Origin of the sequence: Caballeronia sp. LZ032 (assembly GCF_031451315.1) — a bacterium.
In the GTDB taxonomy this organism is placed as follows: domain Bacteria; phylum Pseudomonadota; class Gammaproteobacteria; order Burkholderiales; family Burkholderiaceae; genus Caballeronia.
On sequence record NZ_JARUXP010000003.1, the window covers coordinates 1040637 to 1271322 of the forward strand.

The 230686-nt window shown below is 65.0% G+C and carries 205 protein-coding genes and 1 pseudogene (1 of these 206 running past the window's edge); 78 read left to right on the top strand and 128 right to left on the bottom strand.

Features of this window, described 5'->3' with window-relative positions:
• Window positions 1-222 precede the first annotated feature (222 nt).
• The 7 genes from QCE69_RS26155 to hutG are packed head-to-tail and all read left to right on the top strand — an operon-like array spanning window position 223 to window position 6017.
• Window positions 223-978, top strand: a complete 756-nt coding sequence (locus QCE69_RS26155; protein WP_309933791.1) for an IclR family transcriptional regulator — start codon at window positions 223-225, stop codon at window positions 976-978.
• Window positions 979-1020: 42 nt separating this feature from the next.
• Complete coding sequence (locus QCE69_RS26160; protein WP_309924496.1) at window positions 1021-1791, top strand: transporter substrate-binding domain-containing protein; 771 nt, start codon at window positions 1021-1023, stop codon at window positions 1789-1791.
• A gap of 17 nt (window positions 1792-1808) precedes the next feature.
• The gene (locus tag QCE69_RS26165) at window positions 1809-2477 is read left to right on the top strand and encodes an amino acid ABC transporter permease (protein WP_309817295.1); all 669 of its coding nucleotides are present in this window, start codon (window positions 1809-1811) and stop codon (window positions 2475-2477) included.
• Entirely contained in the window at window positions 2474-3238 is a 765-nt protein-coding gene (locus QCE69_RS26170) for an amino acid ABC transporter ATP-binding protein (protein ID WP_309933792.1), read from the top strand. The genes QCE69_RS26165 and QCE69_RS26170 overlap by 4 nt, the downstream gene beginning before the upstream one ends.
• On the top strand, window positions 3235-3783 hold the full coding sequence (locus tag QCE69_RS26175) for a HutD family protein (protein ID WP_309924500.1): 549 nt from the start codon (window positions 3235-3237) through the stop codon (window positions 3781-3783). The genes QCE69_RS26170 and QCE69_RS26175 overlap by 4 nt, the downstream gene beginning before the upstream one ends.
• On the top strand, window positions 3780-5180 hold the full coding sequence (locus QCE69_RS26180) for a formimidoylglutamate deiminase (protein WP_309933794.1): 1401 nt from the start codon (window positions 3780-3782) through the stop codon (window positions 5178-5180). The genes QCE69_RS26175 and QCE69_RS26180 overlap by 4 nt, the downstream gene beginning before the upstream one ends.
• 27 nt (window positions 5181-5207) lie before the next feature.
• Window positions 5208-6017, top strand: a complete 810-nt coding sequence (hutG, locus tag QCE69_RS26185) for an N-formylglutamate deformylase (protein WP_309924505.1) — start codon at window positions 5208-5210, stop codon at window positions 6015-6017.
• A gap of 15 nt (window positions 6018-6032) precedes the next feature.
• Here hutG and QCE69_RS26190 read toward each other — a convergent pair whose 3' ends face one another.
• Window positions 6033-6905 (bottom strand): LysR substrate-binding domain-containing protein, encoded by an 873-nt coding sequence (locus QCE69_RS26190; RefSeq protein WP_309933795.1) that lies wholly within the window; start codon window positions 6903-6905, stop codon window positions 6033-6035.
• 97 nt (window positions 6906-7002) lie between these two features.
• On the opposite strand from QCE69_RS26190, the gene QCE69_RS26195 reads away from it, so the two are divergent.
• Window positions 7003-8199, top strand: a complete 1197-nt coding sequence (locus QCE69_RS26195; RefSeq protein WP_409021240.1) for a YbfB/YjiJ family MFS transporter — start codon at window positions 7003-7005, stop codon at window positions 8197-8199.
• A gap of 6 nt (window positions 8200-8205) precedes the next feature.
• On the opposite strand, the gene QCE69_RS26200 is transcribed toward QCE69_RS26195, so the two are convergent.
• Window positions 8206-9399, bottom strand: a complete 1194-nt coding sequence (locus tag QCE69_RS26200) for a GGDEF domain-containing protein (RefSeq protein ID WP_309933799.1) — start codon at window positions 9397-9399, stop codon at window positions 8206-8208.
• A gap of 343 nt (window positions 9400-9742) precedes the next feature.
• On the opposite strand from QCE69_RS26200, the gene QCE69_RS26205 reads away from it, so the two are divergent.
• Window positions 9743-9997: a hypothetical protein gene (locus QCE69_RS26205; protein WP_309933800.1), complete on the top strand. Its 255-nt coding sequence runs from the start codon at window positions 9743-9745 to the stop codon at window positions 9995-9997.
• Between the two features lie 60 nt (window positions 9998-10057).
• On the opposite strand, the gene QCE69_RS26210 is transcribed toward QCE69_RS26205, so the two are convergent.
• The 4 genes from QCE69_RS26210 to QCE69_RS26225 form a co-directional block, all read right to left on the bottom strand.
• A complete protein-coding gene (locus QCE69_RS26210; protein ID WP_309933801.1) occupies window positions 10058-11047 on the bottom strand; it encodes a molybdopterin-dependent oxidoreductase in 990 nt (329 codons plus the stop codon).
• 275 nt (window positions 11048-11322) lie between these two features.
• Window positions 11323-12081 carry an SDR family oxidoreductase gene (locus QCE69_RS26215; protein ID WP_309933804.1) on the bottom strand — a complete coding sequence of 253 codons (759 nt, stop codon included), beginning with the start codon at window positions 12079-12081 and terminating at the stop codon, window positions 11323-11325.
• A 117-nt stretch (window positions 12082-12198) separates the two neighbouring features.
• The gene (locus tag QCE69_RS26220) at window positions 12199-14952 is read right to left on the bottom strand and encodes an ATP-dependent Clp protease ATP-binding subunit (RefSeq protein WP_309933805.1); all 2754 of its coding nucleotides are present in this window, start codon (window positions 14950-14952) and stop codon (window positions 12199-12201) included.
• 169 nt (window positions 14953-15121) lie between these two features.
• Complete coding sequence (locus QCE69_RS26225; protein ID WP_309933806.1) at window positions 15122-15958, bottom strand: helix-turn-helix transcriptional regulator; 837 nt, start codon at window positions 15956-15958, stop codon at window positions 15122-15124.
• A gap of 92 nt (window positions 15959-16050) precedes the next feature.
• On the opposite strand from QCE69_RS26225, the gene QCE69_RS26230 reads away from it, so the two are divergent.
• The 3 genes from QCE69_RS26230 to QCE69_RS26240 all read left to right on the top strand — a co-directional run bounded on the left by QCE69_RS26230 (window position 16051) and on the right by QCE69_RS26240 (window position 18180).
• Window positions 16051-16950: an SDR family oxidoreductase gene (locus tag QCE69_RS26230; protein WP_309933807.1), complete on the top strand. Its 900-nt coding sequence runs from the start codon at window positions 16051-16053 to the stop codon at window positions 16948-16950.
• Between the two features lie 66 nt (window positions 16951-17016).
• The gene (locus tag QCE69_RS26235) at window positions 17017-17715 is read left to right on the top strand and encodes an SDR family NAD(P)-dependent oxidoreductase (RefSeq protein WP_309933809.1); all 699 of its coding nucleotides are present in this window, start codon (window positions 17017-17019) and stop codon (window positions 17713-17715) included.
• 207 nt (window positions 17716-17922) lie between these two features.
• Window positions 17923-18180, top strand: a complete 258-nt coding sequence (locus QCE69_RS26240) for a hypothetical protein (protein ID WP_309924530.1) — start codon at window positions 17923-17925, stop codon at window positions 18178-18180.
• Window positions 18181-18264: 84 nt separating this feature from the next.
• Here the strand turns inward: QCE69_RS26240 and QCE69_RS26245 are convergent, their stop codons facing one another.
• Window positions 18265-19203 (bottom strand): AraC family transcriptional regulator, encoded by a 939-nt coding sequence (locus QCE69_RS26245; RefSeq protein ID WP_309924532.1) that lies wholly within the window; start codon window positions 19201-19203, stop codon window positions 18265-18267.
• Between the two features lie 98 nt (window positions 19204-19301).
• On the opposite strand from QCE69_RS26245, the gene QCE69_RS26250 reads away from it, so the two are divergent.
• Window positions 19302-20045: an SDR family oxidoreductase gene (locus QCE69_RS26250; RefSeq protein ID WP_309924534.1), complete on the top strand. Its 744-nt coding sequence runs from the start codon at window positions 19302-19304 to the stop codon at window positions 20043-20045.
• Window positions 20046-20072: 27 nt separating this feature from the next.
• Here QCE69_RS26250 and QCE69_RS26255 read toward each other — a convergent pair whose 3' ends face one another.
• The 3 genes and pseudogenes from QCE69_RS26255 to QCE69_RS26265 all read right to left on the bottom strand — a co-directional run.
• Complete coding sequence (locus tag QCE69_RS26255; protein ID WP_309933810.1) at window positions 20073-21968, bottom strand: hypothetical protein; 1896 nt, start codon at window positions 21966-21968, stop codon at window positions 20073-20075.
• 98 nt (window positions 21969-22066) lie between these two features.
• Complete coding sequence (locus tag QCE69_RS26260) at window positions 22067-22861, bottom strand: hypothetical protein (RefSeq protein WP_309933811.1); 795 nt, start codon at window positions 22859-22861, stop codon at window positions 22067-22069.
• A gap of 363 nt (window positions 22862-23224) precedes the next feature.
• Window positions 23225-23480 (bottom strand): annotated as a pseudogene (locus QCE69_RS26265) (helix-turn-helix domain-containing protein); the annotation flags it as partial.
• A 198-nt stretch (window positions 23481-23678) separates the two neighbouring features.
• Here QCE69_RS26265 and QCE69_RS26270 point away from each other — a divergent pair.
• Entirely contained in the window at window positions 23679-25049 is a 1371-nt protein-coding gene (locus QCE69_RS26270; RefSeq protein ID WP_309933813.1) for a DUF308 domain-containing protein, read from the top strand.
• A 13-nt stretch (window positions 25050-25062) separates the two neighbouring features.
• Here the strand turns inward: QCE69_RS26270 and QCE69_RS26275 are convergent, their stop codons facing one another.
• From QCE69_RS26275 to QCE69_RS26285, 3 genes are all read right to left on the bottom strand, one after another.
• Window positions 25063-26277, bottom strand: a complete 1215-nt coding sequence (locus tag QCE69_RS26275) for an NYN domain-containing protein (protein WP_309933815.1) — start codon at window positions 26275-26277, stop codon at window positions 25063-25065.
• A gap of 77 nt (window positions 26278-26354) precedes the next feature.
• Window positions 26355-26744: a cupin domain-containing protein gene (locus QCE69_RS26280; protein ID WP_309924550.1), complete on the bottom strand. Its 390-nt coding sequence runs from the start codon at window positions 26742-26744 to the stop codon at window positions 26355-26357.
• A 95-nt stretch (window positions 26745-26839) separates the two neighbouring features.
• Complete coding sequence (locus tag QCE69_RS26285; protein WP_309933816.1) at window positions 26840-27679, bottom strand: AraC family transcriptional regulator; 840 nt, start codon at window positions 27677-27679, stop codon at window positions 26840-26842.
• Between the two features lie 147 nt (window positions 27680-27826).
• Here QCE69_RS26285 and QCE69_RS26290 point away from each other — a divergent pair, with 147 nt between their 5' ends.
• Window positions 27827-29989 (top strand): hypothetical protein, encoded by a 2163-nt coding sequence (locus tag QCE69_RS26290; protein WP_409021234.1) that lies wholly within the window; start codon window positions 27827-27829, stop codon window positions 29987-29989.
• Between the two features lie 9 nt (window positions 29990-29998).
• Here the strand turns inward: QCE69_RS26290 and QCE69_RS26295 are convergent, their stop codons facing one another.
• From QCE69_RS26295 to QCE69_RS26350, 12 genes are all read right to left on the bottom strand, one after another.
• Window positions 29999-30406 carry a polyketide cyclase gene (locus QCE69_RS26295; RefSeq protein WP_309933817.1) on the bottom strand — a complete coding sequence of 136 codons (408 nt, stop codon included), beginning with the start codon at window positions 30404-30406 and terminating at the stop codon, window positions 29999-30001.
• Window positions 30407-30413: 7 nt separating this feature from the next.
• A complete protein-coding gene (locus QCE69_RS26300) occupies window positions 30414-32063 on the bottom strand; it encodes a chromosome partitioning protein ParA (RefSeq protein ID WP_309933818.1) in 1650 nt (549 codons plus the stop codon).
• 233 nt (window positions 32064-32296) lie between these two features.
• Window positions 32297-32617, bottom strand: a complete 321-nt coding sequence (locus tag QCE69_RS26305) for a DUF4148 domain-containing protein (protein ID WP_309924578.1) — start codon at window positions 32615-32617, stop codon at window positions 32297-32299.
• A gap of 193 nt (window positions 32618-32810) precedes the next feature.
• Window positions 32811-33191, bottom strand: a complete 381-nt coding sequence (locus tag QCE69_RS26310; RefSeq protein WP_309924585.1) for a VOC family protein — start codon at window positions 33189-33191, stop codon at window positions 32811-32813.
• A gap of 52 nt (window positions 33192-33243) precedes the next feature.
• Entirely contained in the window at window positions 33244-34095 is an 852-nt protein-coding gene (locus tag QCE69_RS26315) for an amidohydrolase family protein (RefSeq protein ID WP_309933819.1), read from the bottom strand.
• A 23-nt stretch (window positions 34096-34118) separates the two neighbouring features.
• The gene (locus QCE69_RS26320) at window positions 34119-35768 is read right to left on the bottom strand and encodes a class I adenylate-forming enzyme family protein (protein WP_309933820.1); all 1650 of its coding nucleotides are present in this window, start codon (window positions 35766-35768) and stop codon (window positions 34119-34121) included.
• A 68-nt stretch (window positions 35769-35836) separates the two neighbouring features.
• Window positions 35837-36925, bottom strand: a complete 1089-nt coding sequence (locus tag QCE69_RS26325; protein WP_309924623.1) for an ABC transporter ATP-binding protein — start codon at window positions 36923-36925, stop codon at window positions 35837-35839.
• A gap of 34 nt (window positions 36926-36959) precedes the next feature.
• Window positions 36960-38549 carry an NAD(P)/FAD-dependent oxidoreductase gene (locus QCE69_RS26330; RefSeq protein ID WP_309933822.1) on the bottom strand — a complete coding sequence of 530 codons (1590 nt, stop codon included), beginning with the start codon at window positions 38547-38549 and terminating at the stop codon, window positions 36960-36962.
• Between the two features lie 17 nt (window positions 38550-38566).
• Window positions 38567-39418, bottom strand: coding sequence for an ABC transporter permease (locus QCE69_RS26335; RefSeq protein WP_309924644.1), 852 nt, complete (start codon window positions 39416-39418; stop codon window positions 38567-38569).
• Complete coding sequence (locus tag QCE69_RS26340) at window positions 39415-40248, bottom strand: ABC transporter permease (protein WP_309924655.1); 834 nt, start codon at window positions 40246-40248, stop codon at window positions 39415-39417. Before QCE69_RS26340 ends, QCE69_RS26335 begins: the two co-directional genes overlap by 4 nt.
• 16 nt (window positions 40249-40264) lie before the next feature.
• Window positions 40265-41344 carry an ABC transporter substrate-binding protein gene (locus QCE69_RS26345; protein ID WP_309933824.1) on the bottom strand — a complete coding sequence of 360 codons (1080 nt, stop codon included), beginning with the start codon at window positions 41342-41344 and terminating at the stop codon, window positions 40265-40267.
• Window positions 41345-41380: 36 nt separating this feature from the next.
• Complete coding sequence (locus tag QCE69_RS26350) at window positions 41381-42874, bottom strand: aldehyde dehydrogenase (protein ID WP_309924674.1); 1494 nt, start codon at window positions 42872-42874, stop codon at window positions 41381-41383.
• Window positions 42875-43016: 142 nt separating this feature from the next.
• Here QCE69_RS26350 and QCE69_RS26355 point away from each other — a divergent pair, with 142 nt between their 5' ends.
• Window positions 43017-43913, top strand: a complete 897-nt coding sequence (locus QCE69_RS26355) for a LysR substrate-binding domain-containing protein (protein WP_309924683.1) — start codon at window positions 43017-43019, stop codon at window positions 43911-43913.
• 18 nt (window positions 43914-43931) lie between these two features.
• On the opposite strand, the gene QCE69_RS26360 is transcribed toward QCE69_RS26355, so the two are convergent.
• Genes QCE69_RS26360 through QCE69_RS26370 form a run of 3 tightly spaced genes read right to left on the bottom strand, consistent with a single transcriptional unit; the run spans window position 43932 to window position 46809 of the window.
• The gene (locus QCE69_RS26360) at window positions 43932-45197 is read right to left on the bottom strand and encodes a patatin-like phospholipase family protein (RefSeq protein WP_309933826.1); all 1266 of its coding nucleotides are present in this window, start codon (window positions 45195-45197) and stop codon (window positions 43932-43934) included.
• A gap of 27 nt (window positions 45198-45224) precedes the next feature.
• Window positions 45225-46007 (bottom strand): 3-hydroxybutyrate dehydrogenase, encoded by a 783-nt coding sequence (locus tag QCE69_RS26365; RefSeq protein WP_309933828.1) that lies wholly within the window; start codon window positions 46005-46007, stop codon window positions 45225-45227.
• Between the two features lie 25 nt (window positions 46008-46032).
• Complete coding sequence (locus QCE69_RS26370) at window positions 46033-46809, bottom strand: acetoacetate decarboxylase (protein ID WP_309933830.1); 777 nt, start codon at window positions 46807-46809, stop codon at window positions 46033-46035.
• A gap of 335 nt (window positions 46810-47144) precedes the next feature.
• On the opposite strand from QCE69_RS26370, the gene QCE69_RS26375 reads away from it, so the two are divergent.
• Window positions 47145-47327, top strand: coding sequence for a hypothetical protein (locus QCE69_RS26375; protein WP_309817394.1), 183 nt, complete (start codon window positions 47145-47147; stop codon window positions 47325-47327).
• A 70-nt stretch (window positions 47328-47397) separates the two neighbouring features.
• On the opposite strand, the gene QCE69_RS26380 is transcribed toward QCE69_RS26375, so the two are convergent.
• From QCE69_RS26380 to QCE69_RS26390, 3 genes are all read right to left on the bottom strand, one after another.
• Window positions 47398-47955 carry a hypothetical protein gene (locus QCE69_RS26380; protein WP_309933831.1) on the bottom strand — a complete coding sequence of 186 codons (558 nt, stop codon included), beginning with the start codon at window positions 47953-47955 and terminating at the stop codon, window positions 47398-47400.
• 11 nt (window positions 47956-47966) lie between these two features.
• The gene (locus QCE69_RS26385) at window positions 47967-48818 is read right to left on the bottom strand and encodes an oxidoreductase (protein ID WP_309933832.1); all 852 of its coding nucleotides are present in this window, start codon (window positions 48816-48818) and stop codon (window positions 47967-47969) included.
• Between the two features lie 130 nt (window positions 48819-48948).
• Window positions 48949-49563, bottom strand: a complete 615-nt coding sequence (locus tag QCE69_RS26390; RefSeq protein WP_309933833.1) for a hypothetical protein — start codon at window positions 49561-49563, stop codon at window positions 48949-48951.
• Window positions 49564-49993: 430 nt separating this feature from the next.
• Between QCE69_RS26390 and QCE69_RS26395 the strand changes: the two genes are divergently transcribed.
• Window positions 49994-51157, top strand: a complete 1164-nt coding sequence (locus QCE69_RS26395; RefSeq protein WP_309924736.1) for a porin — start codon at window positions 49994-49996, stop codon at window positions 51155-51157.
• Window positions 51158-51210: 53 nt separating this feature from the next.
• Here the strand turns inward: QCE69_RS26395 and QCE69_RS26400 are convergent, their stop codons facing one another.
• Window positions 51211-51846 (bottom strand): TetR/AcrR family transcriptional regulator, encoded by a 636-nt coding sequence (locus QCE69_RS26400; RefSeq protein WP_309817410.1) that lies wholly within the window; start codon window positions 51844-51846, stop codon window positions 51211-51213.
• A gap of 86 nt (window positions 51847-51932) precedes the next feature.
• Between QCE69_RS26400 and QCE69_RS26405 the strand changes: the two genes are divergently transcribed.
• Entirely contained in the window at window positions 51933-53051 is a 1119-nt protein-coding gene (locus tag QCE69_RS26405; protein ID WP_309924743.1) for an MBL fold metallo-hydrolase, read from the top strand.
• 1 nt (window position 53052) lies between these two features.
• Here the strand turns inward: QCE69_RS26405 and QCE69_RS26410 are convergent, their stop codons facing one another.
• Together QCE69_RS26410 and QCE69_RS26415 are read right to left on the bottom strand one after the other, a co-directional pair.
• Complete coding sequence (locus tag QCE69_RS26410; RefSeq protein WP_309933834.1) at window positions 53053-53661, bottom strand: TetR/AcrR family transcriptional regulator; 609 nt, start codon at window positions 53659-53661, stop codon at window positions 53053-53055.
• 14 nt (window positions 53662-53675) lie between these two features.
• Window positions 53676-54380: a glutathione S-transferase family protein gene (locus QCE69_RS26415; RefSeq protein ID WP_309933835.1), complete on the bottom strand. Its 705-nt coding sequence runs from the start codon at window positions 54378-54380 to the stop codon at window positions 53676-53678.
• A 150-nt stretch (window positions 54381-54530) separates the two neighbouring features.
• On the opposite strand from QCE69_RS26415, the gene QCE69_RS26420 reads away from it, so the two are divergent.
• The gene (locus QCE69_RS26420) at window positions 54531-54989 is read left to right on the top strand and encodes an MEKHLA domain-containing protein (protein ID WP_309924751.1); all 459 of its coding nucleotides are present in this window, start codon (window positions 54531-54533) and stop codon (window positions 54987-54989) included.
• A gap of 6 nt (window positions 54990-54995) precedes the next feature.
• On the opposite strand, the gene QCE69_RS26425 is transcribed toward QCE69_RS26420, so the two are convergent.
• Window positions 54996-55856 (bottom strand): NmrA family NAD(P)-binding protein, encoded by an 861-nt coding sequence (locus QCE69_RS26425; protein ID WP_309933837.1) that lies wholly within the window; start codon window positions 55854-55856, stop codon window positions 54996-54998.
• 175 nt (window positions 55857-56031) lie between these two features.
• On the opposite strand from QCE69_RS26425, the gene QCE69_RS26430 reads away from it, so the two are divergent.
• Window positions 56032-58767 carry an MGH1-like glycoside hydrolase domain-containing protein gene (locus tag QCE69_RS26430; RefSeq protein ID WP_309933839.1) on the top strand — a complete coding sequence of 912 codons (2736 nt, stop codon included), beginning with the start codon at window positions 56032-56034 and terminating at the stop codon, window positions 58765-58767.
• Between the two features lie 4 nt (window positions 58768-58771).
• Here the strand turns inward: QCE69_RS26430 and QCE69_RS26435 are convergent, their stop codons facing one another.
• From QCE69_RS26435 to QCE69_RS26460, 6 genes are all read right to left on the bottom strand, one after another.
• Entirely contained in the window at window positions 58772-60229 is a 1458-nt protein-coding gene (locus QCE69_RS26435; RefSeq protein WP_309933840.1) for an NAD-dependent succinate-semialdehyde dehydrogenase, read from the bottom strand.
• Between the two features lie 108 nt (window positions 60230-60337).
• Window positions 60338-61981, bottom strand: coding sequence for a cation acetate symporter (locus tag QCE69_RS26440; RefSeq protein ID WP_309934198.1), 1644 nt, complete (start codon window positions 61979-61981; stop codon window positions 60338-60340).
• 23 nt (window positions 61982-62004) lie between these two features.
• Window positions 62005-62310, bottom strand: coding sequence for a DUF485 domain-containing protein (locus QCE69_RS26445; protein WP_309933841.1), 306 nt, complete (start codon window positions 62308-62310; stop codon window positions 62005-62007).
• A gap of 304 nt (window positions 62311-62614) precedes the next feature.
• Complete coding sequence (locus QCE69_RS26450; RefSeq protein ID WP_309933843.1) at window positions 62615-63562, bottom strand: ornithine cyclodeaminase family protein; 948 nt, start codon at window positions 63560-63562, stop codon at window positions 62615-62617.
• A gap of 44 nt (window positions 63563-63606) precedes the next feature.
• Complete coding sequence (locus QCE69_RS26455; RefSeq protein WP_309933845.1) at window positions 63607-65055, bottom strand: TIGR00366 family protein; 1449 nt, start codon at window positions 65053-65055, stop codon at window positions 63607-63609.
• Window positions 65056-65113: 58 nt separating this feature from the next.
• Entirely contained in the window at window positions 65114-68503 is a 3390-nt protein-coding gene (locus QCE69_RS26460; RefSeq protein ID WP_309933846.1) for a molybdopterin-dependent oxidoreductase, read from the bottom strand.
• A 123-nt stretch (window positions 68504-68626) separates the two neighbouring features.
• Here QCE69_RS26460 and QCE69_RS26465 point away from each other — a divergent pair, with 123 nt between their 5' ends.
• From QCE69_RS26465 to QCE69_RS26495, 7 genes are all read left to right on the top strand, one after another.
• Window positions 68627-69535 (top strand): LysR family transcriptional regulator, encoded by a 909-nt coding sequence (locus QCE69_RS26465; protein WP_309924792.1) that lies wholly within the window; start codon window positions 68627-68629, stop codon window positions 69533-69535.
• 379 nt (window positions 69536-69914) lie between these two features.
• Window positions 69915-71156: an efflux RND transporter periplasmic adaptor subunit gene (locus QCE69_RS26470; RefSeq protein ID WP_309924795.1), complete on the top strand. Its 1242-nt coding sequence runs from the start codon at window positions 69915-69917 to the stop codon at window positions 71154-71156.
• 33 nt (window positions 71157-71189) lie between these two features.
• The gene (locus QCE69_RS26475; protein WP_309933848.1) at window positions 71190-74351 is read left to right on the top strand and encodes a multidrug efflux RND transporter permease subunit; all 3162 of its coding nucleotides are present in this window, start codon (window positions 71190-71192) and stop codon (window positions 74349-74351) included.
• A gap of 1 nt (window position 74352) precedes the next feature.
• Complete coding sequence (locus QCE69_RS26480; protein ID WP_309933849.1) at window positions 74353-75816, top strand: efflux transporter outer membrane subunit; 1464 nt, start codon at window positions 74353-74355, stop codon at window positions 75814-75816.
• Window positions 75813-77093 (top strand): paraquat-inducible protein A, encoded by a 1281-nt coding sequence (locus QCE69_RS26485; protein WP_309933850.1) that lies wholly within the window; start codon window positions 75813-75815, stop codon window positions 77091-77093. The genes QCE69_RS26480 and QCE69_RS26485 overlap by 4 nt, the downstream gene beginning before the upstream one ends.
• A complete protein-coding gene (locus tag QCE69_RS26490; protein WP_309933852.1) occupies window positions 77090-78694 on the top strand; it encodes an MlaD family protein in 1605 nt (534 codons plus the stop codon). The genes QCE69_RS26485 and QCE69_RS26490 overlap by 4 nt, the downstream gene beginning before the upstream one ends.
• Entirely contained in the window at window positions 78691-79278 is a 588-nt protein-coding gene (locus QCE69_RS26495; protein ID WP_309933854.1) for a PqiC family protein, read from the top strand. Before QCE69_RS26490 ends, QCE69_RS26495 begins: the two co-directional genes overlap by 4 nt.
• Here the strand turns inward: QCE69_RS26495 and QCE69_RS26500 are convergent.
• The 3 genes from QCE69_RS26500 to QCE69_RS26510 form a co-directional block, all read right to left on the bottom strand.
• Window positions 79272-79751 carry a hypothetical protein gene (locus tag QCE69_RS26500; RefSeq protein ID WP_309817462.1) on the bottom strand — a complete coding sequence of 160 codons (480 nt, stop codon included), beginning with the start codon at window positions 79749-79751 and terminating at the stop codon, window positions 79272-79274. The two genes, QCE69_RS26495 and QCE69_RS26500, sit on opposite strands and share 7 nt — an antisense overlap.
• A 124-nt stretch (window positions 79752-79875) precedes the next feature.
• Entirely contained in the window at window positions 79876-81108 is a 1233-nt protein-coding gene (locus QCE69_RS26505; protein WP_309934200.1) for a Zn-dependent hydrolase, read from the bottom strand.
• Entirely contained in the window at window positions 81108-82406 is a 1299-nt protein-coding gene (locus tag QCE69_RS26510; protein ID WP_309924801.1) for an L-fuconate dehydratase, read from the bottom strand. The genes QCE69_RS26505 and QCE69_RS26510 overlap by 1 nt, the downstream gene beginning before the upstream one ends.
• 195 nt (window positions 82407-82601) lie before the next feature.
• Between QCE69_RS26510 and QCE69_RS26515 the strand changes: the two genes are divergently transcribed.
• From QCE69_RS26515 to QCE69_RS26530, 4 genes are read left to right on the top strand one after another with little or no spacing between them, the layout of a single operon-like run.
• The gene (locus tag QCE69_RS26515; protein ID WP_309933856.1) at window positions 82602-83363 is read left to right on the top strand and encodes a GntR family transcriptional regulator; all 762 of its coding nucleotides are present in this window, start codon (window positions 82602-82604) and stop codon (window positions 83361-83363) included.
• Between the two features lie 57 nt (window positions 83364-83420).
• Window positions 83421-84935: a sugar ABC transporter ATP-binding protein gene (locus tag QCE69_RS26520; RefSeq protein ID WP_309924805.1), complete on the top strand. Its 1515-nt coding sequence runs from the start codon at window positions 83421-83423 to the stop codon at window positions 84933-84935.
• Between the two features lie 18 nt (window positions 84936-84953).
• Window positions 84954-85982: an ABC transporter permease gene (locus QCE69_RS26525; protein ID WP_309924808.1), complete on the top strand. Its 1029-nt coding sequence runs from the start codon at window positions 84954-84956 to the stop codon at window positions 85980-85982.
• Between the two features lie 59 nt (window positions 85983-86041).
• Window positions 86042-86983: an ABC transporter substrate-binding protein gene (locus QCE69_RS26530; protein ID WP_309933858.1), complete on the top strand. Its 942-nt coding sequence runs from the start codon at window positions 86042-86044 to the stop codon at window positions 86981-86983.
• A gap of 156 nt (window positions 86984-87139) precedes the next feature.
• On the opposite strand, the gene aspT is transcribed toward QCE69_RS26530, so the two are convergent.
• From aspT to QCE69_RS26545, 3 genes are all read right to left on the bottom strand, one after another.
• A complete protein-coding gene (gene aspT, locus QCE69_RS26535; RefSeq protein WP_309924810.1) occupies window positions 87140-88840 on the bottom strand; it encodes an aspartate-alanine antiporter in 1701 nt (566 codons plus the stop codon).
• A 136-nt stretch (window positions 88841-88976) separates the two neighbouring features.
• On the bottom strand, window positions 88977-89741 hold the full coding sequence (locus QCE69_RS26540; RefSeq protein WP_309924811.1) for a hypothetical protein: 765 nt from the start codon (window positions 89739-89741) through the stop codon (window positions 88977-88979).
• 559 nt (window positions 89742-90300) lie between these two features.
• Window positions 90301-91245 carry a PAS domain-containing protein gene (locus QCE69_RS26545; protein WP_309933860.1) on the bottom strand — a complete coding sequence of 315 codons (945 nt, stop codon included), beginning with the start codon at window positions 91243-91245 and terminating at the stop codon, window positions 90301-90303.
• A 285-nt stretch (window positions 91246-91530) separates the two neighbouring features.
• On the opposite strand from QCE69_RS26545, the gene QCE69_RS26550 reads away from it, so the two are divergent.
• Window positions 91531-92616, top strand: coding sequence for an acyltransferase (locus QCE69_RS26550; RefSeq protein WP_309933862.1), 1086 nt, complete (start codon window positions 91531-91533; stop codon window positions 92614-92616).
• A 22-nt stretch (window positions 92617-92638) separates the two neighbouring features.
• Here the strand turns inward: QCE69_RS26550 and garD are convergent, their stop codons facing one another.
• Entirely contained in the window at window positions 92639-94231 is a 1593-nt protein-coding gene (garD, locus tag QCE69_RS26555) for a galactarate dehydratase (protein WP_309933863.1), read from the bottom strand.
• A gap of 190 nt (window positions 94232-94421) precedes the next feature.
• Here garD and kdgD point away from each other — a divergent pair, with 190 nt between their 5' ends.
• Both kdgD and QCE69_RS26565 read left to right on the top strand, forming a co-directional pair.
• A complete protein-coding gene (kdgD, locus tag QCE69_RS26560; protein WP_309924816.1) occupies window positions 94422-95339 on the top strand; it encodes a 5-dehydro-4-deoxyglucarate dehydratase in 918 nt (305 codons plus the stop codon).
• Between the two features lie 142 nt (window positions 95340-95481).
• Window positions 95482-96834 carry an MFS transporter gene (locus tag QCE69_RS26565; protein WP_309933865.1) on the top strand — a complete coding sequence of 451 codons (1353 nt, stop codon included), beginning with the start codon at window positions 95482-95484 and terminating at the stop codon, window positions 96832-96834.
• 54 nt (window positions 96835-96888) lie between these two features.
• Here QCE69_RS26565 and QCE69_RS26570 read toward each other — a convergent pair whose 3' ends face one another.
• On the bottom strand, window positions 96889-97221 hold the full coding sequence (locus QCE69_RS26570) for a DUF2322 family protein (protein ID WP_309925312.1): 333 nt from the start codon (window positions 97219-97221) through the stop codon (window positions 96889-96891).
• Between the two features lie 68 nt (window positions 97222-97289).
• Window positions 97290-97766 carry a hypothetical protein gene (locus QCE69_RS26575; RefSeq protein WP_309924819.1) on the bottom strand — a complete coding sequence of 159 codons (477 nt, stop codon included), beginning with the start codon at window positions 97764-97766 and terminating at the stop codon, window positions 97290-97292.
• Window positions 97767-97897: 131 nt separating this feature from the next.
• Between QCE69_RS26575 and QCE69_RS26580 the strand changes: the two genes are divergently transcribed.
• The gene (locus QCE69_RS26580; RefSeq protein ID WP_404987470.1) at window positions 97898-98422 is read left to right on the top strand and encodes a hemerythrin domain-containing protein; all 525 of its coding nucleotides are present in this window, start codon (window positions 97898-97900) and stop codon (window positions 98420-98422) included.
• Between the two features lie 46 nt (window positions 98423-98468).
• Here the strand turns inward: QCE69_RS26580 and QCE69_RS26585 are convergent, their stop codons facing one another.
• Window positions 98469-98666, bottom strand: a complete 198-nt coding sequence (locus QCE69_RS26585) for a DUF2934 domain-containing protein (protein WP_309924821.1) — start codon at window positions 98664-98666, stop codon at window positions 98469-98471.
• 170 nt (window positions 98667-98836) lie between these two features.
• Here QCE69_RS26585 and QCE69_RS26590 point away from each other — a divergent pair, with 170 nt between their 5' ends.
• The 6 genes from QCE69_RS26590 to QCE69_RS26615 all read left to right on the top strand — a co-directional run bounded on the left by QCE69_RS26590 (window position 98837) and on the right by QCE69_RS26615 (window position 104594).
• Window positions 98837-99256, top strand: coding sequence for a DUF3597 domain-containing protein (locus tag QCE69_RS26590; protein WP_309933867.1), 420 nt, complete (start codon window positions 98837-98839; stop codon window positions 99254-99256).
• 105 nt (window positions 99257-99361) lie between these two features.
• Window positions 99362-101641: an FdhF/YdeP family oxidoreductase gene (locus QCE69_RS26595; RefSeq protein ID WP_309933868.1), complete on the top strand. Its 2280-nt coding sequence runs from the start codon at window positions 99362-99364 to the stop codon at window positions 101639-101641.
• Between the two features lie 14 nt (window positions 101642-101655).
• On the top strand, window positions 101656-102714 hold the full coding sequence (locus tag QCE69_RS26600) for an FUSC family protein (protein ID WP_309933869.1): 1059 nt from the start codon (window positions 101656-101658) through the stop codon (window positions 102712-102714).
• Between the two features lie 54 nt (window positions 102715-102768).
• A complete protein-coding gene (locus tag QCE69_RS26605; protein ID WP_309924827.1) occupies window positions 102769-103437 on the top strand; it encodes an HAD family hydrolase in 669 nt (222 codons plus the stop codon).
• Window positions 103438-103515: 78 nt separating this feature from the next.
• Window positions 103516-103980 carry a GNAT family N-acetyltransferase gene (locus QCE69_RS26610; protein WP_309933871.1) on the top strand — a complete coding sequence of 155 codons (465 nt, stop codon included), beginning with the start codon at window positions 103516-103518 and terminating at the stop codon, window positions 103978-103980.
• Window positions 103977-104594, top strand: coding sequence for an NAD(P)H-dependent oxidoreductase (locus tag QCE69_RS26615; protein WP_309933873.1), 618 nt, complete (start codon window positions 103977-103979; stop codon window positions 104592-104594). Before QCE69_RS26610 ends, QCE69_RS26615 begins: the two co-directional genes overlap by 4 nt.
• Before the next feature lie 10 nt (window positions 104595-104604).
• On the opposite strand, the gene QCE69_RS26620 is transcribed toward QCE69_RS26615, so the two are convergent.
• On the bottom strand, window positions 104605-106071 hold the full coding sequence (locus tag QCE69_RS26620; protein ID WP_309933875.1) for a PLP-dependent aminotransferase family protein: 1467 nt from the start codon (window positions 106069-106071) through the stop codon (window positions 104605-104607).
• Between the two features lie 103 nt (window positions 106072-106174).
• On the opposite strand from QCE69_RS26620, the gene QCE69_RS26625 reads away from it, so the two are divergent.
• A complete protein-coding gene (locus QCE69_RS26625; protein WP_309933877.1) occupies window positions 106175-106942 on the top strand; it encodes an NAD(P)H-binding protein in 768 nt (255 codons plus the stop codon).
• A gap of 5 nt (window positions 106943-106947) precedes the next feature.
• Here the strand turns inward: QCE69_RS26625 and QCE69_RS26630 are convergent, their stop codons facing one another.
• The 3 genes from QCE69_RS26630 to QCE69_RS26640 all read right to left on the bottom strand — a co-directional run bounded on the left by QCE69_RS26630 (window position 106948) and on the right by QCE69_RS26640 (window position 109378).
• Complete coding sequence (locus QCE69_RS26630) at window positions 106948-108054, bottom strand: porin (protein WP_309933879.1); 1107 nt, start codon at window positions 108052-108054, stop codon at window positions 106948-106950.
• Window positions 108055-108452: 398 nt separating this feature from the next.
• Window positions 108453-108752 (bottom strand): hypothetical protein, encoded by a 300-nt coding sequence (locus tag QCE69_RS26635; protein WP_309933881.1) that lies wholly within the window; start codon window positions 108750-108752, stop codon window positions 108453-108455.
• Window positions 108753-109066: 314 nt separating this feature from the next.
• Window positions 109067-109378 carry a hypothetical protein gene (locus tag QCE69_RS26640; RefSeq protein ID WP_309933882.1) on the bottom strand — a complete coding sequence of 104 codons (312 nt, stop codon included), beginning with the start codon at window positions 109376-109378 and terminating at the stop codon, window positions 109067-109069.
• A gap of 79 nt (window positions 109379-109457) precedes the next feature.
• Here QCE69_RS26640 and QCE69_RS26645 point away from each other — a divergent pair, with 79 nt between their 5' ends.
• Window positions 109458-109643 carry a LuxR C-terminal-related transcriptional regulator gene (locus QCE69_RS26645; RefSeq protein ID WP_309924852.1) on the top strand — a complete coding sequence of 62 codons (186 nt, stop codon included), beginning with the start codon at window positions 109458-109460 and terminating at the stop codon, window positions 109641-109643.
• Window positions 109644-109670: 27 nt separating this feature from the next.
• Here the strand turns inward: QCE69_RS26645 and QCE69_RS26650 are convergent, their stop codons facing one another.
• Together QCE69_RS26650 and QCE69_RS26655 are read right to left on the bottom strand one after the other, a co-directional pair.
• Entirely contained in the window at window positions 109671-110417 is a 747-nt protein-coding gene (locus QCE69_RS26650; RefSeq protein ID WP_309933883.1) for an SDR family oxidoreductase, read from the bottom strand.
• Window positions 110418-110434: 17 nt separating this feature from the next.
• A complete protein-coding gene (locus QCE69_RS26655) occupies window positions 110435-111181 on the bottom strand; it encodes a glucose 1-dehydrogenase (RefSeq protein ID WP_309933885.1) in 747 nt (248 codons plus the stop codon).
• A gap of 157 nt (window positions 111182-111338) precedes the next feature.
• Here QCE69_RS26655 and QCE69_RS26660 point away from each other — a divergent pair, with 157 nt between their 5' ends.
• Window positions 111339-112238 carry a LysR family transcriptional regulator gene (locus tag QCE69_RS26660; protein WP_309933886.1) on the top strand — a complete coding sequence of 300 codons (900 nt, stop codon included), beginning with the start codon at window positions 111339-111341 and terminating at the stop codon, window positions 112236-112238.
• A gap of 30 nt (window positions 112239-112268) precedes the next feature.
• On the opposite strand, the gene QCE69_RS26665 is transcribed toward QCE69_RS26660, so the two are convergent.
• Window positions 112269-113183 (bottom strand): LysR substrate-binding domain-containing protein, encoded by a 915-nt coding sequence (locus QCE69_RS26665; RefSeq protein WP_309933888.1) that lies wholly within the window; start codon window positions 113181-113183, stop codon window positions 112269-112271.
• A gap of 119 nt (window positions 113184-113302) precedes the next feature.
• Here QCE69_RS26665 and QCE69_RS26670 point away from each other — a divergent pair, with 119 nt between their 5' ends.
• Genes QCE69_RS26670 through QCE69_RS26680 form a run of 3 tightly spaced genes read left to right on the top strand, consistent with a single transcriptional unit; the run spans window position 113303 to window position 116252 of the window.
• A complete protein-coding gene (locus QCE69_RS26670) occupies window positions 113303-114046 on the top strand; it encodes an SDR family NAD(P)-dependent oxidoreductase (protein ID WP_309933890.1) in 744 nt (247 codons plus the stop codon).
• Window positions 114047-114064: 18 nt separating this feature from the next.
• The gene (locus QCE69_RS26675; RefSeq protein ID WP_309924866.1) at window positions 114065-114874 is read left to right on the top strand and encodes a TIM barrel protein; all 810 of its coding nucleotides are present in this window, start codon (window positions 114065-114067) and stop codon (window positions 114872-114874) included.
• A gap of 28 nt (window positions 114875-114902) precedes the next feature.
• Window positions 114903-116252, top strand: a complete 1350-nt coding sequence (locus QCE69_RS26680) for an MFS transporter (RefSeq protein ID WP_309933892.1) — start codon at window positions 114903-114905, stop codon at window positions 116250-116252.
• 94 nt (window positions 116253-116346) lie between these two features.
• On the opposite strand, the gene QCE69_RS26685 is transcribed toward QCE69_RS26680, so the two are convergent.
• From QCE69_RS26685 to QCE69_RS26705, 5 genes are all read right to left on the bottom strand, one after another.
• Complete coding sequence (locus QCE69_RS26685) at window positions 116347-117633, bottom strand: hypothetical protein (RefSeq protein WP_309933893.1); 1287 nt, start codon at window positions 117631-117633, stop codon at window positions 116347-116349.
• A gap of 109 nt (window positions 117634-117742) precedes the next feature.
• The gene (locus QCE69_RS26690) at window positions 117743-118282 is read right to left on the bottom strand and encodes a hypothetical protein (protein ID WP_309933894.1); all 540 of its coding nucleotides are present in this window, start codon (window positions 118280-118282) and stop codon (window positions 117743-117745) included.
• 22 nt (window positions 118283-118304) lie between these two features.
• On the bottom strand, window positions 118305-119234 hold the full coding sequence (locus QCE69_RS26695) for a CsgG/HfaB family protein (RefSeq protein WP_309924878.1): 930 nt from the start codon (window positions 119232-119234) through the stop codon (window positions 118305-118307).
• Window positions 119235-119250: 16 nt separating this feature from the next.
• Window positions 119251-119688 carry a curli assembly protein CsgF gene (locus tag QCE69_RS26700; protein WP_309924881.1) on the bottom strand — a complete coding sequence of 146 codons (438 nt, stop codon included), beginning with the start codon at window positions 119686-119688 and terminating at the stop codon, window positions 119251-119253.
• 33 nt (window positions 119689-119721) lie between these two features.
• Window positions 119722-120315, bottom strand: a complete 594-nt coding sequence (locus tag QCE69_RS26705; protein WP_309933895.1) for a CsgE family curli-type amyloid fiber assembly protein — start codon at window positions 120313-120315, stop codon at window positions 119722-119724.
• A 357-nt stretch (window positions 120316-120672) separates the two neighbouring features.
• Between QCE69_RS26705 and QCE69_RS26710 the strand changes: the two genes are divergently transcribed.
• On the top strand, window positions 120673-120891 hold the full coding sequence (locus tag QCE69_RS26710; protein WP_309924884.1) for a hypothetical protein: 219 nt from the start codon (window positions 120673-120675) through the stop codon (window positions 120889-120891).
• A 241-nt stretch (window positions 120892-121132) separates the two neighbouring features.
• Window positions 121133-122614: a SulP family inorganic anion transporter gene (locus QCE69_RS26715; protein ID WP_309924886.1), complete on the top strand. Its 1482-nt coding sequence runs from the start codon at window positions 121133-121135 to the stop codon at window positions 122612-122614.
• Between the two features lie 51 nt (window positions 122615-122665).
• Here the strand turns inward: QCE69_RS26715 and QCE69_RS26720 are convergent, their stop codons facing one another.
• Window positions 122666-124633, bottom strand: coding sequence for an alkaline phosphatase PhoX (locus QCE69_RS26720; RefSeq protein WP_309933897.1), 1968 nt, complete (start codon window positions 124631-124633; stop codon window positions 122666-122668).
• Between the two features lie 490 nt (window positions 124634-125123).
• On the opposite strand from QCE69_RS26720, the gene QCE69_RS26725 reads away from it, so the two are divergent.
• Window positions 125124-125387 (top strand): DUF4148 domain-containing protein, encoded by a 264-nt coding sequence (locus QCE69_RS26725; protein WP_309924893.1) that lies wholly within the window; start codon window positions 125124-125126, stop codon window positions 125385-125387.
• Window positions 125388-125393: 6 nt separating this feature from the next.
• Here the strand turns inward: QCE69_RS26725 and QCE69_RS26730 are convergent, their stop codons facing one another.
• The 7 genes from QCE69_RS26730 to QCE69_RS26760 form a co-directional block, all read right to left on the bottom strand.
• Complete coding sequence (locus tag QCE69_RS26730) at window positions 125394-126803, bottom strand: heavy metal sensor histidine kinase (protein WP_309933899.1); 1410 nt, start codon at window positions 126801-126803, stop codon at window positions 125394-125396.
• Window positions 126800-127477: a heavy metal response regulator transcription factor IrlR gene (irlR, locus tag QCE69_RS26735; RefSeq protein ID WP_309924897.1), complete on the bottom strand. Its 678-nt coding sequence runs from the start codon at window positions 127475-127477 to the stop codon at window positions 126800-126802. The genes QCE69_RS26730 and irlR overlap by 4 nt, the downstream gene beginning before the upstream one ends.
• Window positions 127477-130716 (bottom strand): CusA/CzcA family heavy metal efflux RND transporter, encoded by a 3240-nt coding sequence (locus QCE69_RS26740; protein WP_309933901.1) that lies wholly within the window; start codon window positions 130714-130716, stop codon window positions 127477-127479. The genes irlR and QCE69_RS26740 overlap by 1 nt, the downstream gene beginning before the upstream one ends.
• A 6-nt stretch (window positions 130717-130722) precedes the next feature.
• A complete protein-coding gene (locus QCE69_RS26745; RefSeq protein ID WP_309933903.1) occupies window positions 130723-132177 on the bottom strand; it encodes an efflux RND transporter periplasmic adaptor subunit in 1455 nt (484 codons plus the stop codon).
• Window positions 132178-132187: 10 nt separating this feature from the next.
• A complete protein-coding gene (locus QCE69_RS26750) occupies window positions 132188-133447 on the bottom strand; it encodes a TolC family protein (RefSeq protein ID WP_309925315.1) in 1260 nt (419 codons plus the stop codon).
• A 177-nt stretch (window positions 133448-133624) separates the two neighbouring features.
• The gene (locus QCE69_RS26755) at window positions 133625-133885 is read right to left on the bottom strand and encodes a DUF4148 domain-containing protein (protein ID WP_309817561.1); all 261 of its coding nucleotides are present in this window, start codon (window positions 133883-133885) and stop codon (window positions 133625-133627) included.
• Window positions 133886-133910: 25 nt separating this feature from the next.
• Complete coding sequence (locus QCE69_RS26760) at window positions 133911-136103, bottom strand: heavy metal translocating P-type ATPase (RefSeq protein WP_309933904.1); 2193 nt, start codon at window positions 136101-136103, stop codon at window positions 133911-133913.
• Window positions 136104-136175: 72 nt separating this feature from the next.
• On the opposite strand from QCE69_RS26760, the gene cadR reads away from it, so the two are divergent.
• Window positions 136176-136607, top strand: a complete 432-nt coding sequence (gene cadR / locus QCE69_RS26765; protein ID WP_309817566.1) for a Cd(II)/Pb(II)-responsive transcriptional regulator — start codon at window positions 136176-136178, stop codon at window positions 136605-136607.
• An 18-nt stretch (window positions 136608-136625) separates the two neighbouring features.
• Here cadR and QCE69_RS26770 read toward each other — a convergent pair whose 3' ends face one another.
• Genes QCE69_RS26770 through QCE69_RS26780 form a run of 3 tightly spaced genes read right to left on the bottom strand, consistent with a single transcriptional unit; the run spans window position 136626 to window position 140548 of the window.
• A complete protein-coding gene (locus tag QCE69_RS26770; RefSeq protein ID WP_309933906.1) occupies window positions 136626-137657 on the bottom strand; it encodes an alpha/beta hydrolase in 1032 nt (343 codons plus the stop codon).
• 39 nt (window positions 137658-137696) lie between these two features.
• The gene (locus QCE69_RS26775; RefSeq protein ID WP_309933908.1) at window positions 137697-139202 is read right to left on the bottom strand and encodes a M81 family metallopeptidase; all 1506 of its coding nucleotides are present in this window, start codon (window positions 139200-139202) and stop codon (window positions 137697-137699) included.
• A 32-nt stretch (window positions 139203-139234) separates the two neighbouring features.
• Window positions 139235-140548: an MFS transporter gene (locus tag QCE69_RS26780; protein WP_309933910.1), complete on the bottom strand. Its 1314-nt coding sequence runs from the start codon at window positions 140546-140548 to the stop codon at window positions 139235-139237.
• Between the two features lie 136 nt (window positions 140549-140684).
• Between QCE69_RS26780 and QCE69_RS26785 the strand changes: the two genes are divergently transcribed.
• A complete protein-coding gene (locus tag QCE69_RS26785; protein ID WP_309924917.1) occupies window positions 140685-141620 on the top strand; it encodes a LysR family transcriptional regulator in 936 nt (311 codons plus the stop codon).
• Between the two features lie 8 nt (window positions 141621-141628).
• Here the strand turns inward: QCE69_RS26785 and QCE69_RS26790 are convergent, their stop codons facing one another.
• The 7 genes from QCE69_RS26790 to QCE69_RS26820 all read right to left on the bottom strand — a co-directional run bounded on the left by QCE69_RS26790 (window position 141629) and on the right by QCE69_RS26820 (window position 151952).
• On the bottom strand, window positions 141629-142849 hold the full coding sequence (locus QCE69_RS26790; protein ID WP_309933911.1) for an MFS transporter: 1221 nt from the start codon (window positions 142847-142849) through the stop codon (window positions 141629-141631).
• An 86-nt stretch (window positions 142850-142935) separates the two neighbouring features.
• Window positions 142936-143562 carry a hypothetical protein gene (locus QCE69_RS26795; protein ID WP_309924919.1) on the bottom strand — a complete coding sequence of 209 codons (627 nt, stop codon included), beginning with the start codon at window positions 143560-143562 and terminating at the stop codon, window positions 142936-142938.
• A gap of 89 nt (window positions 143563-143651) precedes the next feature.
• Window positions 143652-145931, bottom strand: a complete 2280-nt coding sequence (locus tag QCE69_RS26800) for an EAL domain-containing protein (RefSeq protein ID WP_309933912.1) — start codon at window positions 145929-145931, stop codon at window positions 143652-143654.
• 115 nt (window positions 145932-146046) lie between these two features.
• Complete coding sequence (locus QCE69_RS26805; RefSeq protein WP_309933914.1) at window positions 146047-148161, bottom strand: ATP-binding protein; 2115 nt, start codon at window positions 148159-148161, stop codon at window positions 146047-146049.
• Between the two features lie 141 nt (window positions 148162-148302).
• On the bottom strand, window positions 148303-148941 hold the full coding sequence (locus QCE69_RS26810; RefSeq protein WP_309933916.1) for a PQQ-binding-like beta-propeller repeat protein: 639 nt from the start codon (window positions 148939-148941) through the stop codon (window positions 148303-148305).
• Between the two features lie 53 nt (window positions 148942-148994).
• Window positions 148995-150215 (bottom strand): helix-turn-helix domain-containing protein, encoded by a 1221-nt coding sequence (locus QCE69_RS26815; RefSeq protein ID WP_309933917.1) that lies wholly within the window; start codon window positions 150213-150215, stop codon window positions 148995-148997.
• A gap of 72 nt (window positions 150216-150287) precedes the next feature.
• Window positions 150288-151952, bottom strand: a complete 1665-nt coding sequence (locus QCE69_RS26820) for a PQQ-binding-like beta-propeller repeat protein (RefSeq protein WP_309924924.1) — start codon at window positions 151950-151952, stop codon at window positions 150288-150290.
• 505 nt (window positions 151953-152457) lie between these two features.
• On the opposite strand from QCE69_RS26820, the gene QCE69_RS26825 reads away from it, so the two are divergent.
• The 5 genes from QCE69_RS26825 (at window position 152458) to QCE69_RS26845 (ending at window position 158514) form a co-directional block, all read left to right on the top strand.
• On the top strand, window positions 152458-153021 hold the full coding sequence (locus QCE69_RS26825; protein WP_309933919.1) for an SCO family protein: 564 nt from the start codon (window positions 152458-152460) through the stop codon (window positions 153019-153021).
• A gap of 26 nt (window positions 153022-153047) precedes the next feature.
• A complete protein-coding gene (locus QCE69_RS26830; protein ID WP_309933920.1) occupies window positions 153048-155012 on the top strand; it encodes an RICIN domain-containing protein in 1965 nt (654 codons plus the stop codon).
• Window positions 155013-155033: 21 nt separating this feature from the next.
• On the top strand, window positions 155034-155447 hold the full coding sequence (locus QCE69_RS26835) for a hypothetical protein (protein ID WP_309924927.1): 414 nt from the start codon (window positions 155034-155036) through the stop codon (window positions 155445-155447).
• Between the two features lie 259 nt (window positions 155448-155706).
• A complete protein-coding gene (locus QCE69_RS26840) occupies window positions 155707-156681 on the top strand; it encodes a glycosyltransferase family 2 protein (protein ID WP_309924929.1) in 975 nt (324 codons plus the stop codon).
• Window positions 156682-156957: 276 nt separating this feature from the next.
• Entirely contained in the window at window positions 156958-158514 is a 1557-nt protein-coding gene (locus tag QCE69_RS26845; RefSeq protein ID WP_309933921.1) for a methyl-accepting chemotaxis protein, read from the top strand.
• A gap of 64 nt (window positions 158515-158578) precedes the next feature.
• On the opposite strand, the gene QCE69_RS26850 is transcribed toward QCE69_RS26845, so the two are convergent.
• Window positions 158579-159496 (bottom strand): LysR family transcriptional regulator, encoded by a 918-nt coding sequence (locus QCE69_RS26850; RefSeq protein ID WP_309924933.1) that lies wholly within the window; start codon window positions 159494-159496, stop codon window positions 158579-158581.
• A 105-nt stretch (window positions 159497-159601) separates the two neighbouring features.
• On the opposite strand from QCE69_RS26850, the gene QCE69_RS26855 reads away from it, so the two are divergent.
• On the top strand, window positions 159602-160702 hold the full coding sequence (locus tag QCE69_RS26855; protein ID WP_309933923.1) for an NADH:flavin oxidoreductase/NADH oxidase: 1101 nt from the start codon (window positions 159602-159604) through the stop codon (window positions 160700-160702).
• A 12-nt stretch (window positions 160703-160714) separates the two neighbouring features.
• Here QCE69_RS26855 and QCE69_RS26860 read toward each other — a convergent pair whose 3' ends face one another.
• From QCE69_RS26860 to QCE69_RS26885, 6 genes are read right to left on the bottom strand one after another with little or no spacing between them, the layout of a single operon-like run.
• A complete protein-coding gene (locus QCE69_RS26860; RefSeq protein ID WP_309933925.1) occupies window positions 160715-161104 on the bottom strand; it encodes a hypothetical protein in 390 nt (129 codons plus the stop codon).
• Entirely contained in the window at window positions 161101-161796 is a 696-nt protein-coding gene (locus tag QCE69_RS26865; RefSeq protein ID WP_309933927.1) for a substrate-binding domain-containing protein, read from the bottom strand. Before QCE69_RS26865 ends, QCE69_RS26860 begins: the two co-directional genes overlap by 4 nt.
• An 8-nt stretch (window positions 161797-161804) precedes the next feature.
• Entirely contained in the window at window positions 161805-162488 is a 684-nt protein-coding gene (gene ligK / locus QCE69_RS26870; RefSeq protein ID WP_309817634.1) for a 4-carboxy-4-hydroxy-2-oxoadipate aldolase/oxaloacetate decarboxylase, read from the bottom strand.
• A gap of 2 nt (window positions 162489-162490) precedes the next feature.
• Window positions 162491-163516 (bottom strand): amidohydrolase family protein, encoded by a 1026-nt coding sequence (locus tag QCE69_RS26875; protein WP_309933929.1) that lies wholly within the window; start codon window positions 163514-163516, stop codon window positions 162491-162493.
• Window positions 163517-163534: 18 nt separating this feature from the next.
• On the bottom strand, window positions 163535-164884 hold the full coding sequence (locus QCE69_RS26880) for an aromatic acid/H+ symport family MFS transporter (RefSeq protein WP_309924941.1): 1350 nt from the start codon (window positions 164882-164884) through the stop codon (window positions 163535-163537).
• Between the two features lie 22 nt (window positions 164885-164906).
• Window positions 164907-166199 carry a gallate dioxygenase gene (locus QCE69_RS26885; protein ID WP_309933931.1) on the bottom strand — a complete coding sequence of 431 codons (1293 nt, stop codon included), beginning with the start codon at window positions 166197-166199 and terminating at the stop codon, window positions 164907-164909.
• Between the two features lie 548 nt (window positions 166200-166747).
• On the opposite strand from QCE69_RS26885, the gene QCE69_RS26890 reads away from it, so the two are divergent.
• Window positions 166748-167380: a LysR substrate-binding domain-containing protein gene (locus tag QCE69_RS26890; RefSeq protein WP_309933932.1), complete on the top strand. Its 633-nt coding sequence runs from the start codon at window positions 166748-166750 to the stop codon at window positions 167378-167380.
• Window positions 167381-167872: 492 nt separating this feature from the next.
• Window positions 167873-168379: a DUF4238 domain-containing protein gene (locus QCE69_RS26895; RefSeq protein ID WP_309933934.1), complete on the top strand. Its 507-nt coding sequence runs from the start codon at window positions 167873-167875 to the stop codon at window positions 168377-168379.
• Between the two features lie 236 nt (window positions 168380-168615).
• Here the strand turns inward: QCE69_RS26895 and QCE69_RS26900 are convergent, their stop codons facing one another.
• Genes QCE69_RS26900 through QCE69_RS26910 form a run of 3 tightly spaced genes read right to left on the bottom strand, consistent with a single transcriptional unit; the run spans window position 168616 to window position 170671 of the window.
• On the bottom strand, window positions 168616-169410 hold the full coding sequence (locus QCE69_RS26900; protein ID WP_309933936.1) for a shikimate dehydrogenase: 795 nt from the start codon (window positions 169408-169410) through the stop codon (window positions 168616-168618).
• Window positions 169403-169837, bottom strand: coding sequence for a DUF2255 family protein (locus QCE69_RS26905; protein WP_309933937.1), 435 nt, complete (start codon window positions 169835-169837; stop codon window positions 169403-169405). The genes QCE69_RS26900 and QCE69_RS26905 overlap by 8 nt, the downstream gene beginning before the upstream one ends.
• 51 nt (window positions 169838-169888) lie before the next feature.
• The gene (locus QCE69_RS26910) at window positions 169889-170671 is read right to left on the bottom strand and encodes a carboxymuconolactone decarboxylase family protein (RefSeq protein ID WP_409021235.1); all 783 of its coding nucleotides are present in this window, start codon (window positions 170669-170671) and stop codon (window positions 169889-169891) included.
• Between the two features lie 150 nt (window positions 170672-170821).
• On the opposite strand from QCE69_RS26910, the gene QCE69_RS26915 reads away from it, so the two are divergent.
• The 5 genes from QCE69_RS26915 (at window position 170822) to QCE69_RS26935 (ending at window position 177944) form a co-directional block, all read left to right on the top strand.
• Complete coding sequence (locus QCE69_RS26915; RefSeq protein WP_169497449.1) at window positions 170822-171733, top strand: LysR family transcriptional regulator; 912 nt, start codon at window positions 170822-170824, stop codon at window positions 171731-171733.
• A 175-nt stretch (window positions 171734-171908) separates the two neighbouring features.
• Complete coding sequence (locus QCE69_RS26920) at window positions 171909-172919, top strand: aldo/keto reductase (RefSeq protein ID WP_309933941.1); 1011 nt, start codon at window positions 171909-171911, stop codon at window positions 172917-172919.
• A 124-nt stretch (window positions 172920-173043) separates the two neighbouring features.
• Window positions 173044-173808, top strand: coding sequence for a glucose 1-dehydrogenase (locus QCE69_RS26925; RefSeq protein ID WP_309933943.1), 765 nt, complete (start codon window positions 173044-173046; stop codon window positions 173806-173808).
• Between the two features lie 50 nt (window positions 173809-173858).
• A complete protein-coding gene (locus tag QCE69_RS26930; protein WP_309924953.1) occupies window positions 173859-174848 on the top strand; it encodes an aldo/keto reductase in 990 nt (329 codons plus the stop codon).
• Between the two features lie 666 nt (window positions 174849-175514).
• Window positions 175515-177944, top strand: a complete 2430-nt coding sequence (locus QCE69_RS26935; protein ID WP_309933945.1) for a hypothetical protein — start codon at window positions 175515-175517, stop codon at window positions 177942-177944.
• A gap of 14 nt (window positions 177945-177958) precedes the next feature.
• Here QCE69_RS26935 and QCE69_RS26940 read toward each other — a convergent pair whose 3' ends face one another.
• From QCE69_RS26940 to QCE69_RS26990, 11 genes are all read right to left on the bottom strand, one after another.
• Window positions 177959-178231 (bottom strand): DUF4148 domain-containing protein, encoded by a 273-nt coding sequence (locus QCE69_RS26940; protein WP_309924955.1) that lies wholly within the window; start codon window positions 178229-178231, stop codon window positions 177959-177961.
• A 173-nt stretch (window positions 178232-178404) separates the two neighbouring features.
• Window positions 178405-179544 (bottom strand): porin, encoded by a 1140-nt coding sequence (locus QCE69_RS26945; RefSeq protein ID WP_309924956.1) that lies wholly within the window; start codon window positions 179542-179544, stop codon window positions 178405-178407.
• Window positions 179545-179757: 213 nt separating this feature from the next.
• Window positions 179758-180810, bottom strand: coding sequence for a phage tail sheath C-terminal domain-containing protein (locus QCE69_RS26950; protein ID WP_309924958.1), 1053 nt, complete (start codon window positions 180808-180810; stop codon window positions 179758-179760).
• A gap of 195 nt (window positions 180811-181005) precedes the next feature.
• Window positions 181006-181773 carry a glutaredoxin domain-containing protein gene (locus tag QCE69_RS26955; protein ID WP_309933947.1) on the bottom strand — a complete coding sequence of 256 codons (768 nt, stop codon included), beginning with the start codon at window positions 181771-181773 and terminating at the stop codon, window positions 181006-181008.
• Between the two features lie 63 nt (window positions 181774-181836).
• Window positions 181837-182928 (bottom strand): TauD/TfdA family dioxygenase, encoded by a 1092-nt coding sequence (locus QCE69_RS26960; protein ID WP_309933949.1) that lies wholly within the window; start codon window positions 182926-182928, stop codon window positions 181837-181839.
• A gap of 33 nt (window positions 182929-182961) precedes the next feature.
• Window positions 182962-183957, bottom strand: a complete 996-nt coding sequence (locus QCE69_RS26965; protein ID WP_309933951.1) for a DUF6282 family protein — start codon at window positions 183955-183957, stop codon at window positions 182962-182964.
• A 33-nt stretch (window positions 183958-183990) separates the two neighbouring features.
• The gene (locus QCE69_RS26970) at window positions 183991-184887 is read right to left on the bottom strand and encodes an isocitrate lyase/phosphoenolpyruvate mutase family protein (RefSeq protein WP_309933953.1); all 897 of its coding nucleotides are present in this window, start codon (window positions 184885-184887) and stop codon (window positions 183991-183993) included.
• Window positions 184884-185723 (bottom strand): ABC transporter permease, encoded by an 840-nt coding sequence (locus QCE69_RS26975; protein WP_309924966.1) that lies wholly within the window; start codon window positions 185721-185723, stop codon window positions 184884-184886. The genes QCE69_RS26970 and QCE69_RS26975 overlap by 4 nt, the downstream gene beginning before the upstream one ends.
• Window positions 185720-186520 (bottom strand): ABC transporter ATP-binding protein, encoded by an 801-nt coding sequence (locus tag QCE69_RS26980; protein ID WP_309933955.1) that lies wholly within the window; start codon window positions 186518-186520, stop codon window positions 185720-185722. Before QCE69_RS26980 ends, QCE69_RS26975 begins: the two co-directional genes overlap by 4 nt.
• 48 nt (window positions 186521-186568) lie before the next feature.
• Window positions 186569-187321, bottom strand: coding sequence for an ABC transporter permease (locus QCE69_RS26985; RefSeq protein ID WP_309924967.1), 753 nt, complete (start codon window positions 187319-187321; stop codon window positions 186569-186571).
• Window positions 187318-188277, bottom strand: coding sequence for an ABC transporter substrate-binding protein (locus QCE69_RS26990; RefSeq protein ID WP_309924968.1), 960 nt, complete (start codon window positions 188275-188277; stop codon window positions 187318-187320). The genes QCE69_RS26985 and QCE69_RS26990 overlap by 4 nt, the downstream gene beginning before the upstream one ends.
• 107 nt (window positions 188278-188384) lie before the next feature.
• Here QCE69_RS26990 and QCE69_RS26995 point away from each other — a divergent pair, with 107 nt between their 5' ends.
• The 4 genes from QCE69_RS26995 (at window position 188385) to QCE69_RS27010 (ending at window position 191593) form a co-directional block, all read left to right on the top strand.
• Complete coding sequence (locus QCE69_RS26995) at window positions 188385-189113, top strand: GntR family transcriptional regulator (protein WP_309924969.1); 729 nt, start codon at window positions 188385-188387, stop codon at window positions 189111-189113.
• A 68-nt stretch (window positions 189114-189181) separates the two neighbouring features.
• Window positions 189182-190576, top strand: coding sequence for a 3-isopropylmalate dehydratase large subunit (gene leuC, locus QCE69_RS27000; RefSeq protein ID WP_309933957.1), 1395 nt, complete (start codon window positions 189182-189184; stop codon window positions 190574-190576).
• A complete protein-coding gene (gene leuD, locus QCE69_RS27005) occupies window positions 190573-191184 on the top strand; it encodes a 3-isopropylmalate dehydratase small subunit (protein ID WP_309924971.1) in 612 nt (203 codons plus the stop codon). The genes leuC and leuD overlap by 4 nt, the downstream gene beginning before the upstream one ends.
• Before the next feature lie 22 nt (window positions 191185-191206).
• On the top strand, window positions 191207-191593 hold the full coding sequence (locus tag QCE69_RS27010) for an ester cyclase (protein ID WP_309924972.1): 387 nt from the start codon (window positions 191207-191209) through the stop codon (window positions 191591-191593).
• 3 nt (window positions 191594-191596) lie between these two features.
• Here QCE69_RS27010 and QCE69_RS27015 read toward each other — a convergent pair whose 3' ends face one another.
• The 8 genes from QCE69_RS27015 to QCE69_RS27050 all read right to left on the bottom strand — a co-directional run bounded on the left by QCE69_RS27015 (window position 191597) and on the right by QCE69_RS27050 (window position 199933).
• Window positions 191597-192367, bottom strand: coding sequence for an ABC transporter ATP-binding protein (locus tag QCE69_RS27015; RefSeq protein ID WP_309924973.1), 771 nt, complete (start codon window positions 192365-192367; stop codon window positions 191597-191599).
• An 11-nt stretch (window positions 192368-192378) separates the two neighbouring features.
• Complete coding sequence (locus QCE69_RS27020) at window positions 192379-193167, bottom strand: ABC transporter permease (protein WP_309933959.1); 789 nt, start codon at window positions 193165-193167, stop codon at window positions 192379-192381.
• 10 nt (window positions 193168-193177) lie between these two features.
• Entirely contained in the window at window positions 193178-194002 is an 825-nt protein-coding gene (locus QCE69_RS27025) for an ABC transporter permease (RefSeq protein ID WP_309933961.1), read from the bottom strand.
• Between the two features lie 22 nt (window positions 194003-194024).
• Window positions 194025-195050, bottom strand: a complete 1026-nt coding sequence (locus tag QCE69_RS27030) for an ABC transporter substrate-binding protein (protein WP_409021241.1) — start codon at window positions 195048-195050, stop codon at window positions 194025-194027.
• A gap of 88 nt (window positions 195051-195138) precedes the next feature.
• Entirely contained in the window at window positions 195139-196077 is a 939-nt protein-coding gene (locus QCE69_RS27035) for a TauD/TfdA family dioxygenase (protein ID WP_309933967.1), read from the bottom strand.
• A 116-nt stretch (window positions 196078-196193) separates the two neighbouring features.
• Window positions 196194-197285: a nitronate monooxygenase gene (locus tag QCE69_RS27040; protein ID WP_309933970.1), complete on the bottom strand. Its 1092-nt coding sequence runs from the start codon at window positions 197283-197285 to the stop codon at window positions 196194-196196.
• 25 nt (window positions 197286-197310) lie between these two features.
• Window positions 197311-198225 carry a LysR family transcriptional regulator gene (locus QCE69_RS27045; RefSeq protein ID WP_309925322.1) on the bottom strand — a complete coding sequence of 305 codons (915 nt, stop codon included), beginning with the start codon at window positions 198223-198225 and terminating at the stop codon, window positions 197311-197313.
• Between the two features lie 196 nt (window positions 198226-198421).
• Complete coding sequence (locus tag QCE69_RS27050) at window positions 198422-199933, bottom strand: CoA-acylating methylmalonate-semialdehyde dehydrogenase (protein WP_309817720.1); 1512 nt, start codon at window positions 199931-199933, stop codon at window positions 198422-198424.
• Between the two features lie 111 nt (window positions 199934-200044).
• Between QCE69_RS27050 and QCE69_RS27055 the strand changes: the two genes are divergently transcribed.
• Window positions 200045-200986, top strand: a complete 942-nt coding sequence (locus QCE69_RS27055; protein WP_309924979.1) for a LysR family transcriptional regulator — start codon at window positions 200045-200047, stop codon at window positions 200984-200986.
• A gap of 67 nt (window positions 200987-201053) precedes the next feature.
• Here QCE69_RS27055 and QCE69_RS27060 read toward each other — a convergent pair whose 3' ends face one another.
• A complete protein-coding gene (locus QCE69_RS27060) occupies window positions 201054-201356 on the bottom strand; it encodes a DUF4148 domain-containing protein (RefSeq protein WP_309924980.1) in 303 nt (100 codons plus the stop codon).
• A gap of 258 nt (window positions 201357-201614) precedes the next feature.
• Here QCE69_RS27060 and QCE69_RS27065 point away from each other — a divergent pair, with 258 nt between their 5' ends.
• Window positions 201615-202847 (top strand): FAD-dependent oxidoreductase, encoded by a 1233-nt coding sequence (locus QCE69_RS27065; protein ID WP_309933972.1) that lies wholly within the window; start codon window positions 201615-201617, stop codon window positions 202845-202847.
• 30 nt (window positions 202848-202877) lie between these two features.
• On the opposite strand, the gene QCE69_RS27070 is transcribed toward QCE69_RS27065, so the two are convergent.
• Together QCE69_RS27070 and QCE69_RS27075 are read right to left on the bottom strand one after the other, a co-directional pair.
• A complete protein-coding gene (locus tag QCE69_RS27070) occupies window positions 202878-203780 on the bottom strand; it encodes a fructose bisphosphate aldolase (RefSeq protein WP_404987443.1) in 903 nt (300 codons plus the stop codon).
• Window positions 203781-203983: 203 nt separating this feature from the next.
• The gene (locus tag QCE69_RS27075) at window positions 203984-204397 is read right to left on the bottom strand and encodes a hypothetical protein (protein WP_309933973.1); all 414 of its coding nucleotides are present in this window, start codon (window positions 204395-204397) and stop codon (window positions 203984-203986) included.
• 311 nt (window positions 204398-204708) lie between these two features.
• On the opposite strand from QCE69_RS27075, the gene QCE69_RS27080 reads away from it, so the two are divergent.
• Both QCE69_RS27080 and QCE69_RS27085 read left to right on the top strand, forming a co-directional pair.
• Window positions 204709-205881 (top strand): GAF domain-containing sensor histidine kinase, encoded by a 1173-nt coding sequence (locus QCE69_RS27080; protein WP_309933977.1) that lies wholly within the window; start codon window positions 204709-204711, stop codon window positions 205879-205881.
• Between the two features lie 65 nt (window positions 205882-205946).
• Window positions 205947-206408: a response regulator gene (locus tag QCE69_RS27085; protein ID WP_309933979.1), complete on the top strand. Its 462-nt coding sequence runs from the start codon at window positions 205947-205949 to the stop codon at window positions 206406-206408.
• A gap of 6 nt (window positions 206409-206414) precedes the next feature.
• Here QCE69_RS27085 and QCE69_RS27090 read toward each other — a convergent pair whose 3' ends face one another.
• Both QCE69_RS27090 and QCE69_RS27095 read right to left on the bottom strand, forming a co-directional pair.
• A complete protein-coding gene (locus tag QCE69_RS27090; RefSeq protein WP_309933981.1) occupies window positions 206415-207503 on the bottom strand; it encodes a catalase family protein in 1089 nt (362 codons plus the stop codon).
• A gap of 81 nt (window positions 207504-207584) precedes the next feature.
• Window positions 207585-208478 (bottom strand): alpha/beta hydrolase, encoded by an 894-nt coding sequence (locus tag QCE69_RS27095; RefSeq protein ID WP_309933983.1) that lies wholly within the window; start codon window positions 208476-208478, stop codon window positions 207585-207587.
• Window positions 208479-208580: 102 nt separating this feature from the next.
• On the opposite strand from QCE69_RS27095, the gene QCE69_RS27100 reads away from it, so the two are divergent.
• Complete coding sequence (locus QCE69_RS27100) at window positions 208581-209432, top strand: LysR family transcriptional regulator (RefSeq protein WP_309817753.1); 852 nt, start codon at window positions 208581-208583, stop codon at window positions 209430-209432.
• Here the strand turns inward: QCE69_RS27100 and QCE69_RS27105 are convergent.
• The 3 genes from QCE69_RS27105 to QCE69_RS27115 form a co-directional block, all read right to left on the bottom strand.
• Window positions 209410-210471 (bottom strand): phytoene/squalene synthase family protein, encoded by a 1062-nt coding sequence (locus QCE69_RS27105; protein WP_309933985.1) that lies wholly within the window; start codon window positions 210469-210471, stop codon window positions 209410-209412. The genes QCE69_RS27100 and QCE69_RS27105 overlap by 23 nt on opposite strands.
• Before the next feature lie 72 nt (window positions 210472-210543).
• The gene (gene galU / locus QCE69_RS27110; RefSeq protein ID WP_309924989.1) at window positions 210544-211470 is read right to left on the bottom strand and encodes a UTP--glucose-1-phosphate uridylyltransferase GalU; all 927 of its coding nucleotides are present in this window, start codon (window positions 211468-211470) and stop codon (window positions 210544-210546) included.
• A gap of 77 nt (window positions 211471-211547) precedes the next feature.
• Complete coding sequence (locus QCE69_RS27115; protein WP_309817768.1) at window positions 211548-211700, bottom strand: hypothetical protein; 153 nt, start codon at window positions 211698-211700, stop codon at window positions 211548-211550.
• Window positions 211701-211852: 152 nt separating this feature from the next.
• On the opposite strand from QCE69_RS27115, the gene QCE69_RS27120 reads away from it, so the two are divergent.
• Window positions 211853-212992: an acyltransferase gene (locus QCE69_RS27120; protein ID WP_309933987.1), complete on the top strand. Its 1140-nt coding sequence runs from the start codon at window positions 211853-211855 to the stop codon at window positions 212990-212992.
• Between the two features lies 1 nt (window position 212993).
• On the opposite strand, the gene QCE69_RS27125 is transcribed toward QCE69_RS27120, so the two are convergent.
• The 3 genes from QCE69_RS27125 to QCE69_RS27135 are packed head-to-tail and all read right to left on the bottom strand — an operon-like array spanning window position 212994 to window position 219190.
• The gene (locus tag QCE69_RS27125) at window positions 212994-215453 is read right to left on the bottom strand and encodes a glycosyltransferase family 4 protein (protein ID WP_309933989.1); all 2460 of its coding nucleotides are present in this window, start codon (window positions 215451-215453) and stop codon (window positions 212994-212996) included.
• Entirely contained in the window at window positions 215450-216937 is a 1488-nt protein-coding gene (locus tag QCE69_RS27130) for an oligosaccharide flippase family protein (protein ID WP_409021242.1), read from the bottom strand. The genes QCE69_RS27125 and QCE69_RS27130 overlap by 4 nt, the downstream gene beginning before the upstream one ends.
• 30 nt (window positions 216938-216967) lie before the next feature.
• On the bottom strand, window positions 216968-219190 hold the full coding sequence (locus tag QCE69_RS27135; protein ID WP_409021236.1) for a hypothetical protein: 2223 nt from the start codon (window positions 219188-219190) through the stop codon (window positions 216968-216970).
• A 250-nt stretch (window positions 219191-219440) separates the two neighbouring features.
• Between QCE69_RS27135 and gmd the strand changes: the two genes are divergently transcribed.
• A complete protein-coding gene (gene gmd / locus QCE69_RS27140) occupies window positions 219441-220484 on the top strand; it encodes a GDP-mannose 4,6-dehydratase (RefSeq protein ID WP_309817780.1) in 1044 nt (347 codons plus the stop codon).
• A gap of 6 nt (window positions 220485-220490) precedes the next feature.
• Window positions 220491-221408, top strand: a complete 918-nt coding sequence (locus QCE69_RS27145) for a GDP-mannose 4,6-dehydratase (protein ID WP_309933994.1) — start codon at window positions 220491-220493, stop codon at window positions 221406-221408.
• Between the two features lie 51 nt (window positions 221409-221459).
• Here the strand turns inward: QCE69_RS27145 and QCE69_RS27150 are convergent, their stop codons facing one another.
• The 7 genes in view from QCE69_RS27150 to QCE69_RS27180 are tightly spaced (at most 32 nt apart) and all read right to left on the bottom strand, a layout consistent with a single transcriptional unit that may run on beyond the window.
• Complete coding sequence (locus QCE69_RS27150; protein ID WP_309924994.1) at window positions 221460-222626, bottom strand: glycosyltransferase family 4 protein; 1167 nt, start codon at window positions 222624-222626, stop codon at window positions 221460-221462.
• A 24-nt stretch (window positions 222627-222650) separates the two neighbouring features.
• Window positions 222651-223835 carry a glycosyltransferase family 4 protein gene (locus tag QCE69_RS27155; protein ID WP_309933996.1) on the bottom strand — a complete coding sequence of 395 codons (1185 nt, stop codon included), beginning with the start codon at window positions 223833-223835 and terminating at the stop codon, window positions 222651-222653.
• Window positions 223832-225322 carry a glucose-6-phosphate isomerase gene (locus tag QCE69_RS27160; protein WP_309933998.1) on the bottom strand — a complete coding sequence of 497 codons (1491 nt, stop codon included), beginning with the start codon at window positions 225320-225322 and terminating at the stop codon, window positions 223832-223834. Before QCE69_RS27160 ends, QCE69_RS27155 begins: the two co-directional genes overlap by 4 nt.
• Window positions 225319-226452, bottom strand: coding sequence for a glycosyltransferase (locus QCE69_RS27165; RefSeq protein WP_309934002.1), 1134 nt, complete (start codon window positions 226450-226452; stop codon window positions 225319-225321). Before QCE69_RS27165 ends, QCE69_RS27160 begins: the two co-directional genes overlap by 4 nt.
• Complete coding sequence (locus QCE69_RS27170; RefSeq protein ID WP_309934202.1) at window positions 226449-227420, bottom strand: glycosyltransferase; 972 nt, start codon at window positions 227418-227420, stop codon at window positions 226449-226451. The genes QCE69_RS27165 and QCE69_RS27170 overlap by 4 nt, the downstream gene beginning before the upstream one ends.
• A gap of 25 nt (window positions 227421-227445) precedes the next feature.
• Window positions 227446-229659, bottom strand: coding sequence for a polysaccharide biosynthesis tyrosine autokinase (locus QCE69_RS27175; protein ID WP_309934204.1), 2214 nt, complete (start codon window positions 229657-229659; stop codon window positions 227446-227448).
• Window positions 229660-229691: 32 nt separating this feature from the next.
• On the bottom strand, window positions 229692-230686 hold the 3' portion of the coding sequence (locus QCE69_RS27180; protein ID WP_309924998.1) for a polysaccharide biosynthesis/export family protein. 175 nt of this gene lie beyond the right edge of the window; only the last 995 of its 1170 coding nucleotides appear in the window; the start codon falls outside the window, past its right edge; its stop codon occupies window positions 229692-229694.

A 230686-nucleotide genomic window follows, 5' to 3' on the forward strand; every position in this document is an offset into this window, starting at 1 on the left:
CCGGCGGGGGGGCAAGGCCGGGGGGCCAGCCCCGCCCCCCACCCCGCTGCATGACGTAATGACGGGCGCTCGCCATCGGCGCGCGCCCTTTCTTTTTTGCTGTCCGGATAAGCGTAAACCCTAAATCTAAATTTCCCACCCACCGAGAAACCGATTTTTGTCCAGCGGGAGCCGCATGGCATTCTCTGTCCATCGACATCGCTTCAAGCAACGACCAAAATCGTGAACAAGGAATCCAGCGTCATTGGGGCCGAGCGCCTGCTGCTCGTGCTGAGCGCACTCGCCAGCCACGGCAAAGCCATGTCCGTGAAGGACATGCTCGGCGCCACCGGTCTCGCGCAAAGCACGCTCTACCGGCAAGTCGCGCTGCTCAAGCGCTGGGGCTTCGTCTCCGAAGACGCCGGCTACTACGCGCCCGGCCCCATCAGTCTCCAGCTCGCGCTCGGCTTCGACGTCAACTCGATGCTCGTCGAAGCCAGCCGCGACAGCATGCTGCAACTCTCCCGCGCGACGCAGGAAAGCGTCGGTCTCATCGTCGCCGTGAACGACCAGGTGATCTGCCTCGAAATGATCGAGAGCACGCATTCGCTGCGCTGCTCCTTCGAGAAAGGCCGCGCCGTGCCGCTGCGTGCGGGGGCATCGGCGAAATCGCTGCTCGCCTTCATGGCCGACAAGACCCGCGCCGAAAGCCTCGAACGCCAGTTCGCCGACAACCCCGCCGCGCGCGCCGCCCTCGAAGCCGAACTCGACGCCATCCGGTCCCGCGGCTACGCGGTCAGCGACAGCGAGATCGATATCGGCGTGTGGGGCGTCAGCGCGCCCGTGTTCCGGCGTCCGACGCGCGGCAGCGGCGGCGGCGCGGCCGCGTCGATCACGCTGATGGCGCCCTCCTCGCGCGCCGCCGGCCGCGAACAGCAACTCGCCGACTGGACCGTGCGCACCGCCAACGCCATTTCCACCCAATTGCAGTCCACCTGACCGCTTCAAAACCACGACCGAACCACACCCGGAGCCCACACGATGAAACTCAAGAACCTCTTTACCGCCGCGAGCCTCGGCTTTGCGATCATGGCCGCCGTGCTGCCCGGCAGCGCCGCCGCCGAAGACTCGAAGGTGCTGAACGTCGCCACCGACGCCACCTTCCCGCCGATGGAATTCGTCGACAAGGGCCAGCGCACCGGCTTCGACATCGACATCATGAACGCGCTGGCGAAGGCAATGGGCAAGACGGTCCAGTGGACCGACATCGACTTCAAGGGGCTGATTCCGGGTCTCGTCGCGCGCCGTTTCGATGCCGCCATCTCCGGCATCTACATCACGCCGGAACGCTCGCAGGTCGTCGACTTCACGCAGTCGTACTTCGCGGGCGGCCTCTCGGCGCTGGTGAAGGCCGATTCGCCGATCAAGACCCTCGCCGATCTCAACGGCAAGAAGGTGACGGTTCAGGTGGGCACGAAGTCCGTGAACTTCCTGCGCGACAACTATCCGCAGGTGCAGCGCGTGGAAGTGGAAAAGAACCAGGAAATGTTCGATCTCGTCGGCATCGGCCGCGCGGACGCCGCCGTCACGGGCAAGCCCGCCGCATTCCAGTTCGTGCGCACCCGCCCCGGTTTCCGCGTGCTCGACAAGGAGCTGACCACGGAAGCGTATGGCATCGCCGTGCGCAAGGACGAGCCGCAACTGCGCGACCAGATGAATGCCGCGCTCGCCAAGATCAAGGCCGACGGCACCTACGACGCCATCGTCAAGAAGTGGTTCAGCACCACTGCCACGACCGCCAGCGCCAAGTAAGCCGACGGACCTGACCCATGCAACTCGACTTCACTCCCGCCTTCGCCGGCTGGGCCGACATCGCGCACGGCGCGCTGGTCACGGTGGAAGTGACCGCCGCCGCGCTCGTGCTGTCGTGCCTGCTCGGGCTTCTGATCGGCATCGGCCGGCTGGCGCCGCAGCGCCGGCTGGTCTACGGCTTCTGCACCGGCTATCTGATCTTCTTCCGCGGCACGCCGCTGCTCGTGCAGTTGTTCCTGCTGTTCTTCGGCCTGCCGCAGTTCGATATCCTGCTGCCCGCGTTCGTGTGCGGCATGCTCGGCCTCGGGCTGTATTCGGCGGCGTATGTGTCGGAGATCGTGCGCGGCGCGATTCAGTCGGTGGACCGCGGCCAGACGGAAGCGGCGCGCTCCATCGGCATGTCGTCCGGACAGGCGATGCGCGCGATCATCCTGCCGCAGGCCATCGTGCGCATGATTCCGCCGCTTGGCAACGAGTTCATCGCGCTGATCAAGAACTCGGCGCTGGTGTCGCTGCTGACCATCCACGACCTGATGCACGAAGGACAGAAGATCATCAGCGTCTCTTACCGGTCGCTGGAGGTGTATATCGTGATCGCGCTCGTCTATCTCGTGCTCACCCAGACGACCAACTACATTCTTCATCGCGTCGAGCGTCGGCTGCGCGCAGGAGGCATGGTGCAATGAACAGCGCTCAACCCATCGTCAGCATCCGCGAACTCACCAAGTCCTTCGGCACGCATCGCGTCCTGAACGGCATCGACTTCGATATCCAGCCGAGCCAGGTCGTCGTCGTGATCGGGCCGAGCGGTTCCGGCAAGAGCACCTTCCTGCGCTGCTGCAACGGTCTTGAACAGCCGGAACGCGGCACTATCGACATCTGCGGGCATCGGCTCGTCGATCACGGCACGATGCTCAAGGAGCGCCCGCTCAACACGTTGCGCACCGAAGTCGGCATGGTGTTCCAGTCGTTCAATCTGTTCCCGCATCTTTCGGTGCTGCACAACATCACGGTCGGCCCGCGCATGCTGCGCGGCCTGTCGAAAGCCGATGCCGACACCGCCGCGCTCGCGCTGCTCAAGAAGGTCGGCCTCGAACACAAGGCGCATGCGATGCCCGCAAGTCTCTCGGGCGGACAGAAGCAGCGCGTCGCGATTGCCCGCGCGCTGGCCATGCAGCCGCGCGTCATGCTGTTCGACGAACCCACGTCGGCGCTCGATCCGGAACTCGTCGGCGAAGTGCTGCAAGTGATGAAGCTGCTCGCCGCCGAAGGCATGACGATGCTCGTCGTCACGCACGAAATGGGCTTTGCGAAGGAAGTGGCGGATGTCGTCGTCGTGATGGACGGCGGCGAGATCGTCGAGGCGGGTCCGCCCGCGCAGATCTTCTCGACGCCCACGCAGCCGCGCACGCGTTCGTTCCTGCAAGCCGTGCTGACGCGCGCATGAACCTCGCTCTGATACGCGGCGACGCGCTCGTCGCCTCACCCTGGAAGAACGGCGGCGGCATCACGCGCGAAGTCGCAGCGCAGGCCCAGGCGTGGCGCGCGAGCGTCGCGGATATCGACCGGCCCGGGCCCTTCTCGCGCTTCGACGGCATCGATCGTGTGCTCGTATTGCTCGACGGCGCGGGTCTCGTGCTCGGCGAACAGGTCGTCGGGCAGGCGTTGGAGCTGGCCCGGTTCGCGGGCGAAACGCCCATCGACGCGCAGCTCACCGACGGCCCCGTCCGCGTGTTCAACCTGATGACGCAACGCGATGCCGCGCGCGCATCGGTGGATATCTGGCACGCGCCGGGCACGCGCGTCGTGCGCGGCGACACCGTGCTGCTGCACTGCGCGCGCGGCACGCTCGACGTGCGCGTCGGCGAGACGCATATCAGTCTGACGAAGATGGACACGCTGCGCATCGAAGACGCGCGCGCCATCGAAGTCGGGATGCAGGGCGACGGCGCGTTGCTGTGCGCGTCGCTCGAAACCCAAGTCCGATCATGAACTCATCGAACTCAATGCTTTTTGCGGCGCACGCGCTGCTGCCGGACGGCTGGCGCACCAACGTGCTGCTGGAGTGGAGCGACGCGGGTACGCTCGTCGCCGTGACGCCCGACACGCGCGAGATACCCGCGAACGCGGCGCGCGCGGCAGGACCGGTCGTGCCCGGCATGCCGAACCTGCATTCGCACGCGTTCCAGCGCGCGATGGCGGGTCTCACCGAATATCGCGCGAACCCCGCCGACAGCTTCTGGAGCTGGCGCGACCTGATGTACCGCTTCGCGCTGCGCATCACGCCCGAGACGCTCGGCGCCATTGCGCGCTGGCTCTATGTCGAGATGCTCAAGGCGGGCTACACGTCCGTTTGCGAGTTCCACTACGTGCATCACGCCGAAGACGGCACGCAGTACGCGCAACCGGCGGAACTGGCGCTGCGCGTCGTGGATGCGGCGCGCGAGACCGGCATCGGCATGACGATGCTGCCCGTGCTCTATCAGCAAGGCGGCTTCGATGCGCAGCCGCCGCGCGCCGACCAGCGCCGCTTCATCAATTCCACGGCAGGCTATCTCGACCTGCTGCGCAGCCTGCGCACGGCGCGTCCGGAAGACGGCGCGCTGCGTTACGGCGTCGCGCCGCACTCGTTGCGGGCGGTGTCGGAGGCTTCGTTGCGCGCGTTGCTCGAGGGCCTCGACGCCATGTCGCCCGGCGCGCCCGTGCATATCCATATCGCGGAGCAGACGGCGGAAGTGGACGCATCGCTCGCGGCGCTCGGCGCGCGCCCGGTGCAATGGCTGCTCGATCACTTCGACGTCAACCCACGCTGGTGTCTCGTGCATGCCACTCACGTCGATGCCGGCGAAACGCTCGCGCTCGCCCGCAGCGGCGCGATCACCGGGCTGTGCCTCACGACCGAGGCGAATCTCGGCGACGGCTTCTTCCCCGTCGCGGAATATCTCGACGCACAGGGCGCGTTCGGCGTCGGCTCGGACAGTCATATCGGCGTGGACTGGCGCGCGGAACTGCGTCTGCTCGAATACGGCCAGCGGCTCCAGCGGCGGCAGCGCAACGTGCTCGCGTCGCCGGACACGGCGCAGGTCGCGGACCGGTTGTTCCACGGCGCGCTCGAAGGCGGCGCCCGCGCGACGGGCCGCACCACCGGCAAGCTCGAAGCCGGCGCGCGCGCCGACTGGCTCGTGCTCGACGCCGATCATCCGAATCTCGCGGAACAAACGCCCGCGACGTGGCTCTCTTCCGTGGTCTTCTGCGAACATGGCGAAACGCCGGTGCGCGATGTTTTCGTCGGTGGAGAATGCGTGGTTCGCGAGCGTCGTCATCGGGACGAAGCGCGGCACTACGCGGACTATCGCCGGGCGCTCTCGCAACTGCTTGCCGACGCCTGAACGTCGGCCAACCCAGGACGCAAGCTCATGAACGATCTCTTTTCTCTCGAACGCGGCGATGCGCCGCTGCTCATCTCCATCCCGCACCTCGGCACGCAGATTCCGGACTCACTGCGCAGCCAGTACACCGACGTCGCGCTGACGGTCGCGGATACCGACTGGCATCTCGACCGCCTTTACAGCTTCGCCCGGACGCTCGGCGCGACGATTCTGGGCGCGCGCCTGTCGCGCTATGTGATCGACCTGAACCGGCCGCCGAGCGACGAAAGCCTGTATCCCGGACAGACGACGACTGGCCTGTGCCCCGACCTGACCTTTCGCGGCGAGCCGGTGTATCGCGAAGGCTGCGTGCCCGATGCCGCCGAGAAGCAGCGGCGCGTCGCGGCGTACTGGCAGCCGTATCACGACACCCTGCGCGCCGAATTGAAGCGTCTGCGCGAGCGGCATGCGAACGTGCTGCTGTGGGAAGCGCATTCCATCGCGAGCGTGCTGCCGCGTCTCTTCGACGACAAGCTGCCTGATCTCAACATCGGCACGCAGGACGGACGCACGGCGGCGGCTTCGGTGCAGCAGGAAGTGGAACGCGCGGCTGCGGCGGGTCCGTTCACGTGGATCGCCAACGGCCGCTTCAAGGGCGGCTATATCACGCGGCACTTCGGCGCGCCCCAGGACGGCGTGCACGCGGTCCAGCTGGAGATGTGCCAGTCGACCTACATGAACGAGGCCGCGCCGTTCGAGTATCGGCCCGAGGTGGCGCAACAGGTCGAGCCGGTGGTCGAGAACATGGTGAGCGGCGCGCTGCGGGCGGTGGTCGCGCTGAGCACGGCGGCCGGCTGAAAAAGCGGGCGTGATTCACGCGCCATCGAGGAGCAGGTCGCGGAGCGCGTCGAGCGCCGCTGAGTAATGGCCCTTGCGCCAGACCAGCAGCGTATCCACCTGCCCCAGTTCGCCGAGCGGATGGACATCGACGTCATCGTCGAGACGCGCCAGTTCCAGCACCGAGCGCGGCGCCACCGCGACGCCCGCGCCCGCCGCCACGCACGCGATGATCGCGTGGTACGAGGCCAGTTCCAGCACCCGCGCGGGACGGATGCCCTGCTGCTCGTACCAGCGCATCGCATAGGAGCGATAGGCGCAGCCGCGTTCGAACGCTACCAGCGTGAGGCCGGCCGGCTCCTGCGCCAGGGTTGTCGGATCCTGTCCGCGCGGCGTGACCAGCGTCAGTTCTTCGCGGAACACCGGCACGGTGTCGAACTGCCCGGCGCCGAGCGCGTCCGGTTCGATCGGCCGCGCCATCACCGCCGCATCCACGTCGAAGGTGCGCACGCTTTCGATCAGCGCGCGCGTGACGCCGGTCGCCAGTTCCAGCGTCACCTGCGGCCAGCGCCGGTGGTACGCCGCGAGCACGCGCGGCAGACGGCTCGCCGCCGTGCTTTCCATCGTGCCCAGGCGCAAGCGTCCTTGCGGCCGGTTCTCGCTGATCGCATGACGCGCCTCCTCGGCCAGCGCGAGCAGGCGTTCGGCGTAGGGCAGCAAGGTCTCGCCGGCGGGCGTCAGCACGAGGCGCCGGCCATCGCGGACGAACAACTCCGTGCCGAGCGTTTCCTCCAGCTGGCGAATGCGCGTCGTCACGTTCGATTGCACGCGGTTCAGCTTGAGCGCGGCGCGCGTCACGCCGTTTTCGCGGACGACCGCCCGAAAGATGGTGAGCGCAGCCAGATCCATGATCTTTCCTGAAGATTGATTCCATCTCGATTATTCATTTTTCAAGATGGATAGGTCAAGGTAGGATCAGCGGACCCTCGCTCTGACTTTCATGCTCATGGCATCGCCGCTGCCCGTCTCGTCCGCCTCCGCTCAACCCGCCCGCGATGCCGCGCTTGCCTGCGCCGTGGTGCTGGCCGTTGCGCTGGGCGTCGGGCGCTTCGCGTTCACGCCGTTGCTGCCGCTGATGCTGCACAGCGGCGCGCTCGACATCCGGCACGGCGGCTGGCTCGCGTCGGCCAACTACGCGGGTTATCTGATCGGCGCGCTGTCCTGCGCGGCGATTCGCATCGATCACGCCCGCATGGTGCGGTTCGCGCTCGCCGCGACCATCCTGCTGACCCTCGCGATGGGCGTCGTTCATCTGTTCTGGCTCTGGACGGCGATCCGCTTCGCGGCGGGCGTCGTCAGCGCGTGGGCGTTCGTGTTTGCATCGCAATGGGGCCTGCGGCGGCTCGCGGAACTCGACGCGCACGGCTACGGCGGCGTGATCTATGCCGGGCCGGGTGTCGGGATCGTCGCAACCGGACTGCTCGGTGCAGGTGCCGCTGCGCTCGCCGTGCCCGCGCCGTGGGTGTGGGATGGCTTCGCGGTGTGCTCGGCGCTGGCCGGCCTGGCCGTCTGGAAGACCTTCACGCGGCAGGCATCGGCCGCGCATGGCCACGCGACGCATCACGGCGGCAGCGAGACCGGCGTAGCGCGCGCCGATTCGATCGGATTGATCGGCCTTTATGGACTCGCCGGGTTCGGCTACATCATCTCGGCGACCTTCCTGCCCGTCATCGCCCGGCAAGCCTTGCCCGGTTCAGCGTGGCCCGACTTGTTCTGGCCAGCCTTCGGACTCGCGCTGATCGCCGGCGCGCTGCTCGCCGCGCGCCTGCCGCTGTCTTGGGACAACCGCCTGCTGTCGGCCGGGTTGTATCTGATTCAGGCGCTGGGCATCGCGTCGGGGATCGTCTTCCCTACCGCGCTCGGATTCGGCATCGGCAGTCTGCTGCTGGGGTTTCCGTTTACCGCGATCACTTTGTTCGCGATGCGCGAGGCGCGCCGCCTGCGCGGCGATGCGGCCGCCGGATTGATGGGCTATGCCACTGCTTCGTATGGATTGGGGCAGATCGTCGGGCCGCTGGTCGCGGCGCCTATCGCCGAGCACACGGGTTCGTTCTCGGCCGCGCTGTGGATCGCGGCGGCGGCGCTGGCGGCAGGGGCTATCGGATTGGTCTGGCTGGGGACGCGTGCTTCGGCCCGGCGCTAGAAGAGATCAGCAGGCCACGCTGTCGCGCGGCGCTTGAGAACGCGCCGCGGGTTGCGCGAGTTCCACCCGGTTGCCGCCGAGCGACTTCGCCCGGTACAACGCGCGGTCGGCGATGGTCAGCAGATCAGTCAATGCAGCGCCGGCCGTGCCGCATTGCGCCAGACCGATGCTCACGGTCGCACGGATCTCCACCCCCGCCGCGCCGGGCGTGCCCGCTTGCGCGAAACGCCGGACCACGGCTTCCGCCGTCGCGCGGGCGCGATTGCAGTCGCGTCCCGGCAGCAGCGCGGCAAATTCCTCGCCGCCGATGCGCGCAAAAATCGCCTCGGGCCCCAGCGCGTCCTGTGCGATCGACGCGAAGGTCTTGAGCACGGCGTCGCCCGTTTCATGACCGTGGCGGTCGTTGATGGCCTTGAAGTTATCGAGATCGAGCGCGATCAGGCAGACCGGCTGCCGTGCATCCGCGCGCCGGATGATGCGCATGCCTTCCTCGAAGAACCAGCGGCGGTTGCCGAGCCCCGTCAGGTAATCCGTCCGCGATTCCTTCAGCAATTCACCATGCGCCTCGTCGCGCACGAAGCGCAGCAGGGTCATCGGCAGAATGACGGAATAGAGCACGCCTTCGTACATCGTCGCCTTGGCGATCGCCGACAGCATGCCCGGCCCGAGCGACGCTGCCAGCCACGGCAGGATCAGCGCGCGCGCGGCATAGAAGAGCCCGTGAAAGCCCGCGACGAACGCCGCGATATCGCGCGACTGCAGGCGCCGGGCGCGATCGCCACGCAGCAGTTCGCGGGCCGTCATGCCGCTGGCGAAAGCGATCGGGATGGCGCTGACGTAGTTCCACATCGGCACTTCCCAGCGCACGCCGGCGATGACCCACGCGAGCGCCACGCCGGCCAGCACGCCAATGGACAACGCCCCATGACGCCGGTCGTTCATGATGGCGACGCCGCGCAGCAGCAGCAGATAGCCCGAGACCATGATGAGGTTGCTCAGCGCCGATCCGATGGCGCCGGGCAGCGCGTGGCGCACGGCGACGGCCGCGCAGCCGGCGGCGAGCGTCGCGTAGCCGGCGGCCAGCGTGGCCAGCTCCTGCCTGCGTCCGGCATGACCGCGGCGTTCCCACAGCGTCATCCCGCAACTGGCGAGGAGCGTGCCGATGGCAAGCAGATAGATGGTAATGAGATCGACATGCATGCTGTCGCGTGCCTGATGTGCCCGAAAGACTTTTCCGTGCGACTGTTAACGGCAGGCAAACGTCAAACTTGAAGTGAATCGCTGATCCGTTCTTCACGCGGCCCGTGGGCTCGCACTGTTGGATCGGCGGCAACGCGCCACGCGCGCCCGTTCTGTCGCCGCCAACACCTCGCCACATGACGAGACTCGTGGCAGGTACCGCCGAGTACCGCCTTTCCCTTTCTCATCAACGGCTTGCACGATCTTCACGCCCGCGAAACGTCTCCTGGCACGGCTCTCGCAATGAATGTCGCGAGCGCAACGATACGCGCTCCCCACCCAACCGGAACCCAGGAGATTCACCATGAAGATCGACAACCTCGCTGTCAGCAAAGACCTCGCCCGTGAAGAGATGGAAGCCATCGTCGGCGGCAGCGTTTTCCAGAACAACGGCGTCAACGCCAACCTCGAGGCCGGCGGCGTCTCCTTCGCGAGCCCGCAGACCAACGTCGCGCCCGTGACGCAAGTGGATGCCTCGACGCACACGGACGTCGACCTGAAGAACGTCACGAAGTCGGTCTCTTCGGTGGGCAGCCTGATTCAAGGCATGAAGATCTGAAGTTCGCAATCCGGCGAGCGAAGGATTCGGGGATCCTTCCCTCGCCGGACGCGGCGTCGCTCAGCGCGGCGCCGATACCACTTCCAGCGCGAGCAGATTCGATACGTAGCGGCCCGCCTTGCCATCGCCGGGAATGACGAGCCGCGCGAAACCGGTCGTCGTCAGGGGCGCACCGTTCATCTCATACGCGACGATGTCCGGCTGATTGCCGAAATCGGGCGACAGCTCGGCCAGCGACAGGATCACGCGATAACCATCGCTGCCCGTCGCGATCAGGTAGAAACCCAGCAGATCGTTCTTGACCGTCGAACTGGTCTGGATGCCCGCCGCATTCAGCAGATTCCACAGGCTCACGCCCGTGTAGGTCGTCGTGCCGACCGTGCGCGTCACCGCGGGAAGCGCCTGAAGCGCGGCGAGATCGAAGCTTGCCGGCGTCGCCACCGCGCCGGACAACTGGAACTGCGTCGTGGTCCCGCCGCCCGCGACGTGAACCGCCGACACCGCCGTGCCTACCTTGAGCGTCACGAGGTTCGACACGTAGCGGCCGCCCTTCACGTCGCCCGGCGCGGTGACGCGCAGCGGGCCGTCGGTCGAGGACAACGCGGCGCTCGTGCCGTTGATCGTCTCCGCATACACCACCTGATTGCCGCGATTGCCGAAGTCCGGGCTCAGCTCGCCCATCGCGAACAGCGCGCGGTAGTTGTCGCTGCCGGTCGCGATCACGTACTTCGCGAGCACATCGTTCTTGACCGCCGCGTTCGTCGTGATGCCGATCTGGTTCAGCATGCTCCAGAGGCTCGCTCCGGTGTACACATGCGTCTGCTGACCCGTGCCGCTGCCGAAGGACACGGTTTGAGTCGTCGCGGGCTGAGCCTGGATCTGCGCCAGTGTGAACTGGGTCTGCGTCGTGACGTCGCCGGAAACCGACAGTACGGTCTTCGGCGGCGGCGTATCGTCGTCACCGCCGCCGCAGGAAGCGGCTGCGAACGGAAGCAGGCTGAGCAGGATGAGCGGCGATGCCAGCCGCTTCAGAACAGGGGAAAGCGTCATTGTCGGTACTCCCTCCGGTCAGCGGATCGACGCCCGTCGTGCAGCGCAGTGCGCGCGATATCCCGCTCGTTATGTTTATGCGGATACAGCGGCGATCACATTCGCAGAATCGCGTGCAAAAGGCAAGACGGGGTCGTGCGATGAACGGCGCGTCGCGCGGCCTTCATGTCTGGCGAATGGACGGAAGACTTCAAGCGCCCGGTGGAAGAAGGCGCGCGGGAGATCGCGAAGGTGGCGACTGTCCTTACCGACGGCGGACAGCCGCAGCCATGACGTCAGATCGCCATGCCGCCCGACACCTCGATGCGCTGCGCATTGATCCAGCGATTGTCCTCCGACAGCAGCGACGCGATCATCGGTCCGATGTCGTCGGGCAGGCCCGGGCGGCCGAGCGCCGTCATCTCGGTGACGCGCCGGTTGACCTCGGGGTTGTCGCGCACGATGCCGCCGCTGAAGTCGGTCTGGATCGCGCCCGGCGCCACCACGTTGACCGCGATGCGGCGTGGCGCCAGTTCCTTCGCCATGTACTTGGTCAGCACTTCCACCGCGCCTTTCAGCGAGCCATAGGCCGCGCTCTCCGGAATGATGATGCGCGTGAGGCCCGACGAAATATTGACGATCCGGCCGCCGTCGTTGATGAGCGGAAGCAGCTTCTGCGTGAGAAAGAACACGCCCTTGAAGTGGACGTCATAGAGCGCGTCGAGTTCGGCTTCCGTCGTCTTCCCGATGCTGTTGTGATGCGACGTGCCCGCATTGTTGACGAGATAGTCGAAGCGTTCGGCCTGCCATCCGGCGAGCGTGCGGCGCACATCATTCGTGAAGGCGTCGAACGCCGCGACCTTGCCGGTATCGAGTTGCAGCGCGGCCGCCTTGCTGCCCGTCTCGGCGACGAGCGCCAGCACCTTGTCCGCTTCCGCGCGATTGCTGTGATAGGTAAAGATGCAATCGACGCCGCGTCGCGCGAGATTGAGCACCGTGTTCCGACCGAGCCCGCGGCTTGCGCCGGTCACGATCGCGATCTTGCTGGCAGACATGGATGACCTCTCTGTGAAGTGAATCCACAGGATAGCCATTCGAGTGCGTTCGAATAATCCATGCAACGTTGCACGGGCTGTGCTGGCATGCGAACAATGACGCATGCCAGCATGAGATCAAGGCGTAGGCGGCGTGCCTTCGCCCGGCTGGTTGGCGAGACCGGCGCGCGTCACGTCGAACGCCAGCTTCTTCCTGCTCTCGTCATAGCGGCAGCGCACCTTCGCGCCTTCGCCGACCTCGCCGCCAAGCATTTCCCTCGCGAGCTGGTTCTCGATCGACTGACGAATCTGCCTGCGCAACTCACGCGCGCCGAACTCGGGCCGATAACCGACATCCGCGAGATGATCGACGACGGATTCGTCGAACTCGAGCGCGATGTCCTGGCTATGCGCGAGACGTTGCACCTGATCGAGCATCAAGCGCACGATCTGCCGCACTTCGTCGCGGCCAAGGGACTTGAACAGGATGATGTCATCGATCCGGTTCAGGAACTCCGGCCTGAAGTGCTGTTGCAACACCTTCATCACGCCGCTTTGCAATGAAGCATCCGCATCCGAAGCCGTGCTCGTGAAGCCCAGCACGCCGCGCTTCTGACCGGCGATCACATCGGAACCGAGATTGCTCGTCGCGATGATCAGCGTGTTGCTGAAGTCGACGACGCGGCCCTTGCCGTCGGTGAGGCGTCCGTCGTCGAACACTTGCAGCAGCACGTTGTAGACATCCGGATGCGCCTTCTCGATCTCGTCGAGCAGGATCACGCTGTAAGGCCGGCGCCGCACGCGCTCGGTCAGCTGGCCGCCTTCGTCATAGCCCACATAGCCCGGCGGCGAGCCGATCAGCCGCGACACCGCATGGCGCTCCATGTACTCGCTCATGTCGACGCGCAGCATCGCGTCTTCGTCGCCGAACACGACTTCCGCGAGCGCCTTCGCCAGCTCGGTCTTGCCGACGCCCGTCGGCCCGAGGAACAGGAACACGGCGATCGGCCGATTACGCCCTTGCAGCCCGGTACGCGCGCGGCGCACGGCGTCGGACACGGCCTCGACCGCTTCGTCCTGGCCGATCACGCGCTTGTGTAGACGCTCTTCCATCTGCAACAGGCGCGCGCGCTCTTCCTCGGTCAGTTGCGCGACCGGAATGCCCGTGAGCGTCGCGACGATCTCCGCGATCTGCGCGACCGTCACCGTCGACGTATTCGTGCCGACACGCTTCTTCCACGTGTCGGTGGCTTCGTCGAGTTCCTTTTGCTTCTGTTCGAGTTCGCTGTCGAGCGCATGCGCGCGGTCGAACTGCTTGCGCGATGCCGCGTAGTCCTGCTCGCGCCGCAACTGCGCGTGCTCCGCTTCCAGTTCGAGGATTTCGGCAGGACGTGAAGTGGCCGAGAGATTGACGCGCGCGGCGGCCTGATCGACGAGATCGATCGCCTTGTCGGGCAGGAAGCGTCCGGTGATGTAACGGTCCGACAACTCCGCCGCACCGACGATCGCATCGTCCTGGATGGTCACCTTGTGATGCGCTTCGAGACGGTCGCGCAGGCCGCGCAGGATGTTGATGGTCTGCGCGACGGTCGGCTCCGCCACCAGCACCGGCTGGAAGCGCCGTTCGAGCGCCGCGTCCTTCTCGATGTGCTTCTGGTACTCGGCGAGCGTGGTTGCGCCGATCAGGTTCAGCTCGCCGCGCGCCATGGCCGGCTTGAAGACATTGGCGATGTCGAGCCCGCCTTCGCCGCCGCCCTGCCCCGCGCCGACGATCGTGTGCACCTCGTCGACGAACAGCAGCAGCGTGTCGCGATTCGCGCCGATTTCATCGACGACCTGCTTCACGCGCTCCTCGAACTCGCCGCGAAACTTCGCACCCGCGACCATCGAATTCACGTTCAGTTCGACGAGCCGTTTCTCGCGCAGCGACTCGGGCACGTCGCCGTTCACCATGCGCTGCGCCAGCCCCTCGACCACCGCCGTCTTGCCGACGCCCGGTTCGCCGATCAGCACCGGATTGTTCTTGCGGCGGCGCGCGAGCACTTCGACCATCGTCTCGATCTCGCGTGCGCGCCCGATCACCGGATCCAGATGTCCTTCGCGCGCGAGTGCGGTGAGGTCGCGGCTGAACTTGTCGAGATTCGGCGTACGCGAAGGCGGCGTATCGCCGCCGCGCGGCGGTGCGCCCGCGCCGACCGTCTGCGCGGTCTGCTGCCTGAGCGCCTGCGGATCGACGCCGAGCTTGCCGAGCAGTTGCCCGGCGAAGCTGTCGGGCACGTCGGCGAGACCAATCAGCAAATGCTCCGGCGCGACATAGCTGTGCCGCAGTTGCCGCGACGCGAGCAACGCGCGGTCGAGCGCGCTCTTCAGACGCGGCGACACGCCGATCATGCCGTCCGCCGGCGGCGGCGACGTGCCGTAGCAGCCTGGCGCGTTGGCATCGATATAGGCGCGGATCTGCGCGGGATCGAGCCCGAGGCTCTTCATCAGCGACTCGATCACCGCATTGTTCGCGAGTTCGTAGAGCAGGTGTTCCGTATCGACCTGTGAACATCCGGATTGCACGGCGCGCTCGGCCGCGCGCATCAGCATCTCTTTCGCGCCGTCGCTGAAATAGCGGTCGATGTTCGCGCCTTCGGCTTCGTTGCGCCGGGCGCTGGGGGTTGGCGCTGCATCGGCGGACGGGGGCGGCATGGCTGCGCCGGATGGATCAGGCTGCTCCGGCGCGCCACCGAGAAACAGCGATTCCAACGGCGAGAGCGCACGCTGATGCCGTGTCAACTGGGCATAGTGAAAGTCGCATACGTCGATGACATGCCGCTGCCCGTTGCGCAAGACGGCCAGCCGCACCGTGGCGGGACGCGCGGCGCAAACGTCGCACAGATGAGCCATGTTCGGTTTCCTTACATGAGGGCATGCGCCCGGCCAGGCATCGATGCAACCGCTATTCCTGATCCCTGGCCTTGCAAGTGCCGTGAACAAGATCGGGCAGTCATGGTACTGCGCAAGCCGCCCTGCATGCGGGAACGATGTTTGCAGTAGGCCGTGCCGATTGCGCGATCTACGCGGACCTTGCTTGCTCGCCCGCCGCCAGCGTCTTGATACGCCCGGCCACTTCGGCATCGAGCGGCGTATAGACGATCATGCCGAGGTCAGGCCGGCCATCGACCGCGAAGGCCGAATACTCGAGTTCGACGGGACCGAGCAGCGGATGCTGCAGGCGCTTGATGGCATGCACGTCCGAATGACCGAGCACATCGTTGTCGCGCCACAGGGCTTCGAACTCGGGACTGGCGCCGCACAGTTCATCGACGAGATCAGCGGCTTCCGACACGATCCCCGCGCGCGCCACGTCCGCCCGAAACGCCCCGACGACAAAGCGCGCGACGTTCTCCCAGTCGTGCTGCTTCGCGCGCACGGCGGGATGGCGGAACAGGAACTTCAGGATATTGCGCTGGCCCGGCGGCAATGCGCCGTAGTCGGTCAGCACAACGGCCGCCGCGCGGTTCCACGCCACCACATCCCACGTGGCTGTCTTGATGAGCGCCGGACTGGCTTCGAGCGAGTCGAGCAGGCGCTGCAAGCGCGGATTCACGCCGTCCACGCTTTGATAGCGAACTTCCGGCGGCCTGCCGAGGCCGAGCATGAACAGGTGCTCGCGTTCGGTATCGGTCAGCAACAACGCGCCGGCGATACGTTCCAGCACGTCCGGCGAAGGCGCGCCGCCGCGTCCCTGTTCGAGCCACGTGTACCAGGTGGGGCTGATGTTGGCACGCTGCGCCACCTCTTCGCGGCGCAGTCCGGGCGTACGGCGGCGGCCCGTGAAGCCGAAGCTGGCCGGATCGAGACGCGTGCGCCGGCTTCGCAGGAAATCGCCGAGTGAGCGCGGTGTGTTCAAGGTGTTAGTCGGTTTACCATGATGTCGTCACTACTTTAACGGGATAAGAAAACGCAGGATAGTGCATGGGTTCGATCAAGGAGAACCACACCATGCGAATCTTTCTGACCGGCGCGACCGGTTTCATCGGCTCGGCGCTCGTTCCCGAACTCATCGCGGCGGGTCATCGAGTCATCGGCATGACGCGTTCCGATGCCGGCGCGCAAGCCCTCAAGGATGCCGGCGCCGATGTGCATCACGGCACGCTCGAAGACCCGTCGAGCTTGCGCGACGGCGCAGCCGACGCCGACGCCGTCATCCACACCGCCTTCGACCACGACTTCTCGCGCTTTGTCGAGAACTGCGAGAAGGACAAGCGCGCGATCGCCGCGCTCGGCGAAGCGCTCGCGGGCTCGGACCGGCCGCTCGTCATCACGTCGGGCACGGGGATCGGCATCGGCGAACAGGGTGGACTGGCAAGCGAGGACATCGTCAACCTGAAGCACCCGAATCCGCGCATCGCGTCGGAGATCGCGGGGCAGGCGTTGCTCGATCAGGGCATCAACGTGTCGGTTGTACGGCTGCCGCAGGTCCACGATCCATTCCGCCAAGGGCTCATCACGCCGCTCATCGGCATCGCGCGCGAGAAAGGCGTATGCGCGTATGTGGGCGATGGCGCCAATCGCTGGCCGGCGGGGCATCGTTCGGATGTCGCGCGCTTGTACCGGCTCGCCATCGAGAAGGCCGAACGCGGCGCGCGTTATCACGCGGTCGGCGAGGAAGGCGTCAGCGCGCGCGACATCATGGAGTCGCTCGGGCGCGGCATGCAGCTGCCGGTCGTATCGATCACGCCCGCCGAAGCACAGGATCACTTCGGCTGGATGGCGATGTTCATGGCCCTCGACATGCCCGCCTCCAGCGCGCAGACACAAGCTCGACTCGGCTGGCAACCCACAGGGCCGACGCTGCTGTCCGATCTCGATCAGGCGCGTTACCTGGAACAGTCTGCCTGAGCGTCGGGCGAGGAAAGTGGCTTGCGTTTATGATCGATCGGCGCCCACCCTTTCGAGCAAACATCCATGAGCGGCTTTCCTTATCGCAGTGCGCTGATCGTCGGCGCCGGAGCGGGCATCAGTGCTTCGCTCACGCGGCGCCTGCGCGCCGAGAACATTCCTGTCGTGATCGCGGCGCGCAACGTCGACAAGCTGGCCTCGCTGGTGGATGAAACCGGCGCCGTCGCCCTGCCCGCCGATGCCGCCGATGCCAGCCAGATCGACGCGCTCTTCAGCGAGACTGAAGCGCGCATCGGTGCCCCGGAGATCGTCGTGTACAACGCCAGCGGCCGCGTGCGCGGGCCGCTGGCCGAACTGGATGCGGCGGCGGTGGAACGGGCCGTCGCGGTCTCCGCGCTGGGCGCCTTCCATGTCGTGCAGCAGGCGGCGCGGCGCATGATGCCGGCCGGTCACGGCGCGATCCTGCTGACCGGCGCGACCGCCGGCGTGAAGGGCTTCGCACTGTCCGCGCCGTTCGCGATGGGCAAGTTCGCGCTACGGGGTCTTGCGCAAAGCGCCGCACGCGAACTGATGCCGAAGGGCATTCACGTCGCGCACTTCGTCATCGACGGCGGCGTGCGCGGCGCGCATCCCGAAGCCGCCGACGCGCCCGACAGCATGCTCGATCCCGATGCGATCGCACAGTCCTATATCGATGTGCTGCGTCAGCATCGCAGCGCGTGGACGTGGGAGATGGAACTGCGGCCATGGGTGGAAAAGTTCTGAGTCGGCGCTGCACCGACAGGTTTCTCTGCTTCGTCGGGCGCACGCCGACATATCCGCCGCGCCCGCAAGCTCGCCAAAACCGCGCTTTCCTTTGCTGACAAGGACTTCAACGTTCTCCACACATCGCTGGCACAGCTCTCGCACAGGTAGCTGCGAGCGCAACGAATGATGCTCAACCAACCCAACCAGCCATTCAGGAGAACCATCATGTTGAAGATCGACAACCTCGCCGTCAGCAAAGAACTCGACCGTGCCGAAATGGGCGCCATCGTCGGCGGCAGCGTGTTCCAGAACAACGCCATCAACGCCAACGGCCAGCTCGGCGGCGTGTCGTTCGCCAGCCCGCAAACCAATGTCGCGCCCGTCACGCAAGTGGATGCCTCCACGCATACGGACGTCGACCTGACCAACGTGACGAAGTCGCTCACCGCCGTCGGCAGCCTGGTTCAGGGCATGAAGCTCTGAGCATCGCTGCAACAAGAGCACGGGCACGAGATGGGACGGACTGCTCCGTCTCCTCTCCCGGAACCTTGGCCCGCCTCGCCTCGATCACGCCGAGGTTCCCGGAGAGGACTGCTGGCTTGCCGGCGGCCTCTCGTGCTGCTGTGCGTAGTGCGTCGGCGGCACGCCGACATGACGCGTGAACGCGACGCTGAACGCACTCGCCGATCCATACCCCACGCGCTCCGCCACCTTCGCGACACTGCCTTCCTTCTGGCGCAGCAGCTTCCTCGCCAGCGCCATGCGCCACGACAGCAAATATTCCATCGGCGCCACACCCACCGCACGGCTGAAGCGTTCGAAAAACGCCGAGCGCGACAGCGCCGCCGCCCGCGCCAGCTCCACGACAGTCCAGGCACGCTCGGGACGTTCGTGCATCTGCCGGATGGCCTGCGCCAGACGGGCATCGGCGAGACCGCGCACCAGCCCCGGCGATGCCGCCGTGCCCGTGGAGCGCAAGGCCTCGATCAACAGCACTTCCAGCAGGCGCGCGAGCACCATGTCGCGCGCGGGCCGCTGCGCGCGCGATTCTTCCCGGACGAGCTTGACGAGCGTAGCCAGCCGGCGCTCGCCGCGCACATGCACGAGTTCCGGCAGCAAGGAAACCAGCAGCTCCGCATCCGGCGAACCGAACACGCAATGACCCACGAGAATCTGGATATCGCGCGGAGCGGTTTCCGCGCCGATCCGGAAGCCGCCGTCGGCCAGCGCGACCGGAACGGCATCGGCTTCGTCGGCTTCGGGCGGTTCGAGACTCGACATCGTGAATTCGTCCAGTTCCGGGACCAGCACGAAGTCGTCGGTCTGCAGGGTGACGGGCTCGCGGCCGTTGGCCACGAGACGGCACGCGCCTTCGAGCACCACGCAGTAGAACGGCAAGTGCGCGTCCGAGCGCCGCACGCGCCACCGGCCACTGCCGCTCACTACCTTCGAGAACGCCGCGACCGGCTGCAACAAGGTGACGACGTCCGCGAACGGATCGATCATGGCCGGACTTCCTCGAATGAAAACTGGACGTTCGATTGTAGCAAGTCCGGCCTGGTCGACTTATCGTGAGAACTCATTCACTCACCTGCGGATTTGCCATGCCCACCGTATTGATCACCGGATGCTCATCCGGTTTCGGCCTCGAAATCGCCCGTTATTTCCTGGAGCAGGACTGGAACGTTATCGCGACGATGCGCACGCCGCGCGAAGACATCCTGCCGAAGTCCGACCGCCTGCGCGTCATCGCCCTCGACGTGACGGATCCGCACAGCATCAGCCAGGCCATCGCGAGCGCGGGGCCGATCGACGTGCTCGTCAACAACGCGGGCATCGGCTTTCTCAATGCGGTCGAAGCCACGCCAATGGCCACGGCGCGCGAGATCTTCGAGACCAACACGCTCGGCACCATCGCGATGACGCAAGCCGTGCTGCCACAGTTTCGCGAGCGCCGCTCAGGCGTGATCGTCAATGTGACCTCCACCGTGACGCTGCGGCCGCTGCATCTGCTGTCCGTCTATACGGCCAGCAAGGCGGCGGTCAACGCGTTCTCGGAATCGCTCGCGCTGGAGCTGGAACCGTTCGGCGTGCGCGTGCGGATCGTGCTGCCCGGACGGTCGCCTGAAACGAAGTTCGGCGACAACGCCCGGACGCGCATGCAAAGCGGCTTCCCCGAGCCTTACGCGAAGCTCGCGCAAACGGTGTTCGAGCGCTTCGAGAACGACCCGACCGTCACCTATTCGCGCGATGTCGCCGAGGGCGTGTGGCGCGCGGCCACGGACCCGTCGAGCCCGATGCGCATTCCCGCCGGCGCGGATGCCGTCGAATGGGCGAAGGCGGGTTGAGGCAGGCGACGTCTTGGCACGCCGCCTTTATTGGCCTGCGCCCGTGCGCCGCATGTGCATCAGCAACTCGTCGGTCGATAGGGTCGGCGGCAAATGCTCGCGGCGCTCATAGTCTGAAATGGCGGCGCTCGTGCGCGGACCGGGCCGGCCATCCGCATCGCCGCGCAGGATCTTCCTGCTGATCAGGATGCGCTGCACTTCCTGCAGGGTCTCGCGATGCGTCAGCGGCACCGGGGCGGGCGCATCCGCGCGGGGCGCCGCGAGACGGATCAGATAGCGGTTCGCCATCGAGCCCGGCTCGGTGTGGCCGACGACGAAGCCGGTCGCAGCCTGCGCGGCCTGTGGCACGGTCGGCAGCCAGCCCAGCGCGCCGCCGAGGCCCACCATCACGCCGGTCAGCGACATCGCCATCGTGAAGCCGCAGGCCCGCTTCAACGGCGCCCAGTTGCGCACACGCTGGCGATACTCCCGGGGTACCCGCAGCCGCCATGCGTAGCTCACCAGGCTGCTGAGCAGCCAGCCTGCCGGCGAGACGATCAGCATGGCGCACAGCGCGCCAATGAGCGTCACGAAGAACGGAAGCACCGCCGACCACGGCGCATGCAGCGAGAAATGATTGAACAGGCGGGCCGCATAAAGGAACGACGCGCCCGCCGGAACCAGCGCGACGAGACTCCACGCGAGGTGCGAATGCGTGGGCGAGACCTTGTCGAGCACATTGCAGGCTGCGCGGCCGAAGGCCTCGGCGGCCGTCGGCGAGATGAACCCTTCGGCGACTCCAACGATGGCGGACGCGGGTTCCACCGGCCCTTTCCGGTCGAGCTTCGCGACCGCGCGCAGACCGGCGTCCAGCACCGGAACCGCCCGAAACGCGGCGAACAGCGCTTTGGCCTGCCGTTGCACCTGCGCTTGCCCGCGCTTGCCGGTGGCGACCGCCGCAAGCCGCGCCATTTCCGCCGACAGCAATTGATCGAACACGGGCGGCGTGACGATCGGAACGGGCACCGCGCCCGCCGCCGCCACGCGATACCGCTGCTTCAGCACGGTCAGTTCGAGCGCCACCACTTCGGCCGTGCCGTCGTACTGCACGACCCAGTTGTCGCGCTCGTCGTAGCCGGTCCGGCATAAATCGAGCGCGACGAGTGCCGGCGCGCCGGCGGACCCTCGGGCACGCAGCGACGCGGCGAGCGCATCGCCCGCCAGGCCCGTCGCGGCCGGAACGCTCCACACCGGACGGGCGACGGCCTGGACCCGCGAGACATCGGTGAAGAAGCCGTGGCCGGCGCATGAACCGCATTGCCGATGCCCCGATCCGCCACATCCGGTACAGACCACGCGTCCGCCGCCCAGGCATCGGACGCATCGCTCCCTGATGTGCTGCGAACAGGTTTCGTTGTTTCGTCCGTTCCAGCGCGTATGCGTGACGGTGCGGTTATGGCCGCCCGCGCCTCCGCATCCGCCGCAGGTGCTCTTGCCCGCGCCGCCGCAGCCGCCGCAACGAACCTGCCCGCGTCCGGCACAGGTGCCGCACTGGCGGAACACGGACCAGGCGCCGAAGTCGTGGACAGGTTGGGCCGCGTTCGACCATGCCAGCGCCTCCTTCCTCGCGGCGTCCACACGCTGCATGAACGGACCGCGAATGGCGCGGTCCCGCTGGGCTTGCTGGAAAAGCCGCTGCAAGTGAGCCTGGAAGTCACCGGTCCGGTAATCGAAATGGCCGCCCTTCACGGCGGCATTGCCCGCGCAGGACTGCGTCGTCACGCTGTGATGGAACTGCCAGGATACGAACGCCGATACTCGGTAGACATCGTTTTCTTCCGCGACGGACTGGATATCCGCCGGGTTGCAATGATTGCCGCCGAAGAGTCGCCGCAGATTGCCAAGCAGCCGCTGGCCTCGATTTCCAGATGGTTGGTCGTGCATGGTCCGATGCCGTGAAGATTGTCCGCTCCGTAGAGCGCTCCACGCATATCGGCAATTGTAAGAACCTCTTTAATTCGCGTCGGCTGCGTCGGACGGCCTCACTCGGCGGCCGCGACCGCCGTTTCAACGCCCTTCGGCCGGCGCATCACGGCAAGCCGCTTCGTGCAGGCCTGAACAAGCATCGCCAGCGCCGCCGACTCCGCGAAAGCGAGCGCCGTCGGCTGGCGCGTCAGCGAGAACGACAGCAGCAGGCAGAACGCGGCGAACGAGAAGCGGCCGAGCACCATCCCGCGCAGCAGCGAGATAACGAAGTCCGGTCCATGCGCGCGATGCGACGACACCGACAACACGATCCCCAGCAACGGAAACACCGCGAGCAGCCCGCTCCACGAGGCGCCGGCCCAGCCGGACAAGGCGGTCACCGCCAGCGTCAGCAAGGCGCCGGCGGCCATCCGTCCGATCAGGTCGCCCCGTCCGAGCGGGACGCCCGCCGCAACCGCCGCACTGTGCGGCAGGAACGACTGCCCGAAGCAGACCGCGCCCAGCGCCACCGCCGCAGCCCATACCGGCGACGCGGGCAGCATCGACAAGCCCCACGCCGAGACGAACCACGCACCCAGCCCGGCGCTCAACGCGACCGGCCAGGCGCGCGAACGGCAGGTCCACGCATAAGCGAAGTTGAAGGCTTCCGACGCGAAGATCGCGGAAAGAGAAAGGATCGCGGCGTGCGCGCCGAACGCGGGTCCATGCGCGAGCACGAGCAGCCAGAGAATGGGGCCGGCCACCACCGGCAAGCCGGCGAGCCATCCCGCAACGGACGGGCCCCACCATCTTCCCGACATCGACACGATCAACAGGAACAGCGGAACCAGCGTGAGCTTGAGCGCGAGCATCGCAAGGCCGTGCGAAGGTAAAGCCGGATCATACCTTTGCGCCTGAGCCGTGCGTGGCGCTTATCGCGGCATCGCCTGGTCGAGCACCGACGCCAGGATCATCGCGCCCGCATTGGACGGCACCGGCCGCGAGTTCGGCGCATAGACCGGATCGCCGTAGCTGCCACGCGTGACGTCGTGCCATTCGATCGTGGCGGTGGCCTTCGACTGCCGCTCGATCAGCTTCACGGCCGCGCGCCGTTCGCCCGCCTGCGCCACGTTGCGCCGGAACGGCGGCGCCTCGATACGCAGGCCGTTCAACTGAAAGATCGTACGTGCCCATGGATTGAGGGCGATTGCCGGTGCGGCCATGGACCGTCGTGAATGCGCCTGCGAGCGGAATCCGCAACCCGGCGCGACGTCGAGCATGCTGTGCCGCGACGTGCGCAACAGCGCCTGCGCACACTCGACGCGCTTCTGCAACAGGAACTCATGCGGGCGCATGCCCGTCGCGCGCCGGAACTGCGCGGCAAAATGCATGCGCGTGAGGCCGGTGCTCGACGCGATATCGGCCCAGATGCGCATCGACGAATTCCGCCACGCGCTTGATGCGCCATTGCGGCAACGCCGACGGCACCCGTCCTTCGGCAGCCGAGGCACGCTGAACCCTTCCGATCGAAACCGGAACCGATTGCCGCCGTCATCGAAGACGCGTTTTCCTCTGCGCATTCGCCGCGCTTGCCGCCTGCACCGTCGATGCCTTATATAAGGAGTGGCCGCGCCTGCCCTACGCGCGGCCGCCCCGTACAGGACATGAATGATCAGACGGAGGAACGCGATGGTTCGTCTCGTGATGATTCTGCTTGGCGTCGACTATCTGCGCTCCCGCTGGCGTTCGCTGCTGACGCTCGGCTTCCTCAGCATCCTGCTGGGCGGCGTCATCTTCACCGATGCGCTCGACGGCTCGCTCTACTTCCCGATCATCCCGTTCGCGCTGCTGATGCTGCTGGAAGGACTCGCGACGCTGGCCGTCGCGTGGACCGGCATGGGCGGACAGCGCACGCTGCGCTACGTCAAGGGCGCGACCTTCTGCTTGTCGGCGCTGCTCGTGCTGATTGGCGGCGAACACGGCAACTTCGCGCTCTCGCTCATCTTCGGCACGCTGTTTCTCGTCGATGGCGCGTTGCAGATCATCTCCGCGCGCGTAGTCCGGTATCGCCGCTGGCGGCTGGCAGCCGGTATCGGCGCCGTCGAGATCGCCATTGCAATCTTTTTCTATCAGCCCTATCCGGATCACTATGCGGGCACGGTGGCCTATTGCGTCGCGTTCGGACTGTTCTTCGCGGGCTGGAACATGATCCTGCTCGCATCGCGGGTGCGCGGCATGGCGGCGAACCCGGCCGCCGAAGGCGCCGTGCAGCGCGCGACGCAGAAGCCGACAAGCACGCCCTCGTTCGCGAACGCCGTCTACGACGGCCCGCCCGCGGCCGACGAAGCGGCCTTGACCGTGCATGTGTGGACGCCCGTCGGCACGGCGAAGACGCAGGCGAAACGGCAGTTGATCGTGGACCGCTACATTGCAGCCATCGACAGGAACGGCACCATCTCCACCGGCCACGCCGCGCTGGAAACGCCCGAGGGCGTGTACATCAGCCTGTATCCGGCGGTGGAGATCGATCGCTCGCCGAACGAATTCTCGCGCACGCTGCGGGCCACGCGCGAGAACGATGTCCCTGGACTCTTTCAACCCGACTACGCGACCGAATCGACGGCCTGGTGTCCTTCGACCCAGCAGGTCCGCATCCGCAATTACGATCCGCAACGGCTGGCGCGTTTCTGGGACGAGTATCGGCGCGACGCAACCTACAACCTCACTTATCGCAACTGTTCGAGCACGGTGGCGCGGGCGCTGGAGGCGGCGATCGAAGGGGCATCGGCGCGCGTGTGGGGTACGGGCGCCGGATGGCGGCCGCTGGTGCGCATCATGACGACGCCCGAGCTATGGGTGGCCGCGCAGGTGCGCAAGCGCGCCGCCACGATGGCCTGGACGCCCGGCCTCACGCTGGACTACGCGCGGGCGCTCAGCATGCTGGCGGATCCACGTCCGTCGGGCTGGGTGAAGATGGCGCGCATCGCGCTGGCGACGATGTACCGCTCGCGGCAGCGCTGGCGCGCCGAGGAACATGCGGCGGCGCGCCACGGGTCGTGACTCGGCCCGATGCTTATTGCTCGACGGGCTTCTCTTCGGACTTGCGCGAGCGTCGCGCGCGTGACGGCGCGCGAGACGACGATTTGCGCGAAGACTTCTTGGCGGGCGCGGGTTCCTCGACGGGCGCGTCAGTCGGCGGCGCGCTGGCTTCGGGTGCTTGTGTTGCGATTGGCGCTTGCGGCGCTTGCGGTGCTTGCGGCGTTTCCGCCACCGCCTGCCGCGCGGCGCTCTTGCGCGTGCGACGCGGCGCTGCCGCCTTCCTTTTCTTCGCCTTGCCTGCGCCTTCGGCCGTTTCAGCCTCGCTGACCGGAAGCGCTTCGTCCGCTTCCACCGATACGTGCGTCACCGGCGACGGCACCACCACCGGCTCCGCCTGCGTCACTGCCGGAACCTCTGCCGGACGGACATCGGCGGAAACCGCCACCGCCGAACGGAACACGAACGCGCCGGACTTGTCGTCGCGTCCGACTTCCAGCAGCCCGCGCGATTGCGCTTCATCCAGCAGATTGCCGAAGGCCTTGAAGCCATACTGGGTTTCGCTGAAACCCGGCTTGCGGCGCTTGATCGCGCTCTTCAGCACCGACGCCCAGATCTTGCCGCTCTCGCCGCGCTCGGACGCGAGCGCCTCGAAGGTTTCGACCGTGATGGCGATTGCCTGCGATTTGCGCGCCTCCGTTTCCTGCTTCGGCTCCGATGCGCGCTTCGGCTCGCGCGTTTCGCGCGACTCGCGCCGGGCGGCTGCGCGTTGCTGCTCGCGGACGAGGTCGTCGTAAAAAATGAACTCGTCGCAGTTCGCGACCAGCAGGTCCGACGTGGAATTCTTCACGCCGACGCCAATCACCTTCTTCGCGTTCTCGCGCAGCTTCGAGACGAGCGGCGAGAAGTCGGAGTCGCCGCTGACGATGACGAAGGTATCGACGTGCGACTTCGTATAGCAGAGATCGAGCGCGTCGACGACCAAGCGGATATCCGCCGAATTCTTGCCCGACTGCCGTACGTGCGGAATCTCGATCAGCTCGAAACTGGCTTCGTGCATCGACGCCTTGAAGCTCTTGTAGCGATCCCAGTCGCAATACGCTTTCTTGACGACGATGCTTCCCTTCAGCAACAAGCGTTCGAGCACGGGACGGATGTCGAACTTGTCGTAATTCGCATCGCGTACGCCCAGCGCGACGTTCTCGAAATCGCAGAACACCGCCATGCTGACGCTTTCCTGAGGTCCAGCCATATGGTTCTCCGGCCTGTGCGGCACATTTTGCAATGCGCACATGATAGCTTGCCGGCGCGGTTCCAGAGGCGGGCGCGTCAGATCCAGAGATCGTTGGGCACGGTGCGGTCGCTGGGTGCATCGCCGGTGTTCACCACGCCGCGCGGTTCGATCAGCATGATCTTCACCTCGCTCGCGGCAAACGGCTTGTGCTCCACGCCCTTCGGCACGACGCCGATTTCGCCCGCGCGCAGCGTCATCGCACCGTCCCGGAAGTCGATGCGCAGTTCGCCTTCGAGCACGATGAAGGTCTCGTCGGTATCCGCATGACGATGCCAGACGAACTCGCCTTCGAGCCGCGCGACCTTGAACTGGTAGTCGTTCATTTCGGCGATCACGCGCTGTTGCCAGAAGCCGTCGATGCGGCGCGCCTTGTCGAGCGGATCGATGGCGATGCCTTGTCCGCGTGTGGAGGGAATGGCCTGCATGATGTGACTCCGTGCTGTCGTGAATATGAACGGAGCCTACTGTGCGCGCATCCGGCGGCGAGGTCTTGAACGATCGTGCAGGCGTGCGATGCCCGTCAACGCTGCGGTGCGATGGCCCGCCAGCGCGCGGGCGGCATGCCGTAGGCGCGCGTGAACTGGCGCGTCATGTGGCTCTGGTCCGCGAAACCCGCCTGCGCGGCGACGTCGGCGAGCGGCGCGCCGGCGAGCATCAGGCGGCGCGCGAGGTCGAGCCGGCGCAGCGTCAGGTAGCGATACGGACTCGTGCCGTAGAACTTGCGGAAATCGCGCGATAACGCGAAGCGGTCGCGCCCTGTCACGCGTTCGAGTTCATCGAGTGTAATGATGCGGTCGCAATGCGCGTGCAGGAAGTCATGAGCGCGCACGGCGCTTGCGTAGTCACCGGTGTCGTCGGCGAATCGCGTGCCGGAAGCCTGCGCGAGCGCCAGCGCCAGTTCGGTGAGCGCATCGTGCCGTTCGAGCGGTTCGAGCGGTGGCAACGCGCCTTCCGTACGCTGCAAAAGGGCTTCCGTGGCGCGGGACACGCGCGGGTCGGTGGTCAGGCCGCCGTCGATGAACGGCAGCGCGCGGCCGCCCAGCACGGCCTGGATGAGCGCCGGATCGACGTACAGCATGCGATAGCGAAAACCTTCGCCGGTGCCGGCCTGGCCGTCGTGCGCTTCGTCGGGATGCAGGACCATGGTTTGTCCCGCGATGCTGTTGCGCAGGCCGCGCCGGTAATTGAAGCTCTGCACGCCGGCCAGCGTGCGGCCGATCGCGTAGGTATCGTGCCGGTGCATGCCGTACGCCTTGCCGCCGAACCAGGCTTCGATGCGCTCGATGCCCTCGCCCGGCACGGCCCGCCGCACCCAGTCCGACCGCTTGTCCTTGCCGCGTCCATCCATGTCCATTCCCATCTCAACGCTCGCGCCGATGTCCGGTCCAAATCCGAGTCGAATACTAGCCGATGCGCACCGGATCCGTGCTTCGGCGTCTCTGTCTCAAGCATCGCTTCAGCGCGCCGACAAGCAGACTGGACGCGACATCGAGCAAAGGAACACGCAATGAAACGCTTGACTCTGCTTCTGGCCTGCCTCGTGGCGAACTCTGCGCTTTCCGGCCCGCTCGCTTATACGACCTCATGGCTCGGCAACACCTGGGGCTACGGCGACGGCAAATGGATGCAGCAGGACATCCAGGCGCTGCACGTCGCCGCCGACGGCACCGTCTACACGAACTCGCCGTGGGACGAAAGCGGCGCCGAGATCGCGGCGTATCGCAACGGCGACCGCCTTGCGGTTGCCGGCGCGACGCATGGCTGGGGCGCAGCGGGCGGCGACGCCGTGACGTCCAACGGCGCGTATCTTTACGCGGCGATGTCGATCGGCAATCAGAACGGCGGCCTCACCGGCGCGGACTATCCGCCGAATGGCTATACCTGGTTCGGCATCACGCGCCGGTCGACCGGCAATATCGCGCAGGGCGCGCCGTTCGCGGGCGGCGTGGGCAACAGCGCGAATGCGTCGAAGAACAGCTTTCTGATCGTCGATACGGTACCCGCCGGCACCGATGCCGGCATTCGCGGACTGGCCGCGAACGACACCGAGCTGTTCGTCGCCGATCAGTACGCGAACCGCATCATCGTGTTCGATGCCGTGACGATGCGCCGCAAGCGTTCATTCGACGTGGCATCGCCGGGACGCATGGCGCTCGACAGCGACGGCTCGCTCTGGGTCATCACCGGCGCGCTGACCGGGCAGCCGGCCATCGCGCACTATGCGGCGAGCGGCGCCCTGCTCGGCGGCGCGCCCGTGCTGCCGGCCGGCACGGTGCCGGCGGATATCGCGATCGCGCCATCGGGCGATCTGTATATCGCCGACATCGGCCCCGGCCAGCAGATTCTTCCGTACCGCAAGACCGCATCGGCGTTTCAGGCGCTGACGCCGGTCGGCACGCTGAACGGCGTGAGTCATGCCGTGCCCGGAACCATCGAGCCGGGCCGCTTCAACTTCATCACGGGCATCGGCTTCGACGCCGCGGGCAACCTGTACGCGGGCCAGAACGGCGAAGGCCCGCGCGCGCTGAATTCGGCGTCGGTCGGTTCGGGCGCGGTCCTGCAAGCCTTCAAGGGAACCTCCCGCGCGTTGCTGTGGGAACTGGACGGCCTCGTGTTCGTCGACGGCGCCGACTTCGATCCCGGCGCGCCCGACACCATCTACACCGGTTCGAAGATCTTCACGATGGACTGGATCCAGGCGCCCGGCAAGCAGTGGAAATACGCGGCCTACACGGTGGACCGCTTCGCGTATCCCGACGATCCCGAACTGCATATCGGCCGCGACGTGCGCGGCGAGCCGATGGTGCGGCGTCTCAACGGCAACCGCCCGTATCTCTACACGCTCGATCCTTATTCGCACGAGTTGTACGTGCATCGCTTCGACGCGGCTCACGGCAAGATCGCGATTCCATCGGGCATGTTCGCCGAGAGCTTCATCTCCGGCGGCTATCCGGCGAACCAGCCGGCCTATGGCGAATGGCTGTGGCGCGACCTGAACGGCGATGGCCGGATGGACGATGGCGAATACACCGGCAATCCGTCGACGGGCAGCACGGTGGGCAACAGCTTCATCTGGGTCGATACGGCGGGCGCGGTGTGGTTCGGCACGCCGACGAGCGGCATCCGGCAGATGCCGATACAGAGCTTCGACGCGTTCGGCAATCCGGTCTATGCGTACGCCGCGTCGAAGACTTACGCGATGCCCGCGCCGTTCACGCGCATCGGGCGCGTGCTGTATGTCGCGGCCACCGACACGATGTATGTCTCGGGCTTCACGCAGAACATCCCTTACGATGCTTCGCGCTGGAAGGAAGCCGGCCCGGTGCTCGCGCGCTACGACAACTGGAGCGGCGGCGCGCCGGTCATGACCTGGTCGATCGCGCTGCCATGGAATACCGCGAGCACGCCGCCCGTGACGACGGTCGGTCTCGCGACGGCGGGTGACTATGTGTTCGTCGCGGAGCTGTACACGCAGAAGGTCGATGTCTACGACGCGCGCACCGGAGCGGCGGTCGGCGTGATGACGCCGGGCGCCAATGTCGGCGGGACGAGCGGCTATGTGGACGTGGAACTGGGTATCAGCGCGACGCGCCGGGCCAATGGCGAATATGTCGTGCTGGTGGAAGACGACGCGCGCGCGAAGATTCTTGTGTACCGGTGGACGCCTTGAGGATGAAGGCTATGCCGAACCATGACGCGCGGCGAGCGTGGCGAGGTCGCGGCGGACCCAGTCGGCATCGGCGGCGAATTGCTCGTCGGACATGCCGGGCTGCTGGAACAGCGTCAGCAGCACTTCCGCGCCCGCGCCGTTCGGAATCACGCGCAAGGGCATGGTGATTTCGTGGCCGTCGGGCAGCGTCACCTGATGATCCATTACGCCGAACGCATTGTGCGCGGTGAAGCGGATCAGGACGTCGCCCTCGGGGGCGCGTGCGCGCCAGTGATCGCCCTCGGCTTCGAGCGTCGATTGCGCGAGTCCCGAAGCCCAGGTCGGAAAGACTTCGGGACGCCAGATCGCCTCGTAGAGTTCGCGCCAGTCGCGCGCGATGGACACACTAAGCGTCGTGGCGTGCATCGTCGCGCTCATGGCCGTGTCAGCCTTCGATCTTCGACATGACCGCCGTCGCCGGATCGTAGCGATAACCCTTCTGCGCGAGCTGTTGCGACATCTTGTCTCCAATCAGCTTCTGCTGCGCCTCGCGGAACACGAGTTCATGATCGGGTTTCATGCGCTCCAGTTCCACCGCGAGACGTCGCATGAGCGCGACTTCGCCGGTGCTGCGGGCATCGATGAAGAGGATTTTTTCGTTGGCCACGTCGAGACGCTGACGCAAGTCCTTGGCGTACGTGACCCACTGCTCCGCGTTGCTGCGCAGTTCGTCGTAGGACTTCGAATGCGCCTTGGCCTGTGCGGCGACCTGACGCTGCAGCGACGCCAGTTCCGACTCTTCGCCCTGCTCTCTTTCGACGAGACGCCGCGCGAGTTCGGTGGCGTTCTTCTCGGCGGTTTCGGCGCGCTCGCGCAGGGCCGTGACCTCGTTCGACACGCGCGCGAGTTCGGCGCTTTCCGTCGTCCGCTCTTCGGTGATGCGGTTGAATTGCGTGCGCGCTTCTTCGAGTTCGCCTTGCAGGCGGCTCACCTGCTCGCGCTGCGCCGAGGCTTCCTCGCCACGCGCGGACGCCGCTGCGCGTTCCGCCGTCAACGCGGCGCGCGCTTCGCTCAGTTCGGCTTCGAGGGCGGCGATGCGCTGGAGCGTTTCGCTGGCGCGCGCTTCGGCGGCTTGCAGCTGGGCGCTGGCTTCGTCGGAACGGACTTGCGACGACTGGCTGAGCGTCGCGTGGTCCTGGCGAGCCGTGTCGCGTTCCTGCGCGATACGCGTCAGTTCTTCGTCCTTGCCGGAGATGAGCGCTTGCAGGTTCGCATGCTCCTGACCGATGCGAGCAATTTCCTCGTCCTTGCCCGATACCAGCGCCTGCAGGTTCGCATGCTCCTGAGCGATGCGCGCGATTTCCTCGTCCTTGCCCGACATCAGCGCCTGCAGGTTCGCATGCTCCTGACCGATGCGCGCGATTTCCTCATCCTTGCCCGCAACAAGCGCCTGCAGGTTCGCATGCTCCTGACCAAGGCGCGCGATCTCGTCATCCTTGCCCGCGAGCATCCCGCTGAGTGTCTCGTTCGCGCGGCGCTGTTCTTCGAGCGATTCCTTCACCGCCTGCAATTGCGACTGCTCCATCGCTGCGCGCGCCTCGATCGCCTGCAAGCGCGCGCTCGCCTGCGAAAACTCTTCCTTCAGCCGCGCCGCCGCTTCCTCCGAAGCACGCAGGCGGCTGTTGGCTTCCTCGGCTTCCCGTCGATAGCTCGCGGCTTCGTCTCCGGATTTCTGAATTTCGGCGAGCGCCTCGTCGCGGTCCGAAAGGGCTGTCGCGAGCCGCTGGCTCACCACGCTCAGATGCTGCCCGGACAGGCGTTCGGTTTCGTCGCGCGAGACCGTCCACAGCCGCCGCGCCACGTTGACGAGCGTTTCGGCGAGGTCGTCGGGCAGGCCGCTCGGGGCCTGCTGCGGCGGCACCTCGGGCTGACGCGCCTCACGCCAGCGTTGCAGGCCGGCCGCGATCGCGACGATCGACGCGCCGGGCAGCTCTGCCCGGACGGTCAGCGGGGAAACCTTGCGGCCTTCTTCGGTGAGCCGAGCGGCGATGGACGCGATCTGCTCGTCGGTGATGGTGTCTACGTCGTTGGGCATATGCGCCTCGAAAATCAGTGGCGTCGCACGCAAGAGTCTGCGATGCGTTGTTACATTTGGCGAATTCGCCGCCGGAGGACATGGATGATACCGATTTTCCGTGAAGCGCTTGCGGTGTGGACCCGGTTCGGCGGTGCGCGACGCGGCTTTTTGCTGGTCCCGACATGCATCGAGCCCGGACGGCATAGGCCGTCCGGGCTCGAAGAAGAACGGCTGGATACCGCCAGGAACGCTTACGGCCTGGCGTACACCGAACCGAGGCCGATGACCGTCGTATCGCCCGAAGCGGCATTGGAGCGCGCGCCCGACACCACGCCGGTATCCGCCACCGCGCCGTATGCCGAACTGCCTTTCGCGGCGTTCAGCCGTGCTTCGGCCGCCTGGATGTTCTGCGGATATTGCGTCTGGTCGCTTGCCGGATCGTAGCCGGCCTGTTGCAGTTCGACGAGTTGCGCCCGGACTTCGGCACGCGTCAGCGGCTGGTTCGACTGCGCGAACGACAAAGCGGGAAGCGCGACAGCGGCGGCGACGATCAGCGACGAGATGAGTTTCATGACTTACCTCCAATGGATTTGTTGGGAAGAGCCTGTTGTGATCCGCTGTGTGTTTCGGATCGTTCGGGCCTGGAGGTATTTGAACTGCGGGACGTATCTGCCGTGTTTCGCCGACGGGCGGTTGTGAATCGACGTGTATCGTCGCGACGGGCGGATACAGTGAGATACAAAAGGACGGCGGCGATTCAGCCGTTCACTGCGTCGCCACCCACCAGGTAGTGCCGGCGGCGTCGCGAAAACCGCCGCGCAGATCATCGTCGTCACGCTTGCGGCCGGGCGCCTGCACGCTTTCCGCGCCCTGCCGCAGCGCGCGCTCGTAGACCGCCTGCGCATCGCGCACGTACACATGAACATGCGTTCCCGCCGACACCTGCCCGGCCGCCCCGCCGCCGATCATCACGATACTGTCGTCGATGCGCACTTCCGCGTGCATCAGCGAGCCATCGGGCCGGTCGAAGCGGCGCACGAGCGCCGCTTCGAACACCTGTTCGAGGAAGTCAATGACTTTCTCCGCCTGCTCGCACACCAGATACGGGCTCACCGACGGATACGACGCGGGTTTCCATTCGCTCATGACTGCTCCTTTCGCGCGAAGAAGAGCCGTCAGCGTAACGCAAAAACCGCCGTCACAAACCGAGATAAGCCAGCGCGTTATGGCAGCGCCAGTCCTCGCGAACTTCGTCGGCCATCTCCAGCGCATCGAACTCTTCCAGCGCGCGTTCAACAGGCATCATCGGAAAGGCGGAGCCGAAGATCATGCGCTTCTTCAGCACGGTCCGGCCGTATTGCAGCAAGGCTTCATAGCCCGAATGCGCGGTGGCCAGCAGCTTCGGACGCACCGCCACCGTGCCGATCCACACGCCCGGATGCCGCCACGCCACCGCCAGCAGTTCCTGCACCCATGGCCAGCCCGGCGGCGACGCGCACACGCGCAGGCCGGGATACGCCATCATCACCCGGTCGAGCGCGGCCGGATGACCGTACATCATCGACGTATGGGTGGAAAAGTTCGCGCCGCAATGGATGTTCACCGGCACGTCCAGTTCCACGCACTTCGCATACAGCGGAAACAGCAGCGGGTCGTCGATGGCCAGCCGGTGTTCGAAGCCCTGCACATTGAGGCCGCGCAGGCCGAGCTCGCGCACGGCGGTCTCGAACTCGGCGACGGCCGTCGCGCCCGCATGCGGATCGACACCCGCGAAACCGATATAGCGCTCGCCATGCTTGCGGCAGAACGCGGCCACATCCCCGTTCGATATCTTCACGCCGAACGTGCTGGTCAGGTCGCGCGCCTTGAGCACCACGTGCCGCGCCTGAAGCCGCTCGTAGATCGCGAGGTAGTCGGCGAGCGGATCGTGACACACGGTGCTGGCCGCCTGCGCCTCGGTGCCCTGATACACGCGCCGGTAATTCGACAGATGGTCCGCAGGCCCGTTGAACTGCAACACGGGCGGACGACTCGAAAAGTCCACGAACATGAGAGACTCCTGCACAAATCAGGTCACCGCCAGCGCGCTTCCTGGCGGTCGTAGGTGTTCACGAAGGGATCGGCCGTCTCGGCAATCAACCGCTTCTTGGCGATCTTCCTCGAAGGCGTGCGCGGAAAATCGCCTTCCATGTACTGGAGATAACGCGGCACCTTGAACGCCGCGAGATGCCGCGCGCAATGCTCGAACACGGCAGCGGGCGTCACCTCCGCGCGCGTGAAACCTTCGCGCAGCTTCAGATACGCCTTCACTTCCTCGCGACGCAACGGATCGGGCACGGGCACGACGGCAGCTTCGTCGATGGCGTCCATGCTGCGCAGCACGGTCTCCACTTCCGTCGCCGAGACGTTCTCGCCCGCGCGCTTGATCATCTCCTTGATGCGGCCGACGATGTAATAGAAGCCGTCGGCATCGCGCCGGAACAGGTCGCCGGTGCGGAACCAGTCGCCGTCGAAACTTTCGGCGTTGGCTTCGGGCCGCTTGTAGTAGCCCCACAAAATACCGCGTCCGCGTATCCACAATTCGCCGACTTCATCGACCTGCGCGGGGCTGCCGTCTTCCCGGCGAATCTGCAGCTCGCGGAACGGCGCGGGCAGGCCGCAGGTGCGTTCCAGCGCTTGCTCGCCCGCCCACGCCGGCACCAGCGCGCCCGTCCCGACCTCGGTCATGCCGAAGCCTTCACGCGCGATCACGCCGAAGCGCGCCTGCACTTCCTCGCGCGCCGGCCGGGTCCAGCCATAGATGCTGATGTACTTCAGGCACACGGCGGCATCGCCCGGACCGCGCGGATGCTGGCTCAATGCCGGCTCCGGAAAGATGCAGTAGTGAATGCGATAGTCGATCAGCCAGGACATGAAGCGCGTCAGGCTCATGCGCTCCGCAATGTAGGCGGTGCCGCCGAGCTTCAGCGTCATCAGGAACTGCCACAGCGGGTCCATGTAGAAGAACGGCGCCCAGATCAGCACGTTCTCGATGCCCGCGTCCGCGCCCCGGCGATGCCGCGCCGCGCCGTGGCAGTGGATCATCCAGTAGTCGTGGCTCAGCATGCAGCCCTTCGGGAAACCCGTGGTGCCGGAGGTGTACTGGAGGTTCAGCAGATCGTCGCGGGAGACATGCGCCGGCGCCGCGAAGTCCGCGCGCCCCGAAGCCAGCAGCGTTTGCCATTGCAGCAGGTCGGCGCGCGCGCCGTACGCTCCGCTCACGATCACGCGTTCCCATGCCAGCAGTCCGGGCAGTGCGTCGAAGCCTTCCAGGCGCGGGACGTATTCCTCATCGATCACGAGATACTGGACGTCGGCGTCATCGAGCACGAAGCGCATTTCATCGCGCGTGTAGGCGGTATTCACCGGCACCATCACCGCGCCGATGCGCCCGAGCGCGATCCACGTCACCGGGAACTCGGGCGCGTTCTTCAACATCAGCGCCACGTGACAGCCCTTGCGCACGCCGCGCCTGACGAGCGCATCGGCAAGCTGCGACGCCGCGCGATCGAGTTCGGCGTAGGTCATGCTGACCCCGCGCTCGAACCACACGGCCGCGGTCTTGCCGCCGTAGAGCGCGGCCTGCTCGCGCACGAACTGCCCGAGCGACTCGGGCAACGCGAGCTGTTCCTGCCGTTTTCGACGGACGAGTTCGTCCTCCACGGTCGGCGACTGTGTTGTCATCGTGTTCTCCTGAAACCCATCCTCGTAGCGCGGCGCACTGCACGCCGCGGGTCTGGCCCCGGCTGACGCTAGTCCTGCGCGATCACCTGACAATCCTCCGGCGCCCAGTCGAGCATCACCGGCGCGCCCCGCGCATGAGCCGCGCCGTGCCTGCCGCCCTGCTGCTGCACGACGATCTGCATGTCGCCCGGCAGGCGCACGTGATGGCGCACCACGCTGCCGAGCGTGATCGAATCTTCGAGCGTGCCGGCGTGGCGCGGCTCCCGTTGCGCCTCTTCGCCGGATGCGGCCGGCATCATCCGCACGCTCTCCGGACGCACCAGCAACTTGACCGCCGCGCCGCGCGACACGCCGTTCCCCCCGCGCGCCGCGCGCAGCATGCCGAGCGCGGTCGACACCACGATGTGCTCGCCGCCGCTCTCCTGCACCGTGCCCGCAATCAGGTTCGCCGTGCCAATGAAGCTCGCCGCGAACGCCGTCCGTGGCGCGCGATACAGCTCGTCGGGCGTCGCGATCTGCTCGACGCGTCCTTCGTTCATCAGCACGATGCGGTCGGACATCGAGAGCGCCTCGTCCTGATCGTGCGTCACGTTCAGCATCGTGATGCCGAGCCGCGCATGCAGCCGGCGAATCTCGAACTGCATCTGTTCGCGCAGCTTCTTGTCGAGTGCGCCGAGCGGTTCGTCGAGCAGGATCAGCGCCGGGTTATAGACGATGCAGCGCGCCAGCGACACGCGCTGCTGCTGCCCGCCCGAGAGTTCCTTCGGCTTGCGCGCGGCCAGGTCCGGCAGGCGCACCATGTCGAGCACCTCGTGCACACGGCGGCGGATCTCGTCCTTCGGCACTTTGCGCACGCGCAGCGGAAACGCGATGTTGTCGAACACGGTCATGTGCGGCATCAGCGCATAGTTCTGGAACACCATGCCGAGGCCGCGCGCGCTCGGCGGCGCGTTCGTGATGTCGACGCCGCGCACGAAGATCTGCCCCGACGAAGGCTTCACCATGCCCGCGATCAGATTGAGCAGCGTCGTCTTGCCCGAGCCGCTCGGCCCGAGCAGCGTGACGAATTCGCCCTGCTTCACGCTGAAGTCCAGCGGCGCGAGCGCCTGCACGTCGCCGTAGCGCCGCGAGACCTGCTTCAGTTCGATCATGTTCATCGTCGGAATCCGCTGTTCGTTGCTTCGTTGCCGCTCAATGCCGCTCGCAGCGCATCACGACCTGCGCCGCGTTGTGCCCCGGCACCCCCGTCACGCCGCCGCCGGGATGCACCGACGCGCCGCATTGGTAAAGCCCTTTGACCGGCGTCCGATAGTCCGCCGCGCCGCGCACCGGGCGTCGGAAGAAGATCTGGTCGGCGCTGAGTTCGCCGTGATGCACGTGGCCGCCCGGCAGCGCAAAGATCCGTTCGAGATCGACGGGCGACAGCACCTGTGCCGCGTCGATGCATTCGCGAATGTCAGGCGCGTACTGCGCCAGCGTATCCAGCACGATCTCGACCAGCCGCTCGCGCTGCGTGTCCCACGATCCTTCGCGCAACGCATAGGGCGCGTGCTGGCCGAAGATGCTCATCAGATGCTTGCCCTCGGGCGCGACACCCGGATCCACCACGCTCGGACTCATCACGACGAGCGGCGGATGCGGCGCGATCTCGCCATACTTGGCGGCGTCCCACGCGCGTTCGAGATACTCGACCGACGGCCCGATGCGCACCTGCGCCGGGTAATCGAAGCCGGCCGCGCGTGCGTCGAAGTCCTTGAAGACGGGCAGGCGATTCAGCGCGAGATTGACCTTGAACGCCGTGGAACGGTCGCGGATCTGTGCGACGCGCGTGCGGAATTCCGCCGGCACATGCTCCGCGCCGACCAGTTGCTGGAACAGCACCTTGGTCGCGACATTCGAGATCACGCAGCCCGCCTCGATCAGTTCGCCCGATGCAAGCCGCACGCCGGTCGCGCGCTCGCCCTTCACTTCGACCGAGGCCACCGGCGCATCGCAGCGCACTTCCATGCCGTGCGCCTTGCCCGACGCGGCAATCGCCTCCGAAATCGACCCCATGCCGCCGCGCACGAAACCGGCAGGACCGGCGGGCGTCGTGTGATCGCGGATGAAACCGCGCAGCAGCACATACGCCGATCCCGGCGAGCAGATGCTCGTGGCCGCGCCGCCGCAGGAGGCGTAGAAGCCCATCGCAGTGATCATCTCGTCGGATTCGAACCAGCGCGCGAGGTAGTCGCGCGCGGAAAGCGTCAGCACGTCGTAGAGGTCGTAGAAGCGCTCGCCCATGTCCCGGAAGCGCCACGCAAAGCCGAGCAGACGGCTTCGTGCGGCGAGCGCGCCATCGGCGGGATCGGGCGGGATTTCCCACAGCATGTCCGCCACCAGCTTGCCGAGCTTCGTCATGTGCGCGCGATACTTGCTGTAGGCGTCGGCGTCCTTCGCGCTGAAGCGCGCAATGTCCTCGAACAGACGCGGACCTTCCGCGCGCACGATCAGGCTGCGCCCGTCGTCGTACAGGTGTGTCATCGGCGGCGGCACGATGATCTCGTAGCCATGCTTCGCCAGTTCCAGTTCCTCGATGATGCGCGGTTGCAGCAGCGCCATCGTGTACGACGCCACCGACACGCGATACCCCGGCCACACGGCCTCGCTGACCGCCGCGCCCCCCGCCAGCCCGCGACGCTCCAGCAGGCACACCTTGAAGCCCTTGCGCGCGAGATAAGCGCCGCAGACCAGGCCGTTGTGGCCCGCACCGATGATCACCGCGTCGTACTGGTTCGCCATGATGGTTGTCAGAGAAATTATTCGGCGGGCGCGTCGCGCCGTTGCAGGGCCATGATGCCGAGACACACGGCGAGCGAGACAAGCGTCAGCAGCGTCGATACCGCCGCCAGCACCGGCGACACTTCCCAGCGGATCGCGCTGTACATCTTGACCGGCAAGGTGGTCGTCTGCGGGCCGGAGATGAAGTACGCGACCACGACTTCATCGAAGGACAGCAGGAACGCGAACAGCACGCTCACGGCCACCGACGCACGGATCTGCGGCAACACCACCTGGAAGAAGATGCGCACGCGGCTCGCGCCCATCAGCATGGCGACCGCTTCGAGCGCCGGGTCCGCGTGCTTGAGCCCCGACCCCACCGCGATCACGACGAACGGCACCACCAGCACCGCATGCGCCAGCGCGATGCCCCACACCGTGTTGACCAGCGCCAGCATGGAAAACTGCTTGTAGATGCCGAGGCCCAGGACCACGACGGGAATCAGCATCGGCGTGATCGCGAAGGTTTCCAGCACGCGGCGGCCGGGGAAACGTCCGCGCGCCAGCGCATACGCGCCCGGCACGCCCACTGCCACGGAAATCGCCGAGGCCAGCAGCGCGACCATCACGCTCGTGAGCGCCGAGCCCCACCACGCGGGATCGGTCAGGAAGCGGTGGAACAGTTCCAGCGAGAAGGTCTTCGGCGGAAAGCTCAGTTCGTTGCCGCCGCCGAACGACACCGGCACGACCACGAGACTCGGCAGCAGCAGGAACAGATAGCCGCACCAGCCGCCGAGCGCGCCGAGCACGCGCCACATGCCGCGAAAATCACGGCGGCGCGGTTCCGGCACCGCAAAGTCCTTGCTGACACGGGCGGCGGTGGACGTCATGCGAAAGCCTCCTGGCCGCGCTGCACGCGTCCGAGCAGCGCGATCAGCACGCCGGACAGCACGAGCAGCATCATCGCGATGGACGCGGCGAGCGTCCAGTCGAGCGTCTGCCGCGTGTAGAAGTCGATCAGGTTGGCGAGCATCATGTCGCGCGGTCCGCCGAGCAGTGCGGGCGTGATGTACATGCCCATCGAGAGCGTCAGGCACATCAGCACGCCGGCGATCACGCCGGGCATCGAGAGCGGCAGCGTGATGCGCGCGAAGATCAGCCACTGGCCCGCGCCCATCATCTCCGCCGCGAACTTGAGGTTGCGGTTCTGCGCGGTGAGGCTCGTCAGGATGGGCAGCACCATGAAGGGCAGCAGATAGTTGCTCATGCCGATCACCACGCCCGTACGGTTGAACATCAGATCCGGATGCCAGGCGTCGCCGCTGATCCATCCCGCCAGCTTTGCGATGATTCCCGCGCTGCCCAGCACCACCGTGAACGCATAGCTCTTGACGAGGATGCTGGTCCAGAACGGCAGCATCACCATCACGAGATACGGCGTGCGCTTCGACGCGGGCAGCCGCGCCAGATGCAGCGCGACGATATAGCCGAGCACGAGACTCGCCACCGTCGCGGTCACGCTGATGACGAGCGTATTGCCGAGCACGCGATGAATCAGCGGATTGCTCAGCACCTGCGCATAGCCGCGCAGGGTGAAGCCGTTCTCCCAGATGCTCGACCAGCCCACCAGACCGAGCGGCCAGAGAAAGAACACCGCGAGCAGCCCGTAGAGCGGCAGCAGCATGACGATGACGGACTTCAGGTTCAGCGAGTAGTTCATCGCGCGCGCCGGGGGCTCAGGTCAGCATCCAGGTGGTGAAGCGGTTCTGCAGCGCATCGTAGTGATCGCCCCACCACTGGTCGTTGATGACGATGCTGTTCGCATCGTGCATGTCCGGCATGCGCGCCTTCGCGGCGGCCGAGACCAGCGGCATCGCGGCGGCCGTGTTAGGCGCAAATTCCACCAACTCGCAGAACGCCGCCTGCCGGTCCGGACGCAAACAGAACGCCACGTACTGCATCGCGGCCTGCGTGTTCTTGCCGTACTTCGGCACCGCAAGATATTCGAGGCTGTTGAGGGTTTGCTTCATCGACATCTGGATGGACGTGCCCGCGCGCTGGGCCGGCAGCACGCGGCTCAGATAGGTGTAGGTGAAGTCCAGTTCATTGCTGGCTATGAGCGTCACGGTTTCCGGCGTGGTCTCGATCCACTTGCGCACCGCCGGCTTGATGCGGTCCATCGCCTTGAAGGCGCGTTCGACGTCGAGCGGATAGAGCTTGTCGGGCGCGACGCCATCGGCGAGCAGGGCCATCTCCAGATTCTCGCTGACGCGCGGACGCAAACCGCGCCGCCCCGGATAGCTCTTCACGTCCCAGAACTCGGCGTAGGTGGTCGGCGGCTTGCCGCTGCGCTTCGGATCGAAGCCGATGCCGCCCGCATACGAATACGTGCCGACGAAATCCGCCCCGGTCTTCGTGATGAGGCCATCGGTCTTGACGATCGCCGGATCGAGCTTTTCCCACATGCCCTGGCGCGAGCCGGTGACGATCTGCGGCCCGATGCTGTCGAACACGTCCCATGAGACGTTCTTCGACTCAACCTGCACCTTCATGCGCGCGAGGTCCGCGCTGTTGACGAGCGTCACGGCGATGCCGGTCTCCTTCGTGAACGGCTCGGCGAACGCGCCGCGAATCGCGGCTTCGTAGGCGCCGCCCCAGCAGGTCACGGCGATGCTCTTCGACTGCGCGCGCACGATGGCCGGCGCGCCGAGCAGCGCGGCCCCGGCGAGCGCGCCCGCCTGTTGCAGGAATACGCGGCGCGCGGGCGCCGGGGCGTCGGCTTCGGCTTCGGGTTGCTGCGGGACTTGCGCTTTCATGTCGGTCTCCCAGAGTGGTCGGGTCGGGGCGATGCTTTATCCGGCGATCCAGATGGCCTTCCAGTCCATGTATTTGTCGAAGGCGTGCATCGACTTGTCGCGGCCGAAGCCGGATTGCTTGAAGCCGCCGAACGGCGACGACATCGTGCCGCGGTCGAAGCAGTTGACCCACACCACGCCCGCCTTCAGCTGACGCGACACCTGCTGCGCGCGCGTGATGTTCGAGGTCCAGACGGCGGCGGCTAGGCCGTAGATGGTGTCGTTGGCGATGCGCACGGCTTCCTCCGGCGACTCGACGGTGATCGCCGCCAGCACCGGCCCGAAGATCTCCTCGCGCGCGATCCGCATGGTGTTGCTGACCTGGTCGAAGACGGTCGGCTCGATGAAGAAGCCGCCCGATTCCGCCCGCGCCGCGCGGCCGCCCGCGATGACCTGCGCGCCATCGGCCCGGCCGGCGTCGATATACGACATCACCGACTCGTGCTGCACCTGGCTCACGATCGCGCCCATCTTCGTGGCGGGATCGAGCGGATCGCCGGGCACGAGATCGCGCGCGATGGCCGCGACCTTCTCCAGCAGTTCATCGCGCACGGCGGCGTGGACGATCAGACGCGAGCCCGCATTGCACACCTGTCCGCTGTTGGCGAAGATGCCCGCCGCGACGGCGCGCGCGGCGGCGTCGAGGTCGGGACAGTCGTCGAGCACGATATGCGGGCTCTTGCCGCCGCATTCGAGGCCCACGCGCTTGATGTTCGACTGTCCGGAATACTGCATGAACAGCTTGCCCACAGCCGTGGAGCCGGTGAAGCCGACGGCATCGACGTCCATGTGCAGGCCGAGCGCACGCCCCGCCGTCTCGCCGTAGCCCGGCAGCACGTTGAGCACGCCGGGCGGCAAACCCGCTTCCGCCGCGAGCGCGGCAATGCGGATGGCGCTCAGCGGCGACTGCTCGGCGGGCTTCAGGATCACCGAATTGCCCGCAGCCAGCGCCGGGCCGAGCTTCCAGCTCGCCATGGACAGCGGATAGTTCCACGGCACGACCGCCGCCACCACGCCGAGCGGCTCGCGCACGATCATCGTGGTCATGTCGGGGGCGGCGGGCGCGGTTTCGCCATAGAGCTTGTCGATGGCCTCGCCGTACCACTGGATGCAGGTCGCCGAACTGACGATGTCGCCGTTATAGGCGTTCGCGATGGGCTTGCCGACATCGAGCGATTCGAGCAGCGCCAGTTCCTCGCGATGCTCCATCATCAATTGCGCGAAGCGCAGCATCACGGCCTTGCGCTCGGCAGGCGCGCGGCGCGACCAGACGCCCGTTTCGAACGCGCGCCGCGCGCTGGCGACCGCCACGTCCACGTCCTCGCTGCCGCACTCGGCAATCTCCGCGATAACCCTGCCCGTGGCCGGATTCACGGTGGCGAAGGTCTTGCCGGAGAGCGCGGACACGTATTGCCCGTCGATGAACGCCCGCCCCTCGGGCCGGAGTGACTCGGCGCGTGCGCGCCACACCGTTGCGTCGGGAATGCTCACAGCAAGGCTCCTTGAATGTCAGTTCGATTGGCTCATGCGTTCATGCGACTGAAATCAGTGTACGGTTTCAAAAGTATGAAAACCAATACATTCTGCTAAGCTTGTTCCTGCCGAAAAGTTATACCTTTTCCCGGTGCCCGCCATGCTCAAAGTGCGTCATCTCGAGATCTTCCGTGCGGTCGTGAAGGCCGGCAGCGTGTCGGCGGCCGCGCGGCTGCTGTATGTGTCGCAGCCCGCCGTGACCAAGACGCTGCGCATGCTTGAAGAAGAGATCGGGCTCACGCTCTTTCTGCGCGTGAAAGGCCGGCTGGTCTGCACGCCCGAGGCCGAGGCCATCCTGCCGGAGATCGAACGGCTGTTCGGCAGCGTGCAGTCGATTGCGGAAACGGCGCGCGAGATCCAGCAAGGACAGCGCGGCTCCATTCGCGTATCCACCGTGTCCATGCTCGCCACCACCATCGTCGCGCGGGCGGTCGGCGAGTTTCGCGAGACGCATCCGTCTGTCGAATTCGATATCCGCGCGCTGCCCACGCGGCATGTCGTCGAATACGTGAACAACAATCAGGCGGACTTCGGCATTCTCGATGTGGCCGCGCCGTCAGGCACGCTCGAAGTGGAAGAGTTTTGCAGCGCGGAGCTGCGCTGCGTGATGCGCGCCGGGCATCCGCTGGCGGATCGCAAGACCGTGACGCCGCGTCTGCTGGACGCCGAAATGCTCGCCACCTTCGGCGAGGACACGCTGACCGGCTGGCGGCTGCGCGAGGCGTTTCGCGCGCAAGGCAGGAGTTTTTCGAGCGCGTTCGTCTCGAACAGCACGCCGGTGCTGTGCGCGCTGGTGCGGGAGGCCAATGCCGTCGCGCTGGTCGATCCGTTCGCGCTGATGGGCCGCTCGTTCCCCGATCTCGTCTCGCGACGCTTTTCGCCGGCGGTGCCCGTGGAGCCGCGGTTCCTGTTCGCGCCGGGCAGGCCGAGATCGGTGATCGTCAATCAGTTCGTCGCACAGCTGAAGGAGACCGCCGCGCGCATGGCGGCGGGCTGAGGCGCACTTTCTCGTGGTTCAGGCGTCGGCCGGAACGTCGTCTTCCAGCGGCTTCGACACCGCTTTCGGCAACTCGGCCACGGCTTGCGGCGCGGCCTCGAAGCGATGCACGTCGTGCGTGACGAAACCCAGGTCGTGACTCGGAATCTCGAACCATTCCGGATGGCCGAACGACCGCCGGATATCTTCGAGTCCGCTCGCCCAGTGCTCGTCCATCGTGTCGTTGCTGAACTCGTAGTCCTTGTAGTGGCCTTCGAAGAACTTGTTCTTGTAGATCAGATGCACGATGTTTACGGCGCCGCCGTCCGCGACCTTCTGCGCCTCGCGCAGCAGCGGATGCGAACGCCGCACCTTCTCCGGCACGTGTTCGAGCAATTCCTTGATGAGCCGCGCGTGCTTCTGATTGTGCGAGACGAAATCGGTAATGGCGCGGGTGCGGCTCGAATACTGGATGTCCTTGGTGCGCTCGCTCACGTCGAGGAAATCGCCCGGCAAGGTGCCGCGCGCGCTCCACAGATCCACCTGGAACACCAGCGTGTCCTTGTGCTGGCTCTCGCGGATGATCTCCGTCAACGGCGTGTTCGAGACCAGCCCGCCGTCCCAGTAGAACTCGCCGTCTATCTCCACCGCCGGAAAACCCGGCGGCAACGCGCCCGAGGCCATGAAGTGCTCGGGCGCAAGACGCATTTTGGTGTTGTCGAAGTACACGAGATTGCCCGTGCGCACATTCACCGCGCCCACTGACACGCGCATGTTGCCGTCGTTGATGCGGTCGAAGTCGGCGAACTTCAGCAGCGTCGCGCGCAATGCCGAGGTGTCGTAATAGCTGACATTGCTCGGGAGCTTCGCCTGCGCGTCCGGAAAGAGCGCCGGCACCTGCACGCGCGGCGAGAAGATGCCGCGCTGGCCCTCGGTCAGCGCACGCGCCGCCGCCCACATGCTCGAAAACGTCCGGCCCATGTTCGCGAAGCCGAACGCGGCGGGCACGAACGCGCCCACGTGCCCGATCAGGTCCGCCGGCTGGCAGATGGTGTTCCAGAAGCCGCGCAGCGCCGCCACGCGGTGTTCAGGCGCATTGCCCGCGACGATCGCCGTATTCAGCGCGCCGATGGAAATGCCCGAGGTCCAGCTCGGCTCGACGCCCACCTCGGCCAGCCCTTCGAATACGCCCGCCTGGTAGGAACCCAGCGCGCCGCCGCCTTGCAGCACGAGACAGACCTCGTCGTAGTCCGGCAGCGCGACGTGGTTCGCCTGCGTGAGTGAGTTGCGTTGACTGCGGCGCATGGATTCTCCTTGTCGTTGTGCTCGTTTTTATTGCATGAACCAGCCGTGACTCACGACCACCGACTGCCCCGTCAGCGCGTTCGATTCGAAGCCTGCGAGGAACGCGACCGTGTTCGCGACATCGGCGACGGTGGTGAACTCGCCATCGACGGTTTCCTTCAGCATGACGTTCTTCACGACTTCTTCCTCGGAGATGCCGAGCGCCTTCGCCTGTTCGGGAATCTGCTTCTCGACGAGCGGCGTGCGCACGAATCCGGGGCACACCACGTTGGCGCGCACGCCGCGCGGGCCGCCTTCCTTCGCGACGACGCGCGCCAGACCCAGCAGGCCGTGCTTCGCCGTGACATAGGCGGACTTCAGCTTCGACGCTTCATGCGAGTGCACCGAACCCATGTAAATGATCGAGCCGCCCTTGCCCGACGCGTACATGTGCTTGATGGCGGCCTTGGTCGTGAGGAACGCGCCGTCGAGGTGAATGGCGAGCATCTTCTTCCAGTCCGAGTACGCGTACTCCTCGATGGGCGCGACGATCTGGATACCCGCGTTCGACACCAGCACGTCGATGCCGCCAAGCTTGGCCACCGTGTCTTCGATGCCCGCGTTCACCGCTTCCTCACCGGTGACGTCCATGGAGACCGCGATCGCCTTGCCGCCTTCCGCGACGATGCTGTCCGCCACCTTCTGCGCGTTCGCGAGGTTCAGGTCGGCGATGACGACAGCCGCGCCGTCAGCGGCGAGCTTGCGTGCCGTCTGTTCGCCGATGCCGCTTGCAGCGCCCGTGACGAGCGCGACTTTTCCTTGCAGTGCCATGTGCCTGCTCCTTAATCGATGAGAGTTATTGATTGACCGCGAGCTTCAGTTCGCCGGGGGCGAGATAGTCGTAGGCGACTTCGCCGATGTCCAGCGTCAGGTTCGCGATCACGTGCCGCGCGCCGACCACCTTGCGCACCGGCAGATCCGCGACCGGCGCGAGCGCGTGCGCGTTGAGTTCGAGCGCGGCCGGGCCTTCCCATGCGCCGAGCACGCTGACGTCGCGCAGGAAGAAACGCACCAGTTCGCACACGCGCGCCGTGCCGTCGACGTGCGGCAGCACTTTCAGCAGATAGTTGGGCGTGTCGGCGAGCTTCTTGCGTTCGGTTTCGGGATCGAGCGGACGATACTTGTAGCCCATCGTGCCTGTGGCAATGCGCTGCGTGCCGTAGTCGAGCGTGCCGAGCAGCGTGTCCTTGCCATCCACCGAAAGACGCGGCGACGCCAGCTTCTTCGGAAAGCCCCAGATCTCGCGGCCGCCCGCGATCGGGCCTTCATCGTCGAGATACATTGCATGGGTGTAGCTGGCCTTGGCGCCGTCCGGATCGATCACCGAGATCACCTGGCCGCTCTCGGTGTAGTCGCCGAAACCGGATGAATCCGGCATGCGAATGAATTCGTAATGCACGAGGGCACTGTCGACTTCGAGCGGCTCCGGCACCACGGCGCGCAAGGCATCGAGCTCCGTCTCGTACGAGATGATGAAGTACTCGCGATTGAGGAAGCGGAACGGCGGACGCGGATACGCCGGGTTATGCACCGGCATGGCGAAAGCGTTTCGGCGGATATCGTCTTCTTTCACTGGATCGTCCCTGAGTTGAGAGCAGGCACGATAGTAGATGCAGAACATGACAGTTGTCGCGGACCACCGGCAGCTTGATGACCCTCAGGCCAGCAGTGCGAACCGACAAAAGTTTTGTCGCTTCAAGAGCTTATGGATACCTACTGGATGATTGCATTTTTTTGTGCAATATACTGTTGCCTGAGCGCGCGGCCATCTCCAGGCGCCGCGCGGTCGCATGAGCGCCGGATTTCATGGTTGCGGTAGTGCTTGTGGTCTTGTATTTTTCGGAACGCAACGCGGCGGGACATGCGTTGCATGCAGGTTCAGGCCATCTCCTAAAAAGCGAGTCTCCGATGAAAACGTCTTTGAAGAAGTCCCTCGTGCTCCTGGTGCTGGCGGCTTTTGCGGCGCCTACTCTGACTTACGCTGCTGCGGATTACCCGGACAACAAGCCGCGTCCCGCGTATCACAAGAAGGGACAAAAGCATAAGCACCACAAGAAGTCGTCGACGCCGCCCGCCGCGCCGGCACAGTAAAGCTTCCTTTTTGTCATGGAAGCACGCACGTCCGCATCAGGACGTGCGTGCTTTTTCGTTTCTGCCGGTTTCAATCGTTCGACCTGAGCCGGGCGCGCATGGCATCGAGCCGCGCGGTGTCGATACGGCCGCGCGTCGCCATCACTTCCAGCGCCTGCAACGCCAGCGATGCGCCGTGGATCGAGGCCGCTTTGGCGTCGGCATCGAGTTCGAGGGCCGTGCAGCGTCTCGCGGCATGCGTGCGCCAGATTCTCCGCGACGCAAACAACGCCAGCACCACGCCGATGCCCGGCGCACTCACGCGCCACAGCTCTTCCTCGGGCGAGGCCGCGAACAACACGCACGGCACCGACAGCAATGCCGCCGTGAGCAGCATGGCCCGCGCGAGGTCGAAGAGCATGGTCCTGCGCTGCGTCGCATGACCGACTTCATGCGCGATCACCACATTCAGCAGCGGCTCGGGCAAGGCGAGCGTGGCGGCGTCGATCTCGATGCGGTTGAACAGCGCCTCGTAGCACGGCCCGCCGCCGCGCGTCACGAAGCACACGCGCGGCGGTGCGACGTGCAGCACGGCGGCGTCGGCGGCGATCAGCGCGCGGACATGGGCATGAGCTTCGTGCGGGTTCATCTACGGGTGCTTCAGCTCGGGTTGTCGGTCCAGGCGCTGCGTTCGTGCCACGTGTCGATCTCGGCCGTGAGGCGGGCAAGCTTGCCGCGCACCAGTTCGAGACCCGGACCGCCGAGCACCAGATGTCCCGGCGGCTCGGCCGCGGTCACCGCCTCGATGATTACCTGCGCGGCGCGCGCCGGATCGCCCGGCTGCCTGCCGCTGCGTTCCGCGATCGCCGCGCGCCGCGTGCCCGCGCCTTCGGCGTAGTCGTCGATGGAATGACGCGTCTGCTTCAGCGAGCGACCCGCCCAGTCCGTACGGAACGGACCAGGCTCGACCGCCGTCACCTTGATGCCGAGCGTCTCGGTCTCGCGTGCCAAGGCCTCGCCGAGACCTTCGAGCGCGAACTTGGTCGCCGCGTAATAGCCGCTGCCCGGATTGCCGACCAGCCCGCCCACCGACGTGATATTGACGATGTGTCCCGAGCGCCGCTCGCGCATGCGCGGCAGCACGGCGCGGATCATCGCCGCCGCGCCGAAGAAGTTCGCTTCGAACATGGCGCGCACTTCGTCATCCTCGCCTTCTTCCACCGCCGCGAGATAGCCGAAGCCGGCGTTATTGACGAGCACGTCGATCCTGCCGAAGGCTTCATGCGCCTGCGCGACGGCGGACTGGATTTCATCTGCACGCGTGACGTCCAGGCGCACCGCGATGGCGCGGTCCGCGGCACGCGCGACGAGATCCGCGACGCTGTCGGGGTTGCGCGCCGCGACCACCGCGCGCCAGCCTTTCTCGATGACCGCGGCGGCCAGTTCACGGCCGAAGCCGGTCGAGCAGCCGGTGATGAACCAGACAGGGGTATCGCTTGACGATGCGGACATTGCGCTTCTCCATGGGATGCGCGCGGCGCGGTCAGGGTGCGGTCATGCAAGTGCGCGCACGCGGCTTGAACGTTGAACACCTTCAACGCCATCTTGAAGGAAATGACGCAAACGTGCTGCGCGCCGAAGTTCAGCCCGCATCGCCCGAACTGATCGCGCTCTGCATGCTCTTCAGCAGCTTCGTCAGGTAACGCAGCAGACCCACCGTATCGCCGAACTCCATGAAACCGGGCTTGACGCCATCGCTGAAGAGCAGCGTGCCGTCGAGCGTGGCATCGACGATCAGGCCGGCATAAGCGGCGTGCGGCATGTATGTGTCGGCGATGGCGAAGGTATTGCCGTTCACGGCCGCGTCGCGCACCCGCATCAGGAACTGCACCTCAGGCGCGCGCGACGCCGACAGCCGATGCACATCGAAATACTCGGCGACCGCGAGCAGCGCATTCGTGCACGGCACGATCAGCGCGAATGCAATGCGCTGGTCCGGGGTATCAAATGACGGCCATGCAAGATCTTCGTCAGGCGGCGGCGCTTTCATCGGCGTGCCGGCCTCGCTATGCGTATGAGCCTCGGGATGCGAACGCCGGCGTGCCGTCAACAGAGCCGCCTTGCTGAAGTCGGGCGGCGGCGCACCGCGCTCGATCCAGTCCGACAACAACGCGGCATAAGCATGCAGCATGGTCAATTGCCCTTCAATGAACGCGACGCCGATCCGGCATGCATCCGGGTGACTGTGCTCTGACATTTCATCTCCTCCTGATAGCCGCTGATAAAAAGCATGCGTCTGCTGTTGCAACAAGCGCGCCTGTATAAGGAGGCAAGAAAAATCGACAGTTAGTTGCCTGATAACTTCGGAATAAACGTAGCTTTGTGACAGCCATGTGGAAGAAAGACTACAAACTGCATGGGAGATATTTACCGGACACTGACGATCCGCTATATTCCGTTCGCTACAGCGTCAGTCATCGGCGGCAAGGCGCCGGGGCAACGCCATCCGCCCGCTTCCATCGGGAGCGGGACATCAGCCCCTTCGTTTGACGATCATTTTTTTCTCAAAGCACTCGACCTTCGCAGGCATGTCTTGCGAAGCCGGGAAGGTCGCGTTCGCGCGCTGAAAACGTCGCGCCGTGTACTGCCCACACCGTGTCGAGCGGACAACCTCAAGGAAAACAACAATGAAGAAGCACATCGTAGCGGCGGCCGCGCTCGGCCTGTTCACGCTGTTCGGCACGGCGGCGCATGCACAAAGCAGCGTCACGTTGTACGGCATCATCGATGCCGGCATCACCTACGCCAACAAGGTCGCCACCACGCGCGGCCATGACAGCGTCGTCAAGTACGGCGACGGCGTGGCGCAAGGCAGCCGCTGGGGCCTGCGCGGCGCGGAAGATCTGGGCGGCGGCCTGAAGGCGATCTTCGTGCTCGAAAGCGGCTTCAACAGCGGTGACGGCACGCTCGGCCAGGGCGGCGCGGAATTCGGCCGTCAGGCCTATGTCGGCATCTCGAAGAACGAGATCGGTTCGGTGACGTTCGGCCGTCAGTACTCGTTCTCCACCGACTACCTCGGCGGCAGCTACACGATGGGCAGCCAGACGCCCGCCGGCAACTACGCGTATCACATCAACGACCTCGACCAGCTGACGGCGAGCCGCATCAACAACGCGGTCAAGTTCAGCAGCGCCGACTTCCACGGCATCACGTTCGGCGCCATGTACGGCTTCTCCAACTCGACCAACTTCGCGGGCTCGCCCACGACGGGCACCGGCGCGAACGCGGTGCAGGGTTCATCGAGCGCCTACAGCTTCGGTTTGAACTACAAGCAGGGTCCGCTCGGCGTCGGTGCGGCGTACACCAACATCCGCTTCCCGAACGGTGCGACGCCGGCATTCAGCGTGAGCATCGCGAACATCAACACGACGGGCCTGCGCGACCTGGAAACCTTCGGCGTCGGCGCGCGCTACACCATCGCGGCCGCGCTGATCTGGGCGAACTGGACGCACACGAAGTTCGAGCCGATCACGGCCGGTTCCTCGACGCTGAACAACTATGAAATCGGCGGCAAGTACACGTTCACGCCGGCTTTGAGCGCGGGCCTCGGCTACACGTTCTCGGACCTCGACGGCAACTTCGACGGCCGCTGGCACCAGGTCAACGGCGTCGTGGACTACGCGCTGTCGAAGCGCACCGACGTCTATGTGATCGGCGCCTTCCAGAAGGCATCGGGCAGCAACCGGGGCGTGCCGGTGCAGGCGGAAATCGGCTCGTCGTCGTCGTTCGTCGGCAATGCGGGCGCGAATACGCAGCTCGTGACGCGTGTGGGTCTGCGTCACCGCTTCTGATCGAAGTCTGGTTCAGCGAAGCGCGATGCCCTTGCAAAACGCATCGCGCTTTTTTATTGGTCGGACGCCGCGCGTGCGTAACGCGCGAGGAACATGTCTGCGGCGGCTTCGGCGACCTTCTTCTGCTCGTGCTTCGTCAGCGTGGGCTGGCCCATCGCCACTTGCGGCCAGAAGGCAAAGCCCTTCACGATGCCATGCAGCTGCTGACCGGCGAACACGGGGTCGGTAACGCTAAGGCGGCCATCGGCGGCGGCCTTTCTGATCCACACGGTCAGGTCCTCTTCCCGTTCGCCGATACGCGCGACGATATCGCGCGCCCGTTCCGGCGAGTGAATGCCCGCCGATATCGCCATGCGCGCCACCGACAGGAACGACTCGTCGTTCATCAGCCGCAGCTTGCGCGCGAGCAAGGCCAGCAACTGCGCGCGCAAGGGTTCGCTGCTGCTGTAGGCGGGGGCGTCGCCGGCATCGCTTTCGTCCCAGAGACGCAGCAGGATGGCCGCGAACAAGGCTTCCTTGCTCGGGAAATGGTTGTACACCGTGCGCTTCGAAACGTCCGCGCGCGCGGCGATGCGGTCCATGCTGGTGGCGTCGTAGCCGGCCGCAATGAACTCCTCGACCGCCGCGTTCATGATGGCGGCGCGCTTGCGATCCGTCAGGCGCTGGGGAATGTCGTCGTTCGAACTCATCCGTTTATTTTACACCGCACGGTTTACTTTCCTGACGAGATTAAACTACACTGTGCAGTGTACATTTTGCGTCGGATGCCATTCTCATGAGTTCCTTTACTGATCGCATCAATCGTGCCCTCGGACTGGCCGCCGCACGGCGTGGCCGCGAGATGTCGAGCGCGTCGCCGCAGCATGACGGCGCGCGCTTTCGCAACGTGAAGCCGCGTCCGTCCGAAGGAATCGGCAAGACCCTGCGCATCATGTGGAACATGCTGTTCAACAAGCCACGCAATACGGTGCCTGCGCAGGCGCCTGTCGTCGAGTCGCTCACGCGTGAACAGCTGGACGCCGCGCCGGATCGCAGCCTGTATCGGCTGGGGCATTCCACCTTGCTGTTCAAACTGCGCGGCGCGTACTGGCTCACGGATCCGGTATTCGGCGAGCGGGCGTCGCCGTTCAAGCGCGTCGGTCCGAAGCGGTTTCATGCGCCGCCCATCACGCTGGAAGATCTGCCGCCCCTGCGCGGCGTGATTCTCTCGCACGATCACTACGATCACCTCGACCGCGACACCGTGCTCGCGCTTGCCGCAAGCACCGAAGTATTTCTGACGCCGCTCGGCGTCGGCGATCGTCTGATTGAATGGGGCATCGATGCCGCGAAGGTCCGTCAGCTCGACTGGTGGCAGAGCGCGGAAATCGACGGCCTGACCCTGACCGCCACGCCCGCGCAGCATTTCTCGGGGCGCAGTCTGTTCGATGGCAACAGCACGCTGTGGGCTTCATGGGTCATCGCCGATGACGCACTGCGCGTGTTCTTCAGCGGCGACACCGGCTACTTCGAAGGCTTTCGCGCCATCGGCGAGAAGCTGGGTCCGTTCGATGTCACGTTCGTCGAAACCGGCGCCTATGACGCGCAATGGCCCTACGTGCACATGCAGCCGGAACACACGGTGCAGGCGCATATCGACTTGCGCGGACGCTGGCTCGTGCCGATCCACAACGGCACCTTCGACCTCGCGATGCATCCGTGGCAGGAGCCTTTCGAACGCGTGACCGGGCTCGCATTGGCGCGCGGCGTCGCGGTGGCTACGCCGCGCATGGGCGAGCGGCTCGATCTGGAAGCGCCGCATCGCGGCGAGCGCTGGTGGCGCGAGACGGCGGCTGAAGAACCCAATGCACCTGCATGGCGGATGTGCGCGTCGCGCACGCAGGACGCCAAGTAAGTCAGTGCTTGCGGCGCGCAGTCGCGTCCACGCCGAGCAACGCGAGCACCGGCCGCAGCGCGCCTTCGAGCAGCTTGCGCTGTGGATTGACCCGCGCGAGCACGCGCAGCCCCATCAACGAGGCGAGCAAGGTCTTCGCGAGGTCGCCGGCCTCGAGATCGCGTGGAATGGATCCGTCTTTCTGACCCGCGCGCACGCAACGCAGGAAGAACCCTTCCATGTCCTTCAGCACGCCGTTCAACGCGTGATGAAACGAATCGTCGTGCGGCGCGAGCTCCAGCGCCGAGTTGACGATCATGCAACCCCGCCGATGCGGATCGTTCACCGAGAGCTTGATGATCTCGTCGAAGAACATCGCGATGGCATCGCGCGGCGGCACGCTGTGCTCCAGGCGCTGCACCCGCGCGCGAAAGCCCCGTTCCACATAGCGTTCGAGCACGCGTTCATAGAGCGCGCGCTTGTCGCCGAAAGCGTTATAAAGACTCGCCGATGTCAGGCCCATGGCCGTGGCGAGATCGCGCACCGAACTCGCCTCATAGCCGCGCGACCAGAATTGCGTCATGGCCGCATCGAGGGCGGCATCTTCATCGAACTCACGCGGACGCGGCATACGCTGGCTTCCTCTCAGGCCGTCTTCGGATAGTTCGACGGAAACAGCGAGCGCTTCGTCTCTTCGTCGTTGACGCTCTTGAACGCGTGTGTCTTGTTGACCGCGCGGGCACGGGCCACGGCGGGACGCGCGTCGATTTGCGCGAACCAGCGCTTCAGTTCGGGATAGGGACCGAGCGGATCCTCGCTGTTCTTGAGCACCCGCGACGCGCGATCCAGCCAGCCCCACGCCGACATGTCGGCAATCGTATAAGCATTCCCGACGATGAACTCACGCCCCTTCAAGTGATCTTCGAGCACCTGATAATGCCGGTCCACTTCGCGGCGATAGCGGTTCACCGCGTAATCGAGGCCTTCGGGGGCGGCGTACTGGAAATGGACCGCCTGCCCCGAGAACGGGCCGAGGCCGCTGGCGATGAACATCAGCCATGAAAGCAGTTGCGGCCGGTCTTCCGGCGCGCCGATGAACTGACCGCTCTTCTCCGCGAGATAGAGCAGGATGGCGGTGGAATCGAACACGACAGCGCGCGTGCCGCCGGGGCCTTCCGTATCCACGATGGCCGGCACCTTGCCGTTCGGATTGATGGCGCGGAACGCGGGCAGATGCTGCTCGCCCTTGCTCGTATCGACCGGTTTCAGCGTGTAGGGAAGCCCCGACTCTTCGAGGAAGAGCGCGATTTTTGCGGGATTGGGCGTCGGGTGGAAGTAAAACTCGATCATGCCGGTCGTCTCCTGGAGTGCGCTTGATGGGTCAGCCGGCGTATTTTAGATCGACCGATATAAAACCTGCAATCCTCTGCCTCTGTGCTGCGCGAATTCCTGCGAACGGGTATGGTTGCGACTTCGGCCTCAACCCTGCTTTCAAGCACAATGCAGCCCACCGATTCCAACTTCTTCACGCTTCTCAGCGAAAGCTACGCGCGCCTGCTGAACACGCCGTTGGTTGCCGACACAAGCCTGACGCCCGCCGAAGCCGCGCGCTGGCTCTATGAAGACGCGCCTTTCGGCATCCTTGCACACGACACGCAATCGGACCCGGTCTTCGTGTACGGCAACCTGCGGGCGCAGCGGCTCTTCGGCTATACGTGGAACGAGCTGACCGCGCTGCCCTCGCGTCTTTCCGCCGAAGCGCCCGAGCGCAGCGAGCGCCAGGCATTTCTCGAACAGGTGACGCGCAATGGTTATGTCGATGGCTATCGCGGCGTGCGTGTCAAGAAATCGGGCGAGCGCTTCTACATTGAACGCGCCACGGTCTGGCAGTTGTTCGACCGCGATGGCGACTATCGCGGACAAGCGGCGATGATTCCGCAAGTCAGCGATATCGCCTGAGCTCGCTCAGACCGCGCTCAGCTTGCGAATCACCTCGACGAGCGGCGTCGTCCCCTTGACGATATTCTCGCGACGCCCTTCGAAGTCGATCCAGCCTTCGTTGAAGCCGTCGAGCATCTGCATGCGCGGCAGCGGGTGGCGCATGCCCTGACTCGTGAACAGCGCTTCCCACGTGTCGCGCAGCACGATCTCCACGCGTACCAGCTTGCCAAGCACCTCCGAGAACGCGGCGGCGATATCGACGGGACGCACGCGCGCCGGACCCTCCAGTTCCACCACGCGCACGCCTTGCCATTCCTCCTGCATGAGTTGCGCGGCGAGTCGCCCGATATCGTCGGTGGCGACCATCGGGATGGCGTGCTCGGCCGGTTGCAGGAACGAGCGCACGACGCCTTCGTCACGCGCCGAGGCCACGTCCCACGCGCAGTTCTCCATGAACCACGCCGGACGCAGGAACGTGACCGGAACCGGCTGCTGACGCAGCGCCTCTTCCAGCAATGTGCGCTGGGTCAGCAGATTGGTCTGCGTGGCCTGCGCGCCGACGGTCGAGAGACACACGATCCGTCCCGGCCGGGCACGCGCCACGGCAGCGACGATCGTATCGATCACTTCACGCGCTTCCGGAAAACCCGGTTCCGGATCGAACTCCGAAGGCGGCAGCAGGAATACCGCTTCGGCACCCTCGAAGGCGCGGGCGAGCGCGTCGGCGTCGGTCATCGTGGCGAGCGCGATCTCGCAACCGCGCGCCGCCCACGCTGCGCCCTTCTGTTCGTCGCGCACCACCGCGCGCACCGCCTTGCCCTGCTGCAACAAGGCGTGTCCGAGCGCGCCGCCGACTTGTCCGGTAATGCCTGTGATGACGTACATGGTGTGACTCCCTGGTTCGTTTGAGATCGATGAGTCGAATGTTAAGGAACGGGGACCCATGAATAAATGGCGTGGCAGTTATGAGATTGATGACGCAGCGGCATTAACCGGCACGCCAGCGCGCCGAACATGCCGGACGCGCTTATCATCGAGCTTCACTCGCCCCGGAGGTCCCATGCCGCCGCTACGCGCAATCCATCTGCTGCAAACGACGGAAGGCTCACGGCTGCACGGCACGGACCGCGAGTCATGGCGGCGCTGGGGCCCTTATCTGAGCGAACGTCAATGGGGCACGGTGCGCGAGGACTACAGCGAATACGGCACCGCGTGGGACTTTTTCCCGCACGACCATGCGCGCAGCCGCATGTATCGCTGGGGCGAGGACGGCATCGCGGGCTTCGGCAACGACCCGCTCGACTGGTGCATCTCGCTCGCGCTATGGAACGGTCGCGATCCGATCCTCAAGGAACGGCTCTTCGGTCTGACGAACGAACAGGGCAATCACGGCGAAGACGTGAAGGAGCTGTACTTCTACGTGGACGGCACCCCCACGCATTCGTACATGAAGATGCTCTACAAGTATCCGCATGACGCGTTTCCCTATCAGGATCTGATCGACGAAAACCGGCGGCGCGGCGCCGATCAACCCGAGTACGAAGTGCTCGACACCGGCGTGTTCGACGCCGACCGTTACTTCGACGTCTGGGTCGAATATGCGAAGCACACCGCCGACGACATCGTCATGCGCGTGACCATCGAGAACCGCGCGAACGAGGCCGCCACGCTGCACGTGTTGCCCCAGTTCTGGGCGCGCAATCGCTGGGCGTGGTCGACGAGGCACGGGAAGCCGTCGCTGACCCTGCACGGCAACGCGGGCACGGACGAACATGTAGTCGCGCATCATCCGGCGCACGGCACCCTGCACGTGAGCGCCACCGCCGACGTGCCGCTCGAATGGCTCTTCTGCGAGAACGAGACGAACGTTCGGCGCATCTTCGGCATCGAGGGCGAGGGACCGTTCAAGGACGGCATCAACGACTATCTCGTCGATGGCGATACCACCGCCATCCGCCGCGACCACGGCACGCGCGCGGCCGCGCATGCGCGTCTCGAACTTGGCCCGCATCAGCGGGCGGTGATGACCCTGCGCTGGCGGCCCGCCGCGCAGGACGCGCCGCTCGATACGGATGCGCTGGTCGCGCGCCGTCAGGCGGAAGCCGACGAGTTCTACGCGACGCTGCAACACGACATCGACGACGCCGATGCGCGCCTCGTGCAACGTCAGGCGCTGGCTGGCATGTTGTGGACGAAGCAGTATTACCAGTTCGACGTCACGCGCTGGCACGACGGCGATCCCGGCCAGCCCGAGCCGCCGAAGCAGCGTCGTCACGGCCGCAATGCGGACTGGCGCCACATGTGCAACGGCGATGTCGTGTCGATGCCGGACAAGTGGGAATACCCGTGGTACGCGTCGTGGGACCTCGCGTTTCATGCGGTCGCGTTCGCGATGATCGACCCGGACTTCGCGAAGAAGCAGTTGCTGCTGCTCGTGAAGGAACGCTACATGCATCCGAACGGGCAATTGCCTGCGTATGAATGGGCGTTCGGCGACGCCAATCCGCCGGTGCATGCATGGGCCACGTGGCGCGTGTACGAACTCGACCGCGAGATGACCGGCATCGGCGATCACGCCTTTCTCGAAGTGATGTTCCACAAGCTGCTGCTCAACTTCGCGTGGTGGGTGAACCGCAAGGACGCCGATGACCGCAACATATTCCAGGGCGGGTTTCTCGGGCTGGACAACATCGGCATCTTCGACCGCTCGCAGCCGCTGCCGACCGGCGGACGCATCGATCAGGCCGACGGCACCGCGTGGATGGCCTCGTATGCGCTCGACCTGATGCAGATCGGCCTCGAACTCGCGTTGAAGAACGACGCGTACGTGGAGATCGCCGTCAAGTTCTTCGAGCATTTCCTGTATATCGCGGAGGCGGTCAGTTGCGGCGACGGCTGCATCACCGGTTTGTGGGACGGAGAAGACGAGTTCTTCTACGACGTGCTGCATCTGCCCGACGGCACGCGCGTGCCGATGCGCATCCGTTCCATCGTCGGCTTGATTCCGTTGTTTGCGGTGCACGTGCTGGAGGAAAGCGTGTATGGCGAACTGCCCGGCCTGCGCGAACGGCTTGCCTGGTTTCTCGATCACCGGCCGAATCTCGCCAGGCTGGTCTCGCGCTGGATGGAACCCGGCAAGGCCAACACGACGCTGCTGTCGCTGCTGCGCGGACATCGGATGAAGGCGCTGCTGCGGCGCACGCTCGATCCCGAGGAATTCCTTTCCGATTACGGCGTGCGCGCGCTAAGCCGCGTGCATTGCGCGTCGCCCTATCTCTTCGATCGCGATAACGTGCACCTGTGCGTGCGCTATCTTCCGGCGGAATCGGATTCGCGCGTGTTCGGCGGCAATTCGAACTGGCGCGGTCCGATCTGGATGCCGGTCAACTATCTGCTGATCGAATCGCTATACGAGTTTCACCGCTATTACGGCGACGCGTTCCGCATCGAGGACCCGGCGCAACCCGGGCGCACGTGTTCGCTGAGCGAGATCGCCGATAACCTGTCGCGGCGCGTAACCACGCTGTTCCTGAAGAACGCCGAAGGCAAGCGGCCCGTCATGAGCGCCTATCCGCACCTTCAGGCGGACCCGCGCTCACAGGATCTCGTGCTGTTCCACGAGTACTTCCATGGCGATACGGGCCGTGGCGTCGGCGCATCGCATCAGACGGGCTGGAGCGGGCTGGTGGCGCTGCTGTTGCAGCCGCGTCTGATGAAGCTGGCGCATGCGCGGCCGGAGGCGCCGGTCATGTCGGTGCGTCTGCATGAAGATCCAACGGCTGCGATGGCGCGCTAGTCCTTCAACGTTCCAGATTGCCGAAGCACACATACTTGGCTTCGAGATATTCCTCGATGCCCGATGACGCGCCCTCGCGCCCCATCCCCGATTCCTTGATGCCGCCGAACGGCGCGACCTCGTTGAACACCAGGCTGTCGTTCACGCCGACCACACCGCATTCCAGCGCCTCCATCACGCGGAATGCCCGGCTGATGTCGGCCGTGTAGAAGTAGGCCGCGAGGCCAGTGCGCGTGTTGTTGGCAAGCGTGATGACGTCGTCCTCGTCGCGAAACGGCAGCACGCTTGCCACCGGTCCGAGCACTTCGTCGCCGCACACGCGCATGTCGGGCCTGACGTCCGTGAGCACGGTCGGCCTGAAGAAGCCCGAATCGGGACGCACGCGCACGCCGCCCGCCGCGACCGTCGCGCCCATGCTCACGGCTTCACCGATCAACGCCTCGATGCGCGCAACCGCTTCCTCGCTGATGAGCGGACCGATCTGCACGCCTTCGTCGAGCCCGTCGCCCACCTTCAGCAGCGCGACCTTTGACACGAGCTTCGCCACGAAAGTCTCGTACACGTCCTCATGCACGAATAAACGGTTCGCGCACATCGCGGCCTGGCCGGTATGACGGAAACGCGCGTCGAGCGCGCCCTTCACGGCGAGATCGATATCGGCGTCACTGAACACGATGAACGGGCAATTGGCGCCCAGTTCCAGCGACATCTTCTTGACCGTCAATGCACACTGCGACATCAACTGCTTGCCCGCTTCGATCGGTCCGGTGAACGACACCTTGCGCACGTCGGGATGCGCGAGCAGCGTGCTGCGGATCGGGTCGGCTGCGCCGGTCAGCACGGAAAGCACGCCGCGCGGCAAGCCGGCGTTCTCGCCGAGCGCGCACAGTGCAAGCGCCGAGAACGGCGTGCGGGGATCGGGATGAAGAATGACGGTGCAGCCCGCCGCGAGCGCCGCGCCGACGCGCCGCGCGACCATCGATGCCGGAAAGGTCCACGACGTGATGGCGCCGCAGATACCCACCGGCTGATGCAGCACGCGGATGCGTTGATTGCGCCGCGGTGCGGGAATGTTGTCGCCATAGATGCGGCGCGCTTCCTCGGCGAACCAGTCGAGATAATTGGCAGCCTGCGTGATCTCGGCGCGCGCCTCGTGCAGCGGTTTGCCCTGCTCGCTGCACAGGATGATGGCGAGGTCGTCGCGATGATGTTCGACCAGACGGCCCCACTCGCGCAGCACCGATGCACGCTCGCGGCTGCTCCAGTTGCGCCAGTCCTGCAAGGCCGCCTGCGCGCATTCGACAGCATGCGCCACCTGTTCCTCCGTCACCTGCGGCACCGAGCCGATGACGGTGCGCGTCGAAGGATTGGTGACCGGCACGCGCGGCAGCGCGGTCTCGTCTACCCATGCGCCGGCGATGTAGGCGGATTGCTCGAACAGACTTGGACACTGTAGTTCCATGGTGTGCTCCCATGCGTTGAGCGCTTCGTGCAAGCGTCACGAGCTTAACGCATTTTCCGGGCGCTTCCGCCCGCATCCGGCGATGGCCGGTATACGGGCGCGTGGAACTCAGTGAGACGCGCCCTCTACCGCACCGATGCCGGTTTCCGAGCGCACGGTCTGCGCGTCGAAGCCTGCCTGGTCGATGCGCGCGCGTGCCGACTTGTCCGTCACCGAGAACAGCCAGATGCCGGCAAAGCCGATGGCCATCGAGAACAGCGCCGGCGACGCATATGGAAACGGCGCGCTGGCGTAATGAAAGACATCGACCCAGACGGCCTTGGAAAGCACCGTCAGCACGACCGCCGACAACAGCCCCATGAAGCCGCCCAGCGCCGCGCCGCGCGTCGTGCAGCCGCGCCACAGCACCGAGAGGAACAGCACCGGAAAATTGGCCGACGCTGCCACCGCGAATGCCAGCGACACCATGAACGCAATGTTCTGCTTCTCGAACACGATGCCCAGCACGACCGCGACGATGCCGAGCACGATGGTCGTCATGCGCGATACCTTGAGTTCGCTCTTGCTCGACGCCTGGCCCTTCTTGAAGACGGTTGCGTACAGATCGTGCGACACCGCCGACGCGCCCGCGAGCGTCAGCCCGGCCACCACGGCAAGGATGGTCGCGAACGCCACCGCCGAGATGAAGCCGAGAAACACGTTGCCGCCCACGGCGCTCGCCAGATGCACGGCCGCCATGTTGGTGCCGCCGAGGAGCTTGCCGCCTGCGTCCTTGAAGACCGGATTGGTGCTCACCAGCACGATCGCGCCGAAGCCGATGATGAACGTGAGAATGTAGAAATAGCCGATCCACGTCGTCGCCCAGAACACGGACTTGCGCGCTTCCTTGGCGTTGGGCACCGTGAAGAAGCGCATCAGGATGTGCGGCAGGCCCGCCGTGCCGAACATCAGCGCGATGCCGAAGGAGATCGCCGAGACAGGGTCCTTGATGAAGTTGCCCGGACCCATGATCGACGCCTTCATTGCGTGCACGTCCACGGCTTTCGCGAACAGCGCCTCCGGGCTGAAGTGGAACTGCCACAACACCATGAAGGCCATGAACGAAGCGCCCGCGAGCAGCAGGCAGGCCTTGATGATCTGCACCCAGGTGGTCGCCGTCATGCCGCCGAACAGCACGTAGACCATCATCAACGCCCCGACGATCACCACCGCAATCCAGTATTCGAGCCCGAACAGCAGCTTGATGAGCTGTCCCGCGCCGACCATCTGCGCAATCAGATAGAACGCGACGACGACGAGCGTGCCCGATGCGGCGAACGCGCGGATCGGCGTCTGTTTGAAGCGGTAGGCGGCGACGTCGGCGAAGGTGAAACGGCCCAGGTTGCGCAGCCGCTCGGCCATCAGGAAGGTGATGATCGGCCAGCCGACCAGGAAGCCGATCGAATAGATCAGGCCGTCATAGCCATTCGAATAGACCGCCGCCGAAATGCCCAGGAACGACGCCGCCGACATGAAGTCTCCGGCAATCGCAAGGCCATTCTGGAAGCCCGTGATGCCGCCGCCGGCCGTGTAGAACTCGGCGGCCGAGCGGGTTTTCTTCGCGGCCCATCTGGTGATGAAGAGCGTCGCGATCACGAACGCGATGAACATGCAGATCGCGGTCCAGTTGGTCGGCTGCTTCACGGCCTGGCCGAGATCGCCGCCAACCGCGAACGAAACGGCGGAGGTCGCGAGGAGCAGGCCCGCGAGCATCAACGATGAAAGTCGTGACGGTGTCATGCAGCCTCCCGCTTGATCTGGTCAGTGAGTTCGTCGTAGGTGCGGTTGGCGTGGCGCACATACAGCCCCGTGATGACGACCGTGAAGACGATCACGAACAGGCCGATCGGCATGCCCCAGGTCATCACGCCCGCGCCCATCTTCGCGGACAGCAGCTCCTTGTTGAACGCGATCAGCAGCACGTAGCCGTAGTACACGATCAGCACGAACGCCGTCAGCGTCCAGCCGAGCCTCGAGCGCTTGCGCACCAGTTCGCCGTATGCAGCGCTCGCTTTGATTCTCTCGACGACCTTCAAATCCATCTGTGTCTCCTGTTCGCGCGCACGAACGCCTGCGTCCTGCGCGGCGCGCGGACGGGCGGCGATGCGATCGAGGCTGTTGCAACGGGAAAGCCCTCGTTCAGGGAGGGCAAGGGCCGCGCACGCGCATGCTTTTCAGGCGAGTGCTGCGTGAGTTGCGCTGGAGACTAAGGTAAAAGGATCCGCTTACCCGTTTCTTACGACATGCGGAATATTCGGCCGGGGTTTACGCGAAGCGTTGCGCTTCGTCATGCCATGAAGGAGGGAGCACGACGCGGACCGTAGCCCGCGCCGTGAAGAATGCGTATCAGGCGGCCAGCGGTTCTGCGCACCGCTCATACACCAGCGCAGCAGCCGCCAGATCTTCGAGCGCGGTGCCCACCGCCTTGAACAGCGTGCGCTGCGTGTCGCCGGTGCGGCCCGGCGCTTCGCCGCGGCACAGGCGTTCGAGCGTCGGCCAGTGTTCCGGGCCGCTGACGACACCCCGTTCGAGCGGCCCGAGCAGATCGCCGGACTTCTGGAACGCCTCAGCCGTATCGACGAACACGCGCGCGCCGGCGAAGCACGCGTCATCGGCTTCGCGCATGGCCGGCGTGAAGCTGCCGATCAGATCCAGATGCGAACCCGGCGCAAGCCATTCGCCTTGCACGACCGGCTGCGTCGCAAGCGTCGCGCAAGTCACGACATCGGCGCATGCCACGCTCGCGGGCAGGTCCTGCACCACGCGCGCGCCGAAGCCCAGTTCGGAAAGCCGCGCCACCAGACGCTCCGATGCCGCCGGATTCGCATCCCATACATCGACTTCGCTGATCGGCAGCACGCAGCGGTAAGCCTCCGGCACCAGACTGCCGACACGTCCCGCGCCGAGCAGCGTCATCCGCGTCGCATTCTTGCGCGCCAGGAAGCTCGCGCCCAGCGCCGAAGCGGCAGCCGTACGGCGCGACGTGATCTCGTTGCCGTCCATCTGCGCGAGCGGTGCGCCGGTGCGCGCGTCGTACAGCACATAGGTCGAATGCAGGCCCGGCAATCCAAGCGCCGCATTGCCGGGATACACGTTCACGGTCTTGATGCCGAGATAACGCCCTTCCTGCCACGCGGGCATGATGAGCACCGTACCCGCATCGCTCTCCGTTTCGATTCGGTGGTTATGCCGCAGCGGCACCGTGCAGCCTTCGACAAACATCGCCCGCAAGGCCGCGATCAGCGCGGGGAACTCCAGTGCGCCGCCCGTCGTGGCGGCATCGAACATTTTCATGACATCACTCGCTTGTCGTTTCAACTGGACAGAGACTCAAAGACTCAGGGCATGACCGGCGCGTGATAGGTCAGCGTCGGCGCGAGCACCCACAGCATGAACACCACCAGCGGCGTATGGATCACCAGTTGCGTGAACGTGAAGCCCACCACGTCCTTCGCGCGCAGTCCGAGCACGCCGAGCAGCGGCAGCATCCAGAACGGATTGATCAGATTCGGCAGCGCCTCGGCCGCGTTATAGACCGTGACCGACCAGCCCAGATGCACCTGCAGCGCCTTGGCGGCCTCGATCACATACGGCGCCTCGATGATCCACTTGCCGCCGCCCGACGGCACGAAGAAGCCCAGCACCGCCGAGTACACGCCCATCACGGCGGGGAACGATGCCTGCGACGAAATCGCGACGAAGAAATGCGCGAGATGCTCCGAGAGCGGCAAGCCGCCCGGCGCGGCTGCCTTGGTCAGGATGAACGCGATGCCGCCATACAGAGGAAACTGGATCAGCACGCCGGCCGTCGAGGGCACCGACTTCGCCACCGCGTTCAGGAAGCGGCGCGGCCGCCAGTTGAGCAGCATGCCCAGCAGGATGAACACGAAGTTGTACGTGTTGAGGTTCGAGATCGCCAGCAGCGGGTTCTTGGTCGTGAACTCATGCCCGATCCACACGAGCCCGAGCGCCACCAGCAGCACGGTCACGACAGGGCCGTATTCGAGCCACTCACCGGGACGCGTGGGCTTCTCCATCTTGAGATCGATGTCGTCGAGCGAGACGCCCAGGTCCGCCGCCGTGCGCGCACGCTCGCCGACCGGCGCCGAGAAGCCCGCGATCAGCAGCGAGGCGATCATCAGCACCGCGACCATCAGCATCGATTGCGGCAGGAAGATGGTTTCCGAGAACGGGATCACGCCAGTGATCGCGAGGAGTGTCTTCGGCAGACTGTCCGGATTGGCCTGCAACTGCGCCGCCGCCGAACTCAGGCCGAGCGCCCAGGTCGCGCCCATGCCCAGATACGCCGCCGCGCCCGCCGCGCGGTAGTCCATGCGCATGTCGGTGCGGCGCGCGAGCGCGCGCACCAGCAGGCCGCTGAACACGAGGCTGATGGCCCAGTTGAACAGCGAGGTCGCGATGCTGATGAACGCGACGAACATCACCGCGCCGCGCGCCGTCTTCGGCAGGCGCGCGAGCGCCGCGATCATCTTCGAGGCCGGCGGCGACACCGCGACCACATAGCCGGAAATCGCAACGATGGCCATTTGCATCGTGAACGGAATCAGGCTCCAGAAGCCGTCACCGAACGCAATGCCCACGCGTTGCGCCGGCGCGCCGACGGCGAGCGCGCCGATCGCGACGACGATCACCGCCACCGCGGCGAAGATATAGGCATCCGGGAACCATGCTTCGGCCCAGCGCGTGACGTTGGCCGCCATGCGTTCCATCAGGTTGCCCGGCCCCCCTTCGGGCCGTAGCGCTTTTGTCCGTGTGACCTGTTCCATTTTTCCTCTCCCCTGTGCGCGCGTTGGCGTGTTTAAGCAAAATCAGTTGATGACGCCGTCATGCATCGACGACGAGGTCCGACAGCGGAATCGCCTGGCACGCGAAGCAGATGTCGGGTTCGTCGGGCGCGTGGCCCGACAGGTGATCGGTCGAACCGCGCGCGATCCGCACCGCGCAGCTTTCGCACTGGCCGACGCGGCAGCCGCTCGGCATCGCGACGCCCAGTCCCTCGGCGAAGGACAGCAGGCTGCCGTCCACCGGCGTCCATTGCGCGACCTTGCGCGAGCGCGTGAATTCGACAGTGAAGCGCTGCGCCGCGTCGACGCGCGGCGCGGACGGCGAGCGGAACGCTTCCTTGAAGATGTCGAACGCGGGCACGCCGCGCGCGATCAGGCCGTCGGTCAGCGCGGTCATCATCGGTTCTGGACCGCAGAAGTAGAAGCGCGCGCGGCGGCGGATCAGGTCGTCGCTCACGGCTGACGCGTCGAGATAACCCGCGCGGTCGTAGTCGCGGCCCGCCATGTCCACGCCCTCGCGCGGATGCGCATAGCAGTCGAACACATGCAGGCCGGGCCACGCCGCGCGCAACGCATCGATGCGCTCGCGGAACGCATGCGCCGCGCCGTGGCGGTTCGCATAGAAGAGCCACGCCTCGGGCCGCCGGCTGACGGGTTCGATCGCCGCCAGCGATTCGAGATACGAGACGAACGGCGTAATGCCGATGCCGCCCGCGAACATCACCACCGGCTGACGCGAGCGCAGCGGCAGCACGAAAGTGCCGCCGGGCGCGCGCAGATCGACGCGATGCCCGATCTCCAGCGCCTCGTGAATGTGCCCCGACATCGCGCCTTGCGGCTGCTGCCGCACCGAGATGGTGTAGGTGCGCCGCGCCGGTTCGCTGGCGGCGCCGACGAGCGAATAGGCGCGCGTCGTGCCGCGTGCGCCGAGCGTCGGCACGTGTACCGTCACGTGCTGGCCCGGCTGGTAGTCCGGCAGCGTGCTTTCGTCCTTCGACGTAAACGTGACCGTGCGCACGCCTTCGGCTTCGTCGTGCAGATTCGTCACGACGAATTCGCGCCAGCCTTGCCACGCGCGCCGCGTGCGGTCGAATGACGGATCGGGTTCGATGTCGCAGGCGAGCGCGCGCATCGGCATGGAGCCGCTCAGCGGATCGTGCCGCGCCGACGACACCAGAGTGCTGAAGTTGCTGTTGATCTCGCCGAGCGCCGGAAAGCCCGGCATGCCGAGTTCGTCGCAGGCCTGCCACCAGCCGTATTCGGCGATCAGCACGTCGTCCGCGAGCGCTTCCTCCACACGCGCGACGAAGCGCGCCTTGCCCTGCGCCGTGCGCAGGATGACCCAGTCGTTCGACTCGACGCCCTTCTTCAGCGCCAGCGCGCGGCTCATCTCGACCACCGGGTACGGCGCGCGCTTGCGCAGGCGCGTCACGCCGCGATGCTGGCTGTGACAGTAGTAGCCGTTCTTGGTCGAGGTCAGCACGTACGGATACGCGGCATCGCAAGCCGGAGCGGCCTGCGGCTCATGCACCGGCACGGGCGGATAGCCATGGCGCAGCAGCTTTTCCGAATACAGCTCGACCTTCAGCGTTTCCGTACGGAAGCCGCGCACGCCGTCTGGGGTGGTCTTCGCGTACTGCTGCTCGCGCTGTTCGAGCGGCGGGCGGATGCCTTCGGGATGCGCCCGCAGCGTGTCGACGTCGAGCCCGAGCGGCGCGAGCATGTGATTCCAGCCCGCCTCGATGCTGCCGCCAAAGAACGCGTCCTGCATACCGAGCCGCTTGGCAAGCTCGAACACGATGTCGTAATCGGCGCGGCTTTCGCCACGCGGCGCCACCATGCGCTGACGCAATTGCACGAGTTCCACCGCCCGCTCGTCGATCTCGAAGCCGATGCGCAAGCCCTCGCGTTCCCACGGCGTGTTCACCGGCAGGAAGATGTCGGCGTAGCGCGACGACGGCGTTTCATACAGATCACAATGCACATGGAAATCCAGCGCGCTCAGTGCTGCGTGTGCCCGCGCGGTGTCGGGCTGCGACACCAGCGGATTGGTGCCAAACGCGAACAGCGCGCGCACCTTGTACGGCTCGCCCTCGATCATCGCGCGATACATGTCGCGCGCCGTGACCCAGCCTTGCGCGGGCGGTCCGAGCGGGCGTTCGGCCAGGCCCAGCGCCTTCTCACGCTGCTGCGGCGACAGCAACGCATACGTGCTCACCGCATTGGCCGGCTGCTTGACGAATTCGCGGTTCGCGCCGCGCTTGTCAAAGGCGCCGGTGAGCGCGTAGAGCGTGGCGATCGCGCGTTCGGTCTGCGTCGCGTTGGCCTGCTGGCCGACGCCCGACCACGCGTGATAGGCAATCCGCCGGCCTGGCGCGAGCAGTGCGGCGGCGCGCTTCAGGTCCGCCACCGCGACGCCGGTGAGCGTTTCGACATGTTCCGGCGTGTAGGCATCGAGCGCGCGCACATAGCAGGCAAAGGCCGGTTCGCATTCGACCGATGCCGCCACATACCGTCCCGCCAGAGCGAAATCGTCGGGCGAGGTGGCGGCTTCTTCGCCCAGCGCCTCCGCACGGCCGCGCGTGCCGTTCCAGATCACATAGCGGTTCTGCTGAGCGTGCGGATCGAGATCGCGTTCGCGCAGGAACAGCCCGGTATCGCGCCGCACGAGCAGCGGCGCGTTGGTCCACGCGCGCACGAAACGCTCGTCGATGCCCTGCGTCGCGACCATCTCGCGCGCAATGCCCAGCGCCAGCGCCGCATCGGTGCCGGGACGCACGCGCAGCCAGACATCGGCTTCGCGGGCGAGCGCGGTCGGACGCGGATCGGCAACGATCAGCCGCGCACCGTTGCGGCGCGCCGCCGCGATCGCGTCCGCCTGCGCGAGCCACGTGTTCGCCGGGTTCGTGCCCCACAGCATGATGACTTCCGAGTTGCGGTAATCCGCCGTCGGCATTCCGCAGCCGAACGTGAAGATGTGCGCCACGTCCTTGTGCCAGTTGCAGATCTCCGTGGCGTAGCAGATGTTCGGGCTGCCGTACGACCAGATGAAACGCTCCACCCAGTCGATGCTGTCGCTCATCGGCGTGCCGCTCGGCGTCGTCACGCCGAACGCCACGGTTTCCGCGCCGTGCTCGCGGCGCAGCGCGTCGAGTTTCGTGGCGATCTCGTCGAGCGCCTCGTCCCAGCTGATGCGCACCCAGCCCGGATCGGCGGCGCCCTTCGGCGCGGTGCGGCGCATCGGATGCAGGACGCGGTGCGGGCTGTGGACGAGTTCAGGCGCGGACTTGCCCTTCAGGCACATGGCGTGGCCGGTCGGGTGATCGCGGTCGGGGCGCACTTCCGCGAGCATGCCGCCGCGCACGACGTTGACCGTGCCGCAACGCGAGCGGCACAGCGTGCAATAGCCCTTTTTTTCCTGAACTTCCATCTCGTCTCCGGATTTCATAGTCGCGATGCTATGAAATCAAAATGCAATGAAGAATTCATATTTCCGATTCAGCGATATAGAATTTTTAGATATTGCTCGCCCGCCATCACCCGGATCGCCCCTATGCCTCGTCAAGTCACCCTGCGCCAGATCGAATATTTCGTGTCCGTGGCCGATACTGGGCAGATTTCGCGTTCCGCCAATCTGTGCAGCGTGTCGCAGTCGTCCATGACGATCGCGTTGCAGAACCTGGAGGACACCGTGGGCGTGGCGCTGCTCGCGCGCCACGCCAAGGGCGTGCGGCTGACCGAAGCGGGCGTGCGCTTCCTGCGCCATGTGCAGCAGGCCCGGCAATCGGTGGACCACGCGGTGCTCGCCGCACAGGAGGAACCGGGGCAGATATCGGGGATGGTGCGGATCGGCGTGACCGAGACCATTTCCGCCTACCTGTTGCCGTCGATGATGGCCACGCTCACGCGCCGGTTCCGCAATCTTCAGGTGGAGGTAATCGAGCGCGAGCGGGAAGTCGTGGAGCAGCAGTTGCTCGCCGGCGATCTCGACATGGCGTTGCTGCTCGTCTCCAACACCGCGCTGCACGACGATCTCAAGGGCGAGACCATCGTGCGCTCGCCGCGCCGCCTGTGGACGCCGCCGGATCATCCGTTGCTCGACGCACAGCGCGTCACGCTCGAAGACGTCGCGCGCGAGAACTACCTGCTGCTCGACATGGACGAGCACATCCAGACGGTTGCACGCTACTGGGGCAAGTTCGGCGTGGAGCCGCGCGTGCGCATGCAGAGCAAGTCGATCGAAGCGGTGCGCAGCCTCGTCGCGTTCGGCGAGGGCGTGACGATCCTGTCGGATCTCGTCTACCGGCCGTGGTCGCTGGAAGGCAACCGCATCAGCAAGCGCGACCTGAGCGTGCCCGTGCCGACCATGGATGTCGGCGCGGTCTGGCGTCGCAACGATCCGCCCGGACGGCAGGTGCGCACGCTGCTCGACGTCTTCAGGGCGTGGAAGCGCGCGGACTGAGCGCGCCAAAGCCTGCAAATTCATGCGAACGCTATGGCGTTTTCAGCCGTCTTCGACTATTAGTAATTGGGTCACGCACACCGCGTCCGTTGATTGAATGGCGCGGGCATTCGAGGCATGACGCATCATGCGCCGCTCTCTTACAGGCATTCGACCGACAAGACCGGAGGCAGCCACGACCCATCACTTCCATCAGGCTCGCGCGCGCTGACGTTGCATGCTGGCCTGTCCAGCGCGTTCTCATCGCAAGGCGACACGGTCATGCACGCGCGCATGACCGCGAATGCGCTCGCCTCCGCCTGAAGCGGGCCGCCGTGGCGCATGTGTCGGATTGCGCCGCGCCGCTCAACTGTCGGCCGTCCCAGAAGGGGAGGCGCCTATGGCGTTCGTGTCGGAATGGATACTGGACTGCTGCCGGTTCGCCCCACGGTCGGGCACCGGGCAAGCCGTGCGGATGGCGTCGCTTGCCGCGTTCGTCCTGCTGGCGCTGGCCGCCTGCAAGAAGCCGCCTCCCGAAGCACAGAAGCCTCCGGTCGATGTGACCGTCGTCACGGTCGCCGCCCAGTCCACGCCTGTCGAGTTCGAGTTCACCGCGCAGACGCAGAGTTCGCGCGAGGTCGAGATCCGCGCGCGCGTGGACGGCTTTCTCGAGAAGCGCCTGTACACCGAAGGCGCGCTCGTCGCCGCCAACCAGATCATGTTCGTGATGGACAAGCGGCCGTTCGAGGCCGCGCTGCAAACCGCCAAGGGCGCGCTCGCGCAGCAGCAGGCGCGGCTCTACGTGACGCAGCAGAACCTGGCGCGCGTGAAGCCGCTCGCCGCGATGAACGCACTGAGCAAGAAGGATCTCGACGACGCCCTCGGCAACGAAAAGCAGGCCGAGGCCGCCGTCATCTCGGCGAAAGGCGAAGTGCAGAGCGCCGAGCTCAACCTGAGCTACACGACCATCCGCTCGCCGCTCAAGGGCCTCTCCAGCTTCGCGCGCGTGCAGGAAGGGAGCTACGTGACGCCGACGCAATCCGGCCTGCTCACCTACGTCTATCAGCTGGATCCGATGTGGGTGAACTTCAGCATCTCGGAGAACGAGTTGCTGACGTATCGCGAGCAGATCCAGAAGGGCCTGCTGCGCTTTCCGCCCGAGAACAAGTTCGACGTGACGATCATCCAGGCAGACGGCTCCGTGTATCCGCAGACGGGCCGCATCGACTTCACGAATCCGGCCTTCAGCACCGACACCGGCACCTTCCTGGTTCGCGCGGTGTTCGCCAATCCGAAAGGCATTCTGCGACCCGGCCAGTTCGTCAAGGCGCGCGTGGCGGGCGCCGTGCGGCCGAATGCCATCCTGCTGCCGCAGCGCGCCGTGCTGCAGGGCGCGAAGAGTCATTTCGTCTGGGTGCTCGACGAGCAGTCGAAGCCGCGTCAGCGCGTGGTGGAAGTGGGCGAATGGCATGGCGACGACTGGTTCATCACGAGCGGCCTGCGCGCGGGCGAGCGCGTGATCGTGGATGGCGCGATCCGCGTGTCCGCCGATTCGCAACTGCACGTGACCGGCGCTGCAGCCGCTGCGGGCGCGTCCGCCGCCGGCGCAACGACCACCGCAGCCAGCGAGGCCGGCCAGTGATTTGATTGAAAGCTCGTCGCGCGGAAGAGGCCAATGAACATTTCCCATTACTGCATCGACCGCCCGATCTTCGCCTCGGTCATCTCGATCGTCATCACACTGGGCGGCGCGCTGTCCATGCTGGCGTTGCCGACCGCGCAGTATCCCGACATCACGCCGCCGCAGATCACCATCTCCGCGACCTATCCGGGCGCGAGCGCCGACGTGGTCGCGAACAACGTGGCCGCGCCGATCGAGCAGCAGGTCAACGGCGCGGACAACATGATCTACATGAGCTCGTCGAGCTCATCCACGGGCAACCTGACGATCAACGCGTACTTCCAGATCGGGACGAATCCGGAACTCGCGCAGGTGGACGTGCAGAACCGCGTGAACCTTGCGCTGCCGCAACTGCCGCAGTCGGTAACCTCGCAGGGCGTGCAGGTGCAGAAGAAGTCGCAGGCGTTCATGATGGTGATCGCGATCTATTCGCCCGACGAACGCTACGACGCCACCTACATTGCGAACTACGCGAACGTCTATGTGCTCGACGCGCTCAAGCGCATTCCCGGCGCGAACCAGTCGAGCATCTTCGGCACCCCCGACTACGCGATGCGCATCTGGCTCAAGCCCGACCGCATGGCGCAGCTCGGCATCACGGCCGCCGACGTGCAGCGCGCCGTCTCGAACCAGAACCAGCAGTTCGCGGTCGGCCGGCTGGGACAGTCGCCGACCGGCGCGCCCGTCGAACAGTCGTTCGCCGTGACGACCTCCGGACGCCTCACCGAGCCTTCCGAGTTCGAGAACATCATCATCCGTGCGCAGTCGGGCGGCGCGGCCATCGTGCGGCTGCGCGACGTGGGCCGCGCCGAACTCGGGCAGAAGGACTACTCCATCCGCAGCCGCTTCCAGGGCAAGCCGGCGACGGTGCTCGCCGTGTACCAGCAGCCGGGCGCCAACGCGCTCGACGTGTCGAAGCTGGTGCGCGCGCAGCTCGCCGAGATGAAGAAGACCTTCCCGGAAGGCATCGACTACCAGATCGCGATGGACACCACGGAGTTCACGCGCGCGTCCATCACCGACGTGGTGCATACCTTCTTCGAGGCGGTCGTGCTGGTGGTGATCGTCGTGTTCGTGTTCCTGCAAAGCCTGCGCGCGACGCTCATTCCGGTGCTGGCGGTACCGGTGTCGATTGTCGGCACCTTCATGGGCATGGCGGCGCTGGGCTTCTCGATCAACATGCTCACCTTGTTCGGCATGGTGCTCGCCATCGGCATCGTGGTGGACGACGCGATCGTCGTGATCGAGAACGTCGAGCGCAACATGACGGTGTTCAAGCTCGATCCGAAGACCGCCGCCAAGAAGGCCATGGACGAAGTGGCGGGACCGGTGGTCGCCATCGTGCTCGTGCTGTGCGCGGTGTTCGTGCCGGTGGCTTTCCTCGCCGGCATCACCGGGCAGATGTACAAGCAGTTCGCCATCACCATCGCGATCTCGGTGGTGATCTCGGGGCTCGTGGCGCTGACCTTGTCGCCGGCGCTCGCCGCGCTGCTGCTCAAGCCCGGGCATCACGAGAAGAAAGGCTTCTTCCGCTGGTTCGACCGTCAGTTCGAACGCATGACGCACGGCTATACGCGCGCCGTGCAGCTCGTGATCCGGCGCTTCGTGATCGGGCTGTGCATCTTCGCGGGCGTGATCGCGCTTGCCGTCGTGATGATGCGCGACATTCCCACCGCCTTCCTGCCGCCCGAGGACCAGGGTTATCTGCTGGGCGCGGTCATCATGCCGGACGCGGCCTCGCTCGACCGCACCGGCGCGGTGTCCGAGCGCGTCACCGACTACTTCATGAAGCAGCCGGCGGTGGGCAGCATTACAACGGTCGATGGCTTCAGCATTCTCGACAGCCAGAACAAGAATAATTCGTCGACCTTCTTCGTCGGCCTCAAGAGCTTCGACGATCGCTATACATCGGCCAATATCCGCACCGAGAATGCACGCGCCGTGCTGATCGACGCTTACAAGCATCTCTCGCAGATTCGCGAGGGGATCGTCGTGCCGCTGAATCCGCCGTCGATACCTGGTCTCGGCACGACCGGCGGCACCGAAATGTGGATCCAGAGCAAGGGCGATGCGCCCATCGCGCAGTTCGCGGCGCTGGTGCAGGACTTCGTCGAGCGGGCGAAGCAGCGGCCCGAACTGACGGGCGTGACGTCCACGTTCAACGCATCGTCGCAGCAGTTGCTCGCGGACGTGGACCGCGACAAGGCCGAGACGCTCGGCGTGCCGGTGGAGGACGTCTACAGCGCGATGCAGACCATGTTCGGCTCGCTCTATGTGTCTCAGTTCAACCGTTCCAGCCGGCTGTGGCAGGTGATCCTGCAGGCGGAGCCGTCGTATCGCATCAAGCCCGACGATCTCACGCAGATCTTCGTGAAGAGCAAGAACGGCAACATGGTGCCGCTCAAGGCCGTGGTCAACACGCGCTATGTCACCGGCCCCGATCTCATCACGCGCTTCAACAACTTCCCGGCGGTGAAGATCACGGCGAACGCCGCGCCGGGTTATGCATCGGGTCAGGTGATCCAGGCGCTCGAAGCGGTCGCGGCGACGCTGCCCACGGATTACGGCATCGCATGGAGCGGCGAGGCGTATGAAGCGAAGCAGTCGGGCAGCAGTTCGGCGCTGGTGTTCGTGTTCGGTCTCGTGATGGTCTTCCTGATCCTCGCGGCGCAATACGAGAAGTGGAGTCTGCCGATCGGCGTGCTGATGGCGGTGCCGTTCGCGATCTTCGGCGCGCTGCTCGCGATCCTGCTGCGCGGCCTCAACAACGACGTGTACTTCCAGATCGGCCTGACGATGCTGGTTGCGCTCGCGGCGAAGAACGCCATTCTCATCTTCGAGTTCGCCGTGCTGAACCGCGAGGCGGGCAAGTCCGTGTTCGACGCCACCATGGTCGCCGCCGAAGAACGCCTGCGCCCGATCGTGATGACGTCGCTCGCGTTCATTCTCGGCTGCGTGCCGCTCGCCATCGCGACCGGCGCTTCGGCGAACAGCCGGCATTCCATCGGCACGGGCGTGATTGGCGGCATGCTCGGCGCCACGGTGATCGCCGTGTTCTTCATCCCGATGTTCTTCTTCGTGCTCGAAACGCTGTCGGAACGCTCGGAGAAGAAAAAGAAGAAGGACAGTGTGCCGCCCAAGGAACAGGGAGACTGACATGCGCCGGTTTCCCATCGCCCTGTCGGTTCTCGTCGTGACGCTGCTGCTCGGCGGCTGTCTGCTCGGGCCGGACTATTCGCGTCAGCCGGTGGAAACGCCCGCCAACTGGCGCTTCTCCTCGGGCGAAGCCGCCGACACCGCCAACACCGAATGGTGGAAGCAGTTCGAGGATCCCGTGCTCGATGAACTGATCGACACCGCGCTGGCGAACAACAAGGACGTGAAGATCGCGGCGGCGCGCATCGATCAGTTCATGGGCCAGTTCGTGACCACGCGCGCAGCATTGTTCCCGCGGGTCTCGGCGGGCGCGACGGCGGCGCGCCAGCGCGCTTCGCAGGCCGGTCCGCAGCCTCTGGCCGGCTTCGGGCCGGTCTACAACAGCTACGAGGTGTCGGTGTCCGCCGCCTGGGAACTCGACGTGTTCGGGCGCAACCGGCGGCTGACCGAGTCGGCGCGCGCGAACCTGCTGTCGAGCGTCGAAGGGCGGCGGGCAACGATCCTCTCGCTGGTGGCGTCGGTGGCTTCGTCGTATCTGAACCTGCGCAGCCTCGACAAGCAGCTTGAGATCGCCAAAGCCACGACCGACAGTCGCGCCGAATCCGTGCATGTCTTCACGCTGCGCTTCGAGGGCGGCGAAGTCTCGCAGATGGAACTCGCGCAAAGCCAGTCCGAATACGAAGCCTCGCTCGCGACGATTCCGCAGATCGAAACCTCCATCGCGCAGCAGGAGGACGCGTTGTCCGTTCTGCTCGGCGACAATCCCGGCCCGATCCTGCGCGGCCGCACGCTCGGCGAGATGCAGACGCCGGTGATTCCGGCCGGCCTGCCGTCCGATCTGCTGGAGCGCCGGCCCGATCTGCTTCAGGCCGAACAGGATCTGATCGCGGCCAATGCGCTGATCGGCGCGGCGCGCGCGCTCTACTTTCCGCAGATCTCGCTGACCGGCCTGCTCGGCACGGCGAGCGGGCAGTTCTCGTCGCTGTTCACGGGGCCGTCGCGGGTCTGGTCGTTCGCGGGGCAGATCACGCAGCCCATCTTCACGGCGGGCAACATCTCGGGACAGGTGCAATCGGCCGAAGCGCAGCAACGCGCCGCGCTGCTGACCTATCAGAAGGCGATCCAGGTTGCGTTCCAGGAAGTCGACGACGCGCTCATCGCCTCGACCAAGCTGCACGAGCAGCTTGAGATACAGGGCCGTCAGGTCACGGCGCTGTCCACCTATTCGCGTCTGGCGCGGGCGCGCTATGAAGGCGGCTACACGAGCTATATCGAAGTGCTCGATGCCGAACGCAGCCTCTTCAACGCCCAGCTCTCGCTGACGCAGACGCAGGCGGCCGCGCTCGTCTCATTCGTCACGCTGTACAAGGTGATGGGCGGCGGCTGGGTCGTCGCCGCCGACAAGCTCACGACGCAGCAAGGCGCCGCGCCGTCCGCGTCATCCACTCCGCAGACGGTGCAATGAACACGCCCGCTCCCGGCCGCGCGCTGATCGCCTGCCCCGAGTGCGATCTGCTCCAGCATGAACACGCGGTGCCGCCGGGCGGCACGCTGCGCTGCTGCCGCTGCCGCGCCGTGCTGTACCGCAGGCGCGCGCCGGGCTTCGAGCGCGCTCTCGCCTTCGCACTCGCGGCCTGCGTGCTGTGGCTCATCTCGAACGCATGTCCGATCGTGGGCCTGTCGGTGAACGGCGATCTCGTGGAGACGACGCTCTTCGGCGCCGTGCGCGTGCTCTATCGCGACGGCATGTGGCCGCTCGCCGCGCTGATCTTCTTCACGACGATCCTGATGCCCGCGTTGCAGGCCATCGGCATGGTGTGGCTGGTGTTGCCGCTGTTTCTCGGGCGCGTGCCATGGCACGCGGATACGGTGTTCCGCCTGCTGCGCGTCGCGCGCGAATGGGGCATGACCGAAGTGCTGATGCTCGGCCTGCTGGTCGCGCTGGTGAAGCTCGCCCATATCGCCTCGGTGGTGACGGGGCCCGCGCTGTGGTCGCTGGCGGCGCTGATGGCCTTGCTGGTCGCGGCGGCCTCGGCCTGTGACGAACGCGCCATGTGGATGCGCATCGACGGCGCGCCGCCCGGTCTGCCCGCCGGCACGCCGCTGCGTGGACCCATCGCGGCGGCGAGCGGCATCTGCGTCTGTCACGATTGCGGCCTCTCTACCGCTGGTACGCGCAGGCACGAAAGGCTCGTTTGCCCGCGCTGCGGCGCGCATCTGCATCTGCGCAAGCCCGGCAGCCTGTCGCGCACCTGGGCGTTCCTGAGCGCGGCGGCCCTGCTCTACATCCCCGCGAACCTGCTGCCGGTGATGAACACCAGCTCGCTGTTCGGCGCGGAAAAAGACACGATCATGAGCGGCGTCGCGTATCTGTGGCACTCGGGCTCGTGGCCGCTTGCCATCGTCGTGTTCATCGCGAGCGTCGCGGTGCCGATGCTCAAGATCCTCGCCATCGGCTATCTCGCCGCCAGCGTCAATCTGCGTTCGACGCAGCGCAGCCCGCTGCGGGCGCGCATCTACCGGATCGTCGAGTTCGTCGGGCGCTGGTCAATGCTCGATATCTATGTGATCGCCGTGCTGGTCGCGCTCGTGCAGTTCAGCGCGCTCGCCACCATTGCGGCAGGGCCCGCCGCGATTGCGTTCGGCGCCGTGGTCGTGCTGACGATGTTCGCCGCCATGTCGTTCGATCCGCGCCTGATCTGGGACCCGCCGCCGGACGCGCACCCGGAGGCATCGCGATGAACACGCCGAACGACATGCCCGACGCCGAAGTCGTGCCAAGGAAGCGCTGGCGCATTCCATGGGTGTGGGTGGTGCCGGCGGTCGCGCTGTTGATCGGCGCGTGGCTGGCGGCGCAGGCCGTGCTCGAGAAAGGTCCGACCGTCACCATCACCTTCAAGAGCGGCGAAGGACTCGAAGCAGGCAAGACCAAGATCAAGTTCAAGGACGTGGACATCGGCCAGGTGAAGTCCGTCACGCTCTCGAAGGATTACACGCACGTGGTCGCAACGGCCGATCTCACGCGCGACGCCGCCAACATGCTCGTCGACGACACGCGCTTCTGGGTCGTGCGGCCGCGCGTGGCGGGCGGCTCGGTGTCGGGCATCGGCACCTTGCTGTCGGGCGCGTATATCGGCATGGATATTGGCAGGACCAAGCGCGACCGGCGCGATTATGTCGGACTGGAAACGCCGCCCGTGTTCGCGAGCGACGTACCGGGCCGTCAGTTCGTCCTGAAGGCCAGCGATCTCGGATCCGTGGATGTCGGCACGCCGGTGTTCTTCCGTCGTCTGCAAGTGGGACAGGTGACGTCGTTCGAACTCGACCGCGACGGCAGCGGCGTCACGCTGCATGTGTTCGTCAACGCGCCCTACGACCGCTATGTGAACGCCGATTCGCGCTTCTGGCAGGCGGGCGGCATCGACGTCACGCTCGGCACCGACGGCCTCAAGGTCAACACGCAGTCGCTCGTGTCGATCCTGATTGGCGGCCTCGCGTTCGAAACGCCAGCGGTCTCGCTCAGCTGGGCCGAAGCGCCCGCCGATACCGTCTTCAATCTCTTCGGCACGCGCGCCGATGCGCTGCGCGTGCAGGAACGCATCGTCGAAACGTATGTGTTCAACTTCCAGGGCTCGGTGCGCGGGCTGGCCGTGGGCGCGCCCGTGGAGTTTCGCGGCATTCAGATCGGCGAGGTGTCGGCCATCTATACGCGCTTCGACCCGGCGACGAAGCAGATCAGCATACCGGTCGAAGTGAAGCTGTATCCGGAACGCTTCACGTCGCGCTTCGCGAATGCGCCCCCGAAAAGCGGCCGAATGGTCAGCGACCCGAAGGAGCTCGCGGACTTTCTCGTCGAACGCGGGCTGCGCGGGCAGTTGCGCACGGGCAGTCTGCTGACGGGGCAGTTGTATGTAGCGATGGACTTCTTCCCCGCCGCGAAACAGGCGAGCGTCGACTGGAGCCGCACGCCGCCGGAACTGCCGACGACGCCGAGCGGCCTCGATTCATTGCAGGACTCGATCAACCGCATCATGACGCGCATCGACAAGCTGCCGATCGAGCAACTGACCGCGAGCGCACAGAAGACACTCAACGCGACGAGCCTGCTGATGCAGGGCCTCAATACCGATGTGCTGCCGCAAGCCGCCGCGACGCTCAATGCCGCCCGCAGCGCGCTCGATGCCGCGCACGCGACGCTCAGCCCGGATTCCGGCTTGCAGCAGGACACGGCGGAAGCGGTCCGCGAACTGACACGCACGGCGGCATCGTTCCGCAATCTCGCCGATTATCTTCAGCAGCATCCTGAAGCGCTGCTGCGCGGCAAGCCGGAGGAGAAACCATGACGCCGCGTGTGATCGTGCTGCTGGTCGTCGCGACGATCTGCGCGGGCTGTGCTTCGCCACGCGCAAGCTTCTATCGATTGAGTCCGGATGCGGCTTCGGACACCGCAGGCGCAAGTGCGATCCAGCAGGCGGTGATTGTCGGGCCGGTGACGGTGCCGGAACTCGTCGACCGGCCGCAGATCGTCACGCGCAGCACGAACAACGAAATCTCGATCAACGAATATGCGCGCTGGGGCGAACCGCTGAAGAGCGGCATCGCGGATGCCATTGCCGGCAATCTCGGCCTGATGCTCGGCTCGGACCGTGTCGCGGTGGCGTCGCGCGCCCCGGCCGATGCGCGGGCGTGGCGCGTGCGCGTCGATATCCAGCAGTTCGAGTCCGTGCCTGGCGAGGCAGTCGTGATCGACGCGCGCTGGTCCGTGCGGCGGGACAACGACAGCGGCGCTGTCACCGATGCCAGTGGCCGGTCCTTCGTGCGCGAACCGGTGAACGGCGGCGACACCGACGCGCTGATCGCCGCGCATGACCGTGCGCTCACCCGCGTGAGTCGCGACATTGCGACGGCCATCCGCAGCGGTCACTGAATGGTGTAGCCGCGTCCCTGCATGCACGCCGACCACGCGCGATAGTACGTCGACATCGCGCCCTGGCTTTGCGACTGGGCGTTCGCCTGCTCCGCGCGCTTTGCCTGCCGCGCACGCGCGCCGCCCGCCATCGTGCCCGCGACTGCGCCGGCGGCGGCGCCCTTGCCCGCATCGCCCGCGATGGCGCCAATGGCCGCGCCGCCCGCCGCCCCGCGCGCCGCACCGCCCAGACGCTGGCCGCCATGCCCGGCTTGCGCGCTCTGCGAGCTTTGCGCGCCAGTCGTGGCGGGATTGGCGGGATCCACGCCCGTGTTGCTCTTCGCCCAGCTATAGCAGGCGCCGTCGTCACTCTGCTGTTGCTGCGCGCTCTGCCCTTTGGCGGGATAGGCAATCGGCTTGCTCTGCGCGATGACATCGAGCGCGATCATGGCCAGCACGATCGCGCAGCACGTCCGTACGTTCCTTGCTCTCATGGCGACTCCTTGCGTGAGTGGCGGAGGCCCGATGGTCTGTCACGGTCGTGCGCGCCTGTGTGCTTGAAGTGATGTTGAACTGATAGTGCCGTGCGTCGCCCATGTCAATGGGCGACGCAGAAGGTCAGCGCGCCATGCCGCGCAGGATGTCCGCCGCCGCACGAGCGGCCACTTCGCAGCCCAGCACGAGATCCGCCTCGGACGTGTCTTCGATGAAATCGTGACTGACGCCGCCGATGCTCGGCACGAACATCATGCACGCTGGGAGATGCGGCGCGAGCACCTGCGCATCGTGCGATGCGCCGCTCGGCATGGCTTCCCAGCGCCCGGGCGCGAGCGCTTCGGCAGCCTCGGCGAGTTGCGCTTGCAGTGCTGCGTCCATCGTCACGGGATCTTCGGGCGGTTCGGTATCGAGAAACTCGACTTTTACTTTTTCCTTCGCGTTGAAGTCGCGTACCAGCGAGGCCAGCGCAGCTTTCATCGCGTGCAGACGAGCCAGGCTCGCGTCGCGGAATTGCAGAGACAGGTCAGCGCTGCCCGGCACGATGCTGAACGATCCCGGATCGAGATCGATGCGGCCGACGGTCCACACGGTATCGGCATCGGCGAGCTGACGGAACGCTTCGTCCATGCGCCCGATGAACGCCACCAGCGCAGCGCCCGCATCGCGGCGGATTGACATTGGCGTGGTGCCCGCGTGATTGCGCTGTCCGGTGAAGCGCAGCCTGAGCTCGCGAATGCCGACGATGGTTGTCACCACGCCAATCGACTTGCCATGTGCCTCCAGCCGTCCGCCCTGCTCGATATGCGGCTCGAGATAGGCTCTGTGTCGCGTCTTGTCGAGCTGTACGCGCGGCCGGCCTGCGAGTCCCGCCTGAGCGATGGCATCGCGCAGCAGCAGGCCGTCGCGATTGCGCGCGTGGTCGAGTGCATCGTCCACGGATGCGCCCACGAAACTGCGGCTGCCCAGAAAGCCCGAGAAGCTGCCTTCCTCATCCATCCACGACGCGACATCCAGCGCGAGATGACGCGTGCTTTCGCACTCAGCCAGCGCCCGTGCGATCTCAAGGCCGTAGATCACGCCGAGCGCGCCGTCGAGCCAGCCGCCGGTGGGCTGCGTGTCCGTGTGCGAACCGATCAACAGCGCCGGACCCGGATGGCGCGACTGGCCGAAGACGTTGCCGACGCCGTCGATGGTCGCGGACAGCCCCGCTTCCTCCATGCGCTGCGCCAGCCAGCCCCGCGCGTCCATGTCGACTGGCGAGAACGCCAGCCGCACGACGCCCGTTCCCGTCGCGCCGAAGCTGCGCAAGCGTTCGAGGTCTTGGATGAGCCGCTTGCCGTTAATCTTCGGCATCAGCTTTGCCATGCGGCGCCGTCCGGATAATGATGACGCGCGAGCGACTCCGCCTTCATCTCGATGCTGTAGCCCGCACGCTGCGGCGGCATGTAGCGGCCGTTGCGGATCACGACGGGATCGAGGAAGTGCTCGTGCAGATGATCGACATATTCGAGCACCCGGTTCTCCAGCGATCCCGACACGCAGATGTAGTCGAACAGCGAGATGTGCTGCACGTATTCGCACAGGCCCACGCCGCCCGCATGCGGGCAGACGGGCACGCCGAACTTCGCCGCCATCAGCAGCACGACGAGCACTTCGTTCAGTCCGCCGAGACGGCAGCTGTCCACCTGACAGAAGTCGATGGCCTGCGCCTGCAGCAACTGCTTGAACATCACGCGGTTCTGGCAATGCTCGCCCGTCGCCACGCCGATCGAACCCAGCCGGCGACGTATCGATGCGTGGCCGAGGACGTCGTCGGGACTCGTCGGCTCTTCGATCCACCACGGGTCGAACTCCGCGAGACGGCGCATGTTCGCTACCGCCTCATCGACTTCCCAGACCTGGTTCGCGTCCATCATCAGCTTCGAACCGGGACCGATCTCTTCACGCAGGATGCGCGCACGCCGCACGTCTTCTTCCAGATTGCCGCCGACCTTCTGCTTGAAATGCGTCCAGCCCTGCGCGACGCCTTCGCGCGCGAGGCGGCGAATCTTGTCGTCGTCATAGCCGAGCCAGCCCGCCGATGTGGTGTACGCGGGATAGCCCTGTTCGAGCATTTCCTTCTCGCGCTGGCCGCGCGTCTTTTCATGGCGGCGCAGCAGCGCAATGGCTTCGTAAGGCGTGATGGCGTCCGTCACGTAGCGGAAGTCGAGGCAGCGCACGAGCTGTTCCGGCGTCATGTCCACCAGCAGCTTCCACACCGGCTTGCCTTCCGCCTTCGCCCACAGATCCCATGCGGCGTTCACGACGGCTGCGGTGGCGAGATGGATCGCGCCCTTGTCCGGGCCTATCCAGCGCAACTGACTGTCCGATGTGAACGCGCGCCAGAACGCACCCATGTCCGACGTGATCTCCTCCAGCGTCTTGCCGACGATCAACGGTGCAAGCGCCTGCACCGCCGCCACGCAGATCTCGTTGCCGCGTCCGATGGTGAACGTGAGACCGTGACCGGTCAGTCCTTGCGGTGCATCGGTGGCGAGCGTGACGTAGGTGGCGGAGTAGTCCGGCGCAGCGTTCATGGCGTCGGAGCCATCGAGTGAACGCGATGTGGGGAAGCGGATGTCCTGCACGGACAGGCCGGTGATCGTAGTCATCTGAATGCGCTCCTGAGCGAAGACCTGAACGAAGACGAAGCGGAAGAACCGGATTGCATCTGCGGGAAAACACCATGCGCCGTGCGCTAAAACACATGCTTTCCCAAACTGAGAGATACGCCATGACTTCGAGCATGCCTTAGCGGGTTTATACGCATTCGGCACGCGTTGACAAGGCTGCTCCGGCTTCCTAGCATGCTAGCATCTTCATCGCAAAGCAAGCATGCCGTGAGTACTTCCTCCGATACCGCGAGCGTCATCAGCAATCCCTACGATGCGTTGCACAGGATCAAGAGCGGCGACCGGGGCAGCCTCACCGACGCCGTCGAGGCCGCATTGCGCGAAGCCATCGTGACGCTGGCGCTGGAGCCCGGGCTCATGATCGACAAGCTCGCGGTCTGCGACCGCATGGGCGTGTCGCGCTTTCCGGTATCCGCCGCGCTGGCGCGCCTCGAACATGCGGGGCTCGTCGAAGTCCTGCCGCAGCGCGGCACGCGTGTGAAGCCCATCGCGCTGGAAGATATCCGTCAGCATCTGTTCATTCGCAGCGCGCTCGAAGTCGAGACCGTGCGCGGCGTTGCGAAGCTTCGTGACAGCGCAGTGCTCGATGCCCTCGCGCTCAATCTCGACCAGCAGCGCAGCACGATCGGCAACGGCCAGCGTCTTGAGTTTCATGAACTGGATCTCGCCTTCCACGAGATCCTGCTCGACGCCATCAAGCTGCCGCGCGTGAAGGAGATTGTCGCGGTGTCGCGCAGTGCGCTGGATCGCGCGCGGCAGTTGCTGGCGAGTCCGGAGCGTGTCGCGCATACGTTCGCCGAACACGAACGCATCTTCGAAGCCATTCGCAGCGGCAAGGCCGAAGCCGCGGGACGGGCCATGCATGACCATCTGGATCAGGTGGTGGCCGAACTGCGGCGCTCGGCGGCGGAACGGCCGGACCTGTTCGCGCCGTGAGCCTGCGTAAGCGCCATCATCGACGATGCCAACCGGAACAGGACTCGAAGCCACTCCATGACACCCCCGCTCATATCGGTCAGCAAGCTCTGCAAGCGCTTTCCCGGCGTGCGCGCGCTGCATGAGATCCAGTTCGATCTCAAGCCAGGCGAAGTCCATGCGTTGATGGGCGAGAACGGCGCAGGCAAGTCGACGCTCATGAAGATTCTCGCTGGCGTCTACACGCGCGATTCGGGCGACATGCTGCTCGACGGCCAGCCCGTGGAGTTCACGAGTCCACGCGAGGCGCAGGCGCTGGGCATCGGCATCATTCATCAGGAACTGCAACTGATGAACCACCTGAGCGTCGCGCAGAACATCTTCATCGGGCGTGAGCCGCGCAAGTGTCTGGGCTTGCTGCTCGACGAAGACAAGCTCAACGCCGCCGCGCGCGAGATCCTCGCGCGCATGCATGTGAAGCTCGATCCGCGCACCATCGTGGGCACGCTGACCGTCGCGAGTCAGCAGATGGTGGAGATTGCGAAGGCGTTGTCGTTCGATTCGCGCGTGCTCATCATGGACGAGCCGACCTCCGCGCTCAACGATGCCGAAATCGCCGAACTGTTCCGCATCATTCGTGAACTGAAGGCGCATGGCGTGGGCATCGTCTATATCTCGCACAAGATGGATGAGCTCAAGCAGATCTCCGACCGTGTCACCGTGATGCGCGACGGCGAATATGTTGCGACGGTTCACACGGCTGAGACGAGTGTGGACACGATCATCGGCATGATGGTCGGACGGACGCTCACGGATTTGACCTCGTTCCTCGGCGGCTCGGATCAGGGCGAGATTGCGCTGGAAGTGAAGCATCTGAACGCGGGGCCGCTGGTGCGCGACGTGAGCTTCACGCTGCGGCGCGGCGAGATACTCGGCTTCGCGGGCCTGATGGGCGCGGGCCGCACCGAGGTGGCGCGGGCGGTCTTCGGCGCGGATCCGGTGCAGTCCGGCGAGATTGTCGTGAAGGGCGTGCCGGCGAGCATCAAGAAGCCGAGCGATGCAGTGCGGCGCGGCATCGGCTATCTCTCGGAAGACCGCAAGCGCTTTGGCCTCGCGACGGGCATGGACGTGGAATCGAACATCGTCATGTCCAATCTCGGCAAGTTTTTAAGCGGCCGTGTGTTCCTGCGGCGCTCGAAGATCCGCAAGACCGCCGCACACTTCATTCGCCTGCTCGCGATCCGCACGCCCTCGCCCACGCAACCGGTGCGGCTGCTTTCGGGCGGCAACCAGCAGAAGATCGTCATTGCGAAGTGGCTGGAACGCGATTGCGATGTGCTGTTCTTCGACGAGCCGACACGCGGTATCGACGTCGGTGCGAAGAGCGAAATCTACAAGCTGCTGCGGTCGCTGGCGCAACAGGGCAAGGCGATCGTGATGATCTCGTCGGAACTGCCGGAAATATTGCGCATGAGCGACCGCATCGTCGTGATGTGCGAGGGGCGCATCACCGGCGAGCTGTCTTCGGGCGACGCGACGCAAGAGCGGATCATGGAGCTCGCGACGCGGCGTGAATCTTTGCAAGCGGCTTGAGCCGCAAAGGTCGATCACATGACACAACCCACGGAAACCGCCGCGCTCGCCAGCGAGGGACGCGCAAGCGGCCTGCGTGCACGGCTCTTCACGCCGACGGCGCTGCAAAAGCTGCTGGCGTTCGCCAGCCTGATCCTGCTGCTGGTGTTCTTCAGCTTCGCATCGCCCGCCTTCATGCAGATGGACAACATCCTCGGCATTCTCCAGGCCACGGCGGTGAATGGTGTGCTGGCGATTGCGGCCACGTTTGTCATCATCACGGGCGGCATCGATCTGTCCGTGGGCACGCTGATGACCTTCACCGCGGTGATCTGCGGCGTGTTCCTCACTTACTGGCACATGCCGATGACCATCGGCGTGATTGCCGCCATCATCACGGGCGCGATCTGCGGCACCGTGTCCGGCACGCTGACCGCGAAGATGAAGATTCCGCCGTTCATCGCGACGCTCGGCATGATGATGCTGTTGAAGGGGCTCTCGCTGGTGGTGTCGTCGGACAAGCCGATCTACTTCACCGACACCGAGAACTTCTACATGATCTCGCAGGATTCGCTGATCGGTTACTTTCTGCCGAGCGTACCGATTCCCAATGCGGTGTTGATCCTGTTCTTTCTTGCCATCGTCAGTTCGATCACGTTGAATCGCACCGCGCTCGGACGCTATACGTTCGCGCTCGGCAGTAATGAGGAAGCCGTGCGGCTGTCCGGGGTGAATGTGGATCGCTGGAAGATCGCTATCTATGGGCTGGGCGGTGCGATATGCGGCATCGCCGGGCTGCTGATTGCGTCGCGGCTGAATTCAGCGCAGCCGGCGTTGGGGCAAGGTTATGAACTCGATGCCATTGCGGCGGTTGTGATCGGAGGGACCTCGCTTTCCGGGGGATCGGGGACGATTCTCGGGACCATCATCGGTGCGTTCATCATGAGCGTTCTCACCAATGGATTGCGCATCATGTCCGTCGCGCAGGAATGGCAGATCGTCGTGACGGGACTCATCATCATTCTCGCGGTGTATGCGGATATCTTGCGGCGCAGGAAAAGCAGTTGAACGTTATGTGCCTGTCAGACCAACAAAGGGAAACATCGAAACCAAGGAGGAGACGCATCATGCTGAAAAGAACCATCATCGGAGTGCTGGCGGGCGTGTTTGCCATGGCCGGAACGGTTGGCGTCGCGCAGGCGGACGAGCCGTATATTCCGCTTATTTCCAAAGGCTTCCAGCATCAGTTCTGGCAAGCCGTGAAGGCAGGGGCGGAGCAGTCGGCCAAGGAACAGAAGGTCAGGATCACCTTTGAAGGACCGGAAACCGAGGCTATGGTCGACAAGCAGATCGATATGCTTTCGGCTGCGCTGGCGAAGAAGCCGCAGGCTATCGGGATCGCGGCGCTGGATAGCAAGGCGGCTATTCCCTTGCTGAAGCGGGCGCAGAACAACAAGATTCCAATCATTGCGTTCGACTCGGGCGTGGATAGCGATATTCCTTTGACTACCTGCTCCACCGATAACCTGGCGGCTGCAGCGCTTGCTGCTGACAAGATGGCTGAGGCGATCGGGAATTCAGGGGAAGTCGGGGTGATCGTGCACGATCAGACCAGCCGTACGGGGATTGATCGGCGGGATGGGTTCTTGAATCAGATGAAGGCCAAGCATCCTGGGATCAAGATCGTTTCCGTGCAGTATGGCGGAGGCGATCACTTGAAATCCGCCGAAATCGCTAAAGCGATGCTTCAGGCTAATCCGAACATCAAAGGCTTGTTCGGGGCGAATGAAGGGTCGGCTGAGGGTGCGGCTATTGGCGTGAAGGAGTCGGGAAAGAAGCTCGTGCTGATCGGGTATGACTCGGGCAAAGAGCAGAAAGACGACATCATGTCCGGGTTGATGTATGGGGCGATTACGCAGAATCCAATCGGGATCGGGAAGTGTGTCGTCGATTCGGCTGTGAAGGCGATGAAGGGCGAGAAGCTGCCGAAGAAGATCGATACCGGGTTTTATTGGTACGACAAGGGGAATATGAGTGATCCGAAGATCAAGGCGGTTTTGTATGATTGAAGCTTGACGGTAGCAATCGAGCACGCGAAGCAAGCCCCTTTTACGAGGGGCTTCTTCTTAGGTCGCAGCCTGCGTTTGATACGTCCCGATCTGCCCCGCGGCGTGGGTCCCGCCCAAAGCCTACGTTCTCCGCCCCGACAAAGAGCGTGTTTCCTGTCAGCTCACCAGCGCCACGATGACTGTCCCCCACAGCGCCAACAGTACATTCCCCACCGCATAGGCCACGCCATAGCCCAAGGTCGGTACCGCGCTTTTCGCTGCCTCCTGCACCGCTGCCAAAGCCGGCGTGGCAGTCGAAGCGCCTGCGCACACCCCGAGCATGACACCCGGATGCATCTTCATGATCTTGTGCCCGACGAATACGCCGACCAGCATGGGAATACTCGAGGTCAATACGCCTGCAAGCAGCAGCGAAAGTCCGCTCGATTGCAGTCCTTTGACGAAGTCGGGCCCGGCGTTCAAGCCTACGATGGCGACGAAGCCCGTCAATCCAATCGATTCGAACACCCACAACGTCGGCCCGGGAATACGCCCGAAGAGGCGCGGCTGCACTGAACGCAGCCAGCCACACACCAATCCGCCCAGTAGCACGCCCACGCTGAGCGACAGGCCGATCTCCACCCCGCCGACAACCAGCGCCGGGACGCCTATCAGCGCGCCGGCCACAATACCGAGCGACACCAGAACCATGTCCGTCGCATTGCTCGCGCGGTCGGCCACGCCGAGTTTGCCGACGATCGCTTCCACGCGGGACATGCTGCCCACGAGCGTGAGCACATCACCACGGTTGAGCACGGTCTCTGGCGAGATCAGCATCGGCGTGCCCGCGCGCGTGAGGCGTGATACGAATACGCCGCGTGCGGCCTGCTCCCGCGCCAACTCGCCAAGTCGGCGGCCGTCGATCGTCCTGGATGTGACCACCACATCGAGCGCTTCGGCCTCCACGTCCAGTAACTCGCGGTCGTCGATCTCACGCACGCCCGAAGCCTGCCCTGGCATGTGTTCGACCAACAAGGTGCGCCGTCCGGCGGCACTGATGATGTCGCCTGCGCGGAGCACAGTGTCGGGGGCGGCGTTCATGACTTGGCCGTCACGTCGCATCCGGTCTATGAAGAGACGCTGATCGCCCATGTTGGCTTCCGTGTCCGATATCGACGCACCCGCCAGCGGCGAACCTTCCTCAATGAAATAGGCGCGCAGCTCGAACTCCCGTCTCACGGGAATACCTTGCGCGCTGCCGCCTTGCATCTTGTCTTCGAGCTCGCGGCAGGCCGCAGGCAAGTTCACCCCGATGAGCTTGGGAGCCAGTTGACTCAGGATCCACGCCGTACCGATCACACCTATCAGATAGGTAACAGCAAAGGCGACTGGAATCTGATTGGTCAGCATCTGCCGATCGGCGTCGGACAGGTTCAGCCGTGTAATGGCGTCGGTGGCAGTACCGATGGTGGCGGACTCGGTGAGCGACCCGGCTACCACGCCCGCCGCGGTGCCGGCCTGATAACCCAGGAACTTGCTCACGATGAACGCCACCGCAAGGCCGGTCGTGGCCACGATCGCAGCCAGGAACGCTTGCTGCAGGCCGTCGCGACGCAGGCCGCGAAAGAACTGGGGGCCGGTGCGAAATCCGATGGAAAACAGAAAGAGCAGAAAGAAACATTGCTTCACTTCGCCGGAGATCCTGAACTCCAATTGGCCCACGAGCACCCCCGCCAGTAACGTGCCGGTGACCGCGCCTAACGTGAAGCTGCCAATCTTCAGTTTGCCGAGCGCATAACCGAAGCCCAGGACCAGGAAGAAAGTGACTTCGGGATGGATTCGAAGCACGTGCTGAAACCAATTGAACGCGACGCTCATCGATAGCTCCCTGACATGGCTCCGAGCCGGTTTGCAAAGCACGCAACCAGACAGTCCCGCAATTTCCAGGGGCGGCCCTCTTGCGTAGCGGCCTGTCGCACACGCGACGGGCGTCCATGCGTTTCACGAAGCGTCGTCACGGCGCGATCGACTGCAAGAGCCGTGTGAGATCGCGCGGCTCCACGCGGATGATCCCGCCCTTCGGGCTGTCGATGTCCGCGATGAGCGCAAGAGAAAGCGCGACGGTCGCGGGAAGAATGGTGATGAGCAATCCCTTTCGCAGACTGCCTTTCGCGCCGTAACCCTGAACGACACATCCGAGCAGTGCGATGATGATCATCAGATACCACGCTCCCAGCGGGATATGATTGATTCGCGCGGCCTCCGAGTAATCCTGTGAATTCAGAACATCGTTCATGCCTGCGACGACAAGCGCCCCGATTGGCGTCGGCTGCGCTTTCGCGACCTGGGTCGTGAGCGCCCAAAGTTCCGTCTCGGTATTCGCCATGTCGCGGTTGATCTTCGCCAGTTCCACCGGATCCCGCATACGGTAACTCGCGAGTCTCAGCCTCGTATAGTGAACCAAGGCGGTCTTGATCTTTCCACCGACCGCCGCATCGGCGAGATCCGCACGCGAATACTCGGTGCCGATGGCATTCGCTTCGCTTTCTTCCAGCGTCTTGCGAAGGTCGTAGCGGTTCACCGCCATCGACAGGCTGAAGCCGACCAGGAGCGCAAGCAACGTCAACGTGGATGTCTGAATGATGTTGAAGTCCTCCCGGTCCTCGGCAGGCAGCACGGCCATGCGACGCAACACGTAGGCGCCGAACGCCACCGCGCCGATGAGCATCAGGAGAAGCGCCACGAACAGGAGAGCGGGATGATCGACGAACGCAGTCATTTCAAGCGCCTCTCACGCAGGGTGCGGTCGCGGATTCGAGTGAAGAGAAGGAATCGAGGTTCACCATGGTTCACCTTGCCTGGCCCCGTGACGACGCGCCGGCGCGACCTCCGTCGCAGCCGGCGCCGGTTTCACCTCACGGCCGTGGCGTCACGATCGGGAAGAGCGGATTGAAGGTGTCGGTCAAGGACAGCAACTCCGATATCTGCTGCGGATCACCCGGCTTTTGCCTCATGTCAATGGGCGATCGTGCCGCGCAAGCAATGCGGCCAGCACAAAGCATGCGCCCGCGAAAACATCAGAAATCTTCATCGAGCTTGAAGCATCGACCTCGGTTCACGCTCCGTTGCATGCCAGATTACTTCCAGCAGTCGATCGTTCATCGTCGCGAGTCAGTTGGGAAAATCCAGGTATCGTTCCCCGTGTGAAGCGAACGTGACCTTGATGACCGATATCGCTAACCCGCTCGATTGGCAAGGAGTTTCTATCGGAAAGCAGATAGGCAGCTGACCTTCGGGCTATTCGATAGAACCGCGCCAGTGGCGCCACGGCGCCGTCATCACGGCAGGCTCGCCGGCTGAGCCTGCAGATGCCGCCAGATGATGATGCCGGCGGTTTGTGTGAAGGCGGCAGCGAGTTCCATATCGATCTGGTCGGGTTCACGCGGGTTCTCGAAGTACATCGCAAGCGAATTAACCAGATTGCCTTCCGATGTCTCGACCGGAAACGACCAGCAGCCGCGATAATTGAACTGTCTCGCAAGCCAGGTCCAGGGTTGCCAGCGCGGCTCGTCGATACGTAGGGAAAAGACCTTTCTGAGCAGGCAGCGGCCTTCGCCACTGCTCACCAGCGCTTCCCGCGCCTCGCTTTCGCAAAGCACATCTTGAATGTCGTTGATGAGTTGCGCGTCGCGAAACGCTGGCACGAAGTCCGTGATGCGCCGGCCGGCATCGCCCGCCTTGAGCGAGAACATGGCCTGCATCGAAGGCGTGAACCAGCGAAGCTTCAAGTCCCGGTCCAGAAACAGTGTCATCACCGCGCCGGATTGCAGCACACGGCTTTGCATCGCCATCTGCGTGACGTTCTCCTGCAGATGGAGATTCGCATTGTTGAGATCCGCATTACTTTCATTCAACTGCTCGTTGGACGCTTTCAGTTCCTCGTTCAATGCCAGCAACTCTTCACGCGATGCCTCGAGTTCTTCACGCGAGACACGCGCCTCGTTCTCCCAATCCGTACTGATAGCAAGCTCCGGATGCTGAACTGTTGCCTGCCGGTCGCACGTGACGGACTTGAGATGGGGATCCTCGTTGCGAATGAAGGAGACCAGAATCCGGTCCCACTCGTCGCCGAATGCCCGCTGCAATGGCGTAACCCGCACGCATTGAAGGGACGGAAAAGCACCCCGCGCATTGGCGATCGAGACCCTTGAGCATGTCACCTTCGACGAGCGAGTTACGCGCGAGAATCGGGAACAGCAAGCCAGGCTGGCTGACCCGATCAAGGATACTCGTGCGTCGGACAAGCGTGGGCGGAGTGTGAGCGGATGACATGACGTTCGTTCAGCAATGTCTGTATCGTTCCGCAGTTCAGATAAACCGCTTCCCCGCCTGCGCCAAGCTCGCCCCAAGTGTTGCCCGCCTCACGCTCGCCCCGGCAATTCTTCCGTATAGTTCAATTAAAAAAAGGAAGTTATTACGGTACAAGAGGGGACGCCATGCACACGCACAATCCAGCCGACAACATCGGACAACTTGCCAGACCCACGCATAACAACGATATCCGCCCTTTGACAGGCCTTCGCGGCGTCGCCGCCTTATGGGTGGTCGTGCATCACATGTTATTGCTTGCGCCGCTTCCGGCTTCGCTCGACACCCTCGTGCATCACGGTTATCTGGCGGTCGATATCTTCTTCATGCTCAGCGGCTTCGTCATGTCGTTGACGTATGAGCGCATGTTCAGAACCCGCTTGCTCGGCAGAGGCTATGCAATCTTCCTGCTCAGACGCCTGGCGCGCGTGTACCCGCTATACGTCGTCACGCTATTGGCCGTCGCCGCGCTCAATCTCGCCGGCTTCAGCCATTCCTGGTCAGGCGGATTTGCAAACTTCGTCTTCAACGTGCTGATGATTCACGGATGGGGATTCTATGACTCCATCAATTCGCCGGCATGGTCTATCAGCACGGAATTCGCCGCCTATCTCCTCTTTCCCGCGTTCACGCTTCTCGTATTGCGACAGCGGTGGCTGCGCATCGCCTCCGTGACGCTGTTCATCGCGGGCATCGCATTGATGTCATGCGTATCGCTGCATCAAGGCGCCCAGAACGGCCCGCTCGATATCGCCAACGAAGCGACCATTTTTCCGCTGCTTCGTTGCCTGTGCGAATTCGGTATCGGCATGGCGGTCTATGTCGCGGCGAGAGATCCGCGCATTGCCAAGGCGTGCTCGGGCAAGCTGGTATCGGCCTTCATCGTGATCGCGTTGCTTGCCTGCCTGCTGACGCCAGGAAGCGATCTGGTCGTGGTTCTCGCGACGCCTTTCGTCATCGTCATTGCGGCGACTTCAAGAAAGGCACCCGTCAGCAGATTCTTGGGCTCTGCTCCCGTCTTCTTTCTCGGCGAGATCTCGTACGCGATGTATCTGCTCCACTCGCAGTTCTTGCGGATCTACCGGCTCGGACCGCTGATTCTCGAACGACATCACATGCCGCATACGCTCGCGCTGCTGATCACCGTCGCCGCGTTGTTCGGCAGCCTGATTACCGCGAGCTATCTGGCCTTTCGTTATCTGGAAGTACCGGCGCGCAATGCGATTCGCAGGCTCGAAGGCAGATTGCAACCGCGCGTTGCGAACGCGGTTGCGGTCCAGTCCTGAAGAAAGAAGCACCTGAGGAGGATCAGGTCACCGGCGCCGGATTGAAAAGCACCAAGGCGTTATGCAGCTTGAGCGCCTCGGCCTTGGTCTGCTTCTTCCCGCTGGCGACATCGAGCATCAGCCGGAACAGTTCCCAGCCCACATCCGCAATGGTGGCCTCACCGGTAGCGATGGTGCCCGCATTGACGTCCATCAGATCATGCCAGCGGCGCGCCAGGTCCGAGCGCGTCGCGACCTTCAGCACCGGCACTTCCGCAAGGCTATAAGGCGTCCCGCGCCCCGTCGTGAAGACATGCAGGTTGATGCCTGATGCCAGCTGCAACGTCCCGCAAATAAAATCGCTGGCGGGCGTCGCGGCATAGATGAGCCCCTTCTGCTTCACCTTCTCCCCGGGCGACAACACACCGGAGATCGTCGAACTCCCTGACTTCACGATGGACCCCATCGCCTTCTCGACGATGTTCGACAAGCCGCCCTTCTTGTTCCCCGGCGTCGTGTTCGCGCTCCGGTCCGCCCCACCGCGCTTCAGATAATCGTCGTACCACTGCATCTCGCGGATGATCGCCTGCGCCACTTCGCCGTTCGCCGCACGCGCCGTCAGCTGTGCCACGCCGTCGCGCACTTCGGTCACTTCCGAGAACATCACGGTTGCGCCCGCGCGCACCAGCAGATCCGTCGCGAAGCCCACCGCCGGATTCGCCGTCAGCCCGGAAAACGCATCGCTCCCGCCGCACTGCACGCCAACGACGAGATCCGCCGCCGGACACGTCTCACGACGCCGGTTGTCCAGCCGCTTCAGATGCGTCTCCGCCATGCGCATGATCGAATCGATCATCGACTGGAAGCCCACATGTTCCTCGTCCTGCAACACGACCGTGCCGCCGTTGCCGTCGAGCGTGTTGTCGCCGATATCGGCCACGTCTTCCGTCTGCGCCGAAGCCGCGGCGATGGGAATCGTGCCTGCCGGCATCAGCCGCTCCGGCTGCAGCTTCTCGCAGCCCAGGCTCACCATCATCACTTCGCCGCCGAAGTTCGGATTCAGCGCGATGTTGCGCACCGTGCGGATCGGCACCATGGCGTCCGGCGCGTCGATGGCCACGCCACACCCATAGGTGTGACCGAGGCTCACGACATCGTCGACGTTCGGGTACTTCGGCAGCAGTTCCGCCTTGATGCGCGTCACGGCGTGCTGCACGACGTCCGCCACGCACTGCACGGTGGTGGTAATGGCGAGGATGTTGCGCGTCCCGACCGACCCGTCCGCATTGCGATAACCCTCGAAGGTGAAGCCTTCGAGCGGCGATTCGTCCGGCGCCTTGATGGTGGCGATGGGCAAGTCGTGCAGTTCGGGCGGCGTCGGCATGCGCGTGACGTGCTCGTTCACCCAGCTTCCCTTCGGCAGGAACCGCGTCGCATAGCCGATCACCACGTTGTAGCGGATCACGGCATCGCCTTCCGCGAGGTCTTTCAGGGACAGCTTGTGGCCCTGCGGCACGCGTTCGCGCAGCACGAGGCCATCGGCAAACGTGGCGCCTTCGCCCAGGCCGCCGTCGTTCACGACGATCGCGACGTTGTCGTCCGGATGCACACGTATATACAGCGGGGACTGATTCATTCTGACGTTCCTTCGGCACGCAACGGGCCGCTTAGAGTTATGTCATCCTACAACATAGCCGCGTTATACGGATAAGTATTTACCCTATCCATTGATTCCATTGCAATAAATCCATTGTCGACCGCCATCCTATGTTGTACGATGACTTATAAGCTCGGCAACCGCCGGTCGCTGCTCAACGGACATTCTCATGACGACTCCGCAAGAACTGAAGCACATCGTTTCCGAAGGCCTGCTCTCCTTCCCCGTCACCGACTTTGACAGCCAGGGCAACTTCCGCGCCGACACCTACGCGCAGCGCCTCGAATGGCTGGCTCCGTACGGTGCGTCCGCGCTGTTCGTCGCGGGCGGCACGGGCGAGTTCTTCTCGCTGACGCAACCCGAATACTCGCAGATCGTGAAGACGGCCACCGAAGTGTGCCGCGGCAAGGTGCCCATCCTGGCGGGCGCGGGCGGTCCGACGCGCACGGCCATCGCCTTCGCGCAGGAAGCCGAGAAGCAAGGCGCGCAGGGCATCCTGCTGATGCCGCACTATCTGACGGAAGCCTCGCAGGACGGCATCCGCGCGCACGCGGAGGAAGTGTGCCGCGCCGTGCCGAACATGGGCGTCATCATCTACAACCGCGCCAATTCGAAGCTCAACGCGGACATGCTGGAGCAACTGGCGGAACGCTGCCCGAACCTGATCGGCTTCAAGGACGGCGTCGGCGAAATCGAGAACATGGTCACCATCCGCCGCCGTCTGGGCGAGCGCTTCTCGTACCTCGGCGGCCTGCCGACGGCTGAAGTCTACGCAGCCGCATACAAGGCGCTGGGCGTGCCGGTGTACTCGTCGGCGGTGTTCAACTTCATTCCGAAGACGGCGATGGAGTTCTACCGTGCCATCGCCGCCGACGACCACGCGACCACCGGCCGCCTGATCGACGAATTCTTCCTGCCGTACCTGAAGATCCGCAATCGCAAGGCGGGTTATGCGGTGTCGATCGTCAAGGCCGGCGCGAAGCTGGTCGGCCACGACGCGGGCCCGGTGCGCGCGCCGCTGACGGATCTGACGGGCGAGGAAATGGAGCAACTGGACGCGCTCATCAAGAAGCTCGGCGCGCAGTAACTCCACGCTGCAGCGGAAGTACAAGCCGACAGGCGAAGCGCGGCATGGCCGGACGCTTCGCCGACGAGGGCCGCGCGAGCGGCCCTCCGTGTATCGGCACGCCTGAATCCGTGCAGTGCCCAATCGAAGCAAGGGGACGTTCATGTCGATGAGCCGCGCCGCGAATCCCGCGGACCTCATGAAGCGCAGCAAGACGCGCTATCTCATTCTGTTGCTGATCTTCGTGATCACGACCTTCAACTACGCCGACCGCGCGACCCTCTCGGTCACCGGCTCGGCGATGCGTGCCGAATTCGGCTTCGACGCGATCCGCATGGGCTATATCTTCTCGGCCTTCAGCTGGGCGTATGTGTTGTCGCAGTTGCCGGCCGGCTGGTTGCTCGACCGCTTCGGCGCGCGGCGCGTGTATGCGGCGAGCATTTTTCTGTGGTCGCTCTTCACGCTGCTGCAAAGCTCCATCGGCTTGCTGGGCAGCGCGGCGACCGCCGTCACGGCGCTGTTCACGCTGCGCTTCATGATGGGCGCGGCTGAAGCGCCCGCCTTCCCGGCCAACGCAAAAGTGGTCGCCAGCTGGTTCCCGACGAAGGAGCGCGGCACGGCATCGGCGATTTTCAACTCGGCACAGTATTTCGCGGCCGTCGTGTTCACGCCGTTGATGGCCTGGCTCACGCACGCATTCGGCTGGCATCACGTCTATATCGTGATGGGCATCGCCGGCTTGCTGCTCGCGCTGACGTGGCTCTCCGTGATGAAGAATCCGGCGGATCATCCGCGCGTGAACCGGCAGGAACTGGAATATATCGAGGAAGGCGGCGGGCTGGTGCACGGTCACCGGCGCGGCTCGGCGGGCGGCGCGGCGCGGTCCGGGCAGATCGGCTGGCCGGTCGTCAGGCAACTGCTGACCAACCGGATGCTGCTCGGCGTCTATCTCGCGCAGTACTGCATCAACGTGCTGACGTACTTCTTCCTGACGTGGTTCCCGATCTACCTCGTCCAGGCGCGCCACATGACGATCCTGAAGGCGGGCTTCGTTGCGTCGCTGCCGGCCATCTGCGGCTTCGCGGGCGGCGTGCTCGGCGGCGTCATCTCGGATGCGCTGCTGCGCCGCGGCACGTCGCTGACGGTGGCGCGCAAGCTGCCGATCGTTGGCGGCATGCTGCTGTCGTCGTGCATCATCGGCTGCAACTACGTGGACACAGACTGGCTCGTGGTGGCGCTGATGTCGCTGGCGTTCTTCGGCAAGGGCATCGGCGCGCTGGGCTGGGCCGTGGTGGCGGATACGTCGCCGAAGGAAGCCATCGGGCTGTCGGGATCGATCTTCAACATGTTCGGCAACGTCGCCGGGATCGTGACGCCGATCGTGATCGGCTATCTCGTCGCCGAGACCGGCTCGTTCAACGGCGCGCTGGCGTTCGTCGGCATCAACGCGCTGGTGACCGTGTTCAGCTATCTCGTGATCGTGAAGGACATCAGGCGCGTGGAACTGAAGATTTAAGTCTCTTCAGGCGTCAAGCCCGTTCTGTTTGCGACAGAACGGGCTTTTGTTTTTTCAGGCCGCGTGAATCACGTCGATGCGCAACGCCTCGCCGCCTTCGACGATCGCCAGCAGACGGTCCACATTTGGATGCGCACCGGGACGGCTGCGCGCGTCCGCGGTGTGTTCGGCGAACACGGCGAGCGCGTGTTCGGCGGCACGGGCGTCGAGCGTGCCGAACGCCTGCTGCAAGTAGTGATACACCGCGAGCGAACCTTGCTTGCCCGGCTTGTTCTCGATGCTCGCCACCACGTTGCCCGCGCCGTCCACGAGATCGATGCGCTCGATGCCATCGATGGCGGGCAGCTGGGCGAGGTTGTCCTTGAATACGTTGCTCGGTTGGATCACGGGTTGAATCACGGGTTGAATCACGAAAGGCACTCCACGTTAGAAGTCAAAAGCCGGGGCGCCGTATCTTAGCCGATCGTCGGGCGAGCGCGCGGCATCCTGACCAGCGCGGCAATCGCGAAGCCCGCAGCGAGCGCGACGTAAGTCATCGCCAGCGAGCGTTTCGAGAGATGCACTTCGAAGCCCGGCGTCACGCGCTTCGGCACGACGTGATAGTCGACGACATACGCTATCAGCGCGCTGGCCCCGGCAGCGGCAACAATGCCCACAGGGCCGGCGCGGCGTGGACAGAGCGCCTCGAACAGCACGCCCCAGAACACGGCACTGCCCATGTGAATGCCCGCGCCGAGCGCCGTGTACTTGATGCTAAACGTCTGTTGCCGCTGTGCGTCGCGCCACAAGCAATGCGTGACGGCATTGAGCGCCGCGCTCGCGCCGTGACCCGCGCGCACCGCGCCGGTCGAAGCCGCACTCGCCGACGCAAGTCCGGCAGCCGAGCCCGAGCACAGGGCGCGGACAAGCAGTTGATCGGCGGAAACTTTCATGATTCGCTCCTCAGGTGACGAGAGGACTTGAGCATCGCGTGTTCCAAGCCATACCGCGGACCCGGGTCCGCCCTTTGCTCGATACCGGAACCCCTCAATAACCGGAGATCACCATGTCCCGAGATACCCAGATGAGTTCGAGCACGAGCGCATCGGCCAAGCCGGCGCGCAGCATCGACGCGACCAAGTTGCTCACCGAAGATCACCGCGCCGTGCAGAAATTGTTCGATGCATTCGAGAAGGCAGGCGACAACGATCTGGACGCAAAGGGCACGCTGGTCCGCCGCGCGTGCGAAGAATTGACGGTGCACGCCATGATCGAGGAAGAACTGCTCTATCCGGCCGCGCAAAAGGCGTTGCCGGAAGACGAAAGGCCGGACGTGGAAGAAGCTTATGTGGAGCACTTCCTGGTCAAGGTGCTGATCGAGAAGTTCGCCACGCTGAAGCCCGGCGATACAGGTTTCGACGCGACCTTCAAGGTGCTGAGCGAGATGGTGAATCACCACATCGAAGAAGAAGAGTCGGAGTTGTTTCCGAATCTGCGCAAGTCAGGAGCTGACCTCGAAGAACTCGGCGGCAAGATGATGAAGCGCAAGGAGGAACTCGAAGCAAAGATTCCGAAGGACGCGGGCGACAACACCATGCGCCTGCATTGATTCCGCGCTGCGCGCCGGTCCCCTTGCGAGAGGACCGGCGTTGCCGTTATTTCCCCGCTGGAGAAACAGCGGCGCCTTCCGACGCCACCGCAGGCGTTACCACTGTTCCCTGCGCATCTTCCTCTTCCAGCGACGTTTTGGCCTGCTCCCAGAACTCCTCCGCACGGCCATCGGGACTTCCTTCACGCTCCCAGATTTCATAGGCGCGACGTCGAATCCGGTCCTGCTCTTTCTGATCTTCCATGACAGTCTCCCAGTGACACGATGACGAGTCCGCCTGGCGCTTGCCCGGGCGTTCCAGATGCTCACTCGCATTAGCAACCGCCGTGCCCTCGCCAGCACGATTGCGCAGGCGAATCCGGCATGACGCTTGCGCCATGACAAGCCCTATCGTCTGTTTGAACAGGAGGCGTCATGAGCATTTTCTCTTCGATCATGGGCAAGATTTTTGGGCACCACGACAGCGCAACCGCCGCGCAACCCGGCTCGGCCACGCCGCCGTCCAGCACTACTGCAGGCGCTCCTGCTGCACCTGCCACGGCGGCGCCGGCCCCGGCGCAGTCCACGCCGCCGCAGCAACCGGTCGACGTTGAAGCCGTGCTCACCCAAATGCAGTCGAGCCATGGCGAGCAACTCAACTGGCGCACGTCGATCGTGGATCTGATGAAACTGCTGGGCCTGGACAGCAGCCTTTCCGCGCGCAAGGAACTGGCCGCTGAACTGCACTACAGCGGCAACACGGAAGATTCGGCTGCCATGAACATGTGGCTGCACAAACAGGTAATGCAGAAGCTGGCCGAAAACGGCGGCAAGGTGCCCGACGACCTGAGATAAGTATTGGAGCAAGGGCGGCGCGCGTCGCCGCCCTGCTGTGCGTCCGATGAATGGAACGCTCATTGCTGTTGACTGCATCACCCGTTCCACGCTTCGGATTCCACCATGAAACCCGCCGACAAACCTTCCAGCTATCCTTTCGCCTCCGGTGGATGGGGCTCGCTCAAGGCCGTGACCCAGATCGTCACGCAGGAGAAAGTAGCCCTGAAGGACGGCCCCATTCTGCTCAAGCAGAACAAGCCCGAAGGTTTCGCCTGTGTCAGTTGTTCCTGGGCCAAGCCGGCCCATCCTCACACCTTCGAATTCTGCGAGAGCGGCGCGAAAGCCACGGCCTGGGACACGACCAAAAAGCGCATCACGCCCGACTTCTTCGCGCAGCACACGGTGACCGAACTGCTCGACTGGCACGACCACGATCTCGAGGAAGCCGGCCGGCTCACCGCGCCGATGAAGTACGACCACGCCACCGACAGATACATCGAGATTAGTTGGGAACAGGCGTTCGACGAGATCGGCCGGGAAATGTGCATGCTCGATCCGCACAGCGTCGTGTTCTACACGTCGGGCCGGGCATCGCTTGAAACGGCTTACATGTTCCAGTTGTTCGCGCGCATGTACGGCTGCAACAACCTGCCCGACAGTTCGAACATGTGTCACGAAAGCACCAGCGTGGGATTGACGGAAGCAATTGGCGTGGGCGTCGGCACCATCGTGCTGGACGACTTCGAGAAGACCGACCTGATGTTCTTCTTCGGCCAGAACGTCGGCACCAACAGTCCGCGCATGCTGCATCAGCTACAGGACGCCCGCAAGCGCGGCGTGCCGATCATCACGTTCAATCCGCTGCGCGAGCCGGGGCTCGTGTCCTTCGCGAATCCGCAGTCGCCCTTGCAGATGCTGACGCCTGCCGAGACGCGCATCAGCACCCAATACCATCAACTGAAAACCGGCGGCGACACGGCTGCGATCCTGGGTATTTGCAAGGCCGTCATCGAAGCCGACGATCGCGCCCAGGCCGAAGGCCGGCCGCGCAAGATCGATGTCGAATTCATCGAGCAGCACACGACCGGTTTCGACGATTTCGCCGCCCATGCCCGCAGCACGGAATGGCGCGATATCGAACGTGTAAGCGGCCTGCCGCGCGTCGCGCTGCTTGAGGCCGCCGACGAATACATGCACGCGCAAGCCGTGCTCGCGCACTTCGGCATGGGACTGACGCAACACCGGCTCGGCGTGCAGAACGTGCGCATGGTGTGCAACCTGCTGCTCCTGCGCGGCAATATCGGCAAGCCGGGCGCCGGTCCTTCGCCGATTCGCGGACATTCGAACGTGCAGGGACAGCGCACCGTCGGCGTGACGGAGAAGCCGGAACTCGCGCCGCTGGATCAACTGGCGAAGCAGTTCTCCTTCGAGCCGCCGCGCGACAAAGGCATGAACACGGTCGAGGCGTTCGAAGCCATGCTCGAGGGCAAGGTCAGCGCGGTGCTGAATCTGGGCGGCAATCTCGTGCGCTCCGTGCCCGACCGCGACCGCACCGAACCGGCATGGCGCTCGCTGCAACTCACGGTGAACGTGGCGACCAAGCTCAACCGCAGTCACCTCGTCAATGGTAAGAACGCGTACCTGCTGCCGTGCCTGAGCCGCATCGAAATCGATCGTCAGGCCAGCGGCGAACAAGCCGTGTCGATGGAAGACAGCACCGGCTGCATGCATGGCTCGCGCGGCGTGACCGAACCCGGCAGCGACGACACGCGCTCGGAGCCGTTCATCGTGGCGGGCATCGCGAAGGCGGCGCTCGGCGCGCGTTCGACGGTGGACTGGGATGCATGGCGCGACGATTACGCCATCGTGCGCGACGAAATCGCCACGACCTATCCCGACATCTTCCATGACTTCAATGCGCGCATGTGGCAGCCGGGCGGCTTTCATCGTCCGTTGCCGGCGCGTGAACGCGTCTGGAAGACGAAGTCCGGCAAAGCCGGTTTCCTCGTACCTGAATCGCTGGGCGAGGATCCGGACATGCCCGAGACCACCCCCGATGCGCTGCGCCTGATGACCCTGCGCAGCGACAGCCAGTTCAATACGACCATCTACAGTCTCGACGACCGCTTCAGGGGCGTGAAGGATACGCGCATGGTGATCCTGATGAGTCAGGCCGACATGGCGAAGCGCCAGTTGCAGGAGGGTCAGGAAATCACCTTGCAGACGCTCTCGAATGACGGTTTCGACCGCAGGCTCGGCGGGCTCCACGTCAAGGCGTATGACATTCCCGAGGGCTGCATCGGCGGATATTTTCCAGAGTGCAATGTGCTGCTGCCGCTGTGGCATTACGCCAAGGAAAGCAAGGTGCCGGGCGCGAAGTCGATTCCGGTGCGCGTCATCTGACAGTTCGAGCACGCGTGAAAACGAAGGCCAGGCGGCGGATAGGCCGCTTCGACGCGCTGCGCATGTGCGTGCAGTCCCTCATCGCGAGCGGGCTGGCCTACGGCTGCATGCAGTTCGTCGCATCATCGAACCTGACGTGGGGCGTCTTTGCGAGCCTCTTCACGCTGCAAGTCAATTTCGACCGCAGCCTGAAACATGGCGTTGGCCAGATGATCGGCGCGGCAGTGGGAACGGCGGTCGGCCTCGCGGCGCTGCACTTCTTTCCCGGCGCCGATGCAACCCTGCCGCGCCTCGCGCTCGCCACGCTCGTCACCTGCCTCGGCGCAACGCTCTTTCCGACCACCAATTACAGCATCGTCGTGGCGGCGGCGCTGGCGCTGGAACCGTCGATGAGCATCGACGGCGCCTTCTCGCGCGCCGAAGCCATTGTGCTCGGGTCGGCTATCGGCATTGCGGTGTCGGTGAGCGTGTGGCCGCAACTGGCCCGCTCGCGCGCGTTCGACATCATGGCCGAACTGCTCGACGACTGCCGCGCGCTGCTCGCCACGCTGCCGATCCTGCATCCTGCCGAAGACCGGCAGACCGTGGACGCGCTGCATGAACGCTTTCTGCGCCATCTCGTCGATGCCCGCGCGGTCTGCTCGGAGACGCGTGTGCGCGCCCGTTTCGCCACCGGCCCCACGCTCAACACCGCGCTCAATGCCTTCGAGACGCTGTGGCATGGACTGGTGCTCCTCGATCGCGCAGGACAGGTGCAGGAGGGACTGTCGGCGTCCGAGCGGGAGGCGTCGGCCGGGCACATCCGCACCGTCAGCGATTGCGCCGGCGCCTATCTCGAAGCCCTCGCCGGATGGCTGCGCGACACTGACTCGCAACCGCCGACTGAACGCTTTCTGACGCCGCTCCACGACGCCTCCGCGGCAATCAAGGCGAGCTTCTCGCACATCATTGCGTCATGCCCGCCTGACTCGCCGCGCGTTCAGCGACTCTCCACACTGACGTTCGCGCTGGAGCAGATCGAGTCGAATCTGGCGAACATCGGGCAAGTGCTCGAAACGCGCTTTCACGCTTAGCGTGCGACGGCATGCAACATGCTCGCGTGCCTATCGACACCGAACGGAGGACTCATGTTACGCGCCGCCATCTTCGATATAGACGGAACGCTGGTCGATTCCGTGGACCTGCACGCCCTCGCATGGCATGAAGCATTCAAGCACTTCGGACACGATGTCAGCGTCGACGCGGCGCGCAGCCAGATCGGCAAGGGCGGCGACAAGCTGTTGCCCGTGTTTCTTTCCGAGGATCAGATCCGCGATCATGGCGAGGCGCTCGAAGCGTGGCGCGGCAAGCACTTCAAGGCTCATTACCTGTCGCTCGTACGACCGTTCTCGGCGGTGCCCGCGCTGTTGCAGCGACTGAGCGACCAGGGCACGAAGCTGGCAGTGGGTTCGTCGGCGAAGAAGGACGAGCTTCAGGTGTATCTCGACATCGCCGGCGTGGCGGACCGGTTCGAAGTCACCGTGTCGTCGGAGGACGTGGAAAGTTCGAAGCCCGATCCCGATGTGTTCCAGACCGCGCTGCACAAACTCGGCGTGCAGGCCGGCGAAGCCATTGCCATCGGCGACTCGCCCTACGATGCCCAGGCTGCCGGGCGAACGGGCGTGCGCACGATCGGCGTGCTGGCGGGCGGCTTTTCGGAGGCGTCGCTGAGAGAGGCTGGCTGCATCGACGTCTACACGGGCCCCGCAGGCTTGCTGGCCAAATTCGACACCTCGCCGCTCAAAGCCATGGACTAGTTCATTGTCCGATTCTTGGCCCTTCTGACTGAGACATCGAGCCGGTATCGTGTAAATCATGCAATGTGGAGAACACGCATGAACACGACAATCGATTTCCGGCATCTCCATTCACCCGACGAATGGGCCCGCGCTTTTCCGGTCATGAAGGAACTGCGCCCGCATTTGCCGGACGCCGCTGCGTTCGTCACGCGCATGCAGGCTCAACGCGAAGAGCGCTACCGCCTGCTGGCTGCCTGCGAAGCGAATGGCGCTATCCTCGGTCTCGCCGGCTATCGCTTGCAGACGAACACGCTGTATGGACCCTTCCTCTATGTCGACGACCTCGTCGTCACCGCGCGGCTGCAACGCGGCGGCGTCGGCGCGCAGCTGATCGACCAGGTGCGCGACGTTGCGCGCCGTTCGGCGTGCGCGCATCTTGTACTCGATACCGGCCTGCACATGGCGCTCGCACAGCGCTTTTACTTCCGCAACGGTCTGCTCGCGCGAGGCATGCATTTCGTCGAGCCATTGCACTCCACCCACGAGGAGGCCGCGCAATGAAAGTACTGTTCATCAACGCAAGCCCGCACAGCGCGGCGAGCCACGGCTACCGTCTGGCGCTCGACATGATCGGCAAGCTGGGCAGGCGTGCGCGCGTGCAGATTGTGGAGCGCGACCTCGCCGCGCAGCCGCTGCCGCCGGTCACCGTCGACTACGCGCGCGCCATCACGTCGCGCGAACCGGACACGCGCCACTTCGACATTTCCGAAGAACTGATCCGCGAGATCGAGACCACCGACGTGCTCATCATCAACACGCCGATGCACAACTTCACGGTGCCCGCCGCGCTCAAGCTGTGGATCGATTACGTGCTGCGCATTCATCGCACCTTCGCGTCGACGCCGGAGGGCAAGGTCGGGCTGATGCGCGACCGGCCTGCATTCGTCATTGTCGGATCGGGCGGACATCACAGTGGCGAGCAGGCGTTGCAACAGGATTTCCTGACGCCTTACCTGCGCTATGCGCTGGGTTGCATCGGCGTGACGAGCGTGCATTTCCTGCTGCTACAAGGTCTCGTGCGCGGCAGCGATGCCGTGACGGAAGAACTCAACGCGGCACGCGACGAATTCGAACAACACGCCCTCTTCACGTCCGACCACGTCATCACCCAATAGCCCCACAGCCTCAACCGTCGTACGCGCGCCGCAGCAGGCGCGCGAGCCGTGCCGCTTCGGCTTCGTCGGCGACATTCGCGAAGCCCAGCACCACGCCGCGCAACGTGCGCTTCGTGCGCGCGCCGATATGCCACGACGACAGCGCGCTCACCCCCAGGCCCGCTTCCTGTGCGCGAGCGACAATGGCGACGTCATCGACAGGACCGGTGCGGCCGTTGCTGAACAGCATGACGAGATGCATGCCGCCCGCGGGCCGCTCGATGCGCGCCTTGTCGCCGAACGCTTTCTCCAGCGCCCGCGCGCAGACTTCGCGGCGCTCCGCATAGAGCGCGCGCATGCGCTTCAGGTGCCGCGCGAAATGCCCCTGCGCGATGAAGTCCGCGACCGCCGCCTGCAACAGATAGGGCGGCCCGGCGTTCATGCTCGTCGTGAGCTGCGCGAAGCACGCAATGGCCCGTTCGGGCGCCACCACGTAGGACAGCCGCAGACCGGGAAACAACACCTTGCTGAAGGTGCCGCAATAGATCACGCGGTCGTCGACGTCGAGGCTCTTCAGCGCCGGCAACGGCCGCCCGGCATAGCGGAACTCGCTGTCGTAGTCGTCCTCGATGATCCAGCTGCCCGCCCGTCCCGCCCATTCGAGCAGCTTCATCCGCCGCGCCAGCGAGAGCGTGGCGCCGAGCGGACTCTGATGCGAAGGCGTCACGATGGCAAAGCGCGCGTGCGGAGCGAGCGCCTGCCCGGCATCGACATCGAGCCCGTCGCGATCCACCGGCACCGGCGCAAGCTTCAACCCCGCCTGATCGAGGAAATCGCGCGCCAGAAAATAGCCGGGTTCCTCGAACCACGCTCTGTCGTCCGGCTTGGCGAGACTGCGCAGGATGAGCTCGAGCGACGCGCGATAGCCACTGGTCACGAACACCTGTTCCGGCGCGCACTCCACGCCGCGCGACAGTCCCAGATACGTCGCGATGCGCTCACGCAACGGCCCGAAGCCCGCTGGATCGGGGTACGTGAGCGAAGCGAGATCCACGCTGCGCGCCCGGTGCGCGATGATGCGGCTCCACACCTTGCGCGGAAATGCATCGAGCGCGGGCAGTCCGGGACGCAGCGGCCGCGCTTCGTGACCGGGCCCGGCTGCGGGCGCCGGTTTCGCGCGCGGCACGCCGCTGCGTTCGCGTCCCCGGCGCGCAACCGGCTTCAGCACCGAAGCCGGCAACGACGACGACACGAAGGTGCCCGCCGCCCCGCGCATCTGCAGATAGCCTTCGTCGACGAGAATGTCGTAGGCCATTTCCACCGTGCCGCGCGCGGTGTTCAGCTGCGTCGCGAGACCGCGCAGCGCGGGCACGCGGTCGCCCGGCTTCAGGTGTCCCGCTGCAATCGCAGCCTTGAAGCGCTCGCAGATCTGCAAGTAGACCGGCAGCGCATGGTGCCGGTCGATGTCGATCTTCAGCGCTTGTTCCCGGTTCGGCATGACAGGATCCTTGGACTAGTCCAATTGATGATTCTTGTCCCTTCTAGCTAAGACATGATTGTCACACAATGACTTCACTTTCACGAACCAAACGAGGTGTGTCATGAAGATCGTCGTCATTGGCGGGACCGGGCTGATCGGTGCGAAGGCCGTGGCCTTGCTGCGCGAGAAGGGGCATGAAGCCGTCGCCGCATCGCCGAGCACGGGCGTCAACGCCATCACCGGCGCGGGCCTCGCCGACGCGCTGCGCGGCGCGCAAGTCGTGATCGACGTGACCAATCCGCCGACGCACGACCGCGAAGCCGTCATGCCCTTCTTCCGCGACACCACGCGCAATCTTCTTCAGGCCGGGCGCGAAGCAGGCGTGCGGCATCATGTCGTGCTGTCGATCGTCGGCGTGGACCGGATGGAGGGCAATGCGTACTACGCGGCGAAGTGCGTGCAGGAACAGCTGATCGCGGAATCGGGCGTGCCGTATTCGATCGTGCGCGCCACCCAGTTCTTCGAGTTCCTCGGCACCATCGCCGACCTGAGCACCGTCGACGGCACGGCGCGGCTCTCGCCGCATCAGTTCCAGCCCATCGCCGCCGACGACGTCGCGGCCATCATCGCGGAGATCGCGCTGGGCGCGCCGCTGAACGGCATCGTGGATATCGCCGGTCCCGAGCAGGGTGCGATGCATGCGTTCATCGGCACTTACCTGCGAGCCGTGCGCGATGCCCGCCGCGTTATTGCCGACGACAAGGCCACCTACTTCGGCGGCGTGATGAAGGAACGTTCGCTGGTGCCGACGGGCGCGGCGCGGCACGGCCGCACGAGTCTCGGCGACTGGCTCGACCGCGCCCGCATGAAGCCGCTCGCCACGGCCTGACGCGTCTAGAAGATGTGCATCATGCCGACATACGCGCCGGTCTGTGACTCGCCCGCGAGCGGACTGGTGGGGCTGGATGCGTCGCGCGGCGTCGCGAATACGGAGAACGTGCCGTTCGCGCTGTTGCGCACATAGGCCACCGTGCCGTACAGGAAGGTGCGCTTGGTGAAGTTGTAGGTGGTGCCGAGCGCATAGAGGGTGGCGTGGCTCGCGGGATCGTGCGCCGCGTCGCCGCTGCCCGCGCCGACGTGAATGTAAAAACCCGCCGCCGTGACGGCCCATGCGGGCGTTGCCTGATAGGTGGCGCCGAGCCAGTAATGATCGGCGCTGTCGGCCAGGCCTGCCGGCGAGTCGGGCGCGGCGTAGTGCGTGTAGGCCGCCTGCACCTTCCACTTGTCCACTTTCAGATTCGCGCCGACGAAGTACTCGCGCGAGGCCTGGAAGATGTTGTCGAGCTTGCCGTCCTGGCTGCGGAGTTCGTCGTAGATGCCGCGCAGGTCGAGCAGCGTCGAATGGTAGCTCAGCATGATGCCTTCGGAGCGGCCGAACTCGCCCGGCGCGCCGCGATTGAACGCGCCCGGCTGGTTGCCGAACGCATACTGCCCCTGCACGTCGATGCCATGGAACACCGGGCTGTGGTACTCGACGTTATTGCTGGACTGCTGCCAGTTGCGGCCCCGCACCAGCGAGGCCGACGACACCGCTTCCTGGACGAACGGGTCGAATTCCCAGACGCCGTCGCTGTCGATGAAGAGATTGCGACCCGCCTGGATTTGCCCCCAGGTCGTCGAGTTCAGGCCCGCGTAGGCACGGCGTGACCACAGGCGCCCGCCGCCGGTCGTGCCATTCATGATTTGTATGGCCGTTTCGAGATCGAAGACCGCGCTCAGGCCGCCGCCCAGATCCTCTTGGCCTTTCAAGCCCCACATGCTGGTGCCCCAGTCGCCGCCTTCCGCGCTCCAGCGCGAGGCGCTGCCGTTGGCGCCGTTTGCAATGTGGTTCAGGTATTCGATGCCGCCGTCAATGCGGCCGTACATCGTGACGGTGGACTGGGCAAAGGTGGCGGAGGTGAACAGGAGGAGCGGCGTGGTGATCCAGACGTACGGTTTCATGAGCGAAGCGTCTTCGTTCGGATTCTGTCCTTGGGCGGGGCAAGGGGACGGTTCACGGGAACATAGCACTATCCGGGGGAGAGGGGTGTGTTTGGTGCAGCGCTTCGGGAAACCAGGGGCAACCGGGGTTCGTCAGGCGGCGCGGTGACGTCCGTGTTGCGTCAAAAGCCGCCCTCTCCGGCGGCATTCTTCTCCGCTCATGACGATGCGAAAGCCCAGATGCCGGTCTGATGTCCAGTGCGATAACCATTCGCCTGCAGACCGGCATTGGGCCGATCACTATCCTCGGACATCAACCTGACGCGCCCTGCAATCCGTACTGAACGTGCGTATCACGCGCCCGGCCTGCGTCAGCGTGATGCTGACCTTGCAGGCATCGCCCTTGACGGACGTGACCTTCAGCGTCGATACCGCATGGCTCTCGCCATCGTGCTGTCCGTGAGCGCGCGCTTCGTCGCGAGCGGCCTCACCTTGGTCAGCGGAGCCGGCGTCGGCGGGTTGAGCAGCGTGACGAGCGCACGCGCTTCATTTCCGGATGCGGAGCCATGCGCGCTCACGGGGGAGTCCGCGTCCAGCGCATCCTGCGCATGAACCCTGACGCTCAGCACACTGCCGATCAGCACGGCAATGAGCGCAATCCTGGCAGACGCGTGCCTGTGCCGACTGGAGCATCGCATTGCATCGACGGCGTATTGCATGCGCGTCTCCCCGTGTGTGTCTGGTTCTTGTTTTGGTCTGTGAGCATTCTCACGTTGGGGCATCAACGACGTCCAGAGTTCAAATGAACACCTCGGGCCAGTCGATGGATGACTTGCGTCCCGTGTCACGGCAAAACGTTACGGTGTTACGGCAAGGCTGCGCCACGCACCGGGGTTTATTCCGCCCTGATTCACGCGGAAACGCCAGCCACAAGCGGTTTCGATAACTGGCATACGTTCTGTACCTTTGCGACCCACATCACCAGAGCGAGTGCGATACCAGAACGCTCGCCCAAGAACCAAAAAGCAGCGTTTCATGAAAAACGCCAACGAGAGAACCGCAGAGGGGAATGGAAATGCTGGAAGTTTTCGGGGATTTGCAGGTCGGCGACGAAGGTCTGGCAATCGCGCAGGAAAGTCTGGCATCCATGCCGCCCACAGAGATTGCCGCGCTGGATGACACCATCCAGTGCGACGCCGCCGCGCTGATCGAATACTTGCTCAACGAAGAGACGACGGTCATCGCAGTCGACGCCGAACTGAACGTCAGGTGCCAGATGTCGAACGCCGCGTCGCTTCTGACGGAAGGCGCAGGGCTGTCGATTCTCGATGGGCGGCTCACGCATGAGGACGCGGGCGTGGGCTCGCAAAGGCGCTCGTTCCCGGCATGCCCTGTTCAATCGTGCTGCCGGGAACGTGGGGAGCTTGCGGCTATCGCAAGCGGAGGCGCGCGTACTGTCCGAGCTGATCTGCGGCCACAGCGTGATCGAATGCGCCGCGATTCTCGATCTCTCGGTGGCCACCGTACGCAAGCACCTCGCCGCGACGCTCAAGAAAACCTGCTGCTCGCGTCAGTCGGAACTGATGCGGCTCGCGAGCATCGTGATGTGAGTGAACGGCCGGGTTCCGCTCGCTCCATCAAAGCTTCGATCCCCCATCCACGCGCAAGGTATCGCCGGTGATCCAGCGGGCCTCGTCGGAGGCGAGAAACGCGACCGCCGCGCCGATTTCGCCAGGGTCGGCCATGCGCTTCAGCGCCTGGATGCCGAGCGCGAAATCCCGCCCTGCGTCCGTCTTTGCGAAGCTGGACATATCGGTCGGCACGATGCCGGGGGCCACCGCGTTGACGCGGATGCCGCGCTCGCCCAGCGTCGCGGCGAAGTGCTTCACCAGCGTGTCGATCGCGCCTTTGGTCGCGGCATAGGCCGCCAGCGTACCGAGCGCCGCGTGCGCCGCCAGCGATGAAAGCAGCACGATGCTGCTGCCCTCGCACAGCACCGGCAGCAACTGCTGGACGATGAAGAACGGCGCACGTACGTTGACCGCGAACAGATCGTCGAACTGCTGGACCGTGGTCTCTTCGATCGTCGCCGAGCCGGCAATGCCGGCATTGGCCACGAGGATGTCGAGACGGCCCCCGACGATCGCACGCGTGCGCTGTGCCAGCACATGCGGGCCGTCGGCGGCGCGCAGATCCGCGGCGATCTTCTCCGAGGTGCCGCCTGCCCGGCGGATCTCGTCGACCACCGTATCGGCTTCCTGCTCGGCGCGGCCATAGTGCACCAGCACCTGCGCGCCCGCTCGCGCCAGCGCCAGCGCACTGGCCCGGCCGATGCCGCGTGATGCGCCCGTCACCAGCGCGGTCTTGCCATTAAGCGTATCCATGTCTGCTCCCTGAATGATCAGCCTGCGGTCTTGCCGCCATCGACCGTGACGATCTGCCCGGTCACGAATGCAGCGCCTTCGGACGCCAGATAGAGCACTGCCGCGGCGATGTCCTCCGGTGCGCCGATCCGTGCAAGCGGCACACGGCCCGCGAGGGCTGCCTTGCGCTCGGCGGTGCCGGTGAAGCGGTCGAGCATGCCCGTGTCCGTCGGTCCGGGCGCGACGGCATTGACGCGCACGCCGGTGCTGGCCAGTTCGAGCGCGGCCGATTTCGTGATCCCCTCCACCGCGTGCTTGCTGCCCGCGTAGATCGCCGCATAGGCCGCGCCTTCGTGGCCATAGGTCGACGAAATGTTGATCACGCTGCCCGACCGTTGTCCGGCCATGATTCGCAATTCGTGCTTGAGGCTCAACAGCACGCCCAGCACATTGGTGTCGAAGGTCTCCGCATAGCTCTCCGGCGAGACATCGGTGATCGGGCCCGGCGTGCCTTCCGTGCCGGCGTTGTTGACCGCGACATCCAGCCGGCCGAAACGGGCGAGCGTCTGATCGAAGAGATGGCGGACGTCGTCGTCATGGCGCACGTCGGCCTGGACGAACAAGGCCTCGGCGCCGAGTTCGCGCAGTTCGGCTTCGAGCGCGGCGCCTTCGGCCGGACGACGGCCGGACACGACAAGCCGCGCGCCCGAGCGGGCGAAGGCAATGGCGGTGGCGCGACCGATGCCGGTCAACGCGCCGGTGATGAGAACGACGGGCTGGCTCATGGTGAAACTCCTGTAAGGTATCGCTGCGATGCATGGCTCATGAGTCATGTACGCGGCTGGAATGAGTTGCGACAGGAGTCAATGTAGGCGTCCGTTGCACCGATGAGAAAGACTTTCGAGGCGGGTGGGCATGCCTCGCAGGCATGGAGAAAGAGCGATGGAACTACGGCATTTGCGCTACTTCATTGCGGTCGCCGAAACCGGCAGCCTGACCGAGGCAGCCGCCAGCCGCCTGCACACGTCACAGCCGTCGCTGAGCCGGCAGATTCGCGATCTCGAAGATCGGGTCGGCACCGCGCTGTTGCAGCGGAGTGCGCGCGGCGTCGAGCTGACCGACGCGGGTCGCGCGTTCCTCGACCATGCGCGGCTCGCGATGGCCCAGGTGGATGCCGCCGTCGAAGCCGCGCGACGCGCCGCGCAGCCCGCCAAGGCGCGCCTGGCGCTGGGCTTCCTGACCGGTCAGGAGATGACCTGGCTGACCGAGGCGATGCATCTGTTGTGCGACGAGTTGCCGAACCTCCAGGTCACGGTCACGAGCGACTACTCCACGGAACTGGCCAGCGCACTGGCGCACGGCAAGCTCGACGTCGCGTTCATGCGCGCCGAACCCGGCTATGGTCTCGAGTACCGGGTCATCGGCGAGGAACCGCTCGTCGTGCTGATGCCGAGCGATCATCCGTTGGCCGCGCGCAAAGCCGTGCGGCCCGAGGACCTTCGGCAGCAGCCGTTCATAGCAATGGCGGACAAGGCGAAGGTGCTGGGTCAGGTCATCGACGGCTATCTGACGAAAGAAGGCGTGGAAGTGGATGTCGCGCAACGGGTCGACAATCCGGCCATGGTGATGTCGCTGATCGCGTCGACGCGGGCCGTCACGTTGATACCCGCGTATGTGCAGAACCTGATGCCGTGGTCCGTGGTCAGCCGGCCGTTGAAAGGCGAAGCGCCGACGATCGACCTGGTGGTCGGTTACAGTCCGCGCAACGCGGCGCCTGTCGTCAAGCTGTTCCTGTCGCGACTGGGGGAGTTGAAGGCGAATACCACGCCGCGTAAGGAGTAAAACTGGCGTGACGACGAGCCCGTCGCAGCGTCATTCGGGCACGAAGGCATCCGGAATCGCACGTTGCAGAAGCGTCGCCTGCCTGTACACGGACTGCATGAACACGCTGGCATTGCGCGACGGCGGCGCGAATCGTGAATACACGAAGTGCGCGGTCAACCCGATGGCTTCACGCAGCGGCCGAATGACCAGCGCGCTTCCCGTGGTCGCGAAATTGTCGACGATCGTCACGCCCAGCCCGCCTTCCACGAGGGCGAGCGCCTGATCCGCGCGCATCACATCGATGGTCGATCTGAGTTCGACGCCGGCTTGCTGACAGGCCTGTGCGATCACCGTGCCGAAAGGAATGTCGCGCTTGAACAGCACGACGGGCTCGTTGGCCAAATCCGCGAGCGACACCTCTTGCCGATGCGCCAGCCTGTGTCCCGCCGGCATCGCGCAGACCATGCTTCCCACCATGAACGGAACGTTTTCCAGGTGCTCGTGCAGAACCGGCATCGCGGCGATGGCGACCTCCGCTTCCTTGCTCAGCAGTTCCATCGGCATGTCGGCCATCAGCGTGGTTTGCCAGCTCACCGTCAGCGCAGGCAGCCGCCTCTTCAGTTCGACCAGCGCCGGCGCAACCACGCTCATCGCCAGCGACGCACTGCACGACACACGCAGCAAGCTCGACGGTCCGAGCGCAAGCGCATGCGCGAACTCGTCCACGCGCACCGCCGCCTGATACACCTGCTCGACCTCCCTGAACAGCGCGTGGGCCTCGGCCGTCGGCACGAGGCGGCCTTTGGAGCGCTCGAACAGGCGCAGGCCGAGCGTCGTCTCGACATGGGACACCAGCTTGCTGACGGCGGGCTGTGAGACGAACAGCAACTTCGACGCCGCATTGATCGATCCGGTCAGCATGACCGCACGAAAGACTTCCATGTGGCGGAGTTTGAAGCGCATTGCAGCCGTCCGGACGATTAACCAAAAGTTATACGTTAGCTGACTTTCGGCATACGACAAAGCAGGCGTTAGTCCCTAGTATCGGTTCAAACGATTTCGAACCCTCGGAGACAGAAAGGATGAACCAGCTGGATTTGCATCATCGTGTGTGTGTCATCACCGGCGGCTCCGGTGCGATCGGCTATGCGATCGCGGAGCGATGCGTCGCGTCCGGCGCCAAGGTAGTGCTGTGGGATATCGATGGCGCAGCCGCTCATGCGGCAGCCGAAAGCGTTCGTGCTGTGTCATCCGCTCAGGTGGACGTGACGGACGCCGCCAGCGTGGCTGCCGCAGCGAAGGCCGTCGCCGAACACCATGGCTCCATCGACATCCTCATCAACGCTGCGGGCATCAACGGCCCGATCGGCCCTGTCGAAACGTATTCGATCGAGGCCTGGCGGCAGGTCATCGACATCAATCTCACGGGCGTGTTCGTCTGCTGCCGCGAAGCGCTGCCGTATCTGCGCCGCGCGCGGCATGGGCGCATCGTCAACCTGTCGTCGGTAGGCGGCAAGGAAGGCAATCCGAATCAGGGGGCGTACGGCGCGTCTAAGGCCGGCGTGATTGCACTGACCAAGTCGCTCGGCAAGGAACTCGCGGACACGGAGATTCGCGTCAATTGCGTCACGCCGGCGGCCATCGAGTCGGAGATGCTCCGCAACATGACGGCCGACGCCCGCAATTTCGTGCTCGCGAAGATTCCGCTCGGACGCGCGGGCCGGACCGACGAAGTGGCGTCGATGGTCGCGTGGCTCGCAACGGAAGAGTGCTCGTTCACGACCGGCGCCGCGTTCGATCTGACCGGCGGACGCGCGACCTACTGAGCCCCGGGACGTGATGCGATGAAACGACTCTCCCTGGCTCATCTCACGGTGCTCGACGTCGGGCCGCCGGATCTGATCTCACTGGCGGCGCAAGCGGGATTTAGAGCGGTCGGCATCCGCCTGTGTTCTCCGGTTCCCGGCGGGCTGGCTTATCCGCTGCGCGCAGGATCGCCCGAATTGCGCGACACGCTGCGTCTGATGGACGCGCACGATGTCGCTGTGTCGGATATCGAGGTCATTCGTCTCGGCGCCGATACCCGCATCGACGACTATCTCCCCGTGTTCGAGACGGGCGCGGCACTCGGCGCACGGCGCGCGTGCATCAATATCGACGATCCGGAGCGTGCGCGCGTGACCGACCGGCTGGGCGCGCTATGCGATCTCGCCCGGCCGTTCAACCTGGCGCTCGACATCGAATTCATGATCTGGCGACCGGTCGCGCGGCTCGAAGACGCAGTCGAGGTCGTCAAGGCGGTCGACAAGGACAACGCCTTTGTGCTGATCGACGCGCTGCATCTGTTCCGCTCGGGCGGCACGGTCGAAGCGGTGGCGGCACTCGATCCCGCGTGGATCGGCAGCGTCCAGCTGTGCGATGCGCCGCTCGAAGCGCCGGCGCCTGACGGCATTGTCGACGAGGCGCGCGGCAACCGGCTCTTGCCGGGCGAAGGCGGCCTGCCCTTGCGCCGGCTGCTCGATGCGTTGCCCAAGGATGTGCCACTGGCGGCGGAAGTGCCGCTCGCCCGCGAACCGGATGCGACGAAGCGCGCAACCTTCGTTCGACAGGCCACCGGCCGGCTGCTCGAACACAGTGCGTGGCCGCTGATTTGAAATATCCAACAAATAAACGGAGACAGACATGACGACAAACACGATACGCAGCGGCGACACGACAGCATCCGCACCAGCCGACAGCAGACGGCAGGCGAGAAAGGCGGCCATCGCCGGATGGATCGGCAGTGCGCTCGAATACTACGATTTCTTCATCTACGGTACGGTGGCCGCGCTCGTCTTTCCGCGCATCTTCTTTCCGCCCGGCGACCTGGCCGCCGCGACGCTCGCCTCGATGGCGACCTTCGGCGTCGCCTATGCGGCACGTCCCCTCGGCTCGTTCCTGATGGGACACTATGGCGACCGTCTGGGCCGCAAAGTCGTGATGGTCGGCACCTTGCTCCTGATGGGCATTTCCACGTTTCTGGTCGGCTGCCTGCCGAGTTATCAGGGCGCAGGACTGCTCGCCCCCGCGCTGCTCGTGCTGTTGCGCATTCTCCAGGGCATCTCGGCGGCGGGCGAACAGGCCGGCGCGAATTCGATGTCGTTCGAGCACGCACCCGCGAATCGCCGCGGCTACTACACCAGCTGGACCTTGAGCGGCACGCAAGGCGGACAGGTACTTGCGCCCGCCGTCGTGCTGCCGCTCGCTGCATTGCTGTCGGAAGATCAACTGCTGTCATGGGGCTGGCGGGTGCCGTTCTGGCTGAGCGCGGCGGTGGTCGTCGTCGGTTTCATCGTGCGTTCGCGGCTCGAAGAGACGCCCGCCTTCCAGAGCGAGGCGTCGCATGGCGACGTTCCGCGCGCGCCGCTCAAGACGCTCCTCACGACGTACCGCAAGGAACTGCTGCAAGTGTTCTTCGCCGCGCTGATCGCATCCGTCGGGACGACGTTTGCCGTGTTCGCGCTGTCGTTCTCGCGCACGATGGAACATCACATCAGCACATCGACGATGCTGTGGACGGCGATCATCGGCAATCTTATCGCCGTGTTCACGATTCCAGTCTATGCAACGCTGTCCGACCGTATCGGGCGGCGTCCGGTGTTCATTGCGGGCAACGTCCTTTGTGCGATGGCTGCCGCGATCTTTCTCTGGTCGATCACGACCGGAAGCGACGCGCTCGTGTTCGCAACGGGCGTCTTGCTGGGCGGCGTCGTCTACAGCATCACGAATGCCGTCTGGCCTGCAACGTACGCCGAGCGCTTCCCGACGCAAGTCCGGCTCTCCGGCATGGCGATCGGCACTCAATTCGGCTTCGCGATCGCCGGCTTTGCGCCGCTGATCGAAACGGCGCTGATCGGCAAGTTCGGCACTGCGCCGTGGGTGATGCCGGCCGTCTTCACGGCGTTCGTGTGTCTGTTGTCCGCGGTGTCGATCCATTCGATGCGAGAAACGTATGACGTTCCGCTGGAGCGTCTTGGGAAGCATGCGGGCTGAAGCAGATCAACCCGTCCGACACAGCCCCTTAAAAAAAACGGGCGGGAAGCCCAGCTTCCCGCCCGCCTGCCATCCTCCAGCCTTCAACCGTCGCTTACTTCTGGACGATCACAGCCTTGTTGAACGAGCCGCCCTGCGCGATCGACGCCGAGTTGCCCAAGCCGGTCTGCGACACCACGCCCAGGTTCGAATTGCCGACTTGCGTGATCGACGCGCTGTTGTAGCCGCCGTCCTGCGATGCATACGCGCCGTTGAAGTTACCCACTTGCGCCAGCGCCAGCTCTTCACGCGTACCCGACTGCGATGCCTTCATGTCGTTGTGGAAGCCGCCCTGACCGGCCAGCAGCGTCGACTCGAACGCGCCTTGTTGCGTCAGATCCATCGTGTTGGTCGAACCGACCTGCACGGCCAGCGCCGTGTTGCCGCGACCATCGGCCTGATGCACGGCTGCCGTGTTGCGATCGCCGTCCTGGATCACGAGCGTGTGATCGTTGGCTTCGCGGAACTGGTCCACATAGGCCGTGTTGTAAGCCGAACCCGTCTGCATGATGGTCGTCTTTTCGTTGACGGCGTTGCCTTGCGTGACTTGCGCGTAGTGCGGTGCGCCCGCGCCGCTCTGGTTGATCGTCGTCGTGTTGCCGCCGCCGTTCTCCGAGTGCACCTGGGCACGCGCGAAGTCACCTTGCTTGATCGACACCGAATCGCCGATTTCCGAGATCTGCTCGATCTTGCCGTCGGTGTGACCGCCGGTCTGTTCGATGCGCGCGCCGTTGTAGCCGCCGTCCGTCTGCGTCACCGTCGCGATGCCGTTGTCCTTGCCTTGCAGCACATCGACGCGATTGCCGATGGTATTCGTCTGCGTCACGGTGGCTTTGGCGCCGTCGCTCGTGCCGGCGGTCTTGTTCGTGCCCTGATCGATGTTCACCGTGTTGAAGCTCGAACCGTTGCGGGTGATCGTGGCCGACGCGTTCTTGCCTTCCTGCTTGACGGTGTCTTTATCGAAAGCCGAGGCCGTTTGCGACACGGTCACGCTGTTGTCGTGGCCGGTCTGGCGCACCGTCGTGCGTTCGCCGATAGCCTGCTGTTGCGTCACGTCCGCGCTCAGGTTCGACGCGCCGCGTGCGCCTTGGCCGATCTGCTTGATGTCGGTGACATTGCCGCCGCCGTTGCTCGACTTGACGTTGGCGCTGGCGCCATCGGCGTTTTGCAGCACGTTGACCTGGTCATAGCTCGAAGCGGTCTGCTTCACGCCGGCCCAGTTGCCGTTGCCGATTTGCTCGACCGCTGCGCTTTCACCGACCGAGCCCACGCTCGCGGCGAATGCCGACGTCGAAACCAGTGCTGCCAGCCCCATGGCGATGACGATTGCCTTGACTTTCATTTTTATGCCTCGTTGGTTTGTGTTTTGATGACTTTCGGTCTCACGACTTGCCTTGAATCAACCCCGACGACGGACAGCCCCTGCCATCCGCCGGTCCCGCTCCTTCTGCCTACTTCATCAACACCGCCGCTCTCGCTCCGTTGCCGGTCTGCGTGACCGACAATCCAGAGCCATTGCGGTTCTGCAGAATCGAAATCTCGTTGTTGTTGCCGTACTGCGTGACTTGCGACGACATCGCGCTGCCAATCTGCGTCACCGTCGCGTCATTGCCGCTGCCGTTCTGTACCGCGATCGAACGGTTCAGCATGCCGGCCTGATAACCGGCGTACTGGTTGGCCGTGCCGCTCTGCTGCAACACGGTCCAGTTGTCATTGCCCGCCTGCGCGGTCGCGGCGGCATTCGCCACGCCCGCCTGGTTCGCCATCAGTCCGTTCTGCCCTGTCTGAACGGCGCTCAGCCGGTTGCCCGCGCCGTTCTGCACGACGCGCGCCACTTGCGTCGCGCCGCCGAAGCCCGGCTCGGTCGGACCGAAGTCTGAGACCGGCGAGAGATCGGCTGCAAAGACCGCCAGCGACAGACTCACGATCGCGCTCAGCCCCGCACAGAACGCGATCTTGGATGCGCGCCAGGGCGCACGCGGTGGATTCATTCGTGTCTCCTTCATGGTCGGTTCAGCCGCCCAGCGAGCGGGGCGGATCGATCTTCACCGGGCTGTACGGCGCGTTCGCGTCTTCCATCGTCTGCACGTAGCCCTGGTTCTCCTGCAGATAGCGCTGCATCGTCGGGTCGTACCAGTCCTTCATGTCGGCGAGCGACCACGACTGGTTCGCCACGCCCTGCACGATCAGATGCACCAGCGCGGATTCGATCGCCTCGTTCACGCACAGCTGCTGCGGCTCGTTGCGCGTCATGCCGAGTTCGGCCTGCAACAGATCCTTGAAGCCGATGAAGCGATACACGCCGGTATCGACCTGGATCGAATAGATGGTCTTGGTCGTCGAGACGCTGTTGAGGATCGTGCCGTTGCGGATATCGACAGCGCGCAGGTTCACCGTCACCTGATCCACGCGATACTGCTGCGACGCCGAGATGCCGAGATACGCGACGCCCGCGCCGCCGGTGCGGATGTTCGTGTCATACGCGACGATGCCGCCTTCCAGCACGATGCTCGCCGGCGCCAGCGCGCCGATCTGCGGCAGGTTCGAGCCGGCGCGGTTCTTGTCGTCGGGCGTTTCCAGCGCGCGCATGATCTTGCGTTCGGTGAGAAGATCCTGAAGGTTCTCGCGCTCCACCGGCGTGAACCAGCCCGAATCGCGCATCGCCTTTACGAGGAAGGAGGCGCCGCCCTGCGTCACCTGCGACGAGAACGAGCTGTCCGGCGAAGGCTTGTATTGCCCGGTCAGGTCGCGGAAGCCGTACACGGCCGCGACGATCCTGCCCTTCGGCGGCGGCAGATGCGTGAGGTCGCGCGTGATGCGGGTCGGCGGCGTGAGCGTGGCGTTGCTCGCGGGCGGCATCGGCGCTGTCACGCAGCCGGTGAGCAACATCGTGGCGATGACGGCGGCGCCCAGCGCGGTCCTTTTGATTGCGTTCGTGTTCATTGCTCGTGTGCCCGTCTCACTGTCCATTGCCGACGACGAAGGTCGTCGATGCGCCCGAGGTCTTGTCGGTCGTGGTCACCTGCAGGTTGCCGCCGGTAACCTGGGTGATCGCAATCGAGAAGTTGCCCGTATTGATCGTGCCCGGATGCAGCGTGCCGTCCGCGCCGACGATCGAGCTCGAGATCGACGAGGCCACCCGCGAAAGAATCGCCTGCTGCAGCTGGTTGTTGAACTGATCGAGCGTCGACTGGCTCGAGCCGAGGTCGCTCAGCGACGGGTCCTTGTATTTGTTCTGCGCGTTCGCTTCATTGAGCAGGTTCGTGCCGTTCAGCGGACTGCCGCCGAAGTTCGGATTCACCGGCTCGTAGACGAGCTGCGTGGCATGGGCCGCGGCGAGCGGCAGCGTGAGCGCGCAGGCGAGCACCGCCCTGCGGACAAGCGCATTCGTTTTCATCGTGTGTTCCCCGTATTGGCCTTGGAGCTTTTTTTAGAGTTCGTCGGTCGCCATGTCGGCGTCGCGAAACAGCAGGCGTGTCAGGTCCGCCTGCATGACGTTCTGGAAGGCGATCTGCGCGGCATTCTCGGCAACCGGCCGCACATTGGCGCGGGCGATGGGCAGGAACGCCTGGAAGACGCGGCGCTGCCCGAACTCCACCCACACGAGACTGCCGTAGCGCGCCGACGGCCGTTCGTGCACCGAGACGATGTAGCGGTCCGACAACGGGATGCCGCTCCAGGCTTGCGCGAACCAGGTGTAGAAGTCTTGGCCGGCGAGCGTGACGGTATCGGTGGTGACGACGCCGCCGAGCGCGTCAGCGAGCGGCCGCTGGCCAGTGACGTCGGCGGTGCGCGCCCGCGGCGTGCCGGCGAGCGTGGCGCTCTGTTCGAGCGCAGCAGCGCCGTTGAGCGTCCCGCGCGGCGTGAGCGGCGCGCCGTTGGCGGACGACAGCGGCGCGCTCCGGTTGACCGGGCTGGGCGTCGGCGTGCTCGGCAGCGAGATGAGCGGCTGAGCCTGATTCGCCGATTCCGCCTGTGCCGCGGCCGGCGTTTCAGCATCCTGGGCGTAAGCACCCGGAACCATGGTTGAAACTGCGATGCACACTGCGATTGCATGCCCGCTCGCGGGCAGGATCTTCCTTCGCTGCATGACTTCCCCGTATGCCTCGACCGCTTGTTGCGCGGCCTTGTCGGCGTTGTTTTTATTTGTCTGACGGGATGGATTGTGCGCAAGGTCAGCAAACGCTTATGTTGCGCACGCCACATTCCTCACATGAATTACGAAAGAATCGAAATGCGCGTTGAAAGCCGGCCGAAACCGCGAATAGCGGTGCTTTTAAGCGGCAGCGTAAAGAACCGCCCGCCCCTGCCGATAACGTGAAGCAAAGGGGGCCGGACAACCGTTCGACCCGATCCGCAGCGCTTTCAGGGAGAGAACGAATTGGTCTTCAGCTACAGGGACATGATGGTCACGCCGGCAGCGGTCCGGCACGGCGACATGTTTGCCGCGACGGCGCGCATCCAGGATCTCGACGGCACCGAACGTTCCGTGCGCCTGCCGGGCGCTTTCCCGAATGTGGAAGACGCGATCCGTTTCGCGATTGCCGCCGGCTTTGAATACATCGACTGCGCGCCCCGCTGCGGAGCCGCTTCACGCTGATCGAGCCGTAAAACCGGGCGCACCGCCGATCGGTTAAAATCCCCCGCTTCCCCTCCTTCAGTCCCGCCCAGACACCTATGTAGCGTATCGCGAGCCTCCTTCGTCACATCCATCTGACCGACAGGGGTTCGCGGACCTATGACGTGCGTCGCCGGCCATCGTCCAAACGATCGCCGCGCAGCGCATGCATCGCCTTGCCGCGCCCGCGGTCGTTGCACTCATTCTCCATCCAGGTTCACCCATGAAGACCCACACATTGCGCGAGGAATGGCTCTCGAACGTGCGCGCCGACGTGCTTGCCGGCATCGTCGTCGCGCTGGCGCTGATTCCCGAAGCGCTGGCTTTTTCCATCATCGCGGGCGTCGACCCCAAAGTCGGGCTGTACGCCGCGTTCAGCATCGCCGTGGTCTCGTCGATCGCGGGCGGCCGGCCCGGCATGATCTCGGCGGCCACCGGCGCCGTCGCGCTGCTGCTGTCATCGCTCGTGAAGACGCATGGCGTCGAATACGTGCTGGCTGCGGGCATCCTCGCCGGCATCCTGCAGATCGGCGCCGGATTCGCGCGGCTCGGCGCGCTGATGCGCTTCGTGTCGCGCTCCGTCATCACCGGCTTCGTCAACGCGCTGGCGATCCTGATCTTTCTCGCGCAGTTGCCGCAGCTGAACGCGCAGCCCTGGTATGTCTACGCGATGGTCGCGGGCGGTCTCGCCATCATCTATCTGCTGCCGCGCCTGACAAGGGCGGTGCCGTCGCCGCTCATCTGCATCATCGTGATGACGGCCATCTCGATGGCCCTGCATCTGCAACTGCGCACGGTCGGCGACATGGGCCAGTTCCCCGACCGCCTGCCGGTGTTCGCATTCCCGCAGGTGCCCTTCTCGCTCGATACGCTGCGCATCGTCTTCCCGTACTCGGTGGCCATTGCCATTGTCGGGCTGCTCGAATCGCTGATGACGGCCGCCATCGTCGACGACTACACCGACACCCCCAGCGACAAGAACCGCGAATGCCGCGGCCAGGGCTGCGCCAACATCGTCGCGGGCTTTCTCGGCGGCATGCCGGGCTGCGCGATGATCGGCCAGACGGTCATCAACATGAAATCGGGCGGACGCCAGCGCCTGTCCACCTTCGTCGCAGGCGCGTTCCTGCTGGTGCTGGTGGTGTTCCTCGGTCCGTGGGTCAAGCAGATTCCGATGGCCGCGCTCGTCGCGGTCATGATCATGGTGTCGATCAGCACGTTCAGCTGGAAATCGATCGGCAATCTGCGCACGCATCCGAAAAGCTCGTCGGCGGTGATGCTGGCGACCGTGATCGTGGTCGTGGCAACCGGCAATCTGGCGATTGGCGTCGGGGTCGGCGTGCTGCTTTCGGCGTTGTTCTTCACGTCGAAGGTGCGCAGCGTGCTGGCGGTGGAATCCACGCTCGATGAAGCCGCCAGCGAGCGCCGCTACGTGGTGCGCGGGCAGGTGTTCTTCGCGTCGTCGGAAGCGCTGGTAGCCGAGTTCGACTTCAAGGAACGGGTGCGCGCAGTGCGGCTCGATCTGTCGCACGCGCACTTCTGGGACATCACCGCTATCGATGCGCTGGACCGTATCGTGAACAAGTTCCGCCGCAACGGGATTGCGGTGGACGTGACGGGTTTGAATCGCGCGAGCGCGACGATGATCGAGAAGTACGCCACGCACGACAAGACGTCCGCGACGCACTTCGAACCCACGCATTGACACGCAGGCAACGCAGCGAAGCATGGCGCTTCGCTGCTTCGACGAGCTCGCTCAGCCGAGCTTGATCGAGGTCGGATCGGCGGTCAGGTAGCCCACCGCCGCGCCGAAGCGATCCTTGTAGTTCGCGCGGACCAGCGGATCGAGCGTCGCCTGCACCTTCGCATGCAGCGGCAGTTCCCAGTCGCCGGCGTGCTGGAAGTTGCTCATGATATAGGTCCAGCCGTTGATCTCGTCGACGGCATGCAGGCCCGTCGATTCCGCGCCCGCCGGCGCCGAGAGAATCCGCGTCAGCGATTTCGTATCGACGTTGTACGCCCACATGAAGTTGTTGACGTGCCGGCCGCTGTCCTCGCCGATGAACAGCGTGCGCAGCTTCTCCGAGAACTTGAGGTTGTCCGGATTCGCCACCTTCTCCGGATTGCCGATGTTGCCGAGCTCGTCCGCCGTGATGTCCTCGCCGACCAGCGCGGCAGGCGCGCCGATATCCACCGGCACCCACTCGCTGTCGATGGCCGCGCCGCTCAGGTCGCGCTGGCCGCCCTTCAGGTTGAACGCATACACGGCGCCGGAATTGATCGCCTTGTCCACGGCGAAGTCACCGGCGTGCGCATCGCCCTTGACCATCGACTTGACGATCTGCGACATCGCCGAATAGACGATCTTGTCTTTCGCGTTGACCGTCGTGCCTTCGAGCTTCGTGAAGGTCATGCTCGCGCCGCGCAGCGCGGCATAACGGTGCGTTTCCAGGAACGCGGCGGCCTTCTCCATGCCCGGCTTCACGCGGATCCAGTTGAACGCGCCGTTGAAGTTGATGCGCGTGTAGCTGGCATCCAGCGTCGCGCCGACGGTCGCGTCGCTGACCACGTCCATGATGTCGGCGAGCGTCAGCGTGTTGGCGAGGTTCTCGATTTCATCGCTGGTTGCGTGACCGAGGTTGAGCCACGTGAGCGTCGCCGCGCCCGCGCCGGCCGTCGAGGTCTGCGTGCACTTCGCCACGTAGAGCGTGCCCGCCGAGAGATCCGCCTTCTTGTCCGCGACGAACATGAACACGCCGCCATTGGTGGCGTCGTCGCCCATCATCACGGTGCGCTCGTCCGGCAGCACCTGGATCAGCTCGTGCGAGATCCGGCCGAGGCAGTAGTGCTTCTTGATCGTGCCGGTGCCGTCCGGATGCACGGTGACTTCCGGCAGATGGCCGTAGTGATACGGACGCCCCTTCGTTTCGTCGCCATAGAGGTTCTTGCTGTAGGCGAGGAACTGCGCGTCCTTCGAGCCCAGCGCCGCGTCCGGCTCGTACTCTTCGCTCGACAAGTGCGTGTTCCACGGCGACAGGCTCGCGCCGCAGGTGATCCACAGGCCGTTCGCCTTCGAGGTATCCACGTTGGCGTAGCTGACCAGCGAGAGCTTGCCGGTGGCCGGATCCTGGTCCAGCGTCAGCACCGCGACAGGCGACGGCAGGCGGCCGTACATGCTGGCCGCGTTCTGGTCGCGCGTGGTGTATTCGAACTGCACGACCGCGAACACGGCATTGCCCTTCACGCCCTTGACGGTCGGGTTGTCGAGCTTCAGCAGCGAGGTGCCGTCCGGGCAATCCGAGAAGAACTGGCGCTCCTTGCCGGCCACCGAGCGATCGATGATCGGCTGGTTATCGATGTCGAAATAGCCGCCCGCGACGATCGTGCCGCCGGCCGTGTTCGGCACCGTATCGCCGGTGACGAAGAACGGCTGGTAGGCCAGCTTGTAGGCGCGCGCGCTGCCGTCGCTGAATTTCACGGTCATCGACGAAGCGACGGTCGTGGTGGCCATCGCGTTCGGCGTGGCCAGCGTGGGCGCCGCCATGCCGGTGAAGGCCGCCGTGGTGAAGGCGGCGGTGGGCTTGGGCGTGGCCGGGCTGCTGTCGCTGCCGCCGCAGGCCGTGGTCAGCAGCGCGGCGGTCGCGGCGCCGCCCAGCGGCAGCATCGGTGCGCCGGCGAGAATCTTGAGGGCTTTGCGGCGGGAAAGGTCGGTGGGCAGCGCCATGTGTGGGTTCGAGTCCTGTGTGTGGTTGTGGTCATTGCATCGCGGGCCGGATGCGGCCCCGGCGTGCTGATCGACGCGCTACTTTAGGAAAAGATTGTGAAATCAATTTGACAGGCTTTGGTAATTTTTTTGCCTCGCATCCGAAAGAATGGGGCGGTATGCGTCACGGCAGGCGCTCACCATTCGCGAAACGAGAAGGCTGCCTTCCGCATGCGGGTCATTCCGCCGGGCGGCTCCGGCGCACAGGATGATGCGTACCGCGCCAGGGTCGGCGCCGGAGTTCATGGCTGCGCTGGACTTCGGCTATGCCAGGCTGATCACGGCGCAGGACTTCGTCGCGTCGCGCCGGAAAGCAGCGGCCTGATCCCTGCCGCAGACCGGCGGCGAGTCTTGCGCAATTCTCATCTGCGCGTCATCTTCAGGCACCGCGCGCCTTCCATACTGCCTCTCAAGCTCGGCCAGCCGGCCGGCTGCACTCAAGGAGGCTCACATGAAGAAGTCGCTTCTCGTCGCCATGCTGGTTACTTCGTCGATGGCGCTGGCGCTTGCATCGGGCGCCGCGTCCGCGCAAGGCAAGTCGCGCGATCAGGTCAGGCAGGAACTCGTGCAGGCTCACCATGACGGCGACGTGCCGTCGGGCAAGACCCAGTACCCGCCCTCGGAGCAACTGGTCGCGCGCAACAAGGAAGTGCATGCATCGGCGGTGCATGCGGGCGAGAAGTCCCCTTCCATCGATCAGCACGACAAGCGTTGATCCGTCTCAGTCACTCGCAGCTGCCGCGTCGGCTTGCAACGCGGGATGCGGACGGCGCGGGAACGCCATCCAGAAAGTCGTGGCCACGTGCGGCACGCTGCGCACGCCGCACGCTCCGCCGTGCCGTTCCATGATCGACTTGACGATGGCCAGTCCCAGGCCCGTTCCCGCCGCCGAGTTGGAGCGTGCCGGATCGACACGATAGAAGCGGTCGAAGATCCGGTCCAGATGCGGCTGCGCAATGCCCTGGCCGGTGTCCGACACGCTGACCTTCGTCATGTCGGCGCCGTCCAGCACGCAGACCTCGCAGTCGATCCTGACCACCGAACCCTGCGGCGCATGCGACAGCGCGTTCGAGAGCAGATTGCTCAGGGCCCGCTGGTAGAGCAGCAGATCCGCATCGACGACGGCCGCGCCGCGTACCTCGATGCTCACGCACGCCTCCTCCGCCATCGACTCGTAATAGCCCGCCACGCGTTCGGCTTCGGCAGCGGCATCGAGCGCGCGCACGGCGAGCAGCGCGCCGGCCTGTTCCGAGCGCGCCAGGAACAGCATGTCCTCCACCATCGTCGTGAGCCGGCGATATTCCTCGAGGCTCGACTCGATCACCTCGCGATACTCGTTCGCCGTGCGTTGCTGTGACAGCACCACCTGCGCCGCCGCCTGAAGATTGGTCAGCGGCGTGCGCATGTCATGCGCGAGATCGGACGAGAACTGGCTCAGCAGCGTGAACGATTCGTTCAGCCGCCGCAGCATGGCGTTGAACGCGCGTTCCAGTTCCGCCAGTTCGCCCGCCGCGCCGAGCGCCGGTAACGGCTGCGCGAGGCGGTTCACGGAGATGGCCTCGGCATGCTCGACCATGCGCCGCAACGGGCTGATGCCGACCATCGTGATGCCGTAGGCGAGCGCGGCCGCCAGCAGCACGCCGAGCGCCTGGATCAACACGATGGTCCGCGCCTGCGCGCCCAGCAACGCGATATCGCTCGTGCGGTCGTAACGCACCACTACTTCGACGGAACGCGGGCTCGACCCGAGCGGCACCATCGCCTTCAGATAGCGGTAGTGCACGGTCGAGTTGTCGGGCTTCGCATCGTCGGCGCCGCGCCGGAAACCCGGCGTCGAGATCAGCAGGCGTCCGTCGACCCCGAGGATCGCGAGATCCACGTTGGCGCGCCCGTGGAGCGTTTCGGTCACGGCCGCAATGCCGGCTTCGGGCGTGCCTTCCGGCACCGCCTCCGCGAGATGCGCGCGCACTTCCTGCAGCGTGCCCGTCATCTCCGCCGACGAGGTCGCTTCGAGACGGCCCTTCAGCGTTTCATAGACCAGCACGCCGGTCGAGGCGAGCACCAGCGAAGTCGACAGCACGATCAGCACCGTCAGGCGCGCGCGCAGCGTGCGCGGCAGGAAGCACGTCACTGGAAGCCCCGCGCTTCCAGCACGTAGCCCATGCCGCGCACCGTGTGGATCAGCTTCGGGTGATAGTTGTCATCGACCTTGGAACGCAGCCGGCGGATCGCCGAGTCGACCACGTTCGTATCGCTGTTGAAGTTCATGTCCCACACTTGCGAAGCGATGGTCGCGCGCGGCAGGATCTCGCCCGTGCGCCGCATCAGCAGCCACAGCAGCGCGAACTCCTTCGCCGTGAGCAGGATCGTGTCGCTATTGCGCACGGCCTTGCGCCGCACCAGGTCGAGTTCGAGATCGTCGACGCGCAACGTGGTGACCTCGCGCGGCTGGCCCCGGCGCAGAATCGACTTGACCCGCGCCAGCAGTTCGACGAAATCGAAGGGCTTGACCAGATAATCGTCCGCGCCGAGTTCGAGACCCTTGACGCGGTCGTTCACGTCGTCGCGCGCGGTGAGGAACAGCACCGGCAGCGACTTGATGCGGCGCAGGTTGCCGAGCAGCGTCCAGCCGTCCTGACCCGGCAGCATCACGTCGAGCACCAGCAGGTCGTAGTCTTCCACCTCGGCCTGATGCTGGCCGGCAATGCCGTCGCTCACCCAGTCGACCACATAGCCCGCCTCCGTCAAGCCTTTCTGCAAATACGCGCCGCTCTTGGGCTCGTCTTCCACGATCAGAATCCGCATCAGTCAACACTCCGTGCAGGCCCGGCGCGGTGCGTGAGCACGCGGGGCAGGACACGCGCGAGCGCCGCGCGCAGCGATACCTGATGACTCAGGCGATACAGCACCGGCAACACCAGCAGCGTGAGCGCCGTCGAAGAAAGAATCCCGCCGATCACCACCGTCGCGAGCGGCCGCTGCACCTCGGCGCCGGTGCCGGTCGCGAAGGCCATCGGGATGAAGCCCAGCGACGCGATCAGCGCCGTCATCAGCACCGGCCGCAGCCGGGTGAGCGCGCCTTCGCGAATGGCGTCGTCGAGCGTCGCGCCCGCGTCGATCAGGTTGCGAATGAACGAAATCATCACGAGGCCGTTCAGCACCGCCACGCCGCACAGCGCGATGAGGCCGACCGCCGCCGTGATCGACAGCGGCATGCCGCGCAGCCACAGCGACACCACGCCGCCGCACAGCGCGAACGGAATGCCGGTGAACACCAGCAAGCCGTCCTTCATGTCGCCGAACATCACGAACAGCAGCACGAGCACCAGGAACAGCGCCAGCGGCACGACCAGCTTCAGGCGTCCGACCGCGCTCTGCAATTGCTCGAACTGTCCGCCCCACGCGAGCCAGTAGCCGGCCGGCAGGCGCACGCTGTCGTCGATGCGCGCCTGCGCTTCCGTGACGAACGAACCGACATCGCGGCCGCGCACATTGGCCGTGACCACCACGCGGCGCCTGCCGTTTTCGCGGCTGATCTGGTTCGGCCCCACGCCGACCTCGACCTTCGCGAGCTCGGCAAGCGGGACATACAGCGTGCGTGCAAGCGGCGCGCCCCCGACGCCGGACGCCGCACTGTCCGCCGCCGCACGCGCCGTCACCGGCAACGCGACCGGCAGACGCTTGATCGCCTCGATGTCCGAGCGCAGGTCATCGGGCAGCCGCACGACGATGTCGAAACGCCGGTCGCCCTGGAACAGCGTGCCGGCTTTCTGTCCGCCGACCGCCGCGAGCACGGTGTCCTGCACGTCGGCGACGCTCAGTCCATAGCGGGCCAGCTTGTCGCGCTCCAGCTGCACGCCGAGCACCGGCAGCCCCGAGGTCTGCTCGACCTTCACCTCGATCGCGCCCGGCACCTTCTGCAACGCGCCCGCCACCTTGTCGGCGTTCTCGCGCAGCACGGTCATGTCCTCGCCGAAGACCTTCACGGCGACATCGCTGCGCACGCCTGAAATGAGCTCGTTGAAACGCAACTGGATGGGTTGCGAGAACTCGTAGACATTGCCCGGGAAATCGGCGAGCACGGCCTCGACGTCCTCGATGATCCGCTCATGCGGCTTCTTCGGATCCGGCCACGCGGACGGCGGCTTGAGCATTACGTAGGCATCGGAGAGATTGGGGGGCATGGGATCGGCGGCGATCTCGGCCGTGCCGGTGCGCGCGAACACGCGCTCGACTTCGGGCACGCGCGCCTTCACCGCGTGCTCGATGGCCTTCTGCATGTCCACCGACTGCGACAGGCTCGTCCCCGGAATGCGCAGCGCCGCCACCGCCAGGTCGCCTTCGTTCAGGTTCGGAATGAATTCGCTGCCGAGCCGCGTGGCCAGCACGAGCGTCAGGGCGACGATCCCCGCCGCGCCCAAAAGCACGCCGCGCGGCCGCGCCATGAAACGCGTCAGGGTGGGCTCGTAGACGTGCCGCACGGCCCGCAGCAGCCGGCTTTCCTTTTCCGCGACGCGCCGGTTCACGAACAGCGCGACCGCCGCCGGAATGAACGTGACGGTCAGGACCATCGCGGCGGCCAGCGCCATGACGACGGTGATCGCCATCGGATGGAACATCTTCCCTTCGACACCGGTGAGCGCGAAGATCGGCAGATACACCACCATGATGATGAGCTGCCCGAAGATCAGCGCGCGGCGCGCTTCCTGCGAGGCTTCGAACACTTCGGCGAAGCGCTCCTCGCGCGTGAGCGCCCGGTTCGCGGCGCCCTGCGCATGCGCGAGCCGCCGCACGCAGTTCTCGACGATCACCACCGCGCCGTCGATGATGATGCCGAAGTCGAGCGCGCCGAGACTCATCAGGTTGGCGCTGACGTGCGCGTTCACCATGCCGGCGAAGGTCATCAGCATCGACAGCGGAATCACCAGCGCGACGATCAGCGCCGCACGCAGGTTGCCGAGGAACAGGAACAGCACCGCGATCACCAGCACCGCGCCTTCGAGCAGGTTCTTCCGGACCGTTCCCACCGCCTTCTCGACCAGCCCGGTGCGGTCATACACCGGCACGGCGCGCACGCCCGGCGGCAGCATGCGGTTCACCTCGGCGAGCTTCGCGGCCGCGGCCTTCGCGACCGAGCGGCTGTTCTCGCCCATCAGCATGAAGACCGTGCCGAGCACCGTTTCCTCGCCGTTCGAAGTCGCCGCGCCGGTGCGCAGTTCGCGCCCGATGTCCACGCGCGCCACGTCGCGCACGCGCACCGGCACGCCGCCCGAATTGGCGAGCACGATGTTCGCGAGATCCTCGGTGGAACCTGCCTGACCCGGCACGCGCACCAGATACTGCTCGCCCCGTTTCTCGATGTAGCCCGCGCCGACGTTCTCGTTATTGCGCTCGACGGCGCGCACGATATCGGCGAGCGTCAGGCCATAGGACATGAGGCGGCCCGGATTCGGCGCGATGCGGAATTCCTTCACATAGCCGCCGATCGAATTCACCTCCGTCACGCCCGGCACGTTGCGCATTTGCGGGCGCACCACCCAGTCCTGGATCTCGCGCAGGTCCGCGAGCGTGTAGCGGTTGCCATCGGGCTTGCGCGCCGCCGCGCTCGCCTCGACGGTCCACAGGAAGATCTCGCCGAGTCCCGTCGAGGTCGGACCCATGGCGGGCACGACGTTGCCCGGCAGCTTGTCGCGCGCCTCCTGGATGCGCTCGTTGACGAGCTGGCGCGCGAAGTAGATGTCGGTGCCGTCCTTGAAGATCACCGTGACCTGCGAGAGGCCGTAACGCGAAATGGAACGGGTCTGCTGCAGGTTCGGCAGGCCGGCCATCGCGGTTTCGACCGGGAACGTGATGCGCTGCTCGGCTTCGAGCGGCGAGTAGCCCGGCGCGGACGTGTTGACCTGCACCTGGACATTGGTGATGTCCGGCACGGCGTCGATGGGCAATTGCCGGTAACTGAACACGCCCCAGCCGGCTGCCGCGAGCGTCGCGAGCAGCACCAGCCAGCGGTGCGCAATGGCAAAGCGAATCAGCTTCTCGAACATGCGACGTCACTCCTCGGCGCTGGCCTTGCCCAGCTCGGCCTTCAGCACGAAACTGTTCGCGGCGGCGTAGCGCTGGCCGGGTACAAGGCCGCTCACGACCTCGACCGTATGCTCGTCCTGGCGGCCCACCGTCACGGGCTGCGCGACGAATCCCTGGTCCGACTGCACGAACACCGACGCGGCGCCCTCGACGTCCTGCAACGCGTCCTTCGACACGGCCACCGTGACGCCCGCGCGGCGCGCTTCCACCGCGACGTTCACGAACATGCCCGGACGCCAGACGCCATCCGGATTCGGCAGCACCACGCGCGCGACCGCCGAGCGCGTTTCTTCGCCGAGCAGTTCGCCGACATAGGACACGCGTCCCGTCGAACTCGAATCGAACGCGGCGGCCTTGACCGTTGCCGTGCGTCCGATCCGCACCTCGTCGAGCTGTTGCGGATTGACGGCCATCTCGGCCCATACGGTGGAAAGGTCGGCGAGCGTGAACACGTTGGTGTTGGCGGCGATGGCCTCGCCCGGCGTCACATGCCGCTCGACGATGGTGCCCTCGAACGGCGCCCGCAATTCATAGCGGTTGAGCGCTTCGCCGCCGAGCGGCGCGCCGATCGCCTCGAGCTTCTGACGCGCGCCGCGTGCGGCAATCTCCGCCTCGCGCAACTGCACTTGCGCCTGCAGATAGTCCTGTTCCGCCGAAATGCGTTCGAGCCACAGGGTCTTTTCGCGGTCATAGGCGACCCGCGCGGCGGTCAGCCTGCGTTCCGCCGTCAGCAGTTCGCTGCGCCGGTCGGCCAGATCGGTGCTGGCGATCACCGCGAGCAGCTGCCCCTTCGTCACCCGCTGGCCCACCGACACCGGCACCCGTTCGCCCACGCCGCCGACCCGCGGCCCCACGTGCGCCGTGCGATCCTGGTTGAAGCGGATTTCGCCCGGCAGTTGCAAGGTCGTCACGACTTCGCCCGGACCCGCGCTCGCCAGTCCGATGCGCGCAGCGTTCACCTGCTGCGGGCTCAGCTTGACGAGGCCGTCCTTGCGCGCAAAGACGAACGACGCCGACTTGCCTTTCCATGAAGCCTTCAAGGTCGCGTCGAAGACGTGCGGCCTGCCGACCGATTGCGACGAAACCAGATCGGCGCCTGACGGCACGAAGCGCAGGGACTGCGGCGGCGTGAACGGCCGCGCGAGCGAGCCCGTGATGCTGACGCCCTGCGTGACGGGCTTGCCGTTCGAAAAGGCGGCGACGATCAGGCGCGGATCGCCCGCCTGTTCCGACAACCCGACTTCGATGACCAGACCCAACAGCCGATACTGGTCGAAGCCGGGCCGGGACGCATTGCCGGAGACCGATGCCGTCGCCGGCTGGAGGGCGGAGTGTCCAGGGGAAAACAGCAGCGAGTCGAGCACGAAGCCCGCGCCGATCCCGCCGGCCACCAACGCTACATAGAGAAGTTTGCGCAACATGAACTGACCTTCAGGGAAGAACTGCAACCGGCGACGCGCCGGACAAGGCGGAGGATGTCGACAAGTCCGGGGACGACGGCAGCGGCGTGCCTTCGAGCCGTCCGAGTTCCGCGTATGCCAGATGCGCGGTCGTCAGGGCCTGCACATAGCGCGACTGCTCCTGGTACAGCGTGCGCTGCGCGTCGAGCACGTCGAGGAACGCGAACTTGCCGAGGTCGAAGCCGCGCGACATCGCCGTCAACGTGTCGCGCGCGGCGGGCAGCACTTCGGACCTGAGCCGTTGCGCTTCGGCGGCGGCATTCTGGAAATTCGTGTACGCCGACGAGAGTTGCAGCCGCAAGCTCGCCTTCTCATTGTCGAATTCGGCTTCGGCCTGCTCCGCGTTATGCGCCGCTTCGAGCAGCGCGCCCTTGTTGGTATCGAAAAGCGGCAGCGGAATGGACACGCCGATCACCGCCTGATTGAACGGCACGCCGCCCGTGACCACGTGCTTCATGCCCGCGCTCACCGTGATGTCCGGCACGCGCCGCGCGCGTTCCACCTGGATCGCCGCATCCGAGCGCAGCATCTGCGCCTTCGCGGTGCGCACCAGCGGCGCGCTGTCGGTTCGCGCGACCATCTCGGCAAGCGGTTCGGGCGTCGGCAGGGTCTCGATATCGCCCGCGACGGCACGCTCGCGCACCGCGGACGCGCCGGTGATCGTCGCGAGCCGGTCGGCCTGCACGTCGGCTTGCGCGCGTGCCCGCTGCAATTCGATCTGCGCACCCGCTTCGGCCACGCGCGCCTTGCCTGCCTCGACCGGCGAGATCTTGCCGGCCCGCACCCGCTTGTCCGCGGAATCCAGCGTGCGGCGCGCGATGTCCGCCGATTCGGTCGCCACCTGCAACTGACGTTGCGCCGCGAGCAGACCGTAGAACGCGTCGATGACCTGCGCCCGAAGCGCCGCATTGCGTGCGTCGAGACGGGCGAGCGCGGCCTCGCGGCCATACGACGCGACGTCGAGACGCGCGCCGCGCTTGCCGCCCAGTTCGATGCGCTGGCTCACGAGGCCGGTGCTGGTGCGCTCGGACGGACCGAAGCCTTCCTGGAGAAACGACACATCGGGATTGGGCCGCATGCCTGCCTGGAGGAATGCGCCTTCGGTGGCATCGGCGCCCGCGCGCGCGGCACGCAGCGACGGATTCGCCACGGCCGCAGACGCCAGCAGCGCATCGAGCGTCAGCGGCGCATCGGCCGGCAGCGGCTCGGCGCCGGCACGCGACAGGGCCATCGAGAGAATGAGAATAGAAGCAGTGCGCTTGAGCATGGGGAAGCGTGACCGGTGGAAGTCCTGTATTTCGACGTTTCACATAATGTTAGGGTGACTACCCAATCTGAGGATGATCGTCAGATGATGTTTTCGTCATTTGAGTCGCGCAACCTGGTTGTGTCTTTCGCGTGATGCCTGTCAGTTGCCCGTCTTCGCCGGTGCAATCGCGGCATCCTGGGGATGTTCGATCGCATGCCGCTGCTTGTTGCGCGCAATGCTTGCCGCAGTAGGCGGATATTCACTGTCGCGATGCGGCAGAAAGCCGTCGCGCCAGGCCTGTTCCAGCGGGTCGATGGCCTGCGCCGTGGTCCTGCCCGCGTCGGGTCCGTCGCCGTGCGCAAGGACCGGCGCGGACGCCGCGCCCAGCAACAGCGCCAGCCCGATGATCGTGTGTTTCATGGATGAATCTCCTGGTTTCCGGCTCTTATTGAAGACGCGTGCGCAACAGCCGCAGCCCGTTGGCGATGACGATCAGGCACGTGCCTGTATCGGCGAAGACGGCCAGCCACATCGACCCATGTCCTCCCAATGTCAATCCGATGCACACCGCCTTGATTCCCACCGCAATCGCAATGTTCTGCAGCAGCGTTGCGTGCATCGCCTTCGACAGGCGGATGAACGCCGGAAGCTTGCACAGGTCGTCGTCCATGAGCGCGACGTCGGCGGTATCAAAGGCGGCGTCGGTGTCCATCGCGTTCATGGCGAACGTGATGTCCGCGCGCGCGAACGCCGGCGCGTCCTTGAGGCCGTCGCCGACCATGCCGACCGGCGCACTGCGCCCGAGCGTCTCGATGATCCGCAGCTTGTCTTCCGGCAGGAGTCCGCCTTGGGCGCGATCGATGCCGGCCTGCTTCGCGACCGCGCGCGCGAGATGCGGGTTGTCGCCTGTCAGCACCACCGTGCGCACGCCCACGGCGCGCAGCCGCGCCACGGCGTCGCGGCTCATCGGCCTGAGCGTGTCGGCCACGGCGAAGAGCGCCAGCACGCCGGCATCGCTGGCGAAGATCACGACGGTGCGCGCCACGCATTCCTGCGCCTCCACGCGCCGCCGCAGGTTGTCTGCGTCGTGACCGATCTCGGCCATCAGACGCAGGTTGCCGAGCCAGTACCGCCGTCCGCCGATGAACCCGAACACGCCGCGTCCCCGCACCGAACCGAAGCGGCTCACCGCGAAGCGCGGAATGTGTTCGTTCCTCGCGGCCTGCGCGATGGCCCGCGATGCCGGATGCGGCGAACGCCCCGCCAGGCTGGCCGCGAACGCGCGCACGATGCTCTGCTCGACGCGCGCGTCGAGCAGTTCGAAGGCGGTCTGTACCGGCGTGCCGTGCGTGAGCGTCCCCGACTTGTCAAGCGCGAGCCAGCGCAGACGCCGGCCGCGCTCGAGGAACGCGCCGCCCTTCACCACGATGCCGTGGCGCGCGGCGCGGGCGAGTCCGCTGACGATCGTCACGGGTGTGGAAATCACGAGCGCGCAGGGACACGCGATCACCAGCAGCACGAGCGCCCGATGAACCGAGGCGAACCATTCGCCGTCCAAGGCCAGCGGCGGCAGCAAGGCCAGACCGAGCGCGCCGAGCAGCACAGCCGGCAGCCACGTGCGCACGACGCGTTCGAGCAGACGCTGCGTCGGCGCCTGCAACATCTGCGCTTCCTCGATCGCATGGACGATGCGGGCGAGCGTCGAATCGTTGATGCCGCCGGTCACGAGCATGTCGAGCGTGCCGGTCTCGTTGAGCGTGCCCGCGAACACGGCGTCGCCCTTGCCCTTGGCGACCGGCCGGCTCGCGCCCGTGATCGGCGACTGGTTCACGGTGGAGCGGCCCCTGACCACCTCGCCGTCGAAGGGAATGCATTCGCCCGCCTTGACGCGCACGATCTCGCCCGCTGCGATGCCCTCCACCGCGCACTCGCTCCAGGCGCCATCGGCTTGCAGGACGGCCGCCCTGGCCGGCAGCGACTTCAGCAGCGCGGCGGTGGCATTGCGCGCGCGCCGCAGCGAATTCTTCTCGACCCAATCGGCGATGGCGAAGCACACCGAGATCATGGCCGCTTCCGGCCATTCGCCGATCAGCAGCGCAGCCGTCACGGCAATACCCACCAGCGCGTCGATGGTGAAGTGGCCGCGACAGAGCGCGAGCAGACCCGCGCGATACATCGCCAGGCCCGAGGCAGCCACGGCACTGAGCGCAAGCATGACGATGGTGCTGGTCTGCGCATCGAACCAGCTCGCGGCCTGCGACGCCATCGCGACGGCGCACGCGCAGCCGAGCAGGCAGATGGACACGCGATCCGTCGCGCCGGTTTCCGGCACGAGCCGCGGATCGAATCCGAGCGAGCGCAGGCCGGCAAGAATCGGCCCGAGTGCTTCGACTTTGTGTTCGATGATCAGCATGCGGCGCAGCAGGTCGAACTTCATCGACGTGACATCGCGCATGCCGCCGAGCTTCTTGCGGATCAGCGCTTCTTCGGCGACGCACTCCATCTGTTCGATGTGGATCTGCGTGCGTGCCGCGCCGCGGCTCCGGATGCCGGACACGCCTGCTTCGGCCGGCCGGGCGTCCTGCATCGCGCTGCGAGAACCGAGGCGCGTGTTGCCGATATCTTCTGGCCGTAACATACTGACGTCCTTACTCGATCAAGCGCCAAGTAGAAACCTTGGAGCCGCTCAAGAGTCAAGAAGGATCAGCACATGAAGATAGGCGAATTGGCGCGCATCGCGAAATGCACACCGGACACGATTCGTTTTTATGAAAGAGAAGGTTTGCTTCAGCACGCGGAACGCACTGAAGCGAATTACCGCACGTACAACGCCAGCCACGTCGAACGCCTGCGCCTCATCCGCAACTGCCGCGAACTGGACATGACGCACGATGAAGTGCGTGCGCTGCTGCGTGCCATCGATGAAACGGCAGATAGTTGTCAGCCAATCAATTCACTTGTCGATGAGCACATTCATCATGTGGCTGAACGCATCGATGAACTGATCGGTTTGCAAACGCGGCTGCTCGCATTGCGCGAGAAGTGTCAGGGCGAACAGCTGGTGGATGACTGCGGCATCATGCACGAGCTGACATCTAAAGAGGCCGCCAGCCGGAAGACGAAGAAGTCGCATCTCGGCTAGCGGTTTGCATTGATGGGATCAAGCCTTCATGCGGTCGGCGGCGACGATCGAATCCGCGAAATCGCGCGGCGCTTCCTGCGGCAGGTTATGCCCGATGCCGCCCGTCACGTTCCGGTGCTGATACGGGCCCGTGAATTTCTTCGCATAGGCCGACGGATCCGGATGTGGCGCGCCGTTGGCATCGCCTTCCATGGTGATCGTCGGCACGTTGATGGTCGGCGCGGCGGCCAGGCGCTGTTCGAGTGCGTCGTACTGCGGTTCGCCCTGCACGAGCCCGAGACGCCAGCGGTAGTTGTGAATCACCACCGCCACATGATCCGGATTCGCGAATGACTGCGCTGAACGCTCGTAGGTGGCGTCATCGAAGCGCCATTGCGGCGATGCCAGTTGCCAGATGAGCTTGTTGAAGTCATGACGGTTCGCCTCGTAGCCGGCCTGGCCGCGCTCCGTCGCGAAGTAGAACTGATACCACCACGCGAACTCGGCCTTCGGCGGCAGCGGCGCGCGATTGCCCTGCTGGCTGCCGATCAGATAGCCGCTCACCGACACCATCGCCTTCACGCGCTCGGGCCATACCGCCGCGATGATGTTCGCCGTGCGCGCGCCCCAGTCGAAGGCGCCTAACACGGCTTGCCTGATCTTGAGCGCATCCATGAGCGCGATGATGTCCACCGCGACCACCGCCTGTTGTCCGTTGCGCGGGGTATCGGCGGAGAGGAAGCGCGTCGTGCCGTAGCCGCGCAGATACGGCACGATCACGCGATAACCCTGCGCCACAAGCAACGGCGTCACTTCGACGAAGCTGTGAATGTCGTATGGCCAGCCGTGCAGCAGGATGACGACGGGGCCATTGGCGGGGCCTGCCTCCGCGTAGCCGACGTTGAGCGTGCCCGCGTTGATCTGGCGCAGCGCGCCGAAGCCGGCCTGCGTCACGGGGCGGGTCTGGGCCTGCGCCAGGTTGCCGAAGCCCGCTTGCAGCAGGCCGATACTGGCGCTCGCCAGCGTGGCGCCCAGCAGGCGGCGGCGCGACGTGTCGATGATGTCCGTCATGATGCGGTTCTCCTGTTCCACTGTTTTAGAACGAAGCCGTCACGCAGCCGACGCACGCAACTCGGCGAGCGTCGGGCCCATCGGCCGCACGCGCATGTGGGCGGCGAGATTGCGCCAGGGCAGATCGGCGGGGTCGGCGGCCATCGGGCCCGGTGCTTTCGCGACCAGTATGCGCGACGCGATCGGTTCGAAGTCCGCGCGAAAATGCACTGAGCTCTTGTTGACCAGAATCTTCATGCGCTCGGGTTCGATACCCGCGACGCGAAAGAGATTACGGTCGAAGACCTGCATCTTGATGCTGCTGACCGCAATGCGCACGCCTTCGATACGCAGGCACGCCGTGGGACCGAGTTCGCCGCTCATGCCGTTGAGCATCGGGCCGTCGAAGCGGAAGCGGCCATCGGAAAGATGTTCGACTTCGAACTCGCCTTCGAGCGGCGAATCGCCCGGCACGTTCGAACCGCCGCCCAGCGCCAGCCGGATGCGCGCGCCGACACCCGCCCGATGCGCCGCGCGTGCCGCAGGCTCGTCCCAGATGACGCCCACAGCCGCCTCGCGCGCGCCGTGCCGCAGCAGCGCGCGGACCATGCCCATGGTGTTCGAGTCGCCGCCGACGCCCGGGTTGTCCTGCGTGTCCGCGATGATCACTGGACCTTTTGCATTGCCGCTTGTCGCGATGGCCTCGCGCGCCGCTTCGTCGGGCGACAGGAACGGCACGTCCCAGCGCGCTTCATCGTCGACGAGTTGCGTGTACAGCGCGTGCACCACGCGATCCGCTGCTTCCTGTTCGACCGCATAACCCCAGATCACCGGCCCGCATTCCTCGAAGTCCGACGCCGGAAACCCCGGCGCGAACGACAGCGACACGGCCTCCTTCTCCAGCCTCTCCAGCGCGTCATACATGCCGCGCGCCGGTTCGACGAGCGTACACATGCCGTTCACCGGAATCAGGAACGGCACGCGGCGCACGGCGCGCGCCAGCGGTTTGTCATGCGCGATGCGCTGTGCGAGCAGATGTCCCGCGCGCAGGCCGGTTTCCGCCATGTCGACGTGCGGATAGGTGCGATACGCGACCAGCGCATCGGCGAGTTCGATCATGCGCGCCGTGACGTTCGCATGCAGATCGAGGGAGACGACGAGCGGCATGTCGTCGCCGACGATCCGACGCACGCGCGCCAGCAACTCGCCTTCGCCGTCGTCGAGATGCTCGGCGACCATGGCGCCGTGCAGGTCGAGATAGATCGCATCGAAACCGCCGGCGCGCACGCGTTCGACGATCGCGCCCGCAATGCGCTCGTACGCGTCTTCCGTCACATGCGCCGATGCACTCGCCCCGGCCCAGATCACCGGCAGCAGTTCGTGCCCTTGCGCTTCGGCCCACTGGATGAAGCCGCCGACCGGCACGTTCACGTCGCGCAGCTTCAGCACGTCGGCGCCGTGGGCCATCGGCGGAAAGCCTTCGCCCTGGATGAAGCTCGGGTAGCTGGCCCGGGTCGGCGCAAAGGTGTTGGTTTCGTGCTGGAATCCCGCGATCAGGATCTTCATGATGGTCATCCTTTGTCTTCGATGAAAAGGTGTCAGGCCGCGCGCGTCTTCGCGACGGCCACGGTGCAACGGTTCGCCAGAATCAGCACGCAGGCGAGCGCGGCCATGCCGGCCATCGCGTACAGGCCGCCGTTCGTGTTGCCGGTCGCGGACTTGACCCAACCGAACACCGCTGGTCCCCAGAACCCGCCCGACAGACCAATGGTGTTGATCAGCGCGATGCCGCCTGCCGCTGCGGGGCCGGAGAGGACTTCGGAAGGAATCGCCCAGAACACCGTGTACGCCATCCACATGCAGGCGGTGGCGAGCGTGAGCAGGACCAGCGTCGCGGCGAGGCCGCCGGAGGCATACGGCGTCATCACCAGCAATGCGGCCGCGGCGAGCGCCGGCAGCGCGCTGTGATAGCGGCGCTCGCCGAGCGCGTCCGACCGGCGGCCCGCGCCGTACATGGCCACGGCTGCGGCCACATAGGGAATCGCGACATACCAGCCGAGCTTCAAGGTATCGTGCGCCCCCTGCTCCTTCAGCAGCGTGGGCAGCCAGAAGCTGATGGCGTAGATCGGAAAGATGATGCAGAAGTAGGCGAGCGCCAGCACGAGAATGCGCGGGTTCCGGGCGATCTCGCGAAACGATGCGATCCGGTGCGACCCGCCGCCATGCGCGCCGGCCTCGGCCTCGACGAGACGCTGTTCGTCGCGCGAGAGCCAGCGTGCTTCGGCGGGACCGTTGGCGAGCGTGAACCACACCAGGGCGCCGAGTGCGATGCACGGCAGGCCTTCGACGAGGAACATCCACTGCCAGCCCGTCAGTCCGCCGACGCCCGCGAGCGAGGTCATCAGCCACGCCGACAACGGCCCGCCGACCACTCCGCCCAGCGGCCCCGCGACGAACACGAGCGCGATGGCGCGCGCCATGCGCTTCGGTCCGTACCAGCACGAGAGGTAATAGATCATGCCGGGCGCGAAGCCCGCTTCGAAGACGCCGAGCAGGAAGCGCATCGCGTAGAACGCGGGCACGTTGCGCACGAACAGCATGCACGCCGACGTGATGCCCCACAACACGAGGATGCGGCTGAAGGTGAGGCGCGCGCCGATCTTCGGCAGCATCAGGTTGCTGGGAATCTCGAAGAGCACGTAGCCGATGAAGAAGATGCCCGCGCCGACGCCGTATGCGGCGTCGGAGAAGCCGAGATCGCTTTGCATCTGGAGCTTCGCGAAACCGACGTTCACGCGGTCCAGATACGCGAACAGGTAGCACGCGATGAGCAGCGGCAACAGCCGCCGGTTGATCCTGCTGTAGAGCGCCTGGACGGCAGCGCCGCCCGGCTGGGGTTGAATCGTCGACATGCGCGTCTCCTTGTGGTCTTCCCCTCTCCGGGTGAAACCATGGTGAGCGTGTTCGACTGTGCCAGCAAGAGCAACCAAGTTCACGTATCGTTGCTCTGTGAGCAACACTGTCTTCTCATGTTCCGGAGCCGTCGAGATGCGTGAAATCAATCAGCAACGTCTGCGTTACTTCCATGAAGTGCTGTCGCACGGCACGATGCGCGGGGCGGCGGACCATCTGAACACGTCGCCGTCGGTGATCGCGCGGCAGATCAAGTTGCTCGAAGACGAACTCGATACCACGCTGTTTGAACGCGAGGCGCGCGGCGTGCGGCCCACCGAGGCCGCGTTTCATCTATTGGAGTTCTGGCGGGGTTATCGCTCGCAGCAGGAGCGGCTCGAAGACCAGTTGCACGCGCTCAAGGGCTTGCAGCAAGGACAGATCCGGCTGGCGGTGAGCGAAGGCTATGTCGATACGCTCGTCGATGACGTGCTCGCGCCGTTCTGCGCGCGCTATCCGCGGCTCGAGATCGACGTGCAGATGCTCGCCGTCGACGACCTGCTCGACGAAGTCGCGCAGAGCCGGGCGCATATCGGGCTCGCGTACAACCCGCCGCCGCATGAGCGGATCGAGATTCGGGCAAGCTGCGCGCAGCCCGTCGTGCTGCTGATGCGGCGCGATCATCCGCTGGCGCGGCGCGGAGGCGCGGCACGGATTCACGATCTGCTCGATTACCCGCTCGCGCTGATGCCGCCGAGCTTCGGCATCGGACATGTGGTGAAGATGCTCGAAACGACGGACGGTCTGTCCATTCGACCCGCCCTCACGACCAATTCGCTAAGCGCGCTGAAGCGGCTCGTCGCGGCGGAGCAGTTCATGACGCTGATCGGCGAGTTTGCCGCGTATCGCGAGCTGGCGAGCGGCGAGCTGACCCTCGTTCCGGTCGCGCATCCGCTGTTTGAAAGCGCGCAGGCGCGCGTGCTGGTGAAGACCGGCCGGCCGCTCGCGGCGGGACCGCAGGCGTTGCTCGAATCGATCCTCGAACGGATGCCGATGTTCGGCAAGAAGCCGCGCCGTAAGACGAAGCGGTGACGCGTGATTCACGCGCCCCGCGCGCCTTCCGGCACGTCATCCAGCCGCGCCACCCGCGACGCCGCAATGATCGCCGCCTGCACGACGAAGCACACGGCCGCCGCCGCAAGACACGGCCCGGTGCCGAGGCGCGCGCTGATCGCCGCGCCCAGCAGCGCGCCGAGCGGACGGGCGCCGTAGGTCGCCGTGCTGTTGAGCGCGGAGACGCGGCTCAGCATCGAGGCGGGCGTGATGGCCTGGCGCAGTGTCGTGGAGCCGACGGTCCACAGGATCGGGCCCGCGCCCAGCAGGAAGAAGCTCGCGGATGCCAGCCAGAACGACGGCGCGGCGAGCGTCGCGACCAGCATCAGCGAAGCGGCCAGCCCGCACAGCGGCCCGACCATCAGCATCCGGCCGAAGGTGATGCGGCATGCCACCGCCGGCGCCGCCAGCGCGCCGCACACCATGCCGATGCCATAAGCGGCAAGCGTCATGCCGATCGCCGATGCATCGAAACGCAGATGCTGCGCCGCGTATGGCACATACACCGCCTGCACGATGAAGAAGCCGAGATTGAAGAACACGGCGGTGGCGAGCATCGGACGCAGCAGCGCGTCGTGCGCAACGAAGCTCGCGCCCTCGCGTAGTTCGGCGAAGAAATGCCGTTTGGCGGCGTGTTGGCGCGGCGGTTCGCGCAAGCGTGCGAGCAGTAGCGCCGCGCAGGCCGAAAGGCCGGCCGCGCAGCCGTAGGCCCAGCCCGCGCCGGTCCATCCGACGAGCAGTCCGCCGAGCGCCGGCCCCGCCGAACAGGCGACGCTGCGCGCGAGTTCGATGCGTCCGTTCGCGGCGGCCAGCGCGGCGCGTTCGACCAGCGCGGGCACGAGGGCGGGCGCGGCGACGTTGTAGGCGACGGTGCCGGTCGCGCCGAGAAAGCCGAGCAACGCGAGCAAGGGCAGCGTCAGCGCGTGCGCATGCGCGAGCAGCAGGACGGACAGCATGGCGAGCGCGCGGGCGCATTCGGCGCAGGTCATGAGCGTGCGGCGCGAGCGGCGGTCGGCGATAACGCCGAGCGGGATCGACAGCAGCAGGAAAGGCAGCGTCTGGGCGCTTTGCAGCAGGCCGGTGTCGGCTGCCGAGGCGCCGAGCGCGAACACCGCGACGAGCGGCGTGGCCGCCAGGCCGATCTGCTCGGCGGACTGCGCAAGAAGGTTCGACCAGGCAAGTTGCTGGAAGGCAGCGGGGAACGGCATCGACGGGCTCCGGAGCGAGAAGATGGCCCATGGTCGTGGGTGAGGCGCGCGGGGGCACTCCGGGGCTTGCGGTGTGATTCGGGAGGTCAGGGCTCGCTGCCCAGTCTCTTTTGCTCCGTGACGATCCCGTCGGCGATCTTTCCCGCCAGATCGTGGAGTGACGACGCCCCTTCCACCTTGTTGATGACGAAGCGCGCGGCCGCGCCGTAAGGCTTGGGCGCCGCCGCCGATTTCTGCCCCTTGAGTTCGTCGCTGGTGTCGATGCGCGCCGACGCCTGGCCGGCCGGCGCCGACAGACTCGCGAGTTGCACGGTGACGTGCGTGTTGGGCGGCGTGTCGGAGGAATTCATCGAGGGCAGCGCGGCGCCCGGGCCGGCCGGGATGGATTCATCGAATTCGCCGGTCACGAGCCAGCCCGATGCGGGCAACGGGCCCTGCGACTGCGCCCGGCACGCATTGACACCTCGCGCCTGGAGCGTCTTCACGATGTCCTCAGCAAGTGCGGACGCATTTTGGTCGACTTTCATCGTGTTGCGCATCGAGCGCAGGCGGGAGCCGGGAAGGCGCGACTCGCCGCCCTGGCTCACGGCCGTGAAGTCACGCACGACAACAGGCACGCCCGCGCTGCTGCATGGTGGAGCATCCTGCGCGAAGGCGCACGGACCCGCGAAGAAACCGAGCACGATCAACCGCCATGACGCCGATGTCTTCATCGCACCCTCCGGCAAAGGATCAGCGGTTCTACCGCCCGACGATGATACTGCCACCCGCCGTGGGGCCACGCGTTTCCTGTCCGGGCGTTTCAATGCGCCACCGCTGTCTCCACCGACCCCGCCCGCTCCATCAGCACCGCCAGCGGAATCGGCCGGCTGAGCAGGTAGCCCTGCACCTTGTCGCAATGAACGGCGCGCAACGTGTCGAGCTGATCCTGCGTCTCGACGCCCTCCGCCACCACCGTCACGCCGAGCTTGTGCGCGAGGCCGATCACGCCTTCCACCACCGTGCGCACCATCTCGTCGGTGGCGATGTTGTCGACGAAGGACTTGTCGAGCTTCAGTACGTCCGGACGGAAGCGCGCCAGATAGCTCAGGCTCGAATACCCCGTACCGAAATCGTCGATGGCAATGCGCACGCCCATGTCACGCACCTTCGACAGCACCTCCTGCGCATCGTCCACATTGTCGATCAGCGCGGACTCGGTGATCTCCAGCATGATGCGGCTCGAGTCGATGCCCGCGCGTCTGATCGCCTGCCGCAGCACATGCACGAGACGCGGATCGCGGAACTGCTTCGGCGACACGTTGAGCGCCACGGAACACACCGCCGGCAGCGCGCCGGAGAGCCGCGCCGCCGACTGCACGGCTTCGCGGATCACCCAGTGCCCCGCCTCGACGATCAACGCGCTTTCCTCCAGCACCGGCACGAACGCGCCGGGCGGGAGCATGCCGAGCGACGGATGATTCCAGCGCAACAGGGCCTCGACGCCCACGAGCGCGCCTGACTTGACGCGATATTGCGGCTGGTAATGCAGCACGAACTGGTTGTCGCGAATTGCGCCATGCAGTTCGGATTCCAGATGCGCGCGCGCCAGGTCGTCCTTCTCGCGCTCGCCGAACACCCGGAAGGTGTTGCGGCCGGCGCGCTTGGCGGCGTACATCGCCATGTCGGCGCTGATGAACAGTGCTTCAGGCGTGCGCCCGTGTTCCGGATACAGCGCGACGCCGATCGAGCAGGTCATCGTCACGCTCTTGCAGTCGACCTTGATCGGCCGGTGACACGCCGCAGCCAATTTGCGGCATGCGCGCTCGATACTTTCCTGATCGAACGGTCCGGGCAGGATCACCGTGAACTCGTCGCCGCCCGGACGCGCCGCCACCGCGCCGCCCGGCAGGGCCTCCTGGATGCGCCGCGCGATGGTGCGCAATACGGCATCGCCGGCAATATGGCCGGCCGTATCGTTGATCGACTTGAAGCGGTCGACATCCACGAACAGATAGGCGAACGCCGTGCCCGCTTCACAGCGGCCCACGAGCGTTTCCATCATCGCATTGCGGTTCGCGAGGCCCGTGAGGCTGTCCGTATTGGCGAGCCGGTGCAGTTCCTGAAGCCGCTCGCGTTCGTCGGTGGCGTCCACGCACACGCTCACCACACGCGACACCGCGCCATCCCCGGTCACCGGATAGATATCCGCGCGCACCCAGCGGGTCCGTTCATGCGGCAGGCACAACCTGAAATAACTTTGCTTCGCGGAGCCGGTCTGCACCGCGCTGCGCATTTCGACGCGCAGCGCGCCGATATCGTCAGGATGCACGCGCTGCGACCACGCGGTCTGGTCGGCTTCGAGCGCGGACATCGGCATTTCCCACATGCGCTCGAACGCAGAACTCACGTGCAGCAGTTCGCGGAAGTCGTGCGTGGCGGTCCAGAACACGGCATCGACGTGATCTTCCATGTCCTTCTGCACGCGCGCGTTGCCGCGCAGTTCATCGATGAGATTCCTTTCGGCCGTAATGTCGCGCGACTTGCATAGCACGGCCGTCACGCGGCCATGCTCGCCGTACACGGGCGCGAAGGTCGAGGTCCACCATTTCAGCGTGCCGGTCATGGTGCGGCACGCGCCGGAGAACGAGGTCGATTCACCCGCCTTGGCGCGTTCGAAGGCCTGCCGCGCGTCGGGACCTTCCCAGAGCGCGAGCCAGTCGATGTCGATCAGCGCATCCGCGCATTCCGCCTCGATCAGATTGCGGCCCACGTCCGAAATGCACATGATGCGGCCGTCGAGACTCAGCAGCTTCAGGCAATCCTCGGCGATGGCGAGCAGCGCGTGCGCCACCTGACGCGCGACGAAGATTTTCCGGTGCGCGGCCTGCATGCGATGCACGACCAGCGTGAGCGCCAGTACCAGCGCGGCCAGCGCGATATTCCATGGCATCGGCACGAAAAACGTGCCGCAGGCGGCAATCAGTACGCCGAGCGGAGCCAGGCCGAGGCCATCGAAGCGGCGCGCGTATTCGAGGTACGGCAACTTGCTGGCAACGTTCTCGCCAATGGTTCCGAGAAAGTCGGTCGGTTCTCTCTGCACCGCTTTGACCCTGTTCTGCTAATTGTACGATCGTTGTTTATCGGCGCAGCATCTGGGGTCTTTAGTGCCGCGGAACTAAACGATGCCCGCCGCCGCGGCAAGTGTTACGGCATGCTCAGCCATTCAAGGCCGCCGCGATCTCGCGCGCGAGCGTTTCAGCCCGATATGGCTTGTTCAGCAGCGTCACGTTCGGCCTGAGCACGCTGTCGCGCGAAATCATGTCGCGGGTATAGCCCGACGCGTAGATCACCGGCACCGGACGCGTTTGTGAAAACGCCCATTCGGCCAGGTCCGCGCAGCTCACCTTGCCCGGCATCACGACGTCGGTGAGGATCAGGTCCACATGCACGCCGCTTTCGAGCACGCTCATCGCAGCGTCGCCGTTGGCCGCGCGCAGCACGGTATAGCGCATCACCTCCAGGATCGCGACTGTCGAGGACAACACCGAAGCATCGTCGTCCACGACGAGCACCGTCGCGCCGCTGGTCTGCGTCATCAGCGCATCGGCGCGCGGCATCGCGGTTTCGTCGTCATGGCTGCGCGGAAAGAAGATATCCACGGTGGTGCCTACATCCACCGTGCTCGACACCGCGATATGTCCGCCGGACTGCTTGACGAAGCCGAATACCATCGACAATCCCAGTCCCGTGCCATGTCCTTCCGGCTTGGTCGTGAAGAAGGGTTCGAAGGCCCGTTCGAGCACCTCGGGCGGCATGCCGGTTCCGGTGTCCGATGCGGACAGCCTCACGTACTCGCCCGGCCGCAGTTCCTTGCCTTCGCAGGCCGCCGCGTCGAGCACTTCGTTCGAACTCGCGAGCATGAACTTGCCGTCGCCGCGCATGGCGTCGCGGGCGTTGATCGCCAGGTTCAGCAGCGCGTTCTCCAGCTGGTTGCGGTCGACGCAGAAATTCCACGGTTCGTCGACGATCATCGTGCCGATCGTCACGGACGCGCCCACCGCGTGCTGGAGCAATTCGCGCAGTTCGTCGAAGAGCCGGCGCGGATTGATGACCACCGGCGACTGCGGCTGCCGCCGCGCGAAGGACAGCAGTTGCGAGGCGAGCTTCGCGCCGCGCTGCACCGCGTCCATCGCGGCCTGCAGGCGCTCGGGCACGCGCTTGTCGGCGGGCGGCAGATATTGCAGCAGTTGCAGGTTGCCGCTGATCGCCTGCAGCGTGTTGTTGAAGTCGTGCGCGACGCCGCCCGTCATCGCGCCGAGCGCCTCCATCTTCAGGCTCTGGCGCAGTTGCGCCTCGACCGCCGTGCGCGCCGCCACCGCCTCCGCGATCTTGTCCTCGAGGTCATGCGTCAGCTCCCTGAGCTTTTCCTCGGCCACCTTGCGGTCGTGAATGTCGATGATGACGCCGGGAAACCGCATCGGCCGGCCGGTTTCGTCGTATTCGCAGCGGCCCGACGCCATGATCCACGTCCAGCCGGATTCAGCCGTGCGAATGCGGTACTCCGCCCGATACGACGTGTTCTCGCGCACCGTCCGCGCGATCAGCGAGGTGATGCGCTCGACGTCGTCGGGATGGATGATCTCGAACGCCCGTTCGATCGGCAGGCCGGCCGTCACCTGCTTCAGCGAGAACAGGAAGGTGCGCGCGAAGCGCTCGTCGCCCTTGACGCGGTTGTGCTGGATTTCCCAGACGAAGGTGCCGAGCACGGCGCCCGAGTTGAGCGCGAGCTGCAGGCGTTCGTCGGCCGCGCGGAATGCCGCTTCGGCCTCGGCGCGCGTGCGCTCCAGCGTGACCCGCACGGTGGTTTCGACGACCACCGCCAGCACGCCGAGCGGCACGCCCTCGTCGGAGGCGATCGGGCTGTAGTGCAGGTCCAGCCAGACGTGGGCTTCGCGGCCCGCGCGCGGCAGCACGAAATCGATGTCCAGGTAGGACAGCGTTTCGCCGCGCAGCCCGCTTTCGACCACATTGCGATTGAAAGCCGCCGCCTCGGGCCAGGCGCGTTCGATCGGCATGCCGAGAATGCCCGGATGGCGGCCGCCGGAAAACTGCGCATAGGCGTCGTTGTAGAGCAGCGTGCCTTGCTTGCCCCACAGCACGGCCATCGGCAGTGCATTGCGCAGCATGATCTGCACGGCGGAACGCAACACTTGTGGCCATGTGTCGATGGGGCCGAGCGGCGTCGTGCTCCAGTCGAAGTCGCGTATGGCGCGCGCGGATTCCCCAATCCATGAATCGAGCTGGCGGGGGTCGACGGTGTTCGAGGTCAAACGGCGGTTCCTTGTGGGTCGGGGCGTGGGGCGCGCGATACAGCGCCCCACAGCATGAGGGTTCGGCCGCTGTTTCCTTGGCGCCGGAGACCCGTATCCGCCATTTTGCCCCACCCGGCAAGGAACCAGCCCGCCGCCGCCTTACTCGCGCTTCGGCCTGCGTATTGCACGAACCTTGCCCGTCCGGCCGCCGCCGCAGAAAAAGCGCTCCCCGCCGTCCGATTCGAGCCCCGATACCGCCGCGCCCTCGGGCATGTCGAGCCGCTCCAGCACCTCGCCGGATTGCGGGTCGATGCGGCGCAATTCGCTTTCGTCGCCTTCCCAGGTCGCATGCCAGAGTTCCCCGCCGACCCACGTGACGCCGGTGACGAAACGGTTCGATTCGATGGTCCGCAGCACCTTGCCGTCCTGCGGATCGACTTGATGAATCTTGCGCGCCTTGTATTCGCCGACCCACAGCGTGCCTTCGGCCCACGCGAGGCCCGAGTCGCCGCCGTTGCCCGGCGCGGGAATCGTGGACAGCACGCGCCCGGTCTTCGGGTCGATCTTCTGGATGCGGTCTTCGGCAATCTGGAACAGGTGCTTGCCGTCGAATGCGGTGCCGGCGTGCGCCGCGATGTCGAGCGAGCGGCGCGGCTCGCCGCTGGCCGGATCGAACGCGTTGAGCGTCTCGCCGGCGGCGAACCAGACGTTCTCGCCGTCCCAGGTGACGCCGTGCACGCCTTCGACGCCGGCAAACGGCCCGTATTCGCGGATGATTTCCGCCTTCGCGCGTTTCATGTCGATGTCCTCCCGATTGACTTCATGATTAATTGAGCGACGACGGCTTCATCCTAGTCATTCGCCATCGCCGCGGGGAGTAACAAGACCGTCGTGAATCCGGGCATCGGCGGCATGGTCCAGCGGCGCGCCCGTCCGCGCCCGAAGGATTGCACCTTGCCCGCCGCGCCGAGCGCATCGAGCGCGCGCTGCACGGTGCGCTGGCTCGCGCCCAGCGCAAGCGCCAGCGCGGAGCTCGACCACGCCTCGCCGTCCGCCAGATGCGCGAGCAGCGGTGCGTGCTCGTCCTCGACCGGCAGCGCGAGCACCGCGACCTTGCGCGCGTGCAGCGGCTGCAGCGCGAAGCCGCGCGACGTGGCCTCGATGCGCGCATGCGGACGCAACAGCCCGCGCAGCCGGCCCATCTCGACGCGCAAGCGCGCGCGATGCGTTTCGTCGGCTTCACGGAGGCGGAACGCGCGGGCGATCAGCGCATCGCGGGGGACATCGCCGGGCCAGGCATCGGCGAGCATGCGCACGAGCGTAAAGAGCACGGGGCGCGTCGCCAGCGATACCGCGCTGCCCGCTTCGCGCACGCACAGACGGCAGGCATCGACGACGAAGGTCTGCGATGCGAACAGCGCTTCCACTTCGTCGAGCAGCAAGAGCCGCTCGCCGTCGCGTGCGATGAGACGCGCGGCCGGCGTCCGCAACAGCCGCCACGCGCTTTCGACTTCCGCCGCGAGCGCCGGAATGCCCGCCTGCTTCGCGGCTTCCCGTGCGAGCCCGAGCGCGTCGCGTGCGTCCCGCGTGCGCAGTCGGCGCAGTGCAAGTCCCGCTGCAAACAGTTCGTGCGCCGCGCGCAGCGCCGCAGGCAGCGCCGCGGGATCCAGGCTGGCGAGCATCTGCCCGGCGTCATCGAGCTGGCCGAGCAGCAACGCGCGCCGCACGTCGAGATAACGCGCGTGGGCGGCGTTGACGTTGTCGCCGTGTGCTTCGAGGATGGCGCGGGCCTGATGCAGCGTCTTTTCCGGCCAGCCGAGATCGCGCGACGCCAGTGCAATCTCCGCTTCCGCGACGATGCAGCGCGAGCGCGCCAGCGCCTCTTTCGCACCGAAGGCGCGTGCCGCGCGCCTGACGAGCACGCGCGCGCGGGTGAAGTCGCCAAGCTGGGCCATCGCGATGCCGCGCAACGCGAGCGCCCCGGCATCCTCGCGCAACGCGATGCGGTTCAACGCGCCCAGCGGATCACCCGCCGCGAGTGCCCGGGCTGCGGCAGTGATCAACGAATCCATGCGAATGCCGGCACGCGCGCCGCTCCCGGAGGGTAGAGGTCAGCGACCAATCTACCACCGTGCCGCGGCCGGCTATCTTCCCAGCAAGCCGAACACGGCCACGCCGCTCTTCGTGCCGACGTACACCTTGCCGTTCGCGATCATCGGCGTGATGAACTTGTTGCCGGGGCCGAACTGGTCCCGGCTGCCGGCGTCGTTGCTGCTGTAGAGCGCGTTGCGGAGATTGGTCGCGTCGAAGGCGCGCAAGACCCCCGTCGCGCCATTTTCCGCTGCCCACAAAATGGCGTTAGCCGTGCCGTTCGCCGAAATGGCCGGCGTCGCGCCCGGGTAGCCGAATGTGATGTACGTCTGGCTCGTCGGCGTCCGCGACAGCGAAGCGTTCGACACCGCGAACGCCTTGATGCTGTCGCCGACCGCGCCGAAATAGACCGTGTTGTTGAAGTACGCGGGCGCGCCGAACATCGGGCCGGTGATCTGACCGACCAGCTCCTGATAGATGTGATCCGCGTTCGAATCGAACTTGCCCATCGAATAGCGGTTCACGACATAGATGGTCGCGTTCTTGCCCGCGCCCACCGCGAGATGACGCACGGTGCCGTTCACATCGACGAGATCGGGCAGAACCATCGCGCCGCCCGAGCCGAGGTCTTCATCCTCGTTCGTCAGTTGCACCGTGTTCGACGGCTGGAAATAATCCTGCACGCGCAGCGGCGAGAGATTGAGTCTCAGGAAGCCATTGCCGTAGTTGCCGTTGATCGGCATCTCGTGTTCGTTCTGCGTGGGATCGAAGGTGCCATTTCCATCGAGCAGATAGATCGCTTCTCCGTCCGAGGCCGGTCCCGCGCCGCTCATCCAGATCGCGCCCATCTGGCCGTTCGGCGTGACGTTCAGCACGCTCGCCTGTTGCAGCGTGTTGGCGTCGTAACCCATGACCCAGCCGGTGTACGGCAGGAAGTCGCAATGCGACGTCCACGCGGTGTAGATGACGCCGTTCAGCATCAGCAGGGACGCGCGCTCGACGTACTGGCCCGGATCGAACGTGAGCGTGCCGTTCACGCTGCCCGATCCGTTGCCGGGATAGGTCGCGCGAATGTCTGTCGGGCCGTTGAACAACTCGGCGCCGGTGGCGAGGTCGAGTGCGTGGATGCGCTGGTGATAAGCGCCCGCGCCATCCTTCGACACACCCACGACATAGATCGCGCCATTCGGCCCGCGCGTGCGGTCGATGACCGGCGTCGCCGTCACGCCGATGCGCGGCGTGATCTGGCCGCAATTATGGTCGTCGCTCGGATTCTCGCCGCTGCGCAGCGTCGAGACGCGCCAGAGCACTGTGCCGCTGTCGGCGTCGAAGGCATAGACGCTCGCGTTCTCGGTCGCGACGTACACCACGTTATGCGTGCCGCCCGCGATGTTCACGCCGGCGAGAAAGAGCGGCTGGGCATCGACAGGGCCATCGGCAGCGAAGATCGCGAGCTTGCCGAACGTACCGGAACGGACGTTGGCGGGCGTGAGGACTTTCTCGGCGAGTTGCTGGCCGGTGCGTGCAATGTCGTTGTGCCAGGTGAGGACATCCATGGGATTGGCAGCGGCATTCGTGCTCGCTTTTGAAACGCTGGCCGGCGTCTTCGCTGCCGATGCCGGATCGCTGCCGGAGTCGCCCCCGCTGCACGCGCCGATGATTACCGTGATCAGCACGGCGCCGAGTGCGGCGGTACAAGCGGATAGACGCGCATTCATTTGCAATCTCCTTCAGCGGAAGGCATGGACGGTTCAAACGGCGTGGAGCGACGACGGTGTCTGAGTAAAGCAATCGTAATGCCCCGTATTTTTGTGTCCTGATCGATCCCCGCATTACGTGATGGTGTACGAAAGCTGGCACTTTCGCTTCGCCGAACGTTCGGTTTGAAAGAAGTGAGCACGCGTGACGTGCTCCAGATTCGCAACACAGTGTTCAGTCACCACATACGAATGTGCCCGAGTGCACATAATTCGCCATTCATTTCGCTTACCGAACGGTTATTCCCTTTGCGGATTGCTAACCTTCGATCCAGAGTCTTTTCAGCACGTCTCGCGCTCATCAGGCTGCGTCTTTCGAAAGTCCCTCCACCCCGAGTGCTCTCGACGGGGATCGTGAAGCCGTCGCCAAGGACGGCTTCGGAAAGTCAGCAAGGTGCGAAATCAAGTGGATTCCGGCGTGCATGCGTGTGCTCCCTCGCGGACCCGACGCTCCCTGCTGTGGGGCATGGCCGCACTCGCTTCGGGCGTCACGCCTTCATTCGTTCACGCGCAACACGGCGGGCCGGGGCCGGTCACGCCGCCCGTTCGTCTCGACGATGTCTGGCTCGTCGATCAGACCGGCAAGAACCGCCGTCTGAACGACTGGCTGCGCGGCGACATCACGGCGCTGCAAACGGTCTACACCGGATGCGGCACGGTCTGTCCGCTGCAAGGCGCGCTCTTCAGCGCGGTCCAGGAACGGCTGCCAGGCATCCGGGCGCCTCGCCGCGTGCAATTGCAATTGCTATCGATTGGAATCGATCCGCTCTCCGACTCACCCGCCGCATTACGCGCCTGGCTCGCCCGCTTCGAGGCGGGACCCGCGTGGAATGCGGCGACGCCGGCGCTGGCGGATGTGGACCAGATGCGCGTGACGCTGTCGGGCAGCAAGACACCCCTCGGCAACCTCGCGGACCATTCGACGCAGGTCTATTGCTTCGATGCCGGCGCGACGCTGCGCTGGCGAAGCGCGGACCTTCCTCGCGTCGCTGACGTCTGCGAGGTACTCGGCGCGCTTGCACGTGCATAACGGAGTCATTCACGGGGAGCAAGATCATGCGAGGCATCCGTTCGACGAAGAGTGCGACTGACTGGCTCAAGCGCTGCATGCGCGTGCTGCTGGCAATCACGCTGCCGCTGGCTTGTGCATGCATGCCGGCCACGGTCCGCGCGCAGACCTACGGCCCGCTCACCGTGAACGGCACCAACCTGTGCGCCGACGTGAGCGGTGCCTCCGTCACGCAAGGCGCGCCCGTGCTCTCGTGGACCTGCTGGGGCGGCAACAACCAGCAATGGCTCCCTTCGGCCACCGGCACCCGCTATAACCTCATCAACCGGAACAGCAACCTGTGCATGGACGTCTCGGGGCGCAGCCTGAACCCCGGTGGCGTCATCATCCAGTGGCCTTGCAGCGGTGGGCCCAACCAGGCCTTCTCGATGGTGCCGCAAGGCGGCGGCTATGCGATCGTCGTGCAGCAAAGCGGCCTGTGCGTGAGCACGTCCAGCACCACCACGCAGGGTCCGCAGCTGACCCAGCAGATCTGCGACGGCAGCGCCGGGCAGACCTGGAGAGTCGGCGGCCTGCCGACACAAAAGCCGCCGCTGGTCTCGAAGTGGACGGCGCCCATCACGCTGCCCATCGTGCCGGTGCAGGCGGCCAATCTGCCCGACGGCACCGTGCTGGTCTGGTCCGCCGACAGCGCGCTCAACTTCACCACCGGCGAAGTCACGCCGGGCAAGACCTACACGGCGATCTTCAATCCCTCGACCGGCAAGAGCCGGCAGGTGATCGTGACCAACACCGGGCACGACATGTTCTGTCCGGGCATCGCCAACCTGCCGGATGGACGGATCTTCGTGACAGGCGGATCGGACACGCGCAATACGAGCATCTATTCGCCTTCGACGAATTCGTGGTCATCGAGCAATCTGATGAACATCCCGCGCGGCTATCAGGGCAGCGTGACACTGAGCAACGGCAGTGTGTTCCTGGTGGGCGGCTCGTGGAACGGCGGCCTCGGCGGCAAGACCGGCGAAACGTGGACGTCGGGTTCGGGCTGGCAAATCAACGGCGCGATCACCGACGACATCATCCTCACCAACGACGCCGCCGGCATCTTCCGCTCCGACAATCACGCATGGCTGTTCGCAGTCGGCAATGGACGCGTGTTTCATGCGGGACCGAGCCGCGCAATGCACTGGTTCGATACGGCGGGCAACGGCAACGTCACCGCGGCGGGCAATCGCGGCAACGACAACGACGCGATGAACGGCAACGCGGTCATGTACGACATCGGCAAGATTCTCGCGGTCGGCGGCGCGCCGAGCTACGACCAGTCGCAGGCGACGTCGAATGCCACGCTCATCGACATCAGCAGCGGCACGGCGGTGACGCGCGCCATCGCGCCGATGAGCTACCAGCGCGCCTTCAACAACAGCGTGGTGCTGCCGAACGGCCAGGTCGTGGTGGTGGGCGGGCAGACCTTCGCGGCGCCGTTCTCCGATGACAACGCCATCCTCACGCCGGAGATCTGGGACCCGGCTACCAATGCCTTTTCGCCGCTCAATCCGCAGGCCGTGCCGCGCGTGTATCACAGCATTGCGCTGCTCCTGACCGATGGACGCGTGCTGAGCGGCGGGGGCGGACTGTGCGGCACCTGCGCGACGAATCACACCGATGTGGAGATCCTGACGCCGCCGTATCTGCTCAACGCAGACGGCTCCGCCGCGTCGCGTCCGAGCCTCACGTCCGTGCCCACCGACGCGCAACTCGGCACGACGATCGTGGTCAACGCCAGCAAGGGCGTGAGCGCTTTTGCGCTGATGCGCTCGTCGTCGGTCACGCATTCGCTGAACAACGAACAACGGCGCGTGCCGCTGTCGTACAGCGTGGGGACTGCGGGCGAATATCACCTGAACGTTCCCGCCGATCCCGGCATCGTCGTGCCGGGCTACTACATGCTGTTTGCGCTGAACGCGAAGGGCGTGCCGAGCGTCGGGCGCGTGCTGCGCGTGCATTGAATGAGGCAGCTATGCGGTGGCATGGCGAGCGCGCTTGCGCTCGCTTGCCTGGCCCTTGCCGCTCATGCGCAGCAGACGTGCAGACCGGGCGACCTCGGCTGTGCGATCTTCATTGGCGAACACCCGCTGCACGCTCATTTGCGCGACGACACTCGCGCGCTGCCTTCGGCGACGACCCGCTGCGTCAATTGTCACGCCGCGACGCCGGGCGCAGCGGCCTCGGCGGCCTTCGCGCCGCCGCTCACGCATGACGCGCTGCTTGGTGAGACGCGTCGCCGGGGCGGACCGCCGAGCCACTATGACGCCGCGGCGTTCTGCCGTGCGCTTGAAAACGGCGTCGACCCGGCTGGCGTGATCCTGCGCAAGGCGATGCCGCGTTATCAGCCAAGCGACGCCGAATGCGCGGCGCTGTGGAGGTTCGTCACGACTCGTTGAGACTTCATGTGTTCGGCTTCGGCCCAACCTGGATCGAGGCACGAGGAAATCAACGTGTGCTGATCCTTCAACGAGTCAAAGCCTGGCTGCCTCAGCTGATCCGATAAGTCCTTCGAGCCATTTTTTTTCATTATTTTTCGTCGTCTTTCTTCTACCTTGCTGACATTCGCGAAACATTTCGTATTATGAAGCGCCTGCTGAACAAGAGCGGAACAAGGGCGCGACTTCATCCCGACCACAGAAGACGACAAGGGACGACATGGCCAGCACACCGACCGTTTCCATCTGCCTGCCAAGCTGCGACCGGCCGGAATTGCTCGTCGAATGTCTCGACTCATGCCTTGCGCAGAGCTACCCGCACATCGAGATCCTGATCGGCGACGATTCGCGCGACGACGCCACGCAGCGGCTGATCGACACCCGCTATGCAGACGACGCCCGCATCCGCTATGTCCGCAACGATCCGCCGCTTGGCCAGGCGCGCAACGTCGCGAGTCTCTTCGAGCGCGCGTCCGGCACGCTGGTCATGCTGATTCACGACGACGATTACCTCGCGCTCACCGCCGTCGAACGGCTGGCGTCGTTGTGGGATCTCTACCCGCATCTCGAAGTGGCATTCGGCGACCAGCATGAAGTCGATGCCGCGGGCGTCATCGACCCGCAGCGCAGCGCCACGCTCAATGCCGCGTTTCATCGCACGCGCACCGCGCGCGGCATGCAGCCGCTTGCCGGACGAACCGGCCTCGTGCAGATGTTCCCCAACAATGGCTGGATGGCGCTTGCGCCGCTGGTCCGGCGCGTCGGCTATCGCGAAGAAGCGGCCGCCTGCTGCGACTTCGTGTTCGGCGTCGAGTTATGTCTCGCGGCATCGCATGTCTATTACCTGCACGACTACGTGTCGTATTACCGCAAGACGGCTGTTTCCATCTCGAACAGCACCCGCCTGTCGCCGCGCGCCGCCGCCCTCGTCGCCTGGTCGTTCGTGGTCGGCCTGCCGCTCGACGCTTCACTCGAACCGGCTCGCGCCATGGCGTTGCGCAGGCTCGCGCCGATCGTCGTCTCGCTGCGTGCGCGACAGGATGCGCCGCGCGCCGCGCTGCGCATCGCGCTTGCTCATCCGGATGCCTATGCTTATGGGCTGAGTCCGCGTCTCTACTACCATCTCGCGCTGATTGCGCGGGCGCTGCTTGCACGCGGCGTGCGCCAGCGTTCGGGGGCGCCGCGCTTTCCGTGAGAACGTCCGGCATTCCGAATGACCGTGCTAAACATCTTGTAAGAAATCCTGCCTGCGCCCTTCAGCTTGCGGGCAAACCCTCATAGAAAAAGAAGTCCTTGTTAACAAGGACCTTTTTCGCTCACCTACCCGCCCCGCGCCATCGTGTCCTAAAGGGCATCGTTTCACGGTCGATATATAAGCGGCTGATGAACAACATCCGCCGCGCGGCGGGCGAAGCCTCTTCGTCCGCCATCGCGCCCCGCGCCCAACGATGCAGCCCACCTAGAGATACCTATGTTTTCGACCATCAAAGGCCGTCTGGCCTTGGCCATGACCATGCTGAGCGCGCTTCTGATCGCGATCGGCGTGGTCGGACTGATCGGCATGAGCCGCTCCAACACCGTCACCCACGACCTGTTCTCCAATCAGATGCCCAGCGCCGTGTCGGTGGGCAACGCCGAAATGTTCATGGCGCGCGAGCGGCTGAGCTTTGACCGCGCCGCCCTCAACGTCGGCACGCCGGCGGCCGAGGAAGCCATCGGCCGGGGCGCGCTGATGCGCAAGATCTCCGACGACGCCTGGACCAAGTATTCCGGCCTGCCGCAAGCTCAGGGAGAAAAGGAACTCGCGGACAAGTTCAACACGGAGCGCCTCTCGCTGCAAAAGCTGATCGACCAAGGCTATGCCGACATTCGCGCGAAGGACCAGGCGAAGATCATCGACGATGCCAGCGCCATGCAGGCATCCTTCAACCAGTTCGCGAAAGCGGGCGTCGACCTGCGCAAGCTCCAGTTCGAACAGGCCAATCAGGCGTACGACGCCGGCCAGTCGACCTTCGACCTGTTCCGCACCGTCAACATCATCGCCATTCTCGTGGGCGTGGCCGCCGCGTTCTATACGTGGATCTCGCTGCGCAGCCGCATCTCCCGCCCGCTCGACGCCGCGCTCGCACAGTTCGACGCCATCGCATCGGGCGACCTGCGCCGCAGCGTCAGCATCACGTCGAACGACGAAATGGGCCAGTTGCTGCGCGGCCTCGCGGCCATGCAGTCGAGCCTCATCGACACCGTGCGCACGGTACGCGGCGGCAGCGAGTCGATTGCATCGGCGACCAAGCAGATCGCGGCAGGCAACATCGATCTGTCTTCGCGCACGGAACAGCAGGCTTCGGCGCTTCAGGAAACCGCATCGAGCATGGATGAGCTGACCGGCACCGTGAAGCAGAACGCCGACAACGCGCGTCAGGCCAGCGTGCTCGCGGCCAATGCTTCGGACATCGCCGGCAAGGGCAGCCAGGTGGTCTCGCAAGTCGTGACCACGATGGGCGAGATCAATCAAAGCTCGTCGAAGATCGCGGACATCATCACGATCATCGAAGGCATCGCGTTCCAGACCAACATCCTTGCATTGAACGCGGCAGTGGAAGCGGCACGCGCCGGTGAGGAAGGACGCGGCTTCGCCGTGGTGGCGGGTGAAGTGCGATCGCTCGCGCAACGCTCGTCGGCGGCGGCGAAGGAAATCAAGGAACTGATCGACAACTCGGTGGAACGCGTGCAGTCGGGCACGGCGCTCGTCGATGAAGCCGGCCGCACGATGACCGAAATCAGCACGGCCGTGCAGCGCGTGACGGACATCATGGGCGAGATCGCGGCGGCCTCCGAGGAACAAAGCAGCGGTATCGATCAGGTGGCGCGCGCCGTCACGCAGATGGACGAAGTGACGCAGCAGAACGCGGCGCTCGTCGAGGAAGCGGCGGCAGCGGCGCAGTCGCTCGAAGACCAGGCCGGCGCGCTGCGCACGGCGGTGGAAACCTTCCGCCTGCAGGACGAAGGCATGCGCGCAAGCGCCTGAGCCTTTAACTGCAAGCGGTGACCCGCGGCTCGCGTTCCGAAGGAAACGCGGGCCGCGTCTGCTTTCAGACCTTGAGTACGCGCTTGCGCTTCGCTTCGCACTTGATGACCGGCACGGAGACGCGCTCCCGCAAGTACTCCACCGTGCGCGCGCAACGTGCGGGCAGCGGCCATTCGGCGCGATGAATGAGCCATAGCGTATCGATGACCGGCGCGCCGCACTCCATGACGCCGATCTCCTCCTCCCGGCCAAACGCAATGCGCGCGTAACGCGGAATCACGGTGAAGCCGAGCCCGCGCGCGACGAATTCGAGGATCAGGCTGATCTGATTGCTGAAGCCCTGCCGCCGCAGACTGCCGACGCCGGGATTGCCCGGAAAGCGCCGGCTCAGCAGACGGCTGGCGGTGGCGTGCGCTTCGGGATAGTCGATGAAACCGAGCCGTTCCAGATCGCTCCATTCGTGCACGTCTTCATGCGCGGGCACGACGAGTTCCAGCGGCTCCTCGATGAAACGGCTTGCGGCAAGACGCGGATCGTCCGGCTTCAGCGCGACGATGCCGAGGTCGTAGCGGCTTTCCAGCACGGCGTCGAGCACTTCGGAATCCGGCGCGAAGCGATGCCGCATTTTCCATTCGGGCCGTTGCTGTTGCAGGTCGAGCAGCAACGGAAACAGCACCAGCCCGATGCTGCCCGGCGTAATCAGTCCAACTTCACCCGCTTCGTCTTCCTGGTCGGACAGGCGCGATGTGAGCCGCCGGTCGGCCAGTTCCATCTCGCCGCAATAGTCGAGCAGCGCGCGGCCCGCCGGCGTCAGCTCGATGCCACGCGGCCGGCGCACCACCAGCAAGCCAAGCTGATCTTCGAGGTGACGCAGATGCTGGCTGACGGCGGCCTGGGTCAGATCCAGCCGTTCAGCCGCGCGCGTGAAGTTGCCGAGTTCGACGAGCGCAAGGAAAGTACGAAGCCACTGCGGATTGAGCATTACGAAATCTTATTGAAGCGATAATCGTCGGATAGTTTTAATTATAACGAGGTAAGGGTAATCTCGGATGCCTCAACTCACTCGATCGCTTTCAGGGAATTCCGGATGTCAGCACTTTTCACTCCCTTCACATTGAAGGACGTCACGTTGCGCAACCGCATCGCCATCCCGCCGATGTGCCAGTACAGCGCCATCGACGGCTTCGTCAACGACTGGCACCTCGCGCATTACACGAGCCTTGCACGCGGCGGCGCGGGCCTCGTGATCGTCGAGGCGACCGCCGTGTCGCCGGAAGGACGCATCACGCCGGGCTGCACGGGCCTCTGGGACGATGCGCAGATCGAAGGCATGAAGCAGATTGCGTCGGCCATCAAGGCGGCGGGCGCGGTGCCCGGCATCCAGATCGCGCATGCGGGACGCAAGGCAAGCGCGAACCGTCCGTGGGAAGGCGACGACCACATCGAAGCCGGCGATTCGCGTGGCTGGGACACGATCGCGCCGTCGGCGGTGGCGTTCGGCGGCGGTCTGCCGAAGGTGCCCGCCGCGATGACGCTGGACGACATCGCGCGCGTGAAGGCGGACTTCGCCGCCACGGCGCGCCGCGCCCGTGAGGCCGGCTTCGAATGGCTCGAACTGCACTTTGCGCACGGTTATCTCGCGCAGAGCTTCTTCTCCGTCGATGCCAATCAGCGCGACGATCAATACGGCGGCGACTTGGCCGGCCGCAGCCGCTTCATCGTCGAGACATTCGACGCCGTGCGCGATGTCTGGCCAGAGAACCTGCCGCTGACGGCGCGCTTCGGCGTGATCGAATACGACGGCCGCGACGAAGCCACGCTCGTGGAATCGATCGAACTGACGAAGACGCTGCGCGGCAAGGGACTCGACCTGATGAGCGTGAGCGTGGGCTTCTCGACGCCGGATGTGAGCATTCCGTGGGGTCCGGCATTCCTCGGGCCGGTGGCGCAACGCGTGCGACAAGAAGCCGAGGTCCCGGTGGCGTCCGCATGGGGTTTTGATTCGCCGCCGAACGCGGAACACGCGGTGGCATCCGGCCAGCTCGATCTCGTGATGATCGGCCGCGCGCATCTCTCGAATCCGCACTGGCCGTATCACGCGGCGAAGCAGTTGAAGGTCGAGAAGCCGTCGTGGGCGCTGCCTGCGCCGTACGCGCACTGGCTCGAACGCTACGCCGTCGCCGAGTGACCAACGCTTCGGCTAGCGTGCCTTGCGGATCGCAGCGCGGGCCGCTTGCGCCGCGAGGTCTGCATACAGCTCGGCCCACTTGCCAAGCAGCGATCCGTCGTTGGTGAGAAACAGCGGCGCGGTGAGCCAGGCGTTCACCGTGCCGTCGTGCGAACTGTCTTCGAACACGCGCAGATCGCGATCCTCGCTGACGCCCGCCCGGGCCAGTTCGGCGAACGACAACGCCTCTTCCACGCGCGATTCATGCAGCGGTACGTCGCGCAGCATCGACAACGCGGTGCGCGCCCGGCGCGTCGCGCTCTCGCGGTTCTCGGCAAGGATGAAGATCACCAGCGCGGCAGGCGTCGCCATCCGCAAGCGATAAAGCTGCGCACGACAGCGTTCGCTCAGTTGCGTGCTCATCGGACCGGCTCCATGCCGTGACGCGCCTTGACGGCGTCCGCTTCGGGAGAAGCGGCGTAGGAGAGAAACTCGCGTGCGAGTCCGGGCGCGCTCGCCGTGGCCGCGATTGCACCCGTGAAGACCGTAAGCGTCTGGATGGAGGCCGGCAGCATGCCGAGCACATCGATGCCCGCGATCCCGATCATCTCGCTCATCTGCTGGAATCCCAGTTCCACGTCGCCACGCGCGATCAGCGTGCCGACCGCGACACCCGGCTGCGCCTGCACGCAGCGCGCCGCGATACGCTCGGCAATGCCCCAGCGCTCGAACAACTGCGTCAGATAGACGCCGCTCGGACCGGTCGAATAACCGATACTGCGCGCCGCCAGCACCGCTTCGCGCACGTCGGCTTCATCGTGCATGCGCGGATGCGGCGCCCCTGCCTTCACGGCGACCGCCACGCCCGAGAGCGCGATCGGCACGCGGCTTTGCGGATCGACGTGACCCGCCGCAGCGAGCTGGTCGATCACGTTCGACGCCAGCACGACGATATCCATCGCCTCGCCTTCCTCGACGCGCTTGCGCGCCGCCACGCCGCCCACGGACCCGATGACGACGCGCCGGTCCGAGTGCGCCGTGAAGGACGCGGCAAGCTCGTCGAGCAGACGGCGCGTGGCCATCGACGAAAGGCCGTTCAATGCAACATCGGTCATTGCTCGAATCAGTCGATATAGCGCAGACCCGCCCGTTCGAGCGGCTCGCGCATGCTGTACATGTCGAGCCCGAGTATGCCACTCGCGAGTTTCTCGCGCTTTCCGGCTTCGAGCGCCTCGCGCGCGGACGCTTTGTCGAGCACCTGACGCGCGGACGCGGCCGGCACCACGACGACGCCGTCGTCATCCGCGACGATCACGTCGCCCGGCGTCACCAGCGCGCCCGCGCAGACCACCGGCACGTTCACCGAGCCGAGCGTCGCCTTCACGGTGCCCTTGGCCGAGATGGCCTTGCTCCAGACCGGGAAGTTCATCTCGGTCAGCACGCGCACGTCGCGCACCCCGCCGTCGATGATGAGCCCCGTCGCGCCGCGCGCCTTGAAGCTGGTCGCGAGCAGGTCGCCGAAGAAGCCGTCCGTGCAGTCCGCCGTACAGGCCGCGACCACGATGTCGCCGGGCCGGATCTGTTCGGCCGCGACGTGCAGCATCCAGTTGTCGCCTGGTTGCAGCAGCACCGTTACCGCCGTGCCGCTGGCCTGAGCGCCGACGAAAACCGGCCGCATATACGGCTTCATCAAGCCGACGCGCCCCATGGCTTCATGCACGGTGGCCGAGCCGAGTGCACAGAGCTTCGCGGCGGCTTCCGCATCCGCGCGTTCGATGTTGCGATACACCACTCCCAGTTCAAACATGATCAACGTCCCTTTGCCTTGAGCGCCGCATCCAGACGCGGATATACGCGGCGCGCGTTGCCTTCGTAAATCTTGTAGCGCGCTTCAGGCTCGATCTGCGCGGCCTCGACATAGCGCTTCGTATCGTCGAAATAATGCCCGGTTTCCGGATCGATGCCACGCACCGCGCCGATCATCTCGCTCGCGAACAGGATGTTGTCGACGGGAATCACGCGCGTCAGCAAGTCGATGCCCGGCTGGTGATACACGCAGGTGTCGAAGAACACGTTGTTGAGCAAATGATCCTTCAACAAGGGCTTTTTCAGTTCCTGCGCGAGACCGCGGAAGCGGCCCCAGTGATACGGCACCGCGCCGCCGCCATGCGGAATCACGAACTTGAGGGTCGGGAAATCGCGGAACAGGTCGGACGTCAGGCACTGCATGAACGCCGTGGTGTCCGCGTTCAGGTAATGCGCGCCGGTGGTGTGGAAGCACGCGTTGCAGCTCGTGCTGACGTGGATCATCGCGGGGATGTCGTACTCGACCATCTTCTCGTACAGCGGATACCAGCTGCGGTCCGAGAGCGGCGGGCTGGTCCAGTGTCCGCCCGACGGATCCGGATTCAGGTTCACCGCCACGTTGCCGTATTGCTCGACGCACTTCACCAGTTCGGGAATGCATGTCGCGACATCCACGCCCGGGCTTTGCGGCAGCATCGCGGCCGGCACGAAAGAGTCGGGAAACAACTGGCTCACGCGATGGCACAGCTCGTTGCAGATCGCGGCCCACGTGCTCGACACCTCGAAGTCGCCGATGTGATGCGCCATGAAGCTCGCGCGCGGGCTGAACACGGTGAGGTCGAGGCCGCGCTCGCGCATCAGGCGCAGTTGGTTGCTTTCGATCGACTCGCGCAGTTCGTCGTCGCTGATGCGCAGTTCCGAGACGGCGGGTTTTTCCGCCGGGCTCCTGATGCCGGCGATCTGCCGGTTGCGCCATGCTTCGAGCGCCTTGGGCGCGGTGGTGTAGTGACCGTGTATGTCGATGATCATCCGTGATTGCTCCTGGAACTAGTGTGCTGCGGTGGTCTGCGCGTGCGCTTCGTCGACGTGCGTGCGTTGCGCGACCAGAATCGAAATAGCGGCGAGCGTCGCGGGCACGGCGAGCATCGCGAGGATCGCGCCGAATTCCCAGCCGAGGCCCAGCAGTGCGCCGCCGAAGGCGGAACCGAAGATGCTGCCGAAGCGGCCCATGCCGAGCATCCAGCTCACGCCGGTGGCGCGCGCGACGGTCGGATAGCGGCTCGGCGCGAAGGCGTTGAGGCCGGTCTGCGCACCGCTCATGCAGAAGCCCGCCGCGAACACCAGCACCGCGAGCGACGACGACAGCGCGCCGATCCACGCCAGGCCCAGCACGCAGATCGCTCCGCCGAGGTAGGCGGCGCTGATGACCGGCGCGGGCCGCGCCCGGTCCATGATCCAGCCGACCAGGATCGCGCCGATCGTGCCGCCGATCTGGAACATCGCGGTGACGTTGGCGGCCGCCGAGACCGTGAGGCCCGCGTCCTTCATCAGCGTCGGCAGCCAGCCCGTCAGCAGGTAGATCACCAGCAGGCCCATGAAGTACGTGACCCACAGCGCGGCGGTCAGCAAACCATAGCCGTGCGAGAACAGCACGCCGATCGGCTTCTTGGTGGGCAGCGGCGGCTCTTGCGACACGAAGGTTTCGCTGCCGTCGAAGCGCTCGCCGCACACGCGGCCCAGCACCTTGCCGATGCGTTGCGCGGTCGCGCCGCGCACGGCGAGCAGACGCGCCGACTCGGGCAGCAGCCACATTTGCAGCGGGATCAACACGAGCGGCAACGCGCCGCCGAAGATCAGCACCGAACGCCAGCCATGCACCGGGATCAGCGCGCCCGCGACGAAGCCGATCAGCGCCGAGCCGAGATTGAAGCCCGTGAACATGATCGTGATGAGCAGCGCGCGCTTGCGTTGCGGCGCGTATTCGGAGAGCAGCGTGGTGGTATTCGGCATGGCGGCGCCGAGGCCGATGCCGGTCAGCAGGCGCAGCAACGCCATGCTGGCGGGCGAGTTCGTGAACGCGGTCGCGATGGTGAACACGCCGAACAGGAACACCGAGGTGATGAGCACCCACTTCCGGCCGATGCGGTCCGAAGCCGGTCCCGCCGCCAGCGCGCCGATCACGAGGCCCAACGGCGCCGCGCTCATGACGAGCCCGAACGCGGGCCGCGAGATGTGCCAGTCCGCGATGATCGAGGGCGCGACGAAGCCCATGATGGCCACGTCCATGCCGTCCGCCGCGACGACCAGAAAGCACAGCGCCACCAGCAGCCACTGGTAGGCGGAGATCGGGCGCTCGTCGATGAAGCGCTTGATGTCGATGGTTTTACCGTTTGTCATGTCTGTCTCCTCCACGTGTCGTTCAGTTCTTGGTCTGGTCCCAGTCGAGCTTGTCGGCGCTCTTGCCCGCGACCGAATACAGCGCACCGGGCGCATTGCGGGTTTTCTGGAATTCCTCGAGAGTTTCGCCGCGCATGGCGGCATAGATATGCAGGTTCGAGATGCCCGTTACCGCGCCGAGCTTTTCCAGCATGAAGAAGATGACGCCGTAGTGCAGCAGGCCGCGCCAGTCGCGGCGGCGGATCAGGTCGCGTTCCTCTTCGGAAAGGCCGGCCGCTGCGAAGCTCGCTTCTTCATCGGCCTTGAAGGCTTCACGATGCGCGGGCTCCACCATGCGATGGAGGTAATCGTTGATGCGATAAGCGCGCACGGCGGTTTCGATGGAGAACGGATAGGTGCCTTCGAGCTTCTCGACATCGGTGAGCTCGACCGCCATCTTCTGGCGATGACGCTCGATGATCGCGGGCTTGGTCTCGCTACCCTCGCCTTCGTAGATCGCCGTGGCGATGCCGGCCATCGACGGCAGGTAGTAGCTGCGATGCTTGCACACCACATTCGAAGACAACGCGCCGCGCATCGTGAGCCACATGATGACTTCGGCGCCTTCGTAGCCGCCGAGCGTCGCGTACTCAGCGAGCGTCATGTTCGCCAGTTGTTCGGGATCGCGCTCGAACAGGTCGAGGAAGCGCGCGTCCCACTCCGTGTTGTTGAAGCCCGCGCGTTCGCCGTGAACCTGATGCGAGAGGCCGCCGGTCGCGAGAATCGCCACCTTGAGGTCTTCCGGATAGCTCTCGATGGCGCGACGCAGCGCCTGCCCGAGCTTGTAGAAGCGGCGCGCGCTCGGCACCGGCAATTGCAGCACGCCCATTTGCAGCGGCACGAGCTTGACCGGCCACTCGGGCTTGTGCGGACACAGCATCGAGAGGGGCGAGAAGCAGCCGTGATCGAGCGGCTTGTTCTGGAAGAACGACATGTCGAACTCGTCGCTCATCAGCGACGTGCCGATGTGCGCGGCCAGTTCCGGATGACCCTTGATCGGCGGCAGGTCGCGCGCGCCGCCGCCTTCGTCCGCGACGCTCCATTCGGGACCGACGCCCAGCGTGAACGCCGAGTAGTGATCGAAGAAGAACGACGTGACGTGGTCGTTGTAGATCGAGATGATGACGTCAGGCTTTTTCTCGGCGAGCCAGTCGGCGAGCGGCGCGAAGTTTTCGAAGATTGGCGCCCAGACGGGATCGTCGCGCTTGTTCTTGTCGAACGCGAAACCGATAGTCGGCGTGTGCGAGGCGGCAATGCCTCCAATGATCCGTGCCATGTGCGCTACTCCTTCGAAATGCGTCGCCGGGCGGGCTTGCTTCAGGGAAAACTGAATTCGAAGGGTAGCGGAGATTGCGTCTTTTCTGGGACTACGCGTTAACCAGAAGATAGCTTTTATGGAAGCTTGCTGATGCCCCGGAACGGCGCTGCGGCGGGCCTTTGCGGCAGTTTTTCACGAGCCGCTTTCCGCGTATCGCGATAAACAAAACAGATGGCGGGTGAAGCAGGACGCAAGGACGGGCGTGGAATTGGTTGTTTGCAAACGAAACCTGAACTGGTGCAAAGAAACCTGTCTTGGCGGAATTTCGCAAATAAACCTGTACTGGATCCATCTCTCTGCCACCTCTTTGCAAACAAAGCTGTTCTCAGCGCCCTAACTCTCTGTTTTTACGGATAGTTTTCCCCTGCTCTCGCACGCCCATGTTTGCAACACCCGCTCGGCGCCAAATATTTGTATCTGCGTCCAAGCGCACCCGGCCTTGCTTCCGGTCGGCTCGCAGCGCATTCTGATGCTGCCGACGTGGCTTCTTCTGAGACCGTGGCAGCGTGCAGGCATTCACGGTCACGGTTCCCGCCGCCTTCGCCGACAAGTGCCTGTTGCGACGCGTGGACCGCTTTCAGCAACGGCATCCGTATTACGACCTGCGCATCGATACAAGCAATCGACTCGTCGACTTTACATCTGACCGGGTCGATGTCGGCATTCGCTACGCCGGCACATGGTCCGGACTTACCTCCACGTTCCTGTTGAGAGACAAGTTTTTTCCGGTGTGCAGTCCCGCTCTGTTACGCGGCAAACAGAAATTGAAGACGCCAGCCGACTTACAGCACCATCTCCTGATTCATGATGCGTCGATGCGGTCGTCGGGCGTGTTTCCAACATGGCGCTCATGGCTCCAGAAAGCCGGTTGCCGGAATGTTGTCGATTGCAATCGCGGCATCCGGATAAACGACTCTCCAGCCGCCTACCAGACGGCCATTTCGGGCAACGGCGTTGCGCCGGGACGGACGACCCTCGTCGAGCATGACCTGAAAGAGGGGAAGCTCGTGAAGCCGTTCGATGTCGCGCAGAGCTGCGAGCTTGCGTACTACCTGGTGCACAAAAAACGCAGTGAAAGCGCTCCGCCGATCGTTGCTTTCAAGGAATGGTTGATAGCTGAGGCGGGAAGCCGCGCATAGCGATCGCATTCGCCGTCGATATGAAATTCAGGTGAGCCTTTCTCCGCGGTTCTTAGGGATGTTTTAGCTCGCGAGATGGTGCGTTATCGTTCGGCGACTTGAGACTGGTTCGACTTCGCGTATAGCGTTCTCCTTCCTACTCTATCCCGCACATTGATTCCACGCTCCTGACCTTATTCCGCCAGACCTCGGAGCATTACGCGCATGACCGCTCAGGATCACAATTTCATCCCGCAATGCTAATGAAAGGCATTCGCCCGCAATTCGAGCAAGAATTCGAAGCTGCTCGCCATAGACCTCGAATCAAAGACCGCATTCGTAACCTGAAAACGTCGCAGTCCAGCGCGATGTCAATCGCGTAGATCGCGACGGCCTGCCGATAGACGCGCTTGAACAGGACTACGCAAAGCTAGAGGGGCGCGTTGCGATTTTCCGTTTGAAATCATAAAAGCCCACGTCGACGACGGTCAATACTCCGTCGAACTCGCGACGATGCATCACATCGAACAGGAACTCCCGATGTACCGCGAGATTTTCCCGTACCTGCGGGACCGCCAATGGCGATTGTGGATCGCACCGGAGAACGGCGGCGGCTTCGTGACATCTGATCATCCCGTGAGCATCGTCTGGCAGGAACGTCCCACTGTCGGCAGCATGCTGGGGTTCGCATCTCCGAAATCGTCCCTGGCCTTTCCGCTTTCAAGGACCATGGCCATTGCCGGGCATTTCGACGCTCAGGGTGGCACTTATGTCTCTGCTTTGCAGATCGCCAGGTATATTCGGATGATGAGCAATTCAGATAGATGCTGGACAGACAAATCAAGAGGAACAGCGAGGCCGACCTCCGCAATGACCTGCTTGCCATCCGTAAGGGTGATGCCCGATAGTCAGCGCTATATGATTGCTTCATCGAAGCAACACGTCATAAGCGGCTTGGTTGGATCGCGCGTCTGTGCCGATGCACCGAAAAGATCGTTGCCAAATCTCAGGCCTTGTTGAGGATTGTTCGACGCCTGCCTCTGCCTGACGCAACATCAGCTTCGTGAACCTGTGACCGGCAGCTCGAGACCCGCTTCGGCCAGTTGCCGGCGAGCAATGAACGTCAGAAACTATCCCGCGACCGGACACTCAGACAGGGCACGATGTCGGAGCGGGTTCGCTAAATGCTCTTCGCAGTAACTGGCAACGCCGAAGCGCGCTTTTCCCGGTGGGTGATCAAACCACCGGCGTCGGATTTATTCACCCAACAGAAATACAAGCATCATTTCCTGCACGGCTTCGACCATCTGAACGCCGTTCGCCGTCTTGCAACCCGCCGCTTGCGCCGCCGCCAGAAGCGGCGTGACTCCATGCCCGGCAATCACGTCGCCAACGAACATTGACGCATCGAGTAGATCGCGCCGCAGGGGAAGCGGATCATCTCCGTGCAGCCCCATGGGGGTTGCGTTGAACACGAGGGTGCATCCTGTCGGATTGGCTGGACCAACGCGCACGCGGCGCCGGTCGGGCTCTCCAAGTTTTCCGGCGAGCCAGGCCGAACGAGCTTCGTCAGCGTCGTGAATGATGAGTTCACTGATGCCTGCCTCCAGCAAAGCGATGGCGATCGCGCTCCCAGCCGCTCCAGCGCCGATCAGCAATGCCCGGCCGTCACTCACGTGTGCACCGTGATCGGTCTGGGCCTTTACGAACGCGAGCCCGTCGAGCATGTCGCCGTGCCACGTTCCGTCCGCGTTCCGTCGCATGACGCTGACCGCACCCAGCAACCGTGCAGTATCGGAAACGCTGGCGCAATAAGCAAACGCCGACTGCTTATGTGGCATCGTGACAAGCAGTCCGTCGACGTTTGCGGTCAACGTCAATGCACGCATGACCACGTCTTGGTCGTCGTTGGCAACCTGCATGGGCAGGCAAAGCGCATTGTGGCCTCGCGCGACGAAGCCACGAGTCAGCTTCTGCGGCGATTTAACGAATCTGATCGGATCGCCGATGATCGGAAACAGCCGTGTAGCGCCGTTCAATTTCTCAGTCATCTGGCTTACCTTGTGTCATACCGGTTGTCACGTTCGCTGCGTTCTCCGCGGTCGCGCCGCACGGAGAGATCTTGACCGTTGCATAACGCGCCTGCCGGCTTGCCATGGAGTTGAGATACCAGCTGTTGCGGTATTTGATCCCGTATGCGTCGTCGACCCTGTCATTGAGCGCATTCGCTGCTGACTCGAAGCTCACGTCTCGCGTCATGCCGGCAACGCGAATTCTTCCGCCCCGCTGCGGCAGGGCGGCCTGATACCAACGGGATACCAGGCCGTTGTAGGCGCCCACGTAGAGATCGCCGTCGACGACGACCGACCAGATCCATGTCGGCGTGCCATGCGTGACACCATCGTCGCGCAATGGCGACACGTGAAGATCGTCGCTCGCCGCGATCGCCGCAAGCTCATCCGTGGACCACGATGTCATTCGATCACCTCGGCATATCGGGCGATCGGTGCGGCACGCCGTGGCGGGACATCAACCCGGGCGGTGCGCAAGGACGTCCTTTACAACGGGCAGCGCTGTAAAGACATTGGGCCAACCGGCATAGAAGGCCAGTTGAGTCATCACTTCGGAAGCCTGTTCCGCGGTCAAGCCATTGTCCATCGCGCGGTTCAGGTGATAGGTGAGTTGCGCGACCTGTCCCGATGCGACCAGCGCGCTGACGGTGACAAGACTGCGATCCCGTGGTGCCAGACCGGGTCTTAACCACAAGTCATTGAACAGCGTGTCGCGGGTGAATTGAACGACCCCAGGCGACACCATCCCGAAGTTCTGTTGCACCGTGCTTTCTCGCTGCGCCTCTGCGGCTTTGTCGAGAGGAAGAAGCTCGACGGTCGAGCTTGGCAACTGTGCCGCAGTGATTCCCCGTCTCTCGAATACGGTACTCGTCACTCTCGCAGCAGCGGTGGCGTTGGCCCAACCGGAATAAAACGCGAGGTGAGTGATGATCTCCGAGATTTCACTGGGTTTGAGTCCGCTGTCGAGCGCGAGATCGAGATAGAACGGCAACTCGGTGCTCTGATTTCGGACAGTCAGCACGGAGAGCGTCACGACGCTTCGGTCTCGTGCAGACAGTTGCGGACGCTTCCACAGATCGCCCAGCAGCACTTCGTTCGTGTATTGCTCGAGCGCAGGCGACACTTTGCTCATCGCGGCGAAGGCGGGGGTGGAGGTCGAGGCATCCCGACTGGACATATCAGGTTTCCTTTCGAGTTGCGAGCAGGCAGCAGTGCCGAGCGCCAGGGACAGTATTGCCATCGCACATATCCTCATTGACTGGATCTCCGGTAGCCTGGCCCGCATTGAAGTCATTCGATCAGCGCATCGCGCTTTGGCTGAAATCTATCGCGACCCGCTGTCTGCGACTAGAGGCTAGAATCGGCAAACACCTATGAAGTGAGTTCATCAATGCGACGCGAAAGCTACAACGACCTACTTGCACTTATCGCCGTCGCGCGCGAGCGCAGCTTCACGCGTGCCGCCGCGCAGCTCGGTGTATCCCAATCCGCCCTGAGTCATACCATCCGGGCGCTCGAAGCGCGGCTCGGTATGCGGCTACTGACCCGCACGACGCGCAGCGTGGCACCAACTGAGGCTGGCGAGCGGCTCATCCGGACCGTCGCACCGCGTTTCGAAGAGATCGATTCAGAACTGGCGGCCGTGTCGGAGTTCCGCGACAAACCTGCGGGCACGATTCGCATTACCGCAACCGACCACGCGACAGAGACGATCCTGTGGCCCAGGCTGGCACCGGTCCTGCATGACTATCCGGACCTCAAGGTGGAAATCATCACCGACTATGGCCTCTCGGATATCGTGGCAGACCGCTTCGACATCGGGGTTCGACACGGCGATCAGGTCGCCAGGGACATGATCGCCGTTCGCCTCGCGCCGGCCATGCGCATGGCGATTGTCGGCACGCCGCAGTACCTGAAGACGCGCGCGTCGCCCAAAAAGCCCCAAGACCTCACCGCACACAACTGCATCAATCTTCGCTTACCGACTTTAGGTAGCTTCTACTCGTGGGAGTTGAAGAAAGGCCGTCGCGAGGTGCAGGTTCGCGTCGACGGCCAACTCGCTTTCAACGGCACCTACCAGATGCTGGCTGCGGCGTTGTCGGGCTATGGCCTCGCCTATGTTCCCGCGGACCTTGCCCAGCCGCACGTTGAAGCGGGGCGCCTCGTCAAAGTGCTGGATGACTGGTGTCCCACGTTCCCGGGCCTGCATGCGTGCTATGCAACCCGCCGCGAGTTCTCGCGCGCGATGACCGTCGTGATCGACGCGATCCGCTATCGCAAGGGTGATCCTGACCACGGGTAACGAAATTTATTCATGAATTCACTTCATGAGGTTTTGCCGTTTTACATGCTTTATCGCTAGAAACCCCTGCCCTATCATTTTCATACGGACGGCGCGAAACGCGCCAGTGAGCACGTCCCTTCACGATGTGCACGCAACGCTAACCGCAGGCACTGCCTGTATGGAGATGATGAGCATGCACTACCGACACCTAGGGCGAAGCGCCCTGAAAGTTTCGCCCCTGTGTCTGGGCACGATGATGTTCGGCGGCGAAACGGATGAAGCAGGCTCGCGCCGGATCATCGACAAGGCATACGATCAGGGAATCAATTTTCTGGACACTGCTGACGTCTATCACGTGGGTCGATCCGAGGAAATTGTTGGGCGCGCAATCGCGGAGCGGCGCAACGACTGGGTCGTGGCGACCAAGTTCGGGTATCCGGCTTCGGCGAACGCTCGCCCGAACGAGCAGGGGCAGTCGCGCAAATGGGTCTGCCAGACGGTCGACGCCAGCCTGAAGCGCCTGGGCACCGACTACATCGATGTTCTGTATTTTCATCGCTCCCTGGTCGAGGCGCCGCTCGAAGAAGGGGTTCGTGCCATCGGCGATCTGATCCGCCAGGGCAAGGTGCGTTACTTCGGTCTCTCCAACTTCCGTGCGTGGCGTGTCGCGGAAATCGTGCGCCTGGCCGATCAGATGGGCATCGATCGACCCGTGGCGATCGAGCCGGTCTACAACCTGGTCGACCGTACCGCCGAGCTAGAACTGATGCCTGCAGCCGGCCATTACGGCATCGGCGTCGTGCCCTACAGCCCGCTCGCGCGAGGCGTACTGACCGGCAAATACTCGCCCGATGGCGCCCCCCCGGCCGATTCGCGCGTTGCGCGTGGCGACAAACGCATCCAGCAGACCGAGTGGCGTCCTGAGTCGCTCGCCATCGCGCAAAACGTCGCGGCGCACGCCGCCGCGCGCGGCACCCATGCGATTGCGTTCGCGATCGCATGGGTGCTCCGGAACCAGCTGGTCAGCTCGGCAATCGCCGGGCCGCGCACGGAAGCGCACTGGGATAGCTACATGGACGCTTTGACGCTGCAACTGGGACCGGACGACGAGAAGTTTGTCGACAGTCTGGTTCCTCCCGGCCATGCATCGACACCAGGTTATACGGATCCCAACTATCCGGTTGAAGGCCGCCGCGTCGGTTGACCCGTCCGCGCGTGAATCGTCGCGAACGCGGCGAATGCCCAACACGTGCAGGTGCGAGTCAGGGTCGGCAGCGACTCACATCATTGTTGAAGCCCCGTATCCGTAGAGGTCGGAGGAAAACATCTTGAACATCACTTTTGAAAACAAGGTTGCACTCGTCACGGGTGCGGGCTCCGGGCTCGGTCTCGCGACCGCAAAGGCGTTCGCCTTGTCGGGAGCCGCGGTCGTGCTGGCAGACCGGAACCGCGACGCAGTGCAGTCTGCCGTCGATGCATTGAAGGAGCTAGGGGCAAGGGCCCTCGCCGTGCAGTGCGATGTATCCGACGACGTCCAGGTGGAAGCCATGGTCGCGCAGACCGTGTCGACGTTCGGTCGGCTCGATGTCGCTTATAACAACGCCGGGGTACAGAACATTCTCGCTGAAACGGCCGACTCTCCGCGCGACGATTACGACCGCGTGATGTCGATCAATCTGCGCGGCGTATGGAGCTCCATGAAGTTCGAGTTGCAGCAGATGCGAAAACAGGGGAATGGTGCAATCGTAAACTGCTCGTCGCTCGGCGGTCTTGTCGGCGGTGCGGAGCGAGGCGCCTACCACGCGGCGAAACATGGCGTGCTTGGGCTCACAAAGAGCGCGGCGCTCGAATATGCGGCGCAGGGTATCCGGGTCAATGCCATTTGCCCCGGGTTGATCTGGACTCCCATGGCGGACCAGATGGTCGCGGGTGGCCAGGGGGCGGCACTCGAAGCCATGACAGCCACCATTCCGATGGGCCGTCACGGACGTCCGGAGGAAATCGCCGATGCCGTTTTGTGGTTGTGTAGCGAAGCATCGAGCTATGTGACAGGTCAGTCCAATTCCATCGACGGCGGCTTCATCATGCGATAAGAAGTTCTGCGCTGAGAAACCCACGCCAGTTGGGTTGAAGGAGAGAAGAGATGGAAAAACGCAAGCTGGGCCAAGGCCTGGAAGTGTCGGCGCTGTCACTGGGCTGTATGGGCTATGGCGTCGCCAGAGACATCCCGGATCGCACTGAAATGATTGCGGTCATCCGGACAGCAATCGAACGCGGTGTCGACTTTTTCGATACCGCGGAGGTCTACGGGCCCTTCACCAACGAGGAGATGGTCGGAGAAGCAATTGCACCGCTAAGGGACAGGGTGAAGATTGCAACCAAGTTTGGCTGGGATGTCGATGTTGATACCGGCGTTCATCACGGTGGCGTCAACAGTAGGCCTGCACACATCCGGGCTGCAGTCGATGGCAGCCTGAAACGGCTCAATGTGGATTACATCGATCTTCTCTATCAGCACCGGGTGGACCCTGCAGTCCCGATGGAAGAGGTCGCGGGCACGGTCAAGGATCTTATCCGCCAGGGGAAGGTGCGATATTTCGGCTTGTCCGAAGCGGGCGTGACGTCGATCCGGCGTGCCCACGCGGAGCAGCCCGTTGCAGCACTTCAGAGCGAGTATTCGCTGTGGACCCGGGAGCCGGAAGCCGAGATTATTCCCGTGCTCGAAGAGCTTGGCATAGGCCTGGTACCGTTCAGTCCCTTGGGTAAGGGGTTTCTCACAGGAAAGATCACGGAGGCAACGCATCTTGGCAGTGACGACTTTCGCAGCAAGATTCCGCGATTTGTACCTGAGGCCCGAAAGGCCAACGCAGTTCTGATTGGATTGCTACGCAGTGTCTCGCAACGGCACGAGGCGACACCGGCACAGATCGCCCTTGCATGGCTCCTGGCGCAGAAGCCTTGGATCGTGCCACTGTTCGGCACGCGCAAGGTCGAGCGCCTCGACGAGAATCTCGGCGCGTTCAAGATAAAGCTGAGTGCGGCGGATCTGGACGAAATTCAATCTGTCGCGTCTGAAATCGAGGTTCAGGGCGCCCGATATCCCGAGGCGATGATGAGGCTGTCAGGTCTATAGCGCGCTGTTACCTGTTGGGAGTGTCGCCGCTGTCGCCGAGAGATGTCTGGTGTCTTTTGCACGCCGGAAAACAGCCGTTCACCTGCGGCAGTCGAATGTCGGATTGTGGCCGACTCTCGTCCGACACGCATGTAAAGTTCATACCGACTCTCCCGTCCAACTACAAGGAGGCCGACGCCCGTTTCGGTTGCTGGCAGTGTTCATGCCCCAGCTTGCGAGCGATTACAGTTCTCCCTGGGCATTCGCATCTGATACGGCGTAATCCACTCTGCTGCCCGCAGACCGAGCTACATTGGTGCCAAGATGCGACCGGGCATGACTCGGTTGACAGACCAGATTCTGTTTGCAGATCCCGATTTCCTCATACACACAGCCAGTACAGAAGTATTTGCATCGGGACGCACCGCGTTTGCGGACCAAAACCCATTAAATCAATTAGTTAGCCAAATCTCATAGAACAGTTTTGTTTTGCAACGAACCAGAATCCCTCGTCTGCACGAAAAATCCGCACGACCGGCCGTCAGACCCTGCAAGACACGGATGCCGCGCCATTTAAACGTCACATTGTTGACGCAACACCGACGCACCATGCTCACTGCACACATCGCTCGATACGGCGCCATCCCTTGTTCCGAGCCCCGGCGTCATTGACCTGTGGAGACGACCATGAATGGCAAGCCGGCCCAGCCCCCGTTGCAAGGCGCCCCGCGGACCTTTCCGCCGCGGCGCGATTTCTCGTCGCTCTCCGTACTCGATCTCCTGGAAGCCCGGGAAGCCCAGCACGTGCAGTTGTCGAATCTCGACAACGTCGTGGCCACGGCGATCGGCCGGTATCTCATTCATGAAGACGACTGGTACGCCGTCCATTCGCCGGAAGAACCCCGCCCCGCCGATGTCGCGAAAGCATCGACGCCGCGCACGCTGGATAACGGCGTCGTGCGCGCGTGGTCGTGGCCTTGCGTGCTCGTCTTCGTGCGCGAGTGGGTCGAGTCCGAGCGCCTGGGCGGCAATGTCGTTCCTCGCGCGCTGTATCTGAGCGACGGACGCGTCGTCCCGACATGCGTCGTCCTCGCTCCCGCCGATGAAGAGGCCGGACCGCCCTCCCCCGGCCCGTCCCAGGTGAGCCCGATGGTCGGCGGCGGTTATGCCTGCCTGCGAACCGATCAAGGCATCGAACGCATGGGCACGTTCGGATGCATCGTGAACAAGGACGGATCGTTCTACGCCTTGACGAGCCGGCATGTCGCCGGCGAGCCAGGACAGCCCGTGAGCGCTTACGTCGGCGATTCCACCCGGGAAGTCGGCGACGCCGTGAACCTCGGCCTCAGCAAACTCGCCTTTTCCGAAGCCTTCCCGGAGTTCCCGGTCCTGAAGGGCATGCTCAATTTCGATGTCGGCCTGGTTCGCATCAGCGATGTCTCGAACTGGACCTCGCAGGTCTTCGGCATCGGCGAAGTGGGCGAGAGCTATCAGGCGACGGCGGCGTCATTGACGCTCGACCTGATCGGCGCGCCGTTGCGCGCGTTCGGCGGCACGTCCGGCGTGATGGAGGGCGAGATCAAGGCGCTGTTCTTCCAGCCGCGCGGAACGGGAAGCATCGAGTATTCGACGGATGTGCTGATTGGTGCCCGCAAGCAAACCGGAACGCGGACGCGCCCTCAGGAACCGCCCTTCACCCGGCCTGGAGACTCGGGAACGTTGTGGTTCTACGATCCGCCCGGGACACCTCGCGAAACTCATCCCGATCAGCTCGTGCATGAGCAGGCGCCGGAACGCGGCGCCCTCGCACGGCGGCTGCGCCCGGTCGCGGTCCAATGGGGCGGGCAACGCTTCCGGCTCCCCGACGGCAAGGCCAGCGCCTTCGCGCTGGGCAGCTTCCTGTCCACCGTCTTGCGCGTGCTGGACCTGGAGCTCGAGCACGAATGGAGCACCGGTCACGACGAATACTGGGGCAAGCTCGGTCACTTCGCCATCGGCTGGAAGGCCTGCGAACTGCTGCAAGGCAAGCTCTCGACACTCATGCTGGCGAACCAGGCGCGGATCGGCTTCGATGACGCGACATTGGGACAAGGCAAGGCATTCAAGATGGGCAGCAATGCCTTCGTGCCGCTCGCCGATGTCCCCGACTACGTCTGGGTGCATGCTCGTCCAAACGAGCCGATACAGCATTTCGCGGACATCGACATCGTCGATATCGACGGCGGCAAGAGCATGCTGGACCGTTGTCATCAGGACAAGCGCAATTGTTCCGCGACGCAGTGGAAGGCGTATTTCGACGGCTTCGCCAAGGCAGGCACGGGGCCGGAAGAAGGTGCGCTGCCCTTTCGCGTGTGGCAGATCTGGGAGGCGATGGTGGCCTATCTCGAAGACGGCGACGTGCTGCGCTTCGTCGCCGCCGCCGGGATACTGGCGCACTACGTGGGCGATGCGTCCCAGCCGCTTCACTGCTCGTGGCTGCATCACGGCACACCGCCGCTCGTCGAACATGATGGCCGGCAATATCCCGTCCCGCGCAGCTCTGCCGCATTCAAGACCTTCTCCGGCAGCGCTGCCGCGAAGATTCACAGCATCTACGAGGAAGGCATGCTCGAAGTGGACCCGGTGGCGATGCTGGAAGGGGTCAACAAGGCCATTGCCGGCAGCGAGGCCGATGCAGGCGCGGCGGCCACCGGTCATGACGCCGCAAGCGCAACACTGGATCTGATGTACGCGGTCCACCAGCGCCTGAGCCCGCAACGCATCATCGATGCCGATGACCCGGCGCTCAATGTGCCGCAGCGGCAAAAGCGCCTGTGGGCGAACGATCCGATCCGGAAAGCCACGATCGCGTCGCTCGCCGACAGCGTCAAACTGCTCGCTTCACTGTGGGCGTCGGCGTGGGCGGCGGGTTCCGGCGATGCATTGGCGAAGAACAAGTTGATCGCGTTCTCCGAGTCCGAGCTCGCCGACATCTACCGGCACGACGAGAGCCTGATCCCCAGCCTCTCGCTGGATGAGATGGCGTCCAGCGGCAAGTTCGAACCCCCGGCGGCCACCGAACCCCATGGCGACGGCGCGCTTCCTGTGAAAACGCCGCCAAGAAAGAAGCGCGCCTGATGCTGCTCGCTCGCTCAACGGGCGATGGCACCCGCCTGCGACACACCGTTCCAGTCGGCTCCATACCCGCCGACGGCAGCCTGATGAGCCGCCTTGTGGAATTCCGCGGCCTGCATCTCGCCTTCGGGGAAATAGGCCCAGGCAGTCGGGCTATAGCCGGCTTTCTCGGCCTGGACCAGGTCGGCGCGCACTTGCGCGCGGGTGAGCGGCTGTGAATTTGCCTGCGCGAAGGTGATGGCCGGAGCGGCAACGGCCAGCGCAATGACGGCCCTGATGAGCGATTTCATGGCAAACCCCTGTGTTGCGGCGCGCTGCGCCCACGGTGTACTCGACTCGTGGCAAAAGCTTAGCAGCGCGCCGGGACAGGGTAAATGCCGGAGCGGTCAACCGCATCGGGAAGTCAGCGCGGCGTCATTCGATCGAACGTTCATGAACAGCTTCGTGACAGCACCGCGAGGCTTCAGAAGGTATGCCGGATACCCGCGATGATCGAGATCTGGCCGCCGCCGGCCGGCGGACTGGCCGTGGGCGACAAGGTGGTCGCCGCGAGTGCGAGGGTGCCCGAGTTGTTGATGTGCTCGCCGGTCAGATAGACCAGGGTCCGCTTGGACAACAGGTACTCGCCGCGCAGCACTTCGACGAGCGCCTTGTTGGGCGACTGATCGTATCTGAGCTGGGCCACCATGCCGTCGATATGAAAGAACGGATTCACCGGCACGGTGCCCGACACCCAGAACAGATTGCTTCGGGGCGTCGCGATGCCGTCATCGAGGCGCCGTATCCAGCCGACGCCCAGCTTGGTGCCGTGGAACTTGACGTAGCCGCCCAGCGTGATGCGGGCATCGGCCTTGTCGGGCGAGGTGAGACCGCCCCACGTCGCCGCCGTGCCGCCGTAGTTACGCTCGTAGGAGGTGGCCACGCCCCACGTGTGCGCGTCGTACTTGAGCAGCGCCGACCATTCCCGGCACTGGTTCGACGGCGTGGTCTGCCCGGGACAATTCGTGGCGACCGAACTGTTGCCCGCCACGGCGTCGCGGCCGAAGCTGTAGTTCACGCCGCCTTCGAAGTCGCCGAGGAAGTAGCGATAGCTCACCGAGTTGTCGGCCCGCGCGTTGGCAATGCCGTTGTCCAGCGTCGTGATGCCTTGCGCACCCGTGCCGAACGGGTTGATGAACGACACGCCATAGAAACGCATCGTGTACTGGCGGCCGAAGGTGAGCCGCCCGTATTTCCCGTCGATGCCCACATACGATTGACGCCCGAACAGGCGGCCGCCCTGCCGCGAGGCGCCGTTGGTCGGCTGGAAACCGCCTTGCAGGTCGAAGATGGCGCGAATGCCGCCACCGAGATCCTCGACCCCGCGAATGCCGAAGTAGGAGGTCGCGGTGCCGTCGCCGGTGCGCCAGCTGTTGGTGGTGGCGTTCTTGCCTTTCGCCACGTTGTTGACGAACTCCACGCCCTGATCGATCAGGCCATAGATGGTGACGGAGCTTCCGCCCAAGGGCAGCGGTGCGCCCGAAGTCGGGACTTCGGCATTCGCCCATGTGGGAGCGATGCTCATGCATGCTGCGCAGGCCCACGCTGCGGTCGGGTAATTCATGATCGACGCTGTCTCCTTGACGGGATCCGTGCTTGACCTCGCCGGCGCGACAGCAATCGCCTTCAGGTATGGATCACGTTCTTTTCATGTGTGTTTGTAACGCACTGAAATTCTGCCAGCGGGAGACGACGTCGAGATTGAATAAAACTGCGTGTCGATTGAAGGAATGGTTAAGGCGTGGGTCCGTCCGGAAGGCGCCGCTTCATGAGGCGTTCAAGCGGCTTCCACGGTCTGCGTGAATTGCAGGACGATGAACTCGGCAGGCCGCGTCGCCGCCAGACCGATCTTGACGATCATCTTGCCTTGAGCGATGTCGTCGGCCGACATGGTGATGTCCTTGCCGATCTGCACGAAGTACGCTTCGTCGTCGGATTGGCCGGCCAGTGCGCCCTGCTTCCACAACTGATGCAGATAGCTGTTGATGGCGGATCGCACCTTCTCCCACGTCAACGGCGTGTTCGGTTCGAAGACCATTTCCTTCATGGCGTTGTCGACATCGCGTTCGACGCTGTTGAACAGACGGCGTACCGGGATGTAGCGCCAGTTGTCGCTGTCCTCCAACGTACGAGCGCCCCAGACTACCGGAGCGTTATCGTTGAACGAGCGGATCATGTTGATCGCGCGGCCGCTGGTGTACTGCGCCTGGAGGTCGTCCGTCACTGTGTAAAGCGGTGTATAGCCAGCAGGCAAGGGCATGTTGGCCGGCGCCTTCCAGACCCCTCGCTGGCGATCGTTCCTGCAGTAGAGGCCGGCCATGACGGCGCTGGGAGGGATGTCCGCTGTACTCCAGTTCGTCTTGAGGAAAGGATAGTAAACCGCCCCGCAAGGATTCGATGGATAGCCGTCGGTGGCATTGGCGCCCGTTATTTCGTCCTTGGGTCCATCCAGAATCTTGAAAAGCGAAACCGGCAGGTGGTCGAGGTGGAATCGCATGTCCTCCATCTTTTCGCCATTCGCAACCACCAGCGTAACGACCGACTCAAGCGCCTTGGCTGCGGTGACCAAATCATAGTAGTTCACCGCATAACAAGGCCCGCCGCCTGATTCGAAATAGGCCCTCAGACCCGCGAACTTTGCATTATTCAGGTCGACGTTGTCGGACTGGTACAAGGTCACGTCAAGCCAGTTATTGAAGCGAATTGGCGCCTTCGAGAAATAGGCGCTCATGCATATCAACGGCACCGCCGTCGAGAGCGTGTTGACCGTTGCAGCAAATGAAGCGTTTTCCTGCACGTAGACACCGGGGTAACTCGTCACGACGGTCATGGGATCGATCTCCGCCTAAAGTGGTGACATTCATTATGCGAAGATCCGCGGACAACTCCTAACCAGCAGCACAAAATCACGCTTTTGCGCAGAGTCTTGATTCTCCTTCCGATTCCGAATCTTTCTCAAGACAATGCCGGAAGATTTCAACCAAAGCAGTGATGCTCTGCATGCCACTACTCAGGCAGCACGCCCTCACCCCCACACTTCCTCCGGCAGCGGCAACCCTTCGAGATCCCCCGCGCTCAACGGCCCATCCGGCGTCACGCCCTGCGTCTCCAGCATCAGCATGATCTGCCGCGTGTGCTGCGTGGCGTGCCACGCCGTGCGTTCCAGCACTTCGTGGAAGGGTCGCGTGCCGTAGTAGGTCTGCACCGTGTAGTTCACCCCGGGGTCCGCTTCAGCGGCCCACCATGCATCGAAGCGGCGATGCACGTCGTCGCCCCAGCGGCGGATGTCGTCGGCCGTCCAGGTCTCGGGCGGTATCTCGTCGAAACTCTCGAAGCGCAGCAACATGCCCTGCGACGCTTCCATGCCCATCTCGGCGATGCGATACACGTGATAGCACAACTGCGCCGGCGTGCGACGCCGGTCGCGAAACGGTTCGTGCAAATGCTCAGGCGCGAACTGGACCACGTAACGCGACACGGCGCTCATCACCGTGTCGAGCCGTTGCACCAGCATGCGCGGCGGCAAGGGCTCCGCGAGCGTCGTGCGCAGGTCGAGAAACTTCACCACGTCCTTGAGCGACTGCGCGAACGTATAGCGCGCGCCGATCGACACCACCGGCACGCTGCGCACGCCCAGCGCGAACAACTCGGCCTGCGCCTCGGGATCGTTATGCACGTCGCGCGATTCGAACTCGACGCCCTGCTGGGTCAGGAACTCCTTCGTGCGCAGGCACGACGAGCAGCCCGGCTGCCAGAAGACCTTGATGCGCGCACTCGTCGCGATATCGTTCATGAGTCTCCTCCGTTGCGTTGCAATGCATCGCGCGAGATCAAGCCACTCAACCACGCACCCGCGCTAGTCGTAAATGCGCATCGCCATCTCGTGATGCGCGGCGATGCGCGCCTCGAACGCGCGCGTCGCCTCCGTGATGTTCACGCCGCGAAAACCGCCGCGCACCGCCTTGCTCGCCACGTCCTTGTAGGTCGGCAGGAGGCCCGGAGCGAGCGGCTGCGCATCCGGGATCGCCAGCCATAGACGATACAGCAGACGGCGCCGCCCCGGTTCCGGCCAGTCTTCGTAGCTGGTGCGCGAATGCAGTTGCGTATGGTTGTTGAGGAACTGCATGTCGCCCGGCTCGAGATGCATCGAGAAGCGCACGTCCTCGCGCGCGAGGATTTCGTCGAAGAGATCGAGCGCCTCGATTTGTGCCTGCGTCAGGCGCGGCAAGTCGGGAAAGCCGTCCTGCGCGCCCTTGATATGGTTGCGCACATGACGGCACGCAAAGTGCCCTTCCGTCACCGAGAACACCGGCGACTCGTACCACAGCCCTTCCTCCGGCGCCTGCTCGCCCTGCCGGCTGAAGATGAACGGCTCGTACAGCACCGCGACGAGATCGGGACGTTGCTGAAGCATCACGTTATGGGCATGCACCGAACTCGCGATCAGGCTCTCGCCGCCGCGCTTTGCCGCATTCACGCACATGAGCCCGACGATGTCCGCATTGTCCGCATGGAAGTCGAGCTTCGAGTTCGTGTTGTAGCCGCGGCCCGTGGTGCTGCGGTAGGTGCCGCCGGCATCGGTGACGTCGGACATGAACTGGCTCTGCTTGCCCTGCGGACGCGGCACGCCCATGTGCAGGCCGAGCCCCCAGAACAGCAGGCGCAGATGCGCCGGCTCATGACGCGCCACCGGAAAGCCGCGCAATACCATCACACCGAGTCCCTGCTGGGTCTCGTCATGCACGACAGCGAGCGCGGCGCGCCCGGCGGCGCCGAGCGGAAAGTCTTCCACGCCCAGATCGAACAGATCCTTGCCCGATGCCACCGCCGTGCGCATCGCCGTTTCGAAATCGGCGATGGCGTCGTCCGACAAACGATGAAACCACGCCTCGGTCTGCGCGAGGTCCGGTCCTTTCCAGCCCGCGCGGCTTGCAACCTGCTGAATCATGAAGCTCGTCTCCTTTTATCGGTCCAGGTTCGCTCAAATCGCAAGCTGTGCCGCACGGTACGCGTCCTGTTCGGCGTCGAGCTTCGCGAGCCGGTCCGCATCCATGCCGAGCATGCGCGCCGGATTCTCGCGCACCATCTTGCGCACCGCCGTCTCGGACATGCCCAGTGCGAGGAACGTGCCGATCAGCATGCGCATGGTCTCCGGACCCGGCGGCGACCATTCGAAGAAGTAGTCCGTCGTCAGGATGACCTTGTCCTCGCCGATATCGCCCACCACATCGGCGAAGTCCTTCGGCTTCATGCGCATCAGCGGCGGCAGGCAGCCGAGCGCGCAGAACTCGCACACCGCGCCGAGCGCGCACATGTCGCGGATTTCCTGGCGGTTCGCGCCCACCGAGTTGCTGTCCGGATGCGAGAAGATCACTTCGTTGATGCCGTAGTCCTTCGCTTCCAAAGCGAGCGCGATCGACTCCGTCGGCGAAACGTGTCCCGTGCAGATGGTCATGCCGTACTGGCGCGCGCAGTCGAGACACTCGCGGGTTTCCTGCAGCAGCTTGCCGTTGGAACGCGTCAGGCGGATGCCCTTGCCCGGCCGCAACGTGCCTTCCGCGCGGTCGAGGAAATGCCGCAGATGCCGGCTCATGCCGCCGCGCTCGATGTCATGCTCGGCGCTCCAGGTCGGCATGAACACGACCTTGGCGCCCTGCTTCGCCGCGCTTTCGATCGCCAGCGGATTGAGCCCGCCCACCGCGTAATTCAGCGTGATGCTCGGGAAGATCTCGATGCCCGGCACCAGGTTGCTCAGGTGATACGCGCGGCCCACGGTCGGGAACATGTGCGACTTCAACACGATGCCGAGCATGCCGGCATTGCGTGCGATCGACATCTCGTCGATGTCTTCCAGACGCGTCTTCGCCTCGAAGCTGATCTCCGGGAAGCCGTGATGATGCAGGTCGATGGCGCCCTTCAGGATGCGGTCAGTGGCGGTGGCGCCGCCCGGCGGATACGGATAGTAGTTCGATGTCATGCGTGGGGTCTCCAGTATCGTTCGCTACGTGCGTTACGCGAGACGCTTCTTCACGTCCGCGAGAATGTGGGCCTCGAACTCGCGCATCGTCTCGATGCCGAGCGCGCTGTTGGTCTGCGCGAGGCTCGCCATGCGATCGACCCATGCGCGCGAGTCGCCGCTTTGCTTGAGATCGGCAAGAAAGTCCTCGACGATGCGCACGGTCAGGCGCACCGTGCTGCTCGGGAACAGCGCGATGGCAAAGCCAAGCTCCTGCAGTTCCGCCGCGGAAAGCAGCGGCGTCAGCCCTGATTCCGACATGTTCGCGACCAGCGGCCCGCCCGCCAGTTCGCGTCCGATGATCTCGAGTTCCTCGAGCGACTGCGGTCCGTCGACGAACACGACATCCGCGCCCGCATCGCGGAACATGCGGCAGCGTTCGAGCGCTTCGTCCAGCCCGTGCGGACCGCGTGCATCGGTGCGCGCGATGATCACGGTGCCGGGATCGTTGCGTGCTTCGAGCGCGGCGCGCAGCTTGCGCAACGCCACCTCGCGCGACTCGACGATCTTCGCGTCCATGTGGCCGCAGCGCTTCGGCCAGGCCTGATCCTCGATCTGGATCGCGGCCACGCCCAGGCGCTCCATGCCCTGCACGGTGCGGATCATGTTGGTGACGTCGCCGTAGCCGGTGTCGCAATCGACGATCAGCGGCACGTCGGCGACGCGCGTCGTGGCGAGCACGGCGTTCTCGATCTCGCCGTACGCAACCAGCCCGATGTCCGGCACGCCGTAGCGCGAAGCCGCCGTGGCATAGCCGCTGAGATACGCGGCTTCGAAACCCGCGCGCGCGATCATGCGGATTTCCAGCGGCGAGCCGCCGCCCGGCACCACGACGATGTCCTTCCGTTGCAGGCGTTCGCGCAACACGCTGGCATGCGATGCAGATTTCATGACTTGTTTTCAGGTTGGGGATAGCGCCGCGACGCGATCCGTTGCAGGAAATTGACGAGCTGATCGAGGGCCACAGCGAGCACCAGCACGAGCAGCACGCCGAAATAGACGTTGGGGGTATTGAAGAGCGTGCGGTTCTGCGTGATGACGAAGCCGATGCCCGAGGTCGCGGCCATCATCTCCGCGACCACCACGCCGATGGCCGTCATCGCGCTGCCGAGACGCATGCCCGACAGCACCGAAGGCACCGCGGCGGGCAGCATCACGTGCCGCACCAGCTGCATGCGGCGCGCGCCCATGCTGCGCGCCGCCACGAGCAGTTGCCGGTCCACCGTGCGCACGCCGGCGGCGGTGGCGAGCAGCATCGGAAAGAAGCCGTAGACCGCGCCGAACACGATCTTCGATTCCATGCCGATGCCGATCCACGCCGTCAGCAGCGGATAGAGGATCACGAGCGGCACCGCATACAACGACGACGCCAGCGGCAACAGCGTGTCGCGCAGCGCGGCCACGCTGCCGAGCAAGAGCCCGCACGCGCCGCCCACCACGAACACGATGGCCAGCGCGGCCGCCATCTCGGCCACCGTGGACGCGAGGTTCATTGCGAACATCGGCCCGTTGTCGAAACCGGCCACGAGGGTCGACGACAGTGGCGCGAGCATCACTTCGGGCACCCAGCCGAGACGCGGCGCCAGTTCCCAGAAGGCGAGCAGCAACACGATGCAGACGAGCCGCAGCGCCGCTGCACTCAACGCGGGACGGCGCGGCGCGCGTTCGGCTGCTGCTTCTGCGGCGGCGGGCGCGTGCTTCGTGCGGACCAGGGGCTGCGAGATCATGCGTGCTCCACGGTACGGATGAGTTCCCAGATCTCGTCGCGCAGTTCGCCGAAACGCGCGGTCGCCATCGTCTTGAAGGTGCGCGGACGCGGCAGGTCGATCTGGATGCGCTTGATGACGCGCCCCGGACGCGCCGCCATGACCACGACTTCATCGCACAGATAGACCGCTTCCGTGAGGCTGTGCGTGACGAATACCACGGTCTTGCGATGCTGCTCCCAGATGGACAGCAGTTCGTCGCCGAGCGAGAGGCGCGTCTGTTCATCGAGGGCGGCGAACGGTTCGTCCATCAGCAGCACGCGCGGGTTCTGGCAGAAGCCGCGCGCAATCGCCACGCGCTGCTTCATGCCCCCGGACAGTTCGTGCGGACGGCGGTCGAGGAAGTCCTTCAGCCCGACGCGCGCCAGCATCTCGCGCGCGAGCGGCCGGCGCGTCGCCACGTCGATGCCGCGCAGTTCCAGCGGAAACTCCACGTTCTCCAGCGCGGTCTTCCACGGCAGCAGGCTCGACTCCTGGAACACGACGCCGATTTCCTCCGGCTCCGGCTGCGTGATGCGCCGCTCGCCCACGCGGATGCAGCCCGCGCTCGGCGCGAGCAGGCCGGCCATCATCATCAGCAGCGAGGACTTGCCGCAGCCGCTGGGACCGACCAGGCCGATGAACTTGCCGTTGTCAATGCTGAACGACACGTCGTCGAGCGCGTGGACCGGCCCGCTCTTCGATTGATAGGTTTGCGACACGCCGTCGATGTGCAGCGCGGCGGTCTCGTTGCGAGAGAGTGCGTTCGTTGTGCTCATGCGAATTGTGTGTGGTCGTGGGGTTGTGCGGATTTCCTGAGCCGCGCGTCAGCCGCGCCAGGCGCCGACCCGATGCTCGTACCAGCGCAGTGCTTCGTTCACCATGATCGACACGAGGCTCGCGAGGACGATGCCCGCCAGCAGGCTGACGATGTCGAAGTTCATGCCCCAGTTGGCGATCAGGTAGCCCAGCCCGGCGCGCGACACGTACATCTCCGCGAACAGCACGCCGGTGATGTTGAAGATCATGCCGAGGCGCAGGCCTTCGAGAATCACCGGGAGCATCGCGGGCAGATACACATGGCGATAGATCTGCGCACGCGTCGCGCCGAACGAACGGGCCGTGCGCACGTAGTCCACCGGCACGCTCTGCGCCGCCGCGATGGCCGCGACCACCAGCACGAAGATCGCCTGGAACATGCCGAACGCCACCTTCTGCGAGAAGCCCATGCCGAGCGCGAGAATGAAGACCGGCAGGAACACCGACTTCGGCACGCTCGACATGAAGTAGAACAGCGGCCGGAAGGCCGCGCCCCAGTACGCGTTCTCGCCGAGGAACAGGCCCAGCGCGATGCCCACCGGCGTGACCAGCACCACCGCCAGCATCACCTCGCCGAGCGTCACGCCGAGGTGATGCAGCGATTGCGCATCGCCGAGCAGATGGATCATGCGCGCGAAGACTTCGGCGGGCCCGGGAAGCAGCATCGGATCGACGAAGCGGCCCGCCACCGTCAAATGCCACGCGAGCACGAAGCCCGCGATGATCGCCGCCTGCGTGAGACGTCGTGCCCAGGGGCTCATGGCGTCACCGTCTTCACCGGCACGAAGCGCGTGGTGAACAGGTCCTTCGCGGGCGGCGTGTCGTTCATGCCGGCGAGCTTCGCGAGCTTGAGCGATTCCTCGACCCATTCGGCCTTGATCGAACCGTCAGGCGAGAGGCCCTTGATGGTGTTGTCGTATTCCAGCTTGGCGATTTCCGGCGGCAGGCCGGTCTGCTTCTGGATGAACGCAATCGTCCACTCGGGGTGCGCCTGCATGTAGACCACCGCGCTGTACAGCGCGATCAGCGTCTTCTTCACGCCGTCGGGATTCTTCGCGAGGATGTCGTCGGAGGCCATCCACACGTCGGGCACGTTGGCCGGCATGGCCTTGCCGAAATCGACCAGACTGCGGCCCGTGCCCGCCTGCAACACCTTGTAGCTGAGCGGCGGATACGCGACGATCGCATCCACGTTGCCCGACAGCAGGTTCGGCACCATGCCCGGACCGCCCACCGGAATGCGGTTCACCGGCGCGCCCGCTTCGTTGGCCGCCCACAGTCCGAAGAAGTCGGTCGTCGAGCCGGTGGCCGAGATGCCCACCTTCTTGCCCGCGAGATCCTTGACGGTCTTGAGCGGCGAATCCTTCTTGACGATCACGTCCCAGCCGCGCGGCGTCAGCGAATCCGCACCGACGATGGTCGCCTTCACGCCGCGCTTCTTCGCCAGCGCGAGGCCCGGCGGAAAGAAATTGACGATATCCACTTCGTTGGCGGCCAGCGCCTCCATGCAGGCCGCGCCGCCGGGAAAGCCGGTGAACTGCGTCTGCACGCCGACCTTGTCGAACAGCTTGAGCTCCTGGGCGGCCATCACGGGCAGCACCGGCCCGTAATTGCTCGTCCCGCCGATACGCACCACGTCCGCCGCATACGCGCCCGCCGCGCACATCCACCCCGATACCGCCAGCGCCACCGCGCCCAAGCGCATCAAACCCTTCATGTTGTCTCCGAATTTGTAGTGTTGTGGATCAAAGTGTCGAACACTTTTGTTTGAATTAAATGTTAAAACGTATGGCGCGTCAACGGAAACTGTTGGACAATCCGCTCATGGACTTCCCTCATATCCCCCTTCCCGCCGCTGCCGAAGCCGACATCGAAAGTGCCGGCCGCTCGGGCGAAACCGTCGAGCGCATCGCGGCCGAACTGAAAAGCCGCATCCTCGAAGGCCGGCTCGTGCCGGGCCAGCGGCTGATTTCACGCGACATCGTCGAGCAGCTCGGCATCAGCCGTGGTTCGCTGCGTGAAGCGTTCCGCCGGCTGGAAGCGGACGGTCTGATCGATGTCGTGCCGAATCGCGGCGCGGTGGTGCGCAGTCTGTCGGCGGCGGAAGTAGCGCACGTCTATCAGATTCGCGAGGCGCTGGAAGGCTATGCGGCCCGCGTGGCGGCGCAGAACATCGATGTCGGCGACAACCGCGCGCGCCTGGTCGCGGTGCTGGAGCAGGGCCGCGTGCACAACGACCGGCCGGACTTCCAGCGTTTCATCGTCGACAACCGGGCGTTCCATCAGGAAATCGTGCACATGTGCGGCAATCCGCAACTGGGCGAACTGATCGACAAATATCAGCTGCCGGTTTTCATGATCCAGTTGCGCCAGCAGATCGGCAGCGCGCAGATGATGAAGAACGCGCTCGCGGAACATGAGGACATCGCCGAGGGCATCCTCGCGGGCAATGCGGACATGGCCTATCAGGCCATGAAGCGCCATCTCTGGCATTCCGCCGACCTGATCCTGCAACTGCCCGCGCTCGCGGGCCTGGGTGCGCCGCTGAGCTGAGATCGCAGTCTGAAGGAGGAGGAGACAACCATGACATCCCACATAACAACTCATCAGGATGGCGAAGAATGAGCGCGCAAACGATGTTCGACAAGGTCTGGAATGCGCACGTCGTCGAGGAATTGAGCGACGGCACCACAGTCCTGCATATCGATCGCCATCTGCTGCATGAACTGACCGCCGTCGAAGCGATCCGCGTACTGGAGCGGCGCGGGCTCGGCGTGCGCGACGCGAAGCTGACCTTCGCGACGCCGGATCACGTGATATCGAGCGCGCCGGGACGCCGTGCCGGCGACCAGCCGTGGGCCACCGAAATGGTCGAGGCGTTCCGCGAGCAGACACAGCGTTTGAAGATCGAGCGCTTCGATCTGGACGACGCGCGCCAGGGCATCGTCCACGTCATTGCGCCGGAACAAGGCTTGACGTTGCCCGGCACCACGCTCGTCTGCGGCGACAGCCATACCTGCACGCATGGCGCATTTGGTGCGATGGGCTGGGGCATCGGCTTGTCGGAACAGGTGCAGGTGCTGGCGAGCCAGACCTTGCGCCAGCGCAAGCCCGCACGCATGCGCGTCACGCTGCGCGGCAGGCCCGCACGGCGCGCGACGGCCAAGGACGTCATCCTGCATGTGATCGGCAAGCTGGGCGTGGCGGGCGCGGTGGGTCACGCGCTCGAATTCGCCGGCGACGCAGTGCGCGGCTTCGACATGGAAGCGCGCATGACGCTCTGCAATCTCGCGATTGAAATGGGCGCGCGTCTCGGCATGATCGCGCCCGACGACGTCACCTTCGACTATCTGCGCGGCCGTCCCTTCGCGCCGCAGGGCGATGCATTCGACACCGCCGTCGCCGCCTGGCGTCAACTGGCAACCGACGCCGACGCGATCTTCGACAAGGACGTGGACGTCGATATCGAAGGCATCGATGCGCAGATCACCTGGGGCACGACGCCCGAGCAGGTGGTGTGCATCGACGGCTATGTGCCCGATCCCGCCGCCGAACCGAACCCGCAACGGCGCGCGCAATCGGAAGCCGCGCTTGGCTACATGAAGCTCAAGCCCTTGCAGCGCATGGAGGGCACGCGTATCGACCGGGTGTTCATCGGCTCGTGTGCGAACAGCCGCATCTCCGATCTGCGCGCCGCTGCGCAAGTGGTGCGCGGTGCGCGCGTGGCGAAGCACGTGAACGCGTGGGTCGTGCCGGGTTCGCTGCCGGTGCGCGAACAGGCCGAACGCGAGGGACTCGACCAGATTTTCCGCGACGCGGGCTTCGAATGGCGCGAGCCGGGCTGCTCGATGTGCGTCGGCGCCAACGGCGATCTCGGCGCCAGCGGCGAACGCTGCGTGTCCACGTCGAACCGCAACTTCGTCGGACGGCAGGGACCGGGCGTGATGACCCATCTCGCCAACCCGGCCACCGCCGCCGCTTCGGCGCTTGCAGGCGAAATCCAGGGAGCCGCATGAAAGCCTTCGACGTGTGCACGGGACATGCCGCGGTGATCGACCGCGATGATGTCGATACGGACCTGATCGTGCGGATCGAGCGCATCTCGCAACTGAAGCGCGGCGAGTTCCAGCCTTGGGCGTTCGAGACGCTGCGCTATCGGCCGGACGGCACCGAGAACCCGGATTTCGTGCTGAACCAGCCGCCGTTTCGCGAGGCGCGCATTGTCGTGACCGGCAAGAATTTCGGCTGCGGCAGTTCGCGCGAAATGGCCGTGTGGGCGCTCGACGAGTTCGGCATACGCTGCGTGATCGCGTCGAGCTACGGCGACATCTTCTACAACAACTGCTTCCAGAACGGCGTGCTGCCCGTGCGGCTCGCGCCCGAAGAGATTGCCACGATCATGCCGGTCGCGGCGCGCGGCGAGTTGCTGACGGTGGATCTGCAAGCCTGTCAGGTGCGTGTTCCGGGGCTCGAACCGTTTTCGTTCAGCCTGCCCGAATCGCAGCGCGTCGCGTTGCTGAACGGCCAGGACGATGTCGATCAGGCCGTGGCGCGGGAAACGCGCGTCGCCGAGTTTCAACGCGCCGACCGCGCGCGGCGTCCATGGGTTTATGCTTCGGCGTGATCCTCACGCACACACCGACACCATGACACCGGACGAACTCTCGGCACTCTATCGCGCGTATATCGACTGTCTGAATGCACAGGACTGGGACCATCTCGGCAACTTCGTCGATCAAACCGCACAACACAACGGCCGTGCGTTCGGCCTGGCGGGTTATCGGCGGATGCTGGAGCAGGACTTCCGCGATATTCCCGACCTGCGCTTCAACATCGAGTTGCTGGTGGCGGAACCGCCGCGCATCGCCAGCCGTCTGCGCTTCGACTGTTCGCCGCGAGCGGACTTCATGGGCCTGAAGTTCGACGGCCGCCGCGTGACGTTCTGCGAGAACGTCTTCTATACGTTCCGCGACGGCAAGATTGCCGAGGTCTGGTCGGTGATCGACAAGGCCGCGATCGAAGCGCAGCTTTAGGCTCTAGACGCCATCCGTGAAGAACCGGCCGACGATCTCGTCGCGCAGCCTGCCGACGCCCTGATCGCCCGGCTTGCGCGGCCTCGGCAGCGTGACATCGATCACGTCGCCGATGCGTCCCGGCCGCGCCTCCATCACGACGATACGGTCCGACAGCAGCACGGCTTCTTCGACATCGTGCGTCACCAGAACCATCGTGATACGTTCACGCGCCCAGATGCGCTGCAATTCGGCTTGCAGACGCGAACGCGTGAGCGCGTCGAGCGCGCCGAAGGGTTCGTCGAGCAACAGCAAGCGCGGCCGGTTGACGAGCCCGCGCGCAATCGCCACACGCTGCGCCATGCCGCCCGACAACTGATGCGGATAGTGCCGCTCAAATCCTTCGAGTCCGACGAGCGCGACATGCTCCGCAACCGCACGCGCCTTCTCCACCCGTGTAAGGGGTGCATTGCGCAGCGCTACCGCCACGTTCTGCGCGACATTCAGCCAGGGAAACAGCCGATGATCCTGGAACACGATGCCGCGTGACAGATCCGTCGTGACGACGCGTTCTCCGTCAAACTCGATTTCGCCGTCATGCGCGGGATCGAGCCCGGCGATGAGGCGCAGCAGCGTCGACTTTCCGCAGCCGCTGGCGCCGACGATGCTCACGAACTCGCCGCTCGCAATCGACAGCTCGATGCGATCCAGCACCGGCGGCGCGGTGTCGTCGTTGAAGCGCTTGCTCACGTGCCGCAGCGTCAGGCCGCTTTCCTGTTCGATCAGGCTTGCCATGTTCATTCTCCTCAAACCGCACGCGCCGCGCCGAACCAGCGGCGCTGCACGCCGCGCGCAAGGGCGTTCAACGCCCATCCCGTGATTCCCACCACGATCACGCCGAACACGACGAGATCCATGCGGAACTGTTCGCTGCCGTCCACGAGCAGATTGCCGATGCCGCTGCCCGCCACGAGCAGATATTCCGCGCCGAGCGTCGCGAGCCACGAATAGATGAGCGCGAGATAGACGCCCGTGAAAATGGACGGCAAGGCGGCGGGCAGCACGACGAACGCCAGCGTCTGCAATCGGTTATAGCGATAGGCGCGCGCCACGTCGAGATACATTGGAGACACGGCGCGAATGCCGTCGCTGGTGTGCACGACGACCGGCACCAGCGCCGCCAGCGAGAGGAACACGACCTTCGCGACATCGCCGAGTCCGAACCATACGGAGATCAACGGAATCCACGCGAACAGCGAGACCTGCTTGAACGTGTTGAAGCTCGGCGCGATGGCGCGATTCGCCAGCTTCGACACACCGAGCAGCGCGCCGAGCACGAGTCCGAGCGTCGCGCCGATGGCGAAGCCCGTCAGTTCGCGCGCCAGCGAGGCCGAGAGCGCACGCATCAGTGCGCCGCTGCGGGTTTGCTCGACGGCCGTCTGCCACACGCGCGCCGGCGAGACCAGGATGCCGTGATCGGCCTGTGCGTGACGCGCGAGCCACCACCACAGCGCGAGTCCCGCGAACGGCAGCACGGCGCCGCGCCATGAGCCCTTGACCGCACTCGGTTCCTGTTCCAGTTCCAGCGTGGACATGTTCTTCTCCTCAGTGGGCGCGGCCGCGCTGGAGCCTGCGCTCGAACGCAGTGAGCAGCCGGTCCGCCGCATAGCCGATCGCGCCGACGATCAGCACCGAAGCCAGCACGAGATCGAGCTGAAACAGTTGCCGTCCATAGACGATCAGATAGCCGAGCCCTTCCGACGACGCGACGAGTTCCACCACCACCAGCGTCAGCCATGCCTTCGTGAACGCGAGCCGCACGCCGGTGCCGATCACCGGAATCGCGGCGGGCAGCGTGACGCGCGCAATCACTTGCCAGCGCGTATAGCGATACGCCGCGGCCACTTCTCGCAAGCCGCGCGGCGTGTTGCGAAAGCCTTGCAGCGTGGAGAGCGTGACCGGCACGAGCGCCGCGTGGCCGATCAACAGATACTTCAACGGCTCGCCGATGCCGACGACGATCATCAGGAACGGCAGCCAGCCGAGCACCGGCACCTGCACGATGGCGTTGAAGCTCGGCAGCACCCACGCTTCGAGCGTGCGCGACAGACCGAGCGCGCCGCCCAGCAGCACGCCGAGCACGACGCCGCCGCCGAAGCCGACTGCCGCGCGCGTCATGCTCGCGGACAGATGCATCCACAACTCGCCGCTCTTCACCAGCGCGGCCAGCGTGTCGAAGACGAGCGCGGGCGGCGGCAGCACTTGCGCCGAGATCCATCCGTAGTGCGACCCGAGCACCCACAGCAGCGCGCAACTCGCGGGCAGAAGCCAGGGCAACGCGGTCCAGCCGGCGGCACGCAGCGCGTCGATCGAAAGCGTCCGGTGCGCGCGCAGAGCGGGCAGCGCGACACGGGTCAGGGTACGGGCCATATTGACTGGTCTCCTCGAAGCATCAAGCGGTGGGTTTGCCTGCCGCATCGAAACGCGGCCAGTACCCTTCGAGCTTCAGCGACTTCAACGCCTGGTCGAGATACTTCGGCTCGAACCAGCCATTCACGCTCACGGGCTGACGGATCAGGTTGAGGCGCAGCGCATCGTCGGCGACGGACTGGTAGCGCGCGACCAGGAACGGATCGATCAGCGGCGACATGCGGTCCTTCAACGGCTGCTTCGCGTACTCCGCCTGCCATGATTCGGTCGGCACGCCGCTCTTCGCCCACAGCGTGAAGAGCGCATCGCGGTTGGCCTCGTCGGATGACCATTGCGCCGCCTGCACGACCGCCGTCACCACTTTCTGCACGATCTCGGGGTGCTTCTGCTCGTAGTCGTCGAGTACCAGCAAGTGCGCCTGCCGCGTGAGCTGCACGCCGTCATCGCGCGATGCGTAGACGATCTTCGCCAGCCCCTGGCGCTGCAGCTTGAACAGCGAGTAGTCGAGAAACACCGCATCGACGCCCTTCGACGCCAGCGCCGCCTGTGCGGCAGCCGTGTCGAGATTGATGACGCGCAGATCGCGTTCGCTCAGGCCGTTTTCCTTGAGGACGTTGTCGGCCACGAGTTGCAGATTGGTCCCGCGAAACAGGCCGACGCGCTTGCCTTTCAGGTCCTTCACGCTCTTGATGCCGGAATCCGGCGGCACGGCCAGATACACGCCCGTGCGCACGTTCGACGCCACCAGCAGATGCGTCTTCAAGCCGTTCGCGCGGCCCAGCACTGAAGGCAGATCGCCTTGATAAGCGAAGTCGATCTGCTGGTTCGCGAGCGCCTCGTTGACGGCCGGCCCCGCGCCCTTGAAGAACAGCCATTGAACCTTGGCCTGCCCGGACAACGCATCTTCCACGCGATGCTGCAACTGCGCGGTCGCGGCCGGTGAACCGCCGAACGTGGGTGGATCGCCGCTGCCCTGTTGCGCCACGCCGATGCGGACCACGGCGGGATCGGCGGCTTGCGCAGAACCGTTGAACACGGCGAACAGCATCGCCGTGAAGGCGACAAACTTGAATCGTGAGGTCATCTTGCTCAGGCTGAAGAAGGGTTGACGCGGCGATGGCGCGAGGCGAAGCGCGTCAGGCGGCGCGCGTTTCCTGCTTGACGATGCGGCTGCGGCGTCCGTCGATGCCCACGGGCACGTCGCCATGAACCGTCGCGCGGCGCACGACGCGATGCGCGTCGCCATAGTCCGCCACCGCGTAATGTTGGGTCGCGCGGTTGTCCCAGATCGCGACATCGCCTTGCGTCCAGCGCCAGCGGACGGTGTTCTCCAGACGCGTGACGTGATCGTGAAAGAGTTCGGCCAGCCGGTCCGAATCGCGCTGCGACAAGCCGATGAAGCGCTGCACGAAGTGACCCAGCACAAGCGTGCGTTCGCCTGTCTCCGGATGCACGCGCACGACCGGATGCTCGGTCTCATAGAGCGTCGAGGTGAACTGCCTGCGATACGCGCGCTCGGAATCGGTGTCGGGCACGTTGCGTGTCGCGGCGTAGTCATAGGCGTTGGAATGCAGCGCCCATAATGCGTCGGCGAGCGCGCGCAGCGGTGGCGGCAGGTTGTCGTAGGCGGCCGCCGTGTTGGCCCAGACCGTGTCGCCGCCGGCGGGCGGAATCACCACGCCGCGCAGGATGGAGATCTTCGGATAGGCATCGACGAAGGTCACGTCGGTATGCCAGGAGTTCGCGCGCGTCCCGTGTTTCGAATCGAGCTCGAGCAAGCGGCTGCTGCCCGCGCGCGAAGGCACCGTCGGATGCGCCACCGTCTCGCCGAAGCGCGCGGCGAAGGCTTCCTGCGCGGCGTCGTCGAGATGCGACTGGCCGCGGAAGAACAGCACCTTGTGTCGTAGCAGCGCCTGGTTGATGGCGCCGATGGCGGCATCGTCGAGGTCGGCGGACAGCGTCACGCCGCGCACTTCAGCACCGATGCGTCCGCCTATGGGACGCACCTGGAACGGTTCATTCGACGTGACGGGTTCGCGCGCGGCCTCGGCGGCGAGTGTGGGGCTCGTGGACATCGGGACACTCCGTTGGGTTGCGTTTGTCGGATGCAGCCGCGTTCAGCGCGACGGAATCATTGAAGCATCGACAGCACATTCGACCAACGAAGCGTTTCGACTAAGCTTTACAGCGATCAGCGCGATTCATATTGACGCAGGCCCGCGATGCTTTCCTGCAACTCCTCTTCAAGCCGCGCCATCAGTTCGGCTGCCGGCAGTTCGCGCACCAGCGCGGCCGCCTGTCCCGCCCATTGCGCGCCATAGCCGAACTCGCCCTGCGCCTTCGCGGCCGCATGCAGCGCCTTGCCGGCGTCGTAGGTGACCGGATAGTCGGGAATCGCGGGCGCCTGCGCGCTGCGGCCAAGTTCGGTGAAGCGGTTGACGAGGCTGCGCGCCTCGCGTCCCGAGATCGCGGTGGTGAAGGTCGTGCGGCGCGCCGCATCGCTCAGCAGGGCGCGCCGGTAGCCCGCATCGATCGACGTCTCCTTGCACGGCACGAAGGCCGTGCCGAGTTGCGCCGCCTGCGCGCCCAGCGCCAGCGCCGCCGCGATGCCCGCGCCGTCCATGATGCCGCCTGCGGCGATCACGGGAAGGTCGAAAGCGCGCACGAGGAGACGCGTGAGCGCCAGCACGCCGAGCTTGTCGTCTTCTCCGGCGGGATCGAAGAGGCCGCGATGCCCGCCTGCCTCGATGCCCTGCGCCACGATGGCGTCCACGCCCGCCTTCGCCACCTGTTCGGCTTCCCGCAAACTGGTTGCGGATGCAATCAGTTTGATGCCCGCGCCGCGCAAGGCGTCGATCGCACGCTGCGACGGCAGCCCGAAATGGAAACTCGCCACTGCCGGCTTCTCTTCGACGAAAACCTGGAGCATCGCTTCATCGACGACAAAGCTCGTGTAGATCTCGCTCCGGGGGGGGGGCGGCGTCGCGCCGTTTTGCGCGAACACCGGCGCGAGCCAGTCGGTCCATGCCTTCTCCACCGCCACGTGGGCGGTGGACGGCGCGTGACAAAAGACATTGACGTTGAAGGGCCTGGCGGTCAGTGCACGGGTCTCGCGAATGACCTTGCGTGCGCCTTCCGCGTTCATCGCGCCGACGCCGAGCGAGCCCAGCCCGCCGGCTTCCGATACCGCCGCGGCCAGCGCGGGCGTACTGACGCCGGCCATCGGCGCCTGGATGATCGGCGTCCGGATGCCGAGTAGCGATGTCAATGGGTTCGTGCTCATGTTGATCGTCCCTTGAAGGTTGCATTCAGCGCGTGCCGAGCTTCTCGACGACGAAGTCGACGAACGCCCGCACGCGCGACGACAGATGCCTGCCGTGCGGATAAAGCAGGATGAATGGCCGGCTGCTTCCGCCGGCCTCGCGCAGCACTTCGACGAGCGTGCCCGCGCGCAGTTCCTCGGCCACCGCGAAGCGGTAGGTCTGGAACAATCCCGCGCCGTGCAGCGCGAGCGGAATGCCCGCGAGCGCGTCGCCGGACGTGCCATAGACGGCTTCCACCACCATCTCCACGGCCTCGCCGTTCTGCATGAAGCGCCACGGCACGGACCGGCCGGTGCTCGGCATCTCGAACTGGATGCAGTCGTGATGACGCAGATCCTCGATGGTATGCGGCACACCCGCCCGCTTCAGATAAGCGGGCGAAGCGACGATCACGAGTTCCGCGTCCTCGAGCTTGCGCGCGATGAGGTTGGAGTCGCGCGGTGCGCGGCCACGGATCGCGAGGTCGAAGCCTTCCTCGGCGAAGTCGATATTGCGGTTGCTCAGATGCGCTTCCACCGTGACATCGGGATAACGCGCGCGGAATTCCGCAAGGATGGGCAGCATGCGGAAGTGCCCGTAAGGCGTCGGCATGCTGATGCGCAACACGCCCTTGGGCGTGGTCTGCTGGCCGGTGGCTTCGCGCTCGGCTTCGGCCAGACGATTCAGCGCGTCGCGGCATTGCTCGAAGTAACGGCGGCCGGCATCGGTCAGGCGGATCTGGCGCGTCGTGCGCACGAACAGCCGCACGTCGAGGCGCTTTTCCAGCCGCGCGACGGCACGGCTCACGGCAGCAGGCGTGACGCTCGCAGCCGTCGCGGCCAGCGTGAAACTGCCGAGTTCAGCCGCGAGGCAGAACAGCTCGATGCTGCCAAGAAGAAGGTCGTCGAATTGCCGCTGCATGTCGGTGGACACTATGTCCCGGTTCACTGTGCTGCATCTTCGCCATGCGCGGCCCGCGAGTCAATCGACGCGCATGCATTTGACTTGTGACTGCGCGGAACAGATGCGCCGGTTCAAGCCGAAAAAAACCCGCTTGTCCGGTCAGGAGAAAGCGGGCGTTGCTTGCAAGCGTGCCATCGGAATGGCGAGCGATGCCTTACTTCGCGGTCGGCATCGCGAATTCGGCGCCCTTCTCGGTGCTTTCGGGCCAGCGCTGCATGATCGACTTCTGCTTCGTGTAGAAACGCACGCCTTCCTCGCCGTACGCGTGCATGTCGCCGAACAGACTGCGCTTCCAGCCGCCGAAACCATGCCATGCCATCGGCACCGGAATCGGCACGTTGATGCCCACCATGCCCACCTCGATGCGGCGTCCGAACTCGCGCGCAATGTGGCCATCGCGCGTGTAGCAGGCCACGCCATTGCCGAACTCGTGCTCGTTGACCAGATCCACGGCTTCGCTGAAGTCCTTCACGCGCACGCAGGCGAGCACCGGTCCGAAGATCTCTTCCTTGTAGATGCGCATTTCCGGCGTCACGTGGTCGAACAGCGTGCCGCCCGTGAAGAAGCCGTCCTCATGGCCGGGAACCTTGAAACCCCGGCCATCGACGACCAGCTTCGCGCCTTCGTCCACGCCCATCGCGATATAGCCTTCGATGCGCTCCAGCGCCTGACGCGTGACGATCGGGCCCATTTCGGCATCGTCTTCCATGCCGTTCTTGATCTTGAGCTGCTGCGCGCGCTCGGCGAGGCGCGGCACGATCTTGTCCGCGACATCGCCCACCAGCACCGCCACCGAAATGGCCATGCAGCGCTCGCCCGCCGAGCCGTAGCCCGCGCCGATCAAAGCATCGACAGCCTGGTCGAGATCCGCATCCGGCATCACGACCATGTGATTCTTCGCGCCGCCGAGCGCCTGCACGCGCTTGCCGTGCTTCGCGCCCGTTTCGTAGATGTAGTTGGCGATCGGCGTCGAACCGACGAAGCTGATCGCCTTCACTTGCGGGTGCGTGAGCAGCGCATCGACGACGACCTTGTCCCCCTGCACGACGTTGAAGATGCCGTCCGGCAAGCCGGCTTGCTTGAGCAGCTCGGCCATGAACAGCGACGCCGACGGATCGCGCTCGCTCGGCTTCAGGATGAACGCATTGCCTGCCGCGATGGCGACCGGGAACATCCAGCACGGCACCATGCACGGGAAGTTGAACGGCGTAATGCCCGCGACGATGCCGAGCGGTTGGCGCGTGGTCCAGTTGTCGATGCCGGTGGACACCTGTTCGGTGTAGTCGCCCTTCAGCAGTTGCGGAATGCCGCAGGCGAATTCGATCACGTCGATACCGCGCGACACCTCGCCCTGCGCATCCGAGAACACCTTGCCGTGCTCGGCGGTGATGATGGCCGCGAGTTCGTCGCGATGCTTGTTCATCAGCTCCAGGAACTTGAGCATGACGCGCGCGCGGCGGATGGGCGGCATGTCGCGCCAGGCCGGGAACGCCTGCTTCGCGCTGGCGACCGCAGCGTCCACGTCGGCGGCTTCGCCGAGCACGAGCTTGCGCGGACGTTCGCCCGTTGCGGGGTTGAAGACCGGCTGCGTGCGCGTGGCCGAGCCGTTCGTCCGTTGACCGTGGATGTAATGGACCACGTCGGCGGTATCGTTGAACGCTTGCATCTCGTCTCCTTCACTGAATGTTTGGGCAATGGTCACAGTGTAGGAAGCATCGGGCTCCGCGCAAAGACGCTATGATTGAACTCATTGTTTATTCTGGCAAACAATGAGCAGATGGAAGAGCAAAAGATCGAGGCTCTCTGGACCCATTTGCACTGGCTCACGGTGCTCGCGGAACAGGGCAGCTACACGGCGGCGGCCGCCCGCCTGAATGTCTCGAAGGCGGCCATGAGCCAGCGCATCGCGGAACTGGAGCGCGCGGCGGGCGTGCCGCTCGTCACCCGCACCACGCGCAGCGTGCGCTTCACCGAGGCGGGCCGCCGGCTCGTCGACGACACGCGCGAGCAGTATCAGCACATCGCGTCGAGCTTTCTGAGCGTAAGGGAGATGGCGGGCGTCGCGCGCGGGCTGATCCGGATGACCGCGCCCATGGCGTTTTCACGCCAGCAACTCGTGCCGAAGATGTCGGGGTTCCTGCATGCGCATCCCGAAGTGCGCGTGCAGCTGGAAGCCGCCGACCGGCTCAGTTCCATCGCCACCGAGGGTTTCGATCTCGCGGTGCGTCATAGCGCGCAGGTCCCCGACACGCACGTGGCCTGGAAACTGTGCGATACCTATTCGGTGATCGTTGCCACCCGCGCCTATCTCAAGCGGCGCGGCACGCCGCAGACGCCGAACGATCTCGCCACGCACGACTGTCTCGTCTATCCGCGCGCGCAGTCTGCGAGTATCTGGTCGTTTCAGCGCAAGGGCGGCCGCAAGAGTTCGGCGGGGCCGCACACGCTGGCCGTCAGCGGACCGTTCGAAGCCAATAACAGCGAGGTGTTGCGCGACGCCGCGCTCGATGACCTGGGCATCGCGTTGCTGCCGGACTTCACTGCGCAGGCGGCGGTGCAGACGGGCAAGCTGGTGGTGCTGCTGCCGGAATGGCGTCCGGTCGGCGCGTTCGCGGATCAGCTTTTCGTGGTGCGGCCTTATTCGCCGCATGTGCCGCGGGCCGTCGCGTTGTTCATCGGGTATTTGCGCGAGACCTTTTCGGGCGGGTTTCCGCTTTGATTTACGAACGCCTGAATGCAAACGCGCCCGCATGGTTGCGGGCGCGTTGCTTGATGAGGCTGCTTGCTTAGTGATGCGCGAACGTCGACGTCACGTCGTTTTGAATCGCAGTGACACGTGCGCCCGATTGCGAGCCGCCGTCCGCCACACCGCCGTAGGCGCTTTGCGCTGCGACACGCGCTTCGGCTGCCTGGATGTCGGCGGGATACGTGGTGTCGTTGACGACGCCCGGGTTGTAGCCTGCCTTTTCCAGTTGAACGATCTGCGCGCGGACTTCAGCGCGCGTCACGGGTTGGTTCGATTGCGCGAAAGATGCGACCGGAGCGGCGAAGGCGAGAGCGACCGCTGCAATACCGATGAGCTTGTTCATGATTCATTCCTCCGTACCTTGAGTTTTTGGGTTGTCGCTCACGCTGCCTTTGCCTGACTTGCTGCTTCGTTTGCGACCGTTGAGGCAAGTTTAGGGATCGCTCCATCTAGGGTAAATACCTAATCTGCGAAATCACTTTTGGCGAAAAACCGACTAATCCGGGCACATGCGAAGCCGGGCGACGGCGCTCCATATCGGCTATAAAGAAGAACGAAGGTGGCCTTTGGTGCGAACGATCGTTTAGACAGGAGAATCGCCTTGAAGCGCATCCTGGTAATCGGCGCGGGTTTCGCGGGTCTGTGGAGCGCGCTGTCCGCCGCGCGCAAGCTCGATGAAATGGGCCCCGTCGCCGGCGAGACCGAAGTGGCCATCGTCAATCCGGCGCCCTTCCACAGCGTGCGGGTGCGCAACTACGAGCAGCCGCTCGATCCCACGCTCGTCCCGCTCGATACCGTGCTCGGTCCGGCGGGCGTGCGCCTGATCCAGGCGAAGGTGACGGACATCGACAGCCCGAACCGGCGCGTAACCGTCGCGCATGACGGCGCGTCCGAGACGCTCGACTACGACCGGCTGATCCTGGCCGCGGGCAGCGTGCTGGTGCGCCCGCCGATTCCCGGCCTCGACCACCATTCCTTCGATGTCGATACCTACGCCGGCGCGTGCCGTCTGCAGGCGCATCTGCTGACGCTGCCCGCGCTGCCCGATACGCCCGGCCGCTACACGGCGGTGGTGATCGGCGCGGGTCTGACGGGCATCGAACTCGCGGCGGAACTGCCTGCGCGGCTGCGCGAGATCGTCACGGAAGGCGAACGCGGCCGCGTACGCGTGGTGCTCGCGGATCGTTCGACGCGAATCGCCCAGGCGATGGGCGGCGCGCAGCCGGTCATCGAAAACGCGTTGAACACGCTGGAAGTCGAGTTGCGGCCGGGTGTGTCGCTGGAATCAGTCGATGAACGGGGCGTCACGCTCACGCAAGATGGCTCGCGCGAAACCATCGAGACCGCGACGGTCATCTGGTGCGGCGGCATGCATGCGAATGCGCTGGCGGCGCAGCTACCGGTGACGCTCGATCCGCTCGGCCGCGTGCCCGTCGATACCTTCCTGCGCGCGGAAGGCGTGCCCGGCGTGTTCGCGGCGGGCGACTGCGCGCGCGTGCTGATCGACGGCACACGGCCTTCGGTCATGTCGTGCCAGCATGGCCGGCCGATGGGACGCTATGCCGGGCACAACGCCGTGTGCGATCTGTTCGGTGTCGAGATGTTGCCGCTGTCGATCGACTGGTACACGACCATCTGCGATCTCGGGCCGTGGGGCGCGGTCTATACGGAGGGATGGGACAGGCAGCTCGTCTCGCAAGGCGAGGCGGCCAAGCAGACGAAGCGCACGATCAACGGCGAGCGCATTTATCCGCCGAGGAACGGCACGCGCGAGGCGCTGTTTCAGGCGGCGGCGCCCGTGGTGCAGACGCCGCCGCCGACGCATCGCAGCTGACTCGCTGCGATGCGGTGAAGCTGGGAAGCGTCAGACCTTCTGCACGGACGCGTCGTAGATCTCGTTGATCGACTCTTCGAGCGTCTTGTCGAACTCGCTGTCGCTCATCGACTTCTTCAGCTCGTTGATGAGCGCGCGCGAGAAACTCGCGATCATGCCGTGGTTCTCCGCGAGCTTCTTGCAGGCGTCGGTACGCGTATAGCCGCCCGACAGCGCCACCACACGCACGACACGCGGATGCTCGATCAGCGGACGATAGAAGTCCGCTTCGTCCGGGATGGTCAGCTTGATCATCACCTGGCTGGATTCAGGCAGTGCGTCGAGACCCTTGAGCAGTTCGTCGCGCAGGATCTTTTCCGCGCCCTTCTTGTCCGGGCTCTTGATCGAGACTTCGGGTTCGAGGATCGGCACGAGACCATGCTTGATGATTTGTGCGCCAACTTCGAACTGCTGTTTCGACACAGCGGCGATGCCCTTTGCGTCGGCCTGATGGATCACCGAGCGCATCTTCGTGCCGAACACACCCAGCTTCGCCGCGCGCGCGAGCAGTTCATCGAGACCGGGGATCGGCTTCATCACCTGCACGCCGTCCGCTTCCGCTTCCAGACCCTTGTCGACCTTCAGGAACGGCACGATGCCGCGGTCTTCCCACAGGAACGTGGGCACCGGCTTGCCGCCGGCTTCGCCGTCCATCGTGCGCTCGAACAGAATGGCGCCGATCACTTTCTGGCCCGTGAACGAAGGCGCCGTCATGATGCGCACCCGCATTTCGTGCATCAGCTTGAACATTTCGGCGTCGCCGTCATAGGCGTCTTCCGGAATGCCATATTGCTTGAGCGCGCCCGGCGTCGAACCGCCGCTCTGATCCAGAGCGGCGATGAAACCATTCTTCTCAGCCATTTGCGCGAGCATCTTTTCGTTAGCCACGAACATTTCCTCCTCGAAGTTCAAACACCGGGTTCGGCGCATTCGAATTCACGCCTTTACCCGGGCTTATGGTTCAACTTCCTCAAGTGTAATGGTTTTGACGGATGGAAAAGGCGCGCGAAGCCGCCTTTCGTGAGCAAAGCGGCCGCGAAAGGGCCGCTATCGTGCGTTAGCGCACTTGCTTCAGTGATTTTGTCGCGCGATGAGGCTCAGGAGGCGGCCGATTCGAGATCGCTTGCCACGACGGGCTTGACGCCTGTGCGCCAGAATCGCATGGCTCGACGCAGGACCGAAGGCGCGTGCGCGAAATCAGCTGCTTGCGGGAGTTCCGCATGATCGTTCGACGTGACGCTGAGCGTTTCGCTCGATGGCGCCGGTGCCGTCACTTCAGGCTCGGGAACCGGCGCGAGTCTTTCCCTGGCGTCGCCGCAACGCGCGTTGAGCTGGCGGCGTATCTCGGGGTCGTCGATCAAGGCCTGCGCACTCGACATGCCGCGCTCGAATTGCAGCGCATAAGCGATGTCGGTGAAGTTTTCATAGCGGCCGGTATCGGCCAGTTCGAACGCCAGTTCCGCGGTGCGGCGGCGCTTCCATGTTTCGAGATCGTCTTGGCCCGTGCTCACGAATGTCCTCTTATGAGCGATGAGGTGCCGACGATGTTAGCCCGCCGCCAAACGTTTTACCGTTGTCGCGTCACAACAAGCAGACGAAAGACGCTCAACAAATCGCACAAAAAACGCTTGCCTTGCGCATGGGATTCGCTTAGCCCGCGCACAACGTGCGCTTGATGACCGTGTTTCCGCTGCCGGCATGTTGTATTGCTTGCAATTGCGCCAGCCGGAGCGGCATCATCCGGGCACCTCATCAGTTCGCTGCTGTCTTGCGAGCCTTACCCACAGCAACCATCAAGCGAATGGAACACGAGTCGAGAGAATTGATCCTGCGGGATCTTGGCGCGGTGGCCCGCATCAATGCGGTGCCTTCGATGCTCGAGATGATCTGCAGTGAATCCGGCATGGGCTTCGCCGCCGTTGCGCGAGTCAGCGACCTGACCTGGACCGCTTGTGCGGTGAAGGACAACATCAGTTTCGGCTTGCAGCCCGGCGGCCAGCTCGACCTTCACACGACGCTGTGTCATGAGTCCCGTGAGGCTCGTGTCCCGATCATCGTCGACGATTTCGACACCGATACCCGCTATGGCGGGCATCACACGCCGACCCTCTACAAGCTGCGCAGCTATATCTCCGTGCCCATCGTGCTGCCGGACGGCGAGTACTTCGGCAATCTCTGTGCAATCGACAGCCGGCCCATGCACGTGTCCGATCCGCGCGTGGTCCGCATGTTCGAAGTCTTCGCCAATCTCATCGCGTTGCAACTGGACAGCGACAAGCGGCAGTGGTCCACCGAGAAGCTGCTTTCCAGCGAGCGCGAAAGTTCGAAGCTCCGCGAGCAATTCATCGCGGTGCTCGGTCATGACTTGCGCAGTCCGCTGGCGGCGATCAGCGCGAGCGCGGAATACCTGCAACTCAAGGCGGAGTCGCCCGACATGACCGCGGTGGCAAAGCGCCTGAGGTCGAGCGCTTCCCGCATGTCGAAGCTCATCGACGACATCATGGACTTCGCGCGCGGCCGGCTGGGCAACGGCATTCCCGCGCGTATGGAACGGGTGGAGAATCTCGGCCCGTACCTGCAGACGGTCGTCAACGAGATCACGCAGGCCAACGAAGACCGGAAGATCTTCGCGACACTGGCCATCGAGCGTCCCGTCGATTGCGATCCGGCGCGTCTGCAGCAACTCCTCGCGAATCTGCTCGCCAACGCCGTGACCCACGGCAGCTCCGATGCGCCCGTGCGCGTGTCGGCCATCACGGATGCGACCCATCTGGTCATCGAGGTAGCGAATCAAGGCGATTCCATCGCGGAGGAGTCGCTCGCGAAAGTGTTCGAACCGTATTGGCGCGCGGCGAACAAGACGCCCGGCGAAGGTCTGGGTCTCGGGCTGTATATCTGTCAGCAGGTCGTCAACGCACACAAGGGAACGATCGAGGCGTGTTCGTCGCAGGCGAACGGCACGTGTTTCACCGCACGCATCCCGCTGGTTGCATGATGACGGGATCAGGTCCGAACCATGCGCTCATGGACGATAGATTGTTTTTCCAGCCCGACAGTACGATGAGGACGCCACGCAGCATGAACGGCCAGGCAGCAAACCCACAATGCGTCATCTGGACGCGCCGGATAAAAGATGCGCTCGATGCCCCGCGCGTGCTCGTTGTCGACGACTTCACGGATACCGCGGACGCGATCAGCATGGTGCTGGCCATCGGCGGATTCGATTCGAATGCCGTCTACAGCGGACGCCGTGCGATCGACACCATCGGTCAATGGCGCCCGCAGATCGTGCTGCTGGACATCTGGATGCCGGATATGTCGGGACTGGAAGTCGCCGCGCAACTGCGGGCCAACGCGAGCACGTCGGATACCGTATTGATCGCGCACTCGGCGGCGTCATCGGCGTCCGACCTCGAACGCGCGAAGCACGCGGGCTTCGACGCTTTCTGCGCAAAACCGACGGACTCCGCGATCCTTGCGCCGCTGTTACGGCATTTCGTTCCGGACGCTTCGGCGAGTTAGCGAAAGCTACAAATCGACGCGTTCGCGCGGTTCCCGCATCGGACAGCCGTTACGCTCGCCGCGAAAGTCCGACGACACCTCGTACGACATCCGCCGCGCGCGCATCACGCCACCCAGCGGCCGATGCTCCGCCACGCCATGCCACGGACTGAAGGCCATGCCGTCGTCGATGCCGCGCTCGCGCTGCGGGTTCCACGTGCTCTGCGGCGCCACGCGAATGCGCGCCACCGTCACATAGGGACTCTCGTCTTCCGGCCATTGCACCGAGGCATCCTCGATGGGCATCTTCTCGATGTCGGTCGCCAGTTGCACGCGCACTTCCCATTCGGCGCCGTTCGCCATGAAGAACTCGCTGACGGCTTCGCGCAGGCCATCGGGACGGTCCTTCAGATCGACGGGGGCGTCCGTCAGCGCCGTCAGTTCCGCCGATACGGGCGCGACGCTCAGCTTGCCAAAGTACCGGCCATGGAGAAGCGGCACGGCTGTATAGAAGGTCTCGCCCAGAATGTGCGTCTCGGGATGACCGCCCAGGCTCTTGATCATGCCGCTCTCGCCGCCCAGCTTTTCGATCAGCGCTTCCGTGCCGCGCAGCATCGCCGACAGCGCCTTCTTGCCGCCCGGCATCTTGTCGGTGGTTTTTGCGAGCAGCTTGAGATTCGAGAGGAACTTCTTCGGCGTCGCGGCCGTGAAGGCCGGGGCGTTGATCATCACCAGATCCTGCGTGCGATCGCCTTCGCTGCCCGGCAAGCGCTCGCCCTCGACGCCGATGATCTTCACGGCAAGTCCGCGCGGGGTGGAGACGTTGTCGTCGAGCACGTCGCCGGGATTCGTCGACAGACGAAGCACCACGGGAAAGCTCGCAGGCTGCGCGAAGATGCCTTGCGCGAGTTCAGGCGGCAGGCCGGCATTCACCTGCATTTCGCCGGTCAGCAGGCCGTGGCTTTTCGCATGCACGCTGCGGATCGCATGTCCCGAGTCGGCGTAGGTCTTCTCGGTGATGCCGCGCATCGTTTCCGCGAGTTCCCTCGTGGTCTCGGCTTCGTCGTCGGGGATCTGTTCGAACGCGGGATCGAACGGCAGCGCGGGATTGGGCATGGAAGCTCCGGTCTGTGGGTGTTTTGAACAACACCCAGCAACCCCTGTGCCGTCGCGCGTGGACCGGTCAGATTGCGCCGCTCACCACGCTCCGGCAAACGCCAGCACCGCGCGATTGAACGCGCCAGGGCTGGCGACATTCATCCCATGCGACGCCCGCGCGATCGTCTGGCGCTCGGCGAACGCAATCCACTCCGTCAGCTTCTCGACGTTGTTGCGGAACATGCGCGGGCTCTTCTCGCCGTCGATCAGCAGCGTGCGGCATTTGATGTCGCGCGCCAGGTCCCGCGTGTAAGCGGGCAGCGGATCGCGGAATTGCTTCGGCAGCGTCAGCGCGTTGTCGAGCGCCATGCGGCGGAAGCTCTCCGTGCTCTTCCTCCAGAAGCCCGGCATGCTCACCGAATCGACGAACATCTCCAGGCCACGGTCGAATTCGCCCTGTTCGATCAACTCGGCCACGCGCGCGCGCAGCGCATTCGTGGCGGGCGGCAGTGCGGCAGGTGCAGCAGGTGCAGCAGGTGCCGAACGCGACTTCGTTTCCAGTTCGAGCGGACCGCCTGGATCGGCCAGCGTGAGCGTCTTCACGAGGCGCGGATACTCGCGCGCCAGATGAAACGCAATCGCGCCGCCGCGCGAATGCCCGACGAGATGAACGGGTGCCAGTTCCAGCGTCTCGATGAACGCCGCCATTTCCGCCACGTGCGCTTCCCAGCCGAACTCCCCCTGCACGAAGGCATCGACGGCCGGCCAGTAATGCGACAGGCTCGGCACGATCACGCGGAATTGCTTCGCGAGCGGCAGGACTTGCGCCTCCCAGTACCGGTAATCGCACAGCGATCCGTGGATGAGTACCATCGGCTCACCCTCTCCGCACTCGATATACGGCACGGAAATCCCGGACCCGGTCGTGGCGAACGACGGCTCAGGCAGGCCTTGCACGGCGGTGAGGACGGAAAGATCGGTACGGGCGTTCATGGATAGGCTCCTTGACTGCATCATGCGCCCCGCTCAGGTAAAAGAAAAACGCATAATCTTGATAGAATCGTTCAGATTTTCTGATACCGAGCCTGTCCGACCATGAAAGCACTCGACCTCGATGTCCTTGCGATGATCGTCGCCGTGGCCGATACCGGCAACATCAGCCGCGCGGCGGAACTCGTGCATCGTTCGCAATCGGCGGTGAGCATGCAGATCAAGACGCTGGAAACCGCGCTTGGCAAGCCGCTGTTCGTGCGCAAGCCGCGCAGCGTCGTGCCCACGCAGGACGGCGAGGTGCTGCTCACCTACGCGCGCCGCATGATCGCGCTGCGCGACGAGGCGTGGGCGGCCGTCGTGCGGCCAGACGTGACGGGGCGCGTGGTGATCGGCGTGCCGGACGATTACGCGTCGTCGCTTTTCCCGCCCATTCTGAAGAAATTTTCCGCCACCTATCCGAAGGTCGAGATCCAGGTGGTCGGCCTGCCGAGCGTCGCCCTTGCGCCGATGGTGAAGGACGGTTCGGTGGATCTCGTCTGCGCGACGCGGGTCAAGGGACTGTCCGGCGACTTCGTGCGTCACGAGCCGATGGTCTGGGCCGCCGCGCCCGGCGCCACGGACATCTGGAAGGAACGCCCGCTGCCCATCGCGGTGTTCCTGCCGGGCAGCGTCGCGCGGGAGAACGCGATCCGCAGCCTGGAGCATGCGCGCATCGGCTATCGCACGTCGTATGAGAGTCCGAGCCTGCTCGGTCTGCTGACGATGGCCGAAGCCGGCCTCGCCGTGACGCCGCTCGCGAAATGCGCGGTGCCCGCTCACTTCACGCTGCTCGGGCCGCCGCAAGGTTTGCCGGATATCGGCACGCTGGAAGTGGTGCTGGCGAGAAGCGCGGCGTCGAGACGACCGCCGTGCGACTTTCTCGCCGAACGCATCATGGCCGACTTGCGGCGCTGATGCGCGCTTCTATCGCTTGCATGCGCTTCGTGCTCCAGTTGCGCAGCGCCGCGTCCGATACCACCATTGGCAGCGAAGCCGCGATGATGCGATAGACATCGTTGCGGCGCACCTTCGAGATGCGCGCGGGATCGAGCCATGCGTGGTTCTCCGCGAGCAGCACCAGCGTATCGAGGCCGATCATGATCGGCCACAGGCAGGCCAGCCGCAAACGTACGGCGCCCGGCGCAATGGCCAGCGTGTAATCGACGGCGTCCTGGTACAACGCCAGCGAAGTGCGCAGCAGCTCGAACAGCACGGGCCGTGCGCGCACCGACGCCTGCGGGTCCAGCAGATCATGCGGCGCGAGGCCATGACGCGCGAGCATCGTTGCAGGCAGATAGCAGCGTCCGATGCGCAGGTCGCGCGCGCAATCGCGCAGCACGTTGGTCATCTGCAAGGCCTTGCCGAAGCGCACGCCGAGCGCCAGCATGGTGTCGAGCGGCGCCTGAAGCTTGCCCGGCTGATGCGCCGCCGTCATGCGCGTCCAGAATTCACCCACGCACCCCGCTACCAGATACGTATAGCGGTCCAGTTCGTCGAACTCCTTCAGCGCGGCGATCTGCCCGGACGTCTCGTCGGGAAACGTGCGCAGGTCGAATTCCATGCCGGTGCTGAGCGTCGTCACGATGTCGCGCACCGCCGCGCCGTCCCGCGCATCCAGTTGCGGCAGGATCGCCAGCGCCGCGCCGAGCGCTTCGAGCAATGCGCGCTCGTCCGGCTGCGCCTGCTGCCGCGCCACTTCGCCGGCAATCCCCGCGAGCGCGCCGTCATCGGCAGCGCCGTTCACCTGTGCGCGCAACGACAGCAAGAGTTCGAGGCGGCGTTGCGGCGAGATCAGCGAGGTATCGGCGATGGTGTCCGCCGCGCGCGCCAGCAGATACGCGAGCCCGATGGGATCGCGCATGCCGGCGGGCAGGATGCGCAGCGTCAGGTAGAACGAGCGCGACACACTCTTGAGTAGCGGACCGAGCAGGACGGTCCGGGATGAACGGTTCATGAGGCAATGGACGGAAAGACCCGCCGCATTGTATCCGTCCCGACCGGATCGTGAGTCGGTACGCCCCTCACCTCATGTCGACAAAGCCTCCGGCTCGCTGCTTTCCTCCCCGATCAACTCCGGCATCAACGCCCATACTTCCGCGCGCAGATACTGCTCGAAGTCCTTGCGCACTTCGGGATGCTGCAACGCGAACTGGATCGTCGCCTTGAGATAGCCGAGCTTGCTGCCGCAGTCGAAACGCGTGCCGAAATAGCGATACGCGAGCACCTGTTCCTCGCCGAGCAGCGCGCCGATGGCGTCGGTCAGCTGAATCTCGCCGCCCGCATTGGGCCGTGTCTCGCGCAGATGCCGGAAGATGCTCGGCATCAGCACATAGCGTCCGACCACGCCGAGATTCGACGGCGCGAGCGCCGGCTGCGGCTTCTCGACGATGCTCGACATCTTGATGACATCCTCTTCCCATTCGCGCCCTTCGATCACGCCATACGAAGCGCTGTCCTCGCGCGCGATGCGTTCCACGCCGATCACCGAGCTGTGATAGTGATCGAAGACGTCGACGAGCTGCTTCATCACCGGCTGCGGCGCGTGCAGCAGGTCATCGGCGAGCATCACGGCGAAGGGCTGCTGGCCGACGAGCCGTTCCGCGCACAACACCGCGTGACCGAGACCGAGCGCGGACGGCTGGCGCACATAGAAGCAATCGACGTTCGCCGGCTTGATGCTGCGCACGGCGTCGAGCAGGGCTTCCTTGTTGCGTGCCTCGAGTTCGGCTTCAAGTTCATAGGACTTGTCGAAGTGATCTTCGATGGCGCGCTTGCCGCGGCCGGTGACGAAAATCATCTCCGTGATCCCGGCGGCGACGGCCTCTTCCACCGCGTATTGAATCAGCGGCTTGTCGACCACCGGCAGCATTTCCTTGGGACTGGCCTTGGTCGCGGGCAAGAAGCGTGTGCCGAGACCCGCGACAGGAAATACGGCCTTGGTCACCTTGAGCATGAGTCTTTCCTCCAGATCGAAACCCGTGATTGAGATGTCCCCGGACCCGGTGGTCCGCTGCAGCGCTCGGGCGGCGCTTATTCCGCGTCGTCCATCTGAGGCGCCGGGACGCGATTCGAGCCGCGCTTGCGCAACGGGCTCAGGGGGTCGTTGCGCAGTGCGTCCCGATAGGCCGAGGCGGCCACCAGCACGAGCAGCACCGCCACGCCGGCAATCGCATGCATATCCATGATCCGCATCCATTCGACGTTAGACAGGCATCGACCGTAACAGAAAAAAATCGATAAAAAATGAGCGCCCGTGCCGCGAATTATTTCGTTATTCGTGCCATTTCTGCTGCCCTAAGATCGACGCATTCTTTTCTCGCGCGACCTTCCACTCCATGAGCGATTCTTCTCTCTTCACGCCCGCTGCCGCACGTCATGAAGGCCTCCTGTCGGACAGCCAGGATGTCGCCATCGACGCATGGCGCGGCGCGGCGGCCTTGCTCGTTGCGTACTTTCATTGCCGGCAGGTAACGTGGATCGGCATGCAGCAATTTCATCGCAGCCTGCATGGCCTCGACGCGAATGCACTCATCAGCTATCTGACCTTCCCGATTGCCTGGGGCTCGGCGGGCGTGCCGGTGTTCTTCGTCATCAGCGGCTATTGCATCCATCGCGCGATGGCCCGCAAGCTGATCGCCGACCCGCTCGCTCCCTTCGATAGCCGCAACTTCCTGCTGCGTCGTTTCGTCCGCATCTATCCGGTGCTGATCGCCGCGCTGCTGCTGACGCTCGCGCTCGATTCGCTGAGCAGCACGTTCCTGCCTGTCAGCCACAAGATCAATCCCTTCGACCTGAGCGCGTTTCTCGTCAATCTGTTTTCGTTGCAGGGCATCGCGGGGAAGACCTTCGGGTCGAACGGCGCGCTCTGGACGCTTTCAGTGGAGGTGCAGTTCTATCTCGTATATCCGATGCTGATCGCGCTGCGGCGGCGCATCGGCATGGGCGGCGTGATGGCGGGCGTCGGCGTCATCAACGTGCTGTCGGCGCTGGTTTTCGAGCCGCGCGGCATCGTCGTGTTCACGTCCTACTGGTTCGCGTGGATGCTCGGCGCATGGATCGCGGAAGCGAAAGCGCGCGGAATCGAAGCGCGGCCGCGCATGGGAATGCTGGCCGGCGTGCTCACACTGGCCGGATGCGGCGCATTCAGCCTCGCGCAATATGCGGCGTTCCAGTTGTGGGCATTCGCCTTCGCCGTCTACCTGCACGGCGCGCTGGATACGCCGATGCGCGCATCGCCCGTGGTCCGCTTCCTGTCCTGGCTGGGCACGTTCAGCTTCTCGCTGTATGTCGTGCATCTGCCCATTTTCGTGCTGCTGGGATCGGTGCTGTTCAGGTCCGCGCTACAGACCGACATCTGGGCTTCGTTCGGCTTCACTGCCGTTGCGGTGTGCGTGGCGCTGGTCTTCCATGCCGCCGTGGAGAAGCCCGCGATGGCGTGGTCAGCGGCGCTGCGGCGCACGCGCCGCAGGCGCTGACTCAACCGCGTTTGCGCGAACGCTCCGCGACATCGACGAGAATCTTCTCCACGCTCTCGACATAGCGCTCGGTGCCGAAGCGGCTCGTCGCATTCTCATAACCTTGCTCGACAAGTCGCTCGCGCAACGGCTGATTCTTTCTCAGACGGTCGAGAATGCGCGCCAGCTCGGAGGCGTCGCCGGGTGAACAGAGAATGCCGTTCTCGCCGTCCTCGACGATATCCATCACGCCGCCTGCTCGCGTCGCCACGACGGGCCGCTTCGACAGCATCCCTTCGATGATCACGCGCCCGAACGGCTCCGCCATGATCGAGGTATGCGTGACCACGTCCACCGCTTTCATGCAGGCGGCGATATCGTCCTGGAAGCCGAGGAAATGCACGCGGTCCTGCAAGCCATGCTCGTCCACATAGGCGCGCAATTCGGTTTCATAGGCGTCTTCACCGAACAAGGCCGCGCCGACCAGCACCGCATGCATGTCCGGCGACTCCAGCAGCGCCTCCAGCAGCACATGCTGACCCTTCCAGCGCGCGAGCCGGCTGAAGCAGCCGACCAGGAACGCATCGCGCGGCAAGCCGAAACGCGCGCGCAGTTCGTGTTGCGCGACGGCTTCGATATCCGTGAACGGTTCGGCCGAGATGCCGTTGAACACGACATCGAGCCGTTCCTCGCGCAACCGCGTCAGTGCCGTGACGGCGGCGGCCGATGCGGTCGAATTGGCGATCACGTGTTCCAGCATCAGCTTGGTGCACCACTTGATGACCGCTAGTTGCGTGCGGCCGAAGTGTTCCTCGCTGACGATGTCGCGCAGATGCCAGACCACCGGTCTGCGCGAGATCAGTCCCGCAATCGCGCCGATGACCATCGCGCGCTGCGTGTTCACGTAGATCACGTCGGCGTTGCGCGAGCGTTCCAGCGTGCCGCGCAACAGCTTCAGCATGCCGCCCAGCATGTTCATCCCAGGCCGCGCCTTGCCGTCCTTGCGCATGCCGTCGAGCGACTTGCCGTCGAGCACGTCCACTTTCACGCCGACCGCTTCCAGCGCGATGCGGAACGGGCCATCGTCGAACAGGACGGTCTGCACGTCGCCGCGCATGTTCTTCACGACTTCGAGCATCGACAACTCCGCGCCGCCCAGCGCCCCGCTCTGGTCGACGGCGAGCACTTTCAAGCCCGCTTGCTGCATCTCGTCGATGGCAGGCGGCTCGGGCGCCTCCTCCACCGGCAGCGGCGGCAGCACGAACTGCGGCGCGATCCGCGAGATATGCGCATGCAATGCCTCGCGGAAGCGACTGTTCGAAAAACGCTCGGCGTTCGCGCGGCAATCGGCGGGATTGAAGGTGAGCGCGCCGCTGTCGAAGGCATCGATGGCGTCGATGATCGCCTGCGGCGTCTGGCTGTTGAAGAACAGTCCGGTGGGCCGTTCGTGCGAGGCATCGAGCACCGTTTCCAGCGCGCCGCCCTTGCCGTACGCGATCACCGGCGTGCCGCACGCCTGCGCTTCCACGACCGAAATCCCGAAGTCCTCTTCGGCTGCGAACACGAAGGCTTTCGCGCGGCGCATCCGGTCATGCAGCACGGCGAACGGCTGATAGCCCATGATCTCCACATTGGGCGTCGCCTTGGCGCGGATCTTCGCCATGTCCGGGCCTTCGCCGATCACGACCAGCTTGCGCCCCGGCATGCGCGCGAACGCTTCCACGATGAGATCGATTTTCTTGTACGGCACCATGCGCGAGGCGGTCAGATAGAAATCTTCCTTCTGCTCGCACACTTCGAACGAGGCCACATCCACGGGCGGAAAGATGACCTTGGACGTACGCCGATACACCTTGTGAATCCGCCGCGCAATGAAATCCGAATTGGCGATGAAGTGATTCACCGAATTCGACGTGCGGATATCCCAGTTGCGCATGTAGTGCAGGATCAACCGCGCGAACAGTGACTTCGCGCCCGCCGTCAGATTGGATTGCTTGAGGTATTGGTGTTGCAGGTCCCACGCATAGCGGATCGGCGAATGCACGTAGCTCACATGCACCTGGTCGGGTCCGGTCAGCACGCCTTTCGCCACGGCGTGGCTGCTGGAAATGACGAGGTCGTATCCGGAGAGGTCGAGCTGTTCGATCGCGAGCGGCATCAGCGGGAGATAGGCGCGATAGCGCGTCCGGGCGAACGGCAGCTTCTGGATGAACGACGTCGCCGCCTGCTTGCCGCGCAGGAAAGAGCGGTCTTCGAGAAAGTCCACGACGCTGAAGATGTCCGCTTCCGGAAAGCACGCGATGATCTGTTCCAGCACGCGTTCCGCTCCGGCATACGTGACGAGCCAGTCATGCACGATCGCCACGCGCGGCATGCCGGGCTGGCGTGTCACGGCGCGCGGTTGCGGCGCGGGACCGTCATCGCGCAGGAAGTGACGTGTCTTTGCGCGTCCGACAAACGCGTCTTCGAATTCAGTGCTCATGCGTCACGCCTCGCTTTCAGAGGTGAAGGGGTCCTGCCGATGAACTTGCCCGCCAGGGTCAGCGCCAGCGCACGCAACGAAGGACGTGTCGCCACGGACCATGCTGCGTTGACCAAGGCGAAGAGCGCCGCTGCCGTGACGGCCTGGAGGGGATGCGCCATTGCATCGATTGCGCTGCCGACGGCAAGCGCGACGAGCAGAAACGCGAGATGCGCAAGCATGTCGAGCGCGATGGGCCGCGCGCGAATCCGCGACATCCAGAGCAGGACCGCATAGTCCGCGAGCGCGCGCACTGCGACCACGCTTGCTGCGCCCACCGGCCCGTAGCGTTCGATGCCGAACCAGAGCAAGCCGACGAAGAACGGCAATTGCGCCAGTCCCGCACGCGCGGCCTTGGCGGGATCGACCTGTGACTGAATCAGGATGCGCGTCACGCCCGCCTGTCCGACGAGCCACACGGCGATCACGAGAATGCGGCCCACCGGCGCGCTCTCCACGGCGAGGTCCGCGCCGATCCACAGATGCAGGAACGGTTCGAGCACGAGCATCGCGAACAGCGCGAGCGGTGTGAACACGCCGTTCAGGAAGGTGAGCGACGTCGCGGCCATGCCGTTCGCGTCGCTTCGATCGATGGCCGAAAGACGCGGGAACAGCGTGCGCACCATCGCGTTGGGCAGCATGTTCAGGCGCGTGACGAGGTTTTGCGGCACCGTGTAATACGTGACGAAGCGCGCGCCGAGATGCGCGCCGAGCAGCACGCGGTCGAGCGAATCGGTGAGCATCGTGGTGATCGACGACACGAGCATCCAGCCGCCGAAGCGGAACAGGCCGCCCGCGACCTGGCGCGTCGGCCATTCGATGCGGCGGATATCGAGCAGCCTGAGACTCGCGCGGGCGAGCAGCAGCGCCGCAAGCAGACGCGCGACGACCGCGGCCGCGATCACGGTCTGCAGGTTCGGCGCGATCCACCACGCCGCGCCCAGCGGCAAGAGCTGAAACAGGAAGGTGCCGAAAGTCTGGTTCGCGTTATAGACGCCGAAGCGTTCCATCGCGTTGATGGCGCCCGCAAAAACCCAGGAGACGTTCGCGAGCGGTATCGCGAGTGCAAGCCACGGCAACGCGCGATACACCTCCTGCTGCAACGCCGGCGCGGAGTGCGCGACATAGGCCGTATAGGCGAAGGCGCCGGTGTAGATCGCCACGCCGCCGAGTACGCCGGTCGCGAAGTTGAGCCATACAGCGCTCCATAACACGCGCGTGCGCTGCGCGACATCGCCGGCCGCCTGCGCCTTCGCGATCTGATGTTGCGCGGCCATGCTCATGCCGAGATCGAGAATGCTGAAATAGCCGATCAGCGTCCATACGAGACTGATGACGCCATAACGCTCGACGCCCACGAGCCGGATATACGCGGGCACCGTCGCGAGCGACACGAAGGTCGGCAGGATCAACCCGATGAAGTTGATTCCCACGTTGCGCACCATGCTTCTTTCCATTCGTCGTTCCTCGCGCGTTCAGCTTGACGGGGTCCAGCGGTACATCGTCACCTTGCCGCGCGCATCCTCTTCGACGAACACGAGGTATTCGCCGTTGCCGCGCCGGTGTGCGCTGATGCCGTTGGGCACGTCCACCCAGCCGGATGCCCGGCCCACTTCCGGCCCGGGCCGGATGACGCCTGCTTCCTTGCCGGAGTCCTTGTCGTACACGTGCACCTCGCCGACCGGTTCCACCGCGAAGACGTACTGCCCCTCCACGGTCACGCCGATGACCGTCGCCAGCGGTTTCGCCTGCGTGTCCCACGGCAGGTCGATCGCATAGCGCAGGCGCGCGCCATTCGACCAGTTGTCGTAGCGCACCAGACGACGGCCCACTTCCTTCCAGTAACGGCGGTCGAAGGGCGCGTCGGCCGTGTAGCCGGTGAGGTACATGGTGTCGGTCGCGGCGTCGTATACGGCACGGCGCAATTCGGTGAACGGCGCCGGCACCGGATAGGTCTGCATGCGCGCGTAGTCGTAGATGGGATTGCCGTGCGCATCGAGGCCGCCGAAGCGGATGCGGTGAATGCCCTTCACATCGCTGGTGCGCCAGATGTCGCCCTTCGTATCGACCCACCAGCCCCATCCGCCGGTAATGCGCGCGGTGCCCGGATTGCGCTGGAATTCGCCGGCCTCGAAGCGGCCATCGCCATCGAGATCGCGCCAGATCCATTCGCCGCCTTCCGGCCGGTTCGGCACGTTCTGCACCGGACGCGGCCGCCCCGCGATGAAGCCCGAAGGAATCGCCAGTTCGCCGTCGCGTTTCGCGTCGAAGCGATAGATCTTCAGGTGATCCGCGTACATGTCCGTCAGGTACAGGAAGGTGCGGCCTTCGAGCCGGCGCGCGATCGGCAGGCCGGGCCATTGATCGACGTGGAACACCGGATCGTCGGGATACTTGAAGCGGCCCGACAGGAAGCCCGCGTAGCGCCATTCCTGTCCCGGCGGCTTTGACAGGTCCAGCTCGAAGCGCTTGTTGCCCGTGTACACGCTGTCGGGCCGGGCGGGATCGATCCACGCGCCATCGACGAACAGCAGACCTTGCATCTGCCAGCGCAATGCACCGGCCGGGGAATAGCTTTCGAGCGTCGCGCCGAGACCCGCGCCGATGCTGCCGTCGCGCGCACCGATGCCGTTGCCCGACACATAGACGTTGCCCGACGCATCCACGCCCACGCCCGTCAGGCCGTTGAAGCGCTGCGGTCCCGGCTTGCCGGGCACGCCTGAAAAAATGCCGCCGCGTTCGCCCAGCGTGCCGGTTTCGCGATACGCGCCGCCCTGCTTCGAGAACAACAGCACTTGCTGACGCGGGCCGTTGTCGGCGACGAGCAGACGGCCTTGACGGTCGAGCGCGATATCGACGGCGATCGTCTCGTCGGCGAGGTGCGGTGCGTCGTCCAGCAATGCACCCGAAGCACTGAAATGCGCGATCCGCGGATGCACGCCGAGACTCTCGACGATGCCCCACAGCGAGCCGTCCTGCGCCAGCGCGATGCGTCCCGGCTGCGGCGCGCTCCATTGCGACTTCGGTTGCATGGAGCGCGCGTCGTAGCGCTCAATACGATCCCGCGCCGTATTGGCCACATACAAGAGCGCATCGTTCGCCGCCAGCCCGCCGATGTCGCCACGCGCGGCATCGTCCGTGGTGTCGGCGATCTTCAGGAAGCTGCGCGCGAGCGTCGCGGCCGGGTCGTCGGCGCTCACGAGCGCTTTGTCCGCATCGGGCGCGCCATCGAAGGGCATGGCGCGTTTCGGATCGTCGATGTCACGCCGCGACACGCCAATCCAGTGCCGGCCCGCAGGCGGCCACACACCCGACCTGACGAGCCGACCTTTTTCGTTACCTACGCCCACCGCGACGAACACGCTGTGCGCATTCACCGCCACCGCGTTGCCGCCGGATGCGCCCCAGCCATGCGTGCCGCCCGCATACGAGAGCATCTTGCCGTCGCGATACACGCTTGCTTCGGCACCGCTTTCGTCCCACGGCGAATTGGTGAACACGCGGCCGTCGGGCGCGACGGCAATCGCGGTGATATTGATCTGCGTCCAGGTGCCGTCGCCGAAGCCGGAGGTATTGCCGATCCACGACGTCCTGGCGTCGAGCACGCGCGGCGCCGCGGCCGCCGCGTACGATCCCGCCAGTGCGGACGCGACGCAGAGGACCGTGCAGATCAGTTTCGACGACACAATGCGCGGCAATCTTCCCTCCCCTGAGCACGGTCTGGACGACCCGTTTGGACGACTGGAGGTTAGAGGCCAAATAAAGCTAAAAAAACGAAAATATTGTCTGCACGGTGAGGCCTTCTTTAATCGCTCCCGCGTCGTGCCACGTTCAAAAAAGATCTCGCGCATTAAAAAAAGCGCGCATGCCGGAAATGAAAATCCCGCGGATATTTTTTCGATTTCTTTTCCCTAGAATCGGCTCATGACATCTTCAGGAGCGGAACTCATGGCCTCGCAGCTCAAAGCGATCATCACCGGCGTGTCAGGACAGGACGGCGCGTATCTCGCCAAGCTTCTGCTCGACAAGGGATACGAAGTGGTCGGCACGTATCGCCGCACGAGTTCGGTGAACTTCTGGCGCATCGCCGAACTCGGTATCGACCGTCATCCGAAACTGAGCCTCGTCGAACACGACCTGACCGATCTCGGCTCCAACCTGCGGCTGCTCGAAACGGCCGAAGCCAGCGAGTTGTATAACCTCGCCGCGCAGAGCTTCGTCGGCGTGTCCTTCGATCAGCCGTCGACGACAGCGGGCGTCACCGGTCTCGGCGCGCTCAATCTGCTGGAAGCGATCCGCGTGATCGATCCGAAGATCCGCTATTACCAGGCCTCCACGTCGGAAATGTTCGGTAAGGTGCAGGCCATTCCCCAATGCGAGGAAACACCGTTCTATCCGCGCAGCCCGTACGGCGTCGCCAAGCTGTTTGCGCACTGGACCACCATCAATTACCGCGAGTCGTATGGCATCTTTGGTTGCAGCGGCATCCTGTTCAATCACGAGTCGCCGTTGCGCGGCCGTGAGTTCGTGACCCGCAAGATCACCGATACCGTCGCGAAGATCCGCCTCGGCAAGGAAGAACTGCTCGAACTCGGCAATCTCGATGCGAAGCGCGACTGGGGCTTCGCGGCCGAATATGTCGAGGGCATGTGGCGCATGTTGCAGGCCAGCGACCCCGATACCTATGTGCTCGCGACCAACCGCACCGAGACCGTGCGCGACTTCGTGCGCATGGCGTTCGGCGCGGCGGGCTATCAGCTGGAGTGGGCGGGCAAGGGCGAACGCGAGCGCGGCATCGATGTCGCCACCGGCCGCACGCTGGTGCGGGTGAATCCGAAGTTCTATCGCCCGGCTGAAGTGGATCTGCTGATCGGCAGCGCGGACAAGGCGCGGGAGAAGCTCGGCTGGCAGCCGAAGACCACGCTGGAGGAACTGTGCAGGATGATGACCGAGGCGGATCTGAAGCGCAACGAAACCCAGCCCGGCTTCTGACGCGCCATGGCAAGACGCGCACTCATCACCGGCCTCAACGGCTTCACCGGCCGGCACATGGCCGCCGTTCTGACGCAGTCGGGCCATGACGTCTGGGGCACGGTCACGTCCTCTCCTGAGGACGACGTGCCGAACGCTGTCGGCATATCCGTCGATCTGCTCGACATGGAGGCGCTCAAGTCCTTCGTCGCCGATGCCCGTCCGGATGTGGTCGTGCATCTGGCCGCCGCCGCCCATGTCACGGCCAATGCGCCGGGCAAGACGTATATGGTGAACATCGTCGGCACGCGCAATCTGCTTGCCGCGCTCAGCACGCTCGACAAGAAACCGCGCGCCGTGTTGCTCGCGAGCACCGCGAACGTGTACGGCAATGCGGCCGTCGAGACCATCGACGAAGAAGTGCCCATCCAGCCCGCCAACGACTACGCCGTCAGCAAGCTGGCGATGGAGCACGCGGCCCGGCTCTGGCTCGACCGCCTGCCGCTGGTCTTCGTCAGGCCGTTCAACTACACGGGCGTTGGGCAGAGCGAGGACTATGTGCTGCCGAAGATCGTCGGGCATCATGCGCGGCGGGAGGCGCGCATCTCGCTCGGCAATCTCCACGTGAGCCGCGATTTCTCGGATGTGCGGGATGTCGTCGCGACTTACGCGAAGCTGCTCGACGCCGCTCCGGCAGGCCAGACCTTCAACGTCTGCTCCGGCCGCAGCCATTCGCTCGGCGAGATGTTGCAGATGCTCGCGCGCATCGCGGGCTATGAGATCGACGTGTTCGTCGATCCGCGCTTCATGCGGCGCAATGAGATTGCGCGGCTGGTCGGTTCGAATCGCAGGCTGCGGCAGGTGATCGGCCAGGTGCCGCATACGCCCATTCATGACACGCTCGAATGGATGTACGACTCGATGAGCGCACAAGTCGCGGCTTAGTGGGTGCTTCAGACTTCAGGCCGGCCTTTCCCAAGGCCGGCCTGAAGCACGTCAGTGCATCGGTCCTTCCGCAATCGCTTCCTCATAAACCGCTGCCACGCGCTTCGCGATCACCGAGCGGTCGAAGTGCTCCCACGCATAGCGCCGGCAAGCCGCTTCGTCCGGCAGGTCGAGCGTGCCGTCGAAGGCCGCGATCAGGCCGTCCGCAATCGCATCGACGCCCGTCGACGCCAGCACCAGATCCTCCGACAGCCCGCGCACCGCTTCCGGCAGACCGCCCACCGGCGTCACCAGCACCGGCGTTCCCGATGCCAGCGACTCCACCGTAATCAGCCCGAAGCCTTCGAGCGCCACCGTCGGCACGATACTGAGGTCCGCCGCGCGATAGAGCGAAGCCAACTGCTCGTCGGGAACGAAGCCGAGCAGGCGGACGTTGTCGTCGAGACCGGCGGCATCGATACGGGCCTGCAACTCTTCCGCAAGCCGCCCCTTGCCCGCGATCAACAGCAGCACGTCGGGCACCTTCTGCTTGACGCGCGTGATGGCGTCGATCAGCGATTCGAGCCCCATGCGCCGCACCAGCCGCCGCACCGCAAGCACGATCGGCCGCCCCGCCGGCAACTGCAATTTCCGGCGCGCTTCCGAGCGGCTCAGCTTCTGGTCGAACTGCGCGACATCGACACAACCCGGCACCACGCGGATGCGTTCTTCCGGCACGCCGTAACGCGCGCTCAGGATCTGCCCGAACGCTTCCGAGAGCACGATCAGCCGCGACGAACGCGCATACACGCGCCGCTCCAGCATCAGCTTCGCGCGCTGACCGAGCGTGTCCGCGCCTTCGACATGACTCTCGTCGGCCCACGGCCCCTGGAAGTGCGAGACCTGCGCGATGCCGCGCGTCACATCGAGTCCGGGAAACGTGTACAGCGCAAAGTGCGACGAGACGACGTCGGGCCGCTCCATATCGAGGCTGGCGCGCAAGGCGCTGCGTGCGTTCATCAGGCGGCGCGGCAGCGACTGCGCGGCCGGACCGAAACCACGGATGGCGCCGCCCGAATCGACCGCCACGCGCGGCGAACCGGCCACCACGCCGCGCACCTCGACGCCCGCCGCCGGCAGCGCGCCGACCAGCGTGTAGTACATGCGGTCGAGGCCGCCCGCGCGCTCCGGAAACCAGTGCATGCCGATTTGCAGGGACTTGATGGATGGGGTGCTCATGGCTGTTTCCTGTTCGGGTTGATGTCAGACGCGCGATTGCACGGATGCCGCCTTCAGTGTCGTCACGTTGTCGCTGCGCTCATGCCGCGCGAAGCTGCGATAAAGATCGAGATAACGCCGCGCCATGCGCGCCCAGTTGAAGTCCGCCGCGAGCGTGCGCGCCGCCGCGCCCATGCGCACGCAGCGTTCGCGCGACGCCGCCAGTTCGCCGATGGCGCCCGCCAGCGCGACGGCGTCGTCGGGATCGGCGAGCACGATGCCGCAGTCCTCGCCGATGATCTCCGCGCCGCCCGCCGTGCGCGCCGTGATGACCGGCAGGCCGGCGGCGAGCGCTTCCAGCAGCGAAAGGCTCATCGCTTCATAGCGCGACGGGAACACGAAGGCATCGACGGAATGCATCAGCGTCGGCATGTTCTTGACGAGCCCGAGAAAATGCACGCGGTCCGCAATGCCGAGCGCGCGCGCCTGCTCCGGATAAGGACTGCCCGCCAGATACCCCGCGACGACAAGCTGCACATGCGACGGCAGCGATACCAGTGCGTGCAGCACGGTTTGCAGGTTCTTGCGCGGCGTGCGCAGGTCGCCGACGAACAGCAGCAGGAACGCATCGTCCTTCAGGTTGAACGCCGCGCGTTCGGCAGAGGCCGCCGCGAACGCCTGCGTATCCACGCCGTTGTAGACGACCTGCACGCGCTGGCTCTCGATGCCGCCCGCGCGGATCTCGTCCGCCACCTTCTCCGATACCGCCGCGATCACCCGCGAACGCCGGTACGCCCAGCCTTCGAGCCAGGCATTCAGGCGGCTGTAGATGACCTGATACGCCGACCACGCGCCGCCGCGCAGCCGGAACGGGTAATACGGGCTGCGGGTCCAGCCGCCATGCACGAAATGCGCGGTGTTGACCTCGGCGCGCGCCCAGGTGATGAAGCCGTTCACGTGCAGGACGTCGTAGGCATCGCGATGCGCGCGCAGCCACAGTGCGCTCTTGATCGCGAAGACCTGTTGCTTGACGAGGCGCGTCGGCCAGAAGCGGCCGGCAATCACCGGCACCCAGCGCAGCCGCGCGTGATCGCGCAACTCGGGCGCGACGTGCGATGCCACGAGGATCACCTCGTGCCCCTCGGCCAGCGCCGCGCGCGCGATTTCGTAGTTGACGCGGCCCTGGCCGTCGTTATGCCGCACCACGTGGGTGACGATCGCGATTCTCATTGGCTAGCCTTTGATGTTGAAAGAAGAGATTCGCGGCGGCGCACGAGCTTCGCATGATGGCGCGCGGCGATGATCGCAAACAGGCTCGTGAACAACAGCGATCCGCCGGTGCTGACGAAGGTGTTGGCGAACAGCAGGATGCCGATCATCGAAAAGGCCAGGCTCAGCGCGGCCTGCGCGAACTTGTCGTCGCGCAACGAGAACGACGCGCGCCACGCCCGCACCAGCAACAGCGCGACGCCCGCCATGTAGAGCAGGCCGCCCGGCCAGCCCAGCACGAAGGGCACGTTCATCACGCCGCTGTCGAAGCTGCCGTACTTGCCGAGATCGCCGTTCGCGCTCGCCAGTTTCGTCGAGGTGCCGGTGGCGCCGAAGCCCTCGCCCGTGACATCGGTGAAGGCGGTCACCATGAAGTTCGTGTAGAACTCGTTGCGCGCGGCATAGCTGCTGTCGTTGCTCAGGTTGGTCATGGTCTGGAGGCGTGTGCCGAGCTTGTCCGCCACCGGCCCGATGGTCAGCAGCGGCACCGACAGCCCGACGAGCACCACCGCGCCGAGCACGATGCGCAGCCGCACGCGGTTGCTCGCCTTGAGCAGTTGAAGCAGCATCGCGATGATCCAGCCGCCCCACGCCGAACGCACCATCGACAAGGCGAAGGAGACGAAGCCGAGCGCGCCCGCCAGCCAGCGCGCGCGCTGCGTGCCGGCCATCACGAAGGTCAGCCCCGCCATCACGACGAGCGCGAACGGGCCGGACGAGTTCATCGTGCTGAAGACGCGCACGCCGAGCGGCACCGGCTCGCCCTGCGAGGCCATTTGCGAGCCGATCATCCACAGGGCGTCCCAGGCCGGCATGATGAAGAACTGCACGATGCCATAGGCGCCCATCAGCAACAGGCCGTAGACGAAGGTATCCAGCAGCACCTTGCGGTACTTCGGATACTCGTGTGCGTTCACCATGATGTGAAAGCCGATGAGCACCGGATACAGCCAGTTCGCAAGGTCGTAGGTCGCCGCCATCGGGCCGCTGGACGCCACGCCGATCAGGTAGGCATACGCGATGCCGAGCAGCATCAGCAGCATCGGCAGGCCGCGCCGCTGGGCCAGCACCCTGTACTGGCGCAACAGGGTGAGGCCGCAGATCATCGTGACGACGAGCGGTGCGATCTGGATGAGGCTCGTCGGCGTGAACGCGCCGCGGCTCCAGTCCGCGAGACGCCGCACTTCCGGGCTCAGGAACCAGACCCACCACATGAAGCCGATGTACCGCGCCGGGCTGCGGAAGTAGAGGTAGAGCGCCGCGCACGTCGCCAGCAGCGGAAAGGCCAGCGTGAGCACCGTCCCTTGGCGCGCCAGCACCAGCAGCGCGGTCAGCCCCCAGACGACCGCCTGCGCGGTCCATTCCGGCGGACCCTTGCGCGCCCGGCGCACGGTCTTGACCCGGCCGGCGAGGTCGCGTGACATGGGAGGCAGCGGCGCGGCGTTCATCTCGTCAGCTCGCGCGGCGCGAATACCGCCTGCCCGTTCGGCGCGGCATCGTTCGCGCCCTGCGCGTGTTCCAGCGCGGCGCGCGTCAGCCGCACATGCTGGAGCGCGAACTCGCGTGTCGTGTAGTCGCGGGCGATGAAATGGCGCATGGCGGCCTGCGCCCGCGCCAATGCGAGCGCGGGATTGCCGCGCAGTTCATCGAGCGCGCGGCGCAGCGCCGGCGCATCGTGCGCGGGCACGTAGGACACGTGTCCGGTGCCGAAGTAATCGCGCAGACCGCCCACATCCGTGACGATCACCGGCTTGCCGAGCGCGACGGCTTCGAGCAGCACCGTGAGTCCCGAAGCATGCGTGTTCGCGCGCAAGGGCACGACGATCACATCGGCCCAGTCGTACAGTTCGCGCGCCGCGTTCAGCCCGATGGCCGGTGCGATGCACACGTTGTCCGCGTGCAGCGAGGCCGGCACGCGACGGCGCGTCGCGATGCGCACGTCGTAGCGTGCATCGTCGCGCAGCGCCGTGGCGAGCGTACGCCAGTCGCGGTCGCGGTCATTGCCGATCGCCCCGACGCGCAGCGGTGTATGCGGCGTCCATGCGCGCGGCTCGGCGAGCGCGAAGTCCTGCAGGTTCAGGCCGTAGAAGACCTGCTCCGCCTCGCGGCCGAAGTACTCGCGCACCAGCGCGGCATTCACGCTGGAATGCGTGGTGAGGATATCCGCGCGCGCAATCAGCTTGCGATAGATCCAGCGGCGCACCGCGCCATAACCGGGCCATTTGTCGAGCAGCCAGATCGACTGCGCAAGCAGCAGCGGCCTGCCCTGCGCGCGGCCCTTGAGCAGCAGCAACAGCGCGGCGGACAGATACTCCTGCTCCGTGTGCGTCCATACGGCGTCGCAGGCGAGTATGGCCTCGCGATTGCGCCACGTATGAATCAAATCGAAGCCAAGCGCGGCCTTCAACGCGCGGCGCAGGAAGCGCATCGGCTTGCGTTCGTCGGCATCGCGCGAGTAGGTCAGCGTGAATTCCGCCGACTCCGCATGGTGATAGCCATACAGGCAGCCGATGTTGTCGCCCTGCCGATACCGCGCCGGATCGGCGCCATGGAAGAGATGCACATGCACGTTCGTCATAGTGTCCTCGCAGCGGGAAGCGCAGGCGTGTCCGACGTGCGCGCGCGGCGGGCCTCAGAGCGCGCCTCGCGGGCGCCGCTGCGCACCGCGCGCCAGCGCCGCCATGCATGGGCCACGCCGCCGCGCGTCGCGAGCAGCGCCTGCGCCAGGCCCGGATAGACCTTCGTGCCGATCAGCGCATACCACCACCACGCCAGTTCGCGATGACCCGGATCGAGCTGCTCGCTCAGGATCAGATGGAAGTTGTAGGCGGCATCGCTCAGTGCGCCGAAGGTCTGGGCGTCGCGCCGGTCGTCGTCGAAACGCTCGGCCGGAAAGTGATCCACCGCGACCAGCGGGTCATAGCGCACCGTCCAGCCCGCGCGCCGCACGTTCATGCTGAACGCCATGTCGTTGTGAACCTGGGCGCCCGCGCCGCGCAATCGCGTATCGAAACGCAGCGCGCCCACCGCCGCGCGCCGGTAGCTCATGTTCGCGCCCTTCAGCATGCGTACGTCCCGCGCCGGTCCCACGCCGAGGTGATGGTTGCCCACGATCCGGCCCGTGCGGCGCACCACGCCCACTTCGTGGCGCGCGCCGTCCAGCACGCGGCCCTTCTCGTGGACCCAGTCACGCCCGCCGAGCGCGCCGAGGCGTTCATCCTCTTCGAACGCGCCGGCGCTACGCGCAATCCAGTCGGGATGGGGCGCGGCGTCGTCGTCGGTGATCGCGACGATCTCGCCTTGCGCCGCCTCCAGCCCGCGATTGAGCGCCGCCACCTGACCGCCCGCGCCGGTCTCGATCACGCGCAACATGAAGCCTTGCGCGCCCTTCAGTTCGATCGCCAGACGCCGCGCCGTTGCTTCGTCCTCGGGACGCGCGATCACCAGCACTTCCTCCGGCAGGCGCGTCTGCGCCCGCAGCGCCGCCAGGCAGCGCTTCAGGTCCGCCGGCCTGCGATAGGTCGGCACCACCACCGAGACGCTCAAGCTCATGGTCATGGTCTGTTCTCCCTCAGTGGCCCGCATACTCTTCCACCGCTGCGTAATGGGCGCGCCCGTAGCCGCGCGCGCGTTGTGGCGTACCGTTCAGGATCGCGCCCTGCACGACGATGCCCGCCGTACGCAGGCGCCGCGTCGCTTCGCTGATTTCGCCTTCGTTGTGCGCACCGGAGCGCAGCACGAGGAAGTTCGTGCCCGCCATCTTGCCGACGATCAGCGCGTCCGTGACCGCGAGCACCGGCGGCGTGTCGATCAGCACGGCGTCGTATTTGCGGGCGAGCGCCTCGAGCGTGGGCTGGAGTCGCGGCGACATCAGCAGTTCCGACGGATTGCCCGGACGCTTGCCCGCCGCGATGAAATCGAGCGATGGAATCCGGGTCGTGCGGATTGCCTTCTCCAGGCCGATCGTTCCCGCCAGCAGTTCCGCGAGGCCCGGCTCGCGCCCGGCGCTCAACGCGCGTTCGAGCTTGCCGCGCCGCATGTCCGCGTCGATCAGCAGCACGCGCTTGCCGGTAGCCGCGAGCAGCACCGCGAGGTTGGTCGCGAGGAAGCTCTTGCCGACGCCCGACGCCGGCCCGGTCAGCATCACCACGCGATTGCGCGCTTCCATCAGCGAGAACTGGATCGACGTGCGCAGGCTGCGCATGATCTCGACGCAGACGTCGTTGGGACGCAGCATCGCGAGAATCGGCGCTTCGAGGTCGTCGTGACGGCGGCGCTTCACGTCGGTATCGAAACGGGTTTGCTCGGCGCTGTGCGGCACGAGCGCGAAGATCGGCAGCGAGGAGACGCGTTCGAGGCGCTCCGGATCGTCGATGCCCTTGAAGATCGCGCGGCGCGCGAACACGAAGCCCGTGCCGAGGATCAGCCCGAGAATCACCGCCGCCGACATGATGAGCACCTTCTTAGGCTTGACCGGATCGCCGGGTCGCAGCGCGGCATCGACGATATGCACGTTGCCGCCCGTACCGGCCCGCTGCACCGAAAGCTCCTGCACGCGGTTCAGCAGCAGCACGTAGATGTCTTCCGCCACCTTCGCGTCACGCTGCAACGCCACCGCCTTCACTTCCGATTGCGGCAGATCGCGGAAGCGCGACGCATAGCGCTCGCGTTGCGCTTCGAGTTGCGCGAGTTGCTCGCGCGCCGTCGTCAGCGCCGGATGCAGATTGCCGTAGCGCTGTTCGAGCGTCGTGATCTGCAGGCGCAGCGCGGAAATCTGCGCCTCATAGCCGATGCTGCCTTCGAGATAGACCTTGGCTTCGTCGCTTGCGTTGATGACGCCCGCCTGGCGCTGATACTCGGTCAGCGCAGCTTCCGCGTTGTGCAGGTCCGCCTTGAGCCGCGGCTCCTCGGTGCGCAGGAAGTCGAGCATCTTGCCCGCGTCGGCCTGCTTGGTCTCGATGTGCTGGCGCAGATACGACTGCGCGAGCGCATTCGCGATCTCGGCGGCCTTGTCCGGATTCTGGTTTTCGAGCGAGATCTGGATCACGCCGGTCTGCTTGCCCTGCTCGGTCACCGTGATGCCCGACTGGAAGCTTGCAATCGCCGAGAGATCGTTGGCGCGCATCACCTTGAAACGCGTGCCGGGCCGGGCCACGAGCTGCTTCACGAGCAGCGTGACGCCCTGGCCGCTCGCCTCCGCGCCTGCCTGTCCCTGAAGCAGCGCGTGTCCCTGCGGGTCGGCCAGCGCATAGCGCCCGTCGCCGAGCGCGGTGAGCATCAGTTCCTTGCCTTCCCACTGCGGCTCGACCTCGATCGAATCCAGCTGGATGATCTCGCCGCCCCACGCATACGACGCCATGCCGAACCACGGCTTAGCCGGCACGCCGGGCGTCGCGAAGCGTGCCGCGAGACTGCCGAGCAGCGGCAGCGTCACCGGCGCAACCGAGAAGTTGAGCTTGCATTGCGCCACCACCGGCGCCACCACGCCGCGGCTCTTGATGATCTCGATTTCCGCGTCGGTGGGCAGCGCGCTCGATCCCGAGTTGATCGCCTGGCCGGTTTGCGTCTGCGTGAGCGCCTGCGACGTGTTGTCGTTGGTTTCGACGCGCACGTGAGCATCGGCGGAATACACCGGCCTTGCGAGATAGCAATACACGGCCGCGCACAGCACCACGAAGGCGAAGACGCCGATCAGCCAGCCGATGTCGTCGATCACGGCCTGGATCAGATTGCCGAGCACGACGTCTTCCTCGTCGGGCTTCTGCATGAAGGGATGCACTTGCATGTTCACGATTCGACTCCCTTGTTCGATGCCCGCTAGCGCGTCAGCTGCTTCAGATAGAAGAGCGTCTGCAAGGTCGGCAACACCTGGTTGATCAGGCGGTTGAACTGCACCGCGCCCGCCGTGCCCACGTAGACCACGTCCTGCGGACGCAGCTGGAATTGCGTCGAGAGCAGCAGCGAGTCCGGCTGCGACATGTCGAGCCGGAAGATGTCGGGCCGCGCCGGATTGCTGCGCGCGCCGCGCACCACATAGATCTGGCGCACGTTGGCGTCGGTGTCGAGTACGCCGCCGGCAAGCGTCAGCGCATCGGCGATCGACGCGCGGCCGCGCACCATGTTCACCGGCATCGGCGTCTTGACTTCGCCCATCACGAAGATGCGGCTGTCGTAGCGGTCCGGAATGTTGATGATGTCGCCCGACTGCAGCATCACGTTCTGCGAGATGTCGCCGCGATCCAGCACGCTGTTGGCGTCGAGCACATACAGCTTGCCGCCGCGCGTCAGCCGCACGCGCTGGAGATCCGCCTCGGACGTGGTGCCGCCCGAGCGCGTGATGGCGTCCACGAGCGTCAGCGGCACGTCGCTCACGGCGAGCGGGCCGGGCTGCTTCACTTCGCCCGTCATCGCGATCTTCTGGCTGCGATACGCCAGCACGCGCACGTCGAGTTGCGGGTTCTTGATGTACGGCGCCAGCGCGGCGGCCAGCTGGTCGCGGATCTCGCCGGTCGTCTTGCCCGCCACGCGCACGCGGCCGATGAACGGGAAGAAGATCATGCCGTCCGGCGACACGGTCTGGCCGTACGGGTCCGCCTGTCCCGGCAGCGCCTGCGTGTAGGGCTGCCGGAGCGCGCCCGCGACCGTCTGCGTGGTGTTGCCGCCGGTGGAGAGCGTGCTGCCCTGCGGCGTCGTCAGTTCCGGGTGATCCCACAGCGTCACGCCGAGAATGTCCTGCGGTTCGATGCGATACACGTACTGCGCTTCATCGGCGAAACGCGCGGGCGGCAGCGGCTGCGGGGCATCGGGCGCCG

Bases quoted from the DNA above. Each gene is read 5' to 3' on its own strand.
- QCE69_RS26200 (WP_309933799.1), bottom strand. From the start codon at position 9,399: ATGCATGTCGATCTCATTACCATCTATCTGCTTGCCATCGGCACGCTC.
- QCE69_RS26705 (WP_309933895.1), bottom strand. From the start codon at position 120,315: ATGGTTCCGGGTGCTTACGCCCAGGATGCTGAAACGCCGGCCGCGGCA.
- QCE69_RS26310 (WP_309924585.1), bottom strand. From the start codon at position 33,191: ATGAGCGAATGGAAACCCGCGTCGTATCCGTCGGTGAGCCCGTATCTG.
- QCE69_RS26955 (WP_309933947.1), bottom strand. From the start codon at position 181,773: ATGAACGATATCGCGACGAGTGCGCGCATCAAGGTCTTCTGGCAGCCG.
- QCE69_RS27025 (WP_309933961.1), bottom strand. From the start codon at position 194,002: ATGGCCCGTACCCTGACCCGTGTCGCGCTGCCCGCTCTGCGCGCGCAC.
- QCE69_RS26880 (WP_309924941.1), bottom strand. From the start codon at position 164,884: ATGACAAACGGTAAAACCATCGACATCAAGCGCTTCATCGACGAGCGC.
- QCE69_RS26905 (WP_309933937.1), bottom strand. From the start codon at position 169,837: ATGACATCGTGGTCCACGGATGAGCTTGCGGCGATCGCGGCGAGCGAC.
- QCE69_RS26345 (WP_309933824.1), bottom strand. From the start codon at position 41,344: ATGAAAGCGCAAGTCCCGCAGCAACCCGAAGCCGAAGCCGACGCCCCG.
- QCE69_RS26895 (WP_309933934.1), top strand. From the start codon at position 167,873: ATGCATCACATCGAACAGGAACTCCCGATGTACCGCGAGATTTTCCCG.
- QCE69_RS26400 (WP_309817410.1), bottom strand. From the start codon at position 51,846: ATGAGTTCGAACGACGACATTCCCCAGCGCCTGACGGATCGCAAGCGC.
- QCE69_RS26460 (WP_309933846.1), bottom strand. From the start codon at position 68,503: ATGGAAGTTCAGGAAAAAAAGGGCTATTGCACGCTGTGCCGCTCGCGT.
- QCE69_RS26475 (WP_309933848.1), top strand. From the start codon at position 71,190: ATGAACATTTCCCATTACTGCATCGACCGCCCGATCTTCGCCTCGGTC.
- QCE69_RS27040 (WP_309933970.1), bottom strand. From the start codon at position 197,285: ATGAGCACGAACCCATTGACATCGCTACTCGGCATCCGGACGCCGATC.
- QCE69_RS27105 (WP_309933985.1), bottom strand. From the start codon at position 210,471: ATGAACCGTTCATCCCGGACCGTCCTGCTCGGTCCGCTACTCAAGAGT.
- QCE69_RS26590 (WP_309933867.1), top strand. From the start codon at position 98,837: ATGAGCATTTTCTCTTCGATCATGGGCAAGATTTTTGGGCACCACGAC.
- QCE69_RS26770 (WP_309933906.1), bottom strand. From the start codon at position 137,657: ATGACGGACATCATCGACACGTCGCGCCGCCGCCTGCTGGGCGCCACG.
- QCE69_RS26580 (WP_404987470.1), top strand. From the start codon at position 97,898: ATGAGTTCGAGCACGAGCGCATCGGCCAAGCCGGCGCGCAGCATCGAC.
- kdgD (WP_309924816.1), top strand. From the start codon at position 94,422: ATGACGACTCCGCAAGAACTGAAGCACATCGTTTCCGAAGGCCTGCTC.
- QCE69_RS26175 (WP_309924500.1), top strand. From the start codon at position 3,235: ATGAACCTCGCTCTGATACGCGGCGACGCGCTCGTCGCCTCACCCTGG.
- QCE69_RS26700 (WP_309924881.1), bottom strand. From the start codon at position 119,688: ATGAAAACGAATGCGCTTGTCCGCAGGGCGGTGCTCGCCTGCGCGCTC.
- QCE69_RS26795 (WP_309924919.1), bottom strand. From the start codon at position 143,562: ATGAAGACATCGGCGTCATGGCGGTTGATCGTGCTCGGTTTCTTCGCG.
- QCE69_RS26235 (WP_309933809.1), top strand. From the start codon at position 17,017: ATGAGCGGCTTTCCTTATCGCAGTGCGCTGATCGTCGGCGCCGGAGCG.
- irlR (WP_309924897.1), bottom strand. From the start codon at position 127,477: ATGCGGATTCTGATCGTGGAAGACGAGCCCAAGAGCGGCGCGTATTTG.
- QCE69_RS26470 (WP_309924795.1), top strand. From the start codon at position 69,915: ATGGCGTTCGTGTCGGAATGGATACTGGACTGCTGCCGGTTCGCCCCA.
- QCE69_RS26210 (WP_309933801.1), bottom strand. From the start codon at position 11,047: ATGACGCTTTCCCCTGTTCTGAAGCGGCTGGCATCGCCGCTCATCCTG.
- QCE69_RS26785 (WP_309924917.1), top strand. From the start codon at position 140,685: ATGCGTGAAATCAATCAGCAACGTCTGCGTTACTTCCATGAAGTGCTG.
- QCE69_RS26385 (WP_309933832.1), bottom strand. From the start codon at position 48,818: ATGTCCGCATCGTCAAGCGATACCCCTGTCTGGTTCATCACCGGCTGC.
- leuC (WP_309933957.1), top strand. From the start codon at position 189,182: ATGAGCGCGCAAACGATGTTCGACAAGGTCTGGAATGCGCACGTCGTC.
- QCE69_RS26395 (WP_309924736.1), top strand. From the start codon at position 49,994: ATGAAGAAGCACATCGTAGCGGCGGCCGCGCTCGGCCTGTTCACGCTG.
- QCE69_RS26500 (WP_309817462.1), bottom strand. From the start codon at position 79,751: ATGAGAGCAAGGAACGTACGGACGTGCTGCGCGATCGTGCTGGCCATG.
- QCE69_RS26485 (WP_309933850.1), top strand. From the start codon at position 75,813: ATGAACACGCCCGCTCCCGGCCGCGCGCTGATCGCCTGCCCCGAGTGC.
- QCE69_RS26250 (WP_309924534.1), top strand. From the start codon at position 19,302: ATGCCCACCGTATTGATCACCGGATGCTCATCCGGTTTCGGCCTCGAA.
- QCE69_RS27030 (WP_409021241.1), bottom strand. From the start codon at position 195,050: ATGCTGTTCGCCGTGTTCAACGGTTCTGCGCAAGCCGCCGATCCCGCC.
- QCE69_RS26690 (WP_309933894.1), bottom strand. From the start codon at position 118,282: ATGAATCCACCGCGTGCGCCCTGGCGCGCATCCAAGATCGCGTTCTGT.
- QCE69_RS26980 (WP_309933955.1), bottom strand. From the start codon at position 186,520: ATGAGCACAACGAACGCACTCTCTCGCAACGAGACCGCCGCGCTGCAC.
- QCE69_RS26465 (WP_309924792.1), top strand. From the start codon at position 68,627: ATGCCTCGTCAAGTCACCCTGCGCCAGATCGAATATTTCGTGTCCGTG.
- QCE69_RS26935 (WP_309933945.1), top strand. From the start codon at position 175,515: ATGAATGGCAAGCCGGCCCAGCCCCCGTTGCAAGGCGCCCCGCGGACC.
- leuD (WP_309924971.1), top strand. From the start codon at position 190,573: ATGAAAGCCTTCGACGTGTGCACGGGACATGCCGCGGTGATCGACCGC.
- QCE69_RS26610 (WP_309933871.1), top strand. From the start codon at position 103,516: ATGAACACGACAATCGATTTCCGGCATCTCCATTCACCCGACGAATGG.
- QCE69_RS26330 (WP_309933822.1), bottom strand. From the start codon at position 38,549: ATGGCGAACCAGTACGACGCGGTGATCATCGGTGCGGGCCACAACGGC.
- QCE69_RS26810 (WP_309933916.1), bottom strand. From the start codon at position 148,941: ATGAAACGCGCGAAGGCGGAAATCATCCGCGAATACGGGCCGTTTGCC.
- QCE69_RS26365 (WP_309933828.1), bottom strand. From the start codon at position 46,007: ATGGCACTGCAAGGAAAAGTCGCGCTCGTCACGGGCGCTGCAAGCGGC.
- QCE69_RS26715 (WP_309924886.1), top strand. From the start codon at position 121,133: ATGAAGACCCACACATTGCGCGAGGAATGGCTCTCGAACGTGCGCGCC.
- QCE69_RS27070 (WP_404987443.1), bottom strand. From the start codon at position 203,780: ATGTTCGTGGCTAACGAAAAGATGCTCGCGCAAATGGCTGAGAAGAAT.
- QCE69_RS26660 (WP_309933886.1), top strand. From the start codon at position 111,339: ATGGAACTACGGCATTTGCGCTACTTCATTGCGGTCGCCGAAACCGGC.
- QCE69_RS26525 (WP_309924808.1), top strand. From the start codon at position 84,954: ATGACACAACCCACGGAAACCGCCGCGCTCGCCAGCGAGGGACGCGCA.
- QCE69_RS26940 (WP_309924955.1), bottom strand. From the start codon at position 178,231: ATGAAATCGCTCATCAGGGCCGTCATTGCGCTGGCCGTTGCCGCTCCG.
- QCE69_RS26190 (WP_309933795.1), bottom strand. From the start codon at position 6,905: ATGGATCTGGCTGCGCTCACCATCTTTCGGGCGGTCGTCCGCGAAAAC.
- QCE69_RS26530 (WP_309933858.1), top strand. From the start codon at position 86,042: ATGCTGAAAAGAACCATCATCGGAGTGCTGGCGGGCGTGTTTGCCATG.
- QCE69_RS26900 (WP_309933936.1), bottom strand. From the start codon at position 169,410: ATGACTGAGAAATTGAACGGCGCTACACGGCTGTTTCCGATCATCGGC.
- QCE69_RS26855 (WP_309933923.1), top strand. From the start codon at position 159,602: ATGTCAGCACTTTTCACTCCCTTCACATTGAAGGACGTCACGTTGCGC.
- QCE69_RS26745 (WP_309933903.1), bottom strand. From the start codon at position 132,177: ATGTTGCGCAAACTTCTCTATGTAGCGTTGGTGGCCGGCGGGATCGGC.
- QCE69_RS26635 (WP_309933881.1), bottom strand. From the start codon at position 108,752: ATGCAATACGCCGTCGATGCAATGCGATGCTCCAGTCGGCACAGGCAC.
- QCE69_RS27130 (WP_409021242.1), bottom strand. From the start codon at position 216,937: ATGGTGCGCAACGTGGGAATCAACTTCATCGGGTTGATCCTGCCGACC.
- QCE69_RS26425 (WP_309933837.1), bottom strand. From the start codon at position 55,856: ATGTACGTCATCACAGGCATTACCGGACAAGTCGGCGGCGCGCTCGGA.
- QCE69_RS26565 (WP_309933865.1), top strand. From the start codon at position 95,482: ATGTCGATGAGCCGCGCCGCGAATCCCGCGGACCTCATGAAGCGCAGC.
- gmd (WP_309817780.1), top strand. From the start codon at position 219,441: ATGGCCTCGCAGCTCAAAGCGATCATCACCGGCGTGTCAGGACAGGAC.
- QCE69_RS26755 (WP_309817561.1), bottom strand. From the start codon at position 133,885: ATGAAACACACGATCATCGGGCTGGCGCTGTTGCTGGGCGCGGCGTCC.
- QCE69_RS26840 (WP_309924929.1), top strand. From the start codon at position 155,707: ATGGCCAGCACACCGACCGTTTCCATCTGCCTGCCAAGCTGCGACCGG.
- QCE69_RS26510 (WP_309924801.1), bottom strand. From the start codon at position 82,406: ATGACTACGATCACCGGCCTGTCCGTGCAGGACATCCGCTTCCCCACA.
- QCE69_RS27125 (WP_309933989.1), bottom strand. From the start codon at position 215,453: ATGAGCACTGAATTCGAAGACGCGTTTGTCGGACGCGCAAAGACACGT.
- QCE69_RS26695 (WP_309924878.1), bottom strand. From the start codon at position 119,234: ATGAACACGAACGCAATCAAAAGGACCGCGCTGGGCGCCGCCGTCATC.
- QCE69_RS26975 (WP_309924966.1), bottom strand. From the start codon at position 185,723: ATGATCTCGCAGCCCCTGGTCCGCACGAAGCACGCGCCCGCCGCCGCA.
- QCE69_RS26260 (WP_309933811.1), bottom strand. From the start codon at position 22,861: ATGCTCGCGCTCAAGCTCACGCTGGTTCCGCTGTTCCTGTTGATCGTG.
- QCE69_RS26355 (WP_309924683.1), top strand. From the start codon at position 43,017: ATGCTCAAAGTGCGTCATCTCGAGATCTTCCGTGCGGTCGTGAAGGCC.
- QCE69_RS26950 (WP_309924958.1), bottom strand. From the start codon at position 180,810: ATGACCGTCGTGACGAGTTACCCCGGTGTCTACGTGCAGGAAAACGCT.
- QCE69_RS26945 (WP_309924956.1), bottom strand. From the start codon at position 179,544: ATGAATTACCCGACCGCAGCGTGGGCCTGCGCAGCATGCATGAGCATC.
- QCE69_RS26960 (WP_309933949.1), bottom strand. From the start codon at position 182,928: ATGATTCAGCAGGTTGCAAGCCGCGCGGGCTGGAAAGGACCGGACCTC.
- QCE69_RS26325 (WP_309924623.1), bottom strand. From the start codon at position 36,925: ATGAACATGATCGAACTGAAGCAGGTCTCGCGGCGCTACGGCGACGTG.
- QCE69_RS26280 (WP_309924550.1), bottom strand. From the start codon at position 26,744: ATGCAGGCCATTCCCTCCACACGCGGACAAGGCATCGCCATCGATCCG.
- QCE69_RS26615 (WP_309933873.1), top strand. From the start codon at position 103,977: ATGAAAGTACTGTTCATCAACGCAAGCCCGCACAGCGCGGCGAGCCAC.
- QCE69_RS26515 (WP_309933856.1), top strand. From the start codon at position 82,602: ATGCTAGCATCTTCATCGCAAAGCAAGCATGCCGTGAGTACTTCCTCC.
- QCE69_RS26410 (WP_309933834.1), bottom strand. From the start codon at position 53,661: ATGCCGCGTCCGCGTGAGTTCGATGAAGATGCCGCCCTCGATGCGGCC.
- QCE69_RS26885 (WP_309933931.1), bottom strand. From the start codon at position 166,199: ATGGCACGGATCATTGGAGGCATTGCCGCCTCGCACACGCCGACTATC.
- QCE69_RS26480 (WP_309933849.1), top strand. From the start codon at position 74,353: ATGCGCCGGTTTCCCATCGCCCTGTCGGTTCTCGTCGTGACGCTGCTG.
- QCE69_RS27015 (WP_309924973.1), bottom strand. From the start codon at position 192,367: ATGGCAAGCCTGATCGAACAGGAAAGCGGCCTGACGCTGCGGCACGTG.
- QCE69_RS26625 (WP_309933877.1), top strand. From the start codon at position 106,175: ATGAAGATCGTCGTCATTGGCGGGACCGGGCTGATCGGTGCGAAGGCC.
- QCE69_RS26815 (WP_309933917.1), bottom strand. From the start codon at position 150,215: ATGGATTCGTTGATCACTGCCGCAGCCCGGGCACTCGCGGCGGGTGAT.
- QCE69_RS26930 (WP_309924953.1), top strand. From the start codon at position 173,859: ATGGAAAAACGCAAGCTGGGCCAAGGCCTGGAAGTGTCGGCGCTGTCA.
- QCE69_RS26165 (WP_309817295.1), top strand. From the start codon at position 1,809: ATGCAACTCGACTTCACTCCCGCCTTCGCCGGCTGGGCCGACATCGCG.
- QCE69_RS26680 (WP_309933892.1), top strand. From the start codon at position 114,903: ATGACGACAAACACGATACGCAGCGGCGACACGACAGCATCCGCACCA.
- QCE69_RS26865 (WP_309933927.1), bottom strand. From the start codon at position 161,796: ATGACCGATGTTGCATTGAACGGCCTTTCGTCGATGGCCACGCGCCGT.
- QCE69_RS26780 (WP_309933910.1), bottom strand. From the start codon at position 140,548: ATGTCGACGATTCAACCCCAGCCGGGCGGCGCTGCCGTCCAGGCGCTC.
- QCE69_RS26965 (WP_309933951.1), bottom strand. From the start codon at position 183,957: ATGACATCGAACTACTATCCGTATCCGCCGGGCGGCGCCACCGCCACT.
- QCE69_RS26375 (WP_309817394.1), top strand. From the start codon at position 47,145: ATGAAAACGTCTTTGAAGAAGTCCCTCGTGCTCCTGGTGCTGGCGGCT.
- QCE69_RS26450 (WP_309933843.1), bottom strand. From the start codon at position 63,562: ATGAAAATGTTCGATGCCGCCACGACGGGCGGCGCACTGGAGTTCCCC.
- ligK (WP_309817634.1), bottom strand. From the start codon at position 162,488: ATGTTTGAACTGGGAGTGGTGTATCGCAACATCGAACGCGCGGATGCG.
- QCE69_RS26630 (WP_309933879.1), bottom strand. From the start codon at position 108,054: ATGAAACCGTACGTCTGGATCACCACGCCGCTCCTCCTGTTCACCTCC.
- QCE69_RS26435 (WP_309933840.1), bottom strand. From the start codon at position 60,229: ATGGAACTACAGTGTCCAAGTCTGTTCGAGCAATCCGCCTACATCGCC.
- QCE69_RS26320 (WP_309933820.1), bottom strand. From the start codon at position 35,768: ATGACAACACAGTCGCCGACCGTGGAGGACGAACTCGTCCGTCGAAAA.
- QCE69_RS26640 (WP_309933882.1), bottom strand. From the start codon at position 109,378: ATGCGTGAGCCGCCCATCGAGAATCGACAGCCCTGCGCCTTCCGTCAG.
- QCE69_RS26420 (WP_309924751.1), top strand. From the start codon at position 54,531: ATGCAGCCCACCGATTCCAACTTCTTCACGCTTCTCAGCGAAAGCTAC.
- QCE69_RS26725 (WP_309924893.1), top strand. From the start codon at position 125,124: ATGAAGAAGTCGCTTCTCGTCGCCATGCTGGTTACTTCGTCGATGGCG.
- QCE69_RS26215 (WP_309933804.1), bottom strand. From the start codon at position 12,081: ATGTCTGCCAGCAAGATCGCGATCGTGACCGGCGCAAGCCGCGGGCTC.
- hutG (WP_309924505.1), top strand. From the start codon at position 5,208: ATGAACGATCTCTTTTCTCTCGAACGCGGCGATGCGCCGCTGCTCATC.
- QCE69_RS26315 (WP_309933819.1), bottom strand. From the start codon at position 34,095: ATGTTCGTGGACTTTTCGAGTCGTCCGCCCGTGTTGCAGTTCAACGGG.
- QCE69_RS26825 (WP_309933919.1), top strand. From the start codon at position 152,458: ATGGCCGCACTCGCTTCGGGCGTCACGCCTTCATTCGTTCACGCGCAA.
- QCE69_RS26875 (WP_309933929.1), bottom strand. From the start codon at position 163,516: ATGATCATCGACATACACGGTCACTACACCACCGCGCCCAAGGCGCTC.
- QCE69_RS26445 (WP_309933841.1), bottom strand. From the start codon at position 62,310: ATGGATTTGAAGGTCGTCGAGAGAATCAAAGCGAGCGCTGCATACGGC.
- QCE69_RS26585 (WP_309924821.1), bottom strand. From the start codon at position 98,666: ATGGAAGATCAGAAAGAGCAGGACCGGATTCGACGTCGCGCCTATGAA.
- QCE69_RS26405 (WP_309924743.1), top strand. From the start codon at position 51,933: ATGAGTTCCTTTACTGATCGCATCAATCGTGCCCTCGGACTGGCCGCC.
- QCE69_RS26390 (WP_309933833.1), bottom strand. From the start codon at position 49,563: ATGTCAGAGCACAGTCACCCGGATGCATGCCGGATCGGCGTCGCGTTC.
- QCE69_RS26920 (WP_309933941.1), top strand. From the start codon at position 171,909: ATGCACTACCGACACCTAGGGCGAAGCGCCCTGAAAGTTTCGCCCCTG.
- QCE69_RS26170 (WP_309933792.1), top strand. From the start codon at position 2,474: ATGAACAGCGCTCAACCCATCGTCAGCATCCGCGAACTCACCAAGTCC.
- QCE69_RS26240 (WP_309924530.1), top strand. From the start codon at position 17,923: ATGTTGAAGATCGACAACCTCGCCGTCAGCAAAGAACTCGACCGTGCC.
- QCE69_RS26230 (WP_309933807.1), top strand. From the start codon at position 16,051: ATGCGAATCTTTCTGACCGGCGCGACCGGTTTCATCGGCTCGGCGCTC.
- QCE69_RS26285 (WP_309933816.1), bottom strand. From the start codon at position 27,679: ATGGGAATGGACATGGATGGACGCGGCAAGGACAAGCGGTCGGACTGG.
- QCE69_RS26415 (WP_309933835.1), bottom strand. From the start codon at position 54,380: ATGATCGAGTTTTACTTCCACCCGACGCCCAATCCCGCAAAAATCGCG.
- QCE69_RS26255 (WP_309933810.1), bottom strand. From the start codon at position 21,968: ATGCACGACCAACCATCTGGAAATCGAGGCCAGCGGCTGCTTGGCAAT.
- QCE69_RS27055 (WP_309924979.1), top strand. From the start codon at position 200,045: ATGGAAGAGCAAAAGATCGAGGCTCTCTGGACCCATTTGCACTGGCTC.
- QCE69_RS26275 (WP_309933815.1), bottom strand. From the start codon at position 26,277: ATGGCTGGACCTCAGGAAAGCGTCAGCATGGCGGTGTTCTGCGATTTC.
- QCE69_RS26830 (WP_309933920.1), top strand. From the start codon at position 153,048: ATGCGAGGCATCCGTTCGACGAAGAGTGCGACTGACTGGCTCAAGCGC.
- QCE69_RS27010 (WP_309924972.1), top strand. From the start codon at position 191,207: ATGACACCGGACGAACTCTCGGCACTCTATCGCGCGTATATCGACTGT.
- QCE69_RS26575 (WP_309924819.1), bottom strand. From the start codon at position 97,766: ATGAAAGTTTCCGCCGATCAACTGCTTGTCCGCGCCCTGTGCTCGGGC.
- QCE69_RS26760 (WP_309933904.1), bottom strand. From the start codon at position 136,103: ATGTTACGGCCAGAAGATATCGGCAACACGCGCCTCGGTTCTCGCAGC.
- QCE69_RS27090 (WP_309933981.1), bottom strand. From the start codon at position 207,503: ATGCCCAATCCCGCGCTGCCGTTCGATCCCGCGTTCGAACAGATCCCC.
- QCE69_RS26720 (WP_309933897.1), bottom strand. From the start codon at position 124,633: ATGGCGCTGCCCACCGACCTTTCCCGCCGCAAAGCCCTCAAGATTCTC.
- garD (WP_309933863.1), bottom strand. From the start codon at position 94,231: ATGAATCAGTCCCCGCTGTATATACGTGTGCATCCGGACGACAACGTC.
- QCE69_RS26270 (WP_309933813.1), top strand. From the start codon at position 23,679: ATGGTTCGTCTCGTGATGATTCTGCTTGGCGTCGACTATCTGCGCTCC.
- QCE69_RS26675 (WP_309924866.1), top strand. From the start codon at position 114,065: ATGAAACGACTCTCCCTGGCTCATCTCACGGTGCTCGACGTCGGGCCG.
- QCE69_RS26455 (WP_309933845.1), bottom strand. From the start codon at position 65,055: ATGGAACAGGTCACACGGACAAAAGCGCTACGGCCCGAAGGGGGGCCG.
- QCE69_RS26985 (WP_309924967.1), bottom strand. From the start codon at position 187,321: ATGAGCCCCTGGGCACGACGTCTCACGCAGGCGGCGATCATCGCGGGC.
- QCE69_RS27095 (WP_309933983.1), bottom strand. From the start codon at position 208,478: ATGAACGCCCGTACCGATCTTTCCGTCCTCACCGCCGTGCAAGGCCTG.
- QCE69_RS26380 (WP_309933831.1), bottom strand. From the start codon at position 47,955: ATGAACCCGCACGAAGCTCATGCCCATGTCCGCGCGCTGATCGCCGCC.
- QCE69_RS26300 (WP_309933818.1), bottom strand. From the start codon at position 32,063: ATGCCCAACGACGTAGACACCATCACCGACGAGCAGATCGCGTCCATC.
- QCE69_RS26160 (WP_309924496.1), top strand. From the start codon at position 1,021: ATGAAACTCAAGAACCTCTTTACCGCCGCGAGCCTCGGCTTTGCGATC.
- QCE69_RS26335 (WP_309924644.1), bottom strand. From the start codon at position 39,418: ATGACGTCCACCGCCGCCCGTGTCAGCAAGGACTTTGCGGTGCCGGAA.
- QCE69_RS26740 (WP_309933901.1), bottom strand. From the start codon at position 130,716: ATGTTCGAGAAGCTGATTCGCTTTGCCATTGCGCACCGCTGGCTGGTG.
- QCE69_RS26340 (WP_309924655.1), bottom strand. From the start codon at position 40,248: ATGAACTACTCGCTGAACCTGAAGTCCGTCATCGTCATGCTGCTGCCG.
- QCE69_RS26195 (WP_409021240.1), top strand. From the start codon at position 7,003: ATGGCATCGCCGCTGCCCGTCTCGTCCGCCTCCGCTCAACCCGCCCGC.
- QCE69_RS26245 (WP_309924532.1), bottom strand. From the start codon at position 19,203: ATGATCGATCCGTTCGCGGACGTCGTCACCTTGTTGCAGCCGGTCGCG.
- QCE69_RS26750 (WP_309925315.1), bottom strand. From the start codon at position 133,447: ATGGCCCTGTCGCGTGCCGGCGCCGAGCCGCTGCCGGCCGATGCGCCG.
- aspT (WP_309924810.1), bottom strand. From the start codon at position 88,840: ATGAGCGTCGCGTTCAATTGGTTTCAGCACGTGCTTCGAATCCATCCC.
- QCE69_RS26685 (WP_309933893.1), bottom strand. From the start codon at position 117,633: ATGAAAGTCAAGGCAATCGTCATCGCCATGGGGCTGGCAGCACTGGTT.
- QCE69_RS26835 (WP_309924927.1), top strand. From the start codon at position 155,034: ATGGCGAGCGCGCTTGCGCTCGCTTGCCTGGCCCTTGCCGCTCATGCG.
- QCE69_RS27165 (WP_309934002.1), bottom strand. From the start codon at position 226,452: ATGACGAACGTGCATGTGCATCTCTTCCATGGCGCCGATCCGGCGCGG.
- QCE69_RS27045 (WP_309925322.1), bottom strand. From the start codon at position 198,225: ATGCAGCGGCAATTCGACGACCTTCTTCTTGGCAGCATCGAGCTGTTC.
- galU (WP_309924989.1), bottom strand. From the start codon at position 211,470: ATGCTCAAGGTGACCAAGGCCGTATTTCCTGTCGCGGGTCTCGGCACA.
- QCE69_RS27050 (WP_309817720.1), bottom strand. From the start codon at position 199,933: ATGCAAGCGTTCAACGATACCGCCGACGTGGTCCATTACATCCACGGT.
- QCE69_RS26440 (WP_309934198.1), bottom strand. From the start codon at position 61,981: ATGCTCGCGGGCCTGCTCCTCGCGACCTCCGCCGTTTCGTTCGCGGTT.
- QCE69_RS27100 (WP_309817753.1), top strand. From the start codon at position 208,581: ATGAAAGCACTCGACCTCGATGTCCTTGCGATGATCGTCGCCGTGGCC.
- QCE69_RS26650 (WP_309933883.1), bottom strand. From the start codon at position 110,417: ATGGATACGCTTAATGGCAAGACCGCGCTGGTGACGGGCGCATCACGC.
- QCE69_RS26305 (WP_309924578.1), bottom strand. From the start codon at position 32,617: ATGAAACTCATCTCGTCGCTGATCGTCGCCGCCGCTGTCGCGCTTCCC.
- QCE69_RS27150 (WP_309924994.1), bottom strand. From the start codon at position 222,626: ATGAGCACCCCATCCATCAAGTCCCTGCAAATCGGCATGCACTGGTTT.
- QCE69_RS26995 (WP_309924969.1), top strand. From the start codon at position 188,385: ATGGACTTCCCTCATATCCCCCTTCCCGCCGCTGCCGAAGCCGACATC.
- QCE69_RS26910 (WP_409021235.1), bottom strand. From the start codon at position 170,671: ATGGCAATACTGTCCCTGGCGCTCGGCACTGCTGCCTGCTCGCAACTC.
- QCE69_RS27060 (WP_309924980.1), bottom strand. From the start codon at position 201,356: ATGAACAAGCTCATCGGTATTGCAGCGGTCGCTCTCGCCTTCGCCGCT.
- QCE69_RS26990 (WP_309924968.1), bottom strand. From the start codon at position 188,277: ATGAAGGGTTTGATGCGCTTGGGCGCGGTGGCGCTGGCGGTATCGGGG.
- QCE69_RS26205 (WP_309933800.1), top strand. From the start codon at position 9,743: ATGAAGATCGACAACCTCGCTGTCAGCAAAGACCTCGCCCGTGAAGAG.
- QCE69_RS26430 (WP_309933839.1), top strand. From the start codon at position 56,032: ATGCCGCCGCTACGCGCAATCCATCTGCTGCAAACGACGGAAGGCTCA.
- QCE69_RS26915 (WP_169497449.1), top strand. From the start codon at position 170,822: ATGCGACGCGAAAGCTACAACGACCTACTTGCACTTATCGCCGTCGCG.
- QCE69_RS26970 (WP_309933953.1), bottom strand. From the start codon at position 184,887: ATGAAATCTGCATCGCATGCCAGCGTGTTGCGCGAACGCCTGCAACGG.
- QCE69_RS26845 (WP_309933921.1), top strand. From the start codon at position 156,958: ATGTTTTCGACCATCAAAGGCCGTCTGGCCTTGGCCATGACCATGCTG.
- QCE69_RS26775 (WP_309933908.1), bottom strand. From the start codon at position 139,202: ATGAAGATCCTGATCGCGGGATTCCAGCACGAAACCAACACCTTTGCG.
- QCE69_RS27035 (WP_309933967.1), bottom strand. From the start codon at position 196,077: ATGTCCACGAGCCCCACACTCGCCGCCGAGGCCGCGCGCGAACCCGTC.
- QCE69_RS26790 (WP_309933911.1), bottom strand. From the start codon at position 142,849: ATGCCGTTCCCCGCTGCCTTCCAGCAACTTGCCTGGTCGAACCTTCTT.
- QCE69_RS26495 (WP_309933854.1), top strand. From the start codon at position 78,691: ATGACGCCGCGTGTGATCGTGCTGCTGGTCGTCGCGACGATCTGCGCG.
- QCE69_RS27175 (WP_309934204.1), bottom strand. From the start codon at position 229,659: ATGCAAGTGCATCCCTTCATGCAGAAGCCCGACGAGGAAGACGTCGTG.
- QCE69_RS26670 (WP_309933890.1), top strand. From the start codon at position 113,303: ATGAACCAGCTGGATTTGCATCATCGTGTGTGTGTCATCACCGGCGGC.
- QCE69_RS26605 (WP_309924827.1), top strand. From the start codon at position 102,769: ATGTTACGCGCCGCCATCTTCGATATAGACGGAACGCTGGTCGATTCC.
- QCE69_RS26595 (WP_309933868.1), top strand. From the start codon at position 99,362: ATGAAACCCGCCGACAAACCTTCCAGCTATCCTTTCGCCTCCGGTGGA.
- QCE69_RS27160 (WP_309933998.1), bottom strand. From the start codon at position 225,322: ATGAACGCCGCGCCGCTGCCTCCCATGTCACGCGACCTCGCCGGCCGG.
- QCE69_RS26665 (WP_309933888.1), bottom strand. From the start codon at position 113,183: ATGCGCTTCAAACTCCGCCACATGGAAGTCTTTCGTGCGGTCATGCTG.
- QCE69_RS26540 (WP_309924811.1), bottom strand. From the start codon at position 89,741: ATGACTGCGTTCGTCGATCATCCCGCTCTCCTGTTCGTGGCGCTTCTC.
- QCE69_RS26620 (WP_309933875.1), bottom strand. From the start codon at position 106,071: ATGCCGAACCGGGAACAAGCGCTGAAGATCGACATCGACCGGCACCAT.
- QCE69_RS26655 (WP_309933885.1), bottom strand. From the start codon at position 111,181: ATGAGCCAGCCCGTCGTTCTCATCACCGGCGCGTTGACCGGCATCGGT.
- QCE69_RS26220 (WP_309933805.1), bottom strand. From the start codon at position 14,952: ATGGCTCATCTGTGCGACGTTTGCGCCGCGCGTCCCGCCACGGTGCGG.
- QCE69_RS26295 (WP_309933817.1), bottom strand. From the start codon at position 30,406: ATGAGCGCGACGATGCACGCCACGACGCTTAGTGTGTCCATCGCGCGC.
- QCE69_RS27145 (WP_309933994.1), top strand. From the start codon at position 220,491: ATGGCAAGACGCGCACTCATCACCGGCCTCAACGGCTTCACCGGCCGG.
- QCE69_RS27115 (WP_309817768.1), bottom strand. From the start codon at position 211,700: ATGGATATGCATGCGATTGCCGGCGTGGCGGTGCTGCTCGTGCTGGTG.
- QCE69_RS26180 (WP_309933794.1), top strand. From the start codon at position 3,780: ATGAACTCATCGAACTCAATGCTTTTTGCGGCGCACGCGCTGCTGCCG.
- cadR (WP_309817566.1), top strand. From the start codon at position 136,176: ATGAAGATAGGCGAATTGGCGCGCATCGCGAAATGCACACCGGACACG.
- QCE69_RS26850 (WP_309924933.1), bottom strand. From the start codon at position 159,496: ATGCTCAATCCGCAGTGGCTTCGTACTTTCCTTGCGCTCGTCGAACTC.
- QCE69_RS27120 (WP_309933987.1), top strand. From the start codon at position 211,853: ATGAGCGATTCTTCTCTCTTCACGCCCGCTGCCGCACGTCATGAAGGC.
- QCE69_RS27155 (WP_309933996.1), bottom strand. From the start codon at position 223,835: ATGAGAATCGCGATCGTCACCCACGTGGTGCGGCATAACGACGGCCAG.
- QCE69_RS27085 (WP_309933979.1), top strand. From the start codon at position 205,947: ATGAGGACGCCACGCAGCATGAACGGCCAGGCAGCAAACCCACAATGC.
- QCE69_RS26860 (WP_309933925.1), bottom strand. From the start codon at position 161,104: ATGAGCACGCAACTGAGCGAACGCTGTCGTGCGCAGCTTTATCGCTTG.
- QCE69_RS26520 (WP_309924805.1), top strand. From the start codon at position 83,421: ATGACACCCCCGCTCATATCGGTCAGCAAGCTCTGCAAGCGCTTTCCC.
- QCE69_RS26490 (WP_309933852.1), top strand. From the start codon at position 77,090: ATGAACACGCCGAACGACATGCCCGACGCCGAAGTCGTGCCAAGGAAG.
- QCE69_RS26360 (WP_309933826.1), bottom strand. From the start codon at position 45,197: ATGCGCCGCAGTCAACGCAACTCACTCACGCAGGCGAACCACGTCGCG.
- QCE69_RS26505 (WP_309934200.1), bottom strand. From the start codon at position 81,108: ATGCCGAAGATTAACGGCAAGCGGCTCATCCAAGACCTCGAACGCTTG.
- QCE69_RS26290 (WP_409021234.1), top strand. From the start codon at position 27,827: ATGAAACGCTTGACTCTGCTTCTGGCCTGCCTCGTGGCGAACTCTGCG.
- QCE69_RS27020 (WP_309933959.1), bottom strand. From the start codon at position 193,167: ATGTCCACGCTGGAACTGGAACAGGAACCGAGTGCGGTCAAGGGCTCA.
- QCE69_RS26820 (WP_309924924.1), bottom strand. From the start codon at position 151,952: ATGAATGCGCGTCTATCCGCTTGTACCGCCGCACTCGGCGCCGTGCTG.